The organism is Knoellia terrae (genome assembly GCF_048606435.1).
Classification (GTDB): domain Bacteria; phylum Actinomycetota; class Actinomycetes; order Actinomycetales; family Dermatophilaceae; genus Knoellia; species Knoellia terrae.
On the sequence record NZ_JBMBWH010000002.1, the window covers coordinates 1 to 226,892 of the forward strand.

Annotated in this window: 204 protein-coding genes, 4 tRNA genes, 1 pseudogene and 1 riboswitch (1 of these 210 running past the window's edge); of the genes and pseudogenes, 130 read left to right on the forward strand and 79 right to left on the reverse strand. The window is 71.6% G+C overall.

Going from position 1 to position 226,892, the window contains the following annotated elements:
• Positions 1–483 precede the first annotated feature (483 nt).
• From ACOJV9_RS03360 to ACOJV9_RS03370, 3 genes are read left to right on the forward strand one after another with little or no spacing between them, the layout of a single operon-like run.
• A complete protein-coding gene (locus ACOJV9_RS03360) occupies positions 484–1,905 on the forward strand; it encodes a replication initiator (RefSeq protein ID WP_420184122.1) in 1,422 nt (473 codons plus the stop codon).
• A gap of 38 nt (positions 1,906–1,943) precedes the next feature.
• Positions 1,944–2,120, forward strand: coding sequence for a helix-turn-helix transcriptional regulator (locus ACOJV9_RS03365; protein WP_084072330.1), 177 nt, complete (start codon positions 1,944–1,946; stop codon positions 2,118–2,120).
• Positions 2,078–3,202, forward strand: coding sequence for a site-specific integrase (locus tag ACOJV9_RS03370; protein WP_420183770.1), 1,125 nt, complete (start codon positions 2,078–2,080; stop codon positions 3,200–3,202). The genes ACOJV9_RS03365 and ACOJV9_RS03370 overlap by 43 nt, the downstream gene beginning before the upstream one ends.
• Positions 3,203–3,285: 83 nt before the next feature.
• On the opposite strand, the gene ACOJV9_RS03375 is transcribed toward ACOJV9_RS03370, so the two are convergent.
• Positions 3,286–3,357 (reverse strand) — tRNA-Arg (locus ACOJV9_RS03375).
• Between the two features lie 167 nt (positions 3,358–3,524).
• On the opposite strand from ACOJV9_RS03375, the gene ACOJV9_RS03380 reads away from it, so the two are divergent.
• Complete coding sequence (locus ACOJV9_RS03380; protein WP_420183771.1) at positions 3,525–4,802, forward strand: MFS transporter; 1,278 nt, start codon at positions 3,525–3,527, stop codon at positions 4,800–4,802.
• Here the strand turns inward: ACOJV9_RS03380 and ACOJV9_RS03385 are convergent.
• Complete coding sequence (locus ACOJV9_RS03385) at positions 4,789–5,610, reverse strand: enoyl-CoA hydratase/isomerase family protein (RefSeq protein ID WP_420183772.1); 822 nt, start codon at positions 5,608–5,610, stop codon at positions 4,789–4,791. The genes ACOJV9_RS03380 and ACOJV9_RS03385 overlap by 14 nt on opposite strands.
• A gap of 97 nt (positions 5,611–5,707) precedes the next feature.
• On the opposite strand from ACOJV9_RS03385, the gene ACOJV9_RS03390 reads away from it, so the two are divergent.
• Together ACOJV9_RS03390 and ACOJV9_RS03395 are read left to right on the forward strand one after the other, a co-directional pair.
• The gene (locus ACOJV9_RS03390) at positions 5,708–9,466 is read left to right on the forward strand and encodes an AAA domain-containing protein (protein ID WP_420183773.1); all 3,759 of its coding nucleotides are present in this window, start codon (positions 5,708–5,710) and stop codon (positions 9,464–9,466) included.
• Complete coding sequence (locus tag ACOJV9_RS03395; protein WP_420183774.1) at positions 9,463–9,729, forward strand: hypothetical protein; 267 nt, start codon at positions 9,463–9,465, stop codon at positions 9,727–9,729. Before ACOJV9_RS03390 ends, ACOJV9_RS03395 begins: the two co-directional genes overlap by 4 nt.
• 264 nt (positions 9,730–9,993) lie before the next feature.
• Here the strand turns inward: ACOJV9_RS03395 and mscL are convergent, their stop codons facing one another.
• The 4 genes from mscL to ACOJV9_RS03415 all read right to left on the reverse strand — a co-directional run bounded on the left by mscL (position 9,994) and on the right by ACOJV9_RS03415 (position 13,189).
• Complete coding sequence (gene mscL, locus ACOJV9_RS03400; RefSeq protein ID WP_420183775.1) at positions 9,994–10,362, reverse strand: large conductance mechanosensitive channel protein MscL; 369 nt, start codon at positions 10,360–10,362, stop codon at positions 9,994–9,996.
• 121 nt (positions 10,363–10,483) lie between these two features.
• Positions 10,484–11,173 (reverse strand): SAF domain-containing protein, encoded by a 690-nt coding sequence (locus ACOJV9_RS03405; protein WP_420183776.1) that lies wholly within the window; start codon positions 11,171–11,173, stop codon positions 10,484–10,486.
• Positions 11,174–11,213: 40 nt separating this feature from the next.
• On the reverse strand, positions 11,214–11,546 hold the full coding sequence (locus tag ACOJV9_RS03410) for an FmdB family zinc ribbon protein (protein WP_420183777.1): 333 nt from the start codon (positions 11,544–11,546) through the stop codon (positions 11,214–11,216).
• Between the two features lie 98 nt (positions 11,547–11,644).
• The gene (locus tag ACOJV9_RS03415; protein WP_474544265.1) at positions 11,645–13,189 is read right to left on the reverse strand and encodes a potassium/proton antiporter; all 1,545 of its coding nucleotides are present in this window, start codon (positions 13,187–13,189) and stop codon (positions 11,645–11,647) included.
• Between the two features lie 65 nt (positions 13,190–13,254).
• Between ACOJV9_RS03415 and ACOJV9_RS03420 the strand changes: the two genes are divergently transcribed.
• Positions 13,255–15,918, forward strand: a complete 2,664-nt coding sequence (locus ACOJV9_RS03420) for a penicillin acylase family protein (protein ID WP_420183779.1) — start codon at positions 13,255–13,257, stop codon at positions 15,916–15,918.
• Between the two features lie 3 nt (positions 15,919–15,921).
• On the opposite strand, the gene ACOJV9_RS03425 is transcribed toward ACOJV9_RS03420, so the two are convergent.
• The gene (locus ACOJV9_RS03425) at positions 15,922–16,482 is read right to left on the reverse strand and encodes a 5-formyltetrahydrofolate cyclo-ligase (protein ID WP_420183780.1); all 561 of its coding nucleotides are present in this window, start codon (positions 16,480–16,482) and stop codon (positions 15,922–15,924) included.
• Between the two features lie 49 nt (positions 16,483–16,531).
• Here ACOJV9_RS03425 and ACOJV9_RS03430 point away from each other — a divergent pair, with 49 nt between their 5' ends.
• From ACOJV9_RS03430 to ACOJV9_RS03455, 6 genes are all read left to right on the forward strand, one after another.
• A complete protein-coding gene (locus tag ACOJV9_RS03430) occupies positions 16,532–17,917 on the forward strand; it encodes a UTP--glucose-1-phosphate uridylyltransferase (protein WP_420183781.1) in 1,386 nt (461 codons plus the stop codon).
• A complete protein-coding gene (locus ACOJV9_RS03435; RefSeq protein ID WP_420183782.1) occupies positions 17,914–19,119 on the forward strand; it encodes a molybdopterin molybdotransferase MoeA in 1,206 nt (401 codons plus the stop codon). Before ACOJV9_RS03430 ends, ACOJV9_RS03435 begins: the two co-directional genes overlap by 4 nt.
• A 69-nt stretch (positions 19,120–19,188) precedes the next feature.
• Positions 19,189–19,617 (forward strand): cyclic pyranopterin monophosphate synthase MoaC, encoded by a 429-nt coding sequence (gene moaC, locus ACOJV9_RS03440; RefSeq protein ID WP_420184123.1) that lies wholly within the window; start codon positions 19,189–19,191, stop codon positions 19,615–19,617.
• Positions 19,614–20,114 (forward strand): MogA/MoaB family molybdenum cofactor biosynthesis protein, encoded by a 501-nt coding sequence (locus ACOJV9_RS03445; protein ID WP_420183783.1) that lies wholly within the window; start codon positions 19,614–19,616, stop codon positions 20,112–20,114. The genes moaC and ACOJV9_RS03445 overlap by 4 nt, the downstream gene beginning before the upstream one ends.
• Entirely contained in the window at positions 20,114–20,779 is a 666-nt protein-coding gene (locus tag ACOJV9_RS03450) for a GNAT family N-acetyltransferase (protein ID WP_420183784.1), read from the forward strand. The genes ACOJV9_RS03445 and ACOJV9_RS03450 overlap by 1 nt, the downstream gene beginning before the upstream one ends.
• A 26-nt stretch (positions 20,780–20,805) precedes the next feature.
• Positions 20,806–21,774 (forward strand): hypothetical protein, encoded by a 969-nt coding sequence (locus tag ACOJV9_RS03455; protein ID WP_420183785.1) that lies wholly within the window; start codon positions 20,806–20,808, stop codon positions 21,772–21,774.
• Between the two features lie 60 nt (positions 21,775–21,834).
• On the opposite strand, the gene ACOJV9_RS03460 is transcribed toward ACOJV9_RS03455, so the two are convergent.
• Positions 21,835–23,136: an AI-2E family transporter gene (locus ACOJV9_RS03460; RefSeq protein WP_420183786.1), complete on the reverse strand. Its 1,302-nt coding sequence runs from the start codon at positions 23,134–23,136 to the stop codon at positions 21,835–21,837.
• Between the two features lie 73 nt (positions 23,137–23,209).
• Between ACOJV9_RS03460 and ACOJV9_RS03465 the strand changes: the two genes are divergently transcribed.
• Positions 23,210–23,282, forward strand: a tRNA-Ala gene (locus ACOJV9_RS03465).
• A gap of 237 nt (positions 23,283–23,519) precedes the next feature.
• Positions 23,520–23,939 (forward strand): ATP-binding protein, encoded by a 420-nt coding sequence (locus ACOJV9_RS03470; RefSeq protein WP_420183787.1) that lies wholly within the window; start codon positions 23,520–23,522, stop codon positions 23,937–23,939.
• A 34-nt stretch (positions 23,940–23,973) separates the two neighbouring features.
• Here ACOJV9_RS03470 and ACOJV9_RS03475 read toward each other — a convergent pair whose 3' ends face one another.
• Positions 23,974–25,284 carry a PP2C family protein-serine/threonine phosphatase gene (locus ACOJV9_RS03475; RefSeq protein ID WP_420183788.1) on the reverse strand — a complete coding sequence of 437 codons (1,311 nt, stop codon included), beginning with the start codon at positions 25,282–25,284 and terminating at the stop codon, positions 23,974–23,976.
• Between the two features lie 48 nt (positions 25,285–25,332).
• Positions 25,333–25,521, reverse strand: coding sequence for a hypothetical protein (locus ACOJV9_RS03480; protein ID WP_420183789.1), 189 nt, complete (start codon positions 25,519–25,521; stop codon positions 25,333–25,335).
• Positions 25,522–25,591: 70 nt separating this feature from the next.
• On the opposite strand from ACOJV9_RS03480, the gene ACOJV9_RS03485 reads away from it, so the two are divergent.
• Genes ACOJV9_RS03485 through ACOJV9_RS03495 form a run of 3 tightly spaced genes read left to right on the forward strand, consistent with a single transcriptional unit; the run spans position 25,592 to position 27,319 of the window.
• Positions 25,592–26,071, forward strand: coding sequence for a MarR family winged helix-turn-helix transcriptional regulator (locus ACOJV9_RS03485; RefSeq protein WP_420183790.1), 480 nt, complete (start codon positions 25,592–25,594; stop codon positions 26,069–26,071).
• Positions 26,068–26,244, forward strand: a complete 177-nt coding sequence (locus tag ACOJV9_RS03490) for a hypothetical protein (protein ID WP_420183791.1) — start codon at positions 26,068–26,070, stop codon at positions 26,242–26,244. Before ACOJV9_RS03485 ends, ACOJV9_RS03490 begins: the two co-directional genes overlap by 4 nt.
• Before the next feature lie 58 nt (positions 26,245–26,302).
• Positions 26,303–27,319, forward strand: coding sequence for a YihY/virulence factor BrkB family protein (locus tag ACOJV9_RS03495; protein WP_420183792.1), 1,017 nt, complete (start codon positions 26,303–26,305; stop codon positions 27,317–27,319).
• 3 nt (positions 27,320–27,322) lie between these two features.
• Here ACOJV9_RS03495 and ACOJV9_RS03500 read toward each other — a convergent pair whose 3' ends face one another.
• From ACOJV9_RS03500 to ACOJV9_RS03550, 11 genes and pseudogenes are all read right to left on the reverse strand, one after another.
• On the reverse strand, positions 27,323–27,664 hold the full coding sequence (locus ACOJV9_RS03500; RefSeq protein WP_420183793.1) for a DUF2200 domain-containing protein: 342 nt from the start codon (positions 27,662–27,664) through the stop codon (positions 27,323–27,325).
• Positions 27,665–27,704: 40 nt separating this feature from the next.
• Positions 27,705–28,013 (reverse strand): phosphatase RsbU N-terminal domain-containing protein, encoded by a 309-nt coding sequence (locus ACOJV9_RS03505; RefSeq protein WP_420183794.1) that lies wholly within the window; start codon positions 28,011–28,013, stop codon positions 27,705–27,707.
• Positions 28,010–28,393 (reverse strand): STAS domain-containing protein, encoded by a 384-nt coding sequence (locus ACOJV9_RS03510; protein ID WP_420183795.1) that lies wholly within the window; start codon positions 28,391–28,393, stop codon positions 28,010–28,012. The genes ACOJV9_RS03505 and ACOJV9_RS03510 overlap by 4 nt, the downstream gene beginning before the upstream one ends.
• A complete protein-coding gene (locus tag ACOJV9_RS03515; protein ID WP_420183796.1) occupies positions 28,390–29,286 on the reverse strand; it encodes an STAS domain-containing protein in 897 nt (298 codons plus the stop codon). The genes ACOJV9_RS03510 and ACOJV9_RS03515 overlap by 4 nt, the downstream gene beginning before the upstream one ends.
• A 2-nt stretch (positions 29,287–29,288) precedes the next feature.
• A complete protein-coding gene (locus ACOJV9_RS03520) occupies positions 29,289–29,915 on the reverse strand; it encodes an anti-sigma regulatory factor (protein WP_420184124.1) in 627 nt (208 codons plus the stop codon).
• Positions 29,892–30,023: pseudogene (locus ACOJV9_RS03525) on the reverse strand (sigma factor-like helix-turn-helix DNA-binding protein); the annotation flags it as partial. The pseudogene ACOJV9_RS03525 and the gene ACOJV9_RS03520, both read right to left, overlap by 24 nt.
• A gap of 42 nt (positions 30,024–30,065) precedes the next feature.
• Positions 30,066–30,374 carry a sigma factor gene (locus ACOJV9_RS03530; protein WP_420183797.1) on the reverse strand — a complete coding sequence of 103 codons (309 nt, stop codon included), beginning with the start codon at positions 30,372–30,374 and terminating at the stop codon, positions 30,066–30,068.
• A gap of 332 nt (positions 30,375–30,706) precedes the next feature.
• Positions 30,707–31,030, reverse strand: coding sequence for a hypothetical protein (locus tag ACOJV9_RS03535; RefSeq protein WP_420183798.1), 324 nt, complete (start codon positions 31,028–31,030; stop codon positions 30,707–30,709).
• A gap of 206 nt (positions 31,031–31,236) precedes the next feature.
• The gene (locus ACOJV9_RS03540) at positions 31,237–31,794 is read right to left on the reverse strand and encodes an ABC transporter substrate-binding protein (RefSeq protein ID WP_420183799.1); all 558 of its coding nucleotides are present in this window, start codon (positions 31,792–31,794) and stop codon (positions 31,237–31,239) included.
• 279 nt (positions 31,795–32,073) lie between these two features.
• On the reverse strand, positions 32,074–35,679 hold the full coding sequence (locus ACOJV9_RS03545; RefSeq protein ID WP_420183800.1) for a TM0106 family RecB-like putative nuclease: 3,606 nt from the start codon (positions 35,677–35,679) through the stop codon (positions 32,074–32,076).
• Positions 35,680–35,723: 44 nt separating this feature from the next.
• The gene (locus tag ACOJV9_RS03550; protein ID WP_420183801.1) at positions 35,724–37,277 is read right to left on the reverse strand and encodes a dolichyl-phosphate-mannose--protein mannosyltransferase; all 1,554 of its coding nucleotides are present in this window, start codon (positions 37,275–37,277) and stop codon (positions 35,724–35,726) included.
• A gap of 51 nt (positions 37,278–37,328) precedes the next feature.
• Here ACOJV9_RS03550 and rsmI point away from each other — a divergent pair, with 51 nt between their 5' ends.
• From rsmI to ACOJV9_RS03580, 6 genes are all read left to right on the forward strand, one after another.
• On the forward strand, positions 37,329–38,189 hold the full coding sequence (rsmI, locus tag ACOJV9_RS03555) for a 16S rRNA (cytidine(1402)-2'-O)-methyltransferase (RefSeq protein WP_420183802.1): 861 nt from the start codon (positions 37,329–37,331) through the stop codon (positions 38,187–38,189).
• A gap of 134 nt (positions 38,190–38,323) precedes the next feature.
• Positions 38,324–39,190 carry an aldo/keto reductase gene (locus ACOJV9_RS03560; protein ID WP_420183803.1) on the forward strand — a complete coding sequence of 289 codons (867 nt, stop codon included), beginning with the start codon at positions 38,324–38,326 and terminating at the stop codon, positions 39,188–39,190.
• A gap of 135 nt (positions 39,191–39,325) precedes the next feature.
• Positions 39,326–40,033: a succinate dehydrogenase cytochrome b subunit gene (locus ACOJV9_RS03565; RefSeq protein ID WP_420183804.1), complete on the forward strand. Its 708-nt coding sequence runs from the start codon at positions 39,326–39,328 to the stop codon at positions 40,031–40,033.
• A 14-nt stretch (positions 40,034–40,047) separates the two neighbouring features.
• Positions 40,048–42,069, forward strand: a complete 2,022-nt coding sequence (locus ACOJV9_RS03570) for a fumarate reductase/succinate dehydrogenase flavoprotein subunit (protein ID WP_420183805.1) — start codon at positions 40,048–40,050, stop codon at positions 42,067–42,069.
• The gene (locus tag ACOJV9_RS03575; protein ID WP_420183806.1) at positions 42,069–42,812 is read left to right on the forward strand and encodes a succinate dehydrogenase/fumarate reductase iron-sulfur subunit; all 744 of its coding nucleotides are present in this window, start codon (positions 42,069–42,071) and stop codon (positions 42,810–42,812) included. Before ACOJV9_RS03570 ends, ACOJV9_RS03575 begins: the two co-directional genes overlap by 1 nt.
• A 193-nt stretch (positions 42,813–43,005) precedes the next feature.
• The gene (locus tag ACOJV9_RS03580; protein WP_420183807.1) at positions 43,006–43,965 is read left to right on the forward strand and encodes a hypothetical protein; all 960 of its coding nucleotides are present in this window, start codon (positions 43,006–43,008) and stop codon (positions 43,963–43,965) included.
• Positions 43,966–44,026: 61 nt separating this feature from the next.
• Here ACOJV9_RS03580 and ACOJV9_RS03585 read toward each other — a convergent pair whose 3' ends face one another.
• Both ACOJV9_RS03585 and ACOJV9_RS03590 read right to left on the reverse strand, forming a co-directional pair.
• A complete protein-coding gene (locus ACOJV9_RS03585; RefSeq protein ID WP_420183808.1) occupies positions 44,027–44,800 on the reverse strand; it encodes a CPBP family intramembrane glutamic endopeptidase in 774 nt (257 codons plus the stop codon).
• Between the two features lie 48 nt (positions 44,801–44,848).
• Entirely contained in the window at positions 44,849–45,466 is a 618-nt protein-coding gene (locus ACOJV9_RS03590; RefSeq protein WP_420183809.1) for a DUF4126 domain-containing protein, read from the reverse strand.
• Positions 45,467–45,620: 154 nt separating this feature from the next.
• Between ACOJV9_RS03590 and metG the strand changes: the two genes are divergently transcribed.
• The 4 genes from metG to rsmA all read left to right on the forward strand — a co-directional run bounded on the left by metG (position 45,621) and on the right by rsmA (position 50,701).
• On the forward strand, positions 45,621–47,435 hold the full coding sequence (gene metG, locus ACOJV9_RS03595) for a methionine--tRNA ligase (RefSeq protein ID WP_420183810.1): 1,815 nt from the start codon (positions 45,621–45,623) through the stop codon (positions 47,433–47,435).
• Positions 47,432–48,274 carry a TatD family hydrolase gene (locus ACOJV9_RS03600; protein WP_420183811.1) on the forward strand — a complete coding sequence of 281 codons (843 nt, stop codon included), beginning with the start codon at positions 47,432–47,434 and terminating at the stop codon, positions 48,272–48,274. Before metG ends, ACOJV9_RS03600 begins: the two co-directional genes overlap by 4 nt.
• A 255-nt stretch (positions 48,275–48,529) precedes the next feature.
• The gene (locus tag ACOJV9_RS03605; RefSeq protein ID WP_420183812.1) at positions 48,530–49,723 is read left to right on the forward strand and encodes a ubiquitin-like domain-containing protein; all 1,194 of its coding nucleotides are present in this window, start codon (positions 48,530–48,532) and stop codon (positions 49,721–49,723) included.
• Positions 49,724–49,825: 102 nt separating this feature from the next.
• Positions 49,826–50,701, forward strand: coding sequence for a 16S rRNA (adenine(1518)-N(6)/adenine(1519)-N(6))-dimethyltransferase RsmA (gene rsmA, locus ACOJV9_RS03610; RefSeq protein ID WP_420183813.1), 876 nt, complete (start codon positions 49,826–49,828; stop codon positions 50,699–50,701).
• On the opposite strand, the gene ACOJV9_RS03615 is transcribed toward rsmA, so the two are convergent.
• Together ACOJV9_RS03615 and ACOJV9_RS03620 are read right to left on the reverse strand one after the other, a co-directional pair.
• Positions 50,678–51,451, reverse strand: a complete 774-nt coding sequence (locus tag ACOJV9_RS03615; RefSeq protein ID WP_420183814.1) for a Rossmann-fold NAD(P)-binding domain-containing protein — start codon at positions 51,449–51,451, stop codon at positions 50,678–50,680. The two genes, rsmA and ACOJV9_RS03615, sit on opposite strands and share 24 nt — an antisense overlap.
• A 78-nt stretch (positions 51,452–51,529) precedes the next feature.
• Entirely contained in the window at positions 51,530–51,682 is a 153-nt protein-coding gene (locus ACOJV9_RS03620; RefSeq protein ID WP_420183815.1) for an NAD-dependent epimerase/dehydratase family protein, read from the reverse strand.
• Positions 51,683–51,775: 93 nt separating this feature from the next.
• Between ACOJV9_RS03620 and ACOJV9_RS03625 the strand changes: the two genes are divergently transcribed.
• Positions 51,776–52,708, forward strand: coding sequence for a 4-(cytidine 5'-diphospho)-2-C-methyl-D-erythritol kinase (locus ACOJV9_RS03625; protein ID WP_420183816.1), 933 nt, complete (start codon positions 51,776–51,778; stop codon positions 52,706–52,708).
• Positions 52,708–54,546, forward strand: coding sequence for an ABC-F family ATP-binding cassette domain-containing protein (locus ACOJV9_RS03630; RefSeq protein WP_420183817.1), 1,839 nt, complete (start codon positions 52,708–52,710; stop codon positions 54,544–54,546). The genes ACOJV9_RS03625 and ACOJV9_RS03630 overlap by 1 nt, the downstream gene beginning before the upstream one ends.
• Positions 54,547–54,704: 158 nt before the next feature.
• Here the strand turns inward: ACOJV9_RS03630 and ACOJV9_RS03635 are convergent, their stop codons facing one another.
• Positions 54,705–55,199 (reverse strand): MarR family winged helix-turn-helix transcriptional regulator, encoded by a 495-nt coding sequence (locus ACOJV9_RS03635; RefSeq protein WP_420183818.1) that lies wholly within the window; start codon positions 55,197–55,199, stop codon positions 54,705–54,707.
• Between the two features lie 103 nt (positions 55,200–55,302).
• Here ACOJV9_RS03635 and ACOJV9_RS03640 point away from each other — a divergent pair, with 103 nt between their 5' ends.
• Both ACOJV9_RS03640 and ACOJV9_RS03645 read left to right on the forward strand, forming a co-directional pair.
• Positions 55,303–56,118: a methyltransferase domain-containing protein gene (locus tag ACOJV9_RS03640; RefSeq protein ID WP_420183819.1), complete on the forward strand. Its 816-nt coding sequence runs from the start codon at positions 55,303–55,305 to the stop codon at positions 56,116–56,118.
• Positions 56,115–56,501, forward strand: coding sequence for a VOC family protein (locus ACOJV9_RS03645; RefSeq protein WP_420183820.1), 387 nt, complete (start codon positions 56,115–56,117; stop codon positions 56,499–56,501). The genes ACOJV9_RS03640 and ACOJV9_RS03645 overlap by 4 nt, the downstream gene beginning before the upstream one ends.
• Before the next feature lie 12 nt (positions 56,502–56,513).
• Here the strand turns inward: ACOJV9_RS03645 and ACOJV9_RS03650 are convergent, their stop codons facing one another.
• On the reverse strand, positions 56,514–57,110 hold the full coding sequence (locus ACOJV9_RS03650) for a TetR/AcrR family transcriptional regulator (protein WP_420184125.1): 597 nt from the start codon (positions 57,108–57,110) through the stop codon (positions 56,514–56,516).
• A gap of 150 nt (positions 57,111–57,260) precedes the next feature.
• Here ACOJV9_RS03650 and ACOJV9_RS03655 point away from each other — a divergent pair.
• A tRNA-Gln gene (locus tag ACOJV9_RS03655) sits at positions 57,261–57,339 on the forward strand.
• Positions 57,340–57,343: 4 nt separating this feature from the next.
• Here ACOJV9_RS03655 and ACOJV9_RS03660 read toward each other — a convergent pair.
• Entirely contained in the window at positions 57,344–57,859 is a 516-nt protein-coding gene (locus ACOJV9_RS03660; protein WP_420183821.1) for a dihydrofolate reductase family protein, read from the reverse strand.
• 127 nt (positions 57,860–57,986) lie between these two features.
• Between ACOJV9_RS03660 and glmU the strand changes: the two genes are divergently transcribed.
• On the forward strand, positions 57,987–59,471 hold the full coding sequence (glmU, locus tag ACOJV9_RS03665) for a bifunctional UDP-N-acetylglucosamine diphosphorylase/glucosamine-1-phosphate N-acetyltransferase GlmU (RefSeq protein WP_420183822.1): 1,485 nt from the start codon (positions 57,987–57,989) through the stop codon (positions 59,469–59,471).
• 2 nt (positions 59,472–59,473) lie between these two features.
• Complete coding sequence (locus tag ACOJV9_RS03670; RefSeq protein ID WP_420183823.1) at positions 59,474–60,481, forward strand: ribose-phosphate diphosphokinase; 1,008 nt, start codon at positions 59,474–59,476, stop codon at positions 60,479–60,481.
• A gap of 18 nt (positions 60,482–60,499) precedes the next feature.
• On the opposite strand, the gene ACOJV9_RS03675 is transcribed toward ACOJV9_RS03670, so the two are convergent.
• Positions 60,500–61,051 (reverse strand): CGNR zinc finger domain-containing protein, encoded by a 552-nt coding sequence (locus ACOJV9_RS03675; protein WP_420183824.1) that lies wholly within the window; start codon positions 61,049–61,051, stop codon positions 60,500–60,502.
• 82 nt (positions 61,052–61,133) lie between these two features.
• Between ACOJV9_RS03675 and ACOJV9_RS03680 the strand changes: the two genes are divergently transcribed.
• The 18 genes from ACOJV9_RS03680 (at position 61,134) to ACOJV9_RS03765 (ending at position 85,591) form a co-directional block, all read left to right on the forward strand.
• A complete protein-coding gene (locus tag ACOJV9_RS03680) occupies positions 61,134–62,201 on the forward strand; it encodes a DMT family transporter (RefSeq protein WP_420183825.1) in 1,068 nt (355 codons plus the stop codon).
• A gap of 223 nt (positions 62,202–62,424) precedes the next feature.
• Positions 62,425–63,120: a 50S ribosomal protein L25/general stress protein Ctc gene (locus ACOJV9_RS03685; RefSeq protein WP_420183826.1), complete on the forward strand. Its 696-nt coding sequence runs from the start codon at positions 62,425–62,427 to the stop codon at positions 63,118–63,120.
• Positions 63,121–63,237: 117 nt separating this feature from the next.
• On the forward strand, positions 63,238–63,834 hold the full coding sequence (pth, locus tag ACOJV9_RS03690; RefSeq protein WP_420183827.1) for an aminoacyl-tRNA hydrolase: 597 nt from the start codon (positions 63,238–63,240) through the stop codon (positions 63,832–63,834).
• Positions 63,835–64,213: 379 nt separating this feature from the next.
• Entirely contained in the window at positions 64,214–65,623 is a 1,410-nt protein-coding gene (locus ACOJV9_RS03695; protein ID WP_420183828.1) for a sugar transferase, read from the forward strand.
• A 151-nt stretch (positions 65,624–65,774) separates the two neighbouring features.
• Entirely contained in the window at positions 65,775–67,097 is a 1,323-nt protein-coding gene (locus ACOJV9_RS03700; RefSeq protein ID WP_420183829.1) for a nucleotide sugar dehydrogenase, read from the forward strand.
• Entirely contained in the window at positions 67,094–68,365 is a 1,272-nt protein-coding gene (locus ACOJV9_RS03705) for a glycosyltransferase family 4 protein (RefSeq protein ID WP_420183830.1), read from the forward strand. Before ACOJV9_RS03700 ends, ACOJV9_RS03705 begins: the two co-directional genes overlap by 4 nt.
• 2 nt (positions 68,366–68,367) lie before the next feature.
• The gene (gene asnB, locus ACOJV9_RS03710; protein WP_420183831.1) at positions 68,368–70,278 is read left to right on the forward strand and encodes an asparagine synthase (glutamine-hydrolyzing); all 1,911 of its coding nucleotides are present in this window, start codon (positions 68,368–68,370) and stop codon (positions 70,276–70,278) included.
• Entirely contained in the window at positions 70,236–72,464 is a 2,229-nt protein-coding gene (locus ACOJV9_RS03715) for a bi-domain-containing oxidoreductase (protein WP_420183832.1), read from the forward strand. The genes asnB (ACOJV9_RS03710) and ACOJV9_RS03715 overlap by 43 nt, the downstream gene beginning before the upstream one ends.
• Positions 72,461–74,524, forward strand: coding sequence for an alginate lyase family protein (locus ACOJV9_RS03720; protein WP_420183833.1), 2,064 nt, complete (start codon positions 72,461–72,463; stop codon positions 74,522–74,524). Before ACOJV9_RS03715 ends, ACOJV9_RS03720 begins: the two co-directional genes overlap by 4 nt.
• Positions 74,521–76,104, forward strand: a complete 1,584-nt coding sequence (locus ACOJV9_RS03725) for a hypothetical protein (protein ID WP_420183834.1) — start codon at positions 74,521–74,523, stop codon at positions 76,102–76,104. The genes ACOJV9_RS03720 and ACOJV9_RS03725 overlap by 4 nt, the downstream gene beginning before the upstream one ends.
• Positions 76,101–77,822, forward strand: coding sequence for a GumC domain-containing protein (locus ACOJV9_RS03730; protein WP_420183835.1), 1,722 nt, complete (start codon positions 76,101–76,103; stop codon positions 77,820–77,822). The genes ACOJV9_RS03725 and ACOJV9_RS03730 overlap by 4 nt, the downstream gene beginning before the upstream one ends.
• A 92-nt stretch (positions 77,823–77,914) precedes the next feature.
• Positions 77,915–79,168 carry an O-antigen ligase family protein gene (locus tag ACOJV9_RS03735; protein WP_420183836.1) on the forward strand — a complete coding sequence of 418 codons (1,254 nt, stop codon included), beginning with the start codon at positions 77,915–77,917 and terminating at the stop codon, positions 79,166–79,168.
• A complete protein-coding gene (locus ACOJV9_RS03740) occupies positions 79,165–80,382 on the forward strand; it encodes an HAD-IIIA family hydrolase (RefSeq protein ID WP_420183837.1) in 1,218 nt (405 codons plus the stop codon). Before ACOJV9_RS03735 ends, ACOJV9_RS03740 begins: the two co-directional genes overlap by 4 nt.
• Positions 80,382–81,533, forward strand: coding sequence for a glycosyltransferase family 4 protein (locus ACOJV9_RS03745; protein ID WP_420183838.1), 1,152 nt, complete (start codon positions 80,382–80,384; stop codon positions 81,531–81,533). Before ACOJV9_RS03740 ends, ACOJV9_RS03745 begins: the two co-directional genes overlap by 1 nt.
• On the forward strand, positions 81,530–82,642 hold the full coding sequence (locus ACOJV9_RS03750) for an NAD-dependent epimerase/dehydratase family protein (RefSeq protein WP_420183839.1): 1,113 nt from the start codon (positions 81,530–81,532) through the stop codon (positions 82,640–82,642). Before ACOJV9_RS03745 ends, ACOJV9_RS03750 begins: the two co-directional genes overlap by 4 nt.
• Positions 82,639–83,343 (forward strand): nucleotidyltransferase family protein, encoded by a 705-nt coding sequence (locus ACOJV9_RS03755; RefSeq protein WP_420183840.1) that lies wholly within the window; start codon positions 82,639–82,641, stop codon positions 83,341–83,343. The genes ACOJV9_RS03750 and ACOJV9_RS03755 overlap by 4 nt, the downstream gene beginning before the upstream one ends.
• Entirely contained in the window at positions 83,340–84,329 is a 990-nt protein-coding gene (locus ACOJV9_RS03760) for a GHMP family kinase ATP-binding protein (protein WP_420183841.1), read from the forward strand. The genes ACOJV9_RS03755 and ACOJV9_RS03760 overlap by 4 nt, the downstream gene beginning before the upstream one ends.
• Before the next feature lie 257 nt (positions 84,330–84,586).
• Positions 84,587–85,591: a glycosyltransferase family 4 protein gene (locus tag ACOJV9_RS03765; RefSeq protein WP_420183842.1), complete on the forward strand. Its 1,005-nt coding sequence runs from the start codon at positions 84,587–84,589 to the stop codon at positions 85,589–85,591.
• A 95-nt stretch (positions 85,592–85,686) separates the two neighbouring features.
• On the opposite strand, the gene ACOJV9_RS03770 is transcribed toward ACOJV9_RS03765, so the two are convergent.
• Positions 85,687–86,955 (reverse strand): glycosyltransferase, encoded by a 1,269-nt coding sequence (locus ACOJV9_RS03770; protein ID WP_420183843.1) that lies wholly within the window; start codon positions 86,953–86,955, stop codon positions 85,687–85,689.
• 227 nt (positions 86,956–87,182) lie between these two features.
• Between ACOJV9_RS03770 and ACOJV9_RS03775 the strand changes: the two genes are divergently transcribed.
• The 3 genes from ACOJV9_RS03775 to ACOJV9_RS03785 are packed head-to-tail and all read left to right on the forward strand — an operon-like array spanning position 87,183 to position 90,324.
• Positions 87,183–88,229 (forward strand): Gfo/Idh/MocA family protein, encoded by a 1,047-nt coding sequence (locus ACOJV9_RS03775; RefSeq protein WP_420183844.1) that lies wholly within the window; start codon positions 87,183–87,185, stop codon positions 88,227–88,229.
• On the forward strand, positions 88,226–89,188 hold the full coding sequence (locus ACOJV9_RS03780; RefSeq protein ID WP_420183845.1) for an NAD-dependent epimerase/dehydratase family protein: 963 nt from the start codon (positions 88,226–88,228) through the stop codon (positions 89,186–89,188). Before ACOJV9_RS03775 ends, ACOJV9_RS03780 begins: the two co-directional genes overlap by 4 nt.
• Positions 89,185–90,324: a DegT/DnrJ/EryC1/StrS family aminotransferase gene (locus tag ACOJV9_RS03785; protein ID WP_420183846.1), complete on the forward strand. Its 1,140-nt coding sequence runs from the start codon at positions 89,185–89,187 to the stop codon at positions 90,322–90,324. The genes ACOJV9_RS03780 and ACOJV9_RS03785 overlap by 4 nt, the downstream gene beginning before the upstream one ends.
• Before the next feature lie 148 nt (positions 90,325–90,472).
• Here ACOJV9_RS03785 and ACOJV9_RS03790 read toward each other — a convergent pair whose 3' ends face one another.
• Both ACOJV9_RS03790 and ACOJV9_RS03795 read right to left on the reverse strand, forming a co-directional pair.
• Positions 90,473–91,426, reverse strand: coding sequence for a methionyl-tRNA formyltransferase (locus tag ACOJV9_RS03790; RefSeq protein ID WP_420183847.1), 954 nt, complete (start codon positions 91,424–91,426; stop codon positions 90,473–90,475).
• 99 nt (positions 91,427–91,525) lie between these two features.
• Positions 91,526–92,533, reverse strand: coding sequence for a hypothetical protein (locus ACOJV9_RS03795; RefSeq protein ID WP_420183848.1), 1,008 nt, complete (start codon positions 92,531–92,533; stop codon positions 91,526–91,528).
• 367 nt (positions 92,534–92,900) lie between these two features.
• Here ACOJV9_RS03795 and ACOJV9_RS03800 point away from each other — a divergent pair, with 367 nt between their 5' ends.
• The 14 genes from ACOJV9_RS03800 (at position 92,901) to ACOJV9_RS03865 (ending at position 108,855) form a co-directional block, all read left to right on the forward strand.
• On the forward strand, positions 92,901–94,019 hold the full coding sequence (locus ACOJV9_RS03800; protein ID WP_420183849.1) for a DegT/DnrJ/EryC1/StrS family aminotransferase: 1,119 nt from the start codon (positions 92,901–92,903) through the stop codon (positions 94,017–94,019).
• A gap of 21 nt (positions 94,020–94,040) precedes the next feature.
• A complete protein-coding gene (locus ACOJV9_RS03805) occupies positions 94,041–95,558 on the forward strand; it encodes an oligosaccharide flippase family protein (RefSeq protein WP_420183850.1) in 1,518 nt (505 codons plus the stop codon).
• A gap of 22 nt (positions 95,559–95,580) precedes the next feature.
• On the forward strand, positions 95,581–96,423 hold the full coding sequence (locus ACOJV9_RS03810; RefSeq protein ID WP_420183851.1) for a hypothetical protein: 843 nt from the start codon (positions 95,581–95,583) through the stop codon (positions 96,421–96,423).
• A 6-nt stretch (positions 96,424–96,429) separates the two neighbouring features.
• Entirely contained in the window at positions 96,430–100,056 is a 3,627-nt protein-coding gene (mfd, locus tag ACOJV9_RS03815; protein ID WP_420183852.1) for a transcription-repair coupling factor, read from the forward strand.
• Between the two features lie 35 nt (positions 100,057–100,091).
• A complete protein-coding gene (locus tag ACOJV9_RS03820; protein ID WP_420183853.1) occupies positions 100,092–100,604 on the forward strand; it encodes a hypothetical protein in 513 nt (170 codons plus the stop codon).
• A gap of 4 nt (positions 100,605–100,608) precedes the next feature.
• Positions 100,609–101,355 carry a MazG family protein gene (locus tag ACOJV9_RS03825; protein ID WP_420183854.1) on the forward strand — a complete coding sequence of 249 codons (747 nt, stop codon included), beginning with the start codon at positions 100,609–100,611 and terminating at the stop codon, positions 101,353–101,355.
• A gap of 46 nt (positions 101,356–101,401) precedes the next feature.
• Positions 101,402–101,878: a hypothetical protein gene (locus ACOJV9_RS03830; protein ID WP_420183855.1), complete on the forward strand. Its 477-nt coding sequence runs from the start codon at positions 101,402–101,404 to the stop codon at positions 101,876–101,878.
• Positions 101,879–102,203: 325 nt separating this feature from the next.
• A complete protein-coding gene (locus ACOJV9_RS03835; protein WP_420183856.1) occupies positions 102,204–103,334 on the forward strand; it encodes a PfkB family carbohydrate kinase in 1,131 nt (376 codons plus the stop codon).
• Positions 103,331–104,266, forward strand: a complete 936-nt coding sequence (locus ACOJV9_RS03840; protein WP_420183857.1) for a pseudouridine-5'-phosphate glycosidase — start codon at positions 103,331–103,333, stop codon at positions 104,264–104,266. The genes ACOJV9_RS03835 and ACOJV9_RS03840 overlap by 4 nt, the downstream gene beginning before the upstream one ends.
• A gap of 153 nt (positions 104,267–104,419) precedes the next feature.
• Positions 104,420–105,337, forward strand: coding sequence for a hypothetical protein (locus ACOJV9_RS03845; protein ID WP_420183858.1), 918 nt, complete (start codon positions 104,420–104,422; stop codon positions 105,335–105,337).
• A gap of 198 nt (positions 105,338–105,535) precedes the next feature.
• On the forward strand, positions 105,536–106,831 hold the full coding sequence (gene eno / locus ACOJV9_RS03850; RefSeq protein WP_420183859.1) for a phosphopyruvate hydratase: 1,296 nt from the start codon (positions 105,536–105,538) through the stop codon (positions 106,829–106,831).
• A gap of 7 nt (positions 106,832–106,838) precedes the next feature.
• Positions 106,839–107,378 (forward strand): FtsB family cell division protein, encoded by a 540-nt coding sequence (locus tag ACOJV9_RS03855; RefSeq protein WP_420183860.1) that lies wholly within the window; start codon positions 106,839–106,841, stop codon positions 107,376–107,378.
• Complete coding sequence (locus ACOJV9_RS03860) at positions 107,375–107,896, forward strand: DUF501 domain-containing protein (RefSeq protein WP_420183861.1); 522 nt, start codon at positions 107,375–107,377, stop codon at positions 107,894–107,896. Before ACOJV9_RS03855 ends, ACOJV9_RS03860 begins: the two co-directional genes overlap by 4 nt.
• Entirely contained in the window at positions 107,893–108,855 is a 963-nt protein-coding gene (locus ACOJV9_RS03865) for a Ppx/GppA phosphatase family protein (protein ID WP_420183862.1), read from the forward strand. Before ACOJV9_RS03860 ends, ACOJV9_RS03865 begins: the two co-directional genes overlap by 4 nt.
• Here the strand turns inward: ACOJV9_RS03865 and ACOJV9_RS03870 are convergent.
• A complete protein-coding gene (locus ACOJV9_RS03870) occupies positions 108,833–109,534 on the reverse strand; it encodes a TetR/AcrR family transcriptional regulator (RefSeq protein ID WP_420183863.1) in 702 nt (233 codons plus the stop codon). The genes ACOJV9_RS03865 and ACOJV9_RS03870 overlap by 23 nt on opposite strands.
• 110 nt (positions 109,535–109,644) lie before the next feature.
• Between ACOJV9_RS03870 and ACOJV9_RS03875 the strand changes: the two genes are divergently transcribed.
• The 3 genes from ACOJV9_RS03875 (at position 109,645) to ACOJV9_RS03885 (ending at position 110,981) form a co-directional block, all read left to right on the forward strand.
• Positions 109,645–109,719: transfer RNA gene (locus ACOJV9_RS03875), tRNA-Leu, on the forward strand.
• A gap of 131 nt (positions 109,720–109,850) precedes the next feature.
• Positions 109,851–110,708 carry a Bax inhibitor-1/YccA family protein gene (locus ACOJV9_RS03880; protein WP_420184126.1) on the forward strand — a complete coding sequence of 286 codons (858 nt, stop codon included), beginning with the start codon at positions 109,851–109,853 and terminating at the stop codon, positions 110,706–110,708.
• A gap of 3 nt (positions 110,709–110,711) precedes the next feature.
• Complete coding sequence (locus ACOJV9_RS03885; RefSeq protein ID WP_420183864.1) at positions 110,712–110,981, forward strand: hypothetical protein; 270 nt, start codon at positions 110,712–110,714, stop codon at positions 110,979–110,981.
• Here the strand turns inward: ACOJV9_RS03885 and ACOJV9_RS03890 are convergent.
• The gene (locus tag ACOJV9_RS03890; RefSeq protein WP_420183865.1) at positions 110,922–112,031 is read right to left on the reverse strand and encodes an SGNH/GDSL hydrolase family protein; all 1,110 of its coding nucleotides are present in this window, start codon (positions 112,029–112,031) and stop codon (positions 110,922–110,924) included. The genes ACOJV9_RS03885 and ACOJV9_RS03890 overlap by 60 nt on opposite strands.
• A 159-nt stretch (positions 112,032–112,190) precedes the next feature.
• Between ACOJV9_RS03890 and ACOJV9_RS03895 the strand changes: the two genes are divergently transcribed.
• The 3 genes from ACOJV9_RS03895 (at position 112,191) to ACOJV9_RS03905 (ending at position 116,237) form a co-directional block, all read left to right on the forward strand.
• A complete protein-coding gene (locus ACOJV9_RS03895; RefSeq protein ID WP_420183866.1) occupies positions 112,191–113,567 on the forward strand; it encodes a cystathionine beta-synthase in 1,377 nt (458 codons plus the stop codon).
• A 117-nt stretch (positions 113,568–113,684) separates the two neighbouring features.
• Entirely contained in the window at positions 113,685–115,718 is a 2,034-nt protein-coding gene (locus tag ACOJV9_RS03900; RefSeq protein WP_420183867.1) for an FAD-dependent oxidoreductase, read from the forward strand.
• A gap of 237 nt (positions 115,719–115,955) precedes the next feature.
• Positions 115,956–116,237, forward strand: a complete 282-nt coding sequence (locus ACOJV9_RS03905) for a hypothetical protein (protein ID WP_420183868.1) — start codon at positions 115,956–115,958, stop codon at positions 116,235–116,237.
• An 8-nt stretch (positions 116,238–116,245) separates the two neighbouring features.
• Here the strand turns inward: ACOJV9_RS03905 and ACOJV9_RS03910 are convergent, their stop codons facing one another.
• Complete coding sequence (locus ACOJV9_RS03910) at positions 116,246–116,818, reverse strand: GNAT family N-acetyltransferase (protein WP_420183869.1); 573 nt, start codon at positions 116,816–116,818, stop codon at positions 116,246–116,248.
• 52 nt (positions 116,819–116,870) lie between these two features.
• Positions 116,871–117,563 (reverse strand): peptide-methionine (S)-S-oxide reductase MsrA, encoded by a 693-nt coding sequence (gene msrA, locus ACOJV9_RS03915; RefSeq protein WP_420183870.1) that lies wholly within the window; start codon positions 117,561–117,563, stop codon positions 116,871–116,873.
• A 160-nt stretch (positions 117,564–117,723) separates the two neighbouring features.
• On the opposite strand from msrA, the gene ACOJV9_RS03920 reads away from it, so the two are divergent.
• The 5 genes from ACOJV9_RS03920 to ilvA are packed head-to-tail and all read left to right on the forward strand — an operon-like array spanning position 117,724 to position 123,350.
• Positions 117,724–118,911, forward strand: a complete 1,188-nt coding sequence (locus ACOJV9_RS03920; protein WP_420183871.1) for a cystathionine gamma-synthase — start codon at positions 117,724–117,726, stop codon at positions 118,909–118,911.
• Position 118,912: 1 nt separating this feature from the next.
• Positions 118,913–120,241 carry a glutamate mutase L gene (locus ACOJV9_RS03925; RefSeq protein ID WP_420183872.1) on the forward strand — a complete coding sequence of 443 codons (1,329 nt, stop codon included), beginning with the start codon at positions 118,913–118,915 and terminating at the stop codon, positions 120,239–120,241.
• Between the two features lie 34 nt (positions 120,242–120,275).
• Positions 120,276–121,250: an ATP-binding cassette domain-containing protein gene (locus ACOJV9_RS03930; RefSeq protein WP_420183873.1), complete on the forward strand. Its 975-nt coding sequence runs from the start codon at positions 120,276–120,278 to the stop codon at positions 121,248–121,250.
• A complete protein-coding gene (locus tag ACOJV9_RS03935) occupies positions 121,247–122,095 on the forward strand; it encodes an ABC transporter permease (protein ID WP_420183874.1) in 849 nt (282 codons plus the stop codon). Before ACOJV9_RS03930 ends, ACOJV9_RS03935 begins: the two co-directional genes overlap by 4 nt.
• A 25-nt stretch (positions 122,096–122,120) precedes the next feature.
• Positions 122,121–123,350, forward strand: a complete 1,230-nt coding sequence (gene ilvA, locus ACOJV9_RS03940; RefSeq protein ID WP_420183875.1) for a threonine ammonia-lyase — start codon at positions 122,121–122,123, stop codon at positions 123,348–123,350.
• A gap of 100 nt (positions 123,351–123,450) precedes the next feature.
• Here ilvA and greA read toward each other — a convergent pair whose 3' ends face one another.
• Positions 123,451–123,939 (reverse strand): transcription elongation factor GreA, encoded by a 489-nt coding sequence (greA, locus tag ACOJV9_RS03945; RefSeq protein ID WP_420183876.1) that lies wholly within the window; start codon positions 123,937–123,939, stop codon positions 123,451–123,453.
• A 155-nt stretch (positions 123,940–124,094) separates the two neighbouring features.
• Complete coding sequence (locus tag ACOJV9_RS03950; protein WP_420183877.1) at positions 124,095–124,457, reverse strand: DUF4307 domain-containing protein; 363 nt, start codon at positions 124,455–124,457, stop codon at positions 124,095–124,097.
• 112 nt (positions 124,458–124,569) lie between these two features.
• Between ACOJV9_RS03950 and mca the strand changes: the two genes are divergently transcribed.
• Positions 124,570–125,511: a mycothiol conjugate amidase Mca gene (gene mca, locus ACOJV9_RS03955; RefSeq protein WP_420183878.1), complete on the forward strand. Its 942-nt coding sequence runs from the start codon at positions 124,570–124,572 to the stop codon at positions 125,509–125,511.
• A gap of 227 nt (positions 125,512–125,738) precedes the next feature.
• Here mca and trhA read toward each other — a convergent pair whose 3' ends face one another.
• Positions 125,739–126,446: a PAQR family membrane homeostasis protein TrhA gene (gene trhA / locus ACOJV9_RS03960; RefSeq protein WP_420183879.1), complete on the reverse strand. Its 708-nt coding sequence runs from the start codon at positions 126,444–126,446 to the stop codon at positions 125,739–125,741.
• A gap of 92 nt (positions 126,447–126,538) precedes the next feature.
• Between trhA and ACOJV9_RS03965 the strand changes: the two genes are divergently transcribed.
• From ACOJV9_RS03965 to ACOJV9_RS03980, 4 genes are all read left to right on the forward strand, one after another.
• Positions 126,539–127,300, forward strand: coding sequence for an isoprenyl transferase (locus ACOJV9_RS03965; protein WP_420183880.1), 762 nt, complete (start codon positions 126,539–126,541; stop codon positions 127,298–127,300).
• A 300-nt stretch (positions 127,301–127,600) separates the two neighbouring features.
• Positions 127,601–128,908: a PhoH family protein gene (locus ACOJV9_RS03970; RefSeq protein WP_420183881.1), complete on the forward strand. Its 1,308-nt coding sequence runs from the start codon at positions 127,601–127,603 to the stop codon at positions 128,906–128,908.
• A 204-nt stretch (positions 128,909–129,112) separates the two neighbouring features.
• A complete protein-coding gene (locus ACOJV9_RS03975; protein WP_420183882.1) occupies positions 129,113–129,922 on the forward strand; it encodes an aggregation-promoting factor C-terminal-like domain-containing protein in 810 nt (269 codons plus the stop codon).
• A gap of 3 nt (positions 129,923–129,925) precedes the next feature.
• On the forward strand, positions 129,926–130,654 hold the full coding sequence (locus tag ACOJV9_RS03980; protein ID WP_420183883.1) for an HpcH/HpaI aldolase family protein: 729 nt from the start codon (positions 129,926–129,928) through the stop codon (positions 130,652–130,654).
• A gap of 8 nt (positions 130,655–130,662) precedes the next feature.
• Here the strand turns inward: ACOJV9_RS03980 and coaA are convergent, their stop codons facing one another.
• Positions 130,663–131,655: a type I pantothenate kinase gene (gene coaA / locus ACOJV9_RS03985; protein ID WP_420184127.1), complete on the reverse strand. Its 993-nt coding sequence runs from the start codon at positions 131,653–131,655 to the stop codon at positions 130,663–130,665.
• Between the two features lie 94 nt (positions 131,656–131,749).
• Between coaA and glmS the strand changes: the two genes are divergently transcribed.
• The 9 genes from glmS to tsaD are packed head-to-tail and all read left to right on the forward strand — an operon-like array spanning position 131,750 to position 140,516.
• On the forward strand, positions 131,750–133,609 hold the full coding sequence (glmS, locus tag ACOJV9_RS03990; protein WP_420183884.1) for a glutamine--fructose-6-phosphate transaminase (isomerizing): 1,860 nt from the start codon (positions 131,750–131,752) through the stop codon (positions 133,607–133,609).
• Between the two features lie 10 nt (positions 133,610–133,619).
• Positions 133,620–133,970: a holo-ACP synthase gene (locus tag ACOJV9_RS03995; protein WP_420183885.1), complete on the forward strand. Its 351-nt coding sequence runs from the start codon at positions 133,620–133,622 to the stop codon at positions 133,968–133,970.
• 55 nt (positions 133,971–134,025) lie between these two features.
• On the forward strand, positions 134,026–135,510 hold the full coding sequence (locus ACOJV9_RS04000) for a bifunctional ADP-dependent NAD(P)H-hydrate dehydratase/NAD(P)H-hydrate epimerase (protein WP_420183886.1): 1,485 nt from the start codon (positions 134,026–134,028) through the stop codon (positions 135,508–135,510).
• 49 nt (positions 135,511–135,559) lie between these two features.
• Positions 135,560–136,735 (forward strand): alanine racemase, encoded by a 1,176-nt coding sequence (gene alr, locus ACOJV9_RS04005; RefSeq protein WP_420183887.1) that lies wholly within the window; start codon positions 135,560–135,562, stop codon positions 136,733–136,735.
• Positions 136,735–137,910 (forward strand): alpha/beta fold hydrolase, encoded by a 1,176-nt coding sequence (locus tag ACOJV9_RS04010; protein WP_420183888.1) that lies wholly within the window; start codon positions 136,735–136,737, stop codon positions 137,908–137,910. Before alr ends, ACOJV9_RS04010 begins: the two co-directional genes overlap by 1 nt.
• Complete coding sequence (gene tsaE / locus ACOJV9_RS04015; protein ID WP_420183889.1) at positions 137,907–138,362, forward strand: tRNA (adenosine(37)-N6)-threonylcarbamoyltransferase complex ATPase subunit type 1 TsaE; 456 nt, start codon at positions 137,907–137,909, stop codon at positions 138,360–138,362. The genes ACOJV9_RS04010 and tsaE overlap by 4 nt, the downstream gene beginning before the upstream one ends.
• The gene (tsaB, locus tag ACOJV9_RS04020; RefSeq protein ID WP_420183890.1) at positions 138,356–139,015 is read left to right on the forward strand and encodes a tRNA (adenosine(37)-N6)-threonylcarbamoyltransferase complex dimerization subunit type 1 TsaB; all 660 of its coding nucleotides are present in this window, start codon (positions 138,356–138,358) and stop codon (positions 139,013–139,015) included. Before tsaE ends, tsaB begins: the two co-directional genes overlap by 7 nt.
• Complete coding sequence (gene rimI, locus ACOJV9_RS04025) at positions 139,012–139,476, forward strand: ribosomal protein S18-alanine N-acetyltransferase (RefSeq protein WP_420183891.1); 465 nt, start codon at positions 139,012–139,014, stop codon at positions 139,474–139,476. Before tsaB ends, rimI begins: the two co-directional genes overlap by 4 nt.
• On the forward strand, positions 139,473–140,516 hold the full coding sequence (tsaD, locus tag ACOJV9_RS04030) for a tRNA (adenosine(37)-N6)-threonylcarbamoyltransferase complex transferase subunit TsaD (RefSeq protein ID WP_420183892.1): 1,044 nt from the start codon (positions 139,473–139,475) through the stop codon (positions 140,514–140,516). The genes rimI and tsaD overlap by 4 nt, the downstream gene beginning before the upstream one ends.
• 112 nt (positions 140,517–140,628) lie before the next feature.
• Here tsaD and ACOJV9_RS04035 read toward each other — a convergent pair whose 3' ends face one another.
• A complete protein-coding gene (locus tag ACOJV9_RS04035; RefSeq protein ID WP_420183893.1) occupies positions 140,629–141,936 on the reverse strand; it encodes a glycoside hydrolase family 3 N-terminal domain-containing protein in 1,308 nt (435 codons plus the stop codon).
• A 38-nt stretch (positions 141,937–141,974) separates the two neighbouring features.
• Between ACOJV9_RS04035 and ACOJV9_RS04040 the strand changes: the two genes are divergently transcribed.
• Together ACOJV9_RS04040 and ACOJV9_RS04045 are read left to right on the forward strand one after the other, a co-directional pair.
• A complete protein-coding gene (locus tag ACOJV9_RS04040; RefSeq protein ID WP_420183894.1) occupies positions 141,975–142,946 on the forward strand; it encodes a nucleoside hydrolase in 972 nt (323 codons plus the stop codon).
• Positions 142,946–143,776, forward strand: a complete 831-nt coding sequence (locus ACOJV9_RS04045) for a PfkB family carbohydrate kinase (RefSeq protein WP_420183895.1) — start codon at positions 142,946–142,948, stop codon at positions 143,774–143,776. The genes ACOJV9_RS04040 and ACOJV9_RS04045 overlap by 1 nt, the downstream gene beginning before the upstream one ends.
• A gap of 96 nt (positions 143,777–143,872) precedes the next feature.
• Here the strand turns inward: ACOJV9_RS04045 and ACOJV9_RS04050 are convergent, their stop codons facing one another.
• From ACOJV9_RS04050 to ACOJV9_RS04060, 3 genes are read right to left on the reverse strand one after another with little or no spacing between them, the layout of a single operon-like run.
• Entirely contained in the window at positions 143,873–145,111 is a 1,239-nt protein-coding gene (locus tag ACOJV9_RS04050; RefSeq protein WP_420183896.1) for a class I SAM-dependent methyltransferase, read from the reverse strand.
• Between the two features lie 57 nt (positions 145,112–145,168).
• On the reverse strand, positions 145,169–147,232 hold the full coding sequence (locus ACOJV9_RS04055) for a SpoIID/LytB domain-containing protein (protein ID WP_420183897.1): 2,064 nt from the start codon (positions 147,230–147,232) through the stop codon (positions 145,169–145,171).
• A gap of 32 nt (positions 147,233–147,264) precedes the next feature.
• Positions 147,265–148,077 (reverse strand): GNAT family N-acetyltransferase, encoded by an 813-nt coding sequence (locus ACOJV9_RS04060; protein WP_420183898.1) that lies wholly within the window; start codon positions 148,075–148,077, stop codon positions 147,265–147,267.
• 264 nt (positions 148,078–148,341) lie between these two features.
• Between ACOJV9_RS04060 and groES the strand changes: the two genes are divergently transcribed.
• Positions 148,342–148,635, forward strand: a complete 294-nt coding sequence (groES, locus tag ACOJV9_RS04065; protein ID WP_420183899.1) for a co-chaperone GroES — start codon at positions 148,342–148,344, stop codon at positions 148,633–148,635.
• Between the two features lie 140 nt (positions 148,636–148,775).
• On the forward strand, positions 148,776–150,401 hold the full coding sequence (groL, locus tag ACOJV9_RS04070; RefSeq protein ID WP_420183900.1) for a chaperonin GroEL: 1,626 nt from the start codon (positions 148,776–148,778) through the stop codon (positions 150,399–150,401).
• A 129-nt stretch (positions 150,402–150,530) separates the two neighbouring features.
• Here groL and ACOJV9_RS04075 read toward each other — a convergent pair whose 3' ends face one another.
• Positions 150,531–155,600 carry a GH92 family glycosyl hydrolase gene (locus ACOJV9_RS04075; protein WP_420183901.1) on the reverse strand — a complete coding sequence of 1,690 codons (5,070 nt, stop codon included), beginning with the start codon at positions 155,598–155,600 and terminating at the stop codon, positions 150,531–150,533.
• Between the two features lie 249 nt (positions 155,601–155,849).
• On the opposite strand from ACOJV9_RS04075, the gene ACOJV9_RS04080 reads away from it, so the two are divergent.
• Positions 155,850–156,854, forward strand: a complete 1,005-nt coding sequence (locus tag ACOJV9_RS04080; RefSeq protein ID WP_420184128.1) for a LacI family DNA-binding transcriptional regulator — start codon at positions 155,850–155,852, stop codon at positions 156,852–156,854.
• Positions 156,851–157,885 (forward strand): class I mannose-6-phosphate isomerase, encoded by a 1,035-nt coding sequence (locus tag ACOJV9_RS04085; protein ID WP_420183902.1) that lies wholly within the window; start codon positions 156,851–156,853, stop codon positions 157,883–157,885. Before ACOJV9_RS04080 ends, ACOJV9_RS04085 begins: the two co-directional genes overlap by 4 nt.
• On the opposite strand, the gene ACOJV9_RS04090 is transcribed toward ACOJV9_RS04085, so the two are convergent.
• Positions 157,766–158,518, reverse strand: coding sequence for a hypothetical protein (locus ACOJV9_RS04090; protein WP_420183903.1), 753 nt, complete (start codon positions 158,516–158,518; stop codon positions 157,766–157,768). The two genes, ACOJV9_RS04085 and ACOJV9_RS04090, sit on opposite strands and share 120 nt — an antisense overlap.
• A gap of 110 nt (positions 158,519–158,628) precedes the next feature.
• Between ACOJV9_RS04090 and ACOJV9_RS04095 the strand changes: the two genes are divergently transcribed.
• Positions 158,629–159,207 (forward strand): TetR/AcrR family transcriptional regulator, encoded by a 579-nt coding sequence (locus tag ACOJV9_RS04095; RefSeq protein ID WP_420183904.1) that lies wholly within the window; start codon positions 158,629–158,631, stop codon positions 159,205–159,207.
• Between the two features lie 15 nt (positions 159,208–159,222).
• Here ACOJV9_RS04095 and ACOJV9_RS04100 read toward each other — a convergent pair whose 3' ends face one another.
• Positions 159,223–159,444: an RNA-binding S4 domain-containing protein gene (locus ACOJV9_RS04100; RefSeq protein ID WP_420183905.1), complete on the reverse strand. Its 222-nt coding sequence runs from the start codon at positions 159,442–159,444 to the stop codon at positions 159,223–159,225.
• A gap of 44 nt (positions 159,445–159,488) precedes the next feature.
• Between ACOJV9_RS04100 and ACOJV9_RS04105 the strand changes: the two genes are divergently transcribed.
• Positions 159,489–160,178, forward strand: coding sequence for an aspartate/glutamate racemase family protein (locus ACOJV9_RS04105; protein WP_420183906.1), 690 nt, complete (start codon positions 159,489–159,491; stop codon positions 160,176–160,178).
• 167 nt (positions 160,179–160,345) lie between these two features.
• Here the strand turns inward: ACOJV9_RS04105 and ACOJV9_RS04110 are convergent, their stop codons facing one another.
• On the reverse strand, positions 160,346–160,633 hold the full coding sequence (locus ACOJV9_RS04110) for a WhiB family transcriptional regulator (protein ID WP_420183907.1): 288 nt from the start codon (positions 160,631–160,633) through the stop codon (positions 160,346–160,348).
• Between the two features lie 216 nt (positions 160,634–160,849).
• Between ACOJV9_RS04110 and guaB the strand changes: the two genes are divergently transcribed.
• Positions 160,850–162,457, forward strand: a complete 1,608-nt coding sequence (gene guaB / locus ACOJV9_RS04115) for an IMP dehydrogenase (RefSeq protein WP_420183908.1) — start codon at positions 160,850–160,852, stop codon at positions 162,455–162,457.
• Between the two features lie 47 nt (positions 162,458–162,504).
• Positions 162,505–162,672: a hypothetical protein gene (locus ACOJV9_RS04120; protein WP_420183909.1), complete on the forward strand. Its 168-nt coding sequence runs from the start codon at positions 162,505–162,507 to the stop codon at positions 162,670–162,672.
• A gap of 5 nt (positions 162,673–162,677) precedes the next feature.
• On the opposite strand, the gene ACOJV9_RS04125 is transcribed toward ACOJV9_RS04120, so the two are convergent.
• On the reverse strand, positions 162,678–163,715 hold the full coding sequence (locus ACOJV9_RS04125; protein ID WP_420183910.1) for a P1 family peptidase: 1,038 nt from the start codon (positions 163,713–163,715) through the stop codon (positions 162,678–162,680).
• A 58-nt stretch (positions 163,716–163,773) separates the two neighbouring features.
• Positions 163,774–165,402 (reverse strand): DHA2 family efflux MFS transporter permease subunit, encoded by a 1,629-nt coding sequence (locus ACOJV9_RS04130; RefSeq protein WP_420183911.1) that lies wholly within the window; start codon positions 165,400–165,402, stop codon positions 163,774–163,776.
• Between the two features lie 154 nt (positions 165,403–165,556).
• Between ACOJV9_RS04130 and ACOJV9_RS04135 the strand changes: the two genes are divergently transcribed.
• From ACOJV9_RS04135 to ACOJV9_RS04145, 3 genes are all read left to right on the forward strand, one after another.
• The gene (locus ACOJV9_RS04135) at positions 165,557–166,678 is read left to right on the forward strand and encodes a GuaB3 family IMP dehydrogenase-related protein (protein ID WP_420183912.1); all 1,122 of its coding nucleotides are present in this window, start codon (positions 165,557–165,559) and stop codon (positions 166,676–166,678) included.
• A gap of 102 nt (positions 166,679–166,780) precedes the next feature.
• Complete coding sequence (locus ACOJV9_RS04140; RefSeq protein ID WP_420183913.1) at positions 166,781–168,370, forward strand: succinic semialdehyde dehydrogenase; 1,590 nt, start codon at positions 166,781–166,783, stop codon at positions 168,368–168,370.
• A gap of 9 nt (positions 168,371–168,379) precedes the next feature.
• The gene (locus ACOJV9_RS04145) at positions 168,380–170,203 is read left to right on the forward strand and encodes a GMC oxidoreductase (RefSeq protein ID WP_420183914.1); all 1,824 of its coding nucleotides are present in this window, start codon (positions 168,380–168,382) and stop codon (positions 170,201–170,203) included.
• Positions 170,204–170,256: 53 nt separating this feature from the next.
• Here ACOJV9_RS04145 and ACOJV9_RS04150 read toward each other — a convergent pair whose 3' ends face one another.
• Both ACOJV9_RS04150 and ACOJV9_RS04155 read right to left on the reverse strand, forming a co-directional pair.
• Positions 170,257–172,050, reverse strand: coding sequence for an ABC transporter ATP-binding protein (locus ACOJV9_RS04150; RefSeq protein ID WP_420183915.1), 1,794 nt, complete (start codon positions 172,048–172,050; stop codon positions 170,257–170,259).
• 3 nt (positions 172,051–172,053) lie between these two features.
• On the reverse strand, positions 172,054–173,814 hold the full coding sequence (locus ACOJV9_RS04155) for an ABC transporter transmembrane domain-containing protein (protein WP_420183916.1): 1,761 nt from the start codon (positions 173,812–173,814) through the stop codon (positions 172,054–172,056).
• A gap of 74 nt (positions 173,815–173,888) precedes the next feature.
• Here ACOJV9_RS04155 and ACOJV9_RS04160 point away from each other — a divergent pair, with 74 nt between their 5' ends.
• From ACOJV9_RS04160 to asnB (ACOJV9_RS04180), 5 genes are all read left to right on the forward strand, one after another.
• The gene (locus ACOJV9_RS04160) at positions 173,889–174,653 is read left to right on the forward strand and encodes an SURF1 family protein (protein ID WP_420183917.1); all 765 of its coding nucleotides are present in this window, start codon (positions 173,889–173,891) and stop codon (positions 174,651–174,653) included.
• A 1-nt stretch (position 174,654) separates the two neighbouring features.
• The gene (locus tag ACOJV9_RS04165; RefSeq protein ID WP_420183918.1) at positions 174,655–175,029 is read left to right on the forward strand and encodes a DUF3817 domain-containing protein; all 375 of its coding nucleotides are present in this window, start codon (positions 174,655–174,657) and stop codon (positions 175,027–175,029) included.
• A gap of 3 nt (positions 175,030–175,032) precedes the next feature.
• Positions 175,033–176,622 (forward strand): glutamine-hydrolyzing GMP synthase, encoded by a 1,590-nt coding sequence (guaA, locus tag ACOJV9_RS04170; RefSeq protein WP_420183919.1) that lies wholly within the window; start codon positions 175,033–175,035, stop codon positions 176,620–176,622.
• 144 nt (positions 176,623–176,766) lie between these two features.
• Positions 176,767–181,104 carry a phage tail protein gene (locus ACOJV9_RS04175; protein ID WP_420183920.1) on the forward strand — a complete coding sequence of 1,446 codons (4,338 nt, stop codon included), beginning with the start codon at positions 176,767–176,769 and terminating at the stop codon, positions 181,102–181,104.
• Between the two features lie 98 nt (positions 181,105–181,202).
• Positions 181,203–183,881: an asparagine synthase (glutamine-hydrolyzing) gene (gene asnB / locus ACOJV9_RS04180; RefSeq protein WP_420183921.1), complete on the forward strand. Its 2,679-nt coding sequence runs from the start codon at positions 181,203–181,205 to the stop codon at positions 183,879–183,881.
• 6 nt (positions 183,882–183,887) lie between these two features.
• On the opposite strand, the gene ACOJV9_RS04185 is transcribed toward asnB (ACOJV9_RS04180), so the two are convergent.
• Together ACOJV9_RS04185 and ACOJV9_RS04190 are read right to left on the reverse strand one after the other, a co-directional pair.
• Complete coding sequence (locus ACOJV9_RS04185) at positions 183,888–184,940, reverse strand: lysylphosphatidylglycerol synthase transmembrane domain-containing protein (protein ID WP_420183922.1); 1,053 nt, start codon at positions 184,938–184,940, stop codon at positions 183,888–183,890.
• Positions 184,937–185,797, reverse strand: coding sequence for a PIG-L deacetylase family protein (locus ACOJV9_RS04190; protein WP_420183923.1), 861 nt, complete (start codon positions 185,795–185,797; stop codon positions 184,937–184,939). Before ACOJV9_RS04190 ends, ACOJV9_RS04185 begins: the two co-directional genes overlap by 4 nt.
• An 8-nt stretch (positions 185,798–185,805) precedes the next feature.
• Here ACOJV9_RS04190 and ACOJV9_RS04195 point away from each other — a divergent pair, with 8 nt between their 5' ends.
• Together ACOJV9_RS04195 and ACOJV9_RS04200 are read left to right on the forward strand one after the other, a co-directional pair.
• Positions 185,806–186,963, forward strand: coding sequence for a glycosyltransferase family 4 protein (locus tag ACOJV9_RS04195; RefSeq protein WP_420183924.1), 1,158 nt, complete (start codon positions 185,806–185,808; stop codon positions 186,961–186,963).
• Entirely contained in the window at positions 186,960–187,658 is a 699-nt protein-coding gene (locus tag ACOJV9_RS04200; RefSeq protein ID WP_420183925.1) for an NUDIX hydrolase, read from the forward strand. Before ACOJV9_RS04195 ends, ACOJV9_RS04200 begins: the two co-directional genes overlap by 4 nt.
• Here ACOJV9_RS04200 and ACOJV9_RS04205 read toward each other — a convergent pair.
• Together ACOJV9_RS04205 and ACOJV9_RS04210 are read right to left on the reverse strand one after the other, a co-directional pair.
• Positions 187,648–187,944, reverse strand: a complete 297-nt coding sequence (locus ACOJV9_RS04205) for a hypothetical protein (RefSeq protein ID WP_420183926.1) — start codon at positions 187,942–187,944, stop codon at positions 187,648–187,650. The two genes, ACOJV9_RS04200 and ACOJV9_RS04205, sit on opposite strands and share 11 nt — an antisense overlap.
• A gap of 3 nt (positions 187,945–187,947) precedes the next feature.
• Positions 187,948–189,468 (reverse strand): PspC domain-containing protein, encoded by a 1,521-nt coding sequence (locus tag ACOJV9_RS04210; protein ID WP_420183927.1) that lies wholly within the window; start codon positions 189,466–189,468, stop codon positions 187,948–187,950.
• A gap of 126 nt (positions 189,469–189,594) precedes the next feature.
• Here ACOJV9_RS04210 and ACOJV9_RS04215 point away from each other — a divergent pair, with 126 nt between their 5' ends.
• From ACOJV9_RS04215 to ACOJV9_RS04225, 3 genes are read left to right on the forward strand one after another with little or no spacing between them, the layout of a single operon-like run.
• Positions 189,595–190,845: an ATP-binding protein gene (locus ACOJV9_RS04215; RefSeq protein WP_420183928.1), complete on the forward strand. Its 1,251-nt coding sequence runs from the start codon at positions 189,595–189,597 to the stop codon at positions 190,843–190,845.
• On the forward strand, positions 190,845–191,567 hold the full coding sequence (locus ACOJV9_RS04220; RefSeq protein ID WP_420183929.1) for a LuxR C-terminal-related transcriptional regulator: 723 nt from the start codon (positions 190,845–190,847) through the stop codon (positions 191,565–191,567). Before ACOJV9_RS04215 ends, ACOJV9_RS04220 begins: the two co-directional genes overlap by 1 nt.
• A 25-nt stretch (positions 191,568–191,592) precedes the next feature.
• Complete coding sequence (locus ACOJV9_RS04225) at positions 191,593–191,937, forward strand: hypothetical protein (protein ID WP_420183930.1); 345 nt, start codon at positions 191,593–191,595, stop codon at positions 191,935–191,937.
• A 79-nt stretch (positions 191,938–192,016) separates the two neighbouring features.
• Here ACOJV9_RS04225 and ACOJV9_RS04230 read toward each other — a convergent pair whose 3' ends face one another.
• The 9 genes from ACOJV9_RS04230 to ACOJV9_RS04270 all read right to left on the reverse strand — a co-directional run bounded on the left by ACOJV9_RS04230 (position 192,017) and on the right by ACOJV9_RS04270 (position 200,024).
• The gene (locus tag ACOJV9_RS04230; protein ID WP_420183931.1) at positions 192,017–193,018 is read right to left on the reverse strand and encodes a quinone oxidoreductase family protein; all 1,002 of its coding nucleotides are present in this window, start codon (positions 193,016–193,018) and stop codon (positions 192,017–192,019) included.
• A gap of 4 nt (positions 193,019–193,022) precedes the next feature.
• A complete protein-coding gene (locus ACOJV9_RS04235; protein ID WP_420183932.1) occupies positions 193,023–194,081 on the reverse strand; it encodes a sulfate/molybdate ABC transporter ATP-binding protein in 1,059 nt (352 codons plus the stop codon).
• Complete coding sequence (locus tag ACOJV9_RS04240) at positions 194,078–194,881, reverse strand: ABC transporter permease (RefSeq protein ID WP_420183933.1); 804 nt, start codon at positions 194,879–194,881, stop codon at positions 194,078–194,080. The genes ACOJV9_RS04235 and ACOJV9_RS04240 overlap by 4 nt, the downstream gene beginning before the upstream one ends.
• On the reverse strand, positions 194,878–195,672 hold the full coding sequence (gene modA / locus ACOJV9_RS04245; RefSeq protein ID WP_420183934.1) for a molybdate ABC transporter substrate-binding protein: 795 nt from the start codon (positions 195,670–195,672) through the stop codon (positions 194,878–194,880). Before modA ends, ACOJV9_RS04240 begins: the two co-directional genes overlap by 4 nt.
• Positions 195,669–196,061 carry a TOBE domain-containing protein gene (locus tag ACOJV9_RS04250; RefSeq protein ID WP_420183935.1) on the reverse strand — a complete coding sequence of 131 codons (393 nt, stop codon included), beginning with the start codon at positions 196,059–196,061 and terminating at the stop codon, positions 195,669–195,671. The genes modA and ACOJV9_RS04250 overlap by 4 nt, the downstream gene beginning before the upstream one ends.
• A gap of 35 nt (positions 196,062–196,096) precedes the next feature.
• Positions 196,097–196,954, reverse strand: a complete 858-nt coding sequence (locus tag ACOJV9_RS04255; protein ID WP_420183936.1) for a uracil-DNA glycosylase — start codon at positions 196,952–196,954, stop codon at positions 196,097–196,099.
• On the reverse strand, positions 196,951–197,940 hold the full coding sequence (gene ligD / locus ACOJV9_RS04260) for a non-homologous end-joining DNA ligase (protein WP_420183937.1): 990 nt from the start codon (positions 197,938–197,940) through the stop codon (positions 196,951–196,953). The genes ACOJV9_RS04255 and ligD overlap by 4 nt, the downstream gene beginning before the upstream one ends.
• 134 nt (positions 197,941–198,074) lie before the next feature.
• On the reverse strand, positions 198,075–198,395 hold the full coding sequence (locus ACOJV9_RS04265) for a hypothetical protein (RefSeq protein WP_420183938.1): 321 nt from the start codon (positions 198,393–198,395) through the stop codon (positions 198,075–198,077).
• A 96-nt stretch (positions 198,396–198,491) separates the two neighbouring features.
• Complete coding sequence (locus ACOJV9_RS04270) at positions 198,492–200,024, reverse strand: DUF222 domain-containing protein (protein ID WP_420183939.1); 1,533 nt, start codon at positions 200,022–200,024, stop codon at positions 198,492–198,494.
• 239 nt (positions 200,025–200,263) lie between these two features.
• Here ACOJV9_RS04270 and pcrA point away from each other — a divergent pair, with 239 nt between their 5' ends.
• Positions 200,264–202,756 (forward strand): DNA helicase PcrA, encoded by a 2,493-nt coding sequence (pcrA, locus tag ACOJV9_RS04275; protein WP_420183940.1) that lies wholly within the window; start codon positions 200,264–200,266, stop codon positions 202,754–202,756.
• Between the two features lie 126 nt (positions 202,757–202,882).
• On the opposite strand, the gene ACOJV9_RS04280 is transcribed toward pcrA, so the two are convergent.
• Both ACOJV9_RS04280 and ACOJV9_RS04285 read right to left on the reverse strand, forming a co-directional pair.
• Positions 202,883–203,614, reverse strand: coding sequence for a M23 family metallopeptidase (locus ACOJV9_RS04280; protein ID WP_420183941.1), 732 nt, complete (start codon positions 203,612–203,614; stop codon positions 202,883–202,885).
• Positions 203,615–203,860: 246 nt separating this feature from the next.
• Positions 203,861–204,859, reverse strand: coding sequence for an esterase/lipase family protein (locus ACOJV9_RS04285; protein ID WP_420183942.1), 999 nt, complete (start codon positions 204,857–204,859; stop codon positions 203,861–203,863).
• A gap of 167 nt (positions 204,860–205,026) precedes the next feature.
• On the opposite strand from ACOJV9_RS04285, the gene sucC reads away from it, so the two are divergent.
• The 7 genes from sucC (at position 205,027) to ACOJV9_RS04320 (ending at position 211,629) form a co-directional block, all read left to right on the forward strand.
• The gene (sucC, locus tag ACOJV9_RS04290; protein WP_420183943.1) at positions 205,027–206,205 is read left to right on the forward strand and encodes an ADP-forming succinate--CoA ligase subunit beta; all 1,179 of its coding nucleotides are present in this window, start codon (positions 205,027–205,029) and stop codon (positions 206,203–206,205) included.
• Positions 206,206–206,247: 42 nt separating this feature from the next.
• Complete coding sequence (gene sucD, locus ACOJV9_RS04295) at positions 206,248–207,138, forward strand: succinate--CoA ligase subunit alpha (RefSeq protein WP_420183944.1); 891 nt, start codon at positions 206,248–206,250, stop codon at positions 207,136–207,138.
• A 145-nt stretch (positions 207,139–207,283) separates the two neighbouring features.
• Positions 207,284–208,528, forward strand: coding sequence for a cell division protein PerM (locus tag ACOJV9_RS04300; RefSeq protein WP_420183945.1), 1,245 nt, complete (start codon positions 207,284–207,286; stop codon positions 208,526–208,528).
• 24 nt (positions 208,529–208,552) lie between these two features.
• Positions 208,553–209,143, forward strand: coding sequence for a phosphoribosylglycinamide formyltransferase (purN, locus tag ACOJV9_RS04305; protein ID WP_420183946.1), 591 nt, complete (start codon positions 208,553–208,555; stop codon positions 209,141–209,143).
• A 3-nt stretch (positions 209,144–209,146) separates the two neighbouring features.
• Entirely contained in the window at positions 209,147–209,572 is a 426-nt protein-coding gene (locus ACOJV9_RS04310; RefSeq protein ID WP_420183947.1) for a PPOX class F420-dependent oxidoreductase, read from the forward strand.
• 32 nt (positions 209,573–209,604) lie between these two features.
• Positions 209,605–209,683: riboswitch (ZMP/ZTP riboswitch) on the forward strand.
• Positions 209,684–209,735: 52 nt separating this feature from the next.
• Positions 209,736–211,373 carry a bifunctional phosphoribosylaminoimidazolecarboxamide formyltransferase/IMP cyclohydrolase gene (purH, locus tag ACOJV9_RS04315; protein ID WP_420183948.1) on the forward strand — a complete coding sequence of 546 codons (1,638 nt, stop codon included), beginning with the start codon at positions 209,736–209,738 and terminating at the stop codon, positions 211,371–211,373.
• A gap of 91 nt (positions 211,374–211,464) precedes the next feature.
• Positions 211,465–211,629: a hypothetical protein gene (locus ACOJV9_RS04320; RefSeq protein ID WP_420183949.1), complete on the forward strand. Its 165-nt coding sequence runs from the start codon at positions 211,465–211,467 to the stop codon at positions 211,627–211,629.
• A gap of 122 nt (positions 211,630–211,751) precedes the next feature.
• On the opposite strand, the gene bar is transcribed toward ACOJV9_RS04320, so the two are convergent.
• Together bar and ACOJV9_RS04330 are read right to left on the reverse strand one after the other, a co-directional pair.
• The gene (gene bar / locus ACOJV9_RS04325) at positions 211,752–212,900 is read right to left on the reverse strand and encodes a barbiturase (RefSeq protein ID WP_420183950.1); all 1,149 of its coding nucleotides are present in this window, start codon (positions 212,898–212,900) and stop codon (positions 211,752–211,754) included.
• A gap of 53 nt (positions 212,901–212,953) precedes the next feature.
• Positions 212,954–213,895, reverse strand: a complete 942-nt coding sequence (locus tag ACOJV9_RS04330; RefSeq protein WP_420183951.1) for a carbamate kinase — start codon at positions 213,893–213,895, stop codon at positions 212,954–212,956.
• Between the two features lie 468 nt (positions 213,896–214,363).
• Here ACOJV9_RS04330 and ACOJV9_RS04335 point away from each other — a divergent pair, with 468 nt between their 5' ends.
• Positions 214,364–214,717 (forward strand): MarR family transcriptional regulator, encoded by a 354-nt coding sequence (locus ACOJV9_RS04335; protein ID WP_420183952.1) that lies wholly within the window; start codon positions 214,364–214,366, stop codon positions 214,715–214,717.
• A gap of 4 nt (positions 214,718–214,721) precedes the next feature.
• On the opposite strand, the gene ACOJV9_RS04340 is transcribed toward ACOJV9_RS04335, so the two are convergent.
• The 6 genes from ACOJV9_RS04340 to ACOJV9_RS04365 all read right to left on the reverse strand — a co-directional run bounded on the left by ACOJV9_RS04340 (position 214,722) and on the right by ACOJV9_RS04365 (position 219,159).
• Entirely contained in the window at positions 214,722–216,224 is a 1,503-nt protein-coding gene (locus ACOJV9_RS04340) for a carboxyl transferase domain-containing protein (RefSeq protein ID WP_420183953.1), read from the reverse strand.
• Positions 216,221–217,396 (reverse strand): CaiB/BaiF CoA transferase family protein, encoded by a 1,176-nt coding sequence (locus ACOJV9_RS04345; protein ID WP_420183954.1) that lies wholly within the window; start codon positions 217,394–217,396, stop codon positions 216,221–216,223. The genes ACOJV9_RS04340 and ACOJV9_RS04345 overlap by 4 nt, the downstream gene beginning before the upstream one ends.
• A 197-nt stretch (positions 217,397–217,593) precedes the next feature.
• Complete coding sequence (locus ACOJV9_RS04350) at positions 217,594–217,926, reverse strand: hypothetical protein (protein WP_420183955.1); 333 nt, start codon at positions 217,924–217,926, stop codon at positions 217,594–217,596.
• Positions 217,875–218,069: a hypothetical protein gene (locus ACOJV9_RS04355; RefSeq protein WP_420183956.1), complete on the reverse strand. Its 195-nt coding sequence runs from the start codon at positions 218,067–218,069 to the stop codon at positions 217,875–217,877. Before ACOJV9_RS04355 ends, ACOJV9_RS04350 begins: the two co-directional genes overlap by 52 nt.
• Positions 218,066–218,818 (reverse strand): HAAS signaling domain-containing protein, encoded by a 753-nt coding sequence (locus ACOJV9_RS04360; protein WP_420183957.1) that lies wholly within the window; start codon positions 218,816–218,818, stop codon positions 218,066–218,068. The genes ACOJV9_RS04355 and ACOJV9_RS04360 overlap by 4 nt, the downstream gene beginning before the upstream one ends.
• Positions 218,815–219,159, reverse strand: coding sequence for a PadR family transcriptional regulator (locus tag ACOJV9_RS04365; protein ID WP_420183958.1), 345 nt, complete (start codon positions 219,157–219,159; stop codon positions 218,815–218,817). Before ACOJV9_RS04365 ends, ACOJV9_RS04360 begins: the two co-directional genes overlap by 4 nt.
• A 136-nt stretch (positions 219,160–219,295) precedes the next feature.
• On the opposite strand from ACOJV9_RS04365, the gene ACOJV9_RS04370 reads away from it, so the two are divergent.
• Positions 219,296–219,934 carry a CHRD domain-containing protein gene (locus ACOJV9_RS04370; protein WP_420183959.1) on the forward strand — a complete coding sequence of 213 codons (639 nt, stop codon included), beginning with the start codon at positions 219,296–219,298 and terminating at the stop codon, positions 219,932–219,934.
• A 75-nt stretch (positions 219,935–220,009) separates the two neighbouring features.
• Here the strand turns inward: ACOJV9_RS04370 and ACOJV9_RS04375 are convergent, their stop codons facing one another.
• The 4 genes from ACOJV9_RS04375 to ACOJV9_RS04390 are packed head-to-tail and all read right to left on the reverse strand — an operon-like array spanning position 220,010 to position 225,432.
• Entirely contained in the window at positions 220,010–220,486 is a 477-nt protein-coding gene (locus tag ACOJV9_RS04375) for a nucleoside deaminase (RefSeq protein WP_420183960.1), read from the reverse strand.
• A 59-nt stretch (positions 220,487–220,545) separates the two neighbouring features.
• The gene (locus ACOJV9_RS04380) at positions 220,546–221,412 is read right to left on the reverse strand and encodes an NmrA family NAD(P)-binding protein (RefSeq protein ID WP_420183961.1); all 867 of its coding nucleotides are present in this window, start codon (positions 221,410–221,412) and stop codon (positions 220,546–220,548) included.
• Positions 221,381–223,315 (reverse strand): hydantoinase B/oxoprolinase family protein, encoded by a 1,935-nt coding sequence (locus tag ACOJV9_RS04385; protein WP_420183962.1) that lies wholly within the window; start codon positions 223,313–223,315, stop codon positions 221,381–221,383. The genes ACOJV9_RS04380 and ACOJV9_RS04385 overlap by 32 nt, the downstream gene beginning before the upstream one ends.
• A complete protein-coding gene (locus ACOJV9_RS04390) occupies positions 223,312–225,432 on the reverse strand; it encodes a hydantoinase/oxoprolinase family protein (protein WP_420183963.1) in 2,121 nt (706 codons plus the stop codon). The genes ACOJV9_RS04385 and ACOJV9_RS04390 overlap by 4 nt, the downstream gene beginning before the upstream one ends.
• Positions 225,433–225,618: 186 nt before the next feature.
• Between ACOJV9_RS04390 and ACOJV9_RS04395 the strand changes: the two genes are divergently transcribed.
• Together ACOJV9_RS04395 and ACOJV9_RS04400 are read left to right on the forward strand one after the other, a co-directional pair.
• Positions 225,619–226,068 carry a hypothetical protein gene (locus ACOJV9_RS04395; RefSeq protein ID WP_420183964.1) on the forward strand — a complete coding sequence of 150 codons (450 nt, stop codon included), beginning with the start codon at positions 225,619–225,621 and terminating at the stop codon, positions 226,066–226,068.
• Positions 226,061–226,892: the 5' portion of a sensor histidine kinase gene (locus tag ACOJV9_RS04400; protein ID WP_420183965.1), read on the forward strand. 794 nt of this gene lie beyond the right edge of the window; the window shows 832 of its 1,626 coding nt (coding positions 1–832); its start codon is at positions 226,061–226,063; the stop codon falls past the right edge of the window. The genes ACOJV9_RS04395 and ACOJV9_RS04400 overlap by 8 nt, the downstream gene beginning before the upstream one ends.

Consider the following 226,892-nt stretch of genomic DNA (forward strand, 5'->3'; position numbering starts at 1 on the left):
AAGGGAACGGACACCCCAACGTAGAAGCGCCGGCGATCACGAGGATCACCCACATATCAAGCAGTTCCGGACGTTTGCGAACGCCGTCTTGAGCCGCACGCTCATGGGTGGGGTCCTGAAGCAGACGGGCCGAAGGCGCGCTGAAGTACTGAACGCGGAACTTTTTTCTGCTCCACCTTGATTGAGGGCTGTTGCCGCGGTTCGGTGGACTTGCGGGATCAGCACCACATCACTCAGACGGGATATTTCCAGGGGGTCGGCTCCCCACCCTTGGCCGCAACGGTCGTACTCATGGACAGCCGCTACACACGCAGACTCGTTGACCCGCTCAGCGCCTCGATGGGGCGCGACCCGGCGTGCGAGCGGTCCTGAGCGCCGGCGACCCTCAGCCTCGACCGACCCACAGACCGGGTGTGTCACGCGGATCCAGGACCGCAGCGATCCGCGTGGCACACCCTCTGCTGGGAGCGCGTGGTGTCGCCGATGCTCGACGTCGGACCTTCGGATGCCGTCCTCGGTGCGGCCGGAGTGGGCGACGCCGAAAGCCGTGCCCGCGGCTGCTCCCGTCCGATCAGGCTCGTCGGCTCGCGCCAGTCGGTGAACACCGCCACCGGTGAGATCACCACGGTCTACTCGTCCGACCAGGAGCTGGACGGCCGCACGTACGTGCGATGCGGCAACCGTCGTGCGAGTGTCTGCGCGTCGTGCAGCCATGAGTACAAGGGCGATGCGTGGCACCTGCTCATGTGTGGGTTGGCCGGCGGCAAGGGCGTGCCTGCCAACGTCGCGGACCACCCGTGCACCTTCGTCACCCTCACCGCACCATCCTTCGGCGCAGTCCACGGCCAACGCCGAACAGGGCTGTGTCGCCCACGGCGCGACCATCCCGTCTGTCCGCACGGGCGCCCGCTGTGGTGCTCGAAGCGTCACGAGGAGAGCGACCCGCAAGTCGGGCAGCCCCTGTGCGCGCAGTGCTACGACTATGTCGGCCATGTCCTGTGGCAGTGGCACGCTCCCGAGCTATGGCGCCGGTTCACCATCGCCCTGCAGCGCGCCCTCGCCAAGAAGGCGGATGTCGACCTCACGACGTTCCGCGCCGGGTGCCGGATCTCCTACTCGAAGGTGATCGAGTTCCAGGCGCGCGGGTTGATCCACGTCCACGCCCCGTTCCGGCTGGACGGTCCGGAGGGTCCCGATGGGCCACCTACCTCACTGGCGCTGACCGTGGCCGATCTCGAGGAAGGGGTCCGCGTGGCTGCGGCGAGCGTGACCCTCACTGAACCCGGTCTCGAACGGACGGCATACGAGCTCCGGTGGGGGACGCAGGTGGACACGCGCACGATCAGTGGAGCCACGGCACGCGACGACCGTTCGCGATCCGCCGCCCATCCGGAGCAGGTGGCGGCCTACCTCGCGAAGTACCTGACGAAGAGCACCGAGGACTTCGGCCTGAGCGGCAGAGTCCGGTCTTCGGAACATGCGCGCCTGCTCGGTGCCAGCCCCCACGTCGTCCGCATCATCGCGGCGGCCGAGCAACTCGCTGGGTCTGTGGACAACCTCGCCCGGATCGCTGACCGACATGCGACATTGGGCTATCGGGGTCACCCGATCACCAAGTCACGGGCGTACTCGGTGACCTTCGGCCAGCTGCGACGACTGCGACGGCTGCACCACCGACGCCCTGCACGCCTCGACCCGGACGCGGATATCCGACGCGTCCTCGACGAGGACGAGCCGCCGGAGGGCTTCGTCCACGTCTCCTCCTTCACGTACGTCGGTCGCGGTTACCTCTCGTCGGCAGAGGCGGCGGAGGCCGTCCGATCAGCAGCCCTCTCTCGCATCCGCGCTCTCCCAACGCAATTCGTCAGCGGAGAAGCGAAGAGTCAATCAGCAGAAGGGAAGTGAGGGCAGTGCGAAAGACCGTGAGGGAGTTCCCCTCCCTGATGACCGTGCGGGATGTCGCCGAGGTATGCGGAGTGCCGGTCTCGACCGTGCACCACTGGGCAGTAAGGGGCGGCGGCCCGCCGTCGTTCAAGCTCGGCAAGCATCGACGGTTCGACGCCGAGGAAGTCCTGGCGTGGATCAACGCGTCCAGGGCGGCTGGAGCTCGGTCGAGATGATCGAGCGTCGCGAGCGGCGGGACGGGACCTGCTCCTACCGGGTGCGCTACCGCACGCCCGACGGCCGGTTCCGCTCCCGCTCCTTCGCCCGACGGTCGGAAGCGGCGGACTACGAGAGGCAGGTGCTCTCGCAGCGGCGCCGCGGCGACTGGGTCGATCCGCAACGGGGCAGAGCGACGCTGGGTGCCGTCTGGGCGGAGTACCAGAGCGGAGGGACCAGCCATCTCAGGGCGACCACCCAGGCTGGCTACCGACACGCGTGGAAGCACATCGAACCCACTTTCGGCGCTTGGCCGGTCGCCAAGATCGAGCACGCCGACGTGGCGGAGTGGGTGACTGCCCTGAGCGCCCGGCTCGGCACGGACACGGTTCGCAAGGCGCACGGAGTGCTGTCGAGGGTGCTCGATTACGCGGCCTCGACCCGTCGGGTGCCGGTCAACGTCGCGCGGGGCGTCCGTCTGCCCAAACGCGCGCCCGTTCGGGAACGCATCCTCACCGTGGAGGAGATCCATGCCCTCGCCGAGGCGATGCCGCAGGACCGCGACATCGTGCTGTCTTTGGCCTACATGGGGCTGCGGTGGTCCGAGCTGGCGGCCCTCAGGGTCGAGGACGTCAACCTCACGCGCAGACGGGTCCACGTCGTGCAGCGCGCCACCGAGGTCGATGGTCGGATCGACGTCGACCAGCCCAAGAGCCGAGCGGGACATCGCTACGTCCCGATCCCGCAGCTCCTCGTGCCAGCACTGACGGCGAGGCTGGCCGGTCGGCCGAGGGATGCACTGGTCTTCGCCTCGCCGGAAGGGGACTACCTGCGCGTGCGGAACTGGCGTCGGCGAGCCGGCTTCGACAGGGCTCTCGAGCAGCTCGGCATGGCCGCCACTCCGCACGATCTGCGGCGCACCTTCGGAAGCCTCGCGCGGATGGCCGGCGCTGACCTGCGCTTCATCCAGAAGGCGATGGGACACGAGTCCATCACCACCACGGCACGCATCTATGCCCACCTCTACGACGACGAGCTCGACACCATCGCTGCCGCGCTCGACGGCCTCTACACGGCCGGCGAAGCGGCGCGGGAGATCTGAGATGTGCCCATTTGGTGCCCAATTCGGGCCTTCGACGGCGGGTCGGACGGTCGGACGGTCGCGTTTCCGCAGGTCAGGCAGGGTGCCCCCGGCAGGATTCGAACCTGCGACACCTTCTTTAGGAGAGAAGTGCTCTTCCCCTGAGCTACGAGGGCGGGAAGGGCCCGAAGGCCGCGAACCAGCCTAGTTGACCGGCAGGGTCCCCCGGTCGCGGGCTCTTCGCCGGGCCGGCTCCCACTTCGCTGACCGAGGCGGTGCGGCGAGGAGAGAGAAACCCACGTCGGGCGGGAAGGTCTCGGAGGGGAGGCGGCATACTCGGCGGGTGACCACGACGCAGGGCCGCGAGCTCGACCGGCAGGGTGACCCCGTCCAGCGCCGCACGGTCGCGACCTTGTCGATGTCCCAGGTGCTCGGCGGGATCTCGCTCGCCAGTGGCGTCGCCGTCGGCGCCCTGCTCGCCGAGGAAATCTCGGGCTCACCGACGTACGCCGGGCTGGGATCGACCTTCCAGGTGCTCGGGTCGGCCCTCATCGCCGTGCCGATGGCCCGTCTCAGCGCGGCTCGCGGGCGGCGGCACGGGCTGGTCCTCGGCTACTGCCTGGCCTTCGTCGGTGCCCTCGGGCTCATCACGTCCGGCATCGTCGGCAGCTTCGCGCTGCTGCTCGTCGCCAGCCTGCTCTTCGGTGGCTCGACGGCGTCCAACAACCAGGCGAGGTATGCCGCGGCCGACCTGGCCGCGCCCGCCCACCGCGGCCGCGACCTCAGCCTCGTCGTGTGGGCGACGACGATCGGCAGCGTGGTCGGTCCCAACCTCGTCGGGCCGAGCGAGCCGGTGTCGGAGCTGCTGGGCCTGCCCCGTCTCACCGGTCCGTTCGTCTTCTCGCTCGTCGGACTCGCGTTCGCGGTCCTCGTCCTCGTCATCCGCCTGCGGCCCGACCCGCTGCTCGAGGCGCGCCGTCGTGCCGTCGCCGCCGACCCCGGTGCCTCCGGTCGCACGCACGGCCGGATCGGCCGCGGCCTCCGCGTCGTCGTCGCCCAGCCCCAGGCGCTGCTCGGCCTGCTGACGCTCGCCCTCGGACACATGGTGATGGTCAGCGTCATGGTGATGACGCCGCTGCACATGAGGCACGGGGACGCGGACCTCACCGTCATCGGCTTCGTCATCAGCGTCCACATCCTCGGGATGTTCGCCTTCTCACCCCTCACCGGGCTCGCGGTCGACCGGCTCGGCGGACGGGTGGTGGCGATCACAGGCTCCGCGATCCTCGCTGCGGCCACCCTGCTCGCGTCGACCGCGCCGGAGGGGCACTCGACGGGCCTGCTCGTCGCGCTGTTCCTCCTCGGTCTGGGCTGGTCCTGCACGCTCGTCTCGGGCTCGACCATGCTCACGGCCGCGCTCCCGACGGCCGAGCGCCCGGGAGCGCAGGGCGCCAGTGACCTCGTCATGGGGCTCACGGCCGGTCTCGGCGGGGCGCTCGCCGGTGTCGTCGTGGACGTCGCGAGCTTCAACGTCCTCGCCCTCGCGGCCCTCGTCGTCGCGCTGTCCATCGGCGTGCTGGCCGCGGTCCTGCGCGGCTCGGGCGAGCTCAGCGGCCGCTGAGGCCGGGCCACCGGGGCCGACGCTTCTCGGCGAACGCCGCCACCCCCTCGGCGCGGTCAGCGCTGAACGCCGTGTCGTGCCACCGGGCGTCCTCGACGTCGAGCCCTTCGGCGAGCGACACGTCCATGCCGTCCCGCATGGCCGCCTTGGCGTTGCGCACGCCGACGGGGGAGTGGGTGGCGATCGTCGCGGCCAGCTCGAGCGCCGTGGCTCGTGGGTCCTCGACGACGCGGTCGGCCAGCCCCAGGGCGAGCGCCTCGGTGCCGTCGACCCGGCGGGCGGTGAAGATCAGGTCGGCTGCACGCGACCAGCCGATCCGGCGGGGAAGCAGCTGGGTGCCGCCGCCGCCGGGGATGACGCCGACGGACACCTCGGGCAGCGCGAAGGTCGCACCCGGCGAGGCCACGATGACGTCGCACGAGAGCGCGATCTCGCAGCCGCCACCGAGCGCGTAGCCGGCCACCGCCGCGACGACCGGCACCGGGAGCTCGAGGATGCTGCCGTATGCCGCCCGGTTGCCGGGCCGCTGCGCCCGCAGCTCCTCGTCGGTGAGGAGGTTGCGCTCCTTGAGGTCGGCGCCGACGCAGAACGCCTTCGGGTGCGACGACGAGACGACGACCGCCCGGGTCGTGGCGTCGACGGCGAGCCCGCGGGCGGCCTCGGAGAGCGCGCGGGCCATCGCGGTCGAGACGGCGTTCATCGCCTCCGGGCGGTCGAGGACGATCTCGGCGACCCCGGCGTCGTGCCGGAGCACCCGGACGAGCCCGGTCGAGGCGGATCCATGGTCCGGCGCTGCATCCTGTGACATGCCGACATCCTCCCCGATCCCCGGCGCCACGCCACCGGAGGCCGGACGTCGAGTGGCGGCACACGGCATACCGGCTCGTCGTTGTTAGCCTGCTGCGGTGAGTGAGACCGGACCGCAGTCAGAGATCGACTCGCGGACCGAGAAGGTCCGCCACGCCGTCGAGGGGTGGACCCGCCACCTCGTCGACCTCGGGGGGCGCAACACGCTCCTGTGGTACCGCGACCTGCCCACCGGCACGCTCGACCTCACGACCGCGCACCCCGGCGGGGTGGCCATGCTGCTCGCCGGGCGCCCGACGCGGCTCTCCGACCTCGTCCGGGAGCCGGCGGCCTTCGACGAGGCCCGCCGCCGCGCCCGCACCATCGCCGCCAAGACGCGTGAGCTGCGCGAGGAGCGCGGCATCGACACCGGCTTCGTCGCCGTGGGGATGGCGACATGGAGCCTCGGCGGGGGACGTGGCGCCGCCGCCGCTCGGCAACCGGCCGCACCGGTGCTGCTGCGCAGCTGCACCCTGCGACCGACGACGCCCCAGCACGACGACTACGAGCTCGACCTCGGCGACGAGATCGAGCTCAACCCGGTCCTGGAGCACTACCTCGCGTCCGAGCAGGGCGTCGTGCTCGACCCGGAGGAGCTCGAGGCGCTCGCACACCGCCCCGGGGGCTTCGACCCCTATCCGGCGTATGCCGCGTTGACGGCGGCCTGCGCCTCCGTGCCTGACTTCGCGGTCACGCCCCGGATCGTCCTCGGCACCTTCTCCTACGCGAAGCTGCCCATGGTCGCGGACCTCGCGGCACACGGCGACGCCCTGGCCGACCACGACGTCATCGCCGCCATCGCGGGTGACCCGACGGCGCTGCGTTCGGTGCGTCACGAGCTGCCCCGGCGCGAGGATGACGTCGTGCCGGACCCCGCCCGGGGGATGCTCGTCCTCGACGCCGACTCCTCGCAGCAGGAGGCCATCGAGGCCGCCCGCTCCGGTGCCCACCTCGTCATCCACGGCCCGCCCGGCACGGGGAAGTCGCAGACGATCGCCAACCTCGTCGCGTCGCTCGCGGCCGACGGCAAGCGGGTGCTCTTCGTCGCCGAGAAGCGCGCGGCCATCGACGCCGTGGTCGGCCGCCTCGACCGGATCGGCCTCGGCGAGCTCGTCCTCGACCTCCACGACGGCGCCCGTGGCCGGCGCCGCATCGCCACCGAGCTCGCGGACTCCCTGCCCGGTCGCTCGCCGCGGCCGTCCGACCCCGCGAGCCGGGACGTCGACCGGCTGCGCGCCACCGCCTCCGCGCTGCGGGAGCACCGTGACGCCATGCACGAGGGTCGCCACCCCTGGGGCGTCTCCGTCCACGACGTGCAGGAGGCGATCAGCGCTCTCGGGGCCGCGGAGCGTCCACCTCACTCACGCGTCCGGATCCGGGGGGAGGCACTCCAGTCGCTGCCGCGCGAGCGCTTCGAGGTGCTCGCCCGCGAGCTGACCCGGGTCGCCTCCCTCGGCGCCTGGCGCACCGACCGCGGCTCGGACCCCTGGTACGGCGCGACGGTGCGCACCCCCGAGGAGGCGATCCGTGCCCGTGAGCTCGTCGAGCGCTGGTCGGGTCACGCCGTCGAGGACGTCGGTGAGACGCTGCGCGAGGTCTTCACCGGGCTGCGGCTGCCGCCGACGCGCACCGTCCGGGAGTGGGGCCGGATCCTCGACACCGTGGCCCGGGTGCGGGACACGCTCGAGACGTTCCGGCCCGAGATCTTCGACGTCCCGCTCGGTGACTTCGTCGCGGCGACCGGCACGCCGGCATACCGCTCCTCGGTCGGGTCCGAGCTCGGGTGGTGGGAGCGCCGCCAGCTCAAGCGGCAGGTGCGCCGCCACGTCCGGCCCGGCCGGCCGCCGGCCGACCTGCACGCCGCCCTGCTGGCCGCCAGCGAGCAGCGCAGCGCGTGGAAGGAGATGGCCGGAGCCGGGGGCCGCCCGGAGATGCCCGCCGACCTCGACCGGGCCACCGCCGCGTATGCCGCCCTGGCCGCCGACCTGGCCTGGCTCGACGAGCGCGTCCCGCGGTCGGCGGACTCCGACGCCGAGTCGCTGCTCGACGTGCCTCGCGACCAGCTCGCCGCCCGGCTCCAGGCCCTGGCCGACGCGCCGGAGCGCCTCGCGGTGGTGCCCTCGATCCTTGGACCGGTGGAGTCGATGCGTGAGGCCGGGCTCGGCCCACTGCTCGAGGACCTGGCCACCCGGCGCGTGGCCGTGGACGACGTCGCGAGCGAGGCCGACTTCGTGTGGTGGAGCTCGGTGCTCGACGACATCGCGCTGCGCGACCCGCGCGTCGGCGCCCACGACGGTGAGGACCTGCGCAGGACGGTGGGTGAGTTCGCCTCCGCCGACCGGGAGGTGCTGCGGCAGAACGCCACTCGCGTGCGCGCCGCCGTCCGTGCCAACGTCGACCGGGTGCTGTCCGACTCGCCCGAGCTCGAGAGCATCGTGCGGACGGAGGCGGCGAAGTCCCGTCGCCACCGCCCGCTGCGTGACCTCTTCCCCGTGGCGGGGGAGCTGCTCACCGCGGCGCGACCGTGCTGGGTGATGAGCCCGCTCGTCGTCGCGTCGGTGCTGCCCCCCGGGGTCTGGTTCGACGTCGTCGTCTTCGACGAGGCGTCCCAGGTGCCTCCCGCCGAGGCGGTGTCGGCGATCTCCCGCGCCCGCCAGGTCGTCCTCGCCGGCGACGCCAAGCAGCTGCCGCCGACGTCGTTCTTCACGACGGTCTCGGACGGGGGTGACGCCGCTCCCGACGACGGTCTCACCGAAGGGGTCGAGTCGATCCTCGACGTGCTGGCGGCGACCCTGCCGAGCCGCAGGCTGAGCTGGCACTACCGCTCGCAGGACGAGCGGCTCATCTCGTTCGCGAACGAGCACGTCTACGGCGGCTCGCTCGTGACCTTCCCCGGCACCGGATCGGCACCGGTGCTGCGCCATGAGCTCGTCGACGGGGTCGGTGTCGTCGCCGAGGGGGCGACGAGCGTCGAGACGACCCAGGCCGAGGTGGACCGGGTGGTCGAGCTCGTCCTCGAGCATGCCCGGACCCGCCCGAGCGAGAGCCTCGGCGTCATCGCCCTCGGGCTGGCCCACACCCAGCGGATCGAGGACGCGCTGCGCCGGGCGCTGCAGGGGCTCGACCCGCGGGCCGCGACGTTCTTCACCGAGGACGTCCACGAGCGCTTCTTCGTGAAAAACCTCGAACGTGTCCAGGGCGACGAGCGCGACGCCGTGATCCTCTCGGTCGGCTACGGCAAGACCCCGCACGGGCGCGTGCTCCACCGCTTCGGCCCGCTCAACACCGAGGGCGGCGAGCGACGCCTCAACGTCGCCATCACCCGTGCCAAGAAGCGCATGACGGTCGTGTCCTCGATCGGCGCCGACGAGCTCGACCCGCAGCGGCTCAAGGCCCGCGGCGCCCAGATGCTGCGCGACTTCCTCGCCCACGTCGCCACCTCCACCGTGGTGGCGGACGAGGGAGGACCCGGTGACGTGGTGCCGACCGAGCCGACGCAGTCGGTCGTCATGGCGGAGTTCGCCCGTCGACTGCGCGACACCGGGCTGGTCGTCCACGAGAGGTACGGGTCGTCCGCGGCCCCCATCGACCTCGCCGTCGAGGACCCGCACCACCCGGGGCGGCTCGCCGTCGCTGTGGAGTCCGACGGCCCGGAGTATGCCGCGATGTCCAGTGCCCGTGATCGTGACCGGTTGCGCGCGGAGCACCTCGGCCGGCTGGGCTGGCAGCACGTGCGGGTGTGGACCCGCGACGCGTTCCGCGACCCCGCCCGCGACGTCGCCCGGATCCGCTCGCTGGCCGACCGCGGGCGGGCATGACCCGCCGGTCGCGGCGCGCGTCGAGCGCTCCGCAGCGGGTGGGTTCGGACGAGGGCCTCACCTCGACTCACGTGCGACGGGAGGCCGAGCCGGACGACCGGCAGGCGCCGGGCGGGTCGGCCCCGGCAGAGTCTCCCGCGCCACCGACGGTCCCGGACGCCCAGCAGACGAAGGACGACACCGACGAGGGCTGGGGTGAGCGCGGCGACGACGACGCCTCGGCCCGGTGGCTGCGCGAGAACCGCCCCCCGCACTGGTCCTGACCGCCTCCGCCGCACGCCACGGCTCGCGACACCGGCTGACGTCGGGCTGCGCCACATGTGACCTATTGGTCGAAAAAGTGCGGGCGGGGGGGCAGCGCCACATGTGACCTATTGGTCGAAAGATGCAGGCGCGCGGGGCAGCGCCACATGTGACCTATTGGTCGAAAGATGCAGGCGCGCGATCTGGGTCGGGAAGGGGGCGCAGCAGAACAGGGCGGGAGTCGGCGCGGTGGCCGGCTCCCGCCCCTGGCGGAGGTGTCCGTCTCAGAGGGTCGGACGAGCGCGAAGGCTGTCGCGGATCTCCTTGAGAAGCTCGGTGTTCGGGTCGATCGTGTCCGTGGCGGGCTCGTCCGGGAAGAACCGGGCCTTGGCCGCGGTGTAGGGCTTGACGACGAAGAAGTAGACGACCGCAGCCAGGATGAGGAAGGCGATGAGCACGGTGAGGAAGTTGCCGATCGAGAGGCCGGCCGGCTCCCACGCCGAGAAGTCAGGGCTGCCGCCGAGCTTGCCGACGATCTGCATGATGATCTTCACCATCGCTTCGACAACCTTGCCGAAGGCCGTGGCGATCACGACGGCGACCGCGAGGTCGACCACGTTTCCCCTGAGCACGAAGTCCTTGAAGCCGTTCATTGGATCTGTCCTTTGCTGTTGAAGAGATGCCGCCGGGCATGACGCCCATCCGAGCGCTGGCCAGAGTACAAGCCGGATCGACACCCGAGAGGCGGTGACAAGGGCCGGCCCCGGGGCTCGGTCAGCCCGCGGCTGCACCCGTGACGACGGGCAGGACGCGGGGGGCGCCACCCTCCGGTCGCTGACCTGCGAAGACCCGCTCGAGATCAGCGGGGGACAGCGCGCACACCAGGCCCCCGGGAAGCCCGTCCGCTCCGGGCAACGGTCCGGTCACGGACGCCGGCTCGGGCGTGTCCACGCCGAGGACGAGCACGTCGCGTGCCAGGGCGGCACCGCCCAGCTCGGCGAACAGCGTCACCCGGTGGCCGGCGGAGACGAGGTCGAGGACGTGCTCGTCGGCGACGACCACGTGCGCCGCCACGGTCCCGGCGGGAAGGTCGTCTGCCGGGGTGCGCGGCACGAGCCGGGTGGTGGTGAGGGGCTCGCCGCCCAGGACGGCCGTGCTGAGGCGACGCCCGACGAGGGTGGAGGGGTCGCCGGTGGTCGCGACCGGTGGAGGGTCGCGTGGCACATGCACGAGCCGCACGTCCTCGTGGTCGAGGACGGCCCCTCTGGCCAGGTCGTGCGCTGCGACGAGCACCGGCGTCGTGGCTGGGGGCGGCGGCCGCACGACACCGACGAGCACCACGACGGCCCCCGCCGCGCAGACCGCGGCGGCGGCCCGACGCAGCACCCACCGGCGCCACCGTGCCCGACGCGAGGGGCCGAGCAGCTCCGGACGGGCGAACCTGGGGACGTGCGGTCGCGGCATGCCACCGACGCTAGGCCGGGGCCGCGGTGCTCGGGACGGCTCAGGCCGAGGCTGTGGACGGCGCCGAGGTCGAGGAGGTGCCTGTGGACGAGCCGGGGGACGTCGTGTCCTTGCTCTTGCCCGTGTCACCGGAGCCCGAACCGGAGCCCGAGCCGGAGTCGCTCGACGGCGACGCCGGCGACGAGCTGCTCGAGGCCGCGCGCGAGTCGTTGCGGTAGAAGCCGCCGCCCTTGAAGACGATGCCGACCGAGTTGAAGACCTTGCGCAGGGACCCGTCGCACTCCGGGCAGACCGAGAGCGAGTCGTCGCTGAAGGACTGGACCGCCTCGAAGCGGTGGTCACAGTCGCGGCACGCGTAGGCGTACGTGGGCACAGGTTCCTCCTGGGGCACTGCGGGGTGAGCGGGTCCAAGGATACGGAACGCCGAGCGGTGCTCCGGTATGCCGGCCGCCCACCGACCCGGGACCGGGCTCAGCCCTCCGCGGACCAGCCGGCGAGGCGCCCACCCCGGCTCACGGCATACAGGCGCTTCTCTACCGCGGCGCGCAGGGTCGCAGGGGTGACGACGAGCAGCTGGTCGCCCCGCCGTAGGGGAGTCGTCTCCTGCGGGACGAACGACGCGCCGTCGCGCACGACGAGGGCGACGTTCGCCCCCGGTGGAAGGCGCAGCTCGTAGACCTGCACCCCGGCGAGGCGGGACAGCGGCCCGACCGTGACCTCGATGAGGTGGGCGCCGATGTCGTCGAAGGGCGTCACCTCGAGGGCGAGGTCGAACGAGTGGTGACCGCTGTCGAGGCCCAGCCGGTGCGCCACCCAGGGCAGGGTCGGCGCCTGCACCAGCGTGAAGATGATGACGAGGACGAAGACGAGGTCGAAGATCCACTCCACGCCGGTCGCCCCCACGGTCAGCGGCACGGTGGCGAGCACGACCGGCACCGCGCCGCGCAGGCCGGCCCACGACAGGAACGCCTGCGTGCGCCACCCCAGCCCGAAGGGGGTGCACGACACGAGCACCGAGAGCGGGCGGGCGACGAGGAGGAGGGCGAGGCCGAGCACGAGCGCCGGCCGGACCTGCTCCAGGAAGGTGGCCGGGTCGGCGAGCAGCCCGAGGAGGACGAACAGCCCGATCTGGGCGAGCCATCCGAGCGCCGTGGAGAAGCCGTGGACCGCCGCCCGGTGGGGCAGCGACATGTTGCCGAGGACGAGCGACGCGAGGTAGCAGGCGATGAAGCCGGACGCGTGGACGACGTCGGCGGCGGCGTAGGCCAGCACCGAGATCGCCACGACCCCGATCGCGAACAGGGCCGACGAACCCCCGGCGACCCGGGACATGAGGCGTCCCCCGACCCACCCGACGGCCAGGCCGACGAGGGAGCCCACGACGAGCTCGCCGGCGACGAGAAGCGAGATCGCCCACAGCGACACCTGCTCGCCGGCCGCCGACTGCACCGCGATGGCCGTGACGATGATGACGACGGGGGCGTCGTTGAAGCCCGACTCCGCCTCGAGCATGCCGCTGACCCGGCGTGGCAGGGGCACCCGGCGCAGGACCGCGAACACGGCCGCCGCATCGGTGGACGCGAGGATCGCGCCGATGAGCAGCGCGGTGCTCCACGTCATGTCCAGGACGTAGTGGCCGGCGAGCGCCACGACGAGGATCGACACGACGACACCGACGGTGGCCAGCGCCGCCGCCGGGGCGAGCGAGCCCTTGATCGACTCCCACTTCGTCGTCACCCCGCCCTCGGTGAGGATGAGCACAAGGGCGGCGTAGCCGAGGACCTGCGTCAGCTCCGCGTCGGAGAAGTCGATGCCGAGGCCGCGGTTGCCCAGCGCCAGGCCGATGCCGAGGTAGAGCAGCAGCGAGGGCAGGCCCGATCGGGTCGAGAGCCTGACCGCTGCGATCGAGACGATGAGGACCGCCGCGCCGATGAGCAGGGCGATCGAGAGCGACCGGAGGTTCTCGCCCTCGGCGGCCGCGAGCAGGACCGGGTCGACCGCGCTGCCGTGCGGCATACCCAGGATGTCGGTCACGGCCCGTCCTTGCTCGGTCGATCGGGGGTCTGTCCTAGTCTCGCAGGGTGTCCTCCTCCCGCGTTGCCCGTCGCGTCACGCTGACCGTCGTCGGCATCCTCACCGTGGCGGCGCTCGTCCTCTCCGTCGTCGGGGTCTCGGTGGTGCGTCGGTCCTTCCCGCAGACCGAGGGCGAGATCGACGTCCCGGGACTGGGCGCCCGGGTGGACGTGATGCGCGACGACCGGGGGGTCCCGCAGATCTACGGCGACAGCATCAGCGACATCGCCCGGGCCCAGGGCTACGTGCACGCCCAGGACCGCTTCTTCGAGATGGACATGCGCCGGCACATCACCGCCGGCCGGCTGGCCGAGCTCGTCGGGGAGGCCGGCCTCGAGACCGACAAGGTCATCCGGACGATGGGCTGGCGGCGGGTGGCCGAGGCCGAGCTGCCGACCCTCGCCCCGGCGACACGGACCTACCTGCAGGCCTACGCCGACGGCGTCAACGCCTACCTGCGTGGCCGGTCGCCGGCGCAGGCCTCGCTCGAGTACGTCGTGCTCGGCACGACCGTGGACGACTACCGCATCGAGGACTGGACGCCCGCCGACTCGATCGCGTGGCTCAAGGCGATGGCCTGGGACCTGCGTGGCGACTACTCCGACGAGCTCGCGCGCGCCCGGCTCTCGAGCCGGGTGACGGCCGGCCAGATCGCCGAGATCTATCCGCCCTACGACCTCACCAGGCAGCCGATCCTCTCCGGTGAGGACTGGGCGCCGGCGCCACCCCCGAGCCAGCAGTCCTCGTCGGCGGTCCCGTCCGCCCTGCGCGCTGTGGCGCCGCGACCGTCGGCCGAGGATGCCGCCGCGGCTCTGGCCAGCCCATCCGCGCAGGAGGCGTATGCCGCGGTCGGGCGTGCGCTGTCGGCGGTCCCCCAGCTCCTGGGCCGAGGTCAGGGCATCGGCTCCAACTCCTGGGTCGTCGGCCCGGATATGTCGGCGACCGGCAAGCCGCTGCTGGCCAACGACCCGCACCTCAGCCCCGGCATCCCGGGCATCTGGTACCAGGTCGGTCTGCACTGCCGCACCAAGAGCGCCGCGTGCCCCCTCGCCGTCTCCGGCTTCTCGTTCGCCGGTGTCCCAGGCGTCGTCATCGGTCACAACGACCGGATCGCCTGGGGGTTCACCAACCTCTCTCCCGACGTCAGCGACTTCTACCTGGAGCGCCTCGAGGGGGATCGCGCCCTGCGCGGTGACACCTGGGAGCCGATGGAGACCCGCCGCGAGACCATCCGGGTGGCCGGTGGTGACGACGTCGAGATCACCGTCCGGTCGACGCGCCACGGACCCCTGATGTCCGACGTCGTCGACGCCTTCGACGACGCGGGCGCGCGCTCACCGCTCCCGCCCTCCGAGGGCACCACGCGCGACTCCGAGGCGTACGCCGTGTCGATGGCATGGACGGGGCTGGAGACGAACCAGACCGCCGACGCCATCCTCCAGCTCAACGTCGCCCAGAATTTCGAGGAGTTCCGCGAGGCCTCGAAGTCCTTCGCCGTGCCCTCCCAGAACCTCGTCTACGCGGACGTCGACGGCCACATCGGCTACCAGGCGCCCGGGCAGGTGCCGGTGCGGGTGTCGGCGTTCCCCGGCTCGCCGCCGGGATACTGGCCGGCCCCCGGCTGGGACGAGACCTACGACTGGCAGGGCTTCGTGCCGTTCGAGTCCATGCCCACGTCCCTCGACCCGTCGTCGGGGATGATCGTCGCGGCGAACCAGGCGGTGACGGCCAGCGCGACCCCGTTCCTCACGACGGAGTGGGACTACGGCTTCCGTTCGCAGCGCATCCGTGAGCTGCTCGAGAGCGCCACGAGGGATGGGAAGAAGCTCACGGTCGCGCAGATGGGCGCCATCCAGATGGACTCCCGCAACGAGTTCGCCCCCACGCTCGTCGCCGCGCTGCTGGAGGTGCCGCTCGGCGACGCCGACGACTCCGAGGCGGAGGTGGCCTTCACCAAGGAGGCGCAGGACCTGCTGCGCGAGTGGGACTACACGACGCCCGCCGACGGGTCCCGAGCCGGTGCCGCCGCGGCCTACTACAACGCCGTCTGGGCCAACCTCCTGCGCCTGCTCTTCGACGACGAGCTGCCCGAGGACCTGCGCGCCGATGGCGGCAGCCGCTACATGACCGCCGTGGCGAGACTGCTGGAGAACCCCCGGAGCGCGTGGTGGGACAACCGCCAGACCGCCGCGATCACCGAGGGGCGCAACGAGATCCTGCGCCAGGCGCAGGTGGAGGCCCGGCTCGAGCTGACCCGCGAGCTCGGCAAGAACCCCGAGGACTGGCGTTGGGGCGCCCTGCACACCCTCGAGCTCACCCACCAGGTCCTCGGCGGCGACACCGTCCCGGGGATCGTCCGCGGCGTCTTCAACCGGGGCGAGTTCGAGATGCCCGGTGGCTCCGCGATCGTCAACGCGACGGCCTGGCGGGCCAGCCTCGGCTACGAGGTCACCGCGGCACCGTCGATGCGCATGGTCGTCGACGTCGGTGGGTTCGACCGCTCGACGTGGATCAACCAGACGGGAGCCAGCGGGCACGCCTTCAACGGTCACTACGACGACCAGACCGAGGACTGGGTCGAGGGTCGCCAGCGACCCTGGCCCTTCACCGAGGAGGCTGTCCGCGAGGCGACCGAGGCCGAGCTCGCGCTGCTGCCCGAGGGCGAGGGCTGACCTTCAGAACCAGGTGGTCCCGTCGGCGGTGAGCACTCCGTCCACGGGCTCGTCGTGGGCATCGGCCGGCAGCCGCTCAGTCTGCACCTCGCCCGGGTGCAGCACGGCGAGCACGCGGGCGTCGGCGCCGCGGCGGGCCAGCGCCCGGTCGTAGGACCCGCCACCGCGTCCCAGCCGCGTGCCGACGGTGTCCACGGCCAGGCCCGGCGTGAGGACCAGACCTGCGGCCGCGACCGCTTCACGACCGAGCGGTCGGCGCCGGTCGTCCGCTGCGTCGCACCAGTCGAGGTCCTTGTCCGGCAACGTGACCGGCACGATGACGCGTATGCCGCGTGCCGCGAGCGCGGTGATGGTCGCCGCCGTGGGCGGCTCGCTGCGCCATGCCTCGTAGGCGGTGACCGTGTCACCGGGCCCGAGCCCGAGCTCGACCGCGACGGCGAGCACCTCACGGGCGATCGCGGCATCGTCCTCGGCGCGGTCCCGGCCGGCGACGCGCTCCCGACGCGCGGCCACGAGGCCGGGACGCAGGGCTGTCTTCGCGTCGGGTCGGGAAGCGGAGCTCACGCGCCCAGTGTCCACCGTCCACCGGGGCAGGTCGCCTAGTGTTGCGGACATGGGTGCAGATGGTCTCCGCCGGAGCACGGACCTCATGCGGGCGCGGGAGGTCGACGAGCGGGCGATCGCGGCGTTCACGCGCTTCTACGGGATGCTCGAGCAGGACGCGACCGGCTACGTCCACGAGGACACGATCGAGCCCCTGGGTCACGTCACCAGCCTCGCGGACCTCGACATCGACGAGGCTGCGGCCCGGGAGGCGCTCGCCACGACGGTGGTGCTGAAGCTCAACGGCGGGCTCGGCACCTCCATGGGGATCAGCGGCCCCAAGTCGGCCCTGCCGGTGCGCGACGGCCTGAGCTTCCTCGACATCATCGCCCGCCAGGTGCTGGCGATCCGGCGCGAGCACGAGGTGGACCTGCCCGTCGTCTTCATGGACTCCTTCCGCACCCAGGACGAGACGCTCGAGATCCTCGCCGCGCACGACGGGCTCGCGGTCGACGGGCTTCCGCTGGACTTCCTCCAGAGCGCCGAGCCCAAGCTGCGTGCGGACGACCTCACCCCGGTGGAGTGGCCGGAGGACCCCGAGCTCGAGTGGTGCCCGCCCGGTCACGGTGACGTCTACATCGCCCTCCAGTCCAGCGGGCTGCTCGACACCCTGCGGGAGAAGGGTTTCCGCCACCTCTTCATGTCCAACGCCGACAACCTGGGCGCCACGTGCGACCCGAGGGTCCCCGCGTGGATGGCGCGCGAGGGGATCCCCTACGTCGCAGAGGTCTGCGAGCGCACGCGCAACGACCGCAAGGGGGGACACCTCGCGACCCGGCGCAGCGACGGCCGGCTCATCCTGCGGGACTCGGCCATGGTGGCGCCCGGGGAGGACCAGTACTTCCAGGACAACACCCGCCACGAGTACTTCCACGTCAACAACCTCTGGGTGGACCTCGACGTCCTCGCCGCCCGGCTGGCCGAGCGCGACGGCATCCTCGAGCTGCCGATCATCGTCAACCGCAAGACCGTGGACCCCACCCGCAAGGACTCGACCCCGGTCATCCAGATCGAGTCGGCGATGGGGACCGCCGTCGAGGTCTTCGAGGGCTCGCGTGCCCTGCTCGTCCCCCGTGACCGGTTCCGGCCGGTCAAGACGACGAACGAGCTCCTCCTCGTCCGCTCGGACCTCTACACGCTCGACGGGGCCAGCCGGGTCGTCTCGCTGTCCGACGACGAGGAGCCGTTCATCGACCTCTCCGACCACTACAAGTTCGTCCAGGACTTCGACGCCCGCTTCCCGCAGGGGGTCCCGTCGATCCGTCAGGCGCACTCCCTCGTCGTCGAGGGCGACGTCACGTTCGGCCGCGACGTCAGGTGCGTCGGTGACGTGACGGTGCGCACCGACGCACCGCGCACCATCGCCGACGGCGCCCGCCTCGAGGGCGACGTGTGAGGACCGTCGAGGAGCACCGGACCGCCCTGCTTGCCCTCGTCTCGGCCCTCCCGGCCGAGACCCTGCCACTGCGCGAGGCCCTCGGTCGGGTCCTGTCCGAGGACGTGGTCGCGACGGTGGACCTGCCGGGCTTCGACAACAGTGCGATGGACGGGTATGCCGTCCGCTCGGCAGACGTGGCCGGCGCCACCCCCGAGACGCCGGTCGTTCTCGAGGTCGACGGTGACATCGCCGCCGGCGACACGACTCGCCACGTGCTGCGGCCGGGCGCCGCGCTGCGCATCATGACCGGCGCGCCGCTGCCGCTGGGCGCCGACGCGGTGGTCCCCGTGGAGCGCAGCGACGGTGGAGTGGACCGCGTCGCCCTCGACCTCGCCCCCGAGCCCGGCCGGCACCTGCGCCGGCAGGGCGAGGACGTGCGAGCCGGTGAGGTCGTGCTCCGTCCCGGCGTCCGCGTCACCCCGGGCCGGCTCGCCCTCGTCGCCGCTGCCAACGTCGCCGAGGTGCGGGTCCGCCGCCGCCCTCGGGTGGCGGTCGTCTCGACCGGTGACGAGCTGCTGCCACCCGGATCCGCCCTCGCCCACGGCGAGATCGTCGACTCCAACGGGCCGATGCTCGCGGCGCTCGTCCTCGCCGCCGGTGCCGACCTCGCCTTCTCCGGGCACCTCCGCGACGACGCCGAAGCCGTGGCCGCCCTGCTGGAGGACGTCCCCGGGGACCCCGATCTCGTCCTCACCACCGGGGGCGTCTCGATGGGCGCCTACGACACGGTCAAGGAGGTGCTGACCCGGCACGGCGGCGTCGACTTCGTCAAGGTCGCCATGCGACCCGGGATGCCGCAGGGCTCCGGCGTGCTCGGGGAGCGCCGCACCCCGGTCGTCACGCTGCCCGGCAACCCGGTGAGCTCGTTCGTCTCGTTCCACGTCTTCGTCCTCCCCGTCCTGCGGGCCCTCTCCGGTCTGGCTCCGGAGGTGCCGATGGCGAGCGCCTTGGCGGCGCAGGGTTGGTCATCCGTGGAGGGCAAGGTGGAGCTGACCCGGGTCGTGCTGCAGGCCGACGGCGTCCGACCCTCCGGGGGCCAGGGGTCGCACATGCTCGGGGCGCTGGCCGAGGCCACCCACCTCGCCGTCGTCGACGCCGCCACCGCCGAGGTCCGGGAGGGTGACACGGTCCGGCTGCTCCCGCTCGTGGGGCAGGATTAGGGAGTGAGCAGCGACGAGGGGCACCCGGCCCGTGCCCTGACGCACGTCAGGGCCGACGGGTCGGCCCACATGGTCGACGTCTCCGCCAAGCCCGTGACCGCCCGCGAGGCCAGCGCCCGGGGTCGCGTCCTGCTCGCCCCGGAGGCGGTCGCCGCCCTGCGCGACGGGACCGTCCCCAAGGGTGACGCCCTGGCGGTCGCCCGGCTGGCCGGCATACAGGCGGTGAAGCGCACGCCCGAGCTCATCCCGCTCGCGCACCCCGTCGCCGTCCACGCCGCCTCGGTCGACCTCGACGTCACCGACGAGGGCGTCGACATCGCCGCCACGGTGCGGACCGCAGACCGGACGGGCATCGAGATGGAGGCGCTCACCGCGGTGAGCGTCGCCGCCCTCGCCCTCGTCGACATGGTCAAGGCCGTCGACAAGCACGCTCGCATCACCGACGTCCGCGTGACCGCGAAGTCCGGCGGGCGCTCCGGCGACTGGGTGGAGCCGTGAGCGACTCGGCCGCTCCACCCCTCGCCGGCCGGCGGGCCGTCGTCGTGACGGCGTCGACGCGGGCCGCCGCCGGCGTCTACCCCGACAGGGGGGGCGCGCTCATCGTCGAGACCCTGCGGTCGTGGGGCGCCGACGTCGAGGACGCGACGGTGGTCGCGGACGCGGAGGTGGCCGAGGCGCTCGACGCGGCGCTGGCGCTGGGTCCGGACCTGCTGCTCACGACCGGGGGCACCGGGATCAGCCCGACCGACGGGACCCCCGAGGCGACCGCACCGCTCCTGGACCGTGCGGTGCCCGGGATCGCCGAGGCCATCCGGGCGGCAGGTGTCGCCGGGGGAGTGCCGACGGCGATGCTCTCGCGCGGGCTGGCCGGCGTCGCCGGGCGCAGCCTCGTGGTCAACCTGCCCGGGTCCACCGGGGGGGTGCGCGACGCCCTCGCGGTCCTCGAGCCCGTGCTCGCTCACGCCCTGAGCCAGGTCGCGGGAGGTGACCACTGATGCGGTGGGGTCGCCAGCGCCCGCTCTGGTCGCAGGTCCTCGTGGGGTCCACACCGACCGGCATGTCGATCCTGCTGCGACCGATGCGGCCGGAGGACGCGGACGAGTACTCCTCCATCCGGACAGCCAACCGCCAGTGGCTCGGCCGCTGGGACGCGACCTCGCCGGTGCCCCCGACGGGCCCGCGCACGTTCGACGACCTCGTCGACTACTACCAGGAGGAGGCCGTCGCCGGCCGGATGCTCCCCTTCGTCATCGAGACCGACGGCCGGCTCATCGGCCAGATCAACGTGAGCAACATCGTCATGGGCTCGTTCCGCTCGTGCACGGTCGGCTACTGGGTCACCGAGGCCGTCGCCGGGCAGCGCGTCATCCCGACCGCCCTCGCGCTCGTCAGCGACCACGCCATCGGCGTGCTCGGCCTGCACCGGATCGAGGTCAACATCCGCCCGGAGAACACCGCCAGCCTCGCCGTGGTCCGGCGGCTCGGCTTCCGTGACGAGGGCGTGCGACTGCGGATGCTGCACATCGACGGTGCCTGGCGGGACCACCGGTCCTTCGCGCTGACGACCGAGGACCTCGCCGGGTCGACCCTGATGGACCGCCTGACCCACTCGTCACAGCAGCCACTTGGGCGACACACCGCGACAGGTCCGACCGCCTGACGCTCCGCACGCATACCGTCGTCGTCGTGGAGCCGAGCAGCCTGATCTTCCTGGTCATCATCGGGATCTGGGGTGCCTACTTCGTCCAGTACTGGGTGCGTCGTCGCGAGCACCTCGCGACGATCCGGTCCGTCGACGCGTTCTCGCAGACGATGCGGGTGCTGCAGGTCCGTGCCCCCCTGCCCTCCGTCGACGACGGTGGCAGCCTCCCGCGCACCTATGCCGTGAGTCCGGCGCGCGCCATGCGCCCCGAGGTCACCGTCAAGCGAGCCGAGGCGTATGCCGTGTCGCCGGCCACCGCTGCCGCCTCCGTCGGGTCGCACTCCGTCGACCCGGAGCCGCACCACGTCGAGGCCGACCTCCCCTCGATGCACCCCAACCGTGCCACCCGCGGCATCGTCCTGCTCGTCGGTCTGGCCGGCACGCCGGTCTTCGGCGTCCTCGCTGCCGTCGGCGTCCTCGTGTGGTGGGCCTTCGTCGTGCCGATGCTCATGGCCGTGGGTGGCTTCGTCTGGCTGCGCGCGGGGGTCCAGGCCGAGGCCAGGGCCCGCCGGGCCGCCCGTGGCCGCGCCCGCCGCGCCGCCGAGCGGGTCGCTGCGCCCGCCCGTACCGCCGCCCCTCGCGCCCAGGCCGAGCCATCCGCGGCGACGACGGGCCGTGAGGTTCCCGTCGAGGTGGCCGGGCAGTTCACGACCGTCGAGTCCGAGCCGGCACCGGCTCCCTACGACGTCTCCGCCGAGGCCCCGGCCCCGGGCGACGCCGCAGAGCCCGCCCCCGAGACGGTCGCCGCGCAGCCCCGGGTCGCCGTGGTGGAGCTCGACGAGGACGACATCCCGCTCACCTGGGACCCGCGCCCGGTGCCCCGCCCCACCTACACGATGAAGGCCCGCGCCGCCCAGCGCCCGGCCCCGCAGCCGGAGCCGGCAGCGGCAGCGGCACTCGAGCGGACGGCATACGAGGACGAGGCGCCGCAGCGCCGCATCGCCGGAGCCTGAGCGCCGGTCCCATGACGAACGCCCCGCCGAGACCGGCGGGGCGTTCGTCATGGGTGGGCCTCAGCGGCCGGGCAGCTTCTCCTCGAGCGCCTGCTCGTCGAGGCGGCGCTGCTCGGCGACGTCCTCGCCCGCCCGGCGCTGCTCCGTCGCGGTGAGCAGGTCGTCGGCGTGGCCCGGCATCTCGTCGCCGTCGAGCAGGTGGTGTCCCACGGCGTTGAGGACGGCGACGAGGGGGACCGCGATGAGGGCCCCGATGATGCCGGCGACCACGACACCGCCGGCGATGCCGAGGATGACGGCGAGGGGGTGGACGCGGACCGCGCGCCCGAGGAGGAACGGCTGGAGCACGTGCGACTCGAGCTGCTGCACGGCGATGACGCCACCGAGCATGATGAGCGCCTGCACCGGTCCGAAGGCGACCAGCGCGAGCAGCACCGGCACCGCGCCGGAGATGAGCGCACCGATGACCGGCACGAAGGCGCCGAAGAAGACGAGGACGGCCACGCCGGAGGCGAAGGGCACACCGAGGACGGCGGCGACCAGGCCGATGCCGAGGGCGTCGACGGCCGCGACGAGGATCGTCGCGCGCGTGAACGCCGACAGCTGGCCCCAGGCGATGATCCCCGAGGAGTGGACGCGCTCGCGGGAGTCACGCGGGAAGAGCCGCACGACCCAGGCCCAGATGCGCTCGCCCTCGTAGAGGAAGAAGAAGAGCGCGAACATCGCGATGAAGAAGCCGGCCAGGAGGTGTGTGACGGTCAGGCCGGCCTGCGCGGCCGTCTGTCCCACGTTGGACTCGCCGGAGGCGAGCTGCTCGCGGGCACGGTCGATCCACTCGTCGACCTGGGTGTCGCTGATGCCGAAGGTGTCCCGGAACCAGCCGCGGACCTCGTCGATGCCCTGGCCGACCTGCTCGCGGATGTCGCCGAACTGCGAGGTGAACTGGGACCCGACGAAGCTCAGCGCCCCGATGGTGAACGCCAGCGTGCCGAGCACGGTGATGCCGGCCGCGGCGCCGCGCGGGACCACTCGTGCGAGGAAGCGCGTGACGGGCCGCAGGAGCGCGGCGAGCAGCAGGGCCACGACGATCGGGATCGTGACCTCGGAGAGGTAGGCGAAGAGCCACAGGCCGCCGAGCACGGCGGCCGCGATGAGCAGGAGGCGCCAGGACCACTCGCTCGCGGTCCGCACCCCCCAGGGGACCTGCCAGGCGACCGGCTGGTGGGCAGGGTGGGGGTCGACCTCGCCGGTGGGATGGCCCGGGTCCGCGGCGGGGGCCGCCGTGGGAGCCGGCATCCCGAGGCGCGGAAGGTCGGCGGGATCGGCCCGAGCGACCCGGCCGGACGGCATACGAAGGCGCATGTCGTCGAGCGTATGTCGGCCCGTCCCGGTTTCGTGGCCGGCAGCACCCGGTGTTATCGTGATGCCGCTCAATGGGGCTGTGGCGCAGTTGGTAGCGCGTCTCGTTCGCAATGAGAAGGCCAGGGGTTCGAATCCCCTCAGCTCCACCCGTCCGGGACCCCGTCCGACCAGCACGATGTGCTCGGTCGGGCGGGGTCTCGTCGTTGTCATTCGGAGCCGGCCCGCCCGTGCGTACCCCCGGTGTGCCCCGGGTGTCCGGGTCCCACCTTCGGGCGGTGTCCGAGAATCGAGCCTCCCCCCTTCCCCCGCCGACGAGGCAGCCTCCGTAGACTCAGAACCGACCCACGATGTCTCAGCCACGATGACAGGGCGAGGAGCGGCGCATGGCCTCGACCGCACGGTGGTCGTGCGCGACCACGTTGCCTTCCGATCCGACAAGCGCGTCCGTGGCTCGTGCCTTCGTGCGCGAGCACCTGGTGGAGCACGACCTGTCACATCTGGTCGACGACATGGTGCTGGCGGCCAGCGAGCTGGCGACCAATGCGATACAACATGCGCGGACACCCTTCGACGTGGAACTGTCGAGGGCGAACGGTCTGGTCAGGATCGTTGTGACAGACAGCTCAGCGTCGACGGTGACCCGCAGGGCCCCCGATGACCTGGACGAGAGTGGGCGGGGACTGATGATCGTCGAACTGGTGAGCCACGAGTGGGGCACCGACACCGACCGTCACGGGTTGTCATCGGTCTGGGCTTCGTTTCTCGAGAGCCCGGCAAGCACTGGCTCGCCCGTCAACGTCTAGGGGCTGCAGGACAGCTGACGAGCTCGCCCAGCGCCTACAGTGGGCCGCTGGCCAACCGCGGCTCGGCGCCGGCGACGGCGACCCTCGGCTGTTCGTGTCTGGCGTACCAGTCCACACAGAGCACAGTGGCGTCGTCCTCCAGGCCGTTCCCGGCGGCGGCCAGGGCAGCGTCGGCCAGGGCACGGACGACCTCACGCGGGTGAAGGTCCTTGGTCTCGCGGATCGCCCGGGGCAGGTCGACCGCTGAGACGTCACGCTCGAGCATGCCGTCGGTGACGAAGACCAGGCGGTCGCCGGGTTCGAGGGCGTGGCTCGTGGTGCCGTAGGTGGTCCCGCTGAACATGCCGAGGGGGAGGTCGACGTGCAGCTCCAGGGGCCGGACCTCCGTGCCGCGCAGGAGGAAGGGCGGGACGTGGCCGGCGTTGACGACGTCCACGGTGGCGGTGCGCAGGTCCAGCCTGGCGACCAACCCGGCGACGTACTCGTCGGACCCGAGGTCGGCGATCGCCTGGTTGGCGGCTTGGACCTGTTCGAGCAGGGAGCCTCCCCGCCTGCGCGATCCGCGCAGGCTGCCCATGCACACACTGGCGATGAGCGCCGACTGGACGCCGTGCCCCATCGCGTCGGTCAACGACAGGTGGAGCAGGTCACGGGCCAGGCTGTAGTCGAACGTGTCCCCTCCGATGGTGGCGGCTGGCTCCAGCCACCCAGCCAGCGTGAACGCGGCCGCTTCGCACGTGCGGGCATGGGGCAGCAGTCGCTGCTGGATCTCGGCGGAGAGACTGAACGACCTCGTGCGTTGCCCCCACTCGAACAGGTCCGTGTGTCGGCGGTTGGCCATGACGACGAAGGCGAAGGCGTGCGCCAGCTCGGCGACCTGCGCCAGCACCTCGTCGCCGGGTTCCTCGGGGAGGTGCAGGTCCAGGAGACCGATGGCTTCGCCGCGTTCGGTGACCGGTGCCAACACCCGCCACAAGCCTGCGTGGTCCGGATCGTCGGTGGAACCCGGGGGCAGGACCTGCAGGCTCTGGGTGCGCACGCTCTGCTCGGCCGGGCCGCCGTCGAAGGGCAGCACCGTCGCCGACTCCTCGTCCGCGCGACGCTCGCCGACCATCCACGAGGACGGACTGGCAGGGCGGCCGGGGTGCAACGGCACGTGTGCCAACCGCACCAGGCCGCGCCCCGACAGGTCAGCGATGAGGAAGGACACCGAGACCGCGTCGAACGCCCGGCCGAGCTCACGAGCAGCTTGTTCGATGGCCTCGACCGGAGCTGCTGCTTCTGCAGCTCGAAGGATGCGTCCGGCATCCACTGACGGGCGTACACCGACTCCCTCGAGGACCATGCGTCGAACCCTACTGTCGCAGTCCGCAGGACGTCCGGTGTACGACGGCTATGGGCGGGCGAGGCGGGCGGCCCGCGCGGCGTCGACCTTGGCCTGGCGCTCGCGCCGGAGGCGTGCGTGCGGATCGGACGGACCGACCAGCTCGGCAGGGCCGAAGACGTGCCACCCGGCATACCTCACCCGCCAACCGATGCGGTAGACGAGGGACAAGCCCTCGCGGTCGGCCTTCGTGCCCATGACGTCTCCCTCGGGTCGTGCCAAACGTTAGGGCACTAACGATACGCCCGAACTCACCTACACTGAAATCGTGAAAGCGACACCTCCCACGAGCGCACCGGCGCAGGACCTGCTCGCCCTGGACCGGCAGGTCTGCTTCGCCCTGGCCGTCGCCTCCCGCAACGTCATCGCGCTCTACCGGCCTCTGCTCGAGCCCTTGGGGCTGACCCATCCGCAGTACCTCGTCATGCTCGCGCTGTGGGAGCAGGCCCCGCTGCGCGTCAACGAGCTCGGGCGCCGGCTCAGTCTCGAGCCGGCCACGCTCTCGCCGCTGCTCAAGCGGTTGGAGGCCAGCGGGATGATCACCCGAGAGCGCAACCCCGACGACGACCGGGCGCTGGCGGTCCGCCTCACCGAGCGGGGGGCACGCGCGCGGGAGGAGGCACTGAGGGTGCCGCCAGCCATCCTCGACCGTCTCGACATGGACATCGGAGAGCTCGAGGCGCTGCGCGACGGTCTCACGCGCCTCATCACGGCGGCACGCCTCGAGCCCGGTACCGTCGGACGATGAGCCACGGACCTGACGAGGACGACGTCCACACCCGCGCCCAGCTCCTGCCGGAGGAGGCCGCCGCAGGCAGTGACGACCCCGAGGAGCAGGCCCGCGTCATCCTCGAGGAGTCCGAGGAGCGCACCGAGGAGCCCGAGCGCACCCGACGCGAGTCGACCCAGACACCGGACTGACGGACCACGGGGTCAGCGCGCCCCGAGCCTGCAGGCGCCGGCGTGATGTGATGCGCGAGTGAGCATCGTCGACCGCGTGGACCGCTTCCAGCGGAAGCACACCGTCCTCGGCTTCCCGCTCGCCGTCGTCTACAAGTTCTTCGACGACCAGGCGGGCTACCTCGTCGCGCTCATCGCCTACTACGCCTTCCTGTCGTTCTTCCCGCTCCTCCTCATCTTCACCACCGTCCTCGGCGCGGTGCTCCAGAGCCGCCCGGACCTGCAGCAGTGGCTGCTCGAGTCGACCCTCTCGGAGATCCCGGTGCTGGGCGACCAGCTCGGGGACCCGGGCACGCTGCAGGGCAGCACGCTCGTGATCGTCGTCAGCGGCCTCGTCGCGCTCTACGGCGGCCTCGGGATCGGGCAGGCGTTCCAGTACACGATGAACACGGTGTGGGGTGTCCCGCGCAACTCGCGGCCGAACCCCTTCAAGGCCCGACTGCGCAGCCTCGTCCTGCTGCTCAACGTGCTGCTGTTCGTCGTCCTCACGACCGGCCTGTCGATCATCGCGACGACCGGCCTGCTCACCTATCCGGCGACCACCCGAGCACTGCTCAACATCGCGCAGTATGCCGTGACAGCCCTCGTCTTCGCGCTCGCGATGCGTCGTGGTGTGGCGGTCGACGTGCGTCTCAGGGACGTCGCCCTGGGGGCGCTGGGTGCGGCCGCGACGTGGCAGGTCGTGCAGTACTTCGGGGTCGGGCTGGTGGAGCGGGCCGTCAACAGCTCGTCGTCCAACGGCATCTTCGGCATCATCATCGGGCTCTTCGCCTTCTTCCACGTCGCCGCGATGGGCATCGTGCTGTCGGCCGAGGCCGACGTCGTCAGGCACGAGCGGCTCTGGCCGCGGGCCCTGCTCACGCCGTTCACCGACAACGTCGACCTGACCGCCGGTGACCGTCGCTCCTACACGAGGCAGGCCCGGATCAGCCGGTTCAAGGGCTACCAGCAGATCGACGTCGGGTTCGACCCGCCGGAGTGGACCGAGGGCGAGGGGGCGCCCCCGCCCGCTGCGCCGGGGTCAGCGGCCCGGTGACCGTCAGGACCTGAGGACCTTGCTCATCGGCCGGCCTTTGGCGAGCTCGTCGACGAGCTTGTCGAGCCACCGGATCTGCTGCATCAACGGGTCCTCGATCTCCTCCACGCGGATCCCGCACACGGTGCCGGTGATGAGCGAGACCTTGGGGTTGAGGCGGGCCTGCGCGAAGAAGTCCTCGAACGTCGTGCCCTCCTCCAGGTGCGCGTCCAGCGCAGCCCGGTCGAAGCCGGTCAGCCACTCGATGACCTCGTCCACCTCGGCCTTCGTGCGGCCCTTGCGCTCCGCCTTGGTGACGTAGTGCGGATAGACGGCGGCGACGCTCGTGGTGAAGATCCTGCTCATCCTCCGAAGGGTAGTGGGAGGTGGCGAGCGGCGTTGCGGCTCAGCGGGACGGGTCGTCGCCGGGGGAGCGGCCCAGGCTCCGGTAGGCCATGTCGAACGTCGCGAGCACCTCGAGGAGGAACTCGGAGCCGGCCCGGGCGACCTCGCCCGCGCCGCCGTTGGGGACGTCGTCGAGGACCTCGGCGAGGACGACGTGGTGGACCCCGACCAGGTCGAGCGGGCTCAGGCCGTCTCCCACGGCGCGGCGGCCGATCTCGTAGCCCAACGTCAGCGCGGCCTCGCTGCGCTGCGGCAGGTACCGCAAAAAGGCAGCCCGGTAGTCCCGGGTCAGGTCCTCGACGTCCGTCACCGCCGGGCGTCCTGCCCGCGGAGCCGGGCCAGGTATGCCGTCCCCTCCTCGAGGTCTAGCGCTGTCGCCACCTCGCCCATCCCCATGCCGAGACGCACCATGGCGAAGGCGACGTCCGGCTGGATGCCGACGATGACCGTGACGGCACCACGCAGGCGCGCGATGTCGGCGATGGTCTGCAGGGTGCGGGAGGCGAAGCTGTCGATCACGTCGAGCGCCGCGACGTCGATGATGACGCCACGCGCGCGGTACTGACCGATCTGGCTGACCAGGTCGTGCTGGAACCGGACCATCTCGGAGTCGTCGAGGGCAGTGTGGACCGACGCGACAAGGGTGTCACCCTGTCGCAGGATGGAGACGAGAGCCGGTCCGGAGTTCACGAGCCGTCCGTCACCCCCTTGCGGGTGACCTTGTAGCCCAGGAGCCGCTCCGCCTCCTCGAGACCGCCCTGCAGGTCGCCGATGGTGTTCATCTTGCTGAGGTCGACCCCGATGGTCACGAGGGTCTGGGCGATGGTCGGGGACAGCCCGGTGATGATGACGCTGGCGCCCATGAGCCGTGATGCGTCGACGGTCTGGACGAGGTGGTTGGCGACCGTCTCGTCGACGTCCGGTGCACCGGTGATGTCGATGACGACGACCTTGGCCCGATGGGTGCGGATCCCCCGGAGGAGCTGCTCGGTGAGCTGCTTGGCCCGCTCGCTGTCGAGGACCCCGATGATCGGCAGGATCAGCAGCCGCTCACGGACCGGGAGCACGGGGGTGGACAGCTCGCGGATGGCGTCCTGCTGCTGGCGGATGACCCGTTCGCGCTCGTCGACGAAGCTCACCGCCACCGTGTTGGCGATGCGGTTCGCCGCCGGCTCGTAGGCGTCGAGGACCCGGTTCAACAGTCGGACGTCGCCCTGGTACTTCTCGAACAGCGATCGGGCGAGCACGTCCCGCAGGAGCAGCACGATGCCGACGACCTCGTGCGTCTCCACCCCGCGGGGGATGATGCGCTCGGACAGGTCGCGGGCGTAGTGCTGGAGCGCCTCGACACTGCCCGTCTCGAGCACCTCGACGTAGTTGTCGTAGACCGACGTGGTCTCGGCCACCATCTCCTGCGGTGTCATCGCCTCGAGCAGGTGGGAGTCGTGGATCCGCTTGACCCAGTCGTCGCGCAACGTCGCCCGGTGCTCGCGCAGGTGCGCGACGAGCTGCGGGAGCAGCATGTCGCCGGAAGGCGCCGTCTGTTCCTGCTGGGGGGCGTCCTCGTTGTTGTGAGCGTCCATGCTCATCCCTTCTTCACGATCCACTTGGTCATCGTCACCGTGGTCCCCTGACCGACGTCGGAGTCGATGCTGAACTCGTCCATGAGGCGCCGGGACCCGGGCAGTCCGAGGCCGAGGCCGTCGTAGGTGCTGAAGCCGTCCTGCAGGGCACGGCCGACGTCCCCGATGCCCGGTCCGGTGTCCCGCGCCACGACACGGATGCCGCGCTGGGGGCGCTCCAGGAGCTCGATGGTCACCTCACCGCCGTCGGTGAACCGCACGATGTTGCGGGCCACCTCCGACACCGCGGTGGCGAGCATCGTCAGGTCGGTGCCCTCGAACCCGGCACGGGCAGCGAGCTCGCGTGCGGCCTGCCGGGCCGCGACGATGTCGGGGTCGGCGTTGATCGGGACGTGGACCTCGTCGGTTCGCGTCGGACCCCGCCCGAGGAGGGGTTCGCTGAGAAGGGCGCACTGCTCGCACTCGAGCAGGTGGCGCGGTGCGTCGAGCTCTCGCTGCCGTCTGCGGTCCGCGCTCGAGAGCGCCAGCAGCACCGGCCGGCAGTGGTCGGTGGGCGGTTCTGCTCCGTCGAGGGCGAGGACGTACTCGACCCGAAGTCGCGCTCGGGCTCGCTTGAGCTGGGCCGCCACGGCCCCCGCCGTGCTGCCGGTCTCGTCGGCCAAGGACTGGGTCGGCTGGCCACTCACCTCGTGGGCCAGCAGAATCTGTCGCTCGCGGTCGGTCAGCCGAGCGAGGGCCTCGCTGACCGCAGACTGCTCCTCGGAGGCGACGACGACCTCTTACGCGTCGTCCGGCTCGCTCGGGTCGTGCATGCGGTGCTGGTTGCGGGCGTCCCGGTCCTTCGCCCGCCACATGGTCGCCATGACGTTGCGCACCGTCGTGATCGCGTACGGCTCGAGCATCCCGGGCTCGATGCGGTCCTGCGCCGCCAGCACGCGGACCAGAGTCTCCTGGACGACGTCCTCGGCTGCCGGGTGTGCCCCGACGCGAGCCGCGACGATGCGCCGCAGCATCGGCAGGAGATCGGCGACGGCTGCCGAGGGCTCCGTGTCCGGCTGCGGCTCGTCGCGGGGGTGCGCGTGGCTCACGAGGGTGACCCTACGCCCGGCCCGGCCCCTCAACGGGTGGTGTGACCTGCGCCTTCCCGGTCGATGGCCGAGGTCGGTCCCAAGGTGTCCTCGGCAGTGCTTCCCGCCAAGGGCTCCACATACCCCGGCGGAGGGGGAGGGTCCCGTGGAACGGGGGCGACGAGCCCGACCTCGTCAGGACGTGGTGTCTGCTCGCGCATGGGGTGGCCCTTCGTGTGGTCGAGGCGTGCGGACCGCCGCGGGCCGGGCCTCGTGGCGCGTCCAGTTCTCGAGGACGTGCAGGAGGGGAAGCAGCACCAGGACGAGCACCGGGGTGAGGAGCGCGACAGCCTTCATGGAGACGGCACGACCCTGATGGCGGAACCGGAGCGACGCCGTCTGGGCAGGTGGGTGGGGGCAGGGGGGAACGCCACCTCTGCTCCCAGGGTGAACGCGCGCACGTGGACGGTGATGCCCATGAGGTCCAGCTGCATCGGTCGGACGACGGTGCGCAGCCCACCATCGCGACGTTCGAGGTCTGCGGGGACGGTGCATCGTCGGCTGTCAACTCCCACGAGCGTTCCGTCGGGTTCGTGCAGCTCCCCGGTGAAGACGCCCGTCACGAAGGCGCCACGAGGGGTGATCACCAGCCGTTGCAGGCGCAGCTGACCAGTCATTGTGCCGAGGCGTCCCCGCGGTGACCGGAAGGTACCCGTGAAGTCGGTCTGGCCGTCGGTGGAGGCTTTGTCTCCCGCTGGCGGACGCGGTCGGAAGGCGATCACGGTCATGTCGTGCCTCCTGGGAGCGCTGTGGGGGTTCTCCGGGGTGAAGCGCCAGTGGCGCCCTGGTCTGGGCAGGGCGCCACTGGCACGATGAGCGTCGCTCAGGCCGCGAGGCCGAGACCGGACAGGAGCCGGTTCAGGAGCGCAGCGAGGCCTCCGAGCGCCCCACCCGGGCCGTCGAGCAGACCGGCGACGGCGCAGAGCAGGTTGCCGAGCAGGTTGCCCGGGCCGGGAACGGCGGTGATGTCCAGGTTGATCGGCGCGAGGTCGACCTGAAGACCGAGCAGGTCGAGGAACAGCGGACCGAGGTCCAAGGTCAGGATCGTGCACCCCGCGTTGGTGGCAAGGTTGCTGATCGGGGCCGTGAAGCTCTCTCCGTCTGTTGCCGTGTCACCGGTTCCGGTGATCGTGCCGACGAGGTTGAGGGTGCCGGTGGCGCGGTCCACCGTGGTCCTGAGGTCGCTCAGCGTGCCGGTGAACGTGGTGCCGTTGGACAGCGCACCTGTGACGGTCTGGACCATGTCCGCGGGCTGCGCTGCGGCGACGGCCTTGGCGGTGGAGACGGGTGCAGCGTTGGCCGAGGCGGCGCCGGGGACCATGCCCAAGGCACCCGCGAGTAGAACGGCGGTACCGGTACCGAGAATCTTGGACTTCAGCATGACGTGCTCCTTCGTTGGGACCGGGTCGGGCCCCGTAGGCGATTCGGCGTGACGACTGCAGCAAGCGGTTGCGCTGCTTTTCGTCACGGTGAAGAAGACTCCGGTCCCCCGCCCGCATGACGCGGGACCAGACGAGAAATTGTCCTCATCGGTGATGTAGGAGGCCGAGATGACGCGGCCCGAGCCGGAGAAACCCGGTTCGGGCCGCGTCATGTCACCCGGTTCAAGGCGTCAGGGCCGCAGATCGCCCGTGCCATGGGGCCTGGAGAGGGTGTCGCGTCAGCCGATGTGCGCGGGAACGGCATGTCTCTGCGTGCTCACGGCGCGTTCGCACAGCCCTAGGAACGCCCCCAGCGCGATGAGGTCGCTGGGAGTGCGGGGCGAGAAGTCGGTGAGGACGGTCGACCGCACGAGGTAGGCCGCGTGCTGGGCCCGCGAGACGGCGACGTTGAGCCGGTGCCGGTCGAGGAGGAACCCGATGCCCCGGGGAACGTCCGCGTGGGCCGAGGCGGCCATCGACACGATCGCGATGGGTGCCTCGCGGCCCTGGAACTTGTCGACCGTTCCGACGGCGACGTCGGGCAAGCCGGCAGCGTCGAGGGCCGCGCGCAGGGTGCCGACCTGGGCGTTGTAGGGCGTGATGACGAGGACGTCCTTCTCGCTGAGCGGGCGCGGAGCGTCATCGGGGGAGGCCTGCCACGAGCGCCCGACGTGGTTCCGGACCAGCTCGACGACGACGTCGGCCTCCTCGGGGGACCACTGGGCACGGTCGCGGTGCTCGACCATCCTGACGTGCAGGCCGGGCTCGACGCCCTCGAGGGACCTCTTGGCGGTGCGGTCCTCGTGCGAGAGCAGCCGGCCTTCGTACGCCAGGCGTGACACCGGCTCCGTGAGGGCCGGGTGCATCCGCCACGTCGTCTCGAGGAAGTAGCCGTGCGAGCCGGGCAGCACCCGCTCGTCGTCGCGTTCGCTCCGGATCACCCAGCCGAGGGCGGAGTCGTCGACCGGCTCAGGGTGGGTGCCCTGTGAGACCTGCGGCAGCTGCTGGGGGTCACCGAGCAGCAGCAGCCGATCGGCGGACTCCGCCACGGCGAGGGTCTTGGCCAGGGAGTACTGGCCGGCCTCGTCGATCACGAGGAGGTCGAGCTGGCCGGGCTGGACCCGCTTGGGGTTGGTCAGGTCCCACGCGGTGCCGCCGATGACGTAGCCGCCCGCCTGCTCCGCGGCGAACCCGGCGAGGTCGTCGGCCGAGGCGAGGTCGGTCCACGGCGGGTCGACCCGCTCCTTGGTCATCTTGGCGACGCTGCCAGGGTCCACCCCTGCTGCGACGACCGCTGCGAGGACGTTCTCGATCGCTGCGTGCGACTGGGCGCACACGCCGACCCTCCATCCGTGGTGGCGCACGAGACGGGCGATGACCTGCGAGGCGACGTAGGTCTTGCCGGTCCCCGGCGGTCCCTGCACCGACAGGGCGGAACGGTCGAGGTCGAGCAGCGCCGCCTCGATCGCTCGGACATGGCGGTCGTCGCCCTCGCCGACCCCCGGCAGGGGTCGACCCGAGCGCAGGCGCGGCGGACGACGGAGCAGCACGTCGACACCGGCGCTCGCGGGGAGCTCCGGCAACGACGCCTGCACGCGACGCGCCAGCCGCTCCAGTGCGGCGTCGATGTTCGTTGTGCGCACGATCCCGGCAGGCACGACAGCAACGGGGACGCAGTCGTGCTCGTCCCCGTCCTTGGGCATGAGCTCCTCGAGGGTGAGGATCTGGTGGATGTGCCCGTTGGGCGCGACGACGTCGTCGGCTTCGAGGACCCGGACGGACGCCGACGACTTCGCGTTGAGGTGGCCGGGCAGCACCTCGACACCGAGCGGTGGGGGGCAGGCATAGACCGCGGAGACCTCGGACCCGGGGCCGAGAAGCACCCCACCCATGGGCTCACCCCTGACGATGATCCTGCGCCGGGGACGTTGCCTCGGGGTGTCGCGGCGCCAGTCCTCGACGACCTCGAGATCCTGGACGACGAAGACGCCCGGGTCGGACAGCCACTCCCCGACGGGGAGGCGCAGGCGGTCGAAGTGCTTCCACCAGAAGGGCTTGTCCTCCCGGGCGTGGAAGAGCAGCGTGGCCGCGACCATCGCGACGGTCTGCTGCTCCGGCGTCCGGTCCTGCGGCTTGACGTCCCCGATGCTCGAACGGAGGAGCCGCTCGAGGTCGAGAAGGGCCAGCCGCGAGTCGCTGGGCACCTGTGCGTCGGCCTGAGCCGGCGATCCTGCACCCTCCAACGGCGAGTCGGTGGCGCCGCCGGCGCTGCCCGTCGGCGCGGTCGCCGCAACCGCCTGCGCCAGGAGCCAGTTGCGCAGCAGCAGCGTCGAGACGCAGTCCTCCTCGTTGTAGTCGGCGATGTCGTCGATCTCGCGCCGGGCGGTCTCGTGGTCGTCCATCTTCCGGGCCAGGGCGAACCGGTGGTAGGCCACGATCGAGTCGTCGCCCTTGGCCACGCCGGCGGTGCGGGAACCCATGTAGAGGGGCTCGAGCTTCTTGAGGGAGTAGGAGCGCTGCGAGACGCGGATCGCCGAGCGCACCACGGCGTACAGGTCGACGAAGACCCCGTCGCGCAGGAACTGGTCGATGTCGTCCTCGCACACGCCATGGCGGGCGGCGAGGCGGAGGAGCGCGCTCTTCTCGTACGGCGCGTAGTGGTAGACGTGCAGGTCCGGCCACTCCCGGCGCCGTGCGTGGAGGTAGGCGACGAAGTCCACCAGCGCCTGCTTCTCCTGCGCCCGGTCGTGCGCCCAGAAGGTGCGGAAACGTGGCTTCTCGCCGCCGGCCAGGTCGACGCCGTCGACCTCGACCATGCCGAAGAGGTACTCGAGGCCCCAGTCGTGCGAGCCGCGCTCGGACCAGAGCGGGTCGCCCTCGAAGTCGAAGAAGACGTCGCCCTCGCTGGGCGCCGGCATCGCCAGCAGCGCCTCACCGGAGACGACCTCGGCCACCACCCGGCCGTCCGGGTCGGACTCCTGGACGAGCTGGAGGCGCGCCTGCTCGCGCAGGCGTGCCAGCGTCGACTCCCGCACGTCGGGAACGGGCTCGGTGCGCACCGCGAGCTCGTCGATCGTCGTGACGCCCGCCTCGAGCAGGCGACGGCGCTGCGGCAGGCGGACCCCTGCGACGAGCAGCACGTCCCGCGCGGCCTCGGCCTCGGCCTCGCACACGTCGCAGCGCCCGCACGCCAGCCAGCGCGGGTCGGCCCAGACGGCCGGCCCGGGCTCCGCCCGGTGCTCGCTCAGCACGTCCTCGAGACGGGCGCGGCGCGCAGCGTAGACGGGGAGGATGTCGTCGAGCAGGTGGTCGGTCGTGAGCCCGCTGCCGAGCACGAGCCGGGCCACCGGAGCAGTGGCGATGTCAGCGGCACGCAGCTGTGCGGCATACGCGGCGATCTGGAGCAGGGCGGGCACGGAGGCGTGTCGCGCCAGCTTGGTGTCGCACACGAGCCATCCGTCGGCGGTGCGCTCGAGGAAGTCGGCGTGCCCGACGAGCCCGCCGTCGAAGAACGTCGCCTGGAACACGACGTCGGTGTCGTCGCCGCGCAGCGTCGCGAGCGTCGTCTCGTGCGCCGCCGTGAGCGAGGACAGGTCGTAGGCGGGTCGCGGGAACTGCCGAACCCGGCCCGGGTGCGCCCCGGAGAGCCGGAGCAGCTCCTGCTGCTCGTGCGCGTCACCGAGCTCCTTGAGCCGCTCCATCATCATCTCGTCGGCCTTCGCCGGCCGCGGCGCGCGACCCAGCGTGACGTCGAGCTCGCGGACGAGCGCGAACTCGCACTGCGAGGCGAGGCGCAGGTCGCTCGGGCTGAGGACCAGGCGCTCGTCGTCGCGAAGGAGGAACATGTCTCACACGATAGGGACGCCCGCCGACACCTCCATGGAGCGACTCAGATCCAGGACGGGAACCACATGAGCCGGCGCCACTGCTCGTACGGGATGACCTCGCCGCTGTGGATCGGGTAGAACCACGCGAACAGCGCGATCGTCACGAGCAGGTAGCCCCCGACGACCAGGACGCCGATCCGCCGTCGTTCCCGGGCCGCGGCACGCCCACCGAGCACGAGGCCGAGGCAGAACGTCACTGCCAGGACGACGTAGGGCACGAACGCGACCGAGTAGAACGCGTAGATGGTGCGGTGCTGGTAGAGGAACCACGGGGCGTAGCCGGCGACGACGCCGGCCAGCGCGGCGCCGGCCCGCCAGTCGCGCCGGACCGCCCAGAAGAAGGCGCAGACGAGCAGCGCGACGATGCCGACCCACCAGACCGAGACGGTGCCGATGGTGTGGACCGCCTGCGAGCAGGAGTCCACCGTGCAGCCGTCCTCGCCCCGCTTGGGTCCCTCGTAGAAGAACGACGTGGGACGGGCCTGCACCATCCAGCCCCACGGGTTCGAGGAGTACGAGTGCGGCGTGGAGAGCGTGGTGTTGAACTGCCACATGTCCTGGTGGTACTTCACCCAGTTGCGGAGCACGGCAGGCAGCCACTGGATGCCCTCGCCCGGGTGGAAGGTGTGCCACTGCCGGTGGTAGCCGTTGGTCGACGCGAACCACCCCGACCACGACGCCACGTAGACGACGGCGGACGTCGCGACGAGCTGCACCGCGGCATACGGGCCGTCCTTCAGCAGCCCCTCGGTGACCCAGGAGCGGACTCCGCCGGCACGCCGGGCACCCATGTCCCAGAACACGGTCATCAGGCCGAAGACCGCGAGGAAGAACAGCCCGGACCACTTCGTCGAGACGCACAGTCCGAGGGAGAGCCCGGCGGCCCAGCGCCACGGCCGGAGCCCGAGCCACGGACCGCGGGTGAGGGGCGTTGCGTCGGTCCGGCCGCCCACGACCTGCGCGAGGCGCTCGCGAGCCCGGTCGCGGTCGACGACGAGCGCGGCGAAGGCGGAGAGCGCGAAGAACGACACGACCATGTCGAGGATGCCGGTGCGGGACAGGGCGACGTGGGTGCCCTCGACGGCAAGCAGCAGCGCGGCGGTGCAGCCCAGTGCCGTCGAGCCGAACATCCGCCGGGCGACCCGCCCCAGGATGAGGATCGACAGCGTGCCGAGGACGGCCACCGAGAAGCGCCACCCGAACGAGCTCGTCGGCCCGAACAGCCACTCGCCCGCGCCGATGACCCACTTGCCGACCGGCGGGTGCACGACCATGTCGCCCTGATCGGAGAAGACGTCGACGGTTCCGGCGTTCCAGAGCCGGTCGGCCTTCTCGTTGCTGTCCGCGACCCGCAGCTCGACGCCGTGCTCGACGAGCGACCAGCCCTGCTTGACGTAGTAGGTCTCGTCGAACACGAGCGAGTCCGGCCGGCCGAGGTGCCAGAACCGCAGGAAGCCGCCGATCGCGGCGATGAGCAACGGCCCGACCCAGCCCCAGAGGCGGTCCGTGGGGGGAGTCCCGAGCAGGCGGGCGCGCAGCTCGTCGGTCCGGGTCACCGGCACATCGTAGGCACCGCCGATGTGCGGGCCCCGTGGGAGGATCGCGCCATGACTGAGGCTCGGACCGAGGCCGCCGGTGACGGAGTGCTCGTCCTCGCGGCGACGCCGATCGGCGACCCCCGTGACGCGGCGCCCCGCCTGGCCGACGAGCTGGCCACCGCCGATGTCATCGCGGCCGAGGACACCCGCCGGCTGCGACGGCTCTGCCAAGCGCTCGACGTCAACCCCCGCGGGTCCGTCGTCAGCTACCACGAGCACAACGAGGCGTCCCGGACGTCGGACCTCGTGGAGAGACTTCGCGAGGGCGCCCGCGTCCTCGTCGTCACCGACGCCGGTATGCCGTCCGTGTCCGACCCGGGGTACCGGCTCGTGTCCGCGGCGGTCGGGATCGACGTCCGGGTGACGTGCGTCCCGGGACCCTCCGCGGTGCTCATGGCGCTCGCGGTGTCCGGGTTGCCGGTGGACCGGTTCTGCTTCGAGGGGTTCCTGCCCCGCAAGGGCAGCGAGCGCATCCGGGCGCTGCGGGCGCTCGCGGGGGAGCAGCGGACGATGGTGTTCTTCGAGGCGCCGCACCGGATCGCGAAGTCGCTCGCGGCCATGGAGGAGGCGTTCGGGGGAACCCGACGGGCGGCGGTGTGCCGCGAGCTCACCAAGACGTACGAGGAGGTCCGGCGCGGGACCCTGGTCGAGCTCGTCGCCTGGGCCGACGACGGGGTGCGCGGGGAGATCACCGTCGTCGTCGCCGGCGCGGACGCCGTCTCGGGGGACGTCGAGAGCAACCTGACGTCGGTGCTCGACCGGGTGGCCGCGGGGGAGCGGCTCAAGGACGTCTGCGCCGACGTCTCCGCGGCCACGGGCCTGTCGAAGAAGGTGCTCTACGACGCCGCGCTGGCCGCCCAGAAGTCCTGACGGGCGGACCCGGCGAGTCGAGATCGGGCGACACGCGCGAGGTCCGGGGCGGCTCCCCACGTGTCACCCGATCTCGACCGGTCGGTCAAGGCCTCGCGGACGGTATACGCCGTGGTGGTGGCTAGGTTGGGAGCATGCAGACACGCACCCTCGGAGACATGCAGGTCGGCGCCATCGGCCTGGGCCTGCTGACGTTCGACCAGAGCGGGACCCAGCCGCGACAGCAGCTGCTCGACACCGTCACCGCGGCGCTCGACGCCGGTGTCACCCTCTTCGACACCGCCGACGCCTACGGCCCTGGTGACGAGAAGGGAGCCGACGCGCAGGGCGAGAACGAGCGGCTCGTGGCCTCGATCCTCGACGAGCTGGGCGTGCGCGACCGCGTCGTCCTCGCCACCAAGGGCGGCCACGTGCGCACCGACGGCGGCGGCTGGGACCTCGACAGCTCGGCAGCGCACCTGCGTCGCGCCGTCGACGCCAGCCTCGAGCGCCTCGGCGTCGAGCAGCTGGACCTGTGGCAGCACCACCGCCCCGACCCCGAGGTGCCCGACGAGGAGGTCTTCGCGACCCTCAGGGGAATCGCCGACAGCGGCAAGGTCGCCCGGGTCGGCCTCTCCAACGCGAACCCCGAGCAGATCCGCGCCGCCCACGCCGTCCTCGGCGACGCCCTCGTCAGCGTCCAGAACCAGTTCAGCCCGGCCTTCCGCAGCAGCCGTCCGGAGATCGACGTGTGCGAGGAGCTCGGGCTCGCCTTCCTCCCGTGGAGCCCGCTCGGCGGACTGGGGGACGCCAAGGAGCTCGCCGACAAGCACCCCGCCTTCGCCGAGGTCGCCGCCGCGCGTGGCGTCAGTGCCCAGCAGGTCGCGCTGGCGTGGGAGCTGGCCCAGTCGCCCGTCGTCATCCCGATCCCGGGAGCCAAGCGGCCGGGCTCGATCACCGACTCCGCCGCCGCCGCGGAGCTCCGGCTCACCGAGGAGGAGCTGGCCCGGCTCGACGGCTGAGCGTGGTGGCGGGAGGGGAGCGCGGGTCCCACGCTCTGCGTGGGCCAGCATACGCGCCGGTAACGTGCCAATCTCACACGTGACTTAGGACCGCCTGACCATGAAGGGCCCGGTCGGGGGAGGTACCTTTCGTCCATGCCCACGACGACGCTCTCCCCGCGCACGACGACGGCGCGGAGCACGACGATCGCGCTCAAGCTGCTCATGGCAGTCTCCGGCCTGGTCTTCGTCGGATACCTCCTGCTGCACATGTACGGCAACCTCAAGGCGCTCTCCGGCGAGGAGTCGTTCAACGGCTACGCCGAGCATCTGCGCACCTTCGGCGAGCCGATGCTCCCGTACGGCGGCCTGCTCTGGATCGTCCGCGCGCTGCTGATCCTGTCGATCATCGGCCACGTGTATGCCGCGTTCGCCCTCTGGAGCCGCGCCGGCAGTGCCCGTCGCACCAAGTACGCCGCGATGAAGACGGCCTCAACGACGACGTGGATGCGCTGGGGCGGGGTCTTCCTCCTGCTCTTCATCGTGTGGCACCTGCTCCACTTCACGATCCTCAAGGTGTCGCCCAACGCCGACCGGCAGGGCATCGACGTCACGGCGAACCCCTACCAGCTCGTCGTCGCGAGCTTCCAGGTCTGGTGGATGACCGCGATCTACGTGCTCGCGATGGTCGCCCTCTTCCAGCACCTGCGGCACGGTGTCTTCAGCGCCCAGCAGACCCTCGGCTGGACCTCCACGCCGAAGGCCCGGGCCCGCGCCCACCTCGCCGGGCTGGCTCTCGCCGCCCTCATCGTGGTCGGGTTCCTCATCCCGCCGCTGTCCATCGCATTCGGCCTGATCGACTGAAGGTGTCGTCCCCCATGACTGAGAACTCCTCCGGCCTCGTCCACGGCATCTACCGCGAGGGCGAGCCCATCGCCGACACCAAGGCGCCCGCCGGCCCCATCGAGCAGAAGTGGACCCGCCGCAAGTTCGAGGCGTCGCTGGTCAACCCCGCGAACCGTCGCAAGATGTCGGTCATCATCGTGGGCACCGGGCTCGCCGGTGGCGCCGCCGCCGCGACCCTCGGTGAGGCCGGCTACCACGTGAAGTCCTTCTGCTTCCAGGACTCCCCGCGCCGCGCCCACTCGATCGCCGCCCAGGGCGGGATCAACGCCGCGAAGAACTACAAGGAGGACGGCGACTCCGTCCAGCGCCTCTTCTACGACACGGTCAAGGGCGGCGACTACCGCTCCCGCGAGACCAACGTCTACCGCCTCGCCGAGGTCAGCGCGAACATCATCGACCAGTGCGTCGCCCAGGGCGTGCCGTTCGCCCGCGAGTACGGCGGCCTGCTCGACAACCGCTCCTTCGGTGGCGTGCAGGTGTCCCGCACCTTCTACGCGCGCGGCCAGACCGGTCAGCAGCTCCTCATCGGGGCCTACCAGGCACTCGAGCGCCAGGTCGCCGCCGGCACGGTCGAGCAGTTCACCCGCCACGAGATGCTCGAGGTCATCGTCGACGGTGAGGGTGCGCAGCGCCGCGCCCGCGGCATCATCGCCCGCAACCTCGTCTCCGGCGAGATCGAGACCCACCTCGCGGACGCCGTCGTCCTCGCCTCCGGTGGCTACGGCAACGTCTTCTTCCTGTCGACCAACGCCATGGGCTCCAACGTCACGGCGACGTGGCGCGCGCACCGCAAGGGCGCCCACTTCGCCAACCCCTGCTACACGCAGATCCATCCGACCTGCATCCCGGTCTCCGGCGAGCACCAGTCGAAGCTGACCCTCATGTCGGAGTCGCTGCGCAACGACGGCCGCATCTGGGTGCCGAAGAACCGCGAGGACTGCGACAAGGACCCGCGCGACATCGCCGAGGAGGACCGCGACTACTACCTGGAGCGGATCTACCCCTCGTTCGGCAACCTCGTGCCCCGCGACATCGCCTCGCGCCAGGCCAAGAACGTCTGCGACGAGGGTCGCGGCGTCGGCCCGGTCGTCGGCGACTTCCGCCGTGGTGTCTACCTCGACTTCGCCGACGCGATCTCGCGGCTCGGCGAGGACGCGGTGCGCAACAAGTACGGCAACCTCTTCGACATGTACGCCCGGATCACGGGTGAGGACCCTTACCAGACGCCGATGCGCATCTACCCGGCCGTGCACTACACGATGGGTGGCCTCTGGGTCGACTACGACCTCGAGTCGACGATCCCCGGGCTCTTCGTCACCGGTGAGGCGAACTTCTCCGACCACGGCGCCAACCGCCTCGGCGCCTCGGCGCTCATGCAGGGACTGGCCGACGGCTACTTCGTGCTCCCCAACACGATCCGCGACTACCTCGCGGCCGGGGGCCTCGAGCCGCTCACCGAGGACAGCCCGGCCGTCGTCGCCGCGCGCCGCGAGGTCGAGGAGCGCACCGAGCGCCTGCTCGCCATCAACGGCCAGCGCAGCGTCGACTCGTTCCACCGCGAGCTCGGCAACATCATGTGGGAGTACTGCGGCATGGAGCGCTCGGAGGAGGGCCTGATGAAGGCCATCGACCTCATCCGCGGCCTGCGCGCCGAGTTCTGGCGCAACGTCCGGGTCCTCGGCGCGGCCGACACCCTCAACCAGTCCCTCGAGAAGGCCGGCCGCGTCGCCGACTTCCTCGAGCTGGGCGAGCTCATGTGCATCGACGCGCTGCACCGCCGCGAGTCCTGCGGCGGCCACTTCCGCGCGGAGTCGCAGACGGAGGACGGCGAGGCGCTGCGTCACGACGACGAGTTCGCCTACGTCGCGGCCTGGGAGTTCTCGTCGCCGGACGGCGAGCAGGAGGGCGTGGGGGCCGGCATGGGCGCTCCCGTCCTGCACAAGGAAGACCTCACGTACGAGTTCATCGAGCTGAAGCAGCGGAGCTACAAGTAATGGACCTGACCCTCAAGATCTGGCGCCAGACCGGCCCCACCGACGCCGGCGCCCTCGTCACCTACGAGGTGTCGGACATCAGCCCGGACATGTCGTTCCTCGAGATGCTCGACGTCCTCAACGAGACCCTCAACGCGCAGGGTGACGAGCCGATCGCGTTCGACAGCGACTGCCGCGAGGGCATCTGCGGCATGTGCGGCCTGATGATCTCCGGCCACGCGCACGGCCCGGAGCGCACGACCACCTGCCAGCTGCACATGCGCTCGTTCAAGGACGGCGAGACCATCACGGTCGAGCCGTGGCGCGCCGAGGCCTTCCCGATCGTGCGCGACCTCGTCGTCGACCGCGGCGGTCTCGACCGCATCATCCAGGCCGGCGGCTACATCTCCGCCAACACCGGCTCGGCGCCCGACGCCCACGCGACGCCCGTCCCCAAGGACAACGCCGACCGTGCCTTCATGGCTGCCGAGTGCATCGGCTGCGGCGCCTGCGTCGCCGCCTGCCCCAACGCCAGCGGCATGCTCTTCCTCGGGGCCAAGATCACCCACCTCGGTGAGCTCCCGCAGGGCCAGCCCGAGCGCGACGCCCGCGTCGTGTCGATGGTCGGTCAGCACGACAACGAGGGCTTCGGCGGCTGCACCAACGTCGGCGCCTGCTCGCAGGCCTGCCCCAAGGGCATCCCGCAGGACGTCATCTCCCAGCTCAACAAGGACCTGCGCACCGCGCTCCGGCACGGTCGCTGACCCGCGCACGACCCGAGCACCCGGCATACCGAGCCGTCTTCGGTATGCCGGGTGCTCGCGTCTGTCGGGACCCGCGTGACGAGTCGGGGGGTCAGGCGCCGCCGACTCGTCACGCGAGCCCCGACTCGTGCGGTTGCAGGTGAGCTGTGGACGACCGGGCGGCCGGGTCGGGCGGTCCTGCCATCCTCGGTTGATGCTCGGCCCGCCCCGCCACCCGCCGTTCGACCCCTCGTGGCTGCGGCGCACCGCGGACCTGCGTCGGGAGGGGACCGAGCCCTCCCGTGGCGGCTGGCGGCAGGTGCGGGTCGGTGTCTGGCTCCCCACCGACACCGACGCCACCCTCAGCGTCGTCGACCGCCACGCCGCACTGGTCCACGCCACGGCACTCAGCCACTCGTCGGGGGACCGCCTCGAGTTCGCCCGGGAGTCCGCCGCCGCGGTGTGGGGGATGCCCCGCATCACGCCCTGGCCGCGGATCGTCCGGCACCTCGTGACGCGCCGCGGCGTCAGCGGCTCGTCGGTGCTCCGGCCGTACCTCGGTGGAGAGGCCGAGTGCTCCGTCGTGCATGGTCTGCGCGTCACCTCGCCGGCGCGGACGGTCGTCGACCTGGCCCGGACCGGGACGCTCGAGGACGGTGTCGCTGCTGCCGACCACTGCCTGCGGCACCGGCTCTGCACGGCCGAGCAGCTCTCGGCGGAGCTGGCGCTGGTGGCGCCCCGGGCACCCGGGCGCACCCGCGCCCGGGCGGTCCTCGAGCTCGCCGACGGGCTCAGCATGTCGCCCGGCGAGAGCCTCTCCCGGGTGCAGATGTTCCGGCTGCGCATCCCGCGACCCCGGCTCCAGGTCGGGGTGTTCGACACCGCCGGTCACATCGGGGACGTCGACTTCTGGTGGGAGGGCGTGGTGGGTGAGTTCGACGGGCACACCAAGTACCGGTTGCCTCCTGGAGTGAGCCACGAGGAGGCCGGCCGTGTCCTGTGGTCCGAGAAGAAGCGGGAGGACCGGCTGCGGCGCCAGGTGGAGGTCGCTCGATGGGTGTGGGCCGACCTCGTGCGACCCCAGCGGCTCCTCACCATCCTGGGGGAGAAGGGGATCCGGCCGGAGCGCCGGTCGACATGGATCGACCGGGCCCACCGTTCGGGGTCTGTGTGACGAGTCGCCCGTGGCCAGGGACCGACGCGTCACGGGAGCCCGACTGGTGGCCACGCAGACCTCAGAGCCAGGTGAGGCGGTCCTTGAGGAGCGCGTAGCCCACGAACGCGACGACGTCGAGGACGGTGTGGGCGACGACGAGCGGCCCCACCCGCTTGGTCCGCATGTAGACCCACCCGAAGAGCAGTCCCATGACGGCGTTGCCGACGAAGCCGCCGAAGCCCTGGTACAGGTGGTACGAGCCCCGGACCAACGCTGACGCGACCACGATCCGGCCCGTCGACCACCCCGCCTGCGACCACCGGGTGAAGAGGTAGCCGACCATGACGACCTCCTCGAGCACCGCGTTCTGCACCGCCGCGAGCACGAGCACCGGCACCGCCCACCAGACGTCGGTGAGGTTCGCCGCCGCGATCGTCGTGTTGAGGTCGAGAGCCCTGGCGACGGCATACAGACCGAGCCCGGGGATGCCGACGAGCGCCGCGAGCCCGAGTCCGCGTACGAGGTCGCGCGCCGGCTGTGTCCAGTCCCAGCCGATCGCGAACCTCGCCCTCGCATCGCTGCGGGTCAGCAGGTGCAGCGCGAGCAGCACGGGCACGAGCGCCAGCCCGATGCCGACGAGCTGGTAGGCGAGGTCGAGCCACGGCCGGTCCGGCGTGACCGAGGAGTTCATCGCGGTCGTCTGCTGGCCCAGCGGCACCTCTGCCGTCAGCTTGCGCACGAGCGACAGCGCCGCCCAGATCGCCGACGCACCGAGCGAGACGCCGAGCACGAGCCACGTCTCGGCGAGCAGGTCGCGACGGGTCAGGTGGCGCTGCTCGACGGTGGCCTCCATGGCGCGCAGCCTATGCAGCGAACGTGGGCGCCCGCTGGACGCGCGATGTCAGACGCGGGGGTATGCCGGGTCCGGCCCGACGCGGTCGGCCCGCCGCCGCTTCCAGCGGCGGACCCGCAGCCACATCCAGACGAGCAGCCAGGCCAGGGCGAGCAGCGCCACGACGACGAGGATCGGGATGAAGATGGCGACGAGGGACAGCCCGACGGAGGCGCCGTCCTCGGCGGTCGAGACGACAGGGGCGCCCATGCCGAGCGTCCCGGCGTTGATCGCCGGGCGGGCGGCCATCTTGCCCGAGTGGACCAGGCCGGAGACGACGATGCCGAGCACGACACCGACCCAAGGGTTCTCACCCATCCAGGTCGACCGGTCGAGGTCCTCGGCGGCGGTGATGGCGGCGAAGACGAGCCCGCCCATGCTCGGCCGGATGAAGGTCTGGATGGCGTCGTTGACGGTGTCGATGGCCGGGATCTTGTCGAGCACCAGCTCGGTGAGCAGCAGGACCGCGCCGACGCCGATCGCCCACGGCGACTCGATCCACGAGAAGCCCTCGGGCAGCGTGATGACGTCGGTGAACCGTGCGATGAGCGCGACGATCATGAACGGGATGTAGGCGTTGAGCCCTGCCGCGGCGGACAGTCCCATCCCGGTGAGTGCGGCGATCACGTGTCGACCTCCCTGTCGGGACGCGCACCCGGCGCCCTCGAGGACATGTCTACTCGATGCCGCGCGACCTCCCCGTCCTCCCGCTCACCTGTTCCGCACACCGGCGTACCCAGCGGTGCTCGGGCCGGCATCGCCCGCCGCCTAGGATCGACCGGTGAGCAAAATCCTGTCTGCCGTCGCCTGGCCGTACGCCAACGGGCCGCGCCACCTCGGCCACGTCGCCGGGTTCGGCGTGCCCTCCGACGTCTTCAGCCGCTACATGCGGATGGCGGGGCACGACGTGCTCATGGTCAGCGGCAGCGACGAGCACGGCACCCCGATCCTCGTCCTCGCCGACCAGGAGGGCGTCACACCACAGGACCTCGTGGACAAGAACCACGCGATCATCGCGCAGGAGCTCGCCGACCTCGGCTGCTCCTACGACCTCTACACGCGCACGACGACGGCCAACCACTACGCCGTGGCGCAGGAGCTGTTCCGGCAGGTGCACGCCAACGGCTACATGATCGAGCAGACCACCCGGGGCGCCATCAGCCCGAGCACCGGGCGGACCCTGCCCGACCGCTACATCGAGGGCACCTGCCCGATCTGCGGCTACGGCGAGGCCCGCGGCGACCAGTGCGACAATTGCGGCAACCAGCTCGAGCCCACCGACCTCATCGACCCGAAGAGCCGGATCAACGGTGAGATCCCGGAGTTCATCGAGACGCAGCACTTCTTCCTCGACCTGCCGGCGCTCGCCGACGCCCTGAGAGAGTGGCTCGCCGGCCGCGAGGCGAGCGGCACCTGGCGCCCGAACGTCATCAAGTTCAGCCTCAACATCCTCGACGACATCCGGCCGCGCGCGATGACCCGCGACATCGACTGGGGCATCCCGGTGCCGCTCGAGGGCTGGGAGGACCAGCCGGCCAAGCGCCTCTACGTGTGGTTCGACGCGGTCATCGGCTACCTCTCGGCCTCGATCGAGTGGGCGCGACGGACGGGCGACGACGAGCGCTGGCGCGAGTGGTGGGTGGAGGGCGCCGTCGCCGAGGAGCAGCTCTCCTACTACTTCATGGGCAAGGACAACATCACCTTCCACTCGCAGATCTGGCCGGCCGAGCTGCTCGCGTATGCCGGCCGCGGCGCCACGGGCGGCGAGCCCGGCACCTACGGCGTGCTCAACCTGCCGACCGAGGTCGTCAGCAGCGAGTACCTCACCATGGAGGGCAAGCAGTTCTCGTCCAGCCGCGGCCACGTCATCGGCATCCGTGAGGTGCTCGAGCGCTACGGCCCCGACCCGATCCGCTACTTCATCTGCGCGGCCGGCCCCGAGAACCAGGACAGCAACTTCACCTGGGCCGAGTTCGTCCAGCGCAACAACTCCGAACTCGTCGCCGGCTGGGGCAACCTCGTCAACCGCACCGGCGCGATGATCGCCAAGAGCTTCGGCGAGATCCCGCGGCCGGGGACGCTCGAGCCGGTCGACGAGGCCGTCCGCGCCGCCACCCTCGCGGCCTTCGGCTCCGTCGGAGACCTGCTCGCGAGGCAGCGCATCAAGGCGGCGATCAACGAGGCGATGCGGGCTGTGGGTGAAGTCAACAAGTACGTCACCGACACCGAGCCGTTCAAGCTCAAGGACGAGGACCAGCGCGAGCGCCTCGCCACCGTGCTGCACACCCTGATCCAGTGCGTGAGCGACCTCAACACGATCCTCGCGCCGTTCCTGCCGCACGCCGCCAACCGGGTGCACGCCTTCCTCGGCGGTGAGGGCGAGTTCATCCCCATGCCGGTGGTCGAGGACGTCTCGGGCCTGGATGGTGACGCCGACCGGACCTACCCGGTCATCACCGGCTCCTACTCGTCGACGCCGCGCTGGGAGTCGCGTCCGGTCACGGTCGGTGCACCCATCGCCAAGCCGACCGGTGTCTTCGTCAAGCTCGACGAGTCGGTCGTCGAGGAGGAGCTCGAGCGGCTGCGCCAGTCGTGACCGGCTCCGGGCGGGACACGGTCCCGGGGCTGCCCGACGCCCTGCCGATCGCGGTCGTGGACAACCACACCCATCTCGACATCGAGCGGGACGGGGTGCCGGTCGACGTCGCCGACCTGCTCGCCCGCGCGGCCGCGGTCGGGGTCGACCGGGTGGTCCAGATCGGCTGCGACCTCCCGGCCGCCCGCCAGACGGTCGTGATGGTGGACACGTATGCCGGCATGCTCGGCGGCGTCGCCCTGCACCCCAACGAGGTGCCCCGGCTGTCGGAGAGCGGGGGTCTCGACGCGGCATACGCCGAGATCGAGAGCCTCGCCCGACATCCCCGGATCCGGGTCGTCGGCGAGACCGGTCTCGACTACTTCCGGACCGGTCCCGAGGGGCAGGGGCTGCAGCACGAGAGCTTCCGCTGGCACATCGACCTGGCCAAGCGGCTCGACAAGGCGCTCCAGATCCACGACCGGGACGCACACGCCGACGTCCTGCGCATCCTCGAGGAGGAGGGGGCGCCGAACGCGACTGTGCTGCACTGCTTCTCGGGTGACGTAACGATGGCGCAGGAGTGCGCGGAGCGCGGCTACTACCTGTCCTTCGCCGGCACGGTGACGTTCAAGAACGCCAAGGGGCTGCGGGACGCGCTGTCGGTGACGCCGCTCGACCGCCTGCTCGTCGAGACCGACGCGCCCTACCTCACGCCGCACCCCCATCGCGGCGCGGTCAACGCCCCCCACCTCGTGCCCCTCACCGTCCGCGCGATGGCCGCCACCCTGGGGGTCGCAGTGCCGACGCTGTGCGAGGCGCTCTCGGCCAACTCGGAGCGGGTCTACGGTCCCTGGTGACGTCGCGACCGGCCGTGCCGGGGCCACCCGTCGTCCATGGCACCGTTACCAAAATTTGACCTTTGCTCGTTTTCTGGTCATGGTTGATGGGTTGGCCGGAGCTGGGCTTCGGGCGAAAGCAGGGGCGAGGACGCCGGTGTTCCACCGGGCGAACCTCGCTCTCCTGCTGTCGGGCTCCTTCCCCTGAGGACCCGCGGTCTCCCCTGGGACTGTCGCTCGCCTCGGTGTCCGGAGAGTTCGATCATCGGAGCATTTGTGATTTCTCGCCCCCTGCGCCTCGCCGCCCAAGGTGCTGCGGCACTGACGGTGGCCGCCGGTTCCTTCGGCGTCGCCCACCTCGACAAGTCCGTGGCCCTCTCGGTCGACGGCACCCGTTCCTCCATGCACGTGTTCGGCTCGACCGTGGGCGACGCCCTCGAGAAGAAGGGCATCACCGTCGGCGAGCACGACGTGGTCACCCCCTCCGTGGGCAGCCCCATCAGCGACGGGGACACGATCTCCGTCCGCTACGGCCGCAAGCTCACTGTCACGGTCGACGGGGTCACGAAGGAGTACTGGACCACCGCCACGACCGTCGACGCCGCGCTGCGTGACCTCGACATCCGCGCGGGGAGCGACGCCAAGCTGTCCGCGTCCCGCTCCCAGGCCCTCGGCCGCCAGGGCCTCGCCCTCACCGTGGTGACCCCCAAGGCCCTCACCGTCACCGTCGACAAGAAGAAGCTGTCGCACACGTCGACGTCGGCCACGGTGGCCGACGCCCTCCGCGAGCTGAAGGTCGTCACCGACAAGGACGACCGGGTCAGCCCGGCGCCCACCACGCCCCTGAAGAACGGCTTGGCCATCGCGATCCAGCGCGTGAGCCAGCAGACGCTGAAGACGTCGCAGGCCATCGCCCACGCCACGACCACCCGGAAGGATGCCTCCCTCTTCGAGGGCACCCGCAAGGTGGCCACCCGGGGCAAGGACGGCACCCGGTCCTTCAGCGTGCTCCGGACGCTCGTCGACGGCCGTCCCGCCGGCGACAAGATCCTCAGCCGCACGATCTCGCGCGCTCCCGTCACCGAGGTCGTCCTCGTCGGCACCAAGGAGCGCCCGGTCGTCAGGGCCGAGGCTCCCGCTCCCGCTCCCGCCCCCACCCGGTCGTCGGCCCCGGCTCCGTCCGCACCGGCCCCCTCGGCCGGCAACACCTCCGGCGCGGGCATCAACCTGTCCAACGCCGCGATGTGGGACCGGATCGCCCAGTGCGAGTCCGGTGGCAACTGGTCGATCAACACGGGCAACGGCTACTACGGCGGTCTCCAGTTCGACATCCGCACGTGGCTCGGTGCCGGTGGTGGCGACTTCGCCTCCCGCGCCGACCTCGCGTCGCGCGCCGAGCAGATCACCGTCGCCAACCGCGTCTACGCGGACCGTGGCCTTCAGCCGTGGGGTTGCGGGCACGCCGCCTGACACCCACGCCGTCCGACGGCAGCGCACTCGAGGCCGTGTCTCCCCTCCGGGAGGCACGGCCTCGGTCGTGCCCGGGCAGGCACCGGCCATAGGGTGGCGACCATGTCGACGTCCGGGCTCCTCGGGGCCGCCCAGGTCCGTGACCTCGCGACCCGCTTCGGCATCCGCCCCACCAAGACGTGGGGCCAGAACTTCGTCATCGACGCCAACACCGTGCAGCGCATCGTGCGCGTGGCCGGCATCGGCCTCGACGACGTCGTCGTCGAGGTGGGCCCGGGGCTGGGCTCGCTGACCCTCGCGCTGCTCCCGGTCGCCCGGCACGTCACGGCCGTGGAGGTGGACCCCGTGCTCGCAGGGGCGTTGCCCGAGACGGTGCAGACGGTCGCGCCGGCCATGACCGAGCGGCTCACCGTGGTCCACGCCGACGCGCTCCGGGTCGAGGAGCTGCCCGGAGAGGCGCCGACGGCGCTCGTCGCGAACCTGCCCTACAACATCTCCGTCCCCGTCGTGCTGAGCTTCCTGGAGCGGTTCCCGACGATCGAGCGGATCCTCGTCATGGTCCAGCTCGAGGTCGCCGAGCGCCTCGCCGCCGCCCCCGGGTCGAAGATCTACGGCGTACCGAGCGTCAAGGCCGCTTGGTACGCCGACGTCGCGCTCGCCGGCAACGTCAGCCGGTCGGTGTTCTGGCCGGTGCCCAACGTGGACTCTGGCCTGGTCTCCCTGGTCCGCCGTGAGCCCCCGGACACGGAGGCCACCCGCGAGGAGGTCTTCGCCTGCGTCGACGCCGCCTTCGCGCAGCGCCGCAAGACCCTCAGGGCAGCCCTCGCCACATGGGCCGGATCGGCGCCGGCGGCGGAGGCGGCGCTCGTCGCGGCGGGCATCGACCCGCGCACGCGCGGGGAGCAGCTCGACGTGCACCAGTTCGCCGCGGTCGCGAGCGCCCACCGCGCGCTGTCAGTGGCCCAGCAGGGCGAGTAGCCGCCGTTCGGTCTCGTCGGACAGCCCGCACCGTCGCGGCTCGCTCGGCTCGCGGTGCTCCTCGTATGCCGCCGCGTCCCGCAACGTCTCGCGGACCGGTCGGCAGGCCAGGCCGGCGGCCCGGGCGGCGGCGCCGGTGTGCCCGCCGAAACCGCGCCACTGCGGGTCCGAGATCCACAGGGGCAGGCTGTCCGGCCCCATCCACTCCTGCACACCGTGCTCGGCCAGCCAGTCCGCCGGCGCCGCGACCACCGGGCCGTCGTGACCGACGACCTCGCGGGACGCGGAGAGGAGCCCGCCCAGGGTGTCCGGCTCCCCGACGGCGTCGAAGACCCCCGACGTCCCGAGCGCGGCGCACCGCACCAGCCAGGCGGCGAGGTCACGCACGTCCACGAGCGACATCGGCAGGTCCGGGTCGTCCGGCGTGAGCACCGCGCCGTCGGCGCCCACCGGGTGGGCGAACCGCCAGGGCCACCACCCCGAGCGCCCCGACCAGTCGCCGGGCCCACCGATCAGCCCGGCCCGGGCGACGAGGGCGCGGTCGCCGAAACCGTCACGCACCGCGGCCTCACAGGCCACCTTCGCCTGGCCGTAGACGTCCATGTCGGTCATGACGTCGCCCGCCAGCGGCGGGAGCAGCGGCACGGTCTCGTCGGCCCCGGGACGGGAGTGGTCGGCATACACGTTTCCGGTGGAGACGAGGACGAAGCGGTCGGTGACCGGCTCGAGCGCCGCGACCGCCCGCCGCACCTGACCCGGGTGGCGGGAGACGTCGACGACCGCGTCCCAGCGCGCGTCACCACCGGCGACCCCGTGCAGGCCGTCGGGCTAGTCCCGGTCCCTCCGGACCCAGGTCGCCCCGGGAGGTACGTCGCCCGAGACGCCTCGGGCGAGGCAGGTCACGTCGTGACCCTCGGCGAGGGCGTGGGCGACCACGGCGCGCCCCAGCATGGCCGTCCCACCGAGCACGAGCAGTCGCATGACCCCAGTCGACCCGCTCCGGTGCCGTGGCGCCAGCCTGTTCGCTGACAGCGTCGATGTGGCGCACCGTCGAGCCGTGACTAGTGTGGCGGCATGACCTCGGCCCACTCGGACCCCGCGCCCGTCACGGTGCGCGTCCCCGCCAAGGTCAACCTCGAGCTGCTCGTGGGCCCGCCCCGCGCCGACGGTTTCCACACGCTCTCGACCGTCTACCAGGCGGTCGGCCTCCACGACGACGTCACGGTGGCGCTCGACGACGACTGGGGCTGCAGCGTCGTCGGGCCCTACGCCGACTCCGTCCCCACCGACTCGTCGAACCTCGCCCTGCGGGCGGCCCGCCTGCTCGCCGACGAGACCGCGATCGACACCCCCGTCCACGTGAGCATCGCCAAGTCGATCCCCGTCGCGGGTGGCATGGCCGGGGGGTCCGCCGACGCCGCGGCCACCCTCGTCGCGTGCGACCGGCTGTGGTCGCTCGGGCTCAGCACCGAGGAGCTGGAGGAGTATGCCGCCGAGCTCGGCTCCGACGTCCCCTTCCTCATCCGCGGGGGCACGGCCATGGGCAGCGGTCGGGGCGAGCGCCTCGCGCCGGTCCTCGCGCGGGGAAGCTACCACTGGGTGTTCGCGATCAGCGACATCGGCCTGTCGACCCCCCAGGTCTACGCCGAGTGCGACGCCCTGCGCGCTGACACCCGGGTGCCCGACCCCACCCCGAACGCCGAGCTGATGAGTGCGCTGCGCAGCGGCGACCCTCACGTCCTCGCGCCGCAGCTGACCAACGACCTCCAGGAGGCGGCCATCTCGCTGCGTCCCGAGCTGGGCGAGGTGCTCGCCAGTGGCATGGAGTTCGGCGCGCTCGGCGGGGTCGTGTCCGGGTCAGGGCCGACGGTGGCCTTCCTCGTCGAGGACGTCGAGTCGGCGATCGACCTCACCGTCGCCCTCACGGCCACCGGTGCGGCGCGCGAGGTCCGCAAGGCCGTCGGACCCGTCCACGGCGCCCACGTCATCCCTGCCCGGGTCGACTAGTGGCGGTCCTCATCTCGGTCGAGCGCGCTGCCCTCGCGCTCGGCACCGCCCAGGTGCTCGACGGCGTCTCGCTCGGGGTCTCCGGCGGAGACCGCATCGGCATCGTCGGGCGCAACGGTGGCGGCAAGACCACCCTGCTGCGCGTCATCGCCGGGGAGCTCGGCGTCGACAGCGGGCGCGTGGCCCGGCTCGGCATGGCCAGCGTGGGCGTCCTCACCCAGGACGACTCGCTCGACCCCGCGGCGACGGTGCGGGAGGCGGTCCTCGGCGACCGCGCCGAGCACGTCTGGGCGGGCGACCCGCGCATCCGCGACGTCCTCACCGGACTGCTCGGCGGCATCGACGCCCAGGCCGTGAGCGGGCTCGACTCGACGGTGGCCGGCAAGTCCGGTGGCGAGCGACGGCGGCTCGGCCTGGCCAAGCTGCTCGTCGACGACCCCGACGTCCTCCTGCTCGACGAGCCGACGAACCACCTCGACGTCGAGGGTGTGGCTTGGCTCGCCGAGCACCTCGTGCAGCACCGGTCGCGGCCAGACAACGCGCTCGTCGCCATCACGCACGACCGCTGGTTCCTCGACGCCGTCGCCACCCGCACGTGGGAGGTCGTCGAGGGCCAGGTGAACGGCTTCGACGGGGGCTACGCGGCATACGTCCTCGCCAAGGCCGAGCGCGAGCGGATGGCCAAGGTCACCGCCGAGCGCCGCAACAACCTGCTCCGCAAGGAGCTCGCGTGGCTGCGACGTGGTCCGCCCGCCCGCACGTCCAAGCCCAAGTTCCGGATCGACGCGGCCAACGCGCTGATCGAGGACGAGCCGGCGCCGCGCAACGACGTGGAGCTCATGGCGTTCGCGACGAGCCGCCTCGGCAAGGACGTCATCGACCTCCTCGACGCGACGGTCACGGCGGGCGACCGCGTGCTCCTCGACCGCCTGACCTGGCATCTCGCACCCGGTGCCCGGATCGGGATCGTCGGCGTCAACGGCTCCGGCAAGTCCACCCTCCTGCGGGCGCTGGCGGGCGAGATCCCCCTGGCGTCCGGCAAGCGCAAGCAGGGCATCACCGTCCGGATCGGCCACCTCACCCAGGAGGTGCGCGAGCTCGACCGACTGCGCGACGCTCGCGTCATCGAGGCCGTCGAGGAGGTCCGCAAGGTCACCGTTCTCGGTGGCAAGGAGGTCAGTGCCTCGTCGCTGGCGAAGCGGCTCGGCTTCCCGGGCCCGCGACAGCAGGTGCGCGTCGGCGACCTCTCCGGTGGTGAGCGGCGCCGCCTCCAGGTGCTCCGGCTGCTCATGGACGAGCCCAACGTGCTGCTGCTCGACGAGCCCACCAACGACCTCGACATCGAGACGCTCACCGCGCTCGAGGACGTCCTCGACGGCTGGGCCGGCACCCTGCTCGTCGTCTCGCACGACCGCTACCTGCTCGAGCGCGTCGCCGACCAGCAGGTCGCGCTGCTCGGTGACGGCCGGGTGAGGCAGCTGCCGGGCGGCGTGGAGGAGTACCTCCGGCTCCGCGCCACCGTCACCCCGTCGTATGCCGTGAGCGCACCTGCCGCTGCGGCCGCGCCCGCCGCACCGGGCGGGTCGGGCGCCCCCGCGGCACCCGTGTCGTCGGCAAGCCCGGCGGAGCAGCGCGAGGCGCGCAAGGTGATGGCGCGGGTGGAGAAGCAGCTGTCCCGGCTGGCCGCTCGCGAGGAGCGCATCCACGCGCTGATGACCGAGCACGTGAGCGACCACGCCAGGGTGCTCGAGCTCAACCAGGAGCTGCGCGCGATCGTCGACGAGCGCGAGGTGCTCGAGCTGGAGTGGCTCGAGGCCGGCGAGGTCCTCGAACCCTGACCCGGCCCTCCCCGCCACTCGCCCCGGCCCCCGCCGCCACCATCTTTCGACCAATAGGTCACGAACTGCGCCGGCGCCACCGCATTTAGTGACCTATTGGTCGAAAGATGGGGGAGCGGCGGGGGAGCGGTGCAGGGGAGGGGGTGCGGGTGCGTGCGTCAGGGGCGTTCGAGGGAGACGAGCAGCGCGCGCAGCTGGTCGGCGAGCGACCCCCGGTCGGCCCGGGGCAGCTCGGCGAGCAGCGTGCGTTCGTGGCCGAGGAGGTCGTCGAGGGCCGCGTCGACGGCCTTCATCCCCTCGGGCGTGAGGCGCACGATGACGCCCCGACGGTCCCGCGGGTCCGGGTGGCGCTCGACGTACCCCCGCGTCAGCAGCCGGTCCACGCGGTTGGTCATGGTCCCGCTCGTCACCAGCGTCTCGGCGACGAGCTGCCCGGGGGAGAGCTCGTAGGGCGCTCCGGCCCGGCGCAGCGCGGACAGGACGTCGAACTCCCAGCCGTCGAGGCCGTGCTCGGCGAAGGCCGCACCTCGGGCCAGGTCGAGGCGCCGGGCGAGCCGGGACACGCGGCTGAGGATCTCGAGCGGGGTGACATCGAGCTCGGGTCGCTCACGGCGCCATGCCGAGACGATACGGTCGACATCATCCTCGGGCATGGGAGGAACTGTACTCCGTCAAGTATCTTGACATCGAGATACATGACGGAGAGAGTGAGGCCGAGCGACCCGCCGGTCGTCGGAGTCGGGAGAGGGAGCAACGATGCGCGCACAGCCGAGCTGGGACCCCACGGCATACGCACGGTTCGCCGACCAGCGCAGCCGACCCTTCGCCGACCTCCTCGCGCAGGTGCGGGCCGACGCGCCCGAGCTCGTCGTGGACCTCGGCTGCGGCCACGGGCCGGCCACCCTGACGCTCGCCAGGCTCTGGCCGCAGGCCCGCATCGTCGGCGTCGACGGCGCGGAGTCGATGCTCGAGGCCGCGCGCCGCCTCGACACCGAGGACCGGGTCGAGTGGGTCCAGGCCGACCTCGCCGACTGGGACCCGGCCGGCCTCGGTCAGGCGCCCGATGTCGTCATCACCAACTCGACGCTGCAGTGGGTTCCCGGCCACCTCAACCTGCTCCCGACCTGGGTCGACGCCCTCGCACCCGGAGGGTGGCTCGCCCTGCAGGTGCCGAACAACTTCGACGCCCCGAGCCATGCCCTCATGCGGGCCACGGCGGCCACCCACGCGCGGGCCAACGAGCTCCTCGCCGCCCTCGACCTGCCGGCCGTCGGGGAGCCCAAGACCTACCTCACCTTCCTCAGCCGCTTGGGCTGCACGGTCGACGCGTGGGAGACGGTCTACGCGCACGTCCTCGACCCCGGGGGCAGCGCGGAGGACCCGGTCCTGGACTGGGTCAGCAGCACCGGGCTGCGACCGGTCCTCGACATCCTCCCCGAGGGGGAGGAGCGCGACGCGTTCCTCGGGCCGTATGCCGCGGCCCTGCGTGAGGCCTACCCGCGCACCGAGGTGGGCGTGGTGTTCCCGTTCCGTCGCGTGTTCGCGGTGGCCCGCAAGGGAGCGGCGTCATGACCGTCCTCGGCATCCACCACGTCCAGGTCGCCTGCCCCGCCGGCAGCGAGGACCTGCTGCGCCACTTCTACGCCGTCGTCTGCGGGATGCCCGAGATCCCCAAGCCGCCGGTGCTCGCCGCGCGTGGCGGTGTCTGGTTCGCCGCGGGCGAGCAGGAGCTGCACTGCGGCGTCGAGGACGGCTTCGGCCCGGCCCGCAAGGCTCACCCCTGCTTCGGCGTCGACGACGTGTCGGCGCTCGCGGCGGCGATCGCGGGAGCCGGGGGAGAGGTGCGCTGGAACCACGAAGTCCCCGGCGCCCAGCGCTTCCACACCGACGACCCGGTCGGCAACCGCATCGAGTTCCAGCAGGTCCGGGCGCCCAAGCTCGACTTCACCGTCTGAGCGACACCGCCGTCAGTGGTAGGAGATCGCGGGCTTCGGCTCGAGGCCGGTCAGGCCGTTCCACGCGAGGTTGACCAGGGCCGCGGCGACGTCGCGCTTCTTGGCCTTGGGGTTCTCCAGCCACCACTGTCCGGTGAGGGCGACCATGCCGACGAGCATCTGCGCATACATCGGCGCCTGCTTCGGGTCCAGGTCGCGTGAGGTGAACTGCGCCGCCAGCAGGTGCTCGACCTGCGAGGCCACGTCGGACATCAGCGAGGCGAAGTTGCCGGTCTGCTGTCCGGGCGGCGAGTCACGCACGAGGATCCGGAAGCCGTCGGTCGAGGTCTCGATGTAGTCGAGCAGCGACATCGCCGCCCGCTCCAGCAGGGCCCGCGACCCGCCCTCGGAGGTCAGCGCCCCGGCGATCGCGCCGAGCAGCGCCTGGATCTCACGGTCGACGACGACGGCGTAGAGCCCCTCCTTGCCGCCGAAGTGCTCGTAGACCACCGGCTTCGAGACGCCGGCCGCGCTGGCGATCTCCTCGACCGTCGTCGCCTCGTAGCCCCGGTTGGCGAACAGCTTGCGCCCGATCCCGATGAGCTGCTCGCGTCGCTGCGCCCCCGTCATCCGCCCCCGCGGAGTGCGCGCCTTGGCCCCTGCCTCGTCTCGACTCACTCGCACCATTGTGCCCTGCGCCCGTTCGGGCGGCGGGCAGCGCTCCGGCGTGGGTCAACTACCCTTGGGCGTCGTATGCCGCGGGTCTCCCGCGCGCATCGTTCCCCGGTTGGTCTGCCGGCAGGGCCCGCCTGACTTTGAATCAGGACTAGCGACGTAGGTTCGACTCCTACCCGGGGAGCAGGTCAGCGCACCACCGAGTAGCGGCCGCACATGAAGTCGCGGTTGCGCGACACCTCCTCGAGCCTCAGCTCGACGTGCCGCGGCAGCACCGGGGCGCCGGCACCGAGCGTCACCGGGGCGTACTGGACCCACACCTCGTCGAGCAGCCCGGCCTCGTGGAACTGCCCGACGAGGTCCCCGCCCCCGACGAGCCAGACGTCCTTGTCACCCGCTGCCTCGACCATCTCGGCGTGCACCTGGGCGACGTCGGACGACGTGAAGCGCACCTGCTCCGACTCGGCGAAGTCGCGGTGGGTGAAGACCCACGTGGGCTTGGGCGTCCACCCCTCCGGGTCGTGGTCGAGCAGCCACTGCCACGTCGTCGCCCCCATCGCGCAGGCGCCGACCCGGGGAGCGAAGGTGTCGAAGCCCATGTCCGCCTGACCGTCGATGTCGCGCGACATGAGCCAGTCGAGCGAGTGCTCGGGCGTCGCGATGAAGCCGTCGAGCGAGCAGCCGGTGTAGTAGATCGTCGCCATCCCTCCACGATGGCACCAGCGGCCGACAACCGACAGTGCCCGGGCGGCGCCGGTCGGGGGACGGCGCACCCCCGACTCGTCGGTACAGTGGCGCGGTACGCCGCCGCGAACTTCGGGAGCCCACCTCGTGACCACTGCTCGGCCCGCCGCCGTCATCATCCTCGCCGCAGGTGAGGGAACCCGGATGAAGTCAGCCACCCCCAAGGTGCTGCACCGGATCGGGGGCCGCAGTCTCGTCGGACACGCCATGGTCGCCGCCCGCGCCACCCGGCCCGCGCACCTGGCCGTCGTCGTGCGCCACGAGCGCGACCTCGTCGCCGGCCACGTCGCCGAGGTCGACGAGAGCGCGACCATCGCCGACCAGGACGAGGTCAAGGGCACCGGTCGCGCCACCGAGTGCGCCCTGGAGGTGCTCCCGGACGACCTCAGCGGAACCGTCCTCGTGACCTACGGCGACGTCCCCCTCCTCACCGGGGAGACCCTCGTCGACCTCATCGCCCGCCACGAGGAGTCCGGCAGCGCCGCGACGGTCATCACGGCGCACCTCGACGACCCGCAGGGGTACGGCCGCATCGTGCGCGACGCCGAGGGTGGTGTCGCGGGCATCGTCGAGCAGAAGGACGCCACCGAGGAGCAGCGCGCGATCACCGAGATCAACTCGGGCATCTACGCGTTCGACGTCACCGTGCTGCGCGCGGCGCTCGCCGAGGTCGGCACCGGCAACGCCCAGGGCGAGAAGTACCTCACCGACGTGCTCGCCATCGCCCGCGCCGCCGGCCGGAGGGTCGGCGCGCACGTCATCGACGACCTCTGGCAGACCGAGGGCGTCAACGACCGCGTCCAGCTGGCCGCCCTCGGGCGAGAGCTCAACCGGCGCAACAACGAGCGCTGGATGCGCGAGGGCGTGACGATCGTCGACCCCGCGACGACGTGGATCGACAGCGACGTCTCCATCGGCCGCGACGCGACGATCCTCCCGGGCACGCAGCTGCTCGGCGCGACCTCGGTCGGCGCGGACGCCCGGATCGGGCCCGACACCACCCTCACCGACACCGAGGTCGGGGACGGCGCCGAGGTCAAGCGCACCGAGGCCCTCCTCGCGCAGATCGGCCCGGGCGCGACCGTCGGTCCGTTCTCCTACCTGCGCCCCGGTACCGTCCTCGGCGCCAGGGGCAAGATCGGCGGCTTCGTCGAGACGAAGAACGCCCGGATCGGCGAGGGCGCCAAGGTCCCGCACCTCACCTACTGCGGCGACGCGACGATCGGCGAGGGCGCCAACATCGGCGCCGGGACGATCTTCGCCAACTACGACGGTGTCGCCAAGCACCACACGACGATCGGCAAGCACTCGTTCGTCGGCTCCGACACGGTCCTCGTCGCCCCGGTGGACGTCGCCGACGGCGCCTACGTGGCCGCCGGCAGCGCCCTCACCGGCGACGTCGAGCCCGGTCAGATCGCCGTGGCCCGGGGCCGTCAGAAGAACGTCGACGGCTGGGTCGCCCGGGCCCGCGCCGGCACCGCGACAGAGGCGGCGGCGAAGGCAGCAACGCAGGCGGGCACCCGGCATACGGACACGCCTGCCGACTCCACCGGCACCGAGCGGAAGGCCTGATCGTGAAGGACAAGGAAGACCGCCCCAAGTCGGCCAACATCCGCAAGAAGCCCAAGAAGCAGCTGATGATGTTCTCGGGCCGCTCCCACCCGGGGCTGGCCCAGGAGGTCGCGGCGCTGATCGGCACCGAGCTCGTGCCGACGAGCGCCTACAACTTCGCGAACGGCGAGATCTACGTCCGCTACGAGGAGTCGGTCCGCGGCTCCGACGCGTTCGTCATCCAGAGCCACAGCGCCCCGCTCAACGAGGCGATCATGGAGCACCTCATCATGATCGACGCGCTCAAGCGGGCCAGCGCCAAGCGGATCACCGTCGTCATGCCCTTCTACGGCTACGCGCGCCAGGACAAGAAGCACCGCGGCCGCGAGCCGATCTCCGCGCGGCTCATGGCCGACCTGTTCCGCACCGCGGGCGCCGACCGGCTCATCGCCGTCGACCTGCACACCGACCAGATCCAGGGCTTCTTCGACGGCCCGGTCGACCACCTCATGGCGCAGCCGGTGCTGTCGGACTACGTGTCGGCGAAGTACGGCCACGAGGACCTCGCCGTCGTCTCGCCCGACGCCGGCCGTATCAAGGTGGCCGAGCAGTGGTCGAAGCGGCTCGGCGGCGTGCCGCTGGCCTTCATCCACAAGACCCGCGACGTCAACCAGCCCAACCAGGCCGTCGCCAACCGCGTCGTCGGTGACGTCAAGGGCCGCGTCTGTGTGCTCGTCGACGACATGATCGACACCGGCGGCACGATCACCAAGGCCGCGGACGCGATCATGGCCGACGGCGCCAAGGACGTCATCATCGCGGCGACGCACGCGATCCTCTCGCCGCCCGCGGCGGAGCGCCTGCGCGACTGCTCGGCGCGCGAGGTCATCGTCACCAACACCCTGCCGATCGCACCGGAGAGCGAGTTCGACGGGCTCACCGTGCTGTCGATCGCCCCGCTCATCAGCGCGGCGATCAAGGAGGTCTTCGAGGACGGGTCGGTGACGAGCCTCTTCGGCGGCCGCGCCTGACCACCCGACGGCCGAGGTTCAGGGCGCCTGGCGCCGGGCACGGTATGCCGCGACGTGGGCCTTGTTGGCGCACGTCCCGTCGCAGTAGCGCCGGCTCCGGTTCTTCGTGAGGTCGATGACGACGTCGCCGCAGTCCTGCGCCGCGCAGACGCGCAGCCGCTCGGTCTCGCCGGCGCGGATGAGGTCGGTGATCGCCATCGCCACCTCGACCGCGACGCGCGTCGCGATCGGGGCGTCGTCGTCCGTGGCGTGGATGTGCCAGTCCAGGTCGTCGTGGCGCACGACGCGGGGGAGGGCCCGGTGCTCGGCCAAGAGCTCGTTGACGCCGTCGACGAGACCCTCCACGTCACGGCCCCACAGCTCACGCAGCCGCGGCCGCAGGGCGTGCACGGCGTCCAGCTCGGCGCGGGTGCCCGGGCGCCCGCCGCTCCACTCCCAGTCGTCGAGGTGGGCCAGCAGGGCCTCGAGGGTCGGCAGGTCCTCCCGGGCGGAGTCCCCGAACCCGGCCTCGGTGTTGATGAGGGCGGCGGCGTGCTGCAGCGACAGCTCGGTGTCATGGGCGAAAACCATCTTGACTCCTGACAGAGGCGGGGTCTAGCGTGAGCCGGCGTAAGGGCCTAGGCCGTAGTTTACTCCTGACAGAGGATCGCCCGTGAACGCCGGAACCTCGCACCGGTCCGCCCGCACGATGCTGCTCGGGCTCGTCCTCGTCGTCCTCGCCTCGGCGTCCTTCGGCACGTCGGGGGCGTTCGCCAAGGCGCTGCTGCTCACCGGCTGGACGCCGGCGGGCGTGGTCACGTGGCGGGTCGGCATGGCCTCGCTCCTCCTGGTGCCGGTGGCGGCGTGGGCCATCCGCGGTCGCTGGCACCTCCTGCCGCGCAACGCCGGCGCCGTCACCGCCTTCGGCCTCGTCGCGGTGGCGGGGTGCCAGTTCGCCTACTTCAACGCCGTCGAGACGCTCTCGATCGCCGTCGCCCTGCTGCTGGAGTACCTCGGCAGCGTGCTCGTCGTCGGCTGGATGTGGGCCCGCCACGGCCGCCGCCCCAGCCGGGTGACGCTGGTCGGCGTCGCCCTGTCGGTGCTCGGCCTCGTTCTCGTCCTCGACGTCTTCTCCGGCGTCCAGGTCTCGTGGCCGGGTGTCGTCTGGGGGCTGCTGGCCGCCGTCGGCCTCGCCACGTTCTACGTGTCCTCGAGCCACGACCACGAGGAGTCCCTGCCTCCGCTGGCCCTCGCCGGCTTCGGGCTGGGCGTCGGGGCGGTGGCCCTCGTCGTCGCGAGCGCGACCGGCCTCATCGACTACGGCACGGCCCGCGAGAGCGTGCAGATCGCCGGGCTCACCACGGCGTGGTGGGTCCCGATCGCCGAGCTCGCCGTCGTCGCCGCGACGCTGGCCTACGCCGTCGGCGTCATGGGCACCCGCCTCGTCGGGGCGACGGTCGCCAGCTTCGTCGGCCTCTCGGAGGTGCTCTTCGCCATCGCCGTCGCGTGGCTGCTCCTCGACGAGCTCCCCGGCTGGATCCAGCTCGGCGGCGGGCTGCTCATCCTCGCCGGGGTGGTCGCCGTGCGGCTCGGCGAGGAGACGGAGGAGGACGCCACCGCAGGCGGCGACGACGGCCAGGACGGTGGGCGGCCGGCATACCCGCAGGTGGGGGACGGGAGCGCCGAGAGCGGGGAGTCGGGCCGTCAGGCCGATTGGCCTGCGCCCCACCCGGTCGCCTAGACTCTCGGGGTTGCCTCGGCGAGGGACGCTGCACCGGCCAGAGATGCTCGGGACCGCACGTCCGTGATCGACGCGGTGGTCAGGACAGCACGGTCGTGGACCGTGGCTCTCCGTGGACCAGCGCGCCTGTCCGTGCCGTGTCCCGCGTCGAGGCCACCACCCCCCGTCGAGCTCCCACCGACGGAACACCTGACCGACTCGCCCCGATCTCCAGGAGACTCCCGTGTCCAACGACACCATCACGCTGCAGGCCGAGGCCCGCACCCAGTTCGGCAAGGGCGCGGCCCGCAAGATCCGCCGCGACCACAAGATTCCCGCCGTCATGTACGGTCACGGCGCCGAGCCGGTCCACATCACGCTTCCGGGCCACGACGCCATGATGGCGCTCAAGAACCCCAACGCCCTCCTCACGATCGTCGTCGACGGCACCGAGCAGATGGCCCTGGCCAAGGACGTCCAGCGCGACCCGATCAAGCCGGTCATCGAGCACGTCGACCTCGTCATCGTCCGCAAGGGCGAGAAGGTCACCGTCGACGTCGCCGTGCACCTCGAGGGCGAGGCCGCCCCCGAGACGGTCGTCACCCTCGACAACTCGAGCCTGCAGGTCGAGGCGCTCGCGACGAACATCCCCGAGTCCATCACCGTCTCGGTCGAGGGCCTGGAGGCCGGCACCCAGATCCTCGCCGGGGCGGTCGAGCTGCCCGAGGGCGCGACCCTCGTCAGCGACGCCGAGCTGCTCGTCGTCAACGTCACCCAGCAGATCTCCGAGGAGGCCCTCGAGGCCGAGCTCGCCGAGGCCGAGGCCGAGGCCGGGATCGAGCACGAGGAGTCCGACGCGGACGCCGAGGCGACCGCCGAGGGCGAGTCCGCGGAGGGCGAGTCCGCGGAGGGCGACGCCGCCCCGTCCGAGGACGCCTGAGCCCCGAGGCGTTCCCGCTCCACCAGGCAGGCCCGGTCCGCTTCTCGGACCGGGCCTGCCGGCGTCCGGGGCGGTGGGTTGGGAGGTGGCGGGGGGTGGACGGCATACTCGTGCGTTGTGAGCGAGACGTGGCTGGTCATCGGACTGGGGAACCCGGGACCCTCGTATGCCGGCAACCGCCACAACGTCGGGGCGATGGTCGTCGGTGAGCTGTCGGCCAGGACCAACAGCCCCCTGCGCACCCACAAGGCGCGCGCGGTGGCCGCGCAGGTCCGGTTCGGCGCCGGCCCGGGGGGAGTGCCGGGACCGGCGGCCGTCATCGCCGTCCCGAACAGCTACATGAACGAGTCCGGAGGGCCGGTCAAGGCGCTCATGGGCTTCTTCTCGGTCGAGCCGGAGCGGCTCGTCGTCGTGCACGACGAGCTCGACATCCAGGCCGGTGACGTGCGGCTCAAGCTGGGTGGGGGAGAGGGTGGTCACAACGGCCTGCGCTCGATCTCGAAGTCACTGGGGACGCGTGACTACCTCCGGGTGCGGGTCGGCATCGGCCGCCCGCCCGGTCGCCAGGACGCGGCCGACTTCGTCCTGCGGGACTTCTCGCCGACGGAGCGCAAGGAGCTGCCGTTCCTGCTCGGGGACGCGGCCGACGCGGTCGAGCTGCTCGTCACGCAGGGCCTGCTCGACGCCCAGCAGAAGGTTCACGCGCCGGGCTGAGTGAGGGGGTTCACCACCCGAACGGCATTGGCGCACAGTCGCTCGGAAGCGGACCAGCGCCATTCGTGACCAGCGTGTCGGCAGGTCGTGTCCACGGCGTGCTTGACACGGGTGAGGGGCGAAGGTCACCCCTCCTGATCAGGCCCTCTGGCACGACCTGTCCATCTTTGGAGTTTGGTCCTCCAGTCCGGCGCACCATCCCTAGCGTCTGTGCTTGGTGAGAGTCGCCACCGGGAGCAACGACCGAGAGCCACGGTGATGTGTGGTGCTGGACGAACATCCTGACGCTGGCAGCGTCGAGATCGGGACGCTGCTGCCGCGTGTGGCATCACGGCTCGACCGTGTCCAGCGTCGCTCTCCACGGTCGCGGACGTCCCCGGTGCGTCCGCTTCCCCGCACACGACTCGGCTGGCCGGCGGCCTACCGCCTGCGGCTCGTCCTCGGCGACCTGCTGTGCGCCCTGGTGGCGAGCGCGTTCGCGTCACTGCTGCGGGTCGGCCAGCTGCCGCGCGGGTTCGCCGTCGTGGTCATGGTGACGCCGTTGACCTGGACGATGGCCGTACGTCTCCTGCAGGGATACCAGGCGCGCCACCTCGGCCAGGGCGCCCAGGAGTACCGGTCGGTCCTGGGGGCCGGGGCCGTCCTGCTCGGCGCGACCGGGTTCACGTCGTACGCGCTCACGCTGGAGCTGGCCCGGGGCTACGTCTTCCTCGTCGTGCCGCTCGTCGTCGCCCTGTCGCTCGTGCTGCGGAAGGGACTTCGCCTGTGGCTCAGCCGTGCTCGCGCCCACGGCAGGTACCGCGCCCGGACTGTCGTCGTCGGGACCGCGAAGTCCGTCGGTGAGCTGATCCGTGAGCTGCGGCGCTCTCCCTCGAACTCGTTCGACGTGGTCGGCGCGTGCATCGCCGGCGGCAAGCACCTCCCCGTCGTGGAGGGCGTGCCGGTGGCCGGCCGGCCTCGTGACGTGACCCTCGCGGTCGACTACAGCGACGCCGCCCTGGTCGCGATCAGCGGGCACCCCGGCCTGACCGGCAAGCAGCTGCGCCAGCTGGCATGGGACCTCGAGGAGCGTCACGTCGACCTCGTGATCTCGCCCGGGATCTTCGAGGTGGCCGGACCACGGCTGTCGATCCGTGCCGAGGCCGGCGTCTCCCTGCTGCACCTCGAGCGCCCGGTGCGGTCCGGCTCCCGCCTCGTGGTCAAGCGCGTCCAGGACCTGGCCCTGGCCGTCGTCATCACCCTCCTGCTCCTGCCATTCCTGCTGCTCGTCGCGCTCGCCGTGCGGATCGACTCCAGGGGACCGGTCCTGTTCCACCAGAACCGAATCGGTCAGGGCGGGCAGGAGTTTCGCATCTACAAGTTCCGGACCATGGTCACCGACGCGGAAGCACAGCTGGCCACGCTGGCCGAGATCGGCCACGAGGTCAACGACGTCCTGTTCAAGAGCAGGGTCGACCCCCGGGTGACCAGGGTCGGCCGCTGGCTGCGTCGGTTCTCGCTGGACGAGGTGCCCCAGCTGATCAACGTGCTGCGGGGTGAGATGTCGCTCGTCGGGCCGCGGCCCGGCCTGGCCTCCGAGGTCGACTGCTACGAGCCCGACGCGATGCGGCGGCTGCGGGTGCGTCCCGGGATGACCGGCCTGTGGCAGGTGAGCGGGCGGGCGACGCTGAACTGGGAGCAGACCGTCCGGCTGGACCTCTGGTACGTCGACAACTGGTCCTCCACCCTGGACCTCCAGATCCTCATCCGCACGGTGCGCGCCGTGCTCGGCGGCCGGGGTGCCTTCTGATGGCGTCGGCACGGTGGGTCCGCCCTGCTCGACCGGCGCAGCGTCGGTCCGCTCCCCTCCGGGACGACGGTGCTCGCCGCCGCTCCGCACACCGCCCCACTGGGGCATCCCCGGCCCGGTCGCTGCCGGGCACCACGCGAGAGGTGCTGTCATGAAGGTCGTCATCTTCGGTCTGGGCTACGTCGGGACGGTCACCGCGGCGGGCCTGGCGTCCCGGGGCCACGACGTCGTCGGCGTCGACGTCGACGCCGGGAAGGTCGCCGCGATCAACGGCGGGACCAGTCCCGTCGTCGAGCCGGGGGTGGACCGCCTGGTCCTCGACGCGGTGCAGGCCGGACGGCTGCGGGCGACGACGGACGTCGCAGAGGCCATGGACCGCGCCGACCTCTCGCTCGTGTGCGTCGGGACCCCCTCGCGGCCGCGCGGTGACACCGATCTGTCCTTCATCCAGAGGGCGCTGTCCGACCTGCGCGAGGCGATGTCGCAGGCGGCGCCCCCGGCGTCGGGGTTCCACTCCGTCGTCATCCGCTCCACCGTGCCGCCGGGCACCGGCTCCTCCGTCGTCGGGCCGACGTTCGCCCCGGACCTGGTCCCGGACGGGTGGTCGGTGGGGACGGCGATGTGCCCCGAGTTCCTCCGGGAGGGGTGTGGCGTCGAGGACTTCTTCGCACCACCCTTCGTCGTCGTGGGCACGGCCGACCCGAGGACCCGGGAGAGCTGCGAGGACCTCTTCGGCTTCCTCGGCCTCGAGCTGCACCACGTCGACGTCGGGACCGCCGAGTCGCTCAAGTACGCCTGCAACGCCTTCCACGCGGTCAAGGTGACCTTCGCGAACGAGATGGGCCGGATCTTCTCCCAGTTCGGCGTGGACTCCCGCACCGTCATGCAGCTGTTCTGCGAGGACCACAAGCTCAACATCTCGCCGTCCTACCTGCGGCCGGGGTTCGCGTTCGGCGGCTCGTGCCTGCCCAAGGACGTGCGGGCACTGCAGAGCATGGCGCGCACCGTGGGGGTGGACCTGCCGCTCGTGAGCTCAACCCTGACGAGCAACGAGCTCACCGTGCGCGCCCTCGTCGACCGGGTCCTCGAGACCGGGTACCGCCGCGTCGCCATCCTCGGGCTGAGCTTCAAGATGGACACCGACGACCTGCGCGAGAGCCCCAACCTCGAGATCGCGGAGCGCTTCGTCGGCAAAGGCCTGGATGTGCGCATCTACGACCCGGTCGTCAACCCGGACAAGCTGGTCGGTGCGAACCTCCGGCACTTCCAGAGCAAGCTCGCGCACGTCAACCGGCTCCTCGCCCCGACCCCGGAGCTGGCCCTCGAGGACGCCGAGGTCGCCATCGTGGCCACCTCGGACCCGGCGTGCCTCGCGGCCCTGCGCAGTGCGGCACCCACGCTCGTCCTCGACATCAACGGCCGCCTCGGCGAGGACGTGGAGCACATCGCCGGCTACCAGGGGGTGAGCTGGTGAGCGTGCGCGACGGGTCCCCGCGGGGCGACCGGCCGCGGGTGGTCGTCATCGTCCAGAACCTCCCGGTGCCGTTCGACCGCCGGGTGTGGCTCGAGTGCCAGTCCCTCGTCCGTCACGGCTACGACGTCACGGTCGTGTGCCCGAAGGGCGAGGGGACCGGTGCGTCGCAGGTGGTGGACGGCGTGCGCATCCTGGGCTACCCGGCATACGCCCCCGGCGGTGGTGCGCTCGGTTACGTGCTCGAGTACGCCTGGTCGTTCCTCGCCACGGCGCGACTCGTGCAGGTCGCCCGACGCGACGGTGCGTTCGACGTGGTGCAGGCCTGCAACCCGCCGGACATCTTCTGGCCGCTGGCGCGCCTCCTGCGGGGCCGGGACGGCACGCGCTTCGTCTTCGACCACCACGACCTGTGCCCGGAGCTCTACCTCTCGCGCTTCGAGGGCAACCGGGGAGCCCCGTACCGGGGGCTGCTCTTCCTCGAGCGCCAGACGTTCCGGACCGCGGACCGCGTCACGTCGACGAACGAGTCGTATGCCGCGATCGCCATGTCCCGTGGTGGCAAGTCCCCCGACGACGTGACCGTGGTCCGCACCGGACCGGACCCCGACCGCCTTCGCCGTCGCGAGCCGGTCGCGTCGTTGCGGCGAGGTCGTCCGCACCTCGTCGCCTACCTCGGCGTCATGGGACCGCAGGACGGTGTGGACCTGGCCCTCGCCGCGGCCGACGTCGTCGTCAACCGGATGGGTCGGAACGACATCGCCTTCACCTTCATGGGGTCGGGCGACAGCCACGCGGAGCTGGTCCGCCGTCGTGACGAGCTCGGCCTGACCGACGTCGTCGACCTGCCCGGCCGCGTGCCCGACGAGTTCGTCGCCGAGGTCCTGTCCACCGCGGACGTCGGCCTGTCCCCGGACCCGCTGAACCCGCTCAACGACGTCTCGACGATGAACAAGACGATGGAGTACATGGCCTTCGGCCTCCCGGTCGTCGCGTTCGACCTCGCCGAGACGCGCGTCTCGGCCGCCGACGCCGCCGTGTACGTGCGACCCAACGAGGTGCTGGACTTCGCCCGCGCGGTCGTCGACCTCGTCGACGACCCGGGCCGACGGGCCGAGATGGGTCGGCGGGGCCGGCAGCGGGTCGAGCAGCACCTGGCCTGGCAGCACCAGCAGCGGGGCTACCTGCGCGTGTTCGACGAGCTCGTCGGGCGCAGTGGGGACGATGCCCGCGACGCGTCACCCACCTCCCTCGTGGACGCGGAGGCCTGACGATGTGCGGGATCGCCGGGGCCTACCAGCAGCACGACGGCAAGCTTCTCGTGTCCGCCATGGTCGACCGGCTGACCCACCGGGGTCCGGATGCCGGCGCCGTCGTGGAGCTCGTCGACCCGGACACCGCGGTCGTCCTCGGCCACCGCCGCCTCTCGATCATCGACCTGTCCAGCGCCGCCGACCAGCCGTTCACCAAGGGCGGCCTGACGCTCACCTACAACGGGGAGCTCTACAACTTCCGGGAGCTGAGGCGCGAGCTCGTCGCCCTGGGTGCGCGCTTCAGCACGGCCTCCGACACCGAGGTCGTGCTCGAGGCGTGGAGGGCCTGGGGGCCCCGGGCGCTCCGCCGGTTCCGGGGGATGTACGCCTTCGGGATCCACGACGAGGCGACCGGCAGCCTCACCCTCGCGCGCGACCCCCTGGGCATCAAGCCGCTGTACGTCATGCCCCGGGGAAGCGGCATCCTCTTCGCGTCCGAGCTCAAGGCGATCGTCACCGCGGTCGGTCCCGAGCTCGCCGTCGACCCCGCCGCCATGGTCGCGTCGACGCTCTACTACTGGCTGCCGCAGGAGCTCGACGCGATGCACGGGGTGGCCCGTCATCCGGCCGGCACGTGGGCCGAGTACCACCGGGACGGGTCCGTCGCGCGGGGATGCTTCTGGGACTCCGCGACCGAGGCGGCCCTCGCGGCACAGGGCCCGCGCGCCGACATCCGCCAGGTGGTCGCCGACTCGGTCCTGGACCACCTCGTCGCCGATGCCCCGGTGGCCTCGTTCCTCAGCGGAGGTCTCGACTCGAGCATCGTCACCGCGCTCGCGCACCGGGCCGACCCGTCGATCGAGGCCTACACCATCGTCTTCCGGCCCGAGGACCAGCGGCTGGAGTCGATGCCCGACGACGCCCGCTACGCACGGCGGCTCGCGGCGCACCTCGGCATCCGCCTCCACGAGATCGAGATCTCGCCGGACATCGTGGACCTGCTTCCCCGGATGGTCGACATCCTCGACGAGCCGATCGGTGACCCCGCGGCCATCAACACCCTGCTCATGTGCGACGCCGCCCGCGACGCCGGGGTCAAGGTGCTGCTGTCGGGGATGGGGGCCGACGAGCTCTTCGGCGGCTACCGCAAGCACCTGGCGATGCTCGTCGCCGCCCGCTACCGGCGTCTGCCGCGCGCCCTTCGAGCCGCCGTCGCACCGGCCGCACGGGCTCTGCCCGTCGCGGTGGGCGGACGCGGCCTGCGCACCGTGCGCTGGGGCCAGCGATTCCTGACCTTCGCGGAGCTTCCGGAGCAGGAGGCCTTCCGACGCAGCTACACCCTCTATGACCGGGACGAGCTCGTCGGGCTCCTCGACCCGTCGCTGTCGGCCCACGTGGACGGCGTGCTCGACCGCCACCGGGAGGTCTACGAGGACAACGACCTCGACGACGTCGTGAGCCGCATGTGCCTGGCCGACACCCGCATGTTCATGCCGGGTCTCAACCTCACCTACACCGACCGCGCCAGCATGGCGGCCTCCACGGAGGTCCGGGTGCCGTTCGTCGACCCGGCCGTCATGCAGGCCGCCTTCTCGCTTCCCGGTGCCGAGAAGATCCGGGGACGCCAGCAGAAGGCGGCCCTCAAGGACGCGGCGCGCGCCTGGCTGCCGGACGAGATCATCGACCGCCCGAAGGCGAGCTTCGGTGCCCCCCTGCGCGCGTGGGTCACGAACGACCTCAGGGAGCTCGTCGACGACGTGCTCCTGCGCGGCGAGCTCGTCGGCGGCGGCTTCCTCCGGGCGGAGGCGCTCCAGCGCCTCGTCGAAGACCAGCGGAGCGGTCGTCGCGACCAGTCCAAGCAGGTGTGGCAGCTGCTCAGCCTCGAGCTGTGGTACCGCAACGCACGGGTGGCCGGGGTGGGGACGCGATGAAGCAGGTGGGGCAGAACTACCGGTCCGGCGAGCTCGTCGTGCTCGACGTGCCGGAGCCGGCCTGCAAGCCGGGGGGAGTCCTCGTCCGGTCGCTGTACTCGCTCATCTCCACGGGGACCGAGCTGATGAAGGTCACGGAGGCACGGCTCTCCCTCCTCGGCAAGGCCCGGGCCCGGCCCGACCAGGTGAAGAAGGTGCTGGACTCGATGGCCCAGCAGGGACCGGTGGCAACCTACAAGAAGGCGATGACCAAGCTGGACAGCTACACCCCCCTCGGTTACTCACTGTGCGGCGTGGTCGTCGAGGTGGGCGACGGCGCCGGGGAGTTCTCCGTCGGCGACCTCGTCGCCGCCGCGGGGAACGAGTTCGCCCTGCACGCCGAGGTCAACTGGGTGCCGGTCAACCTCTGCGTCCCGGTTCCCGAGGGGGTCGCGCCGGAGCACGCGGCGTTCGCGACGGTCGGCGCGATCGCCCTCCAAGGGGTGCGGCAGGGCGAGCCGCAGCTCGGCGAGATGGCCTGCGTCATCGGGCTGGGCCTCGTCGGCCAGCTCGTCGTGCGGCTCCTCGTCGCGGCCGGGGTCCGGGTCGTCGGCGTCGACACCGTCGAGGAGCGCTGCCGCCTCGCCGAGGCGGCCGGAGCCATGAGCTGCGCAGCGCCGGACGACGAGGGCGCTGCCTACGTGGAGCAGGTGGTCCGCACGGCCACCGGCGGCATCGGCGCAGACCATGTGTTCCTCGCCGCGGGGGGCGACACCAATGGCCCCGTGGAGCTCGCCGCCCGGCTGGCTCGCGACCGGGCCCGGGTCGTCGACATCGGCAAGACCCGTCTCGACCTGCCGTGGAACGCCTACTACGAGAAGGAGCTGGACCTCCGCTTCTCGCGGTCCTACGGGCCCGGCCGCTACGACGACCGGTACGAGCTGGAGGGCAGCGACTACCCGGCCGGCTACGTCCGCTGGACCGAGCGCCGCAACCTCGGGTGCTTCCTCGACCTGCTCGCGTCCGGTTCGGTCGACGTGTCGCCACTGGTCTCGGCCACCCGTCCGATCGAGGATGCCTCAGAGGTCTACGAGCAGCTCCGCACCGGGTCCCTACAGGGAGTCGGGTTCCTCCTCGAGTACCCGCAACCCGACGCCACACCCCAGCCCGTGCGCCGCAACCACGTCGTCCGTCGTTCTCCGGCGCCGGAGGGCGGTCGAGGGACTCGAGCGACTCGGGCGACCGGGACCACCGTCAGGCTCGGCTTCATCGGCGCCGGGAGCTATGCCTCGTCGATGCTGCTGCCGCACCTGGCGAAGCGGGCCGACGCCACCCTGCGGACGGTGGCCACGACCAGGTCGCTGTCGGCCGTCAACGCGCAGCGGACGTTCGGGTTCGCGTCGGTGACGACCGACGCCGACGACGTCCTCACGGATCCCGACGTCGACGCCGTCTTCGTGGTGACGCGACACCACTCGCACGCCCGGTTCGTGTGCCGCGCGCTCGAGCACGGCAAGGCCGTCTTCGTGGAGAAGCCCCTCGCCCTGACGAGGGCCGAGGTGGACGACGTCCTGGAGGTCGTCGAGCGCACCGGGAACGACCGCGTCATGGTCGGCTTCAACCGGCGCTTTGCCCCACTGCTGGTGGGGATGCGCGACGCCTTCGGGTCCGGCACCTCACCGGCCAGCCTGCGCTACCTCGTCAACGCCGGCCGGATGGCGGTCGGCAGCTGGTACCTCGACGAGCAGCTGGAGGGGTCGCGGTGGCTCGGTGAGGGCGGCCACTTCGTCGACACCGTCAGCTGGTGGGTCGGTCACGGCCCCGTGGAGGTCAGCGCCACGTCGACCGGGGACCGGTCCGACGTGCACGCCTCCCTCTGGTACCCGGACGGCTCCCTGGCCACGGTCACCTACTCCACGAACGGCAGTCCGCGGGTGCCGAAGGAGACCTTCGACGTCTCCGGTGGGGGTGCCAACGCCAGGATGGAGAACTTCTCGCGGGCCACGGTGTGGACGCAGCGCGGGCGCGAGAGCAAGCGGGCGTTCACGGGCCCCGACAAGGGCCAGCGGGCCGAGCTCGACGCCTTCGTCGACGCGGTCAGGACCGGCGGTCCGATGCCGATCTCCCTCGAGTCGCTCGTCGCCACGACCCGCACCACCATCGCCGTGGGCGAGTCGCTGGTCTCCGGAAGCCGGGTGACCCCATGAGCGGTTCGTTCGGGTGGTACCTGCGACGGCTCCGTCGGATGTCCCCGGCGGAGGTGGCGGTGCGTGTCGGTGACCGCGCGCGCCAGGCTGCGTGGTCCCGACGCAGGGTCGGCCCCGGTATGCCGTTCCCCGCCCCCGCAGGACTCCTGCCCGTTCGTCGGCTGGCGAGTCCCCTGGAGGCGGGGGTGGTGGGCCGAGTGCCGCCGGAGGCGGCTCGCCGGGTCATCGAGGCTGCTGACCGCATCCTGGAGGGGGACTGGGAGGTGTTGGGCACCCGACGCTGGGACGCTGCCGACCCCGACTGGTTCCTCGACCCGGTGACAGGCAGGCGGGCACCCAGTGACGTGTCGGCCTTTGCCGTCGACCACCGGGACGAGTCGGTGACGGGCAACGTGAAGTCCGTGTGGGAGCTCTCCCGTCATCACCACCTCACGGTGCTCGCGACTGCCTGGTGGTTGACACGCGACGATCGCTATGCGGAAACCGTTGCGGCACAGCTCCGTTCGTGGTGGGCTGCAAACCCGTTCCTCACCGGGATCCACTGGACCAGCGGGATCGAGCTCGCGGTCCGCCTGATCAGCTGGGCCTGGGTCCGGCGCCTCCTCGACGACTGGTCCGGCGTGGCAGCGCTCTTCGAGCAGAACCCGCTGGCGCTCGACCAGCTCCGGTGGCACCAGGAGTACCTCGCGGCCTTCCGCAGCCAGGGCTCGTCCGCCAACAACCACGCGGTCGCCGAGGCCAGCGGTCGCCTGGTGGCGGCATGCGTGTTCCCGTGGTTCGTCGAGAGCGATCCCTGGCGTCGGGCTGCGTCGCAGCAGCTCGAGCGCGAGCTGGCGGCCAACACGTTCCCCAGCGGGGTGAACCGAGAGCTCGCCAGCGACTACCACCGCTTCGTCGTCGAGCTGGGTCTGGTCGCGCTCGTCGAGGCCGACGCCGCTGGGCAGCCGCTCGCGCCGGCCACGGCGGAGCTCCTCGTCCGCGCGCTCGACGCCGCGGCCGCGCTCCTCGACGTCGCCGGCAACCCACCTCGCCAGGGGGATGGCGACGAGGGTCGCGCCCTCGTGCTCGACGACACCCTGGACGACCCGTGGAGCGTCCTGCTCGCCACTGGAGCGAGCGTGTCGGGCAGCTGCGCCTGGTGGCCCGCGGTGCACCCCGGGGTGACCAGCGTTCTCCTGGGCTCCTTGTCGCGCACCACCGTCCGCTCCGCGCGGCCGGAGGTGGCGCCCCGGCACTTCGCCGATGCCGGGGTCACGGTGCTGCGCAGCGCTCCGGAGGACGGCCCCGAGGTGTGGTGCCGCTGCGACGGTGGGCCCCACGGCTTCCTGTCGATCGCCGCCCACGCACACGCCGATGCCCTCTCGGTGGAGCTCCGGCACGACGGGGTGGAGCTCCTCGTCGACCCCGGCACGTACTGCTACCACGGTGAGCCGGAGTGGCGCACCTACTTCAGGTCGACCCGGGCGCACAACACGATCGAGGTCGACGGCGAGGACCAGGGGGTGCAGGCGGGCCCCTTCATGTGGAGCACCCGGGCGGACGCCACGGTCGACGTCACGCGGGCCGAGCGCGACGGGGCGCAGACCTGGGTCGGCCACCACACGGCATACCGGCGTCTCGACCCCGCCCTGCGGCACGAGCGCCGGGTCGAGCTCGACGGACGCGGGACGCGGGTCACGGTCACTGACACCGTCACCGGCTCACGGACACACTCGCTGCGGCTCTTCTGGCACCTCGGTCCGGAGGTCGCCGTCGACCTCCGGGACGGCACGGCCCACCTGGCCTGGGCCACCCGTGATGGTCGGCTGCACCGTGGAGAGCTCCTCCTGCCCACCGGTCTGGCCTGGTCGAGCCACCGGGGCGAGACCACGCCCGTCCTGGGCTGGTACTCGCCCCGGTTCGGGACCCGGGTCGCCACCACGACGCTGGTGGGGACCGGGGCGTTCGACGGGACCCTCGTGCTGCGGACCGACCTCCGCGTCGAGGCCGCCGCCGCCACCGTTCCCGCTCGCACCTCCTCCGGAGCGATCGCCACGACGGAGCACGGGGAGGCCGAATGAGCGAGCAGCCGGTCGACCTGCGATCGACCTGGGCCGTCCTGCGTCGGCACAGTGCCGTGCTTCTCGTCGCCGCCGTCCTCGGAGCGGCGGCCGGGGTCGGCCTGCTCGTTCTGCTCCCACCCCCGTTCACCAGCGCCAGCGTCGTGCTGCTGCCGGCCGCGTCGCAGTCCGGCTCCGGGAGGATCGGCGGGTACGACGCGGAGACCCAGGTGCTCGTCGTGACCAGCTCCGAGGTCCTGTCCCGCGCAGCCGGCCGGACGGCCCCTGCCCTGACGCCGACCGAGGTCGGCGAGAGGGTCAGCGTGGACGCTCCGGCATCCGCCGTCCTGAGGATCACTGCGTCCGGGCCCACCGGCGCGGAGGCGGAGGGCCTGGCGGCGGCCGTGGCCAATTCGCTCGTGGAGTACCTCGAGGAGACCCGGGGCAACCTCCGAGCCGCCGTGCGTGCCGAGCTGCAGGAGCGCCTCGACACGCTGCAGACCAGCCTCGATGCGGTGAGCGTCGAGATCGGCAGGACCAACGAGCGGATCGCCCAACAGGCCACCTCCACCGGTGCCAGGAGCGACGATGCCTCGGCTCTCGCCACGCTGACCGCGGTGCGGGCCTCGACCGTCCTGGACATCGAGTCGCTGAAGAAGCAGCTCGGCGGTGACGAGGGCACCGACGGTGCGTCCGCCGCGGCGAGCGTCATCCAGCCGGCCTCACCGGGCGCGCGGTCGGGGTACCTCACGGACGTCCTGCTCCGCGTCCTCGGAGGTGCGGCGGCGGTCGTCGCGCTCACCGCGGGCGTCTACGTCCTGACGAACAAGCGCGACCCGAAGCTGCGTTCCCGCGACGAGATCGGGGACGCGGTGGGCATTCCCGTGGTGGCGTCGCTGCGGGCGCGGCCACCCCGCTCCGCGGGAGCCTGGCTCGACCTGCTGGGCGCGTACGACCCCGACAGCGCGGACGGCTGGGCGCTGCGCCGGCTCCTGCACGGTCTCATGGCGGACGCTCCGAAGGACCGCCTCCCCGGAGAGCCGGTGGTCCTCGTCGTCGTCTCGGTGGGCGGCGACTCTGGAGGGCTGGCCATCGGACCGCAGATCGCCTCGTTCGCGGCGTCGACCGGTGTCCCGACGGAGCTGGTCGCCGCCCAGCAGCATCCGTCCGCGAGGACCCTGTGGGCCGCCTGCTCGCAGGGATCGAGGCACGAGGAGCTGCCCACCCACCTCTCCCTTACGACCGCGTCCCGGGCGTCCGCCGCGGTCGAGCTCTCGGTGCGTCTCGTCGTCCTCGACCGGGAGACCCCGGCCCCCGAGGCAGGGCAGCCCGTCGGCTCGAGGGCGCTGCTCGCGGTGAGCCCGGCCTCGGCCACCCGCCGCAGTCTGGCCGACGTCGTCATCTCCGTCGACCGGGTCGGACTGCAGGTCGAGGGCATCGTCGTCGCCAACGCGGACCCGCTCGACCGGACCACCGGTCACTCGGGACCGCTCGGGGCGCCCGGCGAGCCGCAGCGACCCATGCGCATCACCGCGCGGTCAGCAACCGCCCGGTCAGCCGGCGTCATCCGACGCGTCCCCGACAGCGGGAGGCAGCAGTGAGCGGCCCGGTCTGGCGGATCGACGACGAGGACGGCGACCCGGAGCTGACCGGCACACCGAGCCCGCTCCTCGTCACCGTGAGGACGCTCGGGGACGCGCTGGTGCGCACCCGGCCCCGATGGGTCGCCGCCATCGTCCTGGGCGCCCTGCTGGGTCTGGGCGTCCTGCACCTGGTTCCCCACCCCGTGACCGCGACATCCACCCTCCTCATGGTCAGCGCCAACTCCGGCGACGAGTCGGCGATGACGACGGACATCAGCCTTCTCCAGACGCGGGAGGTGGCCGACCGGGTCGTCGACCAGCTCGACCTGCCCGAGTCGCCGGAGGAGCTCCTGTCATCCGTGAGCGTGACGCCGGTCAGCAACCAGATCATGACGGTCTCCGTCGACGGTCCCGACGACTCGGCCGCGCTGGCGCGCAACACCTCCCTGATCGCCCACTATTTCCAGTTTCGGGAGGAGCAGCTGCGGTCGGTCTCGGCGGGACTCGTCCAGGGCTACGAGAGCCGCATCACGACGCTGCAGGCACGTGTTGGCGAACTCACCCGTGAGTACAACCGGCTCGCAGCCCAAACGGCGGTCGACCAGGTACGGGTCAGCGACATCGTGGGGCAACGCGCGACCTTGAGCACACAGGTGACTGACCTCCAGCGGGCGATCGAGGACGCGACGCTCCAGGTCGACGCGGCGGTCAGCGGCACCCAGGTGATCGACGACCCGGTCACCAGCTCTTTCGGGTCGCTCCGTCAGACGGTTCTGGTCGTCATGTCGGGAGCGGTGCTCGGTGGTGTGCTCTCGATTGGGACGATCCTTTTCCGGGCACTGACCACTGAGCGGCTCCACCGGCGTCGTGAGGTGGCGTCCGCGCTCGGAGTGCCCGTGCGGGTCGGGGTGGGGCATGTCCCGCTGCCTGGAGTCAGGGGGCGCATGAAGGAGGCGCTCACCACGCGCCTCGCCGAGGTTCTGCGAGGGCATCCCCGGCGCTGGACACGGACCCTGCGTCGAAGGCACTTCGAGGCACTCGTGCAGGGGTTCGAGACCGCACTGACACCACGGTCGGCGAATGCGGCGGACGACAGCCGTCTGCCCGCGGTCGCAAGCGACGTCGTGGAGGCGCGCTCCGGCCCGACCACCTCACTCGGACTTGCAGCGATCGACCGGGAGGTGACCGGTGCAGCCGTGGTCCGCGGGCTGGCCGACCGCCTGGTCGACCACGGTGTGAGAGTCCTTTTGGTCGACCTCACGGCCTCCGGTGCGTTGGCCGGGAGGAAGGCGGTCGGCACGTCGCAGGGTAGGCCCGACCGGCCCGGGCTCCTTCGGATCCACCGACCTCAAGGTGATCCTGCTCTCGCCTCTGGCCCTCGCCGAAGCGGCCGCCACCGGAACCCCACACCGGGGGGTCCGGGACCACTGGACGAGGCGTGGGACCAGGTCGAGGTCGTCCTGGCGCTCGCCGAGGTGGACCCCGGCCTCGACCTCGACATCCTTCCGACCTGGGTGGACCGGATCGTCCCGCTGGTCTCGGCCGGCCGCGCGAACAGGGAGCTGCTCTCCACCATCGCGACACTCCTCATCGAGACCGGAGTGGACCTTCCTTTCGCGCTTCTTGAGGGGGCCGACCGTGCTGACTGGACGCTGGGCCACCCCGCCACACCGGTCGACCGGCCGGCCAGCGAGCCTCTCGACGGCCCGACAGCGATCCAGGCGGTGCAGTCGTGATGAGACGGATCCCGGGGGTGCCAGATCCGGTGCTGCTGAGCGAGGACCGAAAGTCTGCCACCGGTCGGCCGACCTCAGGGCAGGTCGCCCCTATGCCTCCCCTCCTGCTCCTCAGCTGGGGTGCCCTTCTCCTCAACGTCCTCACGCCGGCGGGAACTGCGACCATCCTCCCGCTCCCGAGGGTGATGGCGCAGGCCATCGCACAGGGTTCGCTCATCGTGGCGATCGTGCTCGCACTCCTCGTCAACCGGCGACTCGTGGTTCGTCCCAACGCGTTCCTGGTCCTGCTTTCCGTGTTGGCCGTCGTGTCGTTCACCGTGAGCCTGCACAACGAGTTCATCTTCGGCTCGGTGTTCCGGGGGCTCCGCCTCGTCGGGTTCGTGACCGTCCTCTGGCTGCTCTCGCCCTGGTGGGGTAGGCGGGACCTCGTCCTGCTCCGCGCCCATCGCCTGTGCCTGTGGGCGGTCCTCGCCAGCGTCCTCGTCGGAGCCGCCATCGCACCCGGCAAGGCGTTCGCCGTCGACGGCCGCCTCGGTGGAACGGTGTGGCCCGTTCCCCCCACGCAGGTGGCCCACTACGCCGCGGTGCTCTTCGGCACCACGGTCATCCTCTGGATGTGCCGTGTCATCTCCGGCCGGCACGCCCTCGTCGGCGTGGTCGTGCCGGCGGCGGGCCTCGTGGGCACCCACACCCGGACCGCACTGATCGGCGCTCTGCTCGGCCTGACCGTCGCCTCGGCCAGCCTCTTCCTCGGACACGCCCGGGTCCGACGGGCCTCCGCCTCGACGATCGTCGCGATCGCCGGGGCAGCCCTGCTCTTCGCCCCGCAGATCGTGGGATGGCTCGCACGGGGCCAGTCGGCCGGTGAGGCGAGCAGGCTGACCGGCCGGACCGACGTGTGGGCCGACGTCTTCGCTGCCCCTCGCCCGCTGCTCGAGCAGTTCTTCGGCTCCGGGTTGTCCGACAAGTCCTTCGACGGGCTCGCGATCGACAGCAACTGGGTGTCGACGTACGTCGACCAGGGCTGGGTCGGCCTCCTGCTGGAGACGAGCATCCTCGTCCTCCTCCTCCTGTCGGCCGCCACCCACGTGCGCGGTCCGCGACGCGCGATGGCGCTGTTCCTCGTCGTCTACTGCCTCGTCGCGTCCGTCACCGAGGTCGGGCTGGGAGACGCCTCGCCGTACCTCCTCGACCTCACCGTCGCCGCCGCCCTGCTCGCCGCTCCACCGGACCGTCCGTCCCCGTCGAGGCGGACGTTCCCAGCCCAGCACTTCCGTCCCGCCATCGCGGACGACGTCAGCCTCGGTGCGACGCCGCCGAACGACTCCAAGGAGGCAGCACCATGACCACAGGCACCACGACGGACCATCGACCGACGCGCCGGCCGGGAGTCCTCCTCGACCGCGACGGCACGATCATCGAGGACTCCGGGTACGTCGGGAGGACCAGCGACGTCCGGTTTCTCGACGGGGCCATCGAGGCCATCGCGCGGTTGAACGCCGCCGGCGTTCCCGTGGCCGTGGTGACGAACCAGGCAGGCGTGGCGCGAGGTTTCTACGAGCTCGAGGACGTCCACCTGGTGCACAAGCACATGGCGGCCGAGCTGGCGTCCCGGGGTGCGCACGTGGACCTGTGGCTCTTCTGCCCCTACCACCCCGACGGGATCGTCCCTGCCTTCGCGAGGTCGAGCGCGGACCGGAAGCCGGGCCCCGGCATGGCCCTGGCGGCGGCCGACGCCCTCGCGCTGGACCTCGCCTCGTCGTGGGTCGTCGGGGACAGCGCCTGCGACGTGGGCTTGGCACGGGCCGCGGGTGCGCGGGCCCTCTGGATCGACACCTCCGACGACGACCTCGCCCCCGGCGTGCGCAGGGTCCCCGACCTCGTCGCCGCGGTGGACATCGTGCTGACGGACCTCGCCAACGGCCCCGGTGCCGGCCCCAGTGCCTTCCCCACCCGGCACTACGCCACCGGGGCGGACTACGCCACCGAGTACTCGAACGAGCTCGCCCGGGCCGTGGCGGGCGTCGACCCGGTGGGGATCGAGACGGCAGCACGCATCCTCTCGGACGCCTACCGCACCGACCGTGCCGTCTTCACCTGCGGCAACGGCGGGTCGGCGTCGATCGCGAACCACTTCCAGTGCGACCACGAGAAGGGTGTCCGGACCGGCACCGGTCTCACGACCCGGGTGGCAAGCCTCAGCACCAACGTCGAGATCCTCAGTGCCATCGCGAACGACATCGGCTACGACGTGGTGTTCGAGTACCAGCTCGAGTCCCAGGCGCGGCCCGGTGACGTCCTCGTGGTCGTCTCGTCGTCGGGTCGTTCACCGAACGTCGTCCGCGCGCTGCAGTGGGCCCGGGCCCATGGCATGGCCACGGTCGCCATGACCGGGTTCACCGGAGGACCGGCGCGCGAGCTCGCCGACGCGTCGATCCACGTGGACTCGCACAACTACGGGGTCGTCGAGGACTCGCACCAGGCGTGCATGCACCTGTTGGCCCAGTACGTCCGCCAGTCCCTCATGTCGGACGCCGACGTAGCAGCGCAGGTCTTCTGATGATGCGCGTCGCGATCAACCTCCTCACGGACGACCCCCGTATGCCGTCCGGCGCGCACTGGTTCTGGAAGCAGGTCGTCAGGGAGATGGACCCCCTGCTGGGGGAGGACGAGGAGCTGCACCTGCTCGTCAGCCCGCAGATCCGGCCTGAGCACTCGGGGTACGGGCCCCGCGTCCGGTACATCACCTTTCCCTGGTCGAACGAGCGCAGGGCGCTGCGCACCCTGAGCGAACAGGTCTACGCCCCCCTCCGGCTGCCGCGCTCGGACATCGACGTCCTCAACACCCTCATTGCTCCCCTCGTGCGTCCCGCGCCCGGCGTCGTCGCCCACTTCAAGACGCTCCACGCCTTCACGACCCCGGCGGCGGTCAACCCGCTCGTGCGGTTCTACCGCCGCACCGGCTACCCCCACACCGCCCGGGTCGCGGATGCGGTGATCATCAACTCGGAGAGCCTGCGCCGCGAGATCGAGACGTACCTCGACGTGGACCCGGGCAAGCTGCGCCTCATCCCGGAGGCGGTCGACCACGAGGTGTTCCACCCGGGCGACCCGGAAGAGGCGGCGGCCCGTCTCCGGCGGGAACGGGGCATCGACGGCCCGTTCGTCCTCTTCGTGTCGTCGCTCTGGCCGTACAAGAACGGTGACGGCCTGCTCCGTGCGTTCGCCCTGGTGCGGAAGGACCTGCCGACCCACCGGCTAGTCGTCGTGGGCAGCGCCGCCGACGCCGACTACGCGGCACGCCTGCGGGCGCTCGCGGAGGAGCTGGGCATCGCCGACTCCGTCGTGTGGGTCGGAGGGATGAGCCACCACGAGACGTTGCCGTTCTACCGGGCGGCCGACGCGTTCGTTTACCCGTCGCACAACGAGACCTTCGGGCTGCCGATCCTCGAGGCGATGGCGTGCGCGTGCCCGGTCGTCACGTCGAACCGCAGTGCGATGCCCGAGACAGCCGGTGGCGCGGCCCTGCTCGCCGACCCGGAGGACCCGCGCTCCCTCGCCGAGGCCATCACGGCGGCGTGCGGGGACGCGGGAGCCGGCCTGCGGGAAGCCGGCCCCGGCCGCGCGGCGCAGTTCACGTGGGCTACCACCGCCAAGTCGACCCTCGAGGTCTATCGAGAGGTCCACGCCGAGCGAGGAGGTGCTCGATGAGGGTGCTCGTGACGGGCGGAGCAGGTTTCATCGGCTCCCACACCACCGACCGCCTGGTCCGGGCGGGGCACGAGGTGATCGTGCTCGACGCGCTGGTCCCACCGGTGCATCGGGACGGCGTGCCGAACCACCTCACGCCCGGGGCCGACCTCTTCATCGGGGACGTCCGCAACCGCGACCTGCTGGCCAACCTCCTCCGCCGCGTGGATGCCGTGTACCACTTCGCCGCCTACCAGGACTACCTCCCCGACTTCTCCCGGTTCACCGACGTCAACGTCGTCAGCACGGCGTTGATCTACGAAATCGCCGTGGCGGAGGGGCTCGACCTGCAGCGGGTAGTCGTGGCCTCGTCGCAGAGCGCGATGGGGGAGGGGCTGTACCGCTGTCCCCGGGACGGTGAGCAGACACCGGGGATGCGGCCCGAGGAGGCGCTGCGGGCGGGGCGGTGGGACATCCCCTGCCCGGTCTGTGGGGGGCCGCTCGAGATGATGCGTACGCCGGAGAGGGTCTCGAACCCCCAGAACGCCTACGGGATGTCGAAGTACGGCGAGGAGATGGTGGCGCTCAACCTCGGGCGCCGCTACGGCATACCGACCGTGGCACTGCGGTACAGCATCGTCCAGGGACCTCGGCAGTCCGTCTACAACGCGTACTCGGGCGCCTGCCGGATCTTCTGCCTGCACTACCTCCTCGGCGGCGCCCCCACCCTGTACGAGGACGGCGCGATGGTGCGGGACTTCGTCAACGTCCACGACGTCGTGGACGCCAACCTGCTCGTCCTCGAGGACGAGCGAGCCGTCGGACGCGCCTTCAACGTCGGTGGCGGAACGGCATACACGACAACGCAGTTCGCCGAGATCGTCCGCGCGCACTACGGCTCCGACAAGCCTGCGCGCGTGACCGGCGCCTACCGGTTCGGCGACACCCGGCACATCCTCTCGGACGTCGCCGCCCTCACGAGCCTGGGGTGGACGCCATGGCGAACCCCCGCCGACTCGGTCGCCGAGTACGCCGAGTGGCTCAAGGGCATGCCCGGACTGGACAAGGTCCTGGCCGACGCCGATGCGACGATGACCTCCCTCGGCGTAGTTCGCGAGGTGGAGCGGTGAAGGCCTTCCTCCTCGCTGCCGGACTGGGCACCCGCCTGCGTCCGCTGACCGACCGTCTGCCGAAGTGCCTCGTTCCCGTTGCGGGGCGTCCGCTGCTCGACCTGTGGCTGGACGGCTTCCGGGACGCCGGAGTCGACGAGGTGCTGGTCAACGTGCACCACAGGGCCGACCAGGTCAGCGCACACCTCGCGCGGCATCGGGGGCGGCCACACGTGCGGATGAGCCACGAGCCGACGCTGCTGGGCAGCGCGGGAACGCTCCACGCCAACCGTGACTTCGTCGGCAACGACGAGGTCTTCCTCGCCGTCAACGGTGACGACCTCACCGACTTCGACGTCCGGATCCTGGCATCGGAGCTGGACCGGGCGCCCCAGGCGGACGCCGCGATCGCGGTCTTCCGCGCCCCCCGCCCCGAGGCCTGCGGCATCCTCGAGGTGGTCGACGGCGTGGTGACGTCCTTCGAGGAGAAGCCGGCCGCACCTCGGGGCGACCTGGCCAACGCCGGGATGTACGCGTTCCGCAGGTCGGTGCTGGACCTCGTGCCGGAACGCACCCCGGTCGACATCGGCACCGACCTCCTCCCACGCCTCGTGGGTCGCTCCGTGGCGGTGCCGATCGGCACGGCCTTCCTGCTGGACATCGGGACGCCCGAGGCGCTGGCCCGGGCCGAGGCCGAGTGGCCGCAGCGAGGTGTCGCGTGATCATCACCCAGACGCCCCTGCGGGTCGGCCTCGTCGGAGGCGGGACCGACCTGCCGTCGTACTACCGCCAGCACGGGGGGCGCGTCCTCAACGCGGCGATCGACAAGTACGTCTACGTCGTCGTCAAGCAGCGCTTCGACGACGACATCTACGTGAACTACTCGCGCAAGGAGATCGTCTCGCAGGTGGAGGACGTCGAGCACGACCTCGTCCGCGAGGCCATGCACATGGCCGGCGTCCGAGGTGGCGTGGAGATCACGACACTCGCCGACATCCCTTCGGCGGGGTCCGGTCTCGGCTCGTCGTCCTCGGTCACCGTCGGTCTCCTGCACGCTCTCTTCGCGTACCAAGGGCGTCAGGTGTCCGCGGAGGAGCTCGCGGACCGGGCCTGCACCATCGAGATCGACCGATGCGGGAAGCCGATCGGCAAGCAGGACCAGTACGCGGCTGCCTACGGAGGGATCTGCGACCTGCGGTTCGGGCCGGGCGACTCGGTGGCCGCCGAGCAGATCCACCTGGGCCACGACGAGCTCCGGCACTTCCAGAGCCAGTTCATGCTGCTCTACACCGGCATCACCCGGACGGCGGACACGATCCTCGGCGAGCAGAAGGCGAACGTCCCGGTGCGGCTGGCCCAGCTCCACCAGCTGCGCGACCTCGCGGAGGAGGCCATCACCTGCCTGCGCGGAGGCTTCCCCGACGCCGTGGGCGTGGCCCTCGGGAAGAGCTGGGAGGCCAAGCGGCAGCTCGCGGAGGGGGTGTCGACCCCGGCGCTCGACGAGGCCGTGGACGCCGCGATGCGAGTCGGTGCCACGGGCGCCAAGGTCACCGGGGCGGGGGGCGGCGGCTTCGTCCTCGCCGTGTGCCCGGTGGAGCGCCAGAAGGCCGTGCGCGAGGCCCTCGCACCCATGCGGGAGCTGCCCATCTCCGTCGACCCCTTCGGGTCGCGCGTGATCTTCAACGTCCACCGGAACATCTGGAGCTGAGCATGACGACACACACAGACGTGACGGCAGACCAAAGTTTTGGGCCGGTCCACGGGCGCCACAATGCACGGTCGACCGCTGGCACCCCCCGAGAGGACGTTCTCATCATCGCGCTGATTGCCCGTGAGCGGGGCATCACCGGTGTCCACACGCACGTTCGACAGCTGCGCGCGTACCTGGCAAGGACGGGAGGGTCTGCGGAACTCATCACGCCACACCGCTGGGCCAGTGGGATTCGCCGACTCGGTATGCCGTTGATGCTGCTGATCTTCGGGTTCAGGCCTGTGCTCGAGCGCACGTGGGGTCCAGCAAACGTGTGGTGGTACCGGCATTGGCATGGAATCTTCCTCTACCACACGTTGCGCCGTCGCTTGGCCGACACAGGGCAATGCACCGTCTACGCACAGTGCCCGGTGTCCGCGCTGGCTGCGTTGAGAGCGCGGTCAGGGCCTCATCAACGAGTCGTGATGGCTGTCCACTTCCGTGTGTCGCAGGCAGACGAGTGGGCGGATAAGGGTCAGATCCGCCGTGGAGGGGGTGCCTTCCGCGCCATTCGTCGCACCGAACAGGATGTCCTCAGCCGGGTGGACGGTCTTGTATTCGTCTCGCACTGGGGAAGGGCCGCCGTCAGTGAGTGGTTGCCTTCCGTCGGGCGAGTGCCCAGCAGAGTTATGCACAACTTCGTGAATGTTCCTCCTTTCGAGCCTGCGGCCGCGCCGGAGGCCGACCTGGTCTGCGTCGGAAACCTCGAAGCGGTGAAGAACCACCGGTTCGTGCTGCGCGTCGTTGCTGCCGCGGCTCGTGCGGGACACACGTACACCGTTGACATCTTCGGTGAGGGAAGGGAGGGGCCTCGGCTCTTGGCCATGGCCGAGGAACTGGGCGTGCGCAGCCAGGTGCGGTTGCGCGGGTTCTGCTCCGATGTCCAACAGCGACTTCCCAGATACCGAGCTTGCGTGCACGCCTCCTACTCGGAGTCCTTGCCACTCGCGGTGATCGAAGCAATGGCAGCCGGGCTGCCGGTGATTTGCAGTACTGCCGGCGGGCTGCCCGAACTCCTCGATGACCCGACCGAGGGCAGGTTTTGGCCACTGGACGACGTCGAGGCGGCTGCTGAAATTGTCATCGACCTTCTCGAGAACCCCCAAGAGATGCAGCGCTGCGGGCGTGCGGCTTGGGAGCGCTGTCGCCGCGACTACGACGCACAGGTGATCGCTCCTAGCCTCCTCAGCTTCCTCCTTGGTTCGAGGGCTGAGCGGTGAGCGCGGGCCGAAGTGTCGCACCACCACCACCGGCCAGGCCGTGCTGTTCTATGGACCGACCCGAGGTCCCACCGTTTCGCAGTGCCAGATCAAGGTCAAGCACGCGGCTTGTGCGCCCATGTCGCGAGCAATCGTCTGGGGGAGGCATGTGTCCGAAGAAGTCGTGGAGCACTGCGGAGGTCCAAGGGCACGTCGCGTACCCATCCGCCCCGCCAACTCTGGCTCGGGGTAATGGAGCGGTACAGGTCAACCAGCCGTTCGGACATTCGGTCCAAGCCGAACGACTCCTCGGCGAAGGCGCGTCCGTAGGCACCGAGGCGGTGACGAAACGCAGGGTCATCGACCAGTGGCATCAGGAGCTCGTGAACGGAGGCCGTCCCCGAGCCGGGACGGTCCTCGTTCCAGAAGCTGCGGTAGAAAATGCTCGCGCTTGTTTCGGGACTGAACAGCTCAGGTGCTCCGTACTCACCGATCACCAGAAGCGGCTTGCCGAAGGACAGTCCACGGGCGGCGGAGCTACCCATTCCAATGACGATATCGGCAACCGCGTAAGCCGAGCGAGGGTCTGCCATCTCACCGACCAGGTGTACGGCCCGACGCCCAAGGTCGGAGTTGATCATTGCAGCAAGCCGGCGCAACCGTTCGAATGCATCGCCCGTGCCGACGATGATGAGGACGACCTCGGGCGGGAGATGGCGAACCGACAGGATGGCAGCCTCTATGTGTCGTGCCTTCATCGCTTCGTCGACTCTGGTGACCATCACGAGGTGGATGGAGCTGCTGCTGACACCGAGATGAGGAAGTTCAATTGGGTCCACGGCTCCGGGCCGGTCCCGATCCATGTCCACTGGAGGACTGATGAGCCGGGTGGGGCCAGGACGGCTTCGAGCGTCATCGGCGAGGTAGCCGGTGCCGACGACGAGACCCGGATGGCGGTAGAAGTGGCGTGGCAGATGCATTTCGTACACCGTCAGGATCAAGGGCACGCGGCCCCAGCGCGCGGGACCCCAGAAGCCGGCCCGGGCGTCCACACCCCCGTAGACATGGACGAGGTGGGGGCGGACACGAGCTGCAACGGCCGCCAGCGCTCTGGCGCGCCCGACGGAGGTCTCCGCTCGCGGCAACACTTCCACCGAGACGTTCCGCTCGCGCGCAAGCCCGAGAAGTCCCATTCTCGGCCCCGCCCAACCCACGAGGTACGGGTGGAAGCCGTGAGTTCTTGCCTTGTCAGCGAGGTCCAGCGCATTGATCTGGGTGCCACCCAGTTCAAGGCTGTTGAGACAGACGAGCACGGTCGTCCCTTCGGACCTCGTGTTGGTGTTTGCCCGCACGTCGTTCTGCCCGCCATTGGGGAACAGCGGCATTTCACGCTCCTTCGGCAAAGGTTCCAGCGCCCAACCACTCGGATGGGGACGGGTGAAAGCAACCCGTTCGACGCAGCTGACTCTAGGGCGCCAACAGCCGAGCTGGAGCCAATGCGCCCTACTTCCCAAGCGCAGGAGCGCACTCCGACGAAGACCATCCGTCGCGCCGGAAACGGGAGCGATCCAGCCGCTGAGGTGGCACAACAAAGCACAGAGAGGACGACAACATGACAGCGACGATCGGCATGGCCGTCATCGGGGCTGGGTACTGGGGACCCAACCTGATAAGGAACGCGATGGCCACCGACGCCATCGACGTCCGCTGGCTCTGCGACCTGGACCTCGAGCGCGCGAGGTCGGTGCTCGGGCGGTACTCCACCGTGACGGCGACCGACTCGTACGACGCGGTCCTCGACGACCCCGCCGTGCACGCCGTCGCCATCGCCACCCCGGCCGCGTCGCACTTCCCCCTCGCCATGGCAGCACTCGACGCGGGGAAGCACGTCCTCGTCGAGAAGCCCCTGACCGCCTCCCTCGACGACGGTCGCAAGCTCGTCCAGGCGGCCCAGGACCGGGGCCTCGTCCTCATGTGCGACCACACGTACTGCTACACCTCCGCGGTCCAGGAGCTTCGGCGGCTCGTGCAGGGCGGAGGGCTGGGCGAGATCCAGTTCGTCGACTCGGTGCGGATCAACCTCGGCCTGGTGCAGCCCGACGTCAACGTCCTGTGGGACCTCGCACCGCACGACCTGGCGATCCTCGACTACCTCATGCCGGCGGGCGTGTCCGTCGTGGCCGTCGCCGCCCACGGCGCTGACCCCATCGGGCACGGCCTGGCCTGCGTGGGATACCTGACGCTGAGGTTGTCGACCGGCGCCATGGCCCATGTGCACGTCAACTGGCTCAGCCCGATCAAGATCCGCACGATGGTCGTGGGCGGTTCCTGCCGCACCGTGGTCTGGGACGACATGAACCCCAGCCAGCGGCTGTCGGTCTACGACCGTGGGGTGGACCGGCTGGACCCGGAGGACCTCGGCCCGGACGACCGGAAGCAGATGCGGATCTCCTACCGCAGCGGGGACATGGTGGCTCCCGCCCTGCGCGAGCAGGAGGCGCTGCGCGTGATGATGACGGAGTTCGCCTCCTCGATCCTCGAGGGACGCACCCCCGCGACGGACGGCAGCGCAGGCATCCGCGTCATGGAGGTCCTTGAGGCGGCCGAGCGGAGCCTGCTGACTGGTGGGACGTTCGTCGACATGGAGGTGGTCCGATGATCCGGGACAGCGTCTGCCTGGTGACGGGGGGAGCGGGCACGATCGGCTCCACGATCGTCGACCAGCTCCTCGGGGCCGGCGCCGCCGAGGTGCGGGTGCTCGACAACTTCGTTCGAGGGCGCAAGGAGAACCTCGCCGGTGCGCTGGCCACGGGCCGGGTCGAGGTCGTGGAGGGTGACATCCGGGACGTCAGCCTCGTGCGCGAGGCCACCTCCGGGTGCGAGCTCGCCTTCCACCAGGCGGCGATCCGCATCACCCAGTGCGCCGAGGAGCCCCGACTGGCCCTCGAGGTGCTCGCCGACGGCACGTTCAACGTCCTGGAGGCAGCCGTCGCCGCGAAGGTGCGCAAGGTGGTGGCCGCGTCGTCCGCCTCCGTCTACGGGCTTGCCACCGAGTTCCCCACGACGGAGCGCCAGCACCCCTGGGCGAACGACACGTTCTACGGAGCGGCCAAGGTCTTCAACGAGGGCATGCTCCGCAGCTTCCACGCGATGTACGGCCTCGACTACGTCGCACTGCGGTACTTCAACGTCTACGGACCGCGCATGGACGTCCACGGCCTCTACACCGAGGTGCTCATCCGCTGGATGGAGCGCATCGCGGCGGGGGAGCCCCCGCTCGTGCTGGGCGACGGTCGGCAGACGATGGACTTCGTGTTCACCACGGACATCGCCCGAGCGAACCTGCTCGCCGCCGAGGCAGGCGCCACCGACGAGGTGTTCAACATCGGGAGCAACACCGAGACCAGTCTCCTGGGACTGGCCGAGGCGCTCCTGCACGTCATGGGCAGCAGCCAGGCGGTGCAGTTCGGTCCCGGCCGCACGGTGAACAACGTGACGCGGCGGTTGGCGTCCATCGACGCGGCGCAGCAGCGCCTGGGCTGGGCCCCCCAGGTGGACCTCGAGAGCGGGCTGAGCCAGCTGGTGGACTGGTGGAGAGCAGAACGAGGCGTCGCATGATCCCGGTGATGAAGCCGTGGCTCGGTGAGGAGGAGGCGACGGCCGCCGCCGACGCCGTCCGTTCCGGCTGGGTCGCGCAGGGACCCCGCGTCGCGGAGTTCGAGAGACGCTTCGGGGAGCGGGTGGCGGCCCCGCACGCGGTGGCCGTCTCCTCCTGCACCTCGGCGCTGCACCTGAGCCTGCACCTCCTTGGCCTCGGCCCCGGTGACGAGGTCGTCGTGCCGTCCTTCTCCTTCATCGCGACGGCCAACTGCGCGGTCTATGTCGGGGCGACCCCGGTCTTCGCCGACGTGGAGGCCGAGGACGGGAACGTCAGCCGACGGACGGTCGAAGCCGTCCTCACGGACCGCACCAGGGCCGTCGTGGTCGTGCACCAGGGGGGTATGCCGGCCGACGTCGAACCGCTGCAGGCGCTCTGCCAGGAGCGGGGTATCGCCCTCGTCGAGGACGCCGCCTGCGCCGCCGGGTCGACGTACCGCGGGGCTCCCGTGGGCGTCGGGGCGGAGTTGGCGGCATGGTCCTTCCACCCGCGCAAGCTGCTCACCACCGGTGAGGGCGGCATGCTCACGACGACTGATCCGGAGCTGGCCGCGCGGGCCCGCCAGCTGCGTGAGCACGGGATGAGCGTCAGTGCGGCACAACGCCATCGGAGCCGGAAACCGGTCATCGAGAGTTACCTCGAGGTCGGCTTCAACTTCCGGATGACCGACATCCAGGCGGCTGTCGGTCTCGTCCAGCTGCGCAAGCTGCACGCGATGGTGGAGCGCCGGCGCGCTTTGGCCGCGTGCTACCAGGACGCGCTGGCCGGCATACGTGGGCTTCGGACCGTCCGTGACCCGGAGCACGGGGAGTCCAACTACCAGTCCTTTTGGGTAGAACTCGGCCCTGAGTTCCCTCTCACCCGCAACGAGCTGCTCCGAACCTTGGCGGACGCCGGGATCTCTGCCCGCGCCGGCATCATGGCGGCGCACCGACAGCCGGCGTATGCCGGACACCCACACGGTGACTTGTCCTCGACCGAGCGTCTCACCGACACCACCTTGATTCTCCCGCTCTACCATGAGCTCTCGGACGAGGACCAGCGAAAGGTCGTCAGCAGCATCCGTCGAGCAGCCGGGCTCAAAGCAGCCTCATGATCAACCCCGGGCGGCTGCCGAAATGAGAAGTCGGGGCGCCGATTGAGCGACGCTGGACCAGCGGACGGTGTCTGGGCGATCGCTCGTTACCAGCCGCCATGAAGCGCCGGGTGACTTCTTCACCGTGCTTCCGGTGCTCGGGTCTCAGTCACGACCCGACGGCCTCACCACCCAGACGCTTCTCGAGGGCCACGATCCGGTCCAAGAGGTCGAGTACGGACAACCCGAGTGTCTGTCTGGTCGACGTGATGACGGAAGAGGCGGACACGGAGACCGTTTCACCGCTCGTCGTCACCTCGAACAGTCGAAGAATGCCGTCTCCTGTGAGGACGTCGACGTAACCGGCAGACGCCGAGCGCTCCACCACCCGCCCGGGGACCCGCCCGACGAACCGACGCTGGATGGGGGAGGGTGCCGCACGCACGATATCGATCCGGTGGCCGTCCAGGTGGGTGTGGGCTGGCCGGTATGGAGGAGCAAGCGCACGGATGAGGGCGTGGATCTCGCTCGTCGACGCGGCCCAGGAAATCTGTCCGTCGGCATCGACACGAGCACAGCCGTAGGTGCTCTCGGCCTCGTCCTGAGGAGTTCCAAGGAAGCCGTCGACGAAACGCTCCACGGTCGGACCGAGCTCACGGCGTTGAATGGCGTTGAGCCGTGCGTAGACAGTGGATGCGTCGTCGTCGGCCGTGAGGGGGATGGTCTCTTGGTACAGGATGTTGCCGGCATCGAGATCAGCGTGCATGGAATGGATCGTGATCGCGGCTTCTGGCTCTCCGTTGATCAACGCCCAGTTGACATTCGCGCGTCCGCGGTAGCGGGGCAGTGGCGCGTAGTGCACGTTGACGAACCTTCGTTGGCCGAGGAGAGAACGCGAGAGTACCCGGTTGTACGACGACACCACTACGCAGTCCGTGACCGCCTCATCCAGCAGTCCTTCAACGGCTGACAGTCTGACATCCTGATAGATGGGAACGGAAAGCTCTTCTGCGCGGGCTGCGATGGCACGGTCGTGGTCTCCGGTGCCAAGATCGCGCACGAGTCCTACCACGTTGCATTGTGGCGCGAGTGATTCCAGCGCCGTCAATGCCGTGGGGCCCATGCCAAGAAGCAACACCCTCGTCTTGCTCTCCGTCGTTGGCGCGTGCACCGCTTCGCCTTCCTTTCGCACTCGACCGGTAGCCCTCTCGCAGAAGCACGATCACATCAACTGAACCAGGGAGCGCTCGCTGTCACTGGCCTTGTCCAGGCCGCGCGCGAGGACCTCTCCGACCTTCAGCCCAGCCGCCTGCAGCCGCACGACCGCGTCGGGCCCGATGTCCGACAACAGAACTGCCATGTGCCCGGCAGCAGGCGCTCGTGGCGGCCAGATGGGGACTTGCAATTGAGACAGTCGGGCCCGGTCAATGTCTCCCCAGAACTGGGCGATGACCGTTCCCGGAGCGCCTTCGGCCAGCATGCGCGCCTCCGCGCTTGTGAGTACAGGTTGGGCCCTTGGAGTCATGGCGACGACCACGGCATCGGGGACCGGATCGAGCACCTCTGGGGTGAGCCGTCGTGCAAGTACCACATCGGCACCGCAGCACTCGAGGCCCGCGAGAATGAACGGCGCAAACTCGTTGTCCGACAGCACGATGATGCGACACCCCCGAACAGCCAGGCCGGCACTGTGCAGGTGGTGTAGAGCGAGGGGGCCCAGGAACGAGAAGACGTCCACGTCCGGATGCCGCTCGTTCGTGCCTGCGACGAGCATGCCTCTGTCGCGGCATGCCTCAAGATCGAGATCGCTGGATCGGTATTCCCACGACTCGTACATCAGCGGGACCACGCATGAGGGGCGGAGAGCCGAAATCATCGCGGCGTCGATCGGTCGGACTTGGCCGCTGTTCGTCACAATGTCGACGCGGCTGAGCAAGTCGGGCGACGTGTCGCGAACGATGTCGACGCGATGGACGACACCGGCAGAGCGCGCCAGCTGCAGGGTCGCGGCAGCAACCTCTGATGCCGATGCGTGTGGCGATGCGTTTCCCAAAGCCCAAACCTGCGCTCCGGCCAGCGCAGCCAGGACCGGCGTCACTGCGTAGGCTCCTGTGGCCGCCTCGGTCAGCACGGTCCGGCCTCTGAGGTCCAGCCCAAGGCGAGCGATGACACCTTGCATCAGGGCGACGAGACGTCGGGAGTCCAGGCCGGGGCGCGTGTCGATGGCCACAAGCTGAGCATTACACGCCACTGGTCCGGTCAAACCAATTTCGGACCGGTTCACCGGTGCTCGGATCAGTCCATTCACCTGCGAACGGTTGCGCGCCCGGCATACGATTGCCTTCATTCCATACCGGCTTCTCCGGCCTGGAAAGCGTGAAGGACGGACTCCATGGCGATGCAGCAGCTGGAGTCGGCACTTGCCAGTGCTGAGCTGTGGGTGAGAACGCCCCCTCACCCTGACCACCTTGGTGCTCTCACCCCCATCAGCGGCAGCCGGTCTCTTGCAAATGAGAAGAGACCATGCCCACCCTCCTCTGCTCGCCGTCGGAGGAATTGCCCTCGCTGGTCCTGACTGACGCCTGGCCGGGAGAGTCATGCACGGAATACCACTCGTAGATCTGCACGCCCAACACGTAGAGATCGCTGACGAGGTCCAGCGAGGTTTCGCTGAGGTTCTCGCCGCGGGTGACTACGTCGGAGGCAAGGCCGTGGTGGCCTTCGAGCAGGAGTATGCCGAATTCACAGGTGCAAGGTTCTGCGTCGGTGTGGGCAACGGCACGGATGCCCTCGAGATGGCGCTTCGCGCGGTTGGCGTGGGTCAAGGCGACGAGGTGATCCTGCCGGCCAACACATTCATCGCCACGGCCGAAGCGGTGCTCCGTGCCGGCGCGCGCCCCGTCCTCGTCGACGTCGACGAGGACGCTCTCCTCATCGACCCAGATGCCGTCGAGGACGCGGTTACCAGCAACACCCGCGCGGTGATTCCCGTTGACCTGTACGGCCAGGTGGCACCCTTCGAGCAGCTGCCACGAAGCCTCGCAGAGCGGGGGATCGCCGTGCTTGAGGACGGCGCCCAGTCGCAGGGTGCGAGGCGACAGGGAAGGTCTGCCGGCACCTTCGGCGCCATGGCCGCGACGAGCTTCTACCCCGGGAAGAACCTCGGCGCCTACGGTGACGCCGGCGCCGTCCTCAGCGACGACGAGGACCTCGCCCGGGAGGTGCGCCTCATGGGCGCGCACGGCAGCCCGTCGAAGTACGTCCACAGCGTCCCGGGCTTCAACTCACGGCTCGACACGCTGCAGGCCGTCGTGCTGCGAGCCAAGCTGCGGCGTCTGCAGGAGTGGAACGAGCAGCGCCGTGCGGCTGCCGCCCACTACGGCGAGCTGCTGTCGGGTGCAGCCGGCGTCCGTCTGCCCACGACGCTCCCGAGGAACGACCCCGTCTGGCATCTCTACGTCGTGCGTGTCTCGCGCCGGGACGAGGTGCTCGAGAGCATGCACGCCGAGGGCGTCGGGGCCGGGGTGCACTACCCCGTCCCGGTCCACCTGACCCCCGCGATGTCCGCCCTGGGCCACGTCCCGGGGTCCTTCCCGGTGAGCGAGCGGGCCGCCACGCAGATCCTCTCGCTGCCCCTCTTCCCGGGCATCACGCCCGCGCAGCAGGAACGTGTCGTGGACGTGCTCCTGCGTGCCCTTCGACCCGCCGCCGACTGACCGGGTCGAGGTGTCGGCGGCATGAGCGCGGATCCGCTGCAGCAGGAAGGTGCGCTCGGAACGCGGGCCGCGTCCGGGGTCGCGTGGCTCGCCGCGCAGAAGTGGGTGGTCCGGGCCTTCGGCTTCGCCACCCTCCTGGTGCTCACCCGGGAGCTGTCGCCGAGGGAGTTCGGCGTCGTCGCGGCCGCGCTGACCGTGATCCCCATGATCTACCTCCTCGCCGACCTGGGCTTCTCGACGTACCTCCTCCAGGCGGGGGAGCTGGACCAGCGCAGCCTCAGCACGGCGCTCTGGGCGTCGACCGCAGCCGGGCTCGTCCTGTCCGGGGGCCTCGTCGCGGTGGCGCCTCTCCTCGCCACGGCGTTCGCCCTCCCCGAGCTCGTCGACGTGCTCCGGGCCCTGGTGCTCGCCGTCGTCCCCACGGTCCTCGCGGGAGTCCCGCTCGCCCTGCTCCGCCGGGCGATGGAGTTCCGGACGGTGGCGCTGCAGGGGCTCGTGGCCGCGCTGCTGGCGCAGGGAGTCGCGGTCGTCGTCGCCGTGCTCGGTGGCGGGGTGTGGGCGCTGGTGAGCCAGGTCGTGGTGGGCCAGTGGGTGATCGCGGTCCTCGCCTGGCGCCGTGCAAGGTGGCGGCCGTCCCTGACCCTCTCCCCGGCGGAGTTCCGACAAATGGCGACGTTCGGAGCGAGGGTCTCTGCCGTCGACCTCGTTGCGACGTCGCGAATGTGGGCAGAGGGCTGGATCATCACCGTGGCGCTAGGACCGACGGCCTTCGGCTTCCTCAGCATCGCCCAACGTCTCGTGCAGACCGCGCAGGAGCTGACCGCAGCGTCTTTGGTTCCCGTCTCGACGGTCATGTTCGCCAAGGTTCGGTCGTCCTCGGAGAGGCTGCGCAGGTCATATTCCAAAGCCATGGGCATCGGCTACGCCGTGGTCGCACCGTTCATGTGCGGCATCGTCGTCACCGCCCCGGTTCTCGTGCCGGCCCTCTTCGGTCCTCAGTGGCGCGACAGCGCGGCGCCTGCGCAGGCGCTGGCCGTGGCGGGCATCATCACCCTCGGCGCCATGGTGGACCACGGCCTCTTCTACGGCATGGGTCGGCCAGGGACCTGGCTGGCCTACGCCGTGCTCGTGGACGCGGCCACCGTGGCGACGACCGCCGTCGCCGTCCGTGGGGGTCTGGTGGGGGTGGCCGCCGGCTTCGTGCTCGTCGCGCTCGGTGCGACGGCCGCCCGGTGGGTGCTCGTGGGCCGGGTGCTGGGCATGCGGGTCGGGACCGTGGCGCGCCCCTTCGGTACGGTCCTCCTCCCCGCCGCAGGGTCGCTGGGCGCCGGGCTTCTCACGATGAATCTGGTGGAGCCCATCGACTCGTCCTGGTGGCAGGCGGTGCTCGGTGGGCTCGTCGTCGTCATCACCCACCTCGCCCTCCTCCGGGTCGTGGGTGCCGGGATCCAGCGCGACATCCTCAGCATCCTCCCCGTTCCCGACCGCATCACGCGCCCGATCCGGACAGCCCTTCGGCTCCGCTCCGCCGACGCATGACACGAGGGGAGCACGGAGGCGCATGACGAGACCCGTTCGGATCGTCGTGGGCCTTCTCGTGACCACGCTCTGGTTGTCAGCCGTCAGCCGGCTGGCCACCACGCCGGCATGGGCGGACCTCGGCCATGTTCTCGTCCAGGACGTGCGCCCGCGACCCGGCGTCTGGCGTCTCGTCCGCGGAACCCTCCACCACCTCGCCCTGCCCGCGCTGGGGCTCGTCGCGACCCTCCTCGCAGGTGTCGCGTGGCGCCGGGACCGCCGTGCCGCCCTCCTGTTCGTCGCAGGGGTGGTCGCCACCAACGTCGTCGTGCAGGCGATGAAGCGCGGCCCGCTCCCAGCGCCCGAGGGCCTGAACCCCCTCAGTGGGCACGTGGGCGTCGCCGCCGGGATCGGCCTGTGCTGGTTCGCGGCCCTCAGTGGGGGACCGGGGTCCGCCCTCCCGCGGGCCGCGCGAGGGCCAGTGGCGGCCGTGGTGTCGGGGGGCGTGGCCGTGGGCGTGCTGCTCACCGGGTGGCACGACGTGCCCGAGGTGCTCGGACCGCTCGGCGTCGCCACCGGCACCGCCATCGCGGTGGCGCAGCCGGTGGCGGGCCACCGCCCTCGGGTGTTCGGGTGGACCGCGGTCCTCGGCGCGGGAGCACTGGCCGCTCTCCTGGTCACCTGGTCGGCCTCCTGGGGGGCCGGGGCATCGGACGACCCGTTGGCGGCGGGGGTGCTGTCGGCGGCCCTCGCACTCGCGGGAACCGCCTGTGCCGTTGCGCTCGTGGCACTCTGCGAGCGGACGTCGCGACCGCCGGCAGGGACGACCGCAGCCGCTCACTCCCCGCCGGACGTCAGGGTCTCCCAGAGGCAGTCACTAGGCTGAGGGGCGATGCCCACGCTGAAACCCGTCGTCGAGCACTTCGGCGCGTCACCCCAGATCTCCGCCCTCCTTGAGACCGCCACCGAGCCCGGCACGCTGTCGCTCGACGTGTCGGTCAGCGCCGGTGCGCGCCCGGCGCTCATCGCCGCCGCCGTCGAGCGCCTCCGAGCGAGCGCCCCCGAGCGGCTGCCCCTGCTCGTCGTCACGGCGACGAGCCGCGAGGCCGAGGACCTCACCACCGCCCTCGGCTGCGTGCTCGACCACGACGTCGTCGCGGACTTCCCGTCCTGGGAGACGCTTCCGCACGAGCGGCTCAGCCCGCGCTCCGACACCGTCGGTCGCCGCCTCGCCGTGCTCCGCCGGCTGAGGCACCCGGCGTCGGTCGCCGACGACGACGTCGCCCACGGCCCGCTGTCGGTCGTCGTCGCACCGGTCCGCGCCGTCCTCCAGCCGATCGCCAAGGGTCTCGGTGACCTGGTCCCGGTCTCCCTGCGGGCGGGGGAGGAGCACGACCTCGACGCCGTCGTCGAGGGGCTCGCCGCCGCGGCCTACACCCGCACCGACCTCGTCGAGCGGCGTGGCGAGTTCGCCGTCCGCGGAGGCATCCTCGACGTCTTCCCGCCGACCGAGGAGCACCCCCTCCGCGTCGAGTTCTGGGGCGACACGGTCGAGGAGATCCGCTGGTTCAAGGTCGCCGACCAGCGCTCCCTGGAGGTCGCCTCGCACGGCCTGTGGGCCCCGCCCTGCCGCGAGGTGCTGCTCACCGACGCCGTGCGCGACCGCGCCGCCGTCCTCGCCGACCAGCTGCCCGGTGCCGCCGACCTGCTCCACAAGCTCGCCGCGGGCATCGCCGTCGAGGGCATGGAGTCGCTCGCTCCCGCGCTCGTCGACGGCATGGAGTCGATGCTCGACAGCTTCCCCGCGGGGTCGCCGGTCGTCGCGTGCGACCCCGAGCGGGTCCGCACCCGGGCCCACGACCTCGTCGCCACGAGCCGCGAGTTCCTCGAGGCCGGGTGGGCCAACGCCGCTGCCGGCAACGCCGTCCCCATCGACCTCGAGCGGATCCTCGGCTCCGCCTCGTTCTGGTCGGTGGGCGACCTGCGCGAGCACGCCCGCGGGACCGACCACCCGTGGTGGGACCTCACCCCCTTCGCGCTCGACACCGAGACCGCCGACACGACTGACGGCGAGGTGGTCGAGACCGGCACGATGGACCCGGCGGCCTACCGCGGGGACATCGAGTCGGCCGCCGCCGACCTTCGCCGGTGGACCGACGCGGGCTGGCGCGTGCTCGTCGCCACCGACGGACACGGCTCCGCCACGCGCATCGTCGAGGTGCTCGGCGAGGCCGAGGTGCCGGCTCGCCTGGACCCCACCCTCGACCCGTTCGACGAGGGCGTCGTCCACGTCACGACGGCCCAGCTCGGCCGCGGCTTCATCCACGAGCCCAGCCGGCTCGTCCTGCTCACCGAGACCGACCTCACCGGCACCCCGTCCTCCGGACCGTCGACCAAGGACATGCGGCGTATGCCGTCCCGTCGCCGCGCCCAGGTCGACCCCCTCCAGCTCACGCCGGGTGACTTCGTCGTGCACGAGCAGCACGGTGTCGGGCGATTCGTCGAGATGATGCAGCGCACGGTGCAGGGCGCGACCCGCGAGTACCTCGTCCTCGAGTACGCCGCCTCCAAGCGTGGCCAGCCGGGGGACCGGCTGTTCGTGCCGACCGACCAGCTCGACCAGATCACCCGCTACGTCGGCGGAGAGCAGCCGACCCTCAACAAGATGGGGGGCTCGGACTGGAAGCAGACCAAGTCGCGCGCCCGCCGCTACGTCAAGCAGATCGCGGCCGAGCTCATCCAGCTCTACTCCGCCCGCATGGCCACCAAGGGGCACGCCTTCTCGCGTGACACCCCGTGGCAGCGCGAGCTCGAGGACGCCTTCGCCTACATCGAGACGCCCGACCAGCTAAGCTCGATCGACGAGGTCAAGGCCGACATGGAGCGAGAGGTCCCGATGGACCGGCTGCTCGCCGGTGACGTCGGCTACGGCAAGACCGAGATCGCCGTGCGCGCCGCCTTCAAGGCGATCCAGGACGGCAAGCAGGTCGCCGTCCTCGTGCCGACGACCCTGCTCGTCCAGCAGCACCTGCAGACCTTCACCGAGCGCTACGCGCCCTTCCCGGTGAACGTCAAGCCGCTCAGCCGCTTCCAGACGAAGAAGGAGTCCGACGCGGTCGTCGCCGGCCTCGCCGACGGGTCGATCGACCTCGTCATCGGCACCCACCGCCTCCTCTCCGACACCATCCGCTTCAAGGACCTCGGCCTCGTCGTCGTCGACGAGGAGCAGCGTTTCGGCGTCGAGCACAAGGAGCAGCTGAAGTCGCTGCGCACGGCGGTCGACGTGCTCGCGATGTCGGCCACCCCGATCCCGCGCACGCTCGAGATGGCCGTGACCGGCATACGCGAGATGTCCACTCTCGCAACGCCTCCCGAGGAGCGGCACCCCGTCCTCACCTATGTCGGTGCGTACGAGGAGAAGCAGATCACCGCCGCGATCCGGCGCGAGCTGCTCCGCGAGGGGCAGGTCTTCTACATCCACAACAAGGTGTCGACGATCGAGCGGGCCGCCGCCCGCATCCGCGAGCTCGTGCCCGAGGCGCGCATCGCCGTCGCCCACGGGAAGATGGGGGAGCACCGGCTCGAGCAGGTCGTCCTCGACTTCTGGGAGAACCGGTTCGACGTCCTCGTCTGCACGACGATCGTCGAGACCGGCCTCGACATCTCCAACGCCAACACGCTCATCGTCGAGCGTGCCGACCGCCTCGGCCTCAGCCAGCTGCACCAGCTGCGCGGCCGGGTCGGACGTGGGCGTGAGCGGGCGTACTCGTACTTCCTCTACCCGCCCGAGGCGCCGCTCACGGAGACCGCGCACGACCGGCTCCAGACGATCGCGAGCCACACCGACCTCGGCGCCGGGATGCAGGTGGCGATGAAGGACCTCGAGATCCGCGGCGCCGGCAATCTCCTCGGTGGCGAGCAGTCCGGCCACATCGCCGGGGTCGGCTTCGACCTCTACGTCCGCCTGGTCGGCGAGGCCGTCGCGACGTTCCGTGGGGACGTCGACGAGGAGATCGGTGAGATCAAGATCGACCTGCCGGTCGACGCCCACCTCCCGCACGACTACGTGCCGGGGGAGCGGCTGCGCCTCGAGGCCTACAAGAAGCTCGCGACCGTCGCCGACGAGGCCGCGCTCGACGAGATCCTCGCCGAGCTCGTCGACCGCTACGGCACCCCGCCCGAGCCCGTGCGCAACCTCATCGAGGTCGCCCGGCTGCGCACCGTCGCCCGCGCGGCCGGCATCAAGGACATCTCGGTGCAGGGCACGAACGTCCGGTTCGGACCGGTCAGCCTGCGCGAGAGCCAGGAGCTGCGCCTGCACCGCCTCCACCCGGGCTCGATCGTCAAGGAGGCGCTCGGCACGATCCTCGTGCCGAAGCCGATGACCGCGCGCGTCGGCGGCCAGCCGCTGCGCAACCGCGAGGTCCTCGAGTGGGCAGGTGCGGTCATCCGCAGCGTCGTCATGGACAATGTCGGTGTAGCAGCCAGGGTGGCCACCGCTGCGGAGTCCCGGTCATGACTCCGACAGCACCACCCGCAACGAAGGGACACCGTGTGAAGGCCGTCAGGGCTTCCGCCACCGCTCTCGCCCTCGCGGGCGCACTCGCCATCTCCGCCTGCTCCGGGCCGACCTCCGCCCAGACGGCCGCCGTCGTCGAGGGCCGCGTCATCACCGAGGAGCAGGTGCGCGAGGCGACCGACCAGATCAACACGGCCTTCACGCCCGAGAAGCCCTTCACCGTGGCGCAGATCCTCACCCTGCTCGTGCGGGCGCCCTACGTCACCGAGGCCGCAGCCGAGGCCGGGCGGGCGCAGAGCGAGTCGGTGGCGCGGGCCGTGCCCCAGCTGCAGAAGCTCTCGGAGCCCCCGACCGACGCGGTCATCGAGATCCTCCAGGCCGAGGCGAGCGTCCAGCAGATCGACGACGCCACCCGCCAGGAGCTGAGTCGCCAGTTCGCCGAGCTCGACATGACGATCAACCCGCGCTACGGCACGTTCGACCCCGCGCAGTCCTCGGTCGTCGTCTCGCGACCCGACTGGATCGCCCCCGCCACCCCCGAGGGCTGACGTCATGGGGCGGCTCAGCCTCCTCGTCACGAGCCCGCGCGTCGCGCCGGGCCTGATGTCCCGCAGTGCCTGGTATGCCGTCGAGTCGGCGTCCGCACGCCTGTGCCGGGACGTGACCGAGCCGGTCGTGGACGCGGTGGTGGAGTCCGGTCTCGACGTCGAGCCGGTCGACGCGGAGCTGGACGCCCCCGGGCTGGCCCGCATGCTGGTCGACCGCGCAGCCGGCACCGACGTGGTGTGGCTGGGCTCGTCCGACGCCGACCCCGGGCTGACCGATGCCATCGCGGCCGAGGTGTCCCGCCTCGAGGCGCCGCCCGAGGTCGAGATGGTCGTCGGGTCCTGGGACGTGCCGGGTTCGAGGTTGCTCGACGCCGTCGTCGTCATGGACCGGCTGCGCTCGCCCGGCGGCTGCCCGTGGGACGCCCAGCAGACCCACGAGTCCCTGGCCCCCTACCTCACAGAGGAGTCGGGCGAGGCCGTCGAGGCCATCGCGTCGGGAGACCGGCAGCACCTCGCCGAGGAGCTCGGCGACGTGCTTCTCCAGGTCCTCTTCCACGCCCGGGTCGCCGAGGACGCGGCGACCGATGCCGAGCGGTTCGACATCGACGACGTCGCCGCAGGGCTCGTCGCAAAGCTGGTCCGTCGCCACCCGCACGTCTTCGCCGACGGCGACGCCTCCACTCCGGAGGAGGTCGAGGCGGCCTGGGCCCGGATCAAGGCCGAGGAGAAAGCCGCCAAGTCCTCCGGCTGACGGCCCAGTCGTGCGACCCTTGGCCGTCGCGCCCGAGGAGGAAGCCGTGAGCCAGCCGTCGTACCCGCCCCACCCGGGACCGCCGCCCCATCCGTATGCCGGCCACCCGGCATACGGATTCCCGCCGCCGCCTCCGGCGCCGCAACCCGGGCTGAACCCCTGGGTCGCCGGTGTCATCGGTGCGCTCGTCGGCGGAGTGCTGACCGTCGTGGCGACGACGCTGCTCCCGATGATCTTCTTCGGTCTGATGATGGGTGCCGGAGGCTTCATGGACGAGGGGTTCATGGGCCCGGAGCGCGGGCAGGTCGCGGTCACGGCGGACGGGTCTGTCAGTGGCGTCGTCCTGGCCGACGATCTCGAGGACGCACCGTGGTACGAGGACGTCACCTGTCCCGACACGACGGCCGTCGGCACTGACGTGACGACGATCTGCTCGGGCAACGACGGGGTCGATGACCTCCGCATCGTCGTGGTGTTCCGCGGGACGGAGGGGGAGTACGGCACCGCCGACCTCTGGGAGTGAGTCACGCGCCGGGTGGGCAGGTCCTCGTGAAGGGGCGGTCCGGCAGGTAGGTGAGCCACTCCGTCGCCGTCGGCATCCGGGCAGCGCTGCACCCGACCCTCGACCTGGCGACCGAGCCGCGCTGGGCCAGGCAGGCCGGCACCTTCGGCCCGGTCGATGGACCAGGTGCGGGCGCACCCCGAGGACGTCCCCGGCTACGACGACCCGCTGTTCGCCTTCGGGCACGGGCTGGCTCTCTGACAGGGCGACCACGCCCGGGTGGCTCCCATTGACGGGGTCGATCTAAGGTTGACTTGGAGAAGCAAGGCATGCTTAACTTTCCAATGTGAAGCTGACACCGCAGGAACAGGCGATCCTGGGTCAGCTGCGTTCCGACCCCCTCCTCGACGCCGCCGGCCTCGCCGAGCGGCTGGGGTCCACCAAGGCGTCGGTCTCGGTCGCTCTGTCAAACCTCACCCGCAAGGGCGCCATCCTCGGCCGCGGCTACCTCGTGCGCCCGGACGCGGCGGTCGTCGTCGTCGGCGGGGCGATCATGGACATCAAGGCGCGCAGCGCGGAGGTCCTCGACGCCGGCACCAGCAACCCGGGACGCGTCGCCACCAACCCGGGAGGCGTGGGCCGCAACATCGCCGAGAACCTCGCCCGGCTCGGCACCCCCACCCACCTCGTCACCGCGCTGGGGGACGACGCCTTCGGGGAGAGCCTGCTCACCCACACCCGCGACGCCGGCGTCCACGTGGACCACGTCGTCGTCGGGCCCCGGCCCACCGGCACCTACCTCGCCGTGCTCGACCACGAGGGTGACCTCAGCGTCGCCGTCTCGGACATGACGGCCACCGACGCCCTCACGGTGGGGGACCTCGAGGGGGTCCGCGCCCTGGTGCAGCACTGCGAGCTGCTCGTGGTCGACGGCAACATCCCGGTGGACGTCACGGCCTGGCTCCTGGAGTCGGCCCGCGCCAGTGACATCTCGGTCGTCCTCGAACCCGTGTCCGTCGTCAAGGCCCGCCGGATGGCGACGGTTCTCAGCCCCGAGCGTCCGGTCCTGGCGATCACCCCCAACATCGACGAGCTCGCGGCACTCGTCGGCCACGACGTCCCGAACTCCGTGGCCGGCATGACCCGCGCCGCCGCCGAGCTGCACGAGCGCGGGGTCGAGCACGTCTGGGTCCGCCGCGGTGCCCGGGGAAGCCTGCTCAGCAGCCGCATGCCGGACGGTGCGCCCGCCGTCAGCACCAACGCGATGGTCTCCACCCACGTCGTCGACGTGACCGGCGCCGGCGACTCCATGACCGCCGGGTTCGTCCACGCACTCCTGGACGGACGCGACGCACCGGGCGCCGCGGCATACGGCCAGGCCACCGCCGCCCTCACGACCGAGTCCGGCTCCACCGTCCGTCCCGACCTCACCCACGCGCTCGTCACCGGGCGCCTCACCCAGCAAGGAACCCCATGACGACCCCCGCCTCCCCCCACTCCGCCCTCGCCCTCGCCCCCGAGGTCGCCGAGGCCCTCGCCGCCGGCCGTCCGGTCGTGGCGCTCGAGTCGACGATCATCAGCCACGGCATGCCCTACCCGCGCAACGTCGAGATGGCTCGCGAGGTCGAGCAGATCGTGCGCGACGGCGGCGCCACCCCGGCCACCATCGCCGTCCTCGACGGTGTCGCTCGCATCGGCCTGTCGCCCGAGGAGCTCGAGCTGCTCGCCACGCACGAGGACGTCGCCAAGGTGAGCATCCGCGACCTCCCGCACGTCATGGCCACGAAGCGTCACGGTGCGACGACGGTCGCGAGCACGATGCGCCTCGCGGCCCTGGCCGGCATCCGCGTCTTCGTCACCGGGGGACTGGGCGGCGTGCACCGCGGCGCCGAGGACTCCATGGACGTCTCGGCCGACCTCACCGAGCTGAGCCAGACCGACGTCGCCGTGGTCTCGGCCGGCGTGAAGTCGATCCTCGACATCGGCCGCACGCTCGAGGTCCTCGAGACGCTCGGGGTGCCGGTCGTCACCGTCGGCGCCGACGAGTTCCCCTCCTTCTACTCCCGCTCGTCCGGCTTCACCTCGCCGATGCGCAGCGACACGGTCGAGGAGCTCGCCGAGATGATGCGGGTCAAGTGGGACCTCGGGCTCAAGGGCGGGATCGCCGTGACGAACCCCGTCCCCGCGGACGACGAGATGACCCCCGAGGAGATCTCGGCGCTCATCGACCAGGCCGTCGCGGAGTGCGGCGAGCGCGGCATCACCGGCAAGGACATCACCCCCTTCCTGCTCGGTCGCATCGTCGAGCTGTCCGAGGGCCGAAGCCTCGACACCAACATCGCGCTGGTGCGCCACAACGCCCGGCTCGGCGCCGCCCTCGCCACGGCCTACGCCACCGCGACCGCCTGACCCCTGCTGCACCAGGGGGTTCGCGAACCTCGCAGCTGCTCGCCGACCCGATCGATCCGGTTCACGAGTCACACCGAGGTTCGCGAACCCCTGTGGGCAGGGGCGTGTGGACAACCCGGCGGCCGGGTGAGCCGCATCGGCCATCCTCGGAGGATGAGCACCCTGCATCCACAGCTCGCGAGAATCGCCCGGGAGCATGACGGCGTGGTCACCCGTCTCCACGCGGCAGCGCGTCACGTCACGCCGGCAGTCCTGCGTGCAGCGGTGCGTGAGAAGTCCCTCCACCGTGTCCGGCCCGGGGTCTTCGCGACGCGAGAGCGGTGGGATGCGGCACGGCCGCACGAACGCTACGTGCTGACGGTGCGGGGGCTGCTCCTCGCCCACCCCGGCTGGGTCGCCTCGCACCATGCCGCGCTCGCGCTCGACAGGCTTCCGCTGCACGACGTCGACCTCGACATGGTGGATGTGGCGGCCCCCGTCAAGGCGAGCAAGATCCGCCCGGGGCTGCACGTCCACGTGGCCACGCCGCGACAGCTCGAGCTGGCTGCGAGGCTGGAGGTCAGGAGGCTGCCGGTCGCCGACGCCTGCGTCCTCACGGCCGTGACGAGCGGCTTCCGGGCCGGCGTGGTGGCGATGGATGCGGCTCTGGCGCGCTCGAGCACCACACCGGAAGCGCTGCGCCGCGCCCTGGAGCTGCCGGGTGCGCGTTATGGCGTCGAGCTGGCCCGCGCCGCGATCGAGGCCGCCGACCCGAGGGCCGAGTCGCCGGGGGAGTCCCTCACCCGCCTCGTCCTGCTCGAGGCGGGGCTGGTGGTTCGCTCCCAGGTGAGCATCACGGACGCAGACGGGTTCGTCGGGCGCGTCGACCTCCTCGTGGGGGACCGCGTCGTCGTGGAGTTCGACGGCGCCGTGAAGTACGACGGGCTCGACGGCAGGCGGGAGCTCATGAAGGAGAAGAAGCGTGAGGAGCGGCTCCGGGATGCCGGGTACCGCGTGGTCCGGGTGACGTGGGCCGACCTCGCCCATCCGAGGCGGTTGGTGAGCCGGGTCCTCGGCCAGCTCGCGGCCTGATGCAGGTGCGGTTCGCGGACCGGGTCGTCGTTCGCGAACCGGATCGATCCGGGTCACGAGTCACAGCGAGGTTCGCGAACCGGTCTCTGCAGGCCGGTATGCCGGGGGAGCGGGTCGCTCGGACCGGTCACCTCGCGCACGGGCTAGGCTCGGAGCCGACACCGAGCACGACCATCCCGACCCCGCCAGGAGACCCCAGTGGCCAGCATCGACGCCGTCGGAGCACGCGAGATCCTCGACTCGCGAGGCAACCCCACCGTCGAGGTCGAGGTCGCCCTCGACGACGGCACCATCACGCGTGCGGCCGTCCCCAGCGGAGCGTCCACCGGGGCCTTCGAGGCCGCGGAGCGCCGCGACGGCGACAAGAACCGCTACCTCGGCAAGGGCGTCGAGAAGGCCGTCGACGCGGTCATCGACGACCTCGGTCCCAAGCTCCTCGGCTTCGAGGCCCACGACCAGCGCCTCATCGACGCCGAGATGATCGCCATCGACGGCTCCAAGAACAAGGAGAAGATCGGCGCCAACGCGATCCTCGGCGTGAGCCTCGCGGTCGCCAAGGCCGCCGCCGAGTCGGCCGGCCTCCCGCTCTTCCGCTACCTCGGCGGTCCGAACGCCCGGGTGCTGCCCGTGCCGATGCTCAACATCCTCAACGGTGGCTCGCACGCGGACTCCAACGTCGACATCCAGGAGTTCATGATCGCGCCGATCGGCGCCGAGACCTTCCGCGAGGCGCTGCGCTGGGGCGCCGAGGTCTACCACGCGCTCAAGGCCGTCCTCAAGGAGAAGGGCCTGTCCACGGGCCTCGGTGACGAGGGCGGCTTCGCCCCCAACCTCGACAGCAACCGGGCCGCCCTCGACCTCATCCTCGAGGCCATCGACCGCGCGGGCTACACCGCCGGGGACCAGATCGCGCTCGCGCTCGACGTCGCGGCCAGCGAGTTCTACGAGGAGGGCACCGGCTACACCTTCGAGGGCGGCTCGAAGACGTCGGCCGAGATGATCGACTACTACGCCGGGCTCGTCGAGGACTACCCCCTCGTGTCCATCGAGGACCCGCTGGACGAGGACGACTGGGACGGCTGGAAGGCCATGACCGACCGCCTCGGTGACCGGGTGCAGCTCGTCGGTGACGACCTCTTCGTCACCAACCCCGAGCGGCTCTCCCGCGGCATCGAGACCGGTACGGCCAACGCCCTCCTCGTCAAGGTCAACCAGATCGGCTCGCTCACCGAGACCTTCGACGCCGTCGAGATGGCCCACCGGGCCGGCTTCCGCTGCATGATGAGCCACCGCTCGGGAGAGACCGAGGACACGACGATCGCCGACCTCGCGGTGGCGACGAACTGCGGCCAGATCAAGACCGGAGCCCCGGCCCGCTCGGAGCGAGTGGCCAAGTACAACCAGCTCCTGCGCATCGAGGAGGAGCTGGACGACGCCGCCGAGTACGCCGGAGCCGCCGCCTTCCCGCGCTTCGCCGCCCGTCAGAAGGCCTGAGGAGCGGATGGCACGCGGGAGCAGCCGCGGACCCGGATCGTCCCCGCGACGTCCGGCGTCCAAGCGACCCGCCCCGCGTGCCCGCTCGGCCCGTCAGGCGGCCCTCGGCCGGGCCGCCAGCACGGCGGCGGCGGGCTGGCGGAACCGGATCAGCTCCGCCAAGGCCAACCGCCGGACGGTGCGCCGGGTGAGCTTCGGGATCGTCCTGCTCTTCCTCGTCATCCTCGTCGCACCCACCCTGCGCGCCTACCTGCAGCAGCAGTCCGACATCGAGGCGCTGCGGGACAAGGTCTCGCAGCAGCAGCGCGGAGTCGAGGAGCTGAAGCAGGAGCAGGCTCGCTGGGCCGACCCCGCCTACGTCGAGCAGCAGGCGCGCACCCGCCTGAAGTTCGTCAAGGTCGGCGAAACCTCCTACACCGTCCTCGACCCGGAGCAGAAGGACGCCACCGGCTCCGTCGCCCACGGCGGCGACGCGGCCGAGCCCTGGTACGACACCGTGTGGTCCTCGATGCAGGTGGCCGACGTGCCGTCCAACCAGCGCCGGTGACCGGGGGAGCCGACCGCGAGCCGGTCACCCAGGAGGACCTCGACGCCGTCGAGCGGCAGCTCGGCCGCATCCCGCGCGGCGTGGTCGAGGTGTCGCACCGCTGCCCGTGCGGGGAGCCCGACGTCCTGCGCACCCTTCCTCGCCTGCCCGACGGCACGCCGTTCCCGACGTCGTTCTACGCCACCTGCCCTCGCCTCACGGGTGCGATCAGCACCCTCGAGTCCGAGGGCGTCATGCGCGAGATGAGCGACCGGCTCGAGCAGGACCCCGACCTCGCGCAGCGCTACGCCACGGCGCACGAGGACTACCTCGCCCGCCGCACGGAGCTCGGCCACGTCGACGAGATCGACGGCATCAGCGCCGGGGGCATGCCGTCGCGCGTCAAGTGCCTCCACGTGCTCGTCGCCCACTCGCTCTCCGTCGGCGAGGGGGTCAACCCCCTCGGTGACGAGGCCCTCGCGATGCTGCCCGAGTGGTGGTCCGTCCACCCCTGCACCGAGCTGGTCGAGGGCCCGTGAGCACCACCCGCGTCGGGGCGGTCGACTGCGGCACCAACTCGATCCGTCTCCTCGTGGCCGACATCGACGGTTCAGGTTCGCTGACCGACGTCGTGCGCACCACCGAGGTGGTCCGGCTCGGCTACGGCGTCGACCGCACCGGCTCGATCGACCCGGTCGCCATGGAGCGCACCCTGCGACAGACGAGCGCGTATGCCGTCCAGTGCCGCGAGCACGACGTCTCCCGTGTGCGCTTCGTCGCCACCTCGGCCTCGCGCGACGCGCGCAACGCGAGCGAGTTCGTCCGCGGCGTCGAGCAGGCCTTCGCGGCGGCGGGGTTCGACGTCTCGCCCGAGGTGGTCAGTGGCGACGAGGAGGCGAACCTGTCGTTCACCGGCTCGACCGGTGACCTGCGGGCCGCCGGCATCGAGGGTCCCTACCTCGTCGTCGACCTCGGCGGCGGTTCGACGGAGCTCGTGCGGGGGACCGACACCGTCGAGAGCGCGCGCTCGGTCGACGTCGGGTCGGTCCGCATCCACGAGCGGCACCTCCACGGCGACCCGCCGACCGCCGCGGAGGTCACCGCCGCCACGGCCGACGTCGGCGTCGCCCTCGACGCGGCCGAGGAGGTCGTCGACCTCGAGGGAGTCGCGACGGTCGTGGGCCTGGCCGGCAGCATCACCACCGTCACGGCGCACGTCCTGGGGCTTGCGGCATACGAGCCCAGCAGGATCCACCTCGCGCGGCACTTCCCGCAGCAGCAGCGGGAGGCGGCGCAGGCCCTGCTGCACATGACGCGGGACGGCCGCGCCGCCCTGGGCTTCATGCATCCCGGTCGCGTCGATGTCATCGGTGCCGGCGCCCTCGTGTGGCACGAGGTGCTGGGCCGCGTGCTCCAGCGCTCGCCCGACGCGCAGGTCGTCACCTCGGAGCACGACATCCTCGACGGGATCGCCCTCAGCTGCGTCCGTCGGCCCTGACGTCCGGCACGTTGTCGGGGCTGTAGGACCGGAAGCCGTTCCACAGCACGGCCATGACGATGTCGACCGCGGTCTCGAGGTCGATCTCGGGGTTGCGCAGCCGCCATCCGGCGACGCGCTCGTTGGTCGCGATGATGATCTCGGCCATCGCCTCGCGGTACGGCAGGGGGTACGCGGCGATCGCGGGGACGTCCCCGAACCGCTCGGCGATCTCACGAGCCTGGGCGCGGCGGAGGTTCTCGATGTCGGCGCCCGCCACGACGGCGACGGCGGACTCCTGCATGTAGACGCGGAAGCTGCCGCGCCGCTGCTCGAAGAACCGCATGAACGAGCGCACCCCGGCCCGGAAGTAGTCCTCGACGGGGGAGCCGTCGGGGATCGCCGCGAGGGCTGCCCCGGTCGAGGCGAGCAGGTCCTCGCGGGCGCGGGCGACGACGGCGACGAGGAGGTTCTCCTTGGAGCCGAAGTGGTCGTAGATCACCGGCTTCGTGATGCCCGCCTCGGCGGCGATGAGCTCCATCGTCGTCTCCTGGTAGCCGTGCTCGGCAAAGACGGCCTCGGCGACGTCGAGCAGCTGGCGCTCACGGTCCTCGCGGCGCATGCGCGGCGCCCGGGGCGTGCCCTTCTTCGGCCCGCGGCGCCGGCTCTCGGCGGTCGGGTCGGCGGTGGAGGAGATCATGCGGGGGTGACGTCCGATCTGCTGCGTACGGGTCTCGGACCCTACTCGCCGTAGCCCCGGCGCAACGATGGTTCCTCGGACATGGCTCGTAGTCGTCATAGGGTGGCCTCGCCCCCGTGGCCCAACTGGCAGAGGCAGGCGACTTAAAATCGCCACAGGTGCGGGTTCGACCCCCGTCGGGGGCACCGCGGCTCCGCATCGCCCGTGATCGTTGCCCACAGGTGACGTGTCCCGGGAACATGCGGAGCCCCCCGCACGATTGAATGGGAGAGAACGCGGTGATCTCCGCCGCGACGTGACCATCACGGAGGACCCGATGGCCAGCAACCCGGCATTCAACCGGCTCGAGCAGGACGCTCGGTCCGGCTACGCCAGCTTCCAGGAGCGTGGCGCTGCCACGAACCCCGGCAACGCCCCCCACGCCCAGCAGGGCGGGGCGGACACCTGGGGCTCGCAGCAGCAGCTCCAGGACATGTACAACTCACCCACGGCGGGTCCGGTGGACACCGGTCGCGTCACCATGGACGACGTCATCATGAAGACGCTGGGCCTGTTCGCCCTCGTCCTCGGCTTCGGCGCCGTCGGCTGGGTCGTGGCCGCCCAGAACCCCGGCCTCGGCATGATCCTGCTGCTCGGCGGCATGTTCGGCACGCTCGGGCTCGGGCTCGTCATCGCGTTCAAGAAGACCCTCAGCGTCCCGCTGATCGTCGCGTACGCCGTGCTCGAGGGCCTGTTCGTGGGGGCCGTGAGCCAGGTCTTCGAGGCGGCCTACGACGGTGTCGTGCCGACGGCGGCGCTGGCCACGGCGGCGACCTTCGCCGGCATGTTCCTCGCCTACAAGAGCGGGCTCATCAAGGTCACCGACAAGTTCCGCCGGATCGTCACGATGATGATCTTCGGCTACGCCATCTTCGCCCTCGTCAACGTCGCCTTCGCGTGGATCACCAACACGGCCTTCGGCATCGGCGGCAGTGGAGCTCTCGGCATCGGCATCTCGCTGTTCGCCGTCGGCCTGGCCTCGGTGTCGCTGGCACTGGACTTCGACATGATCGACCGGGCCATCGCGACCGGCGCCCCGCAGAAGTACAGCTGGCTGCTCGCCCACGGCCTCATCGTCACCGTCGTCTGGCTCTACATCGAGTTCCTGCGGCTGTTCGCCCGCCTGCGCGAGTGACTCGTGAACCGCTTGCCTGAGGACGTCTCTCGGGAGCTCGAGCGCGTGGTCCGCAGGTGGCGTGAGCTGTCCGCGGACCACGCGCTCGCTGCGTCCGGGGCCGTGCGTGAGGTCGTGCAGGACCTCGCCGACGTCACCGCGCGCCAGCCCGTGCCCGAGCTCGGCCCGGCCGTGCTCATCGACCAGCTGCGCGTCCTCGTGTGGGACGCCGCCTCAGCGGGCGTGCCCGAGCTCGCTGCCCGGCTCGGTGAGCTGAGGCGCCGGCTGCCCTGAGGCCGCGCGCGCCGGGTCGACCCCGGCGTCGAGGTCGGGCTGCGGGTCGAGGGCCGTGGTCACGACGTCCGGCCGGCGGCGGAGCAGCACGGCCCATCGCCCGCGAGGTCCCCGGGCCTGCCCGCCGACCTCGGTGGGGGCGACCTCGGTGCCGGCGTCCTTCACGGCCTGGCCGGCGGCGATGGCCACCGGGCCGACGCCTTCGCCGCGTCGGGCCTCCGGTGCCCGGTCGGCCGTGTCCTGGCCCCAGACCCCGAGCGCCGCGCAGACCGACGGCAGCAGGGCGGCGGCGGCCCGGGCGTATCCGGCGGCCGAGGGGTGGAAGCGGTCCTCGCTGAACATCGTGGAGGGCGAGGCCGCGAACTCCTGGCCGAGCAGGTCGCCGAGCGAGACCGTGCGCCCTCCGGCCTCGACGACGGCGATCGTCTGAGCCGCGGCGAGGTCCCGGCTCCACCGGCGGGCGAGCATGCGCAGCGGCTGGGCCAGGGGCTCGATGGTGCCGAGGTCGGGGCAGGTCCCGACGACGACCTCGCTGCCGAGGGAGCGGATCCGACGCACCGTCACCTCGAGATGACGGACGGCGGTCGCGCGGTCGATGCGGTGGGTGACGTCGTTGGCGCCGACCATGATGACGACCACGTCGGGGCGGGTGATCGACTCCAGGCCCTCGGCGAGCTGGCGCTCGAGGTCGCTCGACTCGGCGCCCACGACGGCGGCGTTGGTGAGGTGCACGCGTCGGCCCATGAGGGCGCTGACGCCGTTGGCGATGATGCCGCCCACGGTCTCGTGCGGCTGGACCGCGCCCATGCCGGCCGCGCTCGAGTCACCGAGGACGAGCAGCTCCACGGGCTCGCCCGGACCGGCGCCGTAGGTGCCGTCGTCGTCGGGGGAGGTGTCGAACGGCCGGCCGACGATGCGGCGCGCGAGGCGTGCCTCGGCCTTGATGACGCCGTAGCCGACCGCACCGAGCGCAGCACTGGCCGCAGCCAGTCCACCGCCTCCGTAGGCGGCCGTTGCGGCGATCTTGCGTGCCCGTCGCGCGCGTCCCATGTCTCCTCGTCGCTCTCGGTGCTTTCCTCCACGCTAACGCGCTCGGCGGACAGCGGTGTTCCCTCCCCGGGATCCGGTGGGAGAAGCGTGGGCGACCGGACGGCATACGCCCGGGTGTGAGGGTGTGTGGCAGGGAGCGCGGGATGGGAGACTGGGGTCATGAAGTATGCCGAGCACATCGTCGACCTCGTGGGCAACACCCCACTCGTCAAGCTGAACTCCGTCACGGACGGGATCGCCGCGACGGTCCTGGCCAAGGTCGAGTACATGAACCCCGGGGGGTCCGTGAAGGACCGCATCGCCGTCAAGATGGTCGAGGCGGCCGAGGCGTCGGGCGCGCTCAAGCCGGGTGGCACCATCGTCGAGCCGACGAGCGGCAACACCGGGGTCGGCCTGGCTCTCGTGGCGCTGCGCAAGGGCTACAAGTGCATCTTCGTGTGCCCGGACAAGGTGAGCGAGGACAAGCGCAACGTCCTCAAGGCCTACGGCGCCGAGGTCGTCGTGTGCCCGACCGCCGTGTCGCCGGACCACCCGGACTCCTACTACTCGACCTCCGACCGCCTCGTGCGTGAGACCGAGGGCGCCTGGAAGCCGGACCAGTACTCCAACCCCAACGGTCCGGCCTCCCACTACGAGACCACCGGTCCCGAGATCTGGGACGACACCGACGGTCGCCTCACGCACTTCGTCGCGGGCGTCGGCACCGGTGGCACCATCACCGGCACCGGCCGCTACCTGCGTGAGCAGAGCGCCGAACGCGAGGGTGGCCGCGTCGAGATCATCGGCGCCGACCCCGAAGGCTCGGTCTACTCCGGCGGCACCGGCCGCCCCTACCTCGTCGAGGGGGTCGGTGAGGACTTCTGGCCGAGCGCCTACGACCCCGAGGTCGTCGACCGCATCGTCGCCGTCTCGGACGCCGACTCCTTCGAGATGACCCGTCGCCTCGCCCGCGAGGAGGGCCTGCTCGTCGGCGGCTCCTGCGGGATGGCGGTCGTCGCGGCCCTCGAGGTCGCCAAGGACCTGCCGGCCGAGGCCGTCGTCGTCGTCCTGCTGCCGGACTCCGGGCGTGGCTACATGTCGAAGATCTTCAGCGACGACTGGATGAGCTCCTACGGGTTCATGCACTCCGACGCCACGACGACCGTCGGCAACGTCCTGCACGCCAAGTCCGGCGACATGCCCGCGCTCGTGCACACGCACCCCGGCGAGACCATCCGCGACGCCATCGAGATCCTGCGCGAGTACGGCGTCTCCCAGATGCCGGTCGTCAAGGCCGAGCCCCCGGTGATGACCGGTGAGGTGGCCGGGTCGGTGAGCGAGCGCGAGCTGCTCGAGCTGCTCTTCGTCGGCAAGGCGACCCTGCACGACTCGGTCGAGAAGCACATGGGCAAGGGGCTGCCCCTCGTCGGCGCCGGCGAGCCGGTCGCGACGGCGCGCCACGAGCTCGAGACCGCCGACGCCGTGCTCGTCATCGAGGACGGCAAGCCGGTCGGCGTCCTCACCCGCGCCGACCTGCTGTCCCACCTCGTCGACTGACCCCTGCCGGCCGCCGGCCCTGCCCCGGCCAACGGGCGGCCCGGCGACGCAGGACAGAGAGCGAGAACACATCCGGACGGTGCAGCGGCCCGGGGGTGGTGTCCCTACTCTCGAGTAGTGACTGCCTACCCGCACCTCCTCGCGCCCCTCGACCTCGGTCACCTCACCCTGCCGAACCGGGTCGTCATGGGGTCGATGCACACCGGGCTCGAGGACCGTGCGCGGGACTTCCCGAAGCTCGCGGAGTTCTTCGCCGAGCGGGCCCGGGGCGGTGCGGGGCTCATCATCACCGGCGGGTTCGCCCCCAACATCGAGGGCACGCTCCTGCCGCTGGCCTCGAAGCTGACCACCCGGCGTGAGGCCCGCCAGCACCGCGTCCTCACCGACGCCGTGCACGCGGAGGGCGGGCGGATCGCGCTCCAGCTGCTGCACGCTGGGCGCTACGCCTACACGCCGTGGTGCGTCGCCCCGTCCGCGCTTCAGAGCCCGATCTCGAGGTTCCGGCCGCGCGCCCTGTCGTCACGAGGGATCGAGCGCACCATCGCGGCGTTCGTGCGCGCGGCGCGGCTCGCGCGGGAGGCCGGCTACGACGGCGTGGAGGTCATGGGGTCCGAGGGCTACCTCATCAACCAGTTCCTCGCGCCGCGCACCAACCAGCGCACCGACGCCTGGGGCGGGACGGCGGAGAAGCGCCGCCGCCTCGCCGTCGAGGTCGTGCGGCGCATCCGCGAGGAGGTGGGGGAGGACTTCCTCGTCGTCTACCGCATCTCCGCCGTCGACCTCGTGCCCGACGGGCAGACCTGGGACGAGGTCGCGGCGCTGGCGCGCGAGGTCGAGGCCGCCGGCGCCTCGGTGCTCAACCTCGGCATCGGCTGGCACGAGGCGCGCGTCCCGACGATCGTCACCTCCGTCCCGCGTGCCGCCTTCGTCTCGTATGCCGCCCGCCTGAAGTCCGAGACGTCGCTGCCGGTCATCGCGACGAACCGCATCAACATGCCCGAGGTCGCCGAGTCGATCCTCGGTGCGGGTGACGCCGACCTCGTGTCGCTCGCCCGCCCCTTCCTCGCCGATCCGAACTGGGTCCGCAAGGCGGCCGAGTCGCGCAGCGACGAGATCAACACCTGCATCGCCTGCAACCAGGCCTGCCTGGACCACACCTTCCGCAAGCAGCGGGCGACGTGCCTGCTCAACCCGCGCGCGGCATACGAGACCGAGCTCGTCCTCGGGCCGACGCGCCGGGCCCGGAAGGTGGCCGTCGTCGGAGCCGGCCCGGCCGGCCTCGCCTGCGCCACGACCCTGGCCGAGCGCGGTCACTCCGTCGACCTCTTCGAGGCACGCGACCACATCGGCGGCCAGTTCGCCATCGCCCAGCGCATCCCGGGCAAGGAGGAGTTCTCGGAGTCGGTGCGCTACTTCCGGCGGCGGATCGAGGTGACGGGCGTGCGGTTGCACACCGGCCGACGGGTCACCGCCGAGGAGTTGCGGGACGGCGGTTTCGACGAGGTCGTCGTCGCGACCGGGGTCGAGCCACGCGTCCCGTCGATCCCGGGGGTCGACCACCCCAGCGTCATGACCTATGCCGAGCTGGTCCGCGGCGAGCGCGAGGCCGGCCCTCGGGTCGCCGTCATCGGTGCCGGTGGCATCGGGGTCGACGTCAGCGAGTTCCTCACGGCCCAGCCCTCGGCGACGCTCGACCTCGACCTCTGGCGGGCCGAGTGGGGTGTCGGAGATCCGGCCCTGACCCGGGGTGGGCTGGCTCCCGCGGTCGTCGAGACTCCCCAGCACGAGGTCGTCCTCCTGCAGCGCCGGTCCACGAGCATCGGGAAGGGGCTCGGCAGGACCACGGGATGGGTGCACCGGGCGGCCCTGAGGGCCAAGGGTGTCGAGCAGGTGACGGGGGTGACCTACGACCGCATCGACGACGCCGGTGTGCACGTGTCGTTCGGGGAGGGCGAGGACGCCCCGCCGCCGCGCGTCATCCCGGTCGACACGGTCGTGCTCTGCGCCGGGCAGGAGTCCGTCCGCACGCTGGCCGACGAGCTCGCGCCCTCAGGCATACCGGTTCACGTCATCGGGGGCGCCGACGTCGCGGCCGAGGTCGACGCCAAGCGGGCGATCCGACAGGGCACCGAGCTCGCTGCTCGCCTCTGAGAGAGCGGCATTCGGGTAGGGCCTCATTCCCACCGCCCTGCGACGTGCCTTTGCTCCGCGTGGCGATGCAAGGACACCCCCATGTGCGTCGCCATGCGGATGCGCATGGGGGTGTCCGTGCTCCACGAGGCGGAGCAAAGACACTGCGCCACCAAGGGAGGTGTCGGAGCCCTCCAAGGTGGATTGGGGCGAGGCTGAAGAGTCGACCGACCGATGCGCCGTGGGACGCTTCGCACCATGACAGGTTGGTGGTGGTTGGTCGTCCTCCTCGCCGTGGCGGGGATGGTCCTGCTGGGCGTGGGGTTCGTCCTCATGCGCCGGGCCCGCCCCGTGGCCGAGATCCGGGGTGGCTTCGGTGGCCCCGCGGGATCCTCGGACGTCGGCAGCCACCCGGGCTTCGAGGCGCCCGGCCCCACCGACCACTGGAAGGTCGGCGCGCCGCTGCGGATCGCCGGCTTCGCCTGCCTCGCCACCGCCGCCGTCCTGGGCCTGGTCCTCACGCTCGCCCGCGCCTTCTGACCCGTGCCTCACGACACCCAGTCGGACTCGAGCACCGCCATGTAGTGCACGTCGATCCACTCGCCGTCGAGCAGCAGCGCCTCTCGACCCGTGCCCTCGTGGACGAAGCCGACCTTCTCGTAGACGTGTCGCGCCCGCGGGTTGACGTCGTAGACCTCCAGCGTGATCCGGTGCAGCCCGAGCACGCGGAACCCGTGGTCGACCACGAGCCGGGTCGCCTCCGTTCCCAGCCCGCGTCCCCGGCCGGCAGCGCCGACGAAGGTGCGGAAGAAGCACGACCGGTTCCCCTCGTCCCAGCCGGCGAGGACGACCTCGCCGACGAGGCCACCGCTCGCGTTGTCGACCACGCCGAGGACGAGCCGGTCATCGGCGACGGCCCAGCGGCCGTAGATCTCCCGGAGCTCGTCCAGCGGCAGGGTCATCGGCTCGTCGGTGCTGGAGTGCACCGAACCCGTGAGCCGGGCGATCTCGTCGTCGCCGCGGATGATCGCATCGACGAGCTCGGCGTCCTCCGCGCGGATCGGGCGCAGGGTGACGAGATCGCCCTTCAGCGTGGGCTTGGCCGTGAAGTCCGTGGTCACGCTGGCACTGTGCCACGCGAGGTGCGTGACGGCATACCGACTGCGCGAACGCTCAGGTGGGCGGAAGGACGTCGGTCTGCGCCGGGAGGTTCGCGACGCCGATCGGGCAGGTCAGGCCGTTGGGGCCGTGGTTGCAGTAGCCGTTCGGGTTCTTGTGGAGGTACTGCTGGTGGTAGTCCTCGGCGTACCAGAACGGCCCGGCCTCCTCGGCCGGCGCGAGCTGGGTCGTGATCTCGCCGGCACCGACGCGGGTGAGCTCACCCTGGAACGCCTCGCGGGTCGCCTGCGCGGCGGCCTCCTGCTCCGGGGTCGTCCAGAAGATCGCCGAGCGGTATGCCGTCCCGATGTCGTTGCCCTGCCGGTTGCCCTGGGTGGGGTCGTGGTTCTCCCAGAAGGCCTTGAGGAGCAGCTCGGGGGAGGTCTGGGCCGGGTCGTAGGCGACGAGGACGGACTCGGCGTGGCCGGTGCGTCCGGTGCAGGTCTCCTCGTAGGTCGGGTTCGGCGTGAAGCCTCCCGTGTAGCCCGCAGCCGTCGTCACCACGCCCGGCAGCTGCCAGAAGATGCGCTCGGCCCCCCAGAAGCAGCCCATGGCGACGTAGAGCACCTGGGTGCCCTCCGGCCACGGCCCCTCGAGTGGCGTGCCGAGCACCTCGTGGGTCGTGGGCACCGTGAAGGGCCGCGTCGCGCGGCCGGACAGGGCCTCGGCGGCGGTGGGCATGGTGGTCTTGGCGCGCGAGCCGAACATGGGGCACTCCTGACGGTGCGACAGCGGGGGTCTGAGGAGTTCAACGCCGCGACACGCGCATTGTTCCTCGCCTCGTGTGCCTGAGGCAGACGTGGGCGTCCGCCTCAGGCAGATGAGGCTCGGCGCCGGGGAGGCGGAGGGCGCGGCATACCCTGTGGGCATGACTGACGAGACCCTCGGCTTCTCCACCCGCGCCCTCCACGCCGGTCAGGACCCGGACCCGACGACCGGCGCCGTCGTCACCCCGATCTACCAGACCTCGACCTACAAGCAGGACGGGATCGGCGGGTTCCGGAACGGCTACGAGTACAGCCGCAGCGCCAACCCGACGCGCACCGCGCTCGAGACCGGGTTCGCCGCCCTCGAGGGCGGGGAGCGCGCGTTCGCGTTCGCCTCGGGGCTCGCCGCCGAGGACACCGTCCTGCGCGCGCTGCTCGCCCCCGGCGACCACGTCGTCGTGCCCTCGGACGCCTACGGTGGCACGTACCGCCTGTTCAACACGGTCCTCAAGCACTGGGGCGTCGAGCACTCCATCGCCCCCATGGGGGACGACGACGCCGTCCGCGCCGCGATCCAGCCCGGGAGGACCCGGGTCGTGTGGGTCGAGACCCCGACCAACCCGCTGCTCGGCATCGCCGACATCGAGGCGCTCGCCGCCATCGCCCACGAGGCGGGCGCCCTGCTCGTCGTCGACAACACCTTCGCCTCGCCGTACCTCCAGCAGCCGCTCTCCCTCGGCGCGGACCTCGTCGTGCACTCGACGACGAAGTACTGCGGCGGCCACTCCGACGTCGTCGGTGGCGCGGTCGTCGTCGGGCACGGCGTCACGGTGCCGTGGTTCGGCGACGAGTCGGCCAGCGACCGGGTCGCCTTCCACCAGAACTCGATGGGCGCGGTCGCCGGGCCGTTCGACTCGTGGGTCGTCCAGCGTGGCCTCAAGACGCTCGCGGTCCGGATGGAGCGCCATAGCGACAACGCCGAGAAGGTCGTCGAGTTCCTCCAGGGCCACGAGGGCGTCACGGCGGTGCACTACCCGGGCCTGCCCGACCACCCCGGCCACGAGGTCGCCAAGCGCCAGATGAGGCGCTTCGGAGGCATGGTCGCGTTCCGGGTCAGGGGCGGCGAGGACGTGGCGGTCAAGGTGTGCGCCGAGACGCAGATCTGGACCCTCGGCGAGTCACTCGGCGGCGTCGAGTCGCTCATCGAGCACCCGGGCCGCATGACCCACGCGTCCGTCGCGGGAACCGAGCTCGAGGTCCCCTCCGACCTCATCCGCCTCTCCGTCGGCATCGAGGACGTCGAGGACCTCATCGCGGACCTGAAGCAGGCGCTCGACCGGCTCACCTGAGGTGACGCTCGCACTCTGCGTCGACGTCGGGTCGACCTTCACCAAAGCCGTCCTCGTCGACGTGTCGACCGGCGCCCTCGTGGGCGCCGCGTCGTCGCCGACGACGGTCGAGCCCGACGTCATGGACGGTGTCGACGCCGTATGCCGTGAGCTCGCCGCCCACGGACCGGTCGCCGAGACGCTCGTCTGCTCCTCCGCCGGCGGCGGGCTGCGGATCGCGGTGGTGGGCTACGAGCGGGAGGTGACCGCCGAGGCCGGGCACCGCGTGGCCTTGTCGGCCGGTGGCCGGGTGGTCCACGTGTCCTCCGGGCTGCTCGACGGGGACGGGGTCCGGCAGCTGCGTGCGGCCTCACCCGACCTCGTGCTCCTCGTCGGGGGGACCGACGGTGGCAACGCGGACGTGCTGCGGCACAACGCTGCTCGCCTGGCCTCGGCCCGCGTGAGCATGCCCGTCGTCGTCGCCGGCAACGCCGAGGCGGCCGACGAGGTGTCGCAGGCGCTGTCCCGCACCGGCCGGCGACACGTGGTGACGGCCAACGTGCTGCCCCGCATCGGGGTCATCGCGCCGCACGAGGCACGGTCGGCGATCCGTGAGGCGTTCCTCGAGCACGTCATCGGGGGCAAGGGCCTGTCCCGGGGCAGGGGCTTCACCGAGCTCGTGCGCGCGGCCACGCCGGACGCGGTGCTGGCCGGGGTCGAGCTGCTCGCCGACGTCTTCGGGGAGGACGTGCTCGTCGTCGACATCGGCGGCGCGACCACCGACGTCTACTCGGTGCTCCGGCCCCAGGGCGAGGACGCCCGCATCGAGCGTGACGTCGCGGGCTCGCTGTGGCAGGAGCGCACCGTCGAAGCCGATCTCGGCATGCGCTGGAACGCCCTGGGCATCGTCGAGGCCGCCGACCGCGAGAACCTCCCGCTCGCGGACGACACGCGCGCGTACGCCGTGCACGTCGCGTCGGTGACCTCGCACCGCGCCTCCACCGACGAGGAGTGGGCGCACGAGTGCGCCCTGGCCCGGGTGGCGGCGACCGTCGCGGCCCGTCGTCACGGACGATCGCGGGCGGCGGGGGACCGGCCGCGACCCCTGGCCGACGTGGGCCTGCTCCTCGGGTCCGGCGGCGTGTTCCGGCACGGTCCAGCCGCCCTGGGCGACGAGGTCCTCACGGCGGTGCTGGCGGACCACGGCGGCGGGTGGACGCTCCCGGCGACGGCTGCGCACGGTGAGGACACGGCATACGTGCTGTTCGCGTGTGGTCTGCTCGCCGGCCGGCACCCCCTGGCGGCTCGCGCGCTCGCGGCCACGCTGGCGCGGGATTCCGAGAAGGCGTAGGCGGCTGTCGGGGGTCGGTCCTACCCTCGAGAGCATGAGTGCAGACACCGCTCCCGTCATCGAGGCCGTCGGCCTGGTCAAGCGCTTCGGCGACTTCACCGCCGTCGACGACGTCAGCTTCGAGGTTCCCCGGGGGTCGGTCTTCGGTCTCCTCGGCCCCAACGGCGCCGGCAAGACGACCACCGTGCGGATGATGACGACGCTGGCGATCCCCACGAGCGGCTCGGCGCGGGTCGCGGGTCACGACGTCGTCACCGAGCCCGAGGCGGTGCGGGCCAGCATGGGCCTGACGGCCCAGAGCGCGACGGTCGACGACCTGCTCACCGGTCGCGAGAACCTGCGGCTCATCGGCGACCTCTACGGTCTGCCCCGCAAGCTGGTGCGCTCGCGCACCGAGGAGCTGCTCGAGCGCTTCTCGCTCGGCGAGGCCGGAGACAAGGTGGTCAAGGACTACTCCGGCGGCATGCGGCGGCGCATCGACCTGGCCGTCAGCCTCATCGCCGCGCCGGCCGTGCTGTTCCTCGACGAGCCGACGACCGGCCTGGATCCGCGCAGCCGGGTCGAGCTCTGGGACGTGCTGCGCGGTCTGGTGCGCGACGGTACGACGCTCCTGCTCACCACCCAGTACCTTGACGAGGCCGACCAGCTCGCCGACAACATCGTCGTCATCGACCACGGGCGGATCATCGCGCAAGGGACGCCGCTGCAGCTCAAGGACCAGTCGGGCGCCGCCAGCCTCGTCGTCACGGTGTCGCGCCACGACCAGGTGCACCAGGCGGCCGAGATGCTGCGCGGCGTCGTCGGCGACATCCACGTCGACGCGGACGCCCGCAAGCTCGTCGCTCCCGGCGGCGACGTCGCGGCGCTCGCCAGCATCGCCGGCCGGCTCGACGAGGCCGGCATCGACGTCGACGACCTGGGCATGCAGCGCCCCAGCCTCGACGACGTCTTCCTCGCCCTCACCGGGCACAAGGCAGAAGACACCAGCAACGAGGAGGTGTCGGCATGAGTGCCGTCACGCAGACCGCCGTGCTCGACCGGACCGCCCCCCGCCCGAGCGGCGCCGGCCAGGTGCGTCAGATCCTCACCCTCGTCCGGCGCAACCTCACCCACATCAAGCGCCAGCCCGAGATGCTCACCGACGTCACGATCCAGCCGGTGATGTTCGTGCTGCTCTTCGCCTACGTCTTCGGCGGCTCGATCAACGTGCCGGGCGTCGACTACAAGCCGTGGCTGCTGCCGGGCATCATGGCGCAGACGATCGCGTTCAGCGCCTTCATCGTCGCGATCGGCCTCAACACCGACATCGGCAAGGGGATGGTCGACCGCCTGCGCTCGCTGCCGATCCGGCGCTCGTCGATCCTCGTGTCCCGCTCGATCGCCGCGCTCATCCACTCGAGCATCGGCGTCGCCGTCATGTCGGTCACCGGTCTGTTCATCGGCTGGCGGATCGGCGAGGGGGTGCTCAAGGGCCTGCTCGGCTACGGGCTCCTGCTCCTCTTCGGCTTCGCGATGATCTGGGTCGGCATCCTCGTCGGCTCGGCCATGCGCTCGGTCGAGGCGGTCAACGGGCTGATGTTCACGACGATCTTCCCGATCACCTTCCTCTCCAACGCGTTCGCCCGCACCGACGTCATGCCCTCGTGGTTGCGGACCATGGCCGAGTGGAACCCGATCAGTGCCCTCACCCAGGCGCTGCGGGACAACTGGGGCGTGGCCGGGTCTGCGGTCCGCGCCGATGCGCCGTGGCCTCTGCACAACCCGGAGCTGGCGACGCTGCTCTGGTCGGTGGCGATCACCGCAGTCATCGCGCCGCTCGCGCTGCGCGCCTTCAACAACCGCACGACGGACTGAGTCGGCGCGGCGATACCCTCGCGCCATGACCTCACCCACGTCAACGGTGACGGTGGCCGAGATCCGCGCTGCCGCCGACCTGCTCTCGACCGTCATCGCTCCCACACCGATGGAGTTCAACCGCGGGCTGTCCGAGCGCGTGGGTGCCGACGTCTTCCTCAAGTGCGAGAACCTCCAGCGCGCCGGGTCGTTCAAGATCCGCGGGGCCTACACGCGCATGTCGCGGCTGACGCCCGAGGAGAAGGCACGCGGCGTCGTCGCCGCCAGCGCCGGCAACCACGCCCAAGGGGTCGCGCTCGCGGGCCAGATGCTCGGCATCGACGTCAAGGTCTACATGCCGGTGCGGGCGCCGATGCCCAAGGTCCAGGCGACCAAGGCCTACGGCGCCGAGATCGTGCAGGTCGGCCAGACCCTCGACGAGAGCCTCGTGCACGCCCGGGCCTGGGCGCAGGAGAGCGGAGCGGTCCTCATCCATCCCTTCGACCACCACGACATCGTCGCGGGGCAGGGCACCTGCGGTCTCGAGATCCTCGAGCAGTGCCCCGACGTCAAGACCGTCGTGGTCGGGCTCGGGGGCGGTGGGCTCCTGGCCGGAATCGCGATCGCGATGCGCGAGCTCCGACCCGACGTCCGCATCATCGGGGTGCAGGCCGAGCAGGCCGCCGCCTATCCCGCCTCCCTGGCGGCGGGCCACCCGCTGGCGGCGGAGAAGATGTCCACCATGGCCGACGGCATCGCGGTGGGGCTCCCCGGCGACGTCACCTTCCCGGTGGTGCGCGACATGGTCGACAGCGTCGAGACCGTGAGCGAGGGCGGGATGTCCCGCGCCCTGCTCTTCCTGCTCGAGCGGGCCAAGCTCGTCGTCGAGCCGGCGGGGGCCTCGGCCGTCGGCTGGCTCCTCGAGAACGCCGAGGTCGGCGAGGTGGAGGGCCCCGTCGTCGCGGTCCTCTCCGGCGGGAACATCGACCCGCTCCTCATGCTGCGGATCATCCGCCACGGCATGGTGGCGGCCGGCCGCTACCTGCAGTTCGCCGTGCGCGTGCCCGACACCCCCGGGTCGCTCGCCGGCATCCTTGCCGACTGCGCGGGTGTGGACGCCAACATCCTCGAGATCGAGCACATCCGCACCGGGCCGCAGATCAACGTCGACGAGGTCGAGATCGCGCTGCGCCTCGAGACGCGTGGGCCCGAGCACTGCGCCCGCGTCCTCGACGCGATGCGGGCCAAGGGCTACACCGTCATCGAGCAGCACTGAGCAGGCGGCCCGGTTCGACCGGACCCCGGTCCGGCTCCGCGACGCACGACGTGCCGCCCCCCGAGGGGAGGCGGCACGTCGAAGGTGTCGGGGGTGGCGCTCAGCCGGCGTAGGGCTTGGCCGACAGGATCTTGACGTCGATCTGCTTGCCGTTGGGCGCCGAGTAGCTCGTCGAGTCACCGGCCTGCTTGCCGTTGACGGCGGAACCGATGGGCGACTGCTCGCTGTAGACCTGGAGGTCGGGGTCGGCGATCTCGCGCGACCCGAGGAGGAAGGTCTCCTCCTCGCCGAACATCTCCACGGTGACGACCATGCCGGGCTCGACGATGCCGTCGTCCGCGGGGGTCTCGCCGATGATGGCGTTGTCGAGCAGCTGGGTCAGCTGGCGGATGCGGGCCTCCATCTTGCCCTGCTCCTCGCGCGCCGCGTGGTAGCCGCCGTTCTCCTTGAGGTCGCCCTCTTCGCGGGCGGCCTCGATCTTGGCGACGATGTCGGCCCGACCCGGGCCGGACAGCTCCTCGAGCTCGGCCTTGAGGCGGTCGAACGCCTCCTGGGTCAGGTAGCTCGCCTTGACGACGGTCTCGCTCACTGAAGTTCACTCCTTGGGGTGCCCTTGACCGGGCGACGACGCCGCCGGGGCCAAGAGGGTGGTGGTCCTACGTGAAAAGGTCCGGGGCCGGAACCGTGCTGGTCCGTGGGCCCCAGACCCGATGCTGCAAAGAAACAGGATAGCAAACTTCCCGATCAGGGCAGGCGCACGCAGGAGGCGACGACCCCGGTGACCGCCCTCGCGCTCGTGCGGACCACCACCTCCCGGTGCACCGACCGCGCCCCGGCAGGGACGAGGTCGGTGACCGTCCCGACCCGCCCGTGCCGGACGTCCTGGGCCTCGACCGTGCAGCGCACGGCGGCACCGTCAGGACGGTGCACGTCGTAGCCGAGCGTCATCTCCGAGTCCGAGACGACCTTGTAGTCCGTCACGTCGGCGCCCAGCGCGTTCGCGGAGGCGAGCCCGAACCAGACGATGACCGCGACGGCGGCGGCGATGCCGACCCCACCGACGACCCACCAGCGGGTGGTGCCGGGCGCGGGAGGGGGGAGCGGCATGGACGGTCCTGGGTGCGGGAGGCAGGGGCGGCGCAGGCTCCGGGAACGGAGTGCGAAGATGGATCGATTCCATTGTCGCCTGTGCGGCCCGCCGACCATGAAGGACCCTCCCGTGGCAGAACGCCTCCGCCTGATGTGCGTGCACGCGCACCCCGACGACGAGTCCAGCAAGGGTGCGGCCGCGATGGCGAAGTACGTCGACGAGGGCCACGACGTCCTCGTCGTCTCCTGCACCGGCGGGGAGCGCGGTGACGTGCTCAACCCGCAGCTGGCCGACGACCCGCACATCCTGCGCGACCTCGCCCAGGTCCGCCGCGACGAGATGAAGCGAGCCCAGGAGATCCTCGGCGTCCAGCACACCTGGCTCGGCTTCGTCGACTCGGGACTGCCCGAGGGTGACCCGCTGCCGCCGTTGCCCGAGGGCTGCTTCGCCCTCGAGCCCCTCGAGGTGACGACCGAGGCGCTCGTCCGCGAGATCCGCCGCTTCCGCCCCCACGTCATGACGACCTACGACGAGAACGGCGGCTACCCGCACCCCGACCACATCATGTGCCACACCGTCTCGATGGCCGCGTTCGAGGCGGCCGGCGACCCGACGGCCTACCCCTCCGCGGGCGAGCCGTGGCAGCCGCTGAAGATCTACTACAACCAGACCTTCAGCCGTGGTCGCGTGGTCGCGTTCCACGAGGCCCTCACCGCGCTCGGTGAGGAGAGCCCGTATGCCGCGTGGCTCGAGAACTGGCCGCCGGAGCGCGAGCGCACGGTCACCACCCGGGTGCGGTGCGACGCGTGGTTCGACCGTCGGGACGCCGCCCTGCTCGCGCACGCCACCCAGGTCGACCCCGACGGCAGCTTCTTCAAGGTCTCCCGCGCGGAGCAGGCGCGGGTCTGGCCCTGGGAGGACTACGAGGCCGGGATGTCCTACGTGCCCATCGTCGAGGGGGAGGACGACCTCTTCGCCGGCCTGCCCACCGACGTCGCCGAGGCGGACGCGATGGCGACGTCCGGCACCCTCACCCTCGAGCATGACGGACGCAAGGAGCGCACGGCATGAGCGCCGCACTGTGGTCCGTGGCAACCACCCCGAGCCCCAGCCCCAGCCCTGCTGAGGGGCTGACCCCCAGCCAGCAGGCGGCACCGGGCCTGTGGGCGTTCCTCGCGTTCGTCTTCCTCGCGGTGGCCCTGTGGCTGCTCATGCGCAACATGAACGCGCGGCTGCGGCGCATGTCCTACCGCCAGAAGGCAGCGGAAGAGGAGGCTGCGAGCGTCGCGCGGGGCGAGTCAGACGCGGTCGTAGAGCGCGATCGACGCGGCGATGTAGTGGGTGACGAACGCCAGGATCGTCAGGCTGTGGAAGATCTCGTGGAACCCGAACCATCGCGGGGACGGGTTGGGCCGCTTGATCCCGTAGACGACGGCGCCCATCGTGTAGAGGACTCCTCCCGTGACGACCAGCGACACGACGGTCGTCCCGGCGTGGCGCAGCAGGGGCCCGAGGAAGAACACCGCGACTGAGCCGAGCGCGACGTAGACCGGCACGTAGAGCCACCGGGGAGCGTGCACCCACAGCAGGCGGAACGCCACGCCGAGCAGGGCCCCGCCCCAGACGATCCCGAGCAGGGTGCGCATCTGGTTGGTGGGCAGGAGCAGGGCGAAGGGGGTGTAGCTGCCCGCGATGACGAGGAAGATGTTGGAGTGGTCGATCCGCTTCAGGGCGGTGCCCCACTTCGGTGACCAGTCGCCACGGTGGTAGACCGCGGACATCGCGAACAGCAGGACCGCCGTGACGGTGAAGACCGCGGCTGCGGCGCGCGCCTCGACGGTCTCGCCGAGGACCACGAGCACCAGCCCGCCGACGAAGGCGATGGGCGCCATGGCGAGGTGCAGCCAGCCCCTCAGCTTCGGCTTGACCGCGTCGAGGACGGCGTCGACGCGCTCCTCGAGGGCGTCGATCGCCTCGAGGCTGCGGGGTTCGCCACGTCTGCTCATGATGCGACCACGATACCTACGTTTGCGTAGGTTCGGAGCCGCAGGCCTGTGCCCTCCGTCTCCCACGACGTCCCGGCGGTACGGTGACGGGCATGGCGCTCAGCGATGTCCTCTACACGGCATACGAGCGCCGACTGGCCAAGCAGCTGGGCCCCGAGAGCGTCCCGCGACACGTCGGGGTGATGCTCGACGGCAACCGTCGGTGGGCACGGGCCCGGGGGGCCGGGGCGAGCGAGGGACACCAGGCCGGTGCCGACAACATCGCGAACCTGCTCGGCTGGTGCGAGGACGTCGGCGTCGAGGTCGTCACGCTATGGCTGCTCTCGACCGACAACCTCGGCCGCGAGGAGAGCGAGCTGCGGCCGCTGCTCGCCATCATCGAGCGGGCCGTCGACGCGCTGGCCGACACGGGGCGGTGGCGGCTGCACCCGGTGGGGGCGCTCTCGCTCCTGCCCGAGGCGACGCGCCAGCGGCTCGAGGCCGCCGCCTCGCGCACCGCCGGCGTCGACCGCATGCTCGTCAACATCGCCGTCGGCTACGGCGGGCGGCGCGAGATCGCCGACGCGGTGCGCTCGCTCCTGCTCGAGCACGCCGACCGCGGCACGACCATCGAGGAGCTGGCCGAGGTGCTCGACGTCGAGCACATCGCCGAGCACCTCTACACCAAGGGCCAGCCTGACCCCGACCTCGTCATCCGCACCTCGGGGGAGCAGCGGCTGGGGGGCTTCCTGCTGTGGCAGAGCGCGCACTCGGAGTTCTACTTCTGCGAGGCCTACTGGCCAGACTTCCGCAAGGTCGACTTCCTCCGCGCCCTGAGGGCCTATGGCGAACGGCACCGGCGCTTCGGCTCCTGACCTGCACGTTTACGCCCCAGCGGTCACACCAGTCACACCGGTCGCGCGGTGCTCGCTCCTGCGGAGATGAACGCGCGGAGAAGGCTTCCGACACGCCGAGCCGGTCGGTGCATCCCACGGCGATCCGGTCGTAGCGTCGTGCCTCGACGCATCACCCTGATGCGTTCGGGAGGCCCATCGCATGGAGCAGATCGCTCCGGAGGAGGGAACCGCTCGGCTCCCTGCTCGTGGCAGCGGGTCGACCGGGATCCACCCCTTCGAGTCAGCGCACCGCTGAACGTGCGCGTCCAGGAGCTTCCCGTGGCCACGACCCCGCGATCCACCTACGTCCTCGACACCTCCGTCCTCCTGTCGGACCCCCGCGCGATCTTCCGCTTCAAGGAGCACGAGGTCGTCCTCCCCGTGGTCGTCGTCACCGAGCTCGAGGCCAAGCGCCACCATCCCGAGCTCGGCTACTTCGCCCGGACCGCCCTGCGGCTGCTCGACGACCTGCGCATCTCGGCGGGCCGACTCGACGCACCGGTGCCGGTCGGTGAGGAGGGGGGCACGCTGCGTGTCGAGCTCAACCACACCGACCCCTCGTCCCTGCCGGCCGGCTTCCGCCTCGGTGACAACGACACCCGGATCCTCTCGGTGGCCCGCAACCTCGCGAACGAGGGACACCTCGTGACGATCGTCAGCAAAGACCTGCCGATGCGGGTCAAGGCCTCGGCCTGCGGCATGGAGGCCCAGGAGTACCGCGCCGAGCTCGCGGTCGACTCCGGCTGGACGGGCATGGACGAGGTCGAGGTGAGCACCGAGGAGATGGACCACCTCTACGAGTACGGCCGGCTCGAGCACCTCGCGGCGGCGGAGAAGCCCTGTCACACCGGGCTCAAGCTGCTCTCTCCGCGTGGCAGCGGCCTCGGCCGGGTCGGCGCCGACAAGCAGGTGCGCCTCGTCAAGGGCGACCGCGACGCCTTCGGGCTGCACGGGCGCAGCGCCGAGCAGCGCATCGCCCTCGACCTCCTGCTCGACCCGGACATCGGCATCGTCAGTCTCGGCGGGCGGGCCGGCACCGGCAAGTCCGCGCTGGCGCTGTGCGCCGGGCTCGAGGCCGTCATGGAGCGCCGCCAGCAGCGCAAGGTCGTCGTGTTCCGCCCGCTCTACGCCGTGGGCGGGCAGGAGCTCGGCTACCTGCCCGGGTCCGAGTCCGAGAAGATGAACCCGTGGGGCCAGGCCGTCTTCGACACCCTGTCGGCGCTCGTCTCGCGTGAGGTCGTCGAGGAGGTCCTCGACCGCGGGATGCTCGAGGTCCTGCCGCTCACCCACATCCGCGGGCGCTCGCTGCACGACGCCTTCGTCATCGTCGACGAGGCGCAGTCGCTCGAGCGCAACGTCCTGCTCACGGTGCTCTCGCGCATCGGCCAGAACTCCAAGGTCGTCATGACGCACGACGTCGCCCAGCGCGACAACCTCCGGGTCGGTCGTCATGACGGCGTGGCCGCCGTGATCGAGAAGCTCAAGGGCCACCCGCTCTTCGCCCACGTCACGCTGACGCGCAGCGAGCGCAGCCCGATCGCTGCACTCGTCACCGACCTCCTCGAGTCCGAGCACGGGGACCTCTGACCCCCGTCCGCCTCACCTGACCAGCCGGTATGCCGTCCGCTCCCGTCCGGGGGCGGACGGCATACCGGCGTCACCTGCGAAGGCGCGACCGGGACCGGGTTTGGCTCACGCGAGCCGGTCGCGTAGATTAGGTCTCGATTTGGTAACGCAGCCCGACTGCCTCGTCAGCCGGGCTGTTCTGCGTCACGAGAGGAACAGCGTCGTATGAGCAGCCGGTACCGCGGTCGTCACCGTGGGCGCCACGCCCGTCCCTCCGACGCTCCCCTCGTGCGGGCGGTCGGTGTGGCTCGCCGCCCCGCCGTGACCGCCGCACTGGCCCTCGCGCTCGTCGGCACCGGCGCCGTCGGTGTCAACGCCAAGGACGCGGTCGCCGAGTCCGAGCCCTTCACGCTCAGCGCCGCCGCTATCACGCAGGCCGCCCAGTACGCCTCCCAGAGCGTCTCCGACGGTGCTCGGATCGCGCAGGAGCGCGCCGGCGTGAACTCCCAGAGGGCCGCGCTCAGCGCGAAGGCCCAGGCCGAGGCGGACGCGAAGGCCAGGGCGAAGGCCGCCGCCGATGCGGCTGCGACGAAGGCCGCCCAGGCCAGGGCGGCAGCCGCCGCGAAGGCGGCCCAGGCCAAGGCGGCAGCCGCTGCCAAGGCGCGCGCCGCGGCGGCGCAGAAAGTCGCCCGCGACAAGGCCCGCACCTCCGCGATCGCCGCCGCCCAGAAGGACCCGCGCTCGGCCGCCAGGGCGATGCTCGGCGACTACGGCTGGGGCGACAGCCAGTGGCGCTGCCTCAACCTCCTCTGGGAGGGCGAGAGCGCCTGGCGGCACACCGCCGAGAACCAGTCCTCGGGCGCCTACGGCATCCCGCAGAGCCTGCCCGCACGCAAGATGGCGAAGTTCGGGGCCGACTACCGCACGAACCCGCTCACCCAGATCAAGTGGGGCCTCTGGTACATCGACCAGTCCTACGGCAGCCCCTGCGGCGCCTGGGAGTTCTGGAACAACCGCTTCCCGCACTGGTACTGAGCGGTGGGACTGCTCGCACCCGGGACCCAGGGGGTCTGGTGCTCCGTCGCCGGCCCGACCCTGCTCGGCCTGGTCGCGCGGTCCGGCTTCGACTGGGTCGCCCTGGACGCGCAGCACGGTGAGTTCGACCGGGGTGCCCTGGTCGAGGCCGGGCGGACCCTGACCGCCGCCGGGTGCCCGTTCGCCGTCCGCGTCGGCCGGAATGACGCGGGCGACATCGGGCTCGCGCTCGACGCCGGCGCCGCGACCGTCGTCGTGCCCCTCGTCGACACGGTGGAGGAGGCGCGACTGGCGGTGGCCGCCGCGCACTACCCGCCCGGTGGAAGCCGGAGCTGGGGGCCGTTCGCCCCGCTGTGGGGTCGTGAGGCGCCCGAGCCGGCGCTGGCGTCGCCGCAGGTGGCCGTCATGCTCGAGTCCGCACGCGGCCTGGCGAACGTCGAGGAGATCGCCGCCGTGCCCGGGGTCGACCTGCTCTTCGTCGGACCGTTCGACCTGGCGCTCTCGCTGGGCGTCTCGGTGGACGACCTCCTCGAGGGCACCGGCGGGCCGCTGGCGACCGTGTGCCACGCAGCTGAGTCAGCCGGCATCGGGGTCGCGGCCTTCGCCGGGACGCCCGAGCGCGCGCAGGTGCTCCGTGCCCGCGGCATCGACTGCCTCGCCGTGGCCACCGAGGCCTCGGTGGTGTCGGCCGGAGCCCAGACGCTCCTCGCCCGGGCGCGACCGGGGGCCTGAGCGGCGGCTCAGAGCCGGCGCAGCCGGATGTGCGTCACCGCGTGGTCGGGTCCCTTGGACAGCACGAGCGTGGCGCGGTCGCGGGTGGGCAGCACGTTGCGCAGCAGGTTCGGCTCGTTGATGCGCTCCCAGATGCCGCCCGCCGTCTCCCGCGCCTGCGAGTCGGTGAGCGCGGCGTAGCGGTGGAAGTAGGAGTCGGGGTCGGCGAAGGCCGTCTCGCGCAGCCGCAGGAACCGCTCGACGTACCAGGTGCGCAGCTGGTCGACGGGGGCGTCGACGTAGACCGAGAAGTCGAAGTAGTCCGACAGCACCTGGCGGGTGCTGCGGTCCGAGCGCACGGTGGCCGGCTGGAGCACGTTGAGCCCCTCGACGATGAGCACGTCGGGCTGGTCGACGACGATCTCGGCTCCGGGGACGATGTCGTAGGTGAGGTGGGAGTAGACGGGTGCCGAGACGTCCGGCATGCCCGACTTCACGTCGGCGACGAACCGCAGCAGCGCGCGCCGGTCGTAGGACTCGGGGAAGCCCTTGCGCTGGAGGAGCCCGCGGGACTCGAGGTAGGCGTTGGGGCGCAGGAAGCCGTCCGTGGTGATGAGGTCGACCCGCGGCGTCTGCGGCCAGCGACGCAGCAGCTCGCGCAGGACGCGGGCCGTCGTCGACTTGCCGACGGCGACCGAACCGGCGATCCCGATGACGAACGGGACCTTGGCCGGGCGCTCGCCGAGGAAGTCGGTCGTGACGCGGTGCAGTCCCGCGGTGGCGTTGACGTAGAAGGCGAGCAGCCGCGAGAGCGGGAGGTAGACCTGCTCGACCTCGTGCAGGTCGACCCGGTCGCCGAGCCCGGTGACCCGGGCGACGTCGTCCGGCGTGAGGCTCAGCGGGTGGTTGTCACGCCGGGCCGCCCAGTCGTCGCGGGTGAAGTCGAGGTAGGGCGAGGGCAGCGCCGCCGCCGGCTCCGGCCGTGGGAGCGGAGCGGGGGGTGTGACAGACACGAGCGCCATTGTGGCGCACGGCGGCGGTGGGCGGACGGCATACGCCGGGGGGCGCGCGGTTCGCCGGTTCGGCGCGAGCGGGCGAGCCACTACGCTGGCCGCCATGTGTGGAATCGTCGGATACGTCGGCACGACCATGGACGCGCGCGCCGAGGGCGTGGTCATGGAGGGTCTGGCGCGGCTCGAGTACCGCGGCTACGACTCGGCCGGCATCGCCCTCGTCACCGAGGAGGGCGTCGAGTCCGAGAAGCGTGCCGGCAAGCTCGAGAACCTGCGCGGAGCCCTCGCGGACGGTCCCCTCAGCCCCTCGCGCACGGCGATCGGGCACACCCGCTGGGCCACCCACGGCGGGCCCACCGACGGCAACGCCCACCCGCACCACGGTGGCAGCGACGACAAGCTGGCGCTGATCCACAACGGCATCATCGAGAACTTCCACTCCCTCAAGAAGGAGCTCCTCGCCGAGGGCCTCGAGTTCCGCAGCGAGACCGACACCGAGGTGGCGGCCAAGCTCGTCGGCCGCGCGTTCGACGAGACCGGCGACCTCACCACGGCCATGCGCCAGGTGGTGAACCGGCTCGAGGGGGCCTTCACCCTCCTCGCCGTCCACTCCGACCAGCCCGGCGTCGTCGTCGGCGCGCGGCGCAACAGCCCGCTCGTCGTCGGCCTCGGCGAGGGCGAGAACTTCCTCGGCTCGGACGTCGCCGCCTTCATCGGCTACACCCGCCACGCGGTCGAGCTCGGCCAGGACCAGATCGTCACGATCACGCCGGACAGCCACGAGGTCATCGGCTTCGACGGCGCCCCCGCGCAGGGCAAGGCCTACGAGGTCACGTGGGACGCCGCCGCCGCCGAGAAGGGCGGCTACGCGACGTTCATGGAGAAGGAGATCTTCGACCAGCCGCACGCCGTCGGCGACACCCTCCTCGGACGCACCGACGAGAGCGGCCGGCTCGTCCTCGACGAGCTGCGGATCAGCGAGGAGCAGCTGGGCAGCGTCGACCGCATCACCGTCGTCGCCTGTGGCACCGCCGCCTACGCCGGCATGGTCGCGAAGTACGCGATCGAGCACTGGACCCGCATCCCCGTCGAGGTGGCCCTCGCCCACGAGTTCCGCTACAGCGACCCGATCGTCAACGAGCGCAGCCTCGTCGTCTCGATCAGCCAGTCCGGCGAGACCATGGACACGCTCATGGCGGTCAAGCACGCCCGGGACCTGGGTGCGCTGACGATCTCGATCTGCAACACCCACGGCTCGACGATCCCGCGCGAGTCCGACGCCGTCCTCTACACCCACGCCGGCCCCGAGATCGCCGTCGCCTCCACGAAGGCGTTCCTCGCGCAGATCACCGCCTGCTACGTCCTCGGCCTCTACCTCGCGCAGCTGCGCGGGGGCGCCTACGCCGACGACGCCCAGGCCGTGATGAAGGAGCTGCACGAGGTCCCCGCGAAGATCGAGGACCTCCTCGGCACGATGGGCCGGGTCCGCGAGATCGCCCGGTTCATGGCCGACACCCGCTCGGTCCTGTTCCTCGGCCGCAACGTCGGCTTCCCGGTCGCGATGGAGGGGGCGCTCAAGCTCAAGGAGCTCGCCTACATCCACGCCGAGGGCTTCGCGGCCGGCGAGCTCAAGCACGGACCGATCGCGCTCATCGAGCCCGGCCTGCCGGTGTTCGTCGTCGTGCCCGGCCCGGACAGCCCGCACGACCTGCACAAGAAGGTCGTCTCCAACATCCAGGAGATCCGCGCCCGGGGCGCGCGCACCATCGTCATCGCGCAGGAGGGCGACGAGGACGTCGTGCCCTTCGCCGACGAGGTCATCCGCGTCCCGCAGACCTCGCCGCTGCTCCAGCCGCTGCTCACCGTCGTCCCGCTCCAGGTCTTCGCCCTGCAGCTCTCCACGGCCAAGGGACTCGACGTCGACCAGCCGCGCAACCTCGCCAAGTCCGTCACCGTCGAGTGATGAGCCTCAGGTGATCGTCGGCACCGGCATCGACGTCGTCGACATCGCGCGCTTCGCCGAGACGCTCGAACGCACACCGGGCCTGCGCACGCGCCTGTTCACGGAGGTCGAGCGCGGGCTGCCCATGCGCTCGCTCGCGGCGCGTTTCGCGGCCAAGGAGGCCCTCGCGAAGGCGCTGGGAGCGCCCGTCGGACTGCTCTGGACCGACGCGACCATCGAGCGCGGCGACGACGGCCGGCCCCACGTCGTCATGCGCGGCACGGTCGCCGGCCGCGCCGCGGAGCTCGGCGTCCGCACCGTGCACGTCTCGCTGTCCCACGACGCCGGCATCGCCTCCGCCGTCGTCATCGCCGAGTCCTGAGGCCTCCACCCGTCTCCGCCCGTCCCGAGCCGTCCCGCCAAGGAGAGTGTCACCCGTGATCGAGGCCTGGTCCCCGCAGGACGTGTACGCCGCCGAGGCCGGGCTCGCGGACGAGCTCGCCTCCGGGGAGCTCATGGCCCGAGCCGTCCACGGCCTCACCGAGGTGGTGGCGGCGAGGGTCGCGCAGCTCGGTGCCGAGACCGTCGTCGCCCTCGTGGGCGGCGGCAACAACGGCGCTGACGCGCTGTATGCCGTGGCGCACCTCACCGAGTCCGGCGTCAGCTGTGCGGCCGCGCTGGACCCCGACCACGTCCACGAGCGTGCTCTCGAGGCCGCGCGGGCGGCCGGGGTGGTCGTCGTCTCCGGCGACGAGGCGCTGCAGGCCGTCGCCGAGGCGGACCTCGTGCTCGACGGCATCGTCGGGCTGGGCGGCCGGCCGGGGCTGCCCGCCACCGCGGCCGCCTGGGTCGCGGCCATCCCCGACGACGCCCACGTCATCGCCGTCGACCTGCCCTCGGGCCAGCCGGCCGACGGAACCGGGTTCGACCCTGACGGGGTGCTCGCCGACGAGACGGTGACCTTCTCGGTCGCCAAGCCGGTCCACCTCCTCCCGCCGACCGAGCAGGCCTGCGGCACGCTGACCGTCGTCGACATCGGGCTGTCGTTCGAGACCCCGCCGGCCGTGGTGCGCCTGGGCTTCGACGACGTGGCCGACCTCTGGCCCGTGCCGGGGCCGGAGGACGACAAGTACTCCCGGGGCGTGGTCGGGGTCGTCGCGGGGGGTGAGGGCTACACCGGTGCCGCGGTGCTGGCCGTCACCGCCGCGGTCGAGGCCGGCGCCGGCATGGTGCGCTACGTCGGCACCCCGACGCCGACCGGGCTGGTCCGTGCCGCCGTGCCCGAGGCGGTGCACGGCGAGGGACGGGTGCAGGCCTGGGTCGTCGGACCCGGGCTCGACGTCGACGCCACGGACGACGGCGCGGCGGCGCAGCTGGACGTGGCGCGGGCGGCACTTCGCGGGAGCGAGCCGGTGCTGGTCGACGCCGGCGGCCTCGCGCTGCTCGACGACGACGTCCTCGCCGCACGTCGAGGGCGAGCCACGCTGCTCACCCCCCACGCCGGGGAGCTCGCCACCCTGCTCAGCCGGCTGGGGAACCCGGGCGGGAGCGGCGGGGAGGTCCGGCGCACCGCCGTCGAGGCCGAGCCGCTGCGACACGCCCGCGCCCTCGCCGAGCGCACCGGCGCCACGGTCCTCCTCAAGGGCTCGACGACGCTCGTCGTCCCCGCCGACCCCGCCGCGCCGGTCCGCTCGCAGGCCGACGCCCCGCCCTGGGTGGCGACGGCGGGTGCGGGCGACGTGCTCGCCGGGCTCGTCGGCACGCTGCTGGCGGCCGGGCTGGAGCCCGCCGACGCCGGGGCCCTCGGTGCCCTCGTCCACGGCGTGGCAGCCGACCGGGCCAGCGGGGGAGGCCCGGTGCGGGCACTCCGGGTCGCCCACGGCATACCGGAGGCGGTCGCACACCTGCTCACGCGGCACTGACCGGGCTCTCGCGGCCACGCCACTGGGCCCACCTAGACTTGACCGCCTCATGACCACGCCATCCGCCCCCGTCTCCGCCGCGCCGCCCGAGGGCGCCTCGGCCTGGGTCACCATCGACCTCCACGCGATCTCCGACAACGTCCGAGAGCTCGTCCGGCGGACCCCCGGTGCCGAGCTCATGGCGGTCGTCAAGGCCGACGCCTACGGGCACGGGCTCGAGCAGAGCGCCCGCGCGGCCGTCGCCGGCGGTGCCACCTGGCTGGGGGTGGCCCAGCTCTCCGAGGCGCTCCAGCTGCGCGCCGCGGGGGTCACGACGCGGGCGCTGACGTGGCTGTATGCCCCTGGCGCGGACTTCGGCGCAGCCATCGACGCCGACCTCGACATCTCGGTGTCGGCGCCGTGGGCGCTCGACGCGGTGGTCGCCGCCGCCCGTGAGCGCGGCCGCATCGCGCGGGTGCACGCCAAGGTGGACACCGGACTCGCCCGCAACGGTGCGTTGGGAGAGGGGTGGACCGAGCTGGTCGCCGCGCTCGGGCCGGTCGTCGCCGAGGGCGCGGTCGAGCTCGTCGGGGTGTGGTCCCACTTCGCCCTCGCCGACGCGCCCCGGCACCCGACCGTGCTGGCCCAGCGAGAGCGGTTCGTGGACGCGGTCGCCGAGCTGGAGCGGGCCGGCATACGACCGTCGGTGCGCCACCTCGCGAACTCCGCCGCCACGCTCACCAACCCGGACGCACACTTCGACCTCGTCCGGCCGGGACTGGCGGTCTACGGGCTCTCGCCCGTGCCCGACCTCGGTGCGCCCGAGGACTTCGGGCTGCGCGAGGCCATGCGGGTCACGGCCCGGCTCGCGCTCGTCAAGCACGCACCCGCCGGGCAGGGGGTGAGCTACGGGCACGCCTACACGACGACGCAGGACACCCTGCTCGGGCTGGTGCCCCTCGGCTACGCCGACGGCATCCCGCGCCACGCCGGCTCCGTCGGACCGGTCGGCGTCGACGGCCGGCGCCTGACCGTCGCCGGCCGCGTGTGCATGGACCAGTTCGTGCTCGACCTCGGACCGTCGTATGCCGGTGCGGCGGGTGACGAGGTCGTCATCCTCGGGCGCGGCGCCGACGGTGAGCCGACCGCCCAGGACTGGGCCACCGCCGTCGGAACCATCAACTACGAGATCGTCACCCGAGTGAGCAGCCGCCTCCCGCGCGTCGTGCTCGGAGGGCAGGCCTGATGGCCGGTGTGGGCAAGGCGATCGGGCTCGGTGCGGCGGCTGCGGCCGCCGCCGGCGCTGCTGCGGCCGGTGTCGCCGCCGACCGTGCCGCCATGGAGCGCCGACGGCTCAGCAGCCTCGACCCGCTGGACGGGTTCGCCCACACCCCGGACGAGGTCCTCAAGGTCATTGCCACGGACGGGCTCAACCTGCACGTCGAGATCGACACCCCCGACGACCTCGACCCCGACCTACCGACCATCGTCATGTCCCACGGCTTCTGCCTCAGCCTGCGCAGCTGGGTGCTGCAGCGCCGGGGGTTCGTGCAGGCCGGCTACCGCGTCGTGCTGTGGGACCAGCGCAGCCACGGCGAGTCCGAGGTCTCCGAGATCGAGAACTGCACGATCGACCAGCTCGCCCACGACCTGCGGGCCGTCATCGACGCCACCTGTCCCGAGGGGCCGCTCGTCCTCGTCGGCCACTCGATGGGCGGCATGACGACGATGGCCATGACCCGCCACCATCCGGAGCTGGTGCGCGACCGGGTCGTCGCCGTGGCGTTCATCGCGACCGCCGCCGGTGGGGAAGGCCTGACCGACCTCGGTTTCGGCCCCCTCGTCGGCCGGGTCATCGGGCAGGTCGGCCCGCGCCTGCTGTCGCAGCTCGCTCCCCACCAGCGGTGGCTCGCCCCGGTCCGGCGGCTGGGTCGCAACCTCGAGGACGTCATCGTCGACCGCTTCTCCTACGACTCACCGGTGAGCGAGGGGCTGATCCGCTTCACGGCCGACCTCATCCTCGCGACGAGGTTCGAGGTCATGGCGGTCTTCATCCAGGCGATCCAGACGCACGACGAGCTCGCGACGCTCACCGCCCTCGTCGACACCGAGGTGCTCGTCGTCAACGGCGAAGGCGACCGCCTCACGCCACCGGCGCAGAGCGAGAAGATCGTCGAGCGGCTCCCCGGCTCCGAGCACGTCATCGTGCGCGACGCGGGGCACCTCATCATGCTCGAGCACCCCGAGATCGTCACCGGGCAGATCCTCGCCCTCGTCGACCGGGCCGAGGCGGACCTCGCCGCCGGCATCGCCGTGCAGCAGAAGCCGCGCGTGCGCCGGGTCGTCCTCGACGTCGCCAAGGGCCGCAAGGTCAGGCGCTCGCGGGCCAGGCAGGCCGGCTCCGACAAGGTCCCGTCGTGACGGCGCATGTGCTGGCGACGGCCGAGGACACGCGCGCCTTCGGGCAGAGCCTCGGGGCGGCTCTGCGACCCGGCGACCTCGTCATCCTCACCGGTGGCCTCGGCGCCGGGAAGACCACGCTCACCCAGGGCCTGGCCGCCGGGCTCGGCGTGCGCCGCCCCATCACCTCCCCGACGTTCGTCATCGCCCGGGTCCACCCCTCGCTCGTGGACGGACCGGCGCTCGTCCACGTGGACGCGTACCGTCTCGCCGGGCTCGACGAGCTGGACGACCTCGACCTCGACACCTCGCTCGAGGAGAGCGTCACGGTCGTCGAGTGGGGGCACGGGCTGGCCGAGGACCTCTCGGACGACCGGCTCGAGGTGGTCCTCGAGGCCGACCCCGAGACAGAGGCCCGCACCGTGACGGTCACCGGCCACGGCGAGCGGTGGCAGGCTGGTGCACCGTGCTGATCCTCGCCATCGACACGTCGACCTCCGCCATCACCGTCGCCCTGCACGACGACACCCGGGTGGTTGCCGCGGCGTCGCACCTCGACCCTCGCGCGCACACCGAGTGGGTCAGCCCGCTCGTGGCCTCGTGCCTGTCCTCCGCAGGCCTCGCGCCGCGCGACCTCACGGCCGTCGTCGTCGGCAACGGGCCGGGTCCGTTCACCGGTCTGCGCGTCGGCATCGTCACCGGGCTGACGATGGGTCACGCCCTGGGGGTTCCGGTGCACGGCATCTGCAGCCTCGACGTCCTCGCCGCACAGGCCGCGGGGACGGTCCACGGCGGCGAGCTGCTCGTCGCGACCGACGCCCGTCGCAAGGAGGTCTACTGGTCCCGGTATGCCGTCCGGCCGGGTGCCGTCGAGCGGCTCACCTTCCCGGCCGTGCAGCGGCCCGCGGACCTGCCCGACGAGCTCCGCGCGCTGCCCACGGCCGGCCGCGGGCCGCTGCTCTGGCCGGAGCTGTTCCCCGACCCCGTTCCGGTGCTCGACGTCGACGCGGCCGTCCTTGCGCGGATCGCCGTGGAGCGCTCCCTCGCCGGCGAGGAGATGCCGGTGGAGCCGCTCTACCTCCGGCGGCCCGACGCGTTGACGACGGCCGAGCGGGCCGCTCGATGAGCGACCTGCGCGAGGTGTCGTGGACCGACATCCCCGAGCTCGTCCGGCTCGAGACCGAGGCCTTCCCCGACGACGCCTGGACCGAGGCGTCGTGGTGGGGCGAGCTGGCGGGCCGGCCACGCCGCGACTACGTGGCCGTGGAGCGCGACGGCGAGCTGGCGGCATACGGCGGGATCGACCACGGCGGCCAGGTGGCCGACCTCATGACGGTCGCGGTGGCGCCCGGGCACCGCGGCTCCGGGCTGGGCGAGAGCATGCTCGACGAGCTCGAGGCGCGGGCCACCGCGGGCGGCGCCGAGGCGATGATGCTCGAGGTGCGCGCCGACAACGCGCCGGCTCGGGCGCTCTACGACCGGCGAGGCTACGCCGTCCTGTCGGTGCGCCGCAGGTACTACCAGCCGGGTGGAGTCGACGCCCTCGTCATGCGCAAGCTGTTGGGAGAGAGGGGAGTTCCGTCATGACCGACCAGCCCTTGGTTCTCGGCATCGAGACGTCGTGCGACGAGACCGGTGTCGGTATCGTCCGGGGCGAGACCCTCCTCGTCGACGCCGTCGCGAGCAGCGTCGACGACCACGCGCGCTTCGGCGGGGTCGTGCCCGAGGTCGCGAGCCGGGCCCACCTCGAGGAGATGGTGCCGACGATCGAGCGCGCCTGCCGCGAGGCCGGCGTCGAGCTGCGGGACCTCGACGCCATCTCGGTGACCTCCGGACCGGGACTCGCCGGCTCGCTCATGGTGGGCGTCGCCTCGGCCAAGGCGCTCGCGCTCTCTCTGGGCATCCCTCTCTACGGCGTCAACCACCTCGCGTCCCACGTCGCCGTCGACATCGTCGAGCACGGGCCGCTGCCCGAGCCGACGCTGGCCCTGCTCGTCTCCGGTGGCCACTCCTCGCTGCTGCTCGTCCCCGACGTCACGAGCGACATCCGCAGCCTCGGCTCGACGATCGACGACGCGGCGGGTGAGGCCTTCGACAAGGTGGCGCGGGTGCTCGGGCTGCCCTTCCCCGGTGGTCCCCACATCGACCGGGCCGCCCGCGAGGGCCAGGTGGTCATCGACTTCCCCCGTGGCCTCACCACGGGTCGCGACATGGAGCGCCACCGGTTCGACTTCTCCTTCTCGGGGCTCAAGACGTCGGTGTCACGCTGGGTGCAGGCCCGCGAGGCCGCGGGCGAGGCGGTCCCAGTGGCCGACGTCGCGGCGTCCTTCCAGGAGGCCGTCGTCGACGTGCTGACCCGCAAGGCGGTGCTCGCCTGCCGGGAGAACGGCGCCCAGCATCTGCAGATCGGTGGCGGCGTCGCCGCGAACTCGAGGCTGCGGGCGATGGCCCAGTCCCGGTGCGACGCGGCCGGCATCGAGCTGCGCGTGCCCCGGCCCGGCCTGTGCACCGACAACGGCGCCATGGTGGCGGCCCTCGGCGCGCAGATGGTGATCAAGGGTCGGGACGCCTCGCGGCTGGACCTCCCCGCCGACTCGTCGATGCCGGTGACCCAGGTCCAGTCGTGAACCTCCCTTTTTCCGCCTGATCACGGAAACCGACCCTTCCCCCCGGAACAGTTCCCGGGGGAAGGGTCACGTTCCGTGATCAGGCGCGAAAGGTGCCGGCGAGCGGGGTCGGTCAAATGCAGCTGACCAGGCCCATGCGCTCCTTGAGGGCGAGGACGCGCAGGACCGAGGCCCCCACGAGCGTCGCGAAGCCCTCGTCCGCCCGTGCCCTGGCGGCGAGCGCGTCGATCATGGGCTCCACGGACTCGGGGTCCCCGGTCAGGAGGATGTCGCCCCCGGCCTCGAGGTAGGTCATGGCCCGCTCGGCCGCCGGGATCGAGCGCACGGCCCTGGCGTTGATGTCGTCGGTGATGACGACCCCGTCGTAGCCCAGCCGGCCGCGCAGCAGACCATCGATGATCGGCTTGCTGAACATCGCCTGGGTCTTCGTGGGGTCGAGCCCGGGGTAGCGGGCCGAGCTCACCATGACGAGGCCCGCCCCGGCCTTGACCCCTGCGGCGAACGGCGCGAGGAACGGGTCGTCCCTGGTCGCCACGGTGTCGGTGATGCCGGTTGTGTTGAAGTCGGTGTTGCGCTCGACCCGGCCCAGCCCGGGGAAGTGCTTGACGGTGCCCATGACGCCTCCCTCGATCATGCCCTCGAGGAACGCTGTGGACGCCCTCGTCACGGTAGCGGGGTCGGAGCCGTACTGGCGGCCGAACTTGCCGATCGGCTCGTTGGCCCTGCCGATGTCGGCCGGGACGGTGTCGGTCACGGGGGCGAGGTTGACGTTGACCCCGACGGCCCTGAGCTCGCGCGCCCACGTGGTGGCGGCGGCGGTCAGCTCGGCGGCCGACATCTGCGCCTGCACCTTGGCCGACGGGGGCGCGGTGAAGCCGTCACCGCGCAGCTGGCGCACCTCTCCGCCTTCCTGGTCGGCGGCCAGGAGCAGCGGTATGCCGGCCGTCGCGGCGTCCGTGGCCTGGTCCTGGAGGTGCCTGCTCGTCTCCTTCACGCGGGCTGCGCCGTCCCAGCCGCCGAGGTAGATGACGTTGCCGACGTGCTGGTCGGCGATGAGGTCGTCGAGGGCGGTGCGGGGTGCGGCCGTGTCGAAGGCCACCATCATCAGCTGACCCAGCGCCTGCTCCTCGGTGAGGGCGGCGGCCTTCTCGCGCGCGCAGGCCCCGGCCGTGACCGGGCCCGCGGTCGCCCCGGCTGAGCCGGACGGGCTCGGGGCGACCGACCCGTCGGCGGTCGGTGAGGCGGTGCCCGAGGTGCCCGTGGTGCCCGACGTGCCGCCCGAGGGGGAGCGGGACGTCGTGCCCGTCGAGGGCCGGTCCGCCGCCCCGCCCCCGCACCCTGCGGCCACCAGACCGGCGAGCGAGACCGCCACCACGGCGCAGAGGCGGGGGAGGACCGAGGTGGTGGAGCGCGAGATCACCCCCCGACGCTAACCGACCCACGGCATACCCTCGGTCCATGCCCACCCCTGTCATCCTCGACGTCGACACGGGCGTCGACGACGCGTGCGCCCTCCTCCTCGCCGGTCTGCACCCCGAGCTGGACCTGCGCGCCGTCACCTGCGTCGGCGGCAACGCGCCCCTGCCGGACGTCGTGCGCAACACCCTCACCGTCCTCCAGGCGTGCGGTCGCGGTGACGTGCCGGTCGCGGCCGGCGCGTCGCACCCGCTGCTCGAGCGCCCGGTCGACGCCCGCCACGTGCACGGCGACGACGGCATGGCCGACCTCGGCTGGCCGGCGCCCACGCCGGCCGCGGACCCACGTCACGCCGTCGACCTCCTCCGGCAGGTCGTCGACGAGGCTCACGCGGCCGGGGACCCGGTGACGCTCGTCCCGCTCGCCCCGATGACCAACGTCGCGCTGCTCGCCCGCATGTACCCGGAGTCCTTCGCGCGCATCGGGCGCATCGTCTTCATGGGTGGCGGTGCCATGGTGAGCAACGCGACGGCGGCGGCGGAGTTCAACGTCTTCCACGACCCCGAGGCCACCGCGGTCGTCCTCGACGCGAGCGCCGACCACGACGTGGCCGTGACGATGTACGGCCTCGACGTCTTCTACGAGCCCCGGGTCACGCTCGAGGACGCGGACGGCCTCGCGGCGCTCGACGAGCGGGGTCCGGGCGCGCTGGCCGCCGGGCTCGTCCGCTTCATGAGCCGCCGCTTCCACGCCGACAGCGCGACCATCGGTGACGCCGGCGCGGTGGCCGTGGTCATCGACCCCGACGCCGTGCGGACCGAGCGACTGCCCGTGCGCGTCGAGCTCGCGGGGACCTGGACGCGCGGTCGCACCATCGTCGACACCCGCGACTGGTCGGGTGACCTCGACCACGACCCGCACGGCCTGGCGCACGCCCAGGTCGACGTCGCGCTGGAGATCGACGGGCCGCGCGTGGCCCGGCTCTGGCTCGACACGGTCAGGGCCGGTCGCTGATGGGCCGGGTCATGGTCCTCGGGTCGCTCAACGTCGACCTCGTCACCCGCGTCGAGCGCCACCCGCGACCGGGCGAGACCCTGCTCGGCGACGGTCTGAGCCGGCTCGCCGGGGGCAAGGGCGCCAACCAGGCGGTCGCCGCTGCCGCAGCCGGAGCACAGGTGCTCATGGTCGGGTGCGTCGGCGACGACGCCGGCGGGACGGCATACCGGGACCGGCTGCGAGACCGGGGGATCGACGTGAGCCGGGTGCGGGTCGTCGACGGGGAGGCCAGCGGACACGCCCTCATCGCCGTCGACGACCGCGGCGAGAACAGCATCATCGTCATCCCGGGCGCCAACGCGTCGCTCGGGGAGGCCGAGGTCGCCGCGGTCGAGGACCTCGGCCCGGGTGACGTGCTGCTCCTCCAGCTCGAGGTCCCGCTGCCGGTCGTCTGCAGCGCCGCCCGGCGCGCGGCCCACCTCGGCGCGCGGGTCGTCCTCAACACCGCACCGTATGCCGCCCTCCCGGCCGACGTCGTCGCGCTCGCCGACCCGGTGGTGGCCAACGAGCACGAGATGGTCGCCCTCGCTGAGTCGGGGGCCGAGCCGGGCTCGCTGCTCGTGACGTTCGGCGCCAACGGCGTCACGTGGGACGGCGGGACCGTCGCCGCGCACGCCGTGGCTGCGGCTGACGTCGTCGACACCACCGGGGCGGGTGACGCCTTCTGCGGAGCCCTCGCCGCCGCGCTGGCCTCCGGCGCCGACCGCCCGGCCGCGCTGGAGGCGGCGCTCGCCGCCGGCGCTGCCACCGTCCGTCACGAGGGCGCCCAACCCGACCCCACCCTCTGACTGACCCCAACTTTTCCTCCCCATGGGCAAAGCTTGGGGGTCCGGAGGGAACGGTTCCCTCCGGACCCCGCAGGTTCCCTCATGGGGCGGAGAAGCTCAGGCGGGGGAGACGACGAGCGCGGCGGGGGAGCCGCCCACGCGGGTCAGCACGACGGTCGCCTGCTCACCGGTCCCGGCCTTGGTCCCGATCTTCAGGTCGCGGCGCAGCTGCTCGTCGTCGAGGCGGATGCCGCGCTTCTTGATGGTCAGGCCGGTGACGCCGTGCCCACGCAGCCAGGCCCGCAGGGTCTTGACGGTGAACGGCATCGCCTCGTGGACGGCATACCGGCGGGTCCAGCTCAGCGTGACGTCACGCGACGTGAACACGTAGCCGGTGCCCTCGTCGGACTCCACGCCGTCGGTGGCGCGGGTGACCGAGCCGACGAGTCCGGCGCGGATGACCGCCCGGTCCACGTCGTGCAGCCAGGTCCCCACGTCGGCGAGGGAGGCCGCGAGCGGGACGACCGGGTCGGACACGGACTCGTCGACGACGGCGGGCCCGGCCCCCGGACCCATGACGCGCGCCGTGCGCCCGCGCCGCACCACGAGCGGACCCCACCAGATCGCGCACTCGACGACGTCCCCCGCCCATGACGTCCACTGCGCCTCGGTGCCCGCGGGGATCGCGGCATGGTCCAGGCCGGGGCTGAGCTTGACCCCGGTGGCCGGCACGCGAGCCGCGACCTGCTGGACGAACTCCCAGGAGGGGGAGATCTCCCCGAGCCGGAAGGTGCGCCGGGTCCTCCCCGTGATGTCGGCGACCCCACGAGTGCGGCGGGCGGGGTCGAGCCAGGCACCGACGCGGTTGCGGCCGGGGTCGCTGCCGATGTCGACGTCCTCGGCCCGGCCGGCACGCGCACGCGAGTCCGGCCACGGCCGCAGGTTGGCGTCGGCCACCGCCGCGGTGACCGGGTCCGCGTCGACCCCCCGGACCGTGACACCCAGCGAGGAGAGGGTGACCGCGTCGGCCCCGATGCCGCAGCCGAGGTCGTGCACCGTGGCGAGGCTGGCCCGGCTGAAGCGGTGAGCGTGAGCCACCGCGACCTCGAGCCGGGTCGCCTGCTCGAGACCGTCCGGCGTGAAGAGCATGTCGGAGGCGAACTCGCCGAACTTCTCGACCGCCCTGGCCCTCAGCCGCTGCTGGGTCAGCGCCGCCGCCACGAGCTCCGGCGGGTGCCCTGCCCTGCGGAGCCCGTTCTGGAGGGTGAGGGCCGTGGAGTCGCTGTAGGGCGGTAGGGACCGGAGCAGCTCCTGCCCCTCCGGGCCTGCGAGGGCCTTCACGGTGCTGACGTCCACCGGGCAACCCTCTCATCCCGGACGGTGGCGCCCCCGGGAGCACGGCCGCTCCGGGCCTCAGCTGCCGAAGGTCATCGACTGCCAGCCGGTCGCGACGTGCATGCGGGCCGGTACCGCCCCGGCGCCGTCGCCGAGGTAGGCCCACAGGCGACCCTCGGTGTCGCGGGCCATGACGTCGAGGAACCGGTCGCCGTTGACGTCCCCCATGCCGGTCAGGCCGGTGAAACCGGTGAACCCCCAACCCAGGTGCCGGGCCCCGAGGTAGGCCCCGGTCGGGGAGAACCGGAGCAGCTGCAGGGCGCCGGTCGTCGTGATGCCGGCGAGGTCGGCCCCGCCGTCGCGGTCGAGGTCGCCGACGGCCTCCAGCTCCCGGAAGGCCTGCCAGCCCCCACCCTTGCTCACCCGGGCGAGGAGGGCGCCGGCGCCGTTCGAGCGGTAGAGCCACAGCGTCCCGGCCGAGTCGCGGGCGAGCAGGTCGAGGTGCCCATCCCCGTCCAGGTCACCGGGGGCGAGCACGGCGGTGAAGCCCTGCCACCCCTGGGCGACGACGGAGCCGGCCCCCAGCGTGCCGGTGCCGGTGCCGCGCCGGAGGATGAGGTCGCCGGCCGCCGACCGGGTGAGCAGGTCGGGGATGCCGTCCCCCGAGAAGTCCCCGGGCGCGAGGATCTCGGGCGCCGCCGCCCACCCGGTGGCGATCGTCGTCCGGGGCAGCCATCCGCCGCGTCCGTTGGAGGGGTAGTTCCACAGGGTGCCGCCGGCGTCGCGGGCGATGAGGTCGGAGAAACCGTTGCGGGCGAAGTCGGTCCCCACGGAGGAGCCGACGGGGGTGAACCAGGTCGAACGCAGCCCGAGCCGGGACCGGAACGTCTCGGCGCCCACCGTGGCGCTGCCGCCCGACCCGGTGAGCACCACGGACGTCGCCCGCCCGCCGGCCCAGGTGCCGCGTCCGTCGCGGGTGACGCTCATCGACCGGAACGTCCCGATGGCCGGCCACGCCTTCTCGACCGCCGAGGCCGGCATCGTGGCGTAGGACCAGGTGTCCGGGGCATCGGCGTGGACGCCGTCGTACGGGTCGGCCTTGGCGAGCTGGTAGGGCAGCGAGGAACCGACGACCTGACCGCCGTTGGTCGAGCCGAACTCCGTCACGGCGATGAGTGAGCCGTACGTGCGCACCTGGCCCGTGGTCGCCGCCACGGCGGCGTCCGAGTTCGGGTGCTCGGGGTTGGAGCTCGTGAGACCGGGATAGACCTGGCAGGTCGTGGTGTCGCAGATGTCGAAGCCGTCGGCGCTGCCGAGGCGGGCAGCCGTGTAGGACCGCGCGGCGACGGACTGCGCCTTGACCGCCTCCAGTGCCCACGAGGCCGGCATCTCGGCGGGGACCACGGAGCGCAGGTAGCTGTCCATCGCCACGACGTTGACCGTCGCGGTCGTCGAGGTGCTGGTGCCGGAGCTGCGCAGGACGACCGCCGCGGCCCTCAGCCCACCGCGGTACTGCCGGTTGCCCGAGGGGGTGCGCAGGGTGAGGACCGAGGCGGCGAGGGAGCCGTCTCCGACGAAGGTGAGCTCCTTGGCGCTCGCGAAGCCCGTGCAGGTGGTGGAGAGGCGCCACCACCCGGTGGTCCCCGACGCGTTGGTGTAGTGGCCCTCGACCGCCCAGCTCCCGGTGCTGGTGCGGCTCACCCGCCACGACGTCGCGGTGGCGGGGGCGAGGGCAGCGGTGCAGGTCCCGTCGGTGAGCGTGAGTCCGGCCTCGCCGGCGACGACCGTCGGGCTGCTGCCCATCGAGGTGAGGCGCACCCGCACCTGCGGGTTGCCGACGCTGGCCGGGCTCGTGCCCGGGTAGTAGAAGTCGAGGATCTGGGGCGCGGTCAGCCCCCGGGTCGCCGCACCCCGTGCGCCCCACTGCGACATGCCGCGACCGTGGCCGAAACCGCGACCCTGGAGCGCGAGGACCGGCGCGACGGGGGTCGTGGGCGCGGTGGAGGACCGGGTGACGGTCCTCGTCACCGAGGAGATGTCGAAGGGCGTCGGAGCCGGCGGCTTGGTCGCGGCGTCGGCGGCCGACGTCCCCGTGAGGAGGAGGACCGCGAACGTCGCGACGACGGCAACCGGAGAGCGCATCCGCACAGAGTGGCGGATAACTAGTCCATCTGTCACCGCTTCCAGAGATAAGGAGTCGTCGTCGTGACCTTGAGCAGGCCGGAACGCTCGAGGATGGGCCGGGAGAACTCGGTGGAGTCGCTGTGGATGAAGCGCTTCCCGTGCCGGATGGCCGAGCGGGCGCGGGCTGCCGTCAGCGCGCGGTAGATGCCGCGACCGCGGAACTCCGGCCGGGTCGCCCCGCCCCACACCCCGGCGAACTCGGTGCCCTCCACCGGCTCGAGGCGACCGGCGCTGACGACCTGGCCGTCGACCTCCGCGACCCACAGCTCCAGGTCGTCGCGCGTGCGGAGGCGGTGCAGCAGCTCCTCGTCGTGGGCCCGGGCGTCGTCCGGGTCCTCCTCGAACACCTCGGCCTGCATCGCCAGCATGGCGCGCACCTCGGTCTCCTCGCGAACCTGACGCACGGTGACCCCCTCGGGCAGCTCGACGTCGCCGGCGAGCAGCGCCGCGTCCCCGACCATCACCGACTCGGCCTCCTCGGGCTCGAAGCCGGACCCCACCAGTGCCTCGTGCAGGCCCGGCGCGCGGTCGTGCCCGCGGGTCTTCCACTCCACCTTGAGCACCTCGGGCTGGGCCCGGTAGTGCTCGAGGACCGCCTCGACCAGGTCGTGGACCGACTCCGCCGTCGCAGGACGCCCGTCGACCTCGAGGGTGCGGTAGGTGATGAACCCGCGCCCACCCACGTAGGTCGCGAGGAGCAGCGGTCCGACCTCGGTGCAGGACAGGGCCGAGGGGACCTCGGCCTCGCGGCGGAGCTGGGCGTCGTAGGCCGCGAGCAGGGCGGCCGGGTCGGTGGAGGTCATGCTGCGGAGCCTGTCAGGACCACCGCCGCCACCGCCACTGGTTTGACGGGCGCTGCGCCCACGGCGAACAGAGCGAGAAGTTCTGGCACTCGAGTTGACCGAGTGCTAACGCCCGACCTAGATTTGCCTCATTGGCACTCGGCTGTTGTGAGTGCCAGCGCACGCGGCCCGACTCGACCCCCGCGACGGCGATTCGGAACCACCGCACCGCAGCGAGCTGTATCCCTGTCCATCTTCGACTCATCCCAAAGGGGAGGTCACACAGTGTCGGTTTCCATCAAGCCGCTCGAGGACCGCATCGTCATCAAGTCGCTCGAGGCCGAGCAGACCACGGCGTCCGGTCTCGTCATCCCGGACACCGCGAAGGAGAAGCCCCAGGAGGGCGAGGTCCTCGCGGTCGGCCCCGGTCGCATCGACGACAACGGCAACCGTGTCCCGCTCGACGTCACCGTCGGCGACAAGGTCATCTACAGCAAGTACGGCGGCACCGAGGTCAAGCACGGCGGCGAGGAGTTCCTGATCCTCTCCGCCCGCGACGTCCTCGCCGTCATCGGCTGATCGACGCACCACCTGCGCGCCAGCGCACCAGAACCACCGCGTATGCCGTGGGCTCGCCTCCACGGTGAGCCCACGGCATACGCGCATCTGACCTGACGTGCCCCGCCGGGGCACCTCATCGAACTACCTGAAGGACACCCATGGCCAAGGAACTGGAGTTCAACGACTCCGCCCGCAAGGCGCTCGAGCGCGGCGTCGACGCGCTCGCCAACGCCGTCAAGGTGACGCTCGGCCCCAAGGGCCGCAACGTCGTCATCGACAAGAAGTGGGGCGCCCCCACGATCACGAACGACGGGGTGACCATCGCCCGCGAGATCGAGCTCGAGGACGCCTACGAGAACCTCGGCGCGCAGCTCGCCAAGGAGGTCGCGACCAAGACCAACGACGTCGCCGGTGACGGCACGACGACCGCGACCGTGCTCGCCCAGGCCATGGTCCGCGAGGGCCTGCGCAACGTCACCGCCGGTGCCGCCCCGGCCGCGCTCAAGCGCGGCATGGACAAGGCCGTCGACGCCGTGTCCGAGCGCCTCCTCGAGAACGCCCGTGAGGTCGACGGCAAGGACGAGATCGCGTCCGTCGCGTCGCTGAGCGCCCAGGACCCCGAGATCGGCGCCACCATCGCCGAGGCGTTCGACAAGGTCGGCAAGGACGGCGTCATCACCGTCGAGGAGTCCTCGACCGCGTCCACCGAGCTCGAGTTCACCGAGGGCATGCAGTTCGACAAGGGCTACATCTCCCCGTACTTCATCTCCGACGCGGAGCGCATGGAGGCCGTCCTCGAGGACGCCTACATCCTCATCAACCAGGGCAAGATCTCGGCGATCGCCGACGTCCTGCCGATCCTCGAGAAGGTCGTCCAGTCGGGCAAGCCGCTGGTCATCATCTCCGAGGACGTCGACGGCGAGGCCCTGTCCACGCTCGTCGTCAACAAGATCCGTGGCACCTTCAACGTCGTCGCCGTCAAGGCGCCCGGCTTCGGTGACCGCCGCAAGGCGATGCTCCAGGACATGGCTGTCCTCACCGGTGGCCAGGTCATCGCCGAGGAGGTCGGGCTCAAGCTCGACCAGGCCGACCTCACCGTGCTCGGCCAGGCCCGTCGCGTCGTCGTCACCAAGGACACGACGACGATCATCGACGGCGCGGGCGACCGCACCGAGGTCGAGGGTCGCGTCGGCCAGATCAAGGCCGAGATCGAGCGCACCGACTCCGACTGGGACCGCGAGAAGCTCCAGGAGCGCCTCGCCAAGCTCGCCGGTGGCGTCTGCGTCATCAAGGTCGGTGCCCACACCGAGGTCGAGCTCAAGGAGAAGAAGCACCGCATCGAGGACGCCATCTCGGCGACCCGCGCGGCCATCGAGGAGGGCATCGTCGCCGGTGGCGGCTCCGCCCTCATCCAGGCCGTCAAGGTCATCGACGGTCTCGGCCTCGAGGGTGACGAGAAGGTCGGCGCCGCCATCGTGCAGAAGGCCGCCGCCGAGCCGCTGCGCTGGATCGCCGAGAACGCCGGTCTCCAGGGCTACGTCGCCGTCGCCAAGGTCTCCGAGCTCGAGCCGGGCATGGGCCTCAACGCCGCCACGGGCGACTACGAGGACCTCGTCAAGGCCGGCGTCATCGACCCGGTCAAGGTGACCCGCTCCGCGCTGCGCAACGCCGCGTCGATCGCGTCCATGGTCCTCACGACCGACACCCTCGTCGTCGAGAAGAAGGTCGACGAGGACGGCAACGCCCAGGGCCACGCCCACGGCGGTCACGGCCACAGCCACTGAGGCTGCGCCGCCAGCACCACCGCACAGGCCCGTGGCCCGTGTGCCTCCTCTCGGGGAGGCGCACGGGCCACGGGCTTTCTGGCCCGATGACCCGGCGGGCAGGGGGTCCACCGCCGGGCCATCGGAGTCTCAGGTGACGGTGACGCTCACCTCCGCCACCGTGTCGTTGCGGCTGTCGCCCACGAGGACCCGGGCCGTCCAGCTGCCCGGCTGGGTCCAGGTGTGCGAGCCGCTGAGGGTGGCCGTGCCGTCGGCCGCCACGGTGACGGTCGCGTCCTCGGTGGCGCTGCCGTCGCCCCACGCGACGCGGGCGGTGTAGCCACCCTCGGCGGGCACGCCACCGGTGACGGTGCCAAGCGTCACGGACGAGGCGGAGCCCGCCTTCGCCGTCGCGCCGGTCGCCGGGGTCACCGTGAGCGGGGCGCCGTTGTCGGCCACCGCGAACACGTGGATCCGTCCGGCGGACTGCGGGTTGCCCGTCTGGGTCGGCAGGGTCACCGACGCCACGGTCTTGCCGGCGGGGATGGTCAGCGGTGCGGTCGCGAACAGCTTGAGGTGGCAGCCGTCCGTGCTCGTCCCGTTGAGCCTCGACGTCATCTCGACGGCGATCGTGTTGCCGAACCTGGCCGGGCCGCACCAGTCGCCGTACTGGATCGGGTATGCCGTCGTGGTGCCGTCCGTGAACGTCACCGTGCCGACGGTGTCCTGGTCCTTCTGCGTCGCCGTGCCGATGAGGCTCAGCTTCGTCGCACCCGGAGCGAGCGTCACTGGAAGGGTCTGCCCGGCGCCGGTGGCGTTGTCGTCCTCCCCGGCGGGGATGGCCGGCAGCGACCAGCGCAGGTCCGTGCCCGGCACGGTGAGGAGCCGGCCCGGCGTGACACCGGCCTCGACGAGCGCAGGCCGGGAGATGCCCGCCTGGCCGCCGTCACAGGTGCTCTGGGTGCCCGGCTCGCCGATGCACACGAGGTTGAAGCCGGACGCGTAGGACGGGACCACGGCCTGGTGGACGGTGACGCCGCCCATGCCGCTGACCTGGCCCTTGCCGTCCTTGACCGTGACGACGGTCTGGTAGTAGCCCGGCTCGGCCCAGGTGTGCTCACCCTTGACCGAGTAGGACCCCAGGTCGCCGGCCGTGATGGTCCCGGCCGAGGAGGTGCCGTCACCCCAGGTGATCGTCGCCGAGTAGTCGGCGGCCGACGTGCCCTTGCCACCGGAGAAGGTGCCGACGGTGCCGGCGATCTTCGCGCCCTCGACGCCCTCGAGCGTGCTCGTCGCGCTCACCTTGACACCGGTGTTCTCCGCGAAGGAGCCGTCGGTGAGGAACTCGACCTCCGAGAGCGTCGGCGTCCCGGTGCTCGCCGTGACGACGACCCGGTAGGCGGTGTAGGTGCCCGGCGTGGCGATCTTGAACGGTCGTGTCTGCGTCCGCCAGGCGAAGGCCTGGTCGCTCCGGGTGTCGATGGTCTCCCAGGTGCCGTTGCGCTGGCCCTCGACCCGCCACGCGGTGGGCTCACCGGCGGCCGACCCGTTGGTGAGCGTGTAGAAGCTCGCCCGCTGGCCGACCCCGGAGAGGCTGTACGTGATGGTCGGCGTGGCCGAGGCGAACGTCGTCGAGGTGGTCGAGGTGTTGTCGAACAATGCCGCGGAGCTGGTGGCACCCGGAGCCGTGACCGTGCCGCGGCTCGGTCCGGTTGCGTCCCGCAGGGGCGCCGGCTTGGCGTCGCCCTTGGTCAGCGACGGGGGAGCGGCGTTGGGCTGGGTCCCGTAGTCGGACGGGGACGCGCCCATGGCGAAGTCGATCGTCGTCGCACCCGCGAGCTTGCTGTGCGGGATGGACACACCCTTGTGCCCCTCACCGTTGACGGTGAGCTTCCGCACGTAGATGTTGCGCTCCGAGTTGTTCGGGGCGGTGACCACGATGTCGCCCTGGGTGCGGTGCACGGTCGCCTTGGTGAACTTCGGCGACCCGACGGCCCACTCGGCCGACCCGACCTGGAGCGGGTAGATGCCCAGCGACGACAGCGTGTTCCACGCCGACTGCTCGCCGTTGTCCTCGTCTCCGGGGTAGCCCTGGCCGATGTCGCCACCGACGTAGAGGCGGCGCAGGATCTCGCGCACCTTCTCGGCCGTGCGGGACTGCTTGCCGGTCCAGTTGTACATGTACGGGATGTGGTGCGAGACCTGGTTGCTCATCCCGAACATGCCCATCCGGACGTCACGCGCCTCGATGATCTCGTGGATGATGCCGCCGTAGCTGCCCGGCTTGGTCCCGGTCTCCGGAGTGGTGAAGAACTCGTCGAGCCTGTCGGCCATCGCCTCACGACCTCCGAGGAGGTTGGCGAGCCCGTTGCCGTCGTGCGGGGCGTGGAAGGCGAAGTTCCAGCCGTTGGTCTCGGTGTAGCCGCCGCCCCAGACCTCGGGGTCGAAGTTCGGTGCGAAGCTGCCGTCGGCGGAGCGGACCCGCAGGAAGCCGCTCTTGGGGTCGAAGTGGTTGGTGTAGGAGGTGGCGCGCTTGAGGAAGTACTCGGACTCCTCGGCGAGGGTTGCGCGTCGCTTGGCCGGGACGCTCTGGTCCTGGGCGAGCTTGGCGGCCTGGTTGCCGATGCCGAAGTCGTTGATCATCCCCTCGAGACCCCACGAGACGCTCTCGTGGGTGCTGTCCGGCGTGAAGCCGAGGAAGGGCGAGCTCGCCTGTCCCTTGCGGCCGACGCCGGACGACGTGGGCAGTGCGGTCGCGTTCTTGAGCGCCGCGTCGTAGGTGCCCACCTTGTCGGGCAACGGCACCCCCTTGACGAAGGCGTCGGCGAACGAGACGTCGGAGCTGGTGCCCGTCATGAGGTCGGCGTAGCCCGGGGAGGACCACCGTGCCACCCAGCCGCCGTCGCGGTACTGCTGGACGAAGCCGTCGGCGATCTCGGCGGCGAACTCCGGGTAGAGCAGGGAGTAGGCGGGCCACACCGTGCGGTAGGTGTCCCAGAAGCCGTTGTTGACGTAGATCTTGCCGTCCTTGATGGGGGCGTTGGTCGTCGTCGCGGTGGCTGCGCCGGACTTCGGCGAGACCGGGCTGGCGTACTGGAACGTCGGCGTCGACGCTGTGCCGGTGTTCTCGAACTGGCTGTTCGGGTAGAGGTTGAGGCGGTAGAGGTTGGAGTAGAGGTTGCGCAGCTCGGTGTCGCTCGCGCCCTCGACCTCGACGACGCTGAGGCGCTCGTCCCACATGGCCTTGGCGGCGGTCTGGACCTCGGTGAACGTCCGCCCCGTGAGCTCGAGCGAGGCGTTGCGCTTGGCCTGGTCGAGGGAGATGAACGAGGTCGCGAGCCGGAGCTCGACGTCGCGGTCGGTGCTCGTGTCGAACTTCGCGTAGCGCGTCCCGGTGTGGCCGTTGGGCGCGACGCCCGTCGCGGTGGCGGCTCGGTCGAACGTCCCGTGCACGAACATCCGGCTGCGACCCACGGAGAGGCCGCTGCCGTTGTCGACCCAGCCGCTCAGCGTCCCTGCCGCCGCGTCGACCGTGAAGGTCCCGTTGTTGTCGACGGTGTCGAGCACGAGGCTTCCGGTCGGCGCCGAGTCCGGGAAGGTGAAGCGGTAGACGCCACCGTGGTCCGCCGGGGCGGTCTCGGCGATGATGCCGCCGTCGAGGTGGACCCGGTAGTGGTCCGGACGGGCCACCTCGTCGTCGTGGTCGAAGGCGATGGCGCGGCCGGACGCGCTGCCGGTGGGGACGCCCTGGGCGATCGAGGGCATGACCGACATCTGGTTGCGGTCACCCATCCACGGGGAGGGCTCGTGCGAGATGCCGAGGCCCTGCAGGGTCGGACGGTTCTGGGCGTTGTTGCCCTGCTGGTAGTAGTACTGCCACGTCTGCGAGTTGGCGTTCGTCACCGGCGTGAAGAACGTGAACCCGTTGGGGACGGCGCTGATCGGCAGGTTGTTGCCGCGGGAGAAGGCACCCGAGCTGTTCGTCCCACGGCGCACGTCCACGGCATACGACGGGCTGGATCGGTCGAGCGCGACGGGGGCGGGGTCGATGATGACGTCATCCACCCATCCGCTGAAGCGCGTCTGCTTCGTCGGGCCGGCGGTGTTGTCGTAGCCGAGGAGGATCGCGTCGACGGTCTTGCCCCGGGCGGCGGTACCGAGGTCGACGGTGACGGAGTTCCACTGCGACGCATAGAGGATCTTGCCGACGCCCTGGCCGTTCGGGGAGGCGGCCGTGTCGTAGGCGTCGGTCGCGCCGAGGGCCGAGAGGAAGGTGCCGTCGGTGAAGCGCAGGTCGACAGCGGTGTAGGTCGAGGGATACGACAGGTCGCCCGTGACCATGTCGGGCGCGATCTTGTAGGTCAGCTGCGAGCGGTCGCCCACGGGGACGTCGACGTCGAAGAGGCGGTTCCAGGCGAACCCGCGGCCGGCCGCGGTGTGCTGCCCGCCGTAGCGCATCGCCTTGACGCCGGTCCAGCCGACGTTCGGCTTGAGGTTGAGTCCGGAGCGGGGTCCGGCGCCGACGGCGGTGACCATCGGGGCGATCTCGGGCTCGGTCGAGGTGACCTCGCCGAAGAGGCCCCAGTCCGCGAGCTGCAGCAGGCTGGCACCGTTGACGGCCGTGATGTCGAGCCGGTAGTAGGTGTACTCACCGGGGGTGGTCACGGTGAAGGTCTGCTTCTGCAGCCGGCTCGAGAAACTGAGCCCGGTGCGGCGGTCGAGGTCGGTCCACGTGGTGCCGTCGGTGGAGCCCTGGACGGTGACGTCCTTCGGGTCGCGCTCGGGCGCGTCGTTGGCCGAGGTGAGCGTGTACGTCAGCGCCTTCTTGGGCGCGGACAGCTGGTAGCGGGCCCAGCCGGTGCTCTGGAAGGCGAGCCACTTCGTGTCCGGGTTGGCGTCGGTGAGGTTCGCCGCGACCTCACCCGGGGGGTTCTCGGCGCTGGCGGTGACACCGGTGACCGAGCCGAGGAGGCTGCCGTCCGGTGCGGTGCCGCCGGTCACGTTCTGCTGCCGTGGCCCGTCACCGTCGACCTCGACGGTGGACTCGAGCGGCTGCGGCTGGCCCGCATCGAAGGAGGTCGACCACGCGCCGCCCTCCACGGCTGCGGGTGCCGCCGTCGGTGGTGGGGCGGCGACTGCGGCGGAGCCCGTCGCCCACCCGAGGGTGAGGGCGAGGGCACCGGCAGTCAGGCCTCTGGGGATTGCGGTGGTGGGGCGCATGCTTCCTCCGGGGAGCTCGTCGTTGAGCGTCGGCGGGTCTCCCGTGACCAGCCGTCCCGCCCGACGATGCTGGTATGCCGTCGGTGCCGCAACGCGAGCACCTCACCTTGTCCGCTGAGGACAGGGAATCGGACAATCTCACCGTGACGGGCGCCTGGAGGCCGCGCCCACGTTGCCCCGACGCACGGAGTTTGGTGAGATCAGGGCGTGACAGCGTTGTCAGGCAAGCGGACATCGGCCCGGCCGACCATGGCGGACGTGGCGGCGGAGGCCCACGTGTCCGTCAAGACCGTCTCCCGCGTCGTCAACCGCGAGCCCGGTGTCCGACGCGACACCGAGCTGCGCGTCCGTGGGGTCATCGACCGCATCGGCTTCATGCGCCATGACGGCGCCCGCATCCTGCGCCAGGGCCGGACGCAGACGATCGCCCTCGTCGTCGAGGACCTCGCCAACCCGTTCTACTCACAGATCAGCGCAGCCGTGGAGCGGGAGGCCCGCATTCGCCAGTACCAGCTCATCACGGCGTCAGCCGAGGGTTCCCCGACGCGCGAGCGGGTCGTCCTAGAGGGACTCATCAACCGCCGAGTCGACGGGCTCGTCGTCGTGCCGGCGGGGGAGCGGCCCGTCACCGACCCGACGGTCTCGGCGAGCGGCACCCCCATCGTCTACGTCGACCGGCCGGTGCGCGGCGAGCCGTGCGACACCGTCATCAGCGACAACCCGGGTGGGGTGCGCAGCGCCGTCGAGCACCTCGTCGCCAACGGGCACCGGCGGATCGCCTTCCTCGGGGACGACGCCGAGTTCTGGACCGCGAGACAGCGGCGCGAGTCGTTCGTCGCGATCCATGACGCGCTCGGCCTGCCCGGCGACACCCGCGTCGCCATGGGACCGCACACGGCGCAGTCGCTCACGACCCGCCTGAGCGCCTGGTCGCGGGAGCGCAGTCCCGTCACGGCGGTCATCACCGGCAACAACCGGGTCACCCTCGCCGCCCTGCACGCGATGCGCGACGCCGACCTCGAGATGGGGCTCGTGGGCTACGACGACTTCGAGCTTGCCGACCTCGTCGAACCCTCGGTCACGGTCGTGCACCAGGACCCGGCCTCGATCGGGCAGAAGGCGGTCCTCCAGCTCTTCGCCAGGCTCCTCGGCGACGAGTCGCCGGCCCAGACCGTCGTCATGCCCACGCGCCTCATCGTCCGGGAGTCCGGAAGGCTCCCCGAATCCGCTCGTTCCCGGAAGGCACTGCCATGACCGACACCCCGACCACCACGGCGACGATCGCCACCCTCACGGTCAACACGCCGCGGCGCTTCTACCGCGGTGGCGAGCGCATCCTCGCCTTCCGGGGCCTCGACGTGCCGCCCGACTTCGACGGCTACTCCCCGGAGGACTGGGTCGGCTCGACGGCCCGCCTGTTCGCAGAGGGCGGCGGCGGCGTCACGACGCTCGACAGCGGAGCCGAGCTGCCGGACGCGCTCCGGGCGGACCCGGACGGGTGGCTCGGCGAGGCGCACGTGGCGCGTTTCGGGAAGGAGCCCCACCTCCTCACCAAGCTCCTCGACAGCGGTGAGCGACTGCCGGTCCACTCGCACCCGAGCCGTGAGTTCGCGGCCGCCCACCTGGACTGCGACCACGGCAAGACCGAGGCGTGGATCGTCCTCGTCGCCGAGCCGGGGGCCACCGTGTGGGTGGGCTTCCGCGACGAGCTCGGCCCGGAGGAGCTCGCCGAGCTGGTCGACGCGCAGGACGAGCGCCTGCTCGCGGCGCTCAACCCGATCGAGGTCTCCGTCGGCGACGCCGTGCTCGTGCCCGCCGGCCAGCCCCACGCCATCGGCGAGGGGGTCCTCATCCTCGAGCTCCAGGAGCCGACGGACTTCTCCGTCATGCTCGAGCACCAGCGCTTCGGCCTCGAGCTCGACCACGCGTTCCTCGGCCTCGACCGCCCGCTGGCCCTGCGCAGCGTCGACCACGGCCCCGTGACGCCGGAGCGGCTGGCCTCGCTGCGCCGCCGCTGGGCGGACGTCGAGGGCCATGGACCCGCCCTCCCCGACGAGGCGAGCGACTTCTTCTGCGCCGAGGTCGTGCGTCCGGTGACGGGCGACGTCACCGTGCCCGCGGCATACGCCGCCGTCGTCGTCGTGGACGGAGCCGGAACGCTGTCCTCAGGACACGGCACGCGCGAGGTGCGCGCCGGTGACGTCCTGCTCGTGCCGCACGCCGCTGGTGAGGTCACCGTGAGCGGTGACGTCACCCTCATCCGGTGCATGCCACCGGCGGTCTGAACCCTCCGCTGTCCGGACCGGCGCGGCGTCCCTGTGCGCCAGCGCGGGGAGCAGGTGCTCGAGCTGCCCCACCTCCTCGATGTTGTGCCGGACCCACGCGCGGGCCATGTCGTCGGGGAAACGTCGCCGCAGCCACGCGTTCACCGGCCACATCAGCGCGCTGCGGGCGCCGAGGTCCATGACGGAGACGTAGTGCGTGCCGTCCGAGCCAGGGGACCAGGTGTGCTCGAGCTGCACGACGATCGCTCCGGCCACCCGGGTCACGAGCCGGATGCCGGTCTCGTCGAGCTTCTCGACCCGGTCCACGACGTCCACGGCGTATGCCGGGTCGCCACCGAAGGCCTCGACGATGCGGAACCGTGCCCCCTCGCCGGCGCCGCCACCCGTGGCGGGCCGGTCCAGCTCCCACCTGATGTGGTCCAGGGGGTGCCACGCGAGGTAGCGCGAGACGGTCCGGCCGCCGTAGGAGAGGGTCCCGTCGAGGTGGGTGAACCAGTCGAAAAGCATCGCGGGGGACACGCCGGCCAGGGGCCGGTGGTCGATGGTGATCCGGCGGCGGCCGTGGGGAAGCTCGGCGTGGCGGACCGTGGCCGTGCTCGTGGACCGCAGGGGGTGCAGGGCGGGAAGGGACATGACGCTCTCCTCGGAAGGTACGGTGGCGTTTCTTATGACGCCGAGAGTAGGCTCGTCCCAGAAGAAACGCAAGCGTTTCTTCGATAGGGTCCAGGACACGGAGGTGACGGGTGGCGACACGCAGGCGCGGCGTCGAGCTCGATGACGCCATCCGCGAGGCGACACTCGAGCTCCTCGCCCGGGGCGGTCCGGCGGCGGTGACCATGGAGGCCGTGGCGGCACTGGCGCGCACGAGCAAGCCGGTCCTCTACCGGCGCTGGCCCGACAGCCGCACGCTGCTGCGGGACACGTTGGTCGGCATCGCCCGGACGGCGATCCCGCACGAGGACACCGGCAGCTACCGAGAGGACATGCTGTCCGTGCTGCGCGGCTGGGCCATGCTCTTCACCGGCCCGCAGGCTGCGGTCATGCGAGGCGTCGTCGCGGCGTCGGTGCAGGACGAGCAGCTCGCCGAGACCCTGCGCAACGACGTCATCGGTTACCGCAAGGAGGAGATGTCGGCGCTGCTCGCCCGCGGCATCCGCCGAGGTGACGTGCGGGCGGACGTCCCCGTCCACCTCGCCCGTGAGCTCGGCCAGAGCGTGCTCTGGCACCGTCTGCTCGTCACCGGCGACCCGGTCGACGAGGCGCTCGTCGTCGAGATCGTCGACGACGTCCTCGTCCCCTTCGTGTCGCCCCGCCCCCGATGACCGCGCGGGTCGGTCCTACGCCTCCTGGATGACCGCGAAGGTCTCACCGGCGTAGGTCACGGTGTCTCCCGGGCGAACCTGACGACCACGCCGCGTGTCCACCTCGCCGTTGACCTCGACCGCGCCGGCCTCGATGACCGCCCGGGCGTCGGCGCCGTCCTCGACGACCGAGGCGAACTTGAGGAGCTGGCCGAGGCGGATGCTCTCGCCGGCGATGGGGATCTCGGTGGGGGTCACGGGACCAAGGATAGGCGTGGCGCGAGGTGGCCTAGGGTGCCGTCATGCGGATGCTCGGAGTGCTCGGCGGGATGAGCTGGACGAGCACGGCTGCCTACTACCGCGGGCTCAACCTCGGCGTGGCCGCCCGCCTCGGCGGCCACCACTCGGCGCGGCTCCTGGTCTCCAGCGTCGACTTCGACCCGGTGGTTCATGCCCAGCACGACGGCGACTGGGACCTCGCGACGAGCGTGCTCACGGAGGCGGCCCGCGGGCTCCGGTCGGGTGGCGCGCAGGCGATGCTGCTGGCCACCAACACGATGCACAAGGTGGCCGACGCCGTGGAGGAGGCCTTCGGTGCCCCGCTGCTGCACATCGCCGACCCCACTGCCGACGCCCTGCAGGCCGACGGTCGCACCGCCGTGGCTCTGCTCGCCACCCGGTTCACCATGGAGCAGGACTTCTATGCCGGACGGCTGCGTGAGCACGGTCTCGACGTGGTCGTCCCCGACGAGGCCGACCGCGAGACGGTGCACCGGGTGATCTACGACGAGCTCGTGCACGACGTCGTCCGCCAGGAGTCGCGGACCGCCTACCTCGGCGTCATCGAACGCCTCGCCGAGCGCGGTGCGGACTCCCTCGTCCTCGGCTGCACCGAGATCGGGCTGCTGCTCGGGCCGGACGACGGCATCCTGCCGCAGTACGACACCACCGCCCTGCACGTGGCGGCGGGAGTCGACTGGCTCTGCGCCTGACCTCTCCGGCGGCGGGCGGGGCTGGGACAGAGGTCATGCTCGGGCGGCTGGAAGGTTCTCCCTGATCCAGACCAGCCACCCGAGCACGTGTGGTGCGTCGGCCGGCCGGGAGTGTCCCTGTTCACTCCCGGCCGGCCGACGGCGCGGTTCTTCGCTGCCGACGTCGGTCAGCTTGCGAGCTCGCGCTGGTTGAGGATGCGGATCCGCTCGTCCTCGGTCATGCCGCCCCAGACGCCGTACGGCTCACGGGAGGCGAGGGCGTGCTCCCGGCACCGCTGGAGGACCGGACAGCTGTCGCAGACGGCCTTGGCGCGGTCGTCACGGCTGCGGCGCTGGTTGCCCCGCTCGCCCTCGGGGTGGAAGAAGACCTCAGGGCTCACCTGACGACAATGACCGTCGAACTGCCACTCCCACACGTCCAGCGTCGGCTTCGGCAGTCGTGCGATGTCAGTCATGACCCCTCCTGTCCGTGCAGGCCGACTCCGTCGTCGGTCCCTGCGATGTCCACGCGCCCCTGCTGCGCAGCATCAGGCTAGGAACGGGTTGGCAAGGTCCGGGTCTGGCCCGAGTAAGAAGTTGGCAAAGAGCGTCCCCTGGCCGGACTCCTCCGGTCGACGGGGCGGCGACGGTCGCCGGATCGGGGCGGCCCGCCACTGGCCTAGACTTGGGCAATGAGCCTTGGTGTCGACCACCCCACCCACCTCGAGGCCGAGTCCGCCACCGCGCGGACGCCCTCAGCACCCGTTCCTGCCGAGCGGCCCGCCGAAGGGCCGCCGCAGGGCCTGCCCGCGCCGTTCGCGGAGCTGGGCCTGACCTACGACGACGTGCTGCTCCAGCCCGGGGAGACCGACGTCATCCCCAGCGAGGTCGACACGACCTCGCGGCTGACCCGTGAGATCAGCCTCCGGGTCCCGCTGGTGTCCGCGGCCATGGACACCGTCACGGAGGCCCGGATGGCGATCGCCATGGCGCGCGAGGGCGGCCTCGGGATCCTGCACCGCAACCTCTCCATCGAGGACCAGGCCTACCAGGTCGACCTCGTCAAGCGCACCCAGACCGGCCGCATCTCCAACCCGGTCACCATCGGTCCGGACGCCACGCTCGAGGACCTCGACGAGCAGTGCGGCCGCTATCGCGTCTCCGGCCTTCCCGTGCTCGACGAGGGCCGGCACCTGATCGGCATCGTCACCAACCGCGACCTGCGCTTCACCCCGGTGGCCGAGTGGGCCACCACCCTCGTCCGGGACGTCATGACCCCCATGCCGCTCATCACCGGTCCCGAGGACATCGGCCACGAGGAGGCGACCAGCCTGCTGCGCCAGCACAAGCGCGAGCGCCTCCCGCTGGTCGACGCCCAGGGTCGGCTCACCGGCCTCATCACGGTCAAGGACTTCGTCAAGTCCGAGCAGTTCCCGCACGCGAGCAAGGACGCCTCCGGCCGGCTGCTGGTCGGTGCCGCCGTCGGGTACTTCGGCGAGGCCTGGGAGCGGGCCACGACCCTCATCGAGGCCGGTGTCGACGTCCTCGTCGTCGACACCGCCCACGGCCACGCACGCCTCCTGCTCGAGATGATCGAGCGGCTCAAGAAGGACCCGGCGACCCGCCACGTCCAGGTCATCGGTGGCAACATCGCCACCCGCTCCGGAGCGCAGGCGCTCATCGACGCCGGCGTGGACGCCGTCAAGGTCGGTGTCGGGCCGGGCTCGATCTGCACCACCCGGGTCGTGGCCGGTGTGGGCGTCCCGCAGGTGACCGCGATCCACAACGCGGCCCAGGCCTGCACGCCCGCCGGGGTCCCGCTGATCGGCGACGGTGGGCTCCAGTACTCCGGCGACATCGCCAAGGCGCTCGTCGCCGGCGCCGACTCCGTGATGATCGGCTCGCTCTTCGCCGGCTGCGAGGAGTCGCCCGGTGAGCTGGTCTTCATCAACGGCAAGCAGTTCAAGGCCTACCGCGGCATGGGGTCGCTCGGGGCGATGAGCTCGCGCGGCAAGAAGTCGTACTCCAAGGACCGCTACTTCCAGGCGGACGTGACGAGTGACGACCGGATCGTCCCCGAGGGCATCGAGGGCCAGGTCGCCTACCGCGGCCCCGTCGGCGCGGTCGCGCACCAGCTCGTGGGTGGGCTGCACCAGTCGATGTTCTACGTCGGCGCCCGCACCATCGGCGACCTCAAGGCCAAGGGCCGGTTCGTGAGGATCACGACCGCCGGGCTGAAGGAGAGCCACCCGCACGACATCACCGGCATCGTGGAGGCGCCGAACTACTCGTCGCGCTGAGCCGCGATGGTCCACACTGGGGAGACCGACGACCGTCAGGAGTCCCGATGCCCGACACCGAGCACCGCGCCAGCGACCTCCAGCACCGCGTGCACGTGGACCTGCCGCGGATCTCTCCCGACCAGATGACGACGTCTCAGCAGACCGAGCCGCCGCCGGACCCCACCGGCGGCCGCGACGGCGACGCGGAGTTCATGATCCGTCACGCCGGCTGAGCCGGTCAGCCGCGGGTCAGCCGCTCCGTCCATGAGGAGAGCGCGATGCCGCCGTCCGCGCTGCGGTCGACGGACACCGTCGCCAGCATCGCGTGGCCGACCGCGCGGGTGACGCAGTCGGCGGCGACGGTCTGGAGGCGCACGAGGTCGAGGTCGCTCGGGGCCGGGCGTTCGCCCGTCGCCAGCGCGAACAGGGTGTCCCCGTCGTATGCCGTGTGGACCGGTGACAGCGCCCGAGCCAGTCCGTCGTGGCTCACCCGGGCCAAGGCCCGGCACTGCACCTTGCTCAGGGTCGCGTCGGTGGCAACGACGCCGATGGTCGTCGCGGTGCCGGCACGCAAGGTGTCCTCCTCCGCGGCGCGCTCGGCCCAGTAGGCCTGCGCCAGCGCGGGATCCGGGACGGGCACGTGGGCGAACTCGTCCGCGAGACCGGAGCGGACGGCATACAGGCTTCCGTCACGGTCACAGGGCGAGCCCATCGCGTTGACGACCACGAGGGCACCGACGCGCACACCGTCGACGACGGCGCTGGCCGAGCCGACACCGCCGCGCAGCCCGCCGGCGCGGGCGCCGGTCCCCGCGCCGAGCGCACCCAGCGCCACCGGGCCGTCCGTGGCGGCGTCGAAGGCCGCGCGACCGTCCGCGGCGTCGGGGTAATGCAGGAACCCGCCACCGCGGCCCAGGTCGAAGACGACCGCAGCGGGGACGATCGGCACGACGTCGTCGGGCGCGCCGACCGGCCAGCCGAGCCCGGCCGCATACGCGGCCTGCATCACCCCGTCCGCGGTGGCCAGCCCGAAGGCGCTGCCGCCGGAGAGCACGACGGCGTCGACGCGGTCGACCAGGCAGGTGGGGTCGAGCAGGTCGGTCTCGCGCGTGCCCGGGGCCCCGCCGCGCACGTCGACACCGCCGGTGGTTCCCGGCGGCGGCACGACGACGCTCACGCCGGTGAGCCGGCCCGGCTCGTCGCGGGTGACGTGACCGACGAGCACGCCCGCCACGTCGGTGATCGCGTTGTGACGACCCGGCTGTGCTGCCCTCATGCCCCCAGCATGCCGAAGGCCGGCCCACCCGCGGTGGACCGGCCTTCGGGACGCGGGATCAGTGCAGGATCACCGGGGGAGCGACGTCGGCGGCGTCGGCGTCGTCGAGCAGGTGGCTCTCCTCGTGCTTGCGCGGCAGGAAGGACGCGGTCACGAGGGTGAAGGCGACCATGACGGCGGCGACGAGGAAGGTGTTGCCGAAGACCTCGCCCATGGCGTTCTGGACGGCGGACTGCAGCGCGGCCTGCCCGGCGGCGGCGTCGTTGCCGAAGCGAGCGAGGATCTCGCCCACGAGCGGGAACTGCTGGAGCAGCGAGGGGTTGTTCGGGTCGGCCGCGGAGGCCTCGCCGAAGGCCGCCGCCTGCGTGACGAGCTCGTCTTTCCTGAGCCCGTTGGTGAGCACGACCGAGATGATCGCGACACCGATCGAGCTCGCGACCTGCTGGCTGATGTTGAGCAGCGTCGACCCGCGTGCGACCTGGTGCGACGTCAGGGTCTTGATGGCGGACGTCATGAGCGGCATCATCGTCGCGCCCATGCCGAGGCCCATGACGAACAGCACCGGGATGAGGTAGCCCCAGTAGGAGGTGTTCCCGTCGACCTGGGTGAGGCCGAACATGCCGAGGGTGATCGTGGCGAGCCCGAACGGCACGATGCGGCCGACCGGCAGCTTGTCCGCGAGGGCGCCGGCGATCGGCATCGTGATCATCGCGCCGATGCCCTGCGGGGCGACGAGCAGACCGGCGTCGAGGGCGCCCTCGCCGCGCACCGTCTGGAGGTAGGTCGGGACGAGGAGCAGGCCGCCGAAGAAGGCGCCGGCGAAGATGAACATCGTCACGACCGACCACGTGAGGTTGCGATTCTGGAACAGCCGCAGGTCCAGCAGCGGGTGCTCCGGACGGAAGCTGTGGAAGACGAACGCGAGAATGAGCAGCAGACCGAGCCCGGTGAAACCGAGGACCTTCGCCGAGAGGAAGGTTCCCTCCTCGGGGATCGACGAGACGCCGTAGAGGAAGGCCGCCAGGCCGGGGCTCATGAGAAGCATGCCGAGCCAGTCGAAGGACTCCGTCGGCTCGGGGGCGTCCTTGGCCAGGGCCCACTGCGCGTAGACGAGCGCGGCGATGCCGAGCGGCAGGTTGATGAGGAAGATCCAGTGCCAGGACACCTTGTCGATGAGCCAGCCACCGAGGATCGGGCCACCGATGGGGCCGAGCAGCATGGGGATGCCGAGGATCGCCATGAGGCGGCCCATGCGGGCCGGGCCGGCGGCGCGCGTCATGATCGTCATCCCGAGCGGCATGAGCAGCCCGCCGCCCAGGCCCTGGACGACGCGGAAGAGGATGAGCATGTTGATGCTCGTCGCAGCGGCGCACAGCAGCGATCCCGCGGTGAAGAGCAGCAGCGCGAGCATGTAGAGGCGCTTGGTGCCGAAGCGGTCGGCGGCCCATCCGGTGAGGGGGATGACGGTGGCCAGGGCCAGCGTGTAGGCGGTGACGGTCCACGCGACGGTGGAGTAGGGCAACGGGTTGCCCTCCCCGGTGAAGGTCGTCTGGAGGTCCGGCAGCGCGACGTTGACGACGGTGATGTCCAGGATCGACATGATGGCGCCGAGGACGACGACACCAGCGATCTTGAGGACGGCACCGTCGATCTTGTCGGGATACTCGGTCGGGGCAGGGCTGGACAAGGAAGGGTCTCCTCGGGGAGCAAAAGGATTCTGGGTGCGGCGTCGGCAACGGCGACGGCGCCGGGTCGCGGGAAGACCCGCAACAGGTCATTGTGCTCCTGCCCGGAGGCCGAGCGCCAACTCGTTGTCTCGCCCCCGTGGTTAGGCTGCGGGCGTGAACGAGATCGAGATCGGACGTGGCAAGCGGGCCCGGCGCGCCTATTCCTTCGACGACATCGCGGTGGTGCCCTCCCGGCGCACCCGCGACCCCGAGGAGGTGTCGATCGGCTGGCAGATCGACGCGTACCACTTCGACCTCCCGGTGATGGGGGCACCGATGGACTCGGTGATGTCGCCGGAGACCGCGATCGCCTTCGGTCGGCACGGCGGCCTTCCGGTCCTCGACCTCGAGGGGCTGTGGACCCGCTACGAGGACCCGGCACCGCTCCTCGCGGAGATCGCCACCCTCGAGCCGGCGCTCGCGACGTCACGGATGCAGGAGATCTATCGGGCCGACATCGTGCCCGAGCTCGTCACCGAGCGGCTCCGGCAGCTCCGTGAGGCCGGCGTCACCGTCGCCGGCGCCCTCACCCCCCAGCGCACCCAGCAGCTGTGGAAGACCGTCGTCGACGCCGGTGTGGACCTCTTCGTCATCCGCGGGACCACCGTCTCGGCGGAGCACGTCTCGGCCCGCGCCGAGCCGCTCAACCTCAAGCGCTTCATCTACGAGCTCGACGTCCCGGTCATCGTCGGCGGCGCGGCGACCTACTCCGCCGCGCTGCACCTCATGCGCACGGGTGCGGCCGGAGTGCTCGTCGGCTTCGGCGGCGGGGCCGCGCACACGACCCGCCGCACGCTCGGCATCCACGCACCGATGGCCTCGGCCATCGCCGACGTCGCGGCGGCCCGCCGGGACTACCTCGACGAGAGCGGCGGGCGCTACGTCCACGTCATCGCCGACGGTGGCGTGGGCACGAGCGGTGACATCGTCAAGGCCATCGCCTGCGGGTCCGACGCCGTCATGCTCGGCGCCGCCCTGGCCCGGGCCACCGAGGCGCCCGGCCGCGGCTTCCACTGGGGGCCCGAGGCCCACCACCCGGAGCTGCCGCGCGGCGAGCGGGTCGAGGTCGGGGCCGTCGCCTCCATGGAGGAGCTCCTCTTCGGTCCGAGCCGGATCGCGGACGGCACGACCAACCTCGTCGGTGCGCTGCGCCGTGCCATGGCGACCACCGGCTACACCGAGCTCAAGGACTTCCAGCGGGTCGAGGTCGTCGTCTCGCCCTACGGCAACGACTGACGCCCCTCCCGCCGCGGGGTGCGGGCCACGGGAGCGGAAGTGGGTCGCACGCCTCATCCCCGACGGGTGTCGCGCCGTCGGCGGGTTGTCTACCCTGCGGACATGCCCCCTGTCATCGCAGACCCGGAGCTCGACCCCACCGCCACGTATGCCGTGGACCCGAGTCGCGTGCGCCGCCTCGCCTCGCGGGTCGTTGCCGGGCCCGGCGCCACGGAGCATCTGAGCCACACGCCGATGACGGGGGCGCCTCTCGCGACGCTCCCGGTCTCGACGCCGGAGGACGTCGCCGTCGCCATGGCCACCGCCCGGGGCGCCCAACGATCCTGGAGCCGGCTCGGCTTCGGGCGTCGCGCCGAGGTGCTCCTGCGCTTCCACGACCTCGTGCTCGAGCGCCAGGTCGAGCTCCTCGACCTCATCCAGCTCGAGTCCGGCAAGGCCCGCAGCCACGCCTTCGAGGAGGTGGCCGACTGTGCGATCGTCTCCCGGCACTATGCGCGAGCGGCGGCGGCATACCTCAAGGACACCCGCGTCCCGGGAGGAATCCCGGTGCTGTCCCAGACCGTCGTCAGCCACCGCCCGAAGGGCGTCGTGGGCATCGTCTCGCCGTGGAACTACCCGCTCAGTCTGGCCATCACCGACGCCCTCCCGGCTCTCATGGCCGGCAACGCGGTCGTCCTGCGTCCCGACCAGCAGTCCTCGCTCACGGCCCTCGCCGGTCATGAGCTGCTCCTCGAGGCAGGACTGCCCGAGGGCGTCTTCCAGGTCGTCCTCGGCCCCGGCTCCTCCACCGGCCAGGCGATCGTCGACCTGGCCGACTACGTCTGCTACACCGGCTCGACGCCCACCGGGCGCACCGTGGGCCAGGCCGCGGCCAAGCGCCTCGTCGGCTTCAGCCTCGAGCTCGGTGGCAAGAACTCCATGTACGTCGCGGCCGACGCCGACATCCCTCGTGCGGTCGCCGGAGCGGTGCGGGCGTGCTTCGCCTCCGCCGGCCAGCTCTGCATCAGCGCCGAGCGCCTCCTCGTCCACCGCGACGTCTTCGGCGAGTTCGTCACGACGTTCGTCGAGGCGGTCGAGGCGATGACGCTCGGGACCGGGCTCGAGTTCGGCTACGACATGGGCTCGCTCGTCGGCCGGAGCCAGCTCGACACGGTGACCCGGCACGTCGAGGACGCCCGCGCGCACGGTGCCACCGTGCTCACAGGTGGCCGGCCGCGTCCCGACGTCGGCCCCTTCGTCTACGAGCCCACGGTCCTCACCGGCGTCACCGAGGCGATGGTCTGCCGCGACAGTGAGACCTTCGGCCCGGTGGTGTCGGTCTACGAGGTCGGCTCCGACGAGGAGGCCGTCGCGTTCGCCAACGACACCGAGTACGGCCTCAACTCGTCGGTCTGGACCCGCGACGTGCGTCGTGGTCGTCGGATCGCTGCGCAGATCAGCACCGGGACGGTCAACATCAACGACGGGTATGCCGCGGCCTGGGGAAGCGTCGCTGCGCCCATGGGCGGCATGAAGGCGTCCGGCATCGGGCGCCGGCACGGTCGCGAGGGCATCGTCAAGTACACCGAGAGCCAGAACGTCACCGCCCAGCACCTCGTCGGTTTCGGCGGTCTGCCCGGTGTCCCGGAGGACACGTACGCCCACGGCATGACGGTCGCCCTGCGACTCATGCGCCGCCTCGGAATGAAGTGAGCTCCTGACGTGACCCAGGCACCTGCACGCGTCAACGGTGACGCTCCCCGCCACGACGACGTGAGGGTCGACGTCGACGTCGACGTGGTCGTGATCGGGACGGGCTTCGGCGGTTCGGTCGCCGCCCTCCGGCTGGCGGAGAAGGGCTACTCGGTCCACATGCTCGAAGCGGGCCGACGGTTCGAGGACGAGGACTTCGCCAAGACCTCCTGGGACTCGCGCAACTACCTCTTCGCGCCGCGACTGGGCCTGTTCGGCATCCAACGCATCCACAAGCTGCCCGACGTCATGATCCTGGCCGGCGCCGGTGTCGGTGGGGGCTCGCTCAACTACGCCAACACGCTGTATGTGCCGCCGGAGCCGTTCTTCAAGGACCCGCAGTGGGCCCACATCACCGACTGGCGCGACGAGCTGGCGACGCACTACGACACGGCGTCCTCCATGCTCGGCGTGGTCGACAACCCGTGCGAGGGACCTGTCGAGCAGATCTGGCGCGACGTCGCCGGTGACATGGGCGTCCCGGAGACGTTCCGGAAGACTCCGGTCGGGGTGTTCTTCGGCGAGCCCGGCGTCGAGGTCGAGGACCCCTACTTCGGTGGGGCCGGGCCGAAGCGCCGTGGTTGCATCGAGTGCGGCAACTGCATGGTGGGCTGCCGCCACGGCGCCAAGAACACCCTGCGCAAGAACTACCTCCACCTCGCCGAGGGTCTCGGCGTCGCCATCGAGCCGCTGCGCACCGCGACCCGGGTGGGAGTCGTGCCCGGCACCAAGGGTGACGGGCCGGCACACGAGCGCTATCGAGTCCTGCATGAGCGCACGGGTCGGGTCTCGGGCAAGGATGTCCGGACCACCACGGCCCGGCACGTCATCGTTGCCGCCGGAACGTGGGGCACGCAGACCCTGCTGCACACCATGCGTGACGAGGGCGAGCTCCCGGAGATCTCCGAGCGGCTCGGCCACCTCACGCGGACCAACAGCGAGGCGCTGCTCGGCGCGATCACCGCGCGCGTCCACGAGGACGCAGCGCTCGACAAGGGCATCGCCATCACGTCGTCGTTCCACCCCGACGAGGACACCCACGTCGAGAACTGCCGTTATGGCCGGGGATCCAACGCCATGAGCCTGCTGTCGACGCTGATGGTGGCGGGCGACACCGGTCGCCCGCGGCCGCTGCAGTTCCTTCTCGACGTGGCCCGCGACCCCAGGCAGCTCATGAAGACGTTCCCCCTGTGGTACCGGGGGAGCGAGCGCACGATCATCGGTCTCGTCATGCAGAGCCGCGACAACTCGCTGCGGGTCTCCGGGCGTCGCGGACTCCTCGGGCGGAGGGGGCTCACGTCCCGTCAGGGCCACGGGGAGCCGAACCCGACCTACATCAAGACCGGGCACGACTCGATGCGAGCCGTGGCCAAGCGGCTGCATGAACTCACCGGCGAGTACACCATCGCCGGGGGGACGTGGGGCGAGGTGTTCGACGTCCCCCTGACCGCGCACTTCCTCGGCGGCGCCGCCATCAGCGACGGCCCGGAGACCGGCGTCGTCGACCCCTACCACCGCCTGTGGGGCTACCCCGGAATCTCCGTCGTGGACGGTTCGGCGGTCTCGGCGAACCTCGGGGTCAACCCCTCGCTCACGATCACGGCGCAGTCCGAGCGCGCGATGTCGCTGTGGCCCAACAAGGGTGAGGCGGACCTGCGCCCGGCGCAGGGCGAGGCCTACCGGCGCCTCGATCCCGTGCCCGCCCGCCACCCGGCGGTGCACCCCGACTTCTTGCGAGTTCCGGTCAGGCTGCCGGTGCCTGCGGTCCGCGTCCCCGAACGGAACGCGCACTAAGTCGGTCGCCTCGGTCCGCGTCCCCGAACGGAACGCGCAATAAGTCGGTCGCCTCAGTCCTCGTCGCGCCAGGCGCGCCAGAGGGCGGCGTAGGCCCCGTCGCGCTCAATGAGCTCGGCGTGCGTGCCGAGCTCGCTGATCCGCCCACCTTCGACGACGCACACCCGGTCGGCGTCGTATGCCGTGTGCAGCCGGTGCGCGATCGCCACGACCGTGCGACCCTGCGTGACCGCGGCGAGGGAGCGCTCGAGGTGCCGGGCCGCACGCGGGTCGAGCAGCGAGGTCGCCTCGTCGAGCACGAGGGTGTGCGGGTCGGCCAGGACGAGCCGGGCGAGCGCGAGCTGCTGCGCCTGTGCCTCGGTGAGTGCGTGGCCACCGGAGCCGACGACGGTCTCGAGTGCGTCCGGCAGGGCGCGGACCCAGCCGTCGGCATCGACGGCGGCCAGGGCGGCATGCACCTCGTCGTCGGAGGCGGTCGGCCGCGGGAGTCGCAGGTTCTCGCCCACGGTGCCGACGAAGACGTGGTGCTCCTGCGTGACCAAGGCGACCTCGCCGCGCAGGGCGCCGAGGTCGAGGTCCACGAGCGGGACGCCACCCACGGTGACGCGACCGGTGCGCGGTCCGTCGATCCCGGCCAGCAGCCGGCCGAGCGTGGACTTGCCGGCACCCGAGGGACCGACGACGGCGAGCCGCTCACCGGGGCGCAGCTCGAGGCTCACGCCGTGCAGGACGTCGCGGCCCTCGCGGTAGGAGTAGCGGACGTCCTCGACGCGGATCGCCTCGCCGCGCGGCTGCTCGCCGGTCGCGACCCGGTCGGGCGGCACCTCGCCGACACCGAGCACCCGTGACAGAGAGGTGGCGGCGAACTGGATCTCGTCGAGCCAGCTGATGAGGTCGCCGAGCGGATCGAGCATCTGCTGGATGTAGAGCGTGACGGCGGTGGCCGCGCCGATGGAGATGTGTCCGTTCCACGCGAGCCAGCCGCCCCAGAGCACGGAGACGGACACGGGCAGGAAGAAGCCGATCTCGAGGAACGGGAACCAGCGCAGCCTCAGGCTCACCCCGACGCGCTCCGCGCGCCCCGCCTCGGCGAGCGCCTCCTCGAACCGCTCCCCACGGACAGCGCCGAGCCCGAGGTTGTCGACGGTCTGCAGGCCCTCGATCGTCTCGGCCCCGACCGAGTTGAGGCGGGCGTAGCTCGCGTGCTCCCAGAGGTAGACGCGACCCGCGCGACGGAGGTACCAGATGCTCGAGGGGACGTGGAAGATCAGCGGGGCGAGCAGCGCCAGGGCCGCCAGCGGGGACGTGAGGACGGCGGCCACGACCGTCGCCGAGACCGTCATGACGGAGACGACGATCGCGGGGATCCCGAAGCGGATGACGTGCGTCATCGCGTCGATGTCGTTGGTCGTGCGCGCCACGAGGTCGCCGGTGCCGGCCCGCTCGAGGGTGGACAGGGGCAGCCGCACGGCCGAGCCGATGAAGTCCTCGCGCAGCCGCGCGAAGACGTGCTCGGACAGGATGAAGGCCGCCCGCCGAGCCAGCCAGGTGAGCACGGTCTGGGCGAGGATCGCCGCGGCCAGCAGGGCGATGAGGGTGTCGATGCGACCCAGGCTCGCCTCGCCCGGACCGCCGCGCGTCACCTCCTGGACGATCTGGCCGACGACCCACGGACCGACCAGGCCGATGAGCGCGGCGAGGCCATGGAGCCCGAGGACCCAGAACAGGGGGCGGCGGTGGTCGCGCAGGAGGACCTTGGTGTGCGCGACGACCGTCTGCCGGCTGGCGATGGGGAGGGAGCGCTTGGCGTGGTCGGTCTCGCCGAGCTGGTGCAGGATCGGGGTCATCGCTCAGTCCTCGGCGCGCAGGACGATGCGCTGGTATGCCGGAGAGTCGTGGACCAGATCGCGGTGGCTGCCGCTGTGGGTCACGACGCCGTCCTCGACGACGAGCACGCGGTCGGCGCGGTCGAGGAGCAGCGGGCTGGACGTGACGGCGACCGTCGTGGAGCCGGCGCGGTGCTTGACGAGGCGCTCGGCGATCCGGGCCTCGGTGTGGGCGTCGACCGCGCTGGTCGGGTCGACGAGGACGAGGACCTCGGCGTCGCGCAGCAGCGCCCGGGCCAGGGCGAGCCGCTGGCGCTGCCCCCCGGAGAGCGCGCGTCCCCGCTCCTCCAGCTCGCCGTCAAGCCCACCGTCGACCGAGTCGACGGCGTCACCCGCATCCGCGGTGTGCAGGGCCTGGGTGAGCGCGAGGTCATCGACGCCGTCGGCGCCGAGCTCCCGGCGGACCGGCCCGCTGAAAAGGTGCGGGTCGGGCTGCGAGACGACGATCCGGCGTCGCACGACGTCGATGGGGAGGTCGTCGAGGGACACGTCGCCCCACGTGACCCCGTGACGGCCGGGCAGCGTGCGGCCGAGGCGGGCGGCGATGGCGCCACTGTCCTCGGGCCGGGCCGAGACGATCGCGGTGAGCTGGCCGGGACCGACCCGCACCCCGGACACGGGGTCGACGAGCTCCCCACCGGAGCGCCCATTCGTGACCAATTGGTCGAATGTGGTGCTTCCCATGCCACCGTTCGTGACCAATTGGTCGGAACGTGTCGGGTGGTCGGGCTCGGCGGCGAGGATGGGGGCGATCCGGCTGGCGGCGACCCGGGTCGCGGTGAGCTTGTTGACGAACTCCGTGGCGGTGCGCAAGGGCATCGGGAGGAAGGCCGTGTAGCCGTAGAAGGCGACGAGCTGCCCCGGTGAGATGTCGCCGGCGACCGCGAGGTGGGCGCCCAGGCCGGTCACGACGAGCACGAAGACCCCCGGCAGCAGCACCTGCGAGGCGTCGAGCAGCGCCTGCACGCCGGACAGCTGCACACCGGCGTCGCGCACGCGACCGGACTGACCGGCATACCGGGAGAGGAAGTTCTCCTCGCCGCCGACGCCGCGCAGGACCCGCAGCCCGGTGACGGTGTCGGCGCCGAGGGCGGTGAGCCGGCCGGACTCCTCGCGCTGTGCCTGCTGCCGCTTCTGCAGGGGCTTCATGACGAACGAGAGCGAGGCCAGCAGCAGCGGCCCGCCGAGGAGCATGACGAGCCCGAGCAGCAGCGACCCGCGCAGCAGGATGACCGACACGACGACGAAGCTGACGATGGCCCCGGCGACGCGCGCGGTGACGTCGAACGACTCACCCATCCGCCAGAAATCGCGCGCGAAGGTGGTCAGCACCTCACCGGCCGGCTTGTCGCGGGTCAGCGCCGGCCCGGCCCGCCGCACGGCGCGCTCGGTGACGATCGCCGACCGGAAGGCGGCGAGCAGCCAGTTCGTCACGGCGAACCAGTGCCGCAGGTTCGTCGTGGCGGCGCTGACCAAACCCATGAGGAGGATGACCCCCGCCCAGAGCAGGAGGGCGCGGCCGTCGCGAGCCACCAGCCCGTCGTCGAGCGCCTTGCCGATGGCGGCCGGGATGAGGGCGATCGACAGCATCCACGGGATGCCGAACGCCGCGCCCGCCGCGAGGGTGCGCCACTGCCGCCGGACCAGCCAGAGCAGGAGGCGGTCAGGGTGGGACGGGGGAGTGGCGTCGGCCTCGAGGGCGTACGGCCAGGCGGTGTCGGGCATCGCCCCCACCGTAGAAGGCGGTGCGACGCCGAGCCACCGAGTTTCCGCTCAGGAAGCCCGATTACGCTCGCCCCGTGCTCCGATCCGCCCGCAAGCCGCGCCACCTGGCGCTGCTCGCCGCGGCGGTGCTCATCATCATCGCGTTCGTGCAGCTCGGGCGCTGGCAGCTCGGCGTCGCCGAGGACGAGGCGTCCCAGGAGGCCCTCGAGCGGGCTCGGTCGCAGCGGCCGGTCGCCGTCGAGACGGTGCTGACCCCCCACAGCGACTTCCCCGGTGAGCTCAGCACCCGCCCGGTCGCCGCGACGGGGACGTTCGGACCGGAGCAGGTGGTCGTCGCCAACCGCCGGCTCGACGGCCGCGCCGGCTACTGGGTCGTCGCGCCGCTGCGCGTCTCCGCGACCGGCGCGACGCTGCCGGTGCTGCGCGGCTTCGTCACCTCACCGTCGGAGGCACCTCCGGTGCCGACCGGAGAGGTCACCGTGACGGGTGGACTGGCTCCTCCCGAGTCCCCGTATGCCGGCGAGCCGCCTCCGGAGGGCCTGCTCGCCTCGGTTGACACCTCCGTGCTCGTGGGCCTCTGGCCGGGGGAGCTCTACAACGCGTTCGTCTTCCAGCAGGAGCAGGAGCCCGCCGCGGCCCCGGCGAACGTGGGCACGATGCAGACGGTGCCCACGCCGACGGGGGAGACGGGCTTCAAGTGGCGCAACGCGGCATACGCCCTGCAGTGGTGGGCGTTCGCGTTGTTCGCGCTCTTCATGTGGTGGCGCATCGTCAAGGAGGACGACGGGCGCGAGGAGGCCGGCCGCGAGCCGGTCGCGGGAAACAGGGACAATGGCTGACGTGGCCAGCACCGACGAGCAGACGACACAGACCCGGGGACCGATCCGCGACCGCGAGGCGGCCCGGAAGGCGCTGACCTTCTTCAAGGTCATGGCGTTCATCGTCGGCGTGGGCCTGCTCGTCCTCGTCGTCGAGATCGTCCTCGAGTACGGCACGTCCATGAAGGGTGAGCAGAACCCGCTGCACTGGTGGCCGCAGCCGCACGGCTTCATCTACATGGTCTACCTCGTCGCCACCGCCAACCTCGGCTTCAAGGTGGGCTGGTCGCTCGCCAGGATGGTCGGCGTCATGCTCGCCGGCTGCGTGCCCTTCCTGTCGTTCTGGGTCGAGCGCCGGGTCGCCGGCGAGGTCGAGGGGCGTCTGGCGCGCCAGTAGCCTGTGGGGGTGAGTGAGTCCTCCCCCCTGTCCGACCGTCCGGTCCTCGTCGTCGACTTCGGCGCCCAGTACGCCCAGCTCATCGCGCGCCGCGTGCGCGAGGCCAACGTCTTCAGCGAGGTCGTGCCCTCGACCATGCCGGCGACGGAGATGCTCGGCAAGGAGCCGGCCGCGATCATCCTCTCCGGTGGCCCGAGCTCGGTCTACGAGGAGGGCGCGCCCCCGCTCGACCCGGCACTGCTCGACGCCGGGGTGCCGGTGTTCGGCATGTGCTACGGCTTCCAGGCCATGGTGCAGGCGCTCGGCGGGACCGTCGACCGCACGGGGCTGGGGGAGTACGGCTCCACGCCGGCGCAGGTGTCCGACACCGACTCGACGCTCTTCAACGGGCAGCCGGGCGACCAGTCGGTGTGGATGAGCCACGGTGACGCCGTGACCGCAGCCCCCGACGGCATGCGAGTCACCGCCTCGACCTCGGGCGCCCCGGTCGCCGCCTTCGAGGACGACGACCGCCGCCTCTACGGCGTGCAGTGGCACCCCGAGGTGATGCACTCGACCTTCGGCCAGCGGGTCCTCGAGAACTTCCTCCTGCGCGGGGCCGGGCTGGCCGGCGAGTGGACGGCGCACAACGTCGTCGAGACGCTCGTCGAGCAGGTCCGCGAGACCGTCGGCGACAAGAGGGTGCTCTGCGCCCTGTCCGGCGGCGTCGACTCGTCGGTCGCCGCCGCGCTCGTCCAGCGCGCCGTCGGCGACCAGCTCACCTGCGTCTTCGTCGACCACGGCCTGCTGCGGGCCAACGAGTCCGAGCAGGTCGAGCAGGACTTCGTCGCTGCGACGGGGGTCGACCTCGTCGTCGTCGACGCTCGCGAGCAGTTCCTCACCGCGCTGGCCGGGGTCTCGGACCCGGAGGAGAAGCGCAAGATCATCGGGCGCGAGTTCATCCGGGTCTTCGAGCAGGCCGCCCGCGACGTCGTCGGCTCGGCCGAGCGTGACGGCCACCCCGTCGAGTTCCTCGTCCAGGGGACGCTCTATCCGGACGTGGTCGAGTCCGGCGGCGGCACCGGGACGGCCAACATCAAGTCCCACCACAACGTCGGCGGACTGCCGGACGACCTCCAGTTCACGCTCATCGAGCCGCTGCGTCTGCTCTTCAAGGACGAGGTGCGCCAGGTCGGTCTCGAGCTGGGGGTCCCCGAGGCGATCGTCTGGCGGCAGCCGTTCCCCGGCCCGGGGCTCGGCATCCGCATCGTCGGCGAGGTCACGGCCGAGCGGCTCGAGATCCTGCGCCATGCCGACCAGATCGCCCGCCAGGAGCTCTCGTCCGCCGGTCTCGACCGCGACATCTGGCAGTGCCCGGTCGTGCTGCTGGCCGACGTCCGCTCGGTGGGGGTGCAGGGCGACGGCCGGACGTACGGCCACCCGATCGTGCTGCGCCCGGTGTCGTCCGAGGACGCCATGACGGCCGACTGGACCCGCGTGCCGTACGAGGTGCTCGCCAAGATCTCGACCCGCATCACCAACGAGGTGCGCGAGGTCAACCGGGTGGTGCTCGACGTCACGAGCAAGCCGCCGGGCACCATCGAGTGGGAGTGACGTCCAGCCCACCGCGCGTCTCAGGGACAGGTCCGCGTAAAAGATGGTCAGAACACTTCGCGTGGGTTTCTCCATTCCCGTGGTAGCCACGGCGGTGTTCCCCTAGCCTGACGCTGCCACGTCAGCACTCCCCGGGGGACCCCAATGGCCGCACCTGCCCACCGTCATCTTGCGCTGCCCGCACGCGTCGTGCTGGCTCTCGCGCTCGTCCTGAGCCTGCTTCCGGTCTTCGGTGCTGCGGCCCAGGCGGCCGTCGCCGCGCCGACCGGTCTGTCGACGAGCGGTGGCGGGTCAGCGACGCCGACGCTGCAGTGGCAGCGGGTCAACTCCGCGACGAAATACGACGTGGAGGTTTCGGCGTCGTCTTCGTTCGCGCCGACGCTTTTCGTGAAGTCGACGACGAACCGGATGATCGTCCCGACTGTCGTCCTCCCCGAGGGAACGGTCCATTGGCGGGTTCGTGCGGCGGACGCCAGCGGCACGAGCGGCTGGTCCTCGGCGACGTACTCGGTCACTCCACCGAAGGCCCCCCGACCGCTGGGTCCGACCAACACGGTGACGACGGTCCTTGAGCAGCCCTCCTTCCCCCCTCTGCTGTCGTGGGAGGGCGTGGCCGGTGCCACGGGTTACCAGGTCGAGGTGGACGCCACCGCTGAGGGGGCCACGGGAGCCGATTTTGTGGATGCCTCGAATTACACAACCAAGAGCACGTCCTTCGTGGTGCCCGACCCCAAAGCCGACGGCACCTACTTCTGGCGAGTGCGCGCTCAACTGAGCAATGGGCTGTACACCGCGTTCTCGACCGCGTGGAGGTACAAGATCGGACCGCTTCGGAAGGTCCTCAACGTCACCCCGGCGAACAACGAGAACGGCGCGCTTCGCGATGTGGTGCTCGAGTGGGATGCCGTCCCAGGTGCAAAGACCTACGACCTACAGGTGAGCACGGACGACCAGTTCAACACGATCGTCGACACACGGGTGGGCATCAAAAGCACGCGCTACTCGCCTTCGACGACGTATCTCAACGACCAGTACTACTGGCGCGTCCGAGCGCGGAACAACCTCGACCAGACCTTCGACTGGTCCGACGCTGCCGTGACGCGGTACAACTTCCAGCGCAACTGGCCCACCGCGCCGCAGCTCCTCAAGCCAGCCAACGTCCTGACTCCGGCCGCCAGTGACGACTTTTCCTTCCAGTGGACACCGGTGGACCACGCCACGACTTACCAGCTCGACGTGGGAAATGATCCAAACTTCTCGACCCCCAACGTCACATACAAGACGTGTTACACGGCCGGGACGACCTACGCCGCCGGCTATCTCACGATCAACAACGGCTTTGTGAGCCCCGACATCTGCATGCCTGCGCAGGGAGTGGTGACGTACTGGCGAGTTCGGGCCCTGGACGAGCCCAAGAACGTGCAGGGCCTCTACTCGCCCATTCAGTCGTTCGTGTACTCGTCTGGGGTGGTCCAGCGTCAGTCACCTGCCGACGGTGCCACCGTGGCAGTGCCGACCCTGTCGTGGCACGCTGCGAAGGACGCCGTCAAGTATCGCCTCACGCTGACGAACAACGCCGGAGCGAGCAGCAATTTCGAGACTCACTCGCTGAGCTGGACGCCGACGAGCTCGTCGTTTTTCGACTCCACCAAGGGTCCGTTCCGGTGGACCGTGGTGTCGGTCGACGCCGACGGCCGCACGTCTCCACGACCGCCGGACTGGACCTTCACCCTGTCGGGCGGCCCCGCGTCTTCGGGGGCGACGCCGTTGACGCCGTTGACCCCGCCGAGCTCGGCCACGTCGAGGTTCCCGACCCTGCGCTGGGAGCCGCACCCCGAGGCGAAGCACTATGTCGTGAGCATGGGGATCGCCGGGAGCGGATTCTTCTTCGCGCGCGACTACGCGCCCGTCGTCAAGGACAACCACCTCTACCCGACGGCGACGGATACGGGGGAGAAGTTCCTCAACCCCGGCACCTATGAGTGGGTGGTCCAGGCCTTCACAGCCAGCGGTTCCCTGCTGGGGAGCGGGGCACTGAGCACGTTCACGATCACCGACCTCGACCAAGTCGGCGGACAGCGGATTGCGGTCACCGGCACGGGTCTCGACACTGGCGCCGTTTGCGCTGCCGCATTGGACTCGCCATCACCTCAGCCAACCAAGTGCGAGCGGGTGCCCACCACACCTGTGCTCGACTGGAACCCGGTACCTGGTGCTGGGCTGTACAAGGTTTACGTGGGGCATGACCGCGAGCTCACCGGGCTCGTCTACGACAGAATCCCGGCCACGGGGAGCACCCGCTGGACGCCGAGGGCTTCCGACTTCGCCATCACCCCGTCGGCGCTGCCCGACAGTCAAGCCGGTCAGGCCTACTACTGGTACATCCGTGCATGCAAGACGGCCACCGTCTGCTCGGCCGACCCGGTGTCCAAGCAGAATGCCGCCACGAACGCTTTCAACAAGACCTCCCCGCAGGTGGGCAATCTGCAGGTCCGACAGACGAACGGCCGGGTGCAGAACCAGGTGGTGTTCACCTGGGACGACTATCTGGCCACGAACAGGCTGGCCACTTACCCGGCCTCAGGGACGTTGCCCGTCGAGTCGAGCTGGCAGGCTGCGAAGCAGTACCGGATCCAGGTCTCGACCTCGCCGAGCTTCGCCACGATGACCGACACCCAGCTCGTCGACCAGACGACGTACACGGCCTTCGACCGGACCTATCCGGAAGGGACGTATTACTGGCGGGTCCAGGCGGTCGACGCTGCGAACAACGGTCTGACCTGGGCACCGACGCAGTCTTTCGTCAAGCAAAGCCCGGCACCGGTCCTCACCTCACCCGTAGGCGACGAGGTGACGTCCGGCCTCACCGCCTTCGAATGGGCGCCCACCACCTTCGCCGGCAGTTACACCCTCGAGGTTTACAAGAACGACGACACCAATTGGTCGCCGGCGAACCGGGTCGTCAGCTTCACCGGCAAGCAGGTGGCCCACGCCCACTCCACTCCGCTGCCCGCAAGCGCCTCGGCCTACGTCTGGCGAGTGGCGAGGCTGGACGCCGACGGCCGGCCGGGCCAGTGGTCCAGCACCGGAAGGTTCTTCGCGTCGGGTGCTGCGCCCACGCTGACCGCCCCGACGGCCGGAGCCACGGTGAGCGGTCAGAGTGCCTACTTCGCCTGGACCCCGGTGCCGAGTGCCGTGAGCTACCGGTTCGAGCGGAGGGCCAAGGGCTCGTCGACCCTCGCCGAGAACATCATCACGAGCGCAACCTCGTGGGCGTCCCTCACCGCCATCCCCACGGGTGCCTGGGAGTGGCGCGTCGTCGCCCTCGACGTGACAGGAGCGCCGCTGGGGGAGAGCCCCTGGAGCGGCTTCGTCGTGGACAACGACAAGGGCCGTTTCACGGCCGTGACGCCGGCCCGCGTGCTGGACACGCGCACCGGGGTCGGGCTGTACGCCCCGCGGAAGCTCGGCGCAGGCCAGACCCTGACCTTCAAGGTGCCCGACCTCGCGCCCGGAACCACTGCCGTGGTGCTCAACGTGACCGCGGTCAACCCCACCCTGACGAGCTACCTCACCGTGTGGCCCTACGGCCAGACGCGACCGACGGCGTCGAACGTCAACTTCGCCACGGACGCGACGGTCCCGAACCAGGTCATCGCCAAGGTCGGCTCCGGCAACCAGGTGAGCATCTACAACGCCAGCGGCACCGTCGACGTCCTTGCCGACCTCGCCGGCTACTACGCGCCGGACCTGGGGGCGACCTACACCCCGGTGACGCCGACCCGCGTCCTCGACACCCGCAGTGCCCTGGGGACGACGTCGACCAGCAAGGTCGGCCCGGGCGGCACGGTCGTCCTCGACGTGCCCGGCCTGCCTGTCGGTGCCAAGGCGGTCACGCTCAACGTGACCGCGACCCAGCCGACGGCCGGCAGCTATGTCACGGTCTGGCCCACGGGTTCGGCGCGACCCAACGCGTCGAGCCTCAACTTCACGGCCGGGAAGACCGTCCCCAACCTCGTGACCGTCGCGGTGAACAACGACGGGAAGGTCAGTCTGTACAACGCCGGTGGCAGCGTGCACCTCTTCGCCGACCTCGCGGGCTGGTTCGCCGGTGACACCGCGAGCAGCTACTCGCCCGTCACGCCGCAGCGCGTGCTGGACACGAGGTCTGGGCTGGGAGCCCCGAGGGCGAAGCTGGGCCCGGCCCCGGCCACCATCACCCTGACAGTGCCCGGCCTGCCAGCGAACGCGACAGCGGTGGCGCTCAACGTGACCGCGAGCGGGCCGACCAGCTCGAGCTGGCTCACCGTCTACCCCGGCAACGTGGGGAGGCCGTCGGCGTCCAACCTCAACTACGTGGCCGGACAGACGGTCGCCAACATGGTCGTCGCCAAGGTGGCTCCCGGTGGCCAGGTCACCTTCTCCAACGCCGTGGGCAGCGTCGACGTCATCGCCGACCTGGCGGGCTTCTACACCGGCTGACGCACGTGTCGGCGACCACCTCCGGCCGTGCCCGCGGAGGTGGTCGTCGACGGAGCGGGTGGTGAGCGGACGGCATACGGGCGATTAGAGTTGGCCCCATGTGTGGAATTGCCGGCTATCACGGCCTGAGCGCCAACGAGGCGCTCCTGGAGACCATGAACGGGTGCCAGCAGCACCGCGGCCCCGACGGCGAGGGGATCTTCGTCGACGGGCCGTGCGGCCTCGCCCACCGGCGGCTGTCGATCATCGACGTCGCCCACGGTCAGCAGCCGATGGCCACCGCCGACGGGCGCTACACGATCGCCTACAACGGCGAGGTCTACAACTACCTCGACCTCCGGGCCGAGCTCGAGGGCCTGGGCCGGACCTTCACGACCGACTCCGACACCGAGGTCGTCCTCGAGGCCTTCGCACAGTGGGGTGGTGAGGCGTTCGACCGGTTCAACGGCATGTTCGGCCTGGCCATCTGGGACCGCGACGAGCAGCGGCTCACGCTCGCCCGCGACCACTTCGGCATCAAGCCGGTCTACGTGTGCCGGGTGCCGGCCGTCCCCGGTGACCCCGGCTCGGGCGAGGCACTCCTGTTCTCCAGCGAGATCCGCCCGATCCTCGCCAGCGGCCTCTACGAGAAGAAGCCGAACGAGCGCTCGATCTACCGCTACCTGAGGTTCCGCGCCCACGAGGACGGCACCGCGACCTTCTTCGACGGCATCGAGCGGCTCCAGCCGGGCGAGATGCTCGAGGCCGACGCCACCGGCATCCACCGCCGGATGTTCACCCGCCTGCGCGAGGAGCTCGCCGAGCTCGCCCTCGAGCAGCGCCCCTATGACGACGCGGCCGCGGCGGAGTACAAGGAGCGCTTCATCGAGGCGGTCCGGCTGCGCCTGCAGTCCGAGGTCCCCGTCGGCACCTCCCTCTCCGGTGGCCTCGACAGCTCCGCCGTCGCGGTCGTCATCAACCAGCTCATCAACGAGGGTGACGAGCGCACGGCGTCGGTCGGCGTGCAGCAGAACACGTTCAGCGCCGTCTTCCCGAACTCGATCAACGACGAGGAGAAGTACGTCGACGAGGTCCTCGAGATCTGCCAGGGCCACGTCGACGGCCACAAGATCCTCCCGACGGCCGACGAGTTCAAGGCCGACCTGCGCGACTTCATCCGCACCCAGGAGGAGCCGCTGATCTCCAGCGGTCCCTACGCGCAGTTCCAGGTCATGCGCGAGGCGACCAAGCACGTCACCGTCCTGCTCGACGGCCAGGGTGCCGACGAGATGATGGCCGGCTACATCCCCTACTACGCCGTCTACCTCCGCCAGCTGCGTGCGCAGGGCGCCAGGACCGCGGCCGCCGAGCTGAGCAAGTCGCTCGACGTGCTCTACCGGCTCGGCCGGTTCAAGGTCAAGGCCAAGCTCAAGGGCCGCAAGGACGTGCCGGTCACCTCGCTGCTCAACGCGGAGTTCGCCGCCCGGTACCGCGACGAGCGCTTCCCGGTCGAGCAGAACAACCTCAAGAAGCGCCTCATCCAGGACCTCTTCCACAACAGCCTGCCGAGCCTGCTGCGCTACGAGGACAAGAACACGATGCGCTTCAGCCTCGAGGGGCGCGTGCCGTTCCTCGACAAGGAGGTCGTGAAGTTCATCTTCGGCCTCACCGACGAGGCCATCATCAAGGACGGCTGGAACAAGCGGATCCTGCGCGACGCGACCCGGGGTGTGCTGCCCGAGTCGATCAACCGTCGCCGCAACAAGATCGGGTTCACGACCCCGCAGTCCGAGTGGTTTCTGCGCCTCAAGAACCACTTCTACTCGATCTTCCTCAGCGAGTCGTTCGCGAACCGCCCCTACTTCAAGCAGACCGACGTGCTGCACGCCTTCGAGGGCTGGATCAAGGGCAGCAACAACGCCGACACGATGATGTTCTGGCGCTTCCTCAACCTCGAGCTGTGGCTCCAGGAGTACTTCGACGAGCAGCCCCCGGTCGACAAGGCCACCGTGCAGGCGGCGCCCAAGTCCGACCTCGAGCCCAACGCCGGCAAGTCCCTCGACCTCACCACGCAGCGGGGCGAGACCGTGCGCCGCTACCCCCTGCGCACGGAGCTCTTCGCCCAGGGCGACGACCTCGACGCGAAGGTCCTCGACCGGGTCGAGGAGTTCTTCGCGACGCTGCCGACGGCCGGCCCGGAGCACGACGGCGCGACGTCCGGTCGCTGGTACCTCTTTATCTCCGAGAAGATCATCGCCATCACCCAAGGGCGCTCGTACTTCATCTGGGACATCAAGGTCGGCAAGCCCGCCCGGGTCCTGTCCAAGTACGTCACCCGCACCCCCGCGGGCATCGGTCTGGGCTCGCCCTTCACGATGCAGCTCGCCATCGAGGAGGCCGGCCTGCCGCGCGTCCTCTACGCCGCCGCGGGCGGTGCCGTGGGCAAGGTGATCGGCCGCAAGGGCCTGTTCTACGAGCTCGTCGGCAACGACATCAGCGCCATCGACGGACCGACCGAGTACTCCGCGTACCCGTCGAACGTCTCGGCCAAGCTCGCCCCCAAGGACCCCGACCAGGTGGCCGCCCGTCTGTCGGCCGGGATCCGCGGACGGGTGCCGACGGCATACACGCAGCAGTTCGCCGGGACGATCGTCATGGACGCCAACGACATCGGTCGCAACGTCCTCGGCAGCGACGTGCCGGACGACAAGGCGCGCTTCGAGGAGATGTTCGCCGACAACCCGCTCGGTCAGGGCAGCGAGCAGACGCCGATGGCCCTGGTCTTCCTCCAGGACTGAGAGCGGTCAGCCCGCCCTGACGGCGGCCTCGTCGTCGGCGTCCTCACCGGTCGCGCCCTTGGCGCGCGGGCTCAGCGACCACGCGAGCCACCCGAGGGCGCCGAGGGGCACCTCCATGAGGTGGGTGAAGATCGAGAACAGGAGGACGCCGGCCCCGGCTGCGGCCGGGTCAGCCCCCCACCCGACCAGTGCCACCACCGTGGCGGACTCCGTGAGGCCGACCCCGCCGGGTGTGATCCCGACCGCCGTGATCAGGCGGCCGATCGCGAAGGCGGCGAAGAGGATGCCCAGCGGCATGAAGACGCTCACCGAGCTCATGATGAGCACGAACAGCAGGTAGTAGAACCCGAAGAACCCGACCATGCCCAGCGTCATCTGCAGCCAGCCGGAGCGCACGACGTCGTTGATGCGGTGGCGCATGTCGTGGACGAGCGCGTCGATGCTCATGGTGCGCCTGCGGCGACGGAAGAGCGGCTCGAGCGCCCGGTCGAGCCCGCGTCCGATCGCCTGGGCCGCCCGCTCACTGGCGAGGATCGCGACGAAGGCGCCGAACAGCGCCAGCCCCGAGATCGTGGCCGCCAGGGCGGCACTCGTGAGCGACCTCGGCAGCCCGTCGTTGCCCACCCACAGCATGACGATGGCGACGATCGGCAGGGCGATCCGGGCGAGGGTGTTCCAGACGCCGGTGACGATGGCCGAGGTCGACACGTCACGGTTCTTGAAGCCCCAGGACCGCAGGATCGTGTACGTCGCGGCCAACCCGACCGCGCCGCCACCGGGCAACAGGTTGCTCACCGACGAGCCGCAGATGTTGACGATGAAGGCGCGCCAGCTGCTCAGCCCCGGCAGCGAGCCCGTGAACGTCAGCGTGTAGCAGCCGAGGCCGAGAAGCACGAGCCCGAGGAAGCCGCTCGCCTGCCACCACGACACGGTCTGCACGTTGTCGAGGACCTCACCCCACGTAGTCTTCGCGAACCGCGGGAAGCCCCAACCGAGCAGGCCGACGGCGAGGGCGAGCCCGAGGACGACCCGGACGACCTGGCGTGTGCGCCGGCTCACGGCAGTCCTCCGAAGATGTCGTCCTGTATGCCGTCCGCGCCCCGGCCGTGCGCGCTCGGGTCCCGGAACCACTCACGTCCGAAGACGAGGTCGAAGAGGGGCCGTGGGATCCGCAGGAACGCGGCCAGGGTCCGGTCACCGCTCTGTGAGCCGTCGTTGGAGGCCTGGGAGGCGTGGGCCCGCATGGACGCCCTCTTGGCCGCGGCATACCGGCGGACGTCGATGCGGTGGGTGATGTCGGCCCGGGCGGTGTAGCTCCGCTCGAACGTGCCCGGGTCGAAGTCGTCGGGGAACGGGTACACCCGGGCGGCCCAGCGCACGGCCCGGGCGATGGTGTCGCGGGGCACTGTCGCCTCGAGGACGCGCGGTGTCCCCGCGATCTCGGCGGCCCGCCGACCGACCTCGTGGACGCGGACGTGGTCGCGGTGGCCGTAGCCACCGGACGCGTCGTAGCTGAGGAGCACGTCGGCCCGCTCGGTCGTGAGGACGGCGGCGAGGCGCTCGGCGGCCTCCTCCACGGGCGCGCGGCAGAAGCGCGTCCGGCCCGGCGGGTCGGCCGGGATCGGGCCGTCGTGGCCGGAGTCTGAGTAGCCGAGCCACTCGACGTGGGCGACGCCCAGCGCCGCGGCGGACTCGCGCGTCTCGGCGAGGCGGACCGTGGCCAGCCCGTCACCGCCGGAAAGGTGGTTCTCGCCCCTGAACGCGTCGGCCGCGAGCCCGAGGGCGCCGTCGGTCGCGAGCACGAGGACCACCCGGTGGCCCTCGGCGGCAGCGCGCGCCATGGTGCCGGACGTGAGGAGGGCCTCGTCGTCCGGGTGGGCGTGGAAGGCCACGAGCGTGCGCGTCATCGGCCCCATCCTGACGCATGGCAGGCTGGTCGCTCGTGAGGGTCGCCCTGTTGTCGGACTGCTACCTGCCGCGCCTCGGCGGCATCGAGGTGCAGGTGCACGGCCTCGCGCACCGGCTCGTCGAGGCCGGGCACGAGGTCGAGGTCGTCACGGCCACCGCGGGGGAGACGCGCATGCGCACCGTCGAGACCGACGACGGTGTCACCGTGCACCGCCTGCCGCTGCCGGTCCCGGGTGCGCCGCCGGTCAACCCCTTCGTCACCGGCGTGGTGCGCGAGCTCCTGCGTTCCGGGCGCTTCGACGTGGCACACGCGCACATGGGAGTGGTCAGCCCGTTCGCCACGGACCTCGTCGACCTCGCCCTCGCGGGCAACCTGCCCACCGCCGTGACGTGGCACTGCGTCATCGACCGCAGCGCCCCGCTCTTCCGCGTGCTCGGACACGCCCGCCGCTGGAACGCGCGTGGTGCGGCGCTGTCGGCCGTCTCCTCGATGGCGGCCACGAGGGTGGCCGGCATCGCCGGCGGCGCCGAGGTGCAGGTGCTGGGCAACGGCATCGACGTCGCGGCCTGGCGGCCTCGGTCGGAGGTCGTGCGGGTCGACGACGACGTCGTGCGCGTCGTCAGCGCGATGCGCTTCGTGCGCCGCAAGCGACCCGGAGCCCTCGTCGACGTGCTGCTCGCGGCGCGCGAGCGTCTCGACCGCAGCCATCCCCACCGCCGGCTGGAGGCCCACCTGGTCGGCGACGGACCGCAGCGTCGCGTCGTCGGCGCCACCCTGCGGCGGCATGGCGTCGACTGGGTCGACCTGCCCGGACGTCTGACGCGCGAGCAGCTGCGCGACCTGCACGGGCGCGGCGACGTCTACCTCACGACCGCGCGGCTGGAGGCCTTCGGGATCGCGGCGCTGGAGGCGCGCACCGCCGGCCTCGCCGTCCTCGCGCGCACGGGCACCGGGGTCGAGGACTTCGTCACGGACGGTCGTGACGGTCTGCTCCGGGACTCGGACCCGTCGCTCGCGGCTGCCCTGGCCGACCTCGCCGCGGACCGTGAGCGGCTGGAGGCCATCCGCGCCCACAACCTCGCGACCGCACCGGCCCAGTCGTGGGATCGGGTGGTCGAGGCCACGACCGCGGAGTACGCACGGGCCCGGCGACTCGCGGGAGTGCCGTCGTGATCGAGGTCGTCGCGATGCTGCGCGGCCGGTGGGCCGACGGCTTCGCTCTCGCGCACGGGGCCGACCCGGCCGCCGAGCTGGCGCGGAGGGGGTGGTCCGGTTCTCCCGTCTCGGCGACCCGCAGCTCATCGGACGACCTGCGGATCACGTATGCCGTCCGGCCGACCCGTCCTGCCGGCGACACCGTCCCCGCGGCACGGGTGGAGCAGGACGAGGGGCTGGGCACCGACGAGGTGTCGGGCGCCGTTCCCCACCAGCGCGTCGCGGCGTATGCCGTCGTGCGCAGCTCCCGCGGCATCCTCCTGACCGAGCTCTCGGCGAGGACGAACGCGGAGGGGATGTGGAACCTCCCCGGGGGAGGCCTCGACCCGGGCGAGGAGCCCGCCGTGGCCGTCGTCAGGGAGGTCCACGAGGAGACCGGCCAGCGGGTGACCGACGTGCGCCTGCTCACGGTGCTCACCCGGCACTGGGTGGGACGTGCCCCGAGCGGGCGGGTGGAGGACTTCCACGCCGTGCGCCTCTTCCACACCGCGCACTGCCCCGAGCCGGGCGACCCGGTGGTGCTGGACGTCGGTGGCTCGACCTCCGCCGCGCGGTGGGTGAGAGAGACCGAGCTCGCGAGCCTGCCGCTCGCGAGCTCGGTCCCTCAGGCCCTCGCCGTCGCCGGCGTGCCTGCGGAAGCCCTCAACCCCTGAATCGCTGACCACGCAGGCCCGCCAGTCCGAGGACGACGAGGAGGACTCCGGCGCCGACGACGGCGACGGGTCCGACGACACCCCAAGGGATGTCGAGATCGGTGGACTGCGTCACGAGGAGGGCGATCGTCGTGAGCAGGCCGAGGAGTCCGACGATGGTCGTCGTCGGGGCCGGGCCGGACCGGAACCCGGGCACCGCGGTCGAGCCCTGGGAGGGAGAGCCCGGTGCCGGGTCCGGCTCGTCGAGGAACGTCTCGATCGGGGTGGTGTGCTCGTGCTGGCTCATCGCTCAGCCCTCCTGGATGGTGATCTGGCCGAAGGTGATGTCGGCGCGGACGGTGACGGTCGGTGCGCCGGTCCCGAGGTTCAGGGACACGGTCTCGCTGGGCCCGTCGTCGATCCCGGTGTCCCGGTCGGAGAGCCCGCCCGGCAGATCGCCGAGGACGCGCACCTCGCCGAAGTCGGCGCGAGCCGTGATCCGGGCGTTGGCGCCCGGCGGGACGAGGATGAGCATCTCGCCGGCGCCCTGCTCGACGGTGATCTCCTGGGGCGCGGCCGGTGCCGCTGGTGCCGTGGGAGCGGGGGCGGGGCTGGCCGTCGGCGCAGGGAGGACCGAGGCGCCGGGCGCGGGGCTCGGCGTCGGAGGCGCCGGCGGGGTGCTCAGCTCGGCGAACAGGGAACGCAGGTCGAGGGTGGTGCGCCCGGCGCCGTGCTCGTAGCTGGTGCCGGAGGTCGTCACGGTCGGCACCCAGGTGCGCTCGCCGCGTCCTCCCTCGAACGTCTGCTCGCCGACGGAGGCGGCGGTCGCACCGAGACCGAGGAGGAGCACGATTCCTGCCGACAGCAGGCTGCGCCGGCCCGAGAGCCCGATGACCAGGGTGGTCAGCGCGGCGGCACCGAGGGCGAGGATCGTCCCGAAGAGCTCGCGTGAGCCGCTGAAGCCGAGCGGGCCGTCGAGCATGAGCCCGGCGCCGTAGCCGACCGCGGCCATGCCGAGGGTCAGTGCGAACCCGGCGAACCCGGCGGTGCGTCGGCGAGGACGCGGAGGGGGCGGGGGAGCGACAGGGACCCAGGGGCGCGGAGGGACCGGGGGTGCGGGCGGCGGCTGCCAGCCACCGTGCCCGGCGCCCGGAGGCATCCCGCTCGGCGCGCCGGCGGCGGGCGCACCCGGAGCGGTGGGCGCGACAGGAGCGTACGGAGCGGCGGGAGCCTGGCTGGAGCTGGCGGCATACATGCTGGGTCCTGACGGTGTCGGGGGGACGGGTCCGGTGGGAGGTCCCTGCGCGGCGGAGGACCACGCGGGGTTCGCCTCGCGGCCCTGCTGGTGGCGCCAGAACAGCCACGCGACGAGGGCGATCGGGATGACGCCCCAGCCGATGAGGAAGCCGTTGTCGCCGAAGACGATGGCCGCGATGACGAGGACCGCGATGACCGACAGCACGATGGCGCCGGTGGCACCGCCGCTGTCGCCACCGGAGAGGGCGTCGCGCGCCATGATGCGGCCGTTGTCGTCCGGCATGAGCAGCCAGGCGACGAGGTAGGCGACGACGCCGAACCCGCCGAAGAGGGTCAGGGCGATGAAGGCGGCACGGATGAGCACGGGGTCCACGTCGACCCGGCGAGCGACACCGGAGCACACGCCGGCGAACCACTGACGGGAGCGGTCGCGGCGCAGGCCGGTCGAGAGGATGTCGTCCCAGAAGCGGTTCGACTGGTGCTGGCCGTACGGCGGCTGGCCGTAGGGCGGAGGTGCTGCGGGACCCGGCTGGCCGCTGGGGCCGCCGTCCGCGGTGGAAGGTGTCTGCGTCATGTCACCAACAGTGGCCGACCGGGCGCCGCGCTGCCATGAGGGTCGACCCTGACGACTCCCTGAGGGGACCCCCACGCCACGCCGGCGAACGCCACAGCCCGTCGGCTCGTGCGTCAGGATGGGGGTGTGCCCACACCGTACGAGCGCGTCGCGCCACCGACGGACCTCCCCGCGACGGGGCGTCCGCCGCTGACCCGACCCCTGCGGGGCCGCTGGATCGGGGGCGTGTGCGCCGGCATCGCCGAGCACCTCGAGGTGAGCCGGCGCTGGGTCCACATCACCATGGCGGTCCTCGCCGTGCTCGGTCCGGGCATCCCCATCTACCTGTTCCTGTGGGCGGTGACCCCGTCGAGCGACCTCGTCGGTGAGCACCGAGAGCCGGGGGCGCTGCGCGCGGTCTCGGGTCTCGGAGAGTCCCGCTGGGGGACGACGGTCGCGATCGGCGGGCTGCTCGTCTTCGTCGGCACCGTCGTGGGACTGCAGTTCGCCGGCGTCGACGTGCGGGCGGGGGTGCTGCTTCCCCTGCTGCTCATCGCCGCCGGGGTCGCCGTCGCGTGGTCGCACCTCGACGACGCCGAGCGCACCAAGTGGCTGGGCACCCAGGAGCAGGACCGCGGCCGCATGTGGGTGCGCCTCGGCCTCGGCATCACCGTCGCGGTCATCGGCATCCTCGTCCTCACCATCCGCGGCAGCTCGCTGTCCGCCATGGGCGATGCGCTCCTCGCCACGCTCGCGGTCCTCGTCGGCGCGACCCTCATCGCGGCGCCCTGGGTGGTCCGGCTCTGGCGCGACTATCGCGAGGAGCAGGAGGTCGCGGCCCGCGCCAACGAGCGCGCCGACATCGCCGCGCACCTGCACGACTCGGTCCTGCAGACCCTGGCCCTCATCCAGCGGCGCTCGCACGACCCCGCGTCGGTCACCCAGCTCGCCCGCGCCCAGGAGCGCGAGCTGCGCTCGTGGCTGTATGCCGGCCCCGCCGGTTCCGACGAGACGCTCGCCAGTGCGGTGACCGCCGCCGCCCACGACGTCGAGGACCTCCACGGGGTCGTCATCGACCTCGTCGTCACCGGTGACCGGCCCCTGGAGCAGCACGGCACGGCCCTGGCACGCGCGATGCGTGAGGCGATGCTCAACGCGACCCGGCACGGGAAGCCGCCCGTGACGGCATACGTCGAGATCGGCCCCAGCGGGGTCGAGGCGTTCGTCCGAGACCGGGGCGACGGGTTCGACGTCGACGACGTGCCCGAGGACCGGCTCGGCGTGCGCGCCTCGATCCTCGGCAGGATGGCACGACACGGAGGCGGCGCCCGCGTCCGTCGCCGTGAGGACGGAACCGAGGTGGAGCTCACGCTCCCGCCTCTCGAAGGAGAGCACTGATGTCCACACCCGCCCAGACCCCAGCCGGCCCGAAGGCGCCCCGCACCGGTCCCGTGAGAGTCGTCCTCGTCGACGACCACCGGATGTTCCGCACGGGGGTGCGCAGCGAGCTCGCCGAGGAGGCCGGGGCGGCCATCGAGATCGTCGGTGAGGCGCCCGATGTCGAGGCCGCCGTCAAGGTCATCCGCGAGACCCGGCCCGACGTCGTCCTCCTCGACGTGCACCTGCCGGGTGGCACCGGCAAGGGCGGCGCCGACGTCATCAACGGCTGCTTCGGCGTCGAGAGCGAGGCCGGCGCGCCGGTGCGCTTCCTCGCCCTGTCGGTGTCGGACGCGGCCGAGGACGTCATCGCGGTCATCCGGGCTGGCGCTCGCGGCTACGTCACCAAGACCATCACCGCCCGCGACCTCGGCACCGCGGTGCGGCGGGTGGCCGACGGGGACGCGGTCTTCTCGCCGCGGCTCGCGGGCTTCGTGCTCGACGCCTTCGGGGCGGCGGCGGGGGAGATCGCCGAGGTCGACGAGGAGCTGGACCGCCTCTCGGCCCGGGAGCGCGAGGTCATGCGGCTCATCGCCCGCGGCTACCAGTACAAGGAGGTGGCCAAGGAGCTCTTCATCTCCGTCAAGACGGTGGAGACCCACGTGTCGTCGGTGCTGCGCAAGCTCCAGCTGTCCTCACGCCACGAGCTCACCGCGTGGGCCATGGGGCGCCGGCTGGTCTGAGCCGCAGGCCGATAGCCTCTGGCGCATGGACCTGCTTCTCAACCTCGTCGTCGTCCTCCACCTGCTCGGTCTCGCCGCCATCGTCGGCAGCGCCGTCTTCGTGGCCCGCGGGGTGCCGACGCCGGCGCTCGTGTGGGGCGCCCGGGCGCAGGTCGTCACCGGCCTGCTGCTCGTCGGGCTGAACCAGGCGGCCGACGAGCCGGTCGACAACACGAAGATCGCGGTCAAGCTCGTCGTGGCGCTCGTCGTCGCCGCCTGCGCCGAGATCGCGGCCGGGCGCGACCGCCGCGGTCAGGGCAACCCGAACCTCGTCCACGTCGCCGGCGCCCTGGCCGTCGTCAACACGATGGTCGCCGTCCTCTGGACCTGACCCCTCCCCAGCACTTCTCGACCAATAGGTCACGAAGGGTCGCTGCACTTCGTGACCACTTGGTCGAATGGTGTCGGGGTCAGGGGATGAGGAGCAGCTTGCCCTGCGTGCGGCGGCCTTCGAGGTCCGCGTATGCCGCCCGGGCCTCGGTCAGCGGGTGACGCCCCCCGATGCTCACCTGCACGGCGCCCGTCTCGATCAGCTCGAACAGCTCGGTGGCCCGGCCACGCAGCTCCTCGGGGGTGGCGACGTGGGCGCCGACGCTCGGTCGGGTGATGTAGAGGGAGCCCAGCACGTTGAGCCGCTGGAGGTCGAAGAGAGGGACCTGACCGCTGGCGCCGCCGAAGAGCACCATGAGCCCCCGGGGCCGGAGCGAGGCCAGCGACGCCTCGAAGGTGTCCTTGCCGACACCGTCGTAGACGACATCCACGCCCCGGCCGTCGGTGTGCTCACGGACGGCGGCCGCGACGTCCTCGACCTCGGCGTAGTTGATGAGCACGTCGGCGCCGCGCTCGCGGGCGGTCTCGAGCTTCTCGGCCGACCCGGCCGTGGCGATGACGCGCCCGCCGCGCCGCTTGATCATCTGGGTGAGCAGCTGGCCGACGCCGCCGGCGGCGGCGTGGACGAGGGCCACGGTGCCCTGCTGGACGGCATACGTGCTCGTGCTCAGGTAGTGGGCGGTGAGTCCCTGGAGCATCGCGGCGGCAGCGGTCTCGAGGTCGACGCCCGGCGGGACGTGCACGAGGTCCTTGGTCTCCACGACGGCGTAGGCCTGCGCGGAGCCGAGTCCCTGGCCCCAGGCGACCCGGTCGCCGACGACGAAGCTGCTCACGTCCGGACCGACCGCCACGATTTCGCCGGCACCCTCACTGCCGAGGACGAACGGCGTGGGGATCGGATAGATGCCCTCGCGCTGGTAGACGTCGATGAAGTTCACGCCGGCTGCGGAGACACGCACGAGGACCTGGTCGTGTCCCGGTTCGCGCAGCGGGCTGTCGCGCACCTCGAGGACGTCCGCATCGCCGTGACGGGTGACGACGAGGGCGGCGGCGGACTCGGGCAGCGCAGAACCGGAGGTCATCGACTCAGGCTAGCGAGACCGGCCGCGACGGGTGCAGGTGCACCTCGGTGGCCTTGACGGCGAGCACCACCCGCGAGCCGCGGTGCAGGCCGAGCTCGGCGACGGCGGCCGGGGTGACGTCGGCGCTGAGGAGGTCGGTGCGGACCCGGACGCGGTGGCCGTGGGGCTCGAGCTCGACGACCGTCGCGTCGAGGCTGTTGCGCGGGCTGCCGTGGGGGTGCGCCAGGTGGATGCTCACCGCTGAGGGCGCGACGACGGCTGCGACGGGCTGCCCGTCCTCCAGGGGGGACTCGGCGAGTCCGTGCAGGAGCCGGCCGCCGGGCATGCGCAGGGCACCGTCGCTCGTGGTGCCTCGGACCAGGTTGAGACCGGCGAAGCGGGCACCGAAGTCACTGCGGGGACGGCTCAGCACGCGGGTCGTCTCGCCGAGGTCGACGATCCGGCCGGAGTCGATGACGGCGACGCGGTCGGCGAGGAGGGCGGCGTCGAGCACCTCGTGGGTGACGAGGACAGTGGTGCGGTCGGCGAGGACCCTGCGCAGCAGGTCGCGGATCTCGGGCGCGGCCTCGACGTCGAGGGCCGACAGCGGTTCGTCGACGAGCAGGACCCGGGGCTCGGTGGCGAGCGCGCGGGCGATGGCCACCCGCTGCTGCTGGCCCCCCGACAGCTCGTGCGGTCGGCGGTTCGCGTATGCCGTCATGCCCACCTCCGCGAGCCAGCTCGCAGCGGTGGTGCGCGAGCTCTCGCGGGACTCGCCCCTCGAGCGGGGGCCGAAGGCGACGTTGTCGCGGACGTCGAGGTGCGGGAAGAGACGTGCGTCCTGGGCGAGGAGGGCGATGGAGCGGTCGTGCGGCGCCACCCAGGAGCGACCCCGGCTGTCCGAGAGGACGCGGTCGTCGAGGACGACCCGACCGGTGGACCGGACGAGGCCGGCGAGGGCGGCGAGGACGGTGGACTTGCCCGCGCCGTTGGGTCCGAGCAGGGCGAGGGTCTCGCCGTCCTGGACGACGAGCTCGACGTCGACGTCGCGGTGCTCGACCGTGACGTCGGCGGTGAGGCTCACGACGCACCTGCCACGAGGGAGTCGCGTCGTGCACGGGTCAGGGTGATGACGAGGACCGCCACCGCCACGAGGACGAGCGACAGGGCCACGGCGGCGCGCGGGTCGCCCTCGCGCTGGAGGTAGATCTCGAGGGGGAGGGTGCGGGTCGTGCCCTGCAGGGACCCGGCGAAGGTGATCGTGGCACCGAACTCGCCGAGGCAGCGGGCGAACGCGAGCACCGTCCCCGAGACGAGGCCGGGCAGGGCCAGGGGGAGCGTGACCCGGCGGAAGACCGTCGTCGGGCCGGCGCCCAGCGTCGCGGCGACGTCCTCGTAGCGGGTACCGGCCGCACGGAGGGCGCCCTCCAGGCTGAGCACGAGGAACGGCATCGCGACGAAGGTCTGGGCGAGCACCACGGCCGTCGTCGAGAAGGCGACCTGGACACCGAGGACGTCCAGGGTCTCGCCGAGCAGCCCCCGCCGCCCGAAGGCCTGGAGCAGGGCGATGCCGCCGACGACGGGGGGGATGACGAGGGGGACGAGCACGAGCGACCGGAGCAGGGTGACGGCGGTGCCCATGGTCCGGGCCAGCACGACGGCGAGGGGGATGCCGAGCAGCAGGCACAGCGCCGTGCTGACGACGGCGGTGCGCAGGCTCAGCCACAGGGCGTCACGCGACGCCTCCGACGTGACGAGCGGCCAGAACTCTTGCCAGTCGACGGTCAGGGTCATCGCGACGATCGGGACCGCGACGAACAGGGCGCCGAGGGCGGCCGGGACGAGGAGCCAGCGTGGGACCGTCAGGCGGGGAGGTCGGGTCACGGTGCGGCGAACCCAGCCGACCGAAGCACCCTCTGGCCCTCGGCTCCGACGACGGCCGCGACGAACTCCCCGGCCAGCCCCTCGTCGGTGGCGTCCTCGAGGGCGGCGATCGGGTAGGTGTTGACGGCTTCGGCGGCCTGGGGGAAGTCGAGACCGGTGACCTCGCCGCCGGCGGCCCGGACGTCGGTGACGTAGACGAGCCCCGCGTCGGCCTCTCCCGAGCGGACCTTGCCCAGCACGTCGGTGACCGACTGCTCCTCGCTGACCGGCCGGATGTCGATGCCTGCGGCACGCTCCACGGCGACGCCGGCCGCGCCGCAGGGGACCGCGGGCGCGCACAGGACGACGGCGGTGCCGGGGTTCGCGAGGTCGGCGAGGGAGCCGACGCCGGCCGGGTTGTCGCGGGGGACGACGATCTGGAGCCGGTTGGTGGCGAATCGCGTCGGCACGTCGGGAACCAGGCCCTCGGCGGCGGCCCGGTCCATCGTCGCGGCGTTGGCGGTGGCGAGCACGTCGGCCGGTGCTCCGTCGGCGAGCTGGGCGACGAGGCCGGAGGAGCCGCCGAAGCCGAACCGCACGGTCACCCCCGGATGCGACCTCTCGAACGCCGCGCCGATGGCCTCGAACGACTCCTGCAACGAGGCCGCGGCGAAGACCGTGAGCGTGCGCTCCGGCCGATCGGGCTGGTCCGGCTGGCCCTCGGCAGTGCTGGCCTCGCCCTGGGCGCAGCCCGCCAGGAGCGCAAGGGTGGCGGCGGCGGCAGCCGCGCGGACGGCATACCTGGTCGTCACGGGGTCTCCACGATCACGGACGTCGACTTCACGACGGCGACGGCGACCGACCCGAGCTCCAGCCCGAGGTCCCGCACCGCCTCGCTCGACATGAGCGAGACGACGCGGAACGGGCCGCACTGCAGCTCGACCTGGGCCATGACCGTGTCCATCGTGATGTCGGTGACGAGGCCGACGAAGCGGTTGCGCGCCGAGCGCCCGACGGTGGACGGGTCGGAGGCCGCACGCGCCTGCTCCCGTGCGAGGAGGGCGACGGCGTGTCCGTCGACGGTCTTGCGCCCGGCGTCGTCGGCGCTGGCCGTCAGTGCCCCGCTCTCGACCCACCGCCGGACCGTGTCGTCGCTGACGCCGAGGAACATCGCTGCTTCAGAGAGGCGCATCTGCGGCATGCAAGCGATCCTAGCGCCGCATCTGCGGGGTTGCGTCAGAAACGGAGGCTGAGCAGGACGTCGTCGAGCATCGCCGGGGTGAGCCGCTTGGTGTAGGTGTTGTGCGGGCTCACGTGGTAGCAGCCGACGAGCCTCACCGGGGTCCCCGCGGGCGTCCGGAGGACCGTCTCGGCGGCGTGGCCGAACCGCGGTCGGGGTGCCGGGACGTCCCAGCCGAGCGACGACGTGGCCGCCAGCACACCCTTCCAGCCGATCTCGCCGAGCGTCATGATGACGCGCAGCCGGTCGCCGAGCAGCTCGAGGTCGCGACCGAGCCAGGTCGCGCACGTGGCCCGCTCGGTCGGTGTCGGTGCGTTGGCCGGCGGTGCGCAGCGCACGGCCGCGACGATGCGTATGCCGTGCAGCGCGAGGCCGTCCCCGGCACCGACCGAGGTGGGCTGGGTGGCGTAGCCGGTGCGGTGGAGTGCGGCGTAGAGGAAGTCGCCGGAGGCATCGCCGGTGAACATGCGGCCGGTGCGGTTCGTCCCGTTCGCGGCGGGGGCGAGGCCGACGATGAGGGCGTCGGCGTCGGGGTCCCCGAAGGACGGGCCGGGGCGGCCCCAGTAGGGCTGCCCTGCGAAGGAGGCTCGGCGGCCCACTCTCGCAACGGTTTCCCGCCAGTCGACGAGGCGGGGGCAGGCGCGGCAGACGCTGACCCGGGCGTCGACCTCGGCGAGCGTGGCGGCGTCGGCGGACAGGGCGCGGACGTCGTCGACGTCGTGGGCCACCGGTGTGTCGGGTCCGGCGGGGTCTCCGGGCCAGCCGGTGCCGGGCGGGACGGGCGAGAGGAACGGGGCTCCGGTGAGGGGGTGCGGGTCGGGCCCGACGCGCACGACCCCGTCGTCGACGGTCACGGCTTGGCGTCGTCCTCGTCGGGCTCGGGGGGCATGTCGGCGCCCTCGCGCTCGTCGCGGTCGGCCCACTCGAGCAGAGGATCGATGTCGAAGACCTCGTCGTCGATGGCCGCGTGGAGGTCACCGAGCTCGGCGAAGCGCTTCGGGACGGTCGCGATGGTGAGGTCCTGCGGCTCGACGTCGTCGACCTCGTCCCAGGCGATCGGGGTGGAGACGGTGCCGATCGTGTTGCCCCGCACCGAGTACGCGCACGCGATGGTGTGGTCGCGCGCGTTCTGGTTGTAGTCGACGAAGACTGCCTCGGGGTCGCGGTCCTTGCGCCACCAGGTCGTCGTGACGTCCTCGGGGGCACGCCGCTCGACCTCGCGGGCGAACGCCAGCGCGGCGCGGCGGACCTCCTGGAACCCGTGGTCCGGTCGGATGCGCACGTAGACGTGCAGCCCGTGGCCGCCGCTCGTCTTGGGGAAGCCCGTGGCGCCCAGCTCGTCGAGGACCTCGTGGGCGACGTGCGCGACCCGGCGGACCCGGTCGAAGGGTGCGTCCGGCATGGGGTCGAGGTCGATGCGCCACTCGTCCGGCTTCTCGGTGTCGGCGCGCCGGCTGTTCCACGGGTGGAACTCGACGGTGCTCATCTGCACGGCCCAGACGATGTGCGCGACGTCGGTGGGGCAGAGCTCGTCGGCGTGCAGTCCGTAGCGGGGGAAGTGCAGCCGCACCGTCTCCAGCCACGGTGGGGCTCCGCGGGGCACGCGCTTCTGGTGCACCTTCTTGCCGTCGACGCCGTCGGGGAAGCGGTGCAGCATCGTCGGCCGCTCGCGCAGGGCGGTGAGGATGCCGTCGCCGACGGCGATGTAGTAGTTCGCCAGGTCGAGCTTGGTCTCACCGCGTGCGGAGAAGTAGACCCGCTCGGGGCTGGACAGCTTGATCTCGTGTCCGGCCACGTCGAGGTGGACCGGTTCCCCGAACTCACCCTTGCGAGAAGCCATGCACCACACCGTATGCCGTCCGCCCACGCCCGTGGGCGAGCGAGCCGGGCGTCGAGGAATTCCGTTGTCGAACGGCCCGTCGCCCTGAGGGGGGGTCGTCCCGACACAGCCGAGACGCCCCCCCTCTGCGCTTCTCAGCTGCCCTTCTGGATGGTGACGCCGGTCGGGCTGTCGCCACTGCGGCACAGCGCGTAGGACCATCTGTCCCCGCCCTGGACCTCCCACGAGCCGGCCACGGTGTACAGCTGGGCTGGACGCCACGCGTCGCGGCACGTGGTCACCGTACGGAAGTGGGTGCCCCCGGCCGCGGGAGCGCACCAGCTGCGGTAGCCGTTCGAGTAGCCACTCGCGATGCAGTTCTGCGCCGACGCGGCCGGCGCCACGACGACGAGACCCACAGCGATGGCTGCAGTCGAGACGACGGACCCTGCGGCCCGACGAAGTATTGAGTTCACCAGTTCCCCTCACTGTTCGGGTGCGGACCCGGTGCCCCCACCCGTGGACAGCATGGCGGGAAGCCGCATTCCTGTCCTGTCGAGATCGCATCGGCCTCAGGCAGTGAGGGGCCAGCGGTCGGCAAGGTGCTCGGCCTCGAGCTCGTCGGCGATCTGTCGCATCACGCGTTCGGGTGGCTGGGTGACCCAGGGGTCAGGTGGACCGGTGTCGAGGCGGTCGACCCCGCGTCGTGCTCGTCTCATCTCCTCGAGGCGGCCGGGCAGCGCACGGTCGTAGGAGCCGGGGGTGAGGTCCCAGGCGACGGCTCGACCGTCCGCGCCCGGCGGATGGACGGTGGCGACCAGCCGCCGGTCATGGACAAGGGTGTGGTGGCGCTGGCAGAGCAGGGCGGCGTTGTCGAGGTCAGACCTTCCGCCGTCGGCCCAGTGGACGAGGTGGTGCGCCTCCGTCCAGCCGGCCGGCATGTCGCAGCCGGGGAAGGTGCAGCCTGCATCGCGGTGCCACAGGACGCGCCTCTGCGAGCGGGTGAACAGGCGAACTGCTCGTCCGAGGTCGAGAACCTCACCGTCGGCGCCGAGCACGACGGGGATGACGTCGGCATCACAGGCGAGCCGGCGGACGGTGGCGGGCGCGAGGATCGTCTGCTGGGCTCTCGACACCATGACCCGGCCGGAGCCGGTCGACGCGTCGCCACCCGCGGCGCGGAGGTCGTCCAGGCCCATCGCCACGTGGACGGTCGTGGCCGCTCCACCGGGTGCGCTGTCGGCAGCATCTGAGCCGATGGCCCGGGCACACACGGCGGCCAGGGCCTCGACACGGCGCTGCCCAGCCGGGCGCAGGTCGCGCTCACCGGTCTCGTCGTTGGGCTCGGGCCGCGACAGCGGACCGATCGCGGCTTCGAGGGTGGCGGCCTGCTCCGGCGTCATCGCCATGCGGTACTCGGTGACGTCCCCGTCCGCAACCTGCGGGCTCGAGAGGTAGGCGCCGCCGCGCAGCCGCCGGTGCTGGTCGTCGAGCTCTCCCGATCGTCCGTGCTCAGCGAGCAGGCTCGTCCGGATCTTTTTGGCCTCGGCTGCTCCCCACTGCACTCCGTGGTCGAGGATCGCCGTGGTGACGGTCGGCACCGCCTCAGGAACGAGCAGCTCCTTCATGCGTGCCACCTCGCGCAGCGCCGTCAGGGCGAGCGCCGGTCCCACCTCGCCGGTGACGACGCGGGACCAGACGACACCCTCGGGTCGGGAGGGGTCGGCATACGCTCCCGCGTCCGGTCCCTGCGTGCTCCACAGGCCGCCCGGGACGGAGCAGGCGACGTCCTGCGCCAGTGCCGCGACCTGTCCGGCCCCGGCCTGCCGCAACGACGGAGCGTTCTCGCGCACCCAGGCGTGGACCGACCCGGCGCCGCGGCGGGCTGTGCTGAACTCGCCTCTGTGCGCCGCCTCCGCGGTGATCCGCACCTGGGCGGCCCCGGCTCGTGCCCTGACCTCGTCGCCCAGCGTCATCACCTCGGCCAGCTCTGGTCCGGTCATCCGGGCCAGAGCGTCGCCGAGCCCTTCCGCGCTGAGCGAGTCCCGGGCGCCCTCCAGCGCCGCGCGAAGCGCGACGACGGGGGAGGTGGAGGGCTGGCGCATGCCTCCATTCTCGTCGAACACACGTTCGAGGTCAAGAGTTCTAAATCAGCATTGTGGATGAATTCGATTCCGCTGGAACGCTGCTCATGCGTCGTGGCCACCTGGCCAGGGCCAGCAGGGCGACCGTCACGGCAGCGCAGATCGCGAGGAGCCTCACCCATCTCGGTACGGCGGGCCGGGCTCGTCGGGCATGGACGAGGCAGGGGCTGTGGGCACCACGACGTAGGGTTGACGGTGAGATGAGCACCCTTTTCGACGGTCTGGACTTCGGCGACGCCGGTGTCCCGAGCGACCCCGCGACCGACCCCGCTGCCGCCCCCACGACCGATGCCGGAGCGCACGAGAGCGCCCACGCGGCCCTCGTCAACGCCGCCGGCGTCCCCTCGTGGGCGACCTCCGACGACCAGGCTCCGCCTGAGCCGGCATGGGGCAGCCGTCCACAGGATCCCGACGCCCTCCTCGAGGGGCTGAACGAGGAGCAGCGCGAGGCCGTTCTCCACGCCGGTGGCCCGCTGCTCATCATCGCCGGCGCCGGCTCCGGCAAGACCCGGGTCCTCACCCATCGCGTCGCCCACCTCCTCGCGGCCCGTGGCGTCCAGCCGGGGCAGGTCCTCGCCATCACCTTCACCAACAAGGCCGCCGCCGAGATGCGCGAGCGCGTCCAGGACCTGGTCGGCCCACGCGCCCGCGCGATGTGGGTCATGACGTTCCACAGCGCCTGCGTGCGGATCCTGCGCCGCGAGGCCGACAAGGTCGGGATGAAGTCGACCTTCTCCATCTACGACGCCGCCGACAGCCAGCGGCTCATGTCGATGGTCATCCGCGACATGGACCTCGACCCCAAGCGCTACAACCCCCGCACCTTCACCCACCAGGTGAGCAACCTCAAGAACGAGCTCGTCGACGAGGAGACGTTCAGCGCCCGGGTCGGTGGCGAGCCGAGCGCCGAGAACCCCGGCGGCACCCACACCGAGCGGCTGCTCGCCGAGGCCTACACGTCCTACCAGCGTCGGCTGAGGCAGGCCAACGCCCTCGACTTCGACGACATCATCATGCTCACCGTCCACATGTTCCAGGCGTTCCCGGACGTGGCCGAGCACTACCGCCGGCGCTTCCGGCACGTCATGGTCGACGAGTACCAGGACACCAACCACGCGCAGTACCAGCTGATCCGTGAGCTGGTCGGGCACGAGGGCAAGCGGGCCCAGCACGCCGTCGAGCCGAGCGAGCTCGTCGTCGTCGGTGACGCGGACCAGTCGATCTACGCCTTCCGGGGCGCCACCATCCGCAACATCGTCGAGTTCGAGGAGGACTATCCGGACGCCCGGACCATCCTGCTCGAGCGCAACTACCGCTCCACCCAGACGATCCTCACCGCCGCCAACGCGGTCATCTCGCGCAACGAGTCCCGGCGCAAGAAGAACCTCTGGACCGACTCGGGCTCCGGCGCGCCGATCATCGGCTATGTCGGTGACAACGAGCACGACGAGGCGTCGTTCGTCGCCCGGACCATCGACAGGCTCCACGACGAGCACGGCACCAAGCCGGGCGACGTCGCGGTGTTCTACCGGACCAACGCCCAGTCCCGTGCCCTCGAGGAGGTCTTCGTCCGCGTCGGCCTGCCCTACAAGGTCGTCGGTGGCACCCGGTTCTACGAGCGACGCGAGGTCAAGGACGCACTGGCCTACCTGAGGGTCCTCTCCAACCCGGCCGACACCGTGAACCTGCGCCGCATCCTCAACGTGCCCAAGCGCGGCATCGGGGACCGCGCCGAGGCCGTCGTCGCCGCCCTCGCGGAGCGCGAGCGCATCTCCTTCGTCGAGGCCCTGGGCCGGCCCGAGGACGCCCCCGGCATCGCCACGCGCTCGGTCACCTGCATCAAGGGGTTCACCGCGCTCCTCGAGGACCTCGGCAAGGTCCGCGACGACGACGAGGCCGGAGTGGCCGACCTCCTCGAGGCCATCGTCGAGAAGTCCGGCTACCTCGCGGAGCTCCGCGCGAGCCACGACCCCCAGGACGAGACCCGCATCGAGAACCTCGCCGAGCTCGTCGCCGTGGCCCGCGAGTTCGACGAGGCCCGCGCCGAGACCGGCGAGGTCAACTCGCTCGAGGACTTCCTCGAGCAGGTCTCGCTCGTCGCCGACGCCGACGAGATCCCGGACTCCGCCGAGGCCGAGGAGCAGGGTGTCGTCACGCTCATGACCCTGCACACGGCCAAGGGCCTCGAGTTCCCGGTCGTCTTCCTCACCGGCATGGAGGACGGCACGTTCCCGCACCTGCGCTCCCTCGGCGACCCCAAGGAGCTCGAGGAGGAGCGCCGTCTGGCCTACGTCGGCATCACCCGCGCCCGCGAGCGGCTGCACCTGTCGCGGGCCGCCGTCCGCTCCGCCTGGGGCGCGCCCCAGTACAACCCCCCGAGCCGCTTCCTCGACGAGATCCCCGGCGAGCTGCTCACGTGGGAGCGCGAGCTCAGCGGGGCCGCTGCGATCGGGCACCGCGGGCAGCGCCCGGCGGTCGCCTCCCTCGCGGCCCGCCCGGGCGTCCGCTCACCCGGCAACCGCCCCGTCATCCCGCTCTCCGACGGCGACAAGGTCACCCACGACACCTTCGGGCTCGGCACCGTCCTCCGCACGATGGGGGAGGGCGACAAGACCCAGGCCGAGGTCGACTTCGGCGGGGACACCGGGGTCAAGCGCTTCCTGCTCCGCTTCGCGCCGCTCGAGAAGCTCTAGGGCCCACCGCGCACGTGCGGCGAGCCGACGGCGGGACGCGCGCACCCGGCATACGACGAGCACCGACGACGAAGGGCGGCACCCATGAGGGGTGCCGCCCTGGCGACGTGGTGGTGCGACCTCAGGTCACTGCAGGCCCTTCTCGGCCAGCCACGGGGCGGGGTTGACCGGTCCGCCGCCGTTCGGGTGGATCTCGAGGTGGAGATGCGGGCCGGTCGAGCGACCGGTGTTGCCGGAGAGGCCCACCACGTCACCCGGCATGACGCTGTCGCCCACGGTCGCGGAGAAGCGGCTCATGTGCGCGTACCAGGACTCGGTGCCGTCCCAGTACTTCACCCGGACGAGCTTGCCCATGTTGCCGTTGTGCCCGACGAAGGTCACGGTGCCCCTGGACATGGCCCTCAGCGGCGTGCCGACGGGGCAGCCGAAGTCGTTGCCCCAGTGCATGCGTCCCCAGCGCATGCCGTAGCCGGACGTGAACGAGGCACCGGCGATGGGGGAGACCCAGCGCTTGCCCTCCTTCTCGGCCTTGACCTTCGCGGCGGCAGCGGCCTTGGCCTGCGCGTTGGCGGCGGCGGCTGCTGCAGCGGCCTTGGCCTTCGCCGCGGCTGCGACGCGCGCCTGGTTGCGGGCGACGCGCTGCTGCTCGGTCGCGCGGCCCTGGAGGGCGGCGGTCTGGATGGCGACCTGCTGGCGGCGCGACGAGAGGTCGGCCTGCTCGGCGACCTGCGTGGCGGCCTGCTCGCGGGCCGTCTGCGACTGGGCGGCCGTCAGGTCGAGGCGCAGGGGGGCGGACTCGGCGACGGAGGCCCCGGTGGCGGTGACGACCAGCGCCACGGCAGCGGCACTGGGCAGCACGAAGCCCGGGTGGAGGGCGCGCGGGACTCGACTTGTCGCAGGTCTGCGATGCCGGCCTCGGTGACGCCCCTGATAAGGGGAAGTCAAGACAGGGGTACCTCACGTGCAGGGGACACGGGAGTGTCTACCGTAGCGTGACCGGACCGTTACACAAACTCCGGCCTGTTTTGGCTGTGGACGCGCTACGGCCACATGGCCGCTGACCTGCGGGGTTGCCCTGCAAGAGCGGTTTCGCCGTGACGTGGATCACGACCGAGCGCGGGCCGTATGCCGTCCTGCCGGGTCCGCCGACCGCCCGGACGAGGGCTTCCCGGGTCGTGGACGAGTGGCGAGCGCCGTGACCCCGGCGGTCAGGGTGCCGCCGTGCTGGTCGAGCTCGGCCAGTGCCGTCGAGATCCCGTGGGCGACGTCGCCGACGATCGGCAGCGAGATGTGCCCGACCCCGTGCAGGCGGATGTTGCGCACGGAGAGGTCGGGGTGGCGCAGGGCGCCGTTGCCCTGCGGCACGATGACGAGGTCGGTGTCGGACCAGTAGCTGATGAACCGGGTCGTGCATCCCACGACCGGCTCGTCGAGCTCGCGGATGAGGCCGCTGCCGGGACGCATCTGGCTGAGGATGCGGGTCGGGAGGGCGTAGGCGCCGTAGGTGCCCTGGTGGGGGGTCCCGAGCGTGACGAGCGTGTGCACCCGGGCGTCCCCGCCGAGCCGCGTGACGTAGTAGCGCGCGATCAGCCCGCCGAGGCTGTGGCCGATGATGTGGATCTTCTCGTAGCCGGTCTCGGCGACGATGGCCTCGATCTCCTCGCCGAGCTGGGCGGCGGCGGTGCGCACGTCGGCTGTGAAGGGGGAGTAGTTCATCGAGTAGACCGAGTTGAACCCCCGACGGGTCAGCCCCCGGCGCAGCAGCGCGAAGATCGAGCGGTTGTCGATGAGCCCGTGGACGAGCAGGATCGGCGTGCCCGCCGCCTCGACGTTGGAGATGAGCAGTCCACGCTGCACCGGAGGGAGGTGCTCGATCCGGTAGCCGCGCCAGCCGTCGGCCCGGTCCTGGAAGATGCCGAGCGGGTAGGTCACGAGGTGGGTCGAGACCCACGCCCCCTCGATCGCCATGCCGACGACGGCGCGCGGCGTGAGCAGCGCGCCGATGTCCCGGGCCACCGACCGGCTCGTGTCCACCGCCTGCCGGGCGCGGGTCATCAGCGATCGCCGGGGACCGACCGGGTGCGTCCTCGTCGAGGCATCCATGGTGCGCACACGCTATATCGCCGTCGTCCGGGGCGGGGATGTCGTGGCACTGACCTCGTCGGGTGTCACCAGATCGAGACCGCGAACGCCGGACCTGCGCGGCGGCGCTAGGCTCGGCCCGGACGAACCAGGCCAGCAGACGACGACGTGAGGACGGGAACGAATCCGTGGACCTTTACGAGTACCAGGCACGAGATGTGTTCGAGAAGCACGGGGTTCCCGTGCTCGCAGGCGCGGTGGCGACCACCGCGGCGGAGGCCCGTGCGGCCGCCGAGACGATCGGCGCCAGGAGCGGCGGTGTGACCGTGGTCAAGGCCCAGGTCAAGACCGGGGGCCGCGGCAAGGCCGGTGGCGTCAAGGTGGCCAAGTCCGCTGACGAGGCCGAGCGGCTCGCCGGCGAGATCCTCGGCATGGACATCAAGGGCCACACGGTCCACCGGGTGATGATCGCCCAGGGCGCGCAGATCGCCGAGGAGTACTACTTCTCCGTCCTGCTCGACCGGGCCAACCGCACCTACCTCGCCATGTGCTCCAAGGAGGGCGGCATGGACATCGAGCAGCTCGCCGTCGAGCGCCCCGAGGCGCTGGCCAAGGTCGCGGTCGACCCCAATGTCGGCATCGACACCGCCAAGGCGCAGGAGATCGTCGACGCCGCGGGCTTCGACGCCGAGACCGGCGCCAAGATCGTGCCCGTGCTCGAGCGCCTCTGGGTCGTCTACCGCGACGAGGACGCGACGCTGGTCGAGGTCAACCCCCTCGTCAAGACCAACGACGGCGAGATCGTCGCCCTCGACGGCAAGGTCACCCTCGACGCCAACGCGGAGTTCCGCCAGCCGGACCACGCCGCGCTCGAGGACGCGTCGGCCGCCGACCCGCTCGAGGCCGCCGCCAAGGAGAAGGACCTCAACTACGTCAAGCTCGACGGCAACGTCGGCATCATCGGCAACGGCGCCGGGCTCGTCATGAGCACCCTCGACGTCGTCGCCTACGCCGGTGAGGCGCTCGGCTCCAAGCCGGCCAACTTCCTCGACATCGGTGGTGGCGCGAGCGCCGAGGTCATGACCGACGGCCTGCACATCATCCTCGGCGACGAGCAGGTCAGGTCGGTCTTCGTCAACGTCTTCGGTGGCATCACCTCGTGCGACGCCGTCGCCAACGGCATCGTCGGCGCGCTCAAGGCGCTCGGTGACGAGGCCACGAAGCCGCTCGTCGTCCGCCTCGACGGCAACAACGTCGAGGAGGGTCGCCAGATCCTCGCCGACTTCAACCACCCCCTGGTCACCATCGAGGACACGATGGACGGCGCCGCCCAGAAGGCCGCCGAGCTCGCGGCCGCCGCCAAGTGACCCTCGACCCGTCGAGCGAACAGACAAGGACACCTATCTGACATGGCAATCTTCCTCACCGAGAGCTCCAAGGTCATCGTCCAGGGCATGACCGGCTCCGAGGGCATGAAGCACACGACCCGCATGCTCGCCTCCGGCACCACCATCGTCGGCGGCGTCAACCCCCGCAAGGCCGGCACCACGGTCGACTTCGAGGGCGGCACGTCCGTCCCCGTCTTCGGCTCGGTCGCCGAGGCGATGAAGGAGACCGGCGCCGACGTGTCCGTCGTCTTCGTCCCGCCGGCCTTCGCGAAGTCCGCCGTGATCGAGGCGATCGACGCGGGCATCGGCCTGTGCGTCGTCATCACCGAGGGCATCGCGGTCAAGGACTCCGCGGAGTTCTACAACTACGGCAAGGACAAGGGCACCCGGATCATCGGCCCGAACTGCCCCGGCCTCATCAGCCCCGGCAAGTCCAACGCCGGCATCATCCCTGCCAACATCGCCGGCCCCGGCCGCATCGGTCTCGTCTCGAAGTCCGGGACGCTGACCTACCAGATGATGTACGAGCTGCGTGACTTCGGCTTCAGCTCCGGCGTCGGCATCGGCGGCGACCCGATCATCGGGACGACGCACATCGACTGCCTCGAGGCCTTCGAGGCCGACCCCGAGACCGACGCGATCGTCATGATCGGTGAGATCGGCGGTGACGCCGAGGAGCGGGCTGCGGCCTACATCAAGGAGCACGTGACCAAGCCGGTCGTCGGCTACGTCGCCGGCTTCACCGCTCCCGAGGGCAAGACCATGGGCCACGCCGGCGCCATCGTCTCGGGCTCCTCGGGCACGGCCCAGGCCAAGAAGGAGGCCCTCGAGGCCGCCGGCGTCAAGGTCGGCAAGACGCCCTCCGAGACGGCCGACCTCATGCGCGAGATCATGCAGGGCCTGCAGAAGTAGCCCGTCTGCACCCAGCGCGAGCGGGCGGCATACCGGTTTCTCTCGGTATGCCGCCCGCTCGCGTGGCGTCAGCAGACCGCCTTGGTCGGGAGTCCCCGGCGTGTGCGCCACGGGCTCGTGGGCGGACCGGGGGAGACTGGTCGCGATGACGGTCCTGGAGCTGCTGCGGGGTGTGCGCCCCACCGACGACGAGGACGGCGAGGGCTCGCCGCCCACGTCGTGGCTCCCCGACTCCGCACGCGACGTCCTCCTCGGTCTCGCCACAGGTCTGCTCTCGCTGCTCGTGGTCGCCGTCCCCACCGTGCTCGGCTGGATGCTCGACCCGCGACCGGGGAGCTCCTTCGGCGAGCCGCTCGGCGCCGCCGCGTCCCTGTGGCTGCTCGTGCAGGGCGCGCACCTCGGCGCCGGTGCGACCAACGTCGCGTTCGTCCCCCTCGTGCTCGGCGCCCTGATGGTCTGGGGTGCCTCCCGTGGTGCCGGGCGCGCACTGGCGACGGCAGCCGTCGACGACGGCTGGTTCGCCGACCTCCTGCCGCGTTCGGTGGCCGCGGTCGCCGGGCGGTGGTGGGGCGGGTATGCCGTCGCCGTGGGTGGCGCTGCCGCGCTCACCCTCGCCGGCTCACTTCCGCTGCGCTGGCCCAGCGTGGGCGTCCCGCTGCTCGTCGTGCCGGCGCTCGCCGTCGCGCTGGCGCTGCGACGGCTGGCCCTCGAGGAGGACATCCTCGGCCCTCGCCTCGTGGGTCTCGCCGCACCAGAGGTCGTCCGGCGTGCGTCCGGCCCGGCAGTCAGGGGCCTCGCCGTCCTCCTCGGCCTCGGCGCCCTCGCCGTCGCCGCGGCGGTGGTGCTGCGCTGGAGCGCGGTGAGCGACCTGCAGTCCGAGGTCGGTGCCGGCCTCCTCGGCGGGCTGCTCCTCACCGGAGCCCAGCTCGCCTCGCTGCCCAACCTCGCGCTGTGGGTCCTGTCGCTCGTGGCCGGGCCGGGGTTCGCCGTCGTGGAGGGTGCGCACACGAGCCTGGCGGGGTCGGCGAGCGGGCTGATGCCGCTGGTCCCCGTCTTCGGTGCGATGCCGTCGCCCGGGGACTTCCCGTGGGCGGTGCGTCTGCTGGTCCTCGTGCCCGTCCTCGTCGGGGTCCACGTCGGGCGCCGGGCGCTCACGACGGTGGCGCGGCTCTCGTCGCTGCGCGCCAAGGCCTCGGTGGCGGTCGTGGCCTGTGTCATGGTCGCGGTGGTCGTGGGGCTGCTGGACGGTCTCGGCGGCGGGTCGCTCGGTGCCTACCGGCTCTCCGACATCGGCGCGCCAGCCCTGTGGCTGACCCTCACGCTCGGGCTCGAGCTCGTCGTCGGTGCCCTCCTCGTCGTCTCGTGGGACGTCTGGCGCCTGCGACGCTGAACCCCCGTCACGCTGCTGGGTAGGGTGCTCGACGTGAAACCTCCCGCCGGCGTCGTCGTCCTCGTGTCCGGTTCGGGGACCCTGCTCCAGGCGCTGCTCGACGCGAGTCTCGACCCGGCATACGGGGTGCGGGTGCTGGCCGTCGGGGCGGACCGGGGCGACATCGAGGGGCTGCGCCGTGCGGAGCGAGCCGGTGTCGAGACGTTCGTGTGCCGGGTGGGCGACTTCCCGGACCGAGGCGCGTGGGACGTCGCCCTGGCCGCTGAGATCGCCTCACGCGGGCCGGACCTCGTCGTCACGGCCGGCTTTCTGAAGATCCTCGGCCCGCGAACCCTCGCCGGCCCGCCCATCCTCAACACCCACCCGGCGCTGCTGCCGAGCTTCCCCGGCGCGCACGCCGTCCGGGACGCGCTCGCCCACGGCGTCAAGGTGACCGGGACGACCGCCCACCTCGTCGACGCAGGCGTCGACACGGGGCCGATCCTCGCGCAGCGCGCGGTCGACGTGCTCGACGACGACACCGAGGACAGCCTGCACGAGCGGATCAAGGTCGTCGAGCGCGAGCTCCTCGTCGAGTGGGTCGCGCGCCTGGCCGTCGAGAAGCGGCAGGGCTGAGCCGTGGCCCTGCACCCGTCGCACCTCCCCTCGGCAGCCGTCGAGTTCATGGTCGAGCGGCACCTCGCGACGCTGACCACCCTGCGCCGTGACGGGTCGCCACACGTCGTGCCGGTCGGCTTCACCTGGGACCGCGAGGCGCGCGTGGCCCGGGTCATCGCGAGCCGCGGCAGCGCCAAGGTCGTCCAGTCCCGAGCAGGGCGCCGCGCCGCGCTCTCGCAGGTCGAAGGCCGGCGCTGGATCACCCTGGAGGGCACGACGAGGGTGCTCGAGGACGAGGCGTCCGTGCGTGACGCCGAGCAGAGGTATGCCGCCCGCTACCGCCAGCCGCGCCCGAACCCCGAGCGGGTCGTCATCGTCCTCGACGTGGACCGGGTGCTGGGTGGCTCCTGGCCCGACCCGGTGCCGCCGTCGCCGTACGCCACCTGACGGGTTGGGCCGCGCGCACCTCCGTCGCTAGACTCGGGCACGACGACTGGCGCAGGTGGACCACCACCGGGGAGTCACCGTGGGACCGCATCGCCCGCCTGGGTGCACCCGGCCCTGCCGAGCATGCCCGCACCCACGTCGTCTCCCGAATGGAGCCACCACCATGGCCGTCACCGTCACTCCTCCCGGCCCCACCGAGGACCGCCGTCCCGTGCGCCGGGTCCTCATCTCGGTCTACGACAAGACCGGGCTGGAGGACCTCGCCCGAGGCCTGCACGAAGCCGGTGTGGCCATCGTGTCGACGGGCGGCTCGGCCGGCCTCATCGAGGGCCTCGGCATCCCCGTGACCGAGGTCGCGGACCTCACCGGCTTCCCGGAGTGCCTCGAGGGGCGGGTCAAGACGCTGCACCCGCGCGTGCACGCCGGCATCCTCGCCGACACCCGCAAGCCCGACCACGTCGAGCAGCTCGCCGAGCTCGAGGTCGAGCCGTTCGAGCTCGTCGTCGTCAACCTCTACCCGTTCGCCGCGACGGTGGCCTCGGGCGCCGCCGCCGAGGAGGTCGTCGAGCAGATCGACATCGGCGGACCCTCCATGGTGCGGGCGGCGGCCAAGAACCACCCGAGCGTCGCCGTGGTCGTCGACCCTGCGGCATACGGCTCGGTCCTGGAGGCGGTCGGCGCCGGTGGGTTCACCTTCGAGCAGCGCAAGGCGCTCGCGGCGAAGGCGTTCGTCCACACGGCGACCTACGACGTCCACGTCGCCTCCTGGATGGGCAACGCCTACACCGACAGCAGCGAGGGCTCGGGCTTCCCCGCCTGGGCCGGAGCGACGTGGGACAAGGCCGCGGTGCTGCGTTACGGCGAGAACCCGCACCAGCGAGCGGCCCTCTACACCAACGGGTTCCAGCCCGAGCCCGGCCTCGCGCAGGCCCGTCAGCTGCACGGCAAGGAGATGTCCTACAACAACTTCGTCGACGCCGACGCCGCCGTGCGCGCGGCCCACGACCACGGCGACCAGCCCACCGTCGCCGTCGTCAAGCACGCCAACCCGTGCGGCATCGCCGTCGGCGCCGACATCGCCGAGGCGCACCGCAAGGCGCACGAGTGCGATCCGGTCTCGGCCTTCGGCGGCATCATCGCAACCAACCGGACCGTCACCGTCGAGATGGCCCGCACCGTCGCCGACATCTTCACCGAGGTCGTCGTCGCGCCGGGCTTCGACACCGACGCGCTCGAGGTGCTCACGGCGAAGAAGAACATCCGGCTGCTCGAGTGCGCGCCGCCGCGGCAGGGTGGCGCCGAGATCCGCCCGATCAGCGGTGGGCTGCTCATGCAGCACCGCGACGCGGTGGACGCCGTCGTCACCGACTCCGAGGGCGCGGTCACCGGTGGCGACGACGCGGCGAGCTGGCGCCTCGTGTCCGGTGACGCCGCCGACGAGGCGGTGCTCGCGGACCTCCAGTTCGCGTGGCGCTCGGTGCGCGCGGTGAAGTCCAACGCCATCCTCCTCGCCCGCGACGGTGCGTCCGTGGGCATCGGCATGGGCCAGGTCAACCGGGTCGACTCCTGCCACCTCGCCGTGTCGCGTGCCAACACGGGTGAGAGCGAGCGGGCGCGCGGTGCCGTCGCGGCCTCGGATGCCTTCTTCCCCTTCGCCGACGGGCTGCAGGTGCTCCTCGACGCCGGCGTGACCGCGGTGGTCGCTCCCGGAGGGTCGATGCGGGACGGCGAGGTCATCGAGGCGGCGCAGGTGGCCGGCGTGACCATGTACTTCACGGGGACGCGCCACTTCGCCCACTGACCGGTCTCATCGGTCATCGACACGGCGTCCCCCGGGGGCCACACTGGCCACAGGACCCGAGGTCTGCGCGCGGCCGAGAGGAGCAGGGGACATGTTCTGGACCATCGCGGGAGTTGTGCTGGCGATCGTGCTCATCGGGGCCTGGGTCTGGGACCGCAAGCACAGCATGGATCGCTCCTACCGGGATGCCAACGGCGCTGACCAGGCGAGGGCCGACGCCTCGGTGACCCAGCTCGGCCAGTGGAACGGCTACTGACCGCGCCCCTCACCCCTGACTCAAGCCCCCGGTGGAGACGACCGGAGGGAACGGTGAGGGTCCGGAGGCTTTCGTAGCCTCCGGACCCTCACCGTTCCCTCATGGGGAGCAAAAGTTGGGACTCAGGCGGTCGGGGCGCCGGGCGCGGCGTAGCCGGTCGGCTCGCCCTCACCGAGGTCGACGATCGCCGCGACGGGGCCACCGCCGTCCGGTCCCTGGTGCGCGGCCGACACCGACACGAAGACGGCGGGGTCGCCCGTCACGGAGGCGGTGACGCCGCCGACGGCCGACTTGATCTGGCGGTGCCAGTGCACGTCCGAGTCGTCGAGCATGGCGTTGCGGCGGCCGCGGACCGCGCCGTCCTGGCTCACCTCGCACTTGAGGAAGACGTTGACGAGGCGGCCCTGGATGTCGCTCGTGTGGGGGCGCTCGGGCAGCTCGAGCCCGGCGTCCTTGATCGCGGACCAGATGCCGTCGGCGTCGAGGGCGTCGCGCATGACCGAGTGACCGATGCGATAGCGGCCGCCGACACCGCGGGCGTTGCCGACGACGACGACCTGCGCCTGGTCGAGCTCGACCCCGGAGGAGCAGGACGCGACCGCCGAGAACAGCGAGCGGTTGTGCATGACGTCCTCGTCGGTCGGCATCTCGATCTCGCCGAGCGCGACGGCGATGCCGAGGCCGGTGGTGCCGTTGGAGAGGTCCATCGACTCGTGGGTGTGCTCGGTCCAGACCTTCTGCCCACGGGACTTCGCGTCGCGGATGGTGTGGATGGTGAGCAGTGGCGTCTTGGTCTGGACGTAGTGCACGTCCGCGGGATCGGTGATGCCGGCGCGCTCCATGGCGACCTTCACGGCGTCGGCGACCTTGGAGATCATGCCGACGTAGCCGATCTCCTCGGGCTTGATCGGCTCACTCATGGCGAAGCCGACGGTGAGGCGCAGGTCGTCGGACTTCTCGGCCTTGTCCTCGGGGACGGTCGCGAAGATCGTCGCGTGGGGGCTGATGATCCCGTCGGTGCCGCCGGACCACACGATCGGGACCTGCTTGACCTGGTCGGCCGGGGCGCCCTTCTCGACGAGCACCTCACGGAAGGCCCGGTCGGCGATGATCCGGGTGTAGTCGTTGACGCCACCGTTGCCCTCGGTCTTGCCGATGATGGCGATGACGCGGCTCGCCTCCAGGACCCCGTCGTCGATGAGCCTGGCGAGCTCGGAGGCGTCGGAGACGCTGTGGATCGGAACCTTGCGGACCTCGATGGCTTCTGGCACGACTGGACCTTCCTCTGGTGTGGGTGACGCTGTGGGACGGCGGAACGGGGTGATCAGTCCTCGGGACTCGTGTCGATGACGGTGCCGAACTCGCGCTCGACCGCGTCGGTGATGTGCTCGAGGGACGTGATGATGCTGCGCCCCCCACTCGCCGCGAAGCGCATCGCGGCGTCGACCTTGGGGCCCATCGACCCGGACGCGAACTGGCCCGCCTCGGCGAACGCCCGCATCTGCGCCAGCGAGGTGAAGCCCAGGGGGCGCTCCTGCGGGGTGCCGTAGTCGACCATCGCGTGGTCGACGTCGGTCGCGATGATGAGGATGTCGCACGCCAGCGCCTCGGCGAGCAGGGCAGCCGTGAGGTCCTTGTCGATGACGGCCTCGACGCCGCGCAGGCTGCCGTCCGGCTCGCGGACGACGGGGATCCCGCCGCCCCCGGCGGCGACGACGACGTGTCCCGACCCGACGAGCGTGCGGATGGTGTGGAGCTCGAGCACCTCGACGGGGCTGGGCGAGGCGACGACACGACGCCAGCCCCTGTCGCCACGGTCCTCCCACTGCTGCCCGTGCTCGATCATCTGCTGCGCCTGGTCGGCCGGCAGGTAGCGACCGACCGGCTTGGTCGGCTCGCGGAAGTGCGGGTCCTCCGCGTCGACGAGCGTGCGGGTGACGAGGGCGGCGACCGGTCGAGCGACGTCGCGCCGGGCCAGCGCGGGCTCCAGGGCGTCGAGGATCGTGAACCCGATCGTTCCCTGCGTCTGGGCCCCGCACCAGTCCAGCGGAACGGGAGGGACGACGTGGGCGGACACCTCGTTCTTGACGAGCAGGTTGCCCACCTGGGGGCCGTTGCCGTGGGTGAGCACGACCTCGTGTCCGGCCGCGACGAGCTCGGCGACGTGCTCCATCGCCTCGGTGATCGCGCGCACCTGGTCGGCCGGGTGGGCCGAACCGTCGGGCGCGGTCATGGCGTTGCCGCCGAGTGCCACGAGAACCCGCACGTGTCCACCTTCCGGACCGGACGGCATACCCCTCTGGTATGCCGTTGCCGCGAGCCTAGGAGGGGGTGCCCGTGCGGGCGTTGGCATCACCTGACAGGCGGACGCCTCGCCTTTGTCAGGTGTCGCACCTGCCGCACCGGTGGCCGGGGTCCGTGGCTCGTCGCACCCGGCCGCTGCGCAGAGCACGCCCCAGCCTCGGCCGTATTTCCGGAAACGCCTCTCACGCAAGAGATTTCGCGTGTTGCGATGACACGAAACCATGGCTTGGGGGCACATCCCCGGGCTAGCATCAGCGCGTGACTGAACGACCCGGTCGCTGAGACGGCGGTTCTCCGGGGTTCGGTTCGGCACAGCCGACGGCACGGTGTGGGGTCCCGTACAGGGGTCGGGGCCCACCGTGCCGTCCGGCACGTTCCGGGTGCGTCCAAAGTGGTCCCTGACGGGGTCCGCGACGGGTAGCGTCTCAACATGAAGAGGGACGGATGGACGTTCCTGACCAACCACGGGCACGTGCTCGTGTGCTTGGCCATAGACCCTGACGTCCTCCTCCGTGACGTCGCCACCCGTACGGGGATCACGGAGCGTTCGGTCCAGCAGATCGTGCAGGACCTGGAGCGGGCCGGAGTCATCATCCGCAGACGCGTGGGGCGGCGGAACAGGTACGTCGTGAGTCGTGAGGAGACGTTCCGGCACCCGCTGGAGGTGGGTGTGACCGTCGGGCAGTTCCTCGACCTCGTGGAGGACGCCCGCCGAGCGTCGCAGGAGCCCCTGCCCGGACCGGCCGCCACCCCGGACGCGCCCGGTGGGGAGCCCCAGTCCTAGGACGTCAGCCGCCTCCGAGCCGTCGGTAGCGCCGGTGGCGGGCGGACAGGCGCTGCTGGGGGTCGAGGCCGGCCAGGTCGGCGAGCTCGTGCCGGATGGCCTGCGCCATCCGGGTGCAGAACGCCTCCGGCTCGTCGGCGGCGTCGGGGTGCTCGGCGACGATCCGGTCGATGATGCCGTCCTCGAGCAGGTCGAGGGAACGGACCCGCTGGCGCTCGGCGAGCTCGGGAGCCCGGTCGGGCGTGCGGTGCAGGATCGCCGAGGCACCCTCGGGCGGCAGCGGTGAGAGCCACGAGTGCTGGGCGCTGATCACCCGGTCGGCGGGCATGAGGGCGAGGGCCCCGCCCCCGGTCCCCTGCCCGAGCAGCACGCAGACGGTCGGCACCTCGAGGACGACGAGCTCGGCCAGGCACCGGGCGATCTCGCCGGCCATCCCGCCCTCCTCGGCCGCCTGCGAGAGGGCCGCGCCCGCCGTGTCGATGACGCTGACCAGCGGCAGGTCGAGCTCGGTGGCGAGCTTCATCCCGCGCCGGGCCACCCGCAGGCCGGACGGGCCGAGCGGAGCCTCGGTGCTCTCCCCGCGCCGGTCCTGGCCGAGGACGACGCAGGGCGTGCCGCGGAAGCGGGCCAGCGCGAGGAAGAGGGACCGGTCCCACTCACCCGCGCCCGTGCCGAACAGTGGCAGGACGTCCGTGGCGCCGAGCTTGAGCAGGGCACGCACGCCGGGACGAGCGGGGTTGCGGGAGCGCGTGATCGACTCCCAGGCCGGGACGTCGGGCAGCGGCTCCTTGGGCACGTCCGGAGCGTCCGAGCCGTCGCTCGGGGCGAGCACGAGGTCGAGGAAGCGCCCGGCCGTCTCGGTGAGCAGCTCGACCGGCAGGACGGCGTCGAGCAGGCCGTGGGCGAAGAGGTTCTCCGCGGTCTGCACGTCCGGCGGGAACGGCTCGCCGTAGAGCGCCTCGAAGACCCGGGCGCCGAGGAAGCCGATGGTGGCGCCGGGCTCGCCCACGGTGACGTGTCCCAACGAGCCCCACGACGCGAAGACCCCGCCGGTCGTGGGGTGGCGCAGATAGGTGATGTAGGGCAGGTGCTCGCGCTTGTAGGCCGCGACCGCCCCGGAGATCTTCACCATCGTCACGAAGGCCGGCGTGCCCTCCTGCATGCGCGTGCCTCCCGAGGCGGGGGCGGCGAAGAGCGGCAGCCGCTCCTTGGTGGCCCGCTCGAAGGCGAGGACGATGCGCTCGGCCGCGGCCACCCCGATGGAGCCGGCGAGGAAGCCGAACTCGCCGGCGATGACGGCGACCCGGTGCCCACGGATCCGCCCCTCGCCGGTGACGATGGACTCGTCCGTGCCCGAGCGCTCGGCAGCGGCGGCGAGCTCGCCGGCATACGCACTGCCCGGCTCGGCCACCGCGAGCGGCGCCTCGTCCCAGCTGGTCCAGGCGCCGTCGTCCAGGACCGCAGCGATGAGCTGGCTCGACGTCGGCCGGTGCGGCGTGGCGCTCATGCGGGCTCGTCGGCGTCGAGCCAGGCACGGATGCTCGCGTCGTGCTGGCCGAGCGTCGGGGGAGCGAGGTGCGTCTCGCGCCCACCGGCGAAGGCGTTGTCGTCGAACCGGATCGGCGGGCCGGGGATCTCGATCGGGCCGAGCACCGAGTGGTCGACCTCGACGACGAGCCCCTGCGAGCGGGTCTGGTCCCAGTCGTAGACCCGGTCGATGGTCCGCACCTCACCCGACGGGATGCCGAGCTCGGCGAGCCGGGGGAGGAGGTCGTCGAGCCGCCAGTCGGCGAACGCGGTGTTGAGGGTGGCGGTGACGAGGTCGCGGTTGGTGCTGCGCTCGCGGTTCGTCGCCATGCCGGGGGTCGCGGGGTCGATCCCGAACGCCTCGGCGAGCTTGACCCACAACGACTCCGAGCCACAGGCAACCTGGATGTCCCCGTCCTGGCAGTGGAACAGGCCGTACGGCGAGAGGGCCGGGTGGTGGTTTCCCTGCGCCCGGCCGACCTGCCCGGCGACCGTGTACGCGGTGCCGTGGAAGGCATGGGCACCGACGACGGCGGCGAGCAGGCTCGTGCGGACCACGCGCCCGACCCCCGTGGTGTGGCGCTCGTGGAGGGCGGACGCGACGCCGTAGGCGCCGTACATGCCTGCCAGGAGGTCGCCGATCGGCACCCCGATGCGTTGCGGGTTGTCCGGGTCCGGCCCGGTCACCGACATCAGGCCGGCCTCCCCCTGGGCGATCTGGTCGTACCCGGCCCGGCCACCCTGGGGGCCGTCGTGGCCGAAGCCGCTGATCGCCAGGACGACGAGCCCCGGGTTGAGCTCGTGCAGTCGCTCGACGGGGAAGCCGAGCCGGTCAAGCACCCCCGGGCGGAAGTTCTCGATGAGCACGTCCGCACGCTGCACCAGCCGGGTGAGGACGTCGCGTCCGTCGTCGGACTTGAGGTCGAGGGTGATCGACTCCTTGTTGCGGTTCGCTGCGAGGAAGTACGTCGAGATGGGGTCGTCTTCGGGACCGACGAAGGGCGGACCCCAGCCGCGGGTGTCGTCACCGGTGCCGGGCGTCTCCACCTTGATGACGCGGGCGCCCATGTCTCCCAGCATCATCGCCGCGTGCGGACCGGCGAGGGCGCGGGAGAGGTCGACGACGGTGATGTCCTGCAGTGGTCCGCTCACGGGCCGGCTCCTTCGTTGGGCGTGGGATCGAGCCTAGGGAGCCGAGCCGTCCGGGGACCGGTCAGGTCGTGGCAAGGACTGCGCCGCGACGGTGTCACCATCTGCCAAACGCCTGCACCCTCGCCTCGTGTGCCTGAGCGCATGCCCTGGCTTCCGCTCAGGCACACGAGGCACGCTGATGGCGTATGCCGTCCGGCTCAGCGGGCGCTGCGTCCCAGCACCAACAGCACCCAGCTGACTGCTGCCACGACGCCGAACGTGGGGAGCAGCCTGAAGCCGAGCGGGGCGCCGAGGGCGAGCAGGACCCACAGGGCGATGACCATCACGACCACCACACGGGGGAGGAGCAGCGTCGACATCGCTCGCTCACGACCGGTCCACCGGCCGGTGAGGGCCGTGAGGGCGCTCACCGCCAGCCACGGCGGCAGCAGCAGGACGAAGGCGAAGACGATCTCGAAGGGATGGAGAAACCCAAAGGTCACGAGGACGAGCAGGAGCACGACGCAGACGGCGTTGATGCCGATGGCCATCCGCCCGACGCGAGCGAGACCTCGAGGTGCTCGTGCACCCCGGCGAGGACCTCGGCGCGCTCACCGGGGTCGACGCCGTCGAGCAGCAGCTCGAGGTCACGCAGGTAGGCGTCCACGAGCGGGTGGCCGACCGGCGTCGTCACGTCGCCCGTCCGGCCGCCAGGGCCGCGGCACGACGTGAGCCGGCGACGACGAGCCGGGTCAGCACCAGGCCACCGCCGACGAGGCCGAGGGCCAGGCCGACCCAGGCGCCCACGTTGATGCCGAGCTCTGCCTCGGTGAGGATCCAGCCGAGCACCGGCAGCAGCCACAGGATGGTCGCGGTCACCGGTACGAGCAGTGCCAGCGTCCATGCCTGCCGCGAGCTCCACAGCGGGGAGAGGCCGGCGAGGAGCGTGGCCGTCAGCCACAGCGGCCAAGTCAGCATCAGACCAGACAGCAGTGCCGACGGTGCCCCGGAGAACTCGATCTCCGTCGTCCTCACGACCTGTCCGTCGGCACCCACCGTCTCGGTGCCGCTCGTGCCGTAGCCGGCACCGGCGGAGACGACGAGGACCACGAGCAGGAGCGCGAGCCCGAGCAGGAGGCCGACCACCGTGGGGACCCAGCCACGCGACATCGTGCCCACGGGAGACGCCGAGCCGGGCCCAGCCGTCCCACCGGTCGGGGTGCGACCGGCATACGCCTCGTCGGCGACGGACTGCGGTGAGCCGAGCTCTGCCAGGGTGCGGCGGACGTCGTCGTCGGAGGCGTCGGGTCCGAGCGAGACCTCGAGGTGCTCGTGCACCCCGGCGAGGACCTCGGCGCGCTCACCGGGGTCGACGCCGTGGAGCAGACGGTCGAGGTCGCGCAGGTAGGCGTCCACGAGCGGGTGGCTGACGGGAGTGGTCACGGGGTCCCCTTGAGGAGTGCGGAGTCGACGGCGTCGCGGAAGGGCTTCCAGGTGCGGGTGAAGGAGGCGAGGGCGTCCCGGCCTTCTCCGGTGAGCGAGTAGTAGCGGCGGGGTGGTCCCTCGACCGACTCCTGCCAGGTGGTGTCGACGAGCCCCGCCTTGCGCAGTCGGGCGAGGAGCGGGTAGAGCGTGCCCTCGCCCGACATGAGGATGCCGTCGACGCTGAGCCGTCGCGCGATGTCGAGGCCGTAGAGCTGCTGGTCGCGCAGCATGGCGAGCACGCAGTACTCCAGCGCACCACGACGCAGGTGCGTCAGGATGGCGTCGTCACCGGGTACCATGCGACACAAGATAGCGCAGATCCTTCGTCCTGTCCTCGAATCGGGGGCCTGACCCATCCGCCACGTCCGTCCGCTCCGAACACGGACTGCACGGCGAGCCCAACGATGAGCTCGCGGCACTCTCCCTGGAGCAGACATGCGCACCCTCAGCCGCACCACCAAGGCCGTCCTGGCCACCGGCTTCCTCGTCACCTCCTTCGGGGTCGCCGCCACGGCGACCACCGCGACGGCGAACAGCGCCGACCTCACCGCCAACCTGCAGCCCGTCGCCCTCAACGGCGTCGACGGCAGCGGCACGGCGCTCGTGACCGTCCGCGGAACCCGGATCGAGGTCGCCATGGTCGCCTCGGGCCTGCTGGCCGACGCGCCCCACGCCGCCCACATCCACTTCGGCGCCGACGCCCGCCACGAGTGCCCGGGTGCGCTCGCCGACACCGACGCGAGCGGCACGCTGAACACGTCCGAGGGCGGCCCGTCCTACGGCCCGGTCGCGGTCTCGCTCACCAAGACCGGCGACACCAGCCCGGCCAGCGCCCTGGCCATCGACCGCTTCGACACCGCACCTCGCGGGACGCTGACCTACGAGCGCGGCCGCATCAAGGTCACCCAGACGCTCGCCAAGGCGATCTCCTCCGGCGAGGCCGTCATCGTCATCCACGGTGTCGACCACAACCACAACGGCGCCTACGACGGAGCCACGCCGAGCGACCTCGACCCGTCGCTGCCCACCGAGGCGACCGACCCCGCCCTGTGCGGCGTCATCACCCAGAGCTGACCCACCACACCCCCCTGGCCTCGCGTGCCTGAGGCAGACGGAGACGTCTGCCTCAGGCACGCAGGGCGACGAGGGTCAGTACTCGGCGCGACCCGGCAGCGCTCGCCACGCGTCGAACGGCGCCTCCGACCGGTCGCCGGGCAGGTGCACCCGGCGCATCGGCCAGGCCTCTGACTCCGGGGTCGGGTCGAGCAGCCCGTGGAACACGGCGTCGTCGAACCCCGCTGCGGCGGCCGCGTGACGGTCCGCCGCATGGACGACGGCCGCCACCCGCGCCCAGAGCGAGGCGGACAGGCACAGCGGGCACGGCTCGCACGACGCGTACACCGTGGCGCCCGCCAGCGAGAAGTCGCCGACCTCGCGGCACGCGTTGCGCAGGGCCACGACCTCCGCGTGCGCGGTCGGGTCGAGGTCGAGGGTCACCCGGTTGGTGCCCTCGCCGATGACGGCGCCGTCCCGGACGACGACCGCGCCGAACGGCCCACCGCCACCGGCCACGTTGGCGACGGCGAGGTCGATGGCGCGGTCCAGCCACGTCTGGTCGTCAGTCATGTGCACATGCTGACAGCACGGGCCGGGCGGACGGCAGGCGGTTCCGCCTCACGCCCACGTCAGGCGAGGACGTCGCGCCAGCTGCGCGGCTCGCGGCCGAGGAGTCGTCGCAGCGTGGTCGGGTCGCCGACGAGCCCCTCGCGGTCGTAGCTCCGGAACATCGCTGCCAGGTCGTCGCGTGCCTGCTCCGTCAGGCCGGCCGCGGGACCGGTCATCCACTCCTGCAACGGGATCTCGACCGCCTCGACCGAGCGCCCGAGCACCTTCCCGGCGATCTCCGCCAGGTCCCGCACCGACAGCCGCTCGGGACCGGCCAGGTCGTACGTCCCACCGGCATGCCCCTCGTCGGTGAGGACGTGCGCTGCCACCTCCGCGACGTCGTCGAGGTCGACGTTGGTGAACGGCGCGTCCACGGAGTGGGGGACCTCGATCCGACCGGCGAGCGCAGCACCGAGCAGGTTCTGGAGGTAGGCCGCAGGGCGCAGCACCGTGGCCGACCCCAGCCGCGCGCGCACCGCCCCCTCGGCCTCCGACTTGCGCTGGTGGTGCGGCATCGACACGTCGTCCGGGTGCAGGACGGAGTGGTAGGCGAAGCGCGAGACGCCCTCTGTCACAGCGCAGTGCGCCACCCGCCGGGCGATCGCCACCTCGTCGGGGTGGACGTTGGGCGCCAGGTGGTAGACCCCCTCCACTCCCTCCATCGCAGCCGCGACTCCCGCACCCGTCACGAGGTCGAGCGTCACGACGCGAACCAGCTCGCCGGCATACGGGATCCCACGGGACCCGGCGCGGACCGCAGCGCGCACGCCCACCCCGCGCGCCACGAGGGCACGCGTCACGGCGCGGCCGGTCTTCCCGGCCGCGCCGATGACGAGGACCTCGTTCAGGGTCGCGTCACACCCAGTCGTACTCGCTGGCGGCGGCACCGTCGGCCAGCCGCGCGTAGCCCGGTCCGCGGTCGAAGAACGGCTGCTCGGCACGATCCTCGCGCAGCTGCGCCCGCAGTGCCTCGCTCGCGTCGACGTCGATGCTCACGTCGTCCTTGCCGCCCGAGGCGACGACCCCGTATGCCGTCCGCGCACCCTCGAGCGACACCTTGCCCCAGCGCAGGTCGCGTTCGACCTCGTCGAGGGGGCGCTCGAGCGGGTCGCCCCAGCCCCCGCCGCCGGTGGTGCGGATGCGGATGACCTGGCCGGCCTTGACCTCCTCGGCGTCGGCGAGGGCGTCGACCTCGCGCTCGTCCGGGCCGCCGACGTCGACGGTGACGCTGAAGGACTGCCCGGCCTTGCCGCCCTTGACTCCCCAGCAGGCGAGGATCGAGCGGTCGGCGATCGACATGAAGTTCGCGTCGCGCAGCATCCGGATGTGCTTCTCGTAGCCGAGGCCCCCGCGGTAGCGACCGGCACCGCCGGAGTCGACGGCCAGCCCGAGCCGCTCGACGAGGAACGGGAAGCGCGACTCGGTGAACTCGGTCGGCAGGTTGCGGGAGTCGGGCACGACGTGGATGGTGTCCTCGCCGTCGGCGTAGTAGCGCCCGCCGGAGCCGCCGCCGAGGACCTCGCGCATGAGGTAGTCGTTGCCGTCGCGGTCCTTGCCGTAGACGCCGGTGTAGCGGATCGTCTCCTGGTCGGCGGGCATCTGGCCGTCGACGGCCTTGGCCACGACGCCCGAGAGGACGCCGAGCAGGCGCAGGATGACGAAGGTGCGGGCGTTCGTCGGCGCCGGGTAGATCGGCGTGAGCAGCGTGCCCTTCTCGGGGAAGCGCATCTCGATGAGGGGCACGATGCCCTCGTTGACGTCGAGCTCGGCCATCCGCTCGGGGGTGTCGGCGAGGTTGCGCAGGATCGGGGCGAGCCACTTCTTGAGGAAGTTGCCGCCCACGTAGTCGCCGCAGTGGTTGATCGGGCCCTTGGCCTGGGGCGCGGTCCCGGTGAAGTCGACGATCAGCCGCGGGCCGCCCGGGAAGTTGGTCTCCGGGTCGGCGGGCGCGTGGTCGACCTTGGTGAGGGTGATCCGCTGGGTGTGCAGCCGGGGCTCGTCGATGCCGTCGTGCTCGGCGTAGTCCTCCCAGACGTAGCTGCCCGCGGGGATCTTGCTGAGGATCTCGCGGCGGTAGGTCTCGGTGGTGGTGTCGAGGATCGCGTCGAACGCGGCCTCGACGCTGTCGCGCCCGTAGCGGGCGAAGAGGTCTGCCAGGCGGCGAGCACCCATGAGGCAGGCGGAGCACTCGGCGTCGAGGTCGGCGGCGAGGCTGTCGGGCATGCGCGAGTTGCGGGTCATGATCCGCAGCGCGGCCTTGTTGGGCACCCCGGCGTCCCACAGCTTGATCGGCGGGACCGACAGCCCCTCCTCGTGCACGCTCGTCGCGTTGCTCGGCATCGAGCCGGGGACGGCGCCCCCGATGTCGTCGTGGTGGCCGAAGGCCTGCACGAAGGCGACGACCTCGCCCTCGTGGAAGACGGGGACGGTGACGCAGAGGTCCGGGAGGTGGCCGATGCCGCCCTCGGACTCGTAGACGTCGTTGTGGAAGAAGACGTCGCCCTCGTTCATCTCCGCGAGCGGGAAGTCCCGTGCGATCGGGTGCACGAGCGCGCTGTAGGAGCGGCCGGTGAGCTTGCGCAGCTGGCGGTCGTGGATCCCGGCGCGGAAGTCGTGGGCGTCACGGATCATGGGGGAGCGGGACGTGCGGGCGATCGCCGTCTCGACCTCCATCTCGACGCTCGCCAGGGTGCCCTGGACGATCTCGACGAGGATCGGGTCGACGGTGCTGTCGGCAGCGGTGAGTCGCTTGCCGTGCTCGTATGCCGTGGGCAGGCCGGCCGTGTTCATCGTGCGTCCTTCGTCGTGGCGGTGGTCCGGGTGATGACGAGGTTCCCGTAGGGGTCGACCACCACGGTGAAGCCGGGGTGGACCGGGACCGTGGAGCCGAACTCCTCGATGATCGCGGGGCCCTCGATGGTGTCGCCGGCGGCGAGGTCGGGCCGCCACCAGACGCCGGTCTCGACGTAGCCGTCCTCGGCGTCGAAGCAGACCTGGCGGGTGGAGCGCCGCGCACTGTGTGACCTCTTGGTCGAATCCGGGCGGGAGGGGAGCTCGCGCAGCTGCGGCCGGGTGATCGGGCCGACGCCGGTGACGCGGAGGTTGACCCACTCGACCTGCTGGCGCGGGTCGTCGCGGAAGTCGTAGCCGTAGAGCTGCCGGTGCTCGTCGTGGAACCCGGCCGCCACCGAGGCGGCGTAGGCGGCGTCGACGGGCCGGTCGGTCGGCGCGGTCACCCGGACCTCATAGGCCTGGCCGAAGTAGCGCAGGTCGACGGTGCGGGTGAACTGGTGCTCGTCGCGCGTGAAGCCCTCCTTGTCGAGCGCCGCGGCGGCGCGCGAGGTCAGCTCGGTGAAGGTCTTCTCGATCGCTGCGTGGTCGAGCGCGGTCTGCTTGGCGACCTGCGTCTGGACGTAGTCGTTCTTGACGTCGACGGTGAGCAGGCCGAAGGCGCTGACGTTGCCCGGGTTCTGCGGCACGACGACACCTGCCAGGTCGAGGATGTCGACGAGGCGGCAGGCGAGCAGCGAGCCGGAGCCGCCGAAGGTCGTCAGCATGAAGTCGCGCACGTCGAGGCCGCGCTTGACCGAGACCTGGCGCAGCGCGTTGGCCTGGTTCCACGCCGAGATCTCGAGGATGCCGGTGGCGCAGCGCTCGAAGTCGAGGCCGAGCCGGTCGGCGAGCTCCTCGATGCCGGCTCGGGCCGCGTCGACGTCGAGCGGGATCTCGCCGCCGAGCAGGTGCGGGGGGATGCGTCCGAGCGTGACGTGGGCGTCGGTGATCGTCGGGTTGCTGCCGCCCTTGCCGTAGCAGAGCGGGCCCGGGTCGGCACCGGCCGAGTGCGGACCCACCTTGAGCGCGCCCTCGGGGGACACCCAGGCGATGGACCCGCCACCGGCGCCGACGGTGACGACGTCGATCATCGGGATCTTGCTCGGGTAGGCGCCGACCGTGCCCTCGGTCGTCAGCGTCGGCTCGCCGTCGAGGACGACGGAGACGTCGGTGGACGTGCCGCCGCCGTCACAGGTGAGCACCTTGTCGAAGCCGGCCTTCTGCGCGATGAGCGCCGCGCCCAGGGCACCGGCCGCCGGGCCGGACAGGACCGTCGTGATCGGCTGGTGGACGACCTCGTCGGCGGAGAGCACGCCGCCGTTGGACTTCATGATGTAGAAGGGGATCTCGCGTCCGCTGCCGCCGGTGAAGCCCTCGAGCCGGCTGTGGATGTTGCTCACGTAGCGGCTGACGTTGGGCTTGACCGCGGCGTCGACGAGCGTGGTCATCGACCGCTCGTACTCGCGGTACTCGCGCAGCACCTCGCTCGAGATGGAGACGATCGCCTCCGGGTGCTCGGCGCGCAGGATCTCGCGCATGCGCAGCTCGTGCTCGTCCGCGGCATACGAGTGCAGGAAGCAGACCCCGATCGTCGTGATGCCGTGGTCCTTGAACCAGCGCGCCGCTGCGACGGCGCCCTCCTCGTCGAACGGACGGATCTCGTTGCCCTCGAAGTCGAAGCGCCCACCGACGGTGCGCACGGCGTCCGCGGGGACGATGCGGGGCGGCTTCACCCAGAAGTAGGAGTTGCCGTAGCCGTCGGGCACGGCCTGGCGGGCGATCTCGAGCATGAACTCGTAGCCCTCGGTCGTGATGAACCCGAGCTGCTCCACCTTGCCCTCGAGGAGCTTGTTGGTCGCGACGGTGGTGCCGTGGCAGACGGCGGCGATGTCGTCGCCGTCCGCCTCCATGAGGCCGAGCACCTTGTCAATGCCGTTGATGAACCCGTCGGCGGGGTTGCTCGGCGTGCTGGGGGTCTTCGTCGTGACCAGCTCACCGCTGTCCTCGTCGAAGGCAACGACGTCCGTGAACGTCCCGCCCGTGTCGATGCCGATTCGTATCCGTCGCTGCGCCATGCCGACGATTCAAGCCCGGTATGCCGTCCCGTCTCGTTGGCAATCTGTGCCAACGCCGGGGGCCGACCGTCCCAAACCTCACCAGCGGCCGCACGTCGGGACGGGTTCGCCGGGTGCCCGAGAGGATGAGAGGACTCTCATCGCCGAGGGGGTTATCCCGCCGTCGTTTCCTGTGACGATGGAGGCATGCGCAACCGCAGCGTCGTGGTGTCGGGCCTGGCCCTCGCCGGATGCGCGGTGCTCATCGTCCTCCTCGCCCTCAGCGGAGCGGCGCGGGGGAGGCCGGATCTCGGGCCGGCCCTGGACCTCGACGCGCCGAGGCCGTCCGTGACCGCTCCGGAGACGCCCGGTGCGCTCCCGAGCCTCTCCGCGACGCCAAGCCCGACTCCCACGACCCCGTCCGCGTCGCCATCGCCGTCGCCGACCTCGCCGACGCCTGCCCCGAGGCAGACCGTGCGTCGCACCCCGGCACCCCCGCCCGTCCGGGTGCCCGCACCCTCGCCCACGGACGACGACCACGACGAGGCGGACGACTCGGACAACAGCGGGTCCGGCAGCAGCGGCTCCGGCAAGGGCGGCGACGACCACGACGACGACGAACGTGACGACAAAGACGATGACGACGACGATGACTGACCCTCGTCGTGCCGTGCACGTCGACGTCGGGGGGACGCGCGCCTCGAACCCCCTGCGCCGCCTCCCACCCATGACGTTGCGTCGTCGCATCGTGGGTTCGGTCGCAGCCCTGTCGGCGCTCGGTCTGCTCGGCGCCGGGGGCGCGGCGCTGGTCGTCGAGAGACACCGGATCGAGCAGCGCGTCGAACGGCTCCTCGCTCAGGAGGTCGCGGAGTTCCGCGAGCTCGCCGTCACGGGAGTGGACCCCAGCACCGGCCGGCCCTTCGCGACCGCCGACCGCCTCCTCGAGATCTCCATGCAGCGCAACGTCCCCGACGACAACGAGGTCCACCTCGGGTTCCTGCCCGACGTGACGCTCGTGCCGGCGGACGGGCTCGGCAGCCTCGACACCGACGGCGCCTTCCGCGAGCTGGTGACCCGGCACACGCAACCGACCTTCGGGGAGGTGGACGTCGAGGGTCAGGGGCGGGTGACCTACGCCGCCCTCCCGGTCACCAAGGCCGGTCAGGTCAGCCACTACGTCGCCGTGTACTTCACCGACCGCGAGCTGGGCGAGCTGGCCGACACGATCCGGTCGTACGCGCTGGCCGCCCTCGTCGCCTGGGCCGGTCTCGTCTTCGCGGCCTGGGTGCTGGCCGGTCGCATCCTGCACCCCGTCAGGGAGCTGCAGGACACGGCGTCGAGCATCAGTGCCTCGGACCTCTCACGACGCATCGACGTGACCGGTGGTGACGAGCTGGCCGCCCTGGGGCGCACTTTCAACGGGATGCTCGACCGGCTCCAGGAGGTGCTCGGATCGCAGCGCCGGATGCTCGACGACGCCG

Coding starts and splice junctions, on each gene's coding strand:
- ACOJV9_RS03360 (WP_420184122.1), top strand. CDS start 484: ATGCTCGACGTCGGACCTTCGGATGCCGTCCTCGGTGCGGCCGGAGTG.
- ACOJV9_RS03365 (WP_084072330.1), top strand. CDS start 1,944: ATGACCGTGCGGGATGTCGCCGAGGTATGCGGAGTGCCGGTCTCGACC.
- ACOJV9_RS03385 (WP_420183772.1), bottom strand. CDS start 5,610: ATGTCACAGGATGCAGCGCCGGACCATGGATCCGCCTCGACCGGGCTC.
- ACOJV9_RS03395 (WP_420183774.1), top strand. CDS start 9,463: ATGACCCGCCGGTCGCGGCGCGCGTCGAGCGCTCCGCAGCGGGTGGGT.
- mscL (WP_420183775.1), bottom strand. CDS start 10,362: ATGAACGGCTTCAAGGACTTCGTGCTCAGGGGAAACGTGGTCGACCTC.
- ACOJV9_RS03405 (WP_420183776.1), bottom strand. CDS start 11,173: ATGCCGCGACCGCACGTCCCCAGGTTCGCCCGTCCGGAGCTGCTCGGC.
- ACOJV9_RS03415 (WP_474544265.1), bottom strand. CDS start 13,189: ATGCCGCACGGCAGCGCGGTCGACCCGGTCCTGCTCGCGGCCGCCGAG.
- ACOJV9_RS03430 (WP_420183781.1), top strand. CDS start 16,532: ATGGGTGCAGATGGTCTCCGCCGGAGCACGGACCTCATGCGGGCGCGG.
- moaC (WP_420184123.1), top strand. CDS start 19,189: ATGGTCGACGTCTCCGCCAAGCCCGTGACCGCCCGCGAGGCCAGCGCC.
- ACOJV9_RS03450 (WP_420183784.1), top strand. CDS start 20,114: ATGCGGTGGGGTCGCCAGCGCCCGCTCTGGTCGCAGGTCCTCGTGGGG.
- ACOJV9_RS03460 (WP_420183786.1), bottom strand. CDS start 23,136: ATGCGCCTTCGTATGCCGTCCGGCCGGGTCGCTCGGGCCGATCCCGCC.
- ACOJV9_RS03470 (WP_420183787.1), top strand. CDS start 23,520: ATGGCCTCGACCGCACGGTGGTCGTGCGCGACCACGTTGCCTTCCGAT.
- ACOJV9_RS03475 (WP_420183788.1), bottom strand. CDS start 25,284: ATGGTCCTCGAGGGAGTCGGTGTACGCCCGTCAGTGGATGCCGGACGC.
- ACOJV9_RS03480 (WP_420183789.1), bottom strand. CDS start 25,521: ATGGGCACGAAGGCCGACCGCGAGGGCTTGTCCCTCGTCTACCGCATC.
- ACOJV9_RS03490 (WP_420183791.1), top strand. CDS start 26,068: ATGAGCCACGGACCTGACGAGGACGACGTCCACACCCGCGCCCAGCTC.
- ACOJV9_RS03500 (WP_420183793.1), bottom strand. CDS start 27,664: ATGAGCAGGATCTTCACCACGAGCGTCGCCGCCGTCTATCCGCACTAC.
- ACOJV9_RS03515 (WP_420183796.1), bottom strand. CDS start 29,286: ATGGACGCTCACAACAACGAGGACGCCCCCCAGCAGGAACAGACGGCG.
- ACOJV9_RS03535 (WP_420183798.1), bottom strand. CDS start 31,030: ATGACTGGTCAGCTGCGCCTGCAACGGCTGGTGATCACCCCTCGTGGC.
- ACOJV9_RS03540 (WP_420183799.1), bottom strand. CDS start 31,794: ATGCTGAAGTCCAAGATTCTCGGTACCGGTACCGCCGTTCTACTCGCG.
- ACOJV9_RS03545 (WP_420183800.1), bottom strand. CDS start 35,679: ATGTTCCTCCTTCGCGACGACGAGCGCCTGGTCCTCAGCCCGAGCGAC.
- rsmI (WP_420183802.1), top strand. CDS start 37,329: ATGACTGAGGCTCGGACCGAGGCCGCCGGTGACGGAGTGCTCGTCCTC.
- ACOJV9_RS03560 (WP_420183803.1), top strand. CDS start 38,324: ATGCAGACACGCACCCTCGGAGACATGCAGGTCGGCGCCATCGGCCTG.
- ACOJV9_RS03565 (WP_420183804.1), top strand. CDS start 39,326: ATGCCCACGACGACGCTCTCCCCGCGCACGACGACGGCGCGGAGCACG.
- ACOJV9_RS03570 (WP_420183805.1), top strand. CDS start 40,048: ATGACTGAGAACTCCTCCGGCCTCGTCCACGGCATCTACCGCGAGGGC.
- ACOJV9_RS03575 (WP_420183806.1), top strand. CDS start 42,069: ATGGACCTGACCCTCAAGATCTGGCGCCAGACCGGCCCCACCGACGCC.
- ACOJV9_RS03580 (WP_420183807.1), top strand. CDS start 43,006: ATGCTCGGCCCGCCCCGCCACCCGCCGTTCGACCCCTCGTGGCTGCGG.
- ACOJV9_RS03585 (WP_420183808.1), bottom strand. CDS start 44,800: ATGGAGGCCACCGTCGAGCAGCGCCACCTGACCCGTCGCGACCTGCTC.
- rsmA (WP_420183813.1), top strand. CDS start 49,826: ATGTCGACGTCCGGGCTCCTCGGGGCCGCCCAGGTCCGTGACCTCGCG.
- ACOJV9_RS03620 (WP_420183815.1), bottom strand. CDS start 51,682: ATGCGACTGCTCGTGCTCGGTGGGACGGCCATGCTGGGGCGCGCCGTG.
- ACOJV9_RS03625 (WP_420183816.1), top strand. CDS start 51,776: ATGACCTCGGCCCACTCGGACCCCGCGCCCGTCACGGTGCGCGTCCCC.
- ACOJV9_RS03635 (WP_420183818.1), bottom strand. CDS start 55,199: ATGCCCGAGGATGATGTCGACCGTATCGTCTCGGCATGGCGCCGTGAG.
- ACOJV9_RS03640 (WP_420183819.1), top strand. CDS start 55,303: ATGCGCGCACAGCCGAGCTGGGACCCCACGGCATACGCACGGTTCGCC.
- ACOJV9_RS03645 (WP_420183820.1), top strand. CDS start 56,115: ATGACCGTCCTCGGCATCCACCACGTCCAGGTCGCCTGCCCCGCCGGC.
- ACOJV9_RS03650 (WP_420184125.1), bottom strand. CDS start 57,110: ATGACGGGGGCGCAGCGACGCGAGCAGCTCATCGGGATCGGGCGCAAG.
- ACOJV9_RS03660 (WP_420183821.1), bottom strand. CDS start 57,859: ATGGCGACGATCTACTACACCGGCTGCTCGCTCGACGGCTTCATCGCG.
- ACOJV9_RS03675 (WP_420183824.1), bottom strand. CDS start 61,051: ATGGTTTTCGCCCATGACACCGAGCTGTCGCTGCAGCACGCCGCCGCC.
- ACOJV9_RS03700 (WP_420183829.1), top strand. CDS start 65,775: ATGAAGGTCGTCATCTTCGGTCTGGGCTACGTCGGGACGGTCACCGCG.
- asnB (WP_420183831.1), top strand. CDS start 68,368: ATGTGCGGGATCGCCGGGGCCTACCAGCAGCACGACGGCAAGCTTCTC.
- ACOJV9_RS03720 (WP_420183833.1), top strand. CDS start 72,461: ATGAGCGGTTCGTTCGGGTGGTACCTGCGACGGCTCCGTCGGATGTCC.
- ACOJV9_RS03725 (WP_420183834.1), top strand. CDS start 74,521: ATGAGCGAGCAGCCGGTCGACCTGCGATCGACCTGGGCCGTCCTGCGT.
- ACOJV9_RS03735 (WP_420183836.1), top strand. CDS start 77,915: ATGCCTCCCCTCCTGCTCCTCAGCTGGGGTGCCCTTCTCCTCAACGTC.
- ACOJV9_RS03740 (WP_420183837.1), top strand. CDS start 79,165: ATGACCACAGGCACCACGACGGACCATCGACCGACGCGCCGGCCGGGA.
- ACOJV9_RS03745 (WP_420183838.1), top strand. CDS start 80,382: ATGATGCGCGTCGCGATCAACCTCCTCACGGACGACCCCCGTATGCCG.
- ACOJV9_RS03750 (WP_420183839.1), top strand. CDS start 81,530: ATGAGGGTGCTCGTGACGGGCGGAGCAGGTTTCATCGGCTCCCACACC.
- ACOJV9_RS03765 (WP_420183842.1), top strand. CDS start 84,587: ATGCTGCTGATCTTCGGGTTCAGGCCTGTGCTCGAGCGCACGTGGGGT.
- ACOJV9_RS03770 (WP_420183843.1), bottom strand. CDS start 86,955: ATGCCGCTGTTCCCCAATGGCGGGCAGAACGACGTGCGGGCAAACACC.
- ACOJV9_RS03775 (WP_420183844.1), top strand. CDS start 87,183: ATGACAGCGACGATCGGCATGGCCGTCATCGGGGCTGGGTACTGGGGA.
- ACOJV9_RS03780 (WP_420183845.1), top strand. CDS start 88,226: ATGATCCGGGACAGCGTCTGCCTGGTGACGGGGGGAGCGGGCACGATC.
- ACOJV9_RS03785 (WP_420183846.1), top strand. CDS start 89,185: ATGATCCCGGTGATGAAGCCGTGGCTCGGTGAGGAGGAGGCGACGGCC.
- ACOJV9_RS03790 (WP_420183847.1), bottom strand. CDS start 91,426: ATGGGCCCCACGGCATTGACGGCGCTGGAATCACTCGCGCCACAATGC.
- ACOJV9_RS03800 (WP_420183849.1), top strand. CDS start 92,901: ATGCACGGAATACCACTCGTAGATCTGCACGCCCAACACGTAGAGATC.
- ACOJV9_RS03805 (WP_420183850.1), top strand. CDS start 94,041: ATGAGCGCGGATCCGCTGCAGCAGGAAGGTGCGCTCGGAACGCGGGCC.
- ACOJV9_RS03810 (WP_420183851.1), top strand. CDS start 95,581: ATGACGAGACCCGTTCGGATCGTCGTGGGCCTTCTCGTGACCACGCTC.
- mfd (WP_420183852.1), top strand. CDS start 96,430: ATGCCCACGCTGAAACCCGTCGTCGAGCACTTCGGCGCGTCACCCCAG.
- ACOJV9_RS03825 (WP_420183854.1), top strand. CDS start 100,609: ATGGGGCGGCTCAGCCTCCTCGTCACGAGCCCGCGCGTCGCGCCGGGC.
- ACOJV9_RS03840 (WP_420183857.1), top strand. CDS start 103,331: ATGACGACCCCCGCCTCCCCCCACTCCGCCCTCGCCCTCGCCCCCGAG.
- ACOJV9_RS03845 (WP_420183858.1), top strand. CDS start 104,420: ATGAGCACCCTGCATCCACAGCTCGCGAGAATCGCCCGGGAGCATGAC.
- ACOJV9_RS03855 (WP_420183860.1), top strand. CDS start 106,839: ATGGCACGCGGGAGCAGCCGCGGACCCGGATCGTCCCCGCGACGTCCG.
- ACOJV9_RS03870 (WP_420183863.1), bottom strand. CDS start 109,534: ATGATCTCCTCCACCGCCGACCCGACCGCCGAGAGCCGGCGCCGCGGG.
- ACOJV9_RS03880 (WP_420184126.1), top strand. CDS start 109,851: ATGGCCAGCAACCCGGCATTCAACCGGCTCGAGCAGGACGCTCGGTCC.
- ACOJV9_RS03890 (WP_420183865.1), bottom strand. CDS start 112,031: ATGGGACGCGCGCGACGGGCACGCAAGATCGCCGCAACGGCCGCCTAC.
- ACOJV9_RS03895 (WP_420183866.1), top strand. CDS start 112,191: ATGAAGTATGCCGAGCACATCGTCGACCTCGTGGGCAACACCCCACTC.
- ACOJV9_RS03905 (WP_420183868.1), top strand. CDS start 115,956: ATGACAGGTTGGTGGTGGTTGGTCGTCCTCCTCGCCGTGGCGGGGATG.
- msrA (WP_420183870.1), bottom strand. CDS start 117,563: ATGTTCGGCTCGCGCGCCAAGACCACCATGCCCACCGCCGCCGAGGCC.
- ACOJV9_RS03920 (WP_420183871.1), top strand. CDS start 117,724: ATGACTGACGAGACCCTCGGCTTCTCCACCCGCGCCCTCCACGCCGGT.
- ACOJV9_RS03930 (WP_420183873.1), top strand. CDS start 120,276: ATGAGTGCAGACACCGCTCCCGTCATCGAGGCCGTCGGCCTGGTCAAG.
- ACOJV9_RS03935 (WP_420183874.1), top strand. CDS start 121,247: ATGAGTGCCGTCACGCAGACCGCCGTGCTCGACCGGACCGCCCCCCGC.
- ilvA (WP_420183875.1), top strand. CDS start 122,121: ATGACCTCACCCACGTCAACGGTGACGGTGGCCGAGATCCGCGCTGCC.
- ACOJV9_RS03950 (WP_420183877.1), bottom strand. CDS start 124,457: ATGCCGCTCCCCCCTCCCGCGCCCGGCACCACCCGCTGGTGGGTCGTC.
- trhA (WP_420183879.1), bottom strand. CDS start 126,446: ATGAGCAGACGTGGCGAACCCCGCAGCCTCGAGGCGATCGACGCCCTC.
- ACOJV9_RS03965 (WP_420183880.1), top strand. CDS start 126,539: ATGGCGCTCAGCGATGTCCTCTACACGGCATACGAGCGCCGACTGGCC.
- ACOJV9_RS03975 (WP_420183882.1), top strand. CDS start 129,113: ATGAGCAGCCGGTACCGCGGTCGTCACCGTGGGCGCCACGCCCGTCCC.
- coaA (WP_420184127.1), bottom strand. CDS start 131,655: ATGGCGCTCGTGTCTGTCACACCCCCCGCTCCGCTCCCACGGCCGGAG.
- glmS (WP_420183884.1), top strand. CDS start 131,750: ATGTGTGGAATCGTCGGATACGTCGGCACGACCATGGACGCGCGCGCC.
- alr (WP_420183887.1), top strand. CDS start 135,560: ATGACCACGCCATCCGCCCCCGTCTCCGCCGCGCCGCCCGAGGGCGCC.
- ACOJV9_RS04010 (WP_420183888.1), top strand. CDS start 136,735: ATGGCCGGTGTGGGCAAGGCGATCGGGCTCGGTGCGGCGGCTGCGGCC.
- rimI (WP_420183891.1), top strand. CDS start 139,012: ATGAGCGACCTGCGCGAGGTGTCGTGGACCGACATCCCCGAGCTCGTC.
- tsaD (WP_420183892.1), top strand. CDS start 139,473: ATGACCGACCAGCCCTTGGTTCTCGGCATCGAGACGTCGTGCGACGAG.
- ACOJV9_RS04040 (WP_420183894.1), top strand. CDS start 141,975: ATGCCCACCCCTGTCATCCTCGACGTCGACACGGGCGTCGACGACGCG.
- ACOJV9_RS04045 (WP_420183895.1), top strand. CDS start 142,946: ATGGGCCGGGTCATGGTCCTCGGGTCGCTCAACGTCGACCTCGTCACC.
- ACOJV9_RS04055 (WP_420183897.1), bottom strand. CDS start 147,232: ATGCGCTCTCCGGTTGCCGTCGTCGCGACGTTCGCGGTCCTCCTCCTC.
- ACOJV9_RS04060 (WP_420183898.1), bottom strand. CDS start 148,077: ATGACCTCCACCGACCCGGCCGCCCTGCTCGCGGCCTACGACGCCCAG.
- groL (WP_420183900.1), top strand. CDS start 148,776: ATGGCCAAGGAACTGGAGTTCAACGACTCCGCCCGCAAGGCGCTCGAG.
- ACOJV9_RS04075 (WP_420183901.1), bottom strand. CDS start 155,600: ATGCGCCCCACCACCGCAATCCCCAGAGGCCTGACTGCCGGTGCCCTC.
- ACOJV9_RS04080 (WP_420184128.1), top strand. CDS start 155,850: ATGGCGGACGTGGCGGCGGAGGCCCACGTGTCCGTCAAGACCGTCTCC.
- ACOJV9_RS04085 (WP_420183902.1), top strand. CDS start 156,851: ATGACCGACACCCCGACCACCACGGCGACGATCGCCACCCTCACGGTC.
- ACOJV9_RS04090 (WP_420183903.1), bottom strand. CDS start 158,518: ATGTCCCTTCCCGCCCTGCACCCCCTGCGGTCCACGAGCACGGCCACG.
- ACOJV9_RS04105 (WP_420183906.1), top strand. CDS start 159,489: ATGCGGATGCTCGGAGTGCTCGGCGGGATGAGCTGGACGAGCACGGCT.
- ACOJV9_RS04110 (WP_420183907.1), bottom strand. CDS start 160,633: ATGACTGACATCGCACGACTGCCGAAGCCGACGCTGGACGTGTGGGAG.
- guaB (WP_420183908.1), top strand. CDS start 160,850: ATGAGCCTTGGTGTCGACCACCCCACCCACCTCGAGGCCGAGTCCGCC.
- ACOJV9_RS04120 (WP_420183909.1), top strand. CDS start 162,505: ATGCCCGACACCGAGCACCGCGCCAGCGACCTCCAGCACCGCGTGCAC.
- ACOJV9_RS04125 (WP_420183910.1), bottom strand. CDS start 163,715: ATGAGGGCAGCACAGCCGGGTCGTCACAACGCGATCACCGACGTGGCG.
- ACOJV9_RS04140 (WP_420183913.1), top strand. CDS start 166,781: ATGCCCCCTGTCATCGCAGACCCGGAGCTCGACCCCACCGCCACGTAT.
- ACOJV9_RS04150 (WP_420183915.1), bottom strand. CDS start 172,050: ATGACCCCGATCCTGCACCAGCTCGGCGAGACCGACCACGCCAAGCGC.
- ACOJV9_RS04155 (WP_420183916.1), bottom strand. CDS start 173,814: ATGCCCGACACCGCCTGGCCGTACGCCCTCGAGGCCGACGCCACTCCC.
- ACOJV9_RS04175 (WP_420183920.1), top strand. CDS start 176,767: ATGGCCGCACCTGCCCACCGTCATCTTGCGCTGCCCGCACGCGTCGTG.
- asnB (WP_420183921.1), top strand. CDS start 181,203: ATGTGTGGAATTGCCGGCTATCACGGCCTGAGCGCCAACGAGGCGCTC.
- ACOJV9_RS04190 (WP_420183923.1), bottom strand. CDS start 185,797: ATGGGGCCGATGACGCGCACGCTCGTGGCCTTCCACGCCCACCCGGAC.
- ACOJV9_RS04195 (WP_420183924.1), top strand. CDS start 185,806: ATGGCAGGCTGGTCGCTCGTGAGGGTCGCCCTGTTGTCGGACTGCTAC.
- ACOJV9_RS04205 (WP_420183926.1), bottom strand. CDS start 187,944: ATGAGCCAGCACGAGCACACCACCCCGATCGAGACGTTCCTCGACGAG.
- ACOJV9_RS04210 (WP_420183927.1), bottom strand. CDS start 189,468: ATGACGCAGACACCTTCCACCGCGGACGGCGGCCCCAGCGGCCAGCCG.
- ACOJV9_RS04220 (WP_420183929.1), top strand. CDS start 190,845: ATGTCCACACCCGCCCAGACCCCAGCCGGCCCGAAGGCGCCCCGCACC.
- ACOJV9_RS04225 (WP_420183930.1), top strand. CDS start 191,593: ATGGACCTGCTTCTCAACCTCGTCGTCGTCCTCCACCTGCTCGGTCTC.
- ACOJV9_RS04230 (WP_420183931.1), bottom strand. CDS start 193,018: ATGACCTCCGGTTCTGCGCTGCCCGAGTCCGCCGCCGCCCTCGTCGTC.
- ACOJV9_RS04250 (WP_420183935.1), bottom strand. CDS start 196,061: ATGCCGCAGATGCGCCTCTCTGAAGCAGCGATGTTCCTCGGCGTCAGC.
- ligD (WP_420183937.1), bottom strand. CDS start 197,940: ATGGCTTCTCGCAAGGGTGAGTTCGGGGAACCGGTCCACCTCGACGTG.
- ACOJV9_RS04270 (WP_420183939.1), bottom strand. CDS start 200,024: ATGCGCCAGCCCTCCACCTCCCCCGTCGTCGCGCTTCGCGCGGCGCTG.
- pcrA (WP_420183940.1), top strand. CDS start 200,264: ATGAGCACCCTTTTCGACGGTCTGGACTTCGGCGACGCCGGTGTCCCG.
- ACOJV9_RS04285 (WP_420183942.1), bottom strand. CDS start 204,859: ATGGATGCCTCGACGAGGACGCACCCGGTCGGTCCCCGGCGATCGCTG.
- sucD (WP_420183944.1), top strand. CDS start 206,248: ATGGCAATCTTCCTCACCGAGAGCTCCAAGGTCATCGTCCAGGGCATG.
- ACOJV9_RS04300 (WP_420183945.1), top strand. CDS start 207,284: ATGACGGTCCTGGAGCTGCTGCGGGGTGTGCGCCCCACCGACGACGAG.
- purH (WP_420183948.1), top strand. CDS start 209,736: ATGGCCGTCACCGTCACTCCTCCCGGCCCCACCGAGGACCGCCGTCCC.
- ACOJV9_RS04320 (WP_420183949.1), top strand. CDS start 211,465: ATGTTCTGGACCATCGCGGGAGTTGTGCTGGCGATCGTGCTCATCGGG.
- ACOJV9_RS04335 (WP_420183952.1), top strand. CDS start 214,364: ATGAAGAGGGACGGATGGACGTTCCTGACCAACCACGGGCACGTGCTC.
- ACOJV9_RS04340 (WP_420183953.1), bottom strand. CDS start 216,224: ATGAGCGCCACGCCGCACCGGCCGACGTCGAGCCAGCTCATCGCTGCG.
- ACOJV9_RS04350 (WP_420183955.1), bottom strand. CDS start 217,926: ATGGCCATCGGCATCAACGCCGTCTGCGTCGTGCTCCTGCTCGTCCTC.
- ACOJV9_RS04365 (WP_420183958.1), bottom strand. CDS start 219,159: ATGGTACCCGGTGACGACGCCATCCTGACGCACCTGCGTCGTGGTGCG.
- ACOJV9_RS04370 (WP_420183959.1), top strand. CDS start 219,296: ATGCGCACCCTCAGCCGCACCACCAAGGCCGTCCTGGCCACCGGCTTC.
- ACOJV9_RS04375 (WP_420183960.1), bottom strand. CDS start 220,486: ATGACTGACGACCAGACGTGGCTGGACCGCGCCATCGACCTCGCCGTC.
- ACOJV9_RS04385 (WP_420183962.1), bottom strand. CDS start 223,315: ATGAACACGGCCGGCCTGCCCACGGCATACGAGCACGGCAAGCGACTC.
- ACOJV9_RS04390 (WP_420183963.1), bottom strand. CDS start 225,432: ATGGCGCAGCGACGGATACGAATCGGCATCGACACGGGCGGGACGTTC.
- ACOJV9_RS04395 (WP_420183964.1), top strand. CDS start 225,619: ATGCGCAACCGCAGCGTCGTGGTGTCGGGCCTGGCCCTCGCCGGATGC.